General features: G+C 56.2%; 194 protein-coding genes, 2 tRNA genes, 1 other RNA gene and 1 pseudogene (1 of these 198 cut by a window edge). 132 read left to right on the plus strand and 66 right to left on the minus strand.

Translation table 11 applies throughout. From position 1 onward, the window contains the following. Positions 1-110: 110 nt before the first annotated feature. The 12 genes from ACHUE7_RS05895 to ACHUE7_RS05950 all read left to right on the plus strand — a co-directional run bounded on the left by ACHUE7_RS05895 (position 111) and on the right by ACHUE7_RS05950 (position 14,223). Complete coding sequence (locus ACHUE7_RS05895; protein WP_394169167.1) at positions 111-449, plus strand: MarR family EPS-associated transcriptional regulator; 339 nt, start codon at positions 111-113, stop codon at positions 447-449. A gap of 58 nt (positions 450-507) precedes the next feature. Continuing rightward, complete coding sequence (locus ACHUE7_RS05900; RefSeq protein ID WP_394169168.1) at positions 508-1,767, plus strand: oligosaccharide flippase family protein; 1,260 nt, start codon at positions 508-510, stop codon at positions 1,765-1,767. Then, complete coding sequence (locus tag ACHUE7_RS05905; RefSeq protein ID WP_394169169.1) at positions 1,760-3,259, plus strand: asparagine synthetase B family protein; 1,500 nt, start codon at positions 1,760-1,762, stop codon at positions 3,257-3,259. The genes ACHUE7_RS05900 and ACHUE7_RS05905 overlap by 8 nt, the downstream gene beginning before the upstream one ends. Positions 3,260-3,601: 342 nt before the next feature. Continuing rightward, on the plus strand, positions 3,602-4,657 hold the full coding sequence (locus tag ACHUE7_RS05910) for a glycosyltransferase family 4 protein (protein ID WP_394169170.1): 1,056 nt from the start codon (positions 3,602-3,604) through the stop codon (positions 4,655-4,657). A 35-nt stretch (positions 4,658-4,692) separates the two neighbouring features. Beyond that, positions 4,693-5,955 (plus strand): O-antigen ligase family protein, encoded by a 1,263-nt coding sequence (locus tag ACHUE7_RS05915; RefSeq protein WP_394169880.1) that lies wholly within the window; start codon positions 4,693-4,695, stop codon positions 5,953-5,955. Beyond that, on the plus strand, positions 5,915-6,685 hold the full coding sequence (locus ACHUE7_RS05920) for a glycosyltransferase (RefSeq protein WP_394169171.1): 771 nt from the start codon (positions 5,915-5,917) through the stop codon (positions 6,683-6,685). Before ACHUE7_RS05915 ends, ACHUE7_RS05920 begins: the two co-directional genes overlap by 41 nt. 138 nt (positions 6,686-6,823) lie before the next feature. Further along, entirely contained in the window at positions 6,824-8,083 is a 1,260-nt protein-coding gene (locus ACHUE7_RS05925; RefSeq protein WP_394169172.1) for a glycosyltransferase family 4 protein, read from the plus strand. A gap of 37 nt (positions 8,084-8,120) precedes the next feature. Further along, on the plus strand, positions 8,121-8,717 hold the full coding sequence (locus tag ACHUE7_RS05930; protein WP_394169173.1) for a sugar transferase: 597 nt from the start codon (positions 8,121-8,123) through the stop codon (positions 8,715-8,717). After that, positions 8,714-9,355: an acetyltransferase gene (locus ACHUE7_RS05935; RefSeq protein WP_394169174.1), complete on the plus strand. Its 642-nt coding sequence runs from the start codon at positions 8,714-8,716 to the stop codon at positions 9,353-9,355. The genes ACHUE7_RS05930 and ACHUE7_RS05935 overlap by 4 nt, the downstream gene beginning before the upstream one ends. 75 nt (positions 9,356-9,430) lie before the next feature. After that, entirely contained in the window at positions 9,431-10,606 is a 1,176-nt protein-coding gene (locus tag ACHUE7_RS05940) for a DegT/DnrJ/EryC1/StrS family aminotransferase (RefSeq protein WP_394169175.1), read from the plus strand. 128 nt (positions 10,607-10,734) lie between these two features. After that, on the plus strand, positions 10,735-12,621 hold the full coding sequence (locus ACHUE7_RS05945; RefSeq protein ID WP_394169176.1) for a polysaccharide biosynthesis protein: 1,887 nt from the start codon (positions 10,735-10,737) through the stop codon (positions 12,619-12,621). A 198-nt stretch (positions 12,622-12,819) separates the two neighbouring features. Further along, complete coding sequence (locus ACHUE7_RS05950) at positions 12,820-14,223, plus strand: O-antigen ligase family protein (protein WP_394169177.1); 1,404 nt, start codon at positions 12,820-12,822, stop codon at positions 14,221-14,223. A 73-nt stretch (positions 14,224-14,296) separates the two neighbouring features. Here the strand turns inward: ACHUE7_RS05950 and ACHUE7_RS05955 are convergent, their stop codons facing one another. Further along, complete coding sequence (locus ACHUE7_RS05955) at positions 14,297-14,716, minus strand: FAD synthase family protein (protein WP_394169178.1); 420 nt, start codon at positions 14,714-14,716, stop codon at positions 14,297-14,299. Between the two features lie 268 nt (positions 14,717-14,984). On the opposite strand from ACHUE7_RS05955, the gene ACHUE7_RS05960 reads away from it, so the two are divergent. Then, positions 14,985-15,575, plus strand: coding sequence for a LicD family protein (locus ACHUE7_RS05960; protein WP_394169179.1), 591 nt, complete (start codon positions 14,985-14,987; stop codon positions 15,573-15,575). A 195-nt stretch (positions 15,576-15,770) separates the two neighbouring features. Here the strand turns inward: ACHUE7_RS05960 and ACHUE7_RS05965 are convergent, their stop codons facing one another. The 3 genes from ACHUE7_RS05965 to ACHUE7_RS05975 all read right to left on the minus strand — a co-directional run bounded on the left by ACHUE7_RS05965 (position 15,771) and on the right by ACHUE7_RS05975 (position 20,088). Further along, positions 15,771-16,793 (minus strand): CDP-glycerol glycerophosphotransferase family protein, encoded by a 1,023-nt coding sequence (locus ACHUE7_RS05965; protein ID WP_394169180.1) that lies wholly within the window; start codon positions 16,791-16,793, stop codon positions 15,771-15,773. A 200-nt stretch (positions 16,794-16,993) separates the two neighbouring features. Then, the gene (locus tag ACHUE7_RS05970) at positions 16,994-17,812 is read right to left on the minus strand and encodes a hypothetical protein (RefSeq protein WP_394169181.1); all 819 of its coding nucleotides are present in this window, start codon (positions 17,810-17,812) and stop codon (positions 16,994-16,996) included. Then, on the minus strand, positions 17,809-20,088 hold the full coding sequence (locus ACHUE7_RS05975) for a lipopolysaccharide kinase InaA family protein (RefSeq protein ID WP_394169182.1): 2,280 nt from the start codon (positions 20,086-20,088) through the stop codon (positions 17,809-17,811). Before ACHUE7_RS05975 ends, ACHUE7_RS05970 begins: the two co-directional genes overlap by 4 nt. A 143-nt stretch (positions 20,089-20,231) precedes the next feature. Between ACHUE7_RS05975 and ACHUE7_RS05980 the strand changes: the two genes are divergently transcribed. Genes ACHUE7_RS05980 through ACHUE7_RS06000 form a run of 5 tightly spaced genes read left to right on the plus strand, consistent with a single transcriptional unit; the run spans position 20,232 to position 25,091 of the window. Next, a complete protein-coding gene (locus ACHUE7_RS05980; protein ID WP_394169183.1) occupies positions 20,232-20,942 on the plus strand; it encodes a fused DSP-PTPase phosphatase/NAD kinase-like protein in 711 nt (236 codons plus the stop codon). Continuing rightward, positions 20,935-21,948: a Stealth CR1 domain-containing protein gene (locus tag ACHUE7_RS05985; protein ID WP_394169184.1), complete on the plus strand. Its 1,014-nt coding sequence runs from the start codon at positions 20,935-20,937 to the stop codon at positions 21,946-21,948. Before ACHUE7_RS05980 ends, ACHUE7_RS05985 begins: the two co-directional genes overlap by 8 nt. Beyond that, entirely contained in the window at positions 21,945-22,598 is a 654-nt protein-coding gene (locus ACHUE7_RS05990; RefSeq protein ID WP_394169185.1) for a YrbL family protein, read from the plus strand. Before ACHUE7_RS05985 ends, ACHUE7_RS05990 begins: the two co-directional genes overlap by 4 nt. Beyond that, on the plus strand, positions 22,591-23,298 hold the full coding sequence (locus ACHUE7_RS05995; protein WP_394169186.1) for a fused DSP-PTPase phosphatase/NAD kinase-like protein: 708 nt from the start codon (positions 22,591-22,593) through the stop codon (positions 23,296-23,298). Before ACHUE7_RS05990 ends, ACHUE7_RS05995 begins: the two co-directional genes overlap by 8 nt. Positions 23,299-23,324: 26 nt before the next feature. Next, positions 23,325-25,091, plus strand: coding sequence for an ABC transporter ATP-binding protein (locus ACHUE7_RS06000; RefSeq protein ID WP_394169187.1), 1,767 nt, complete (start codon positions 23,325-23,327; stop codon positions 25,089-25,091). Between the two features lie 160 nt (positions 25,092-25,251). Here the strand turns inward: ACHUE7_RS06000 and lptG are convergent, their stop codons facing one another. From lptG to ACHUE7_RS06015, 3 genes are all read right to left on the minus strand, one after another. Continuing rightward, positions 25,252-26,319, minus strand: a complete 1,068-nt coding sequence (gene lptG / locus ACHUE7_RS06005) for an LPS export ABC transporter permease LptG (protein ID WP_394169188.1) — start codon at positions 26,317-26,319, stop codon at positions 25,252-25,254. Further along, positions 26,319-27,365: an LPS export ABC transporter permease LptF gene (lptF, locus tag ACHUE7_RS06010; RefSeq protein WP_394169189.1), complete on the minus strand. Its 1,047-nt coding sequence runs from the start codon at positions 27,363-27,365 to the stop codon at positions 26,319-26,321. Before lptF ends, lptG begins: the two co-directional genes overlap by 1 nt. Before the next feature lie 80 nt (positions 27,366-27,445). Then, on the minus strand, positions 27,446-28,594 hold the full coding sequence (locus tag ACHUE7_RS06015; protein ID WP_394169190.1) for a Wzz/FepE/Etk N-terminal domain-containing protein: 1,149 nt from the start codon (positions 28,592-28,594) through the stop codon (positions 27,446-27,448). Between the two features lie 271 nt (positions 28,595-28,865). Between ACHUE7_RS06015 and ACHUE7_RS06020 the strand changes: the two genes are divergently transcribed. The 3 genes from ACHUE7_RS06020 to ACHUE7_RS06030 all read left to right on the plus strand — a co-directional run bounded on the left by ACHUE7_RS06020 (position 28,866) and on the right by ACHUE7_RS06030 (position 32,113). After that, a complete protein-coding gene (locus tag ACHUE7_RS06020; RefSeq protein WP_394169191.1) occupies positions 28,866-30,233 on the plus strand; it encodes a phosphohexomutase domain-containing protein in 1,368 nt (455 codons plus the stop codon). A 99-nt stretch (positions 30,234-30,332) separates the two neighbouring features. Beyond that, positions 30,333-31,346: a UDP-glucose 4-epimerase GalE gene (gene galE, locus ACHUE7_RS06025; RefSeq protein WP_394169192.1), complete on the plus strand. Its 1,014-nt coding sequence runs from the start codon at positions 30,333-30,335 to the stop codon at positions 31,344-31,346. After that, on the plus strand, positions 31,346-32,113 hold the full coding sequence (locus ACHUE7_RS06030) for a methyltransferase domain-containing protein (protein WP_394169193.1): 768 nt from the start codon (positions 31,346-31,348) through the stop codon (positions 32,111-32,113). Before galE ends, ACHUE7_RS06030 begins: the two co-directional genes overlap by 1 nt. A 70-nt stretch (positions 32,114-32,183) precedes the next feature. Here the strand turns inward: ACHUE7_RS06030 and queE are convergent, their stop codons facing one another. The 12 genes from queE to ACHUE7_RS06090 all read right to left on the minus strand — a co-directional run bounded on the left by queE (position 32,184) and on the right by ACHUE7_RS06090 (position 45,074). Next, positions 32,184-32,855, minus strand: coding sequence for a 7-carboxy-7-deazaguanine synthase (gene queE, locus ACHUE7_RS06035; protein ID WP_394169194.1), 672 nt, complete (start codon positions 32,853-32,855; stop codon positions 32,184-32,186). Between the two features lie 64 nt (positions 32,856-32,919). Continuing rightward, on the minus strand, positions 32,920-35,394 hold the full coding sequence (locus tag ACHUE7_RS06040; protein WP_394169195.1) for a putative bifunctional diguanylate cyclase/phosphodiesterase: 2,475 nt from the start codon (positions 35,392-35,394) through the stop codon (positions 32,920-32,922). 59 nt (positions 35,395-35,453) lie between these two features. Next, complete coding sequence (locus ACHUE7_RS06045) at positions 35,454-35,801, minus strand: hypothetical protein (RefSeq protein ID WP_394169196.1); 348 nt, start codon at positions 35,799-35,801, stop codon at positions 35,454-35,456. Then, on the minus strand, positions 35,798-36,544 hold the full coding sequence (locus ACHUE7_RS06050) for a hypothetical protein (RefSeq protein ID WP_394169197.1): 747 nt from the start codon (positions 36,542-36,544) through the stop codon (positions 35,798-35,800). Before ACHUE7_RS06050 ends, ACHUE7_RS06045 begins: the two co-directional genes overlap by 4 nt. Beyond that, positions 36,541-37,059, minus strand: a complete 519-nt coding sequence (locus ACHUE7_RS06055; protein ID WP_394169198.1) for a DUF2878 domain-containing protein — start codon at positions 37,057-37,059, stop codon at positions 36,541-36,543. Before ACHUE7_RS06055 ends, ACHUE7_RS06050 begins: the two co-directional genes overlap by 4 nt. Next, a complete protein-coding gene (locus tag ACHUE7_RS06060; RefSeq protein WP_394169199.1) occupies positions 37,056-38,306 on the minus strand; it encodes a class I SAM-dependent methyltransferase in 1,251 nt (416 codons plus the stop codon). Before ACHUE7_RS06060 ends, ACHUE7_RS06055 begins: the two co-directional genes overlap by 4 nt. After that, the gene (locus ACHUE7_RS06065) at positions 38,303-39,124 is read right to left on the minus strand and encodes a DUF1365 domain-containing protein (protein WP_394169200.1); all 822 of its coding nucleotides are present in this window, start codon (positions 39,122-39,124) and stop codon (positions 38,303-38,305) included. Before ACHUE7_RS06065 ends, ACHUE7_RS06060 begins: the two co-directional genes overlap by 4 nt. Continuing rightward, entirely contained in the window at positions 39,115-40,380 is a 1,266-nt protein-coding gene (locus ACHUE7_RS06070) for an NAD(P)/FAD-dependent oxidoreductase (RefSeq protein ID WP_394169201.1), read from the minus strand. The genes ACHUE7_RS06065 and ACHUE7_RS06070 overlap by 10 nt, the downstream gene beginning before the upstream one ends. A gap of 45 nt (positions 40,381-40,425) precedes the next feature. After that, entirely contained in the window at positions 40,426-40,842 is a 417-nt protein-coding gene (locus ACHUE7_RS06075) for a nuclear transport factor 2 family protein (protein ID WP_394169202.1), read from the minus strand. A gap of 78 nt (positions 40,843-40,920) precedes the next feature. Then, positions 40,921-42,303, minus strand: a complete 1,383-nt coding sequence (locus tag ACHUE7_RS06080; RefSeq protein ID WP_394169203.1) for a cryptochrome/photolyase family protein — start codon at positions 42,301-42,303, stop codon at positions 40,921-40,923. An 88-nt stretch (positions 42,304-42,391) separates the two neighbouring features. After that, complete coding sequence (locus ACHUE7_RS06085) at positions 42,392-43,342, minus strand: YbgA family protein (protein WP_394169204.1); 951 nt, start codon at positions 43,340-43,342, stop codon at positions 42,392-42,394. 100 nt (positions 43,343-43,442) lie between these two features. Continuing rightward, positions 43,443-45,074, minus strand: coding sequence for a methyl-accepting chemotaxis protein (locus ACHUE7_RS06090; RefSeq protein ID WP_394169205.1), 1,632 nt, complete (start codon positions 45,072-45,074; stop codon positions 43,443-43,445). Between the two features lie 207 nt (positions 45,075-45,281). Between ACHUE7_RS06090 and ffs the strand changes: the two genes are divergently transcribed. The 13 genes from ffs to ACHUE7_RS06155 all read left to right on the plus strand — a co-directional run bounded on the left by ffs (position 45,282) and on the right by ACHUE7_RS06155 (position 61,230). After that, positions 45,282-45,378, plus strand: an RNA gene (ffs, locus tag ACHUE7_RS06095) — signal recognition particle sRNA small type. Between the two features lie 182 nt (positions 45,379-45,560). Continuing rightward, complete coding sequence (gene dnaX, locus ACHUE7_RS06100) at positions 45,561-47,771, plus strand: DNA polymerase III subunit gamma/tau (protein ID WP_394169206.1); 2,211 nt, start codon at positions 45,561-45,563, stop codon at positions 47,769-47,771. A gap of 95 nt (positions 47,772-47,866) precedes the next feature. Next, positions 47,867-48,193: a YbaB/EbfC family nucleoid-associated protein gene (locus ACHUE7_RS06105; RefSeq protein WP_127555531.1), complete on the plus strand. Its 327-nt coding sequence runs from the start codon at positions 47,867-47,869 to the stop codon at positions 48,191-48,193. A gap of 15 nt (positions 48,194-48,208) precedes the next feature. Continuing rightward, the gene (gene recR / locus ACHUE7_RS06110; protein ID WP_394169207.1) at positions 48,209-48,820 is read left to right on the plus strand and encodes a recombination mediator RecR; all 612 of its coding nucleotides are present in this window, start codon (positions 48,209-48,211) and stop codon (positions 48,818-48,820) included. Then, positions 48,813-49,952, plus strand: coding sequence for a ribonuclease D (gene rnd, locus ACHUE7_RS06115; RefSeq protein WP_394169208.1), 1,140 nt, complete (start codon positions 48,813-48,815; stop codon positions 49,950-49,952). Before recR ends, rnd begins: the two co-directional genes overlap by 8 nt. After that, on the plus strand, positions 49,936-50,244 hold the full coding sequence (locus ACHUE7_RS06120) for a YcgL domain-containing protein (RefSeq protein WP_246026211.1): 309 nt from the start codon (positions 49,936-49,938) through the stop codon (positions 50,242-50,244). The genes rnd and ACHUE7_RS06120 overlap by 17 nt, the downstream gene beginning before the upstream one ends. Then, positions 50,244-50,684: a YcgN family cysteine cluster protein gene (locus ACHUE7_RS06125; RefSeq protein ID WP_394169209.1), complete on the plus strand. Its 441-nt coding sequence runs from the start codon at positions 50,244-50,246 to the stop codon at positions 50,682-50,684. The genes ACHUE7_RS06120 and ACHUE7_RS06125 overlap by 1 nt, the downstream gene beginning before the upstream one ends. A 35-nt stretch (positions 50,685-50,719) precedes the next feature. After that, on the plus strand, positions 50,720-51,088 hold the full coding sequence (locus tag ACHUE7_RS06130; protein ID WP_394169210.1) for a hypothetical protein: 369 nt from the start codon (positions 50,720-50,722) through the stop codon (positions 51,086-51,088). Positions 51,089-51,250: 162 nt separating this feature from the next. After that, positions 51,251-51,916: a YEATS-associated helix-containing protein gene (locus tag ACHUE7_RS06135; protein ID WP_394169211.1), complete on the plus strand. Its 666-nt coding sequence runs from the start codon at positions 51,251-51,253 to the stop codon at positions 51,914-51,916. Positions 51,917-52,038: 122 nt separating this feature from the next. After that, on the plus strand, positions 52,039-54,318 hold the full coding sequence (locus tag ACHUE7_RS06140; protein WP_394169212.1) for a VWA domain-containing protein: 2,280 nt from the start codon (positions 52,039-52,041) through the stop codon (positions 54,316-54,318). Between the two features lie 238 nt (positions 54,319-54,556). Beyond that, positions 54,557-56,218, plus strand: a complete 1,662-nt coding sequence (locus ACHUE7_RS06145; RefSeq protein WP_394169213.1) for an AMP-binding protein — start codon at positions 54,557-54,559, stop codon at positions 56,216-56,218. Between the two features lie 129 nt (positions 56,219-56,347). After that, positions 56,348-60,274, plus strand: a complete 3,927-nt coding sequence (gene hrpA / locus ACHUE7_RS06150; RefSeq protein ID WP_394169214.1) for an ATP-dependent RNA helicase HrpA — start codon at positions 56,348-56,350, stop codon at positions 60,272-60,274. Continuing rightward, complete coding sequence (locus ACHUE7_RS06155) at positions 60,271-61,230, plus strand: alpha/beta fold hydrolase (protein WP_394169215.1); 960 nt, start codon at positions 60,271-60,273, stop codon at positions 61,228-61,230. The genes hrpA and ACHUE7_RS06155 overlap by 4 nt, the downstream gene beginning before the upstream one ends. On the opposite strand, the gene ACHUE7_RS06160 is transcribed toward ACHUE7_RS06155, so the two are convergent. Continuing rightward, positions 61,227-61,571, minus strand: a complete 345-nt coding sequence (locus ACHUE7_RS06160) for an EscU/YscU/HrcU family type III secretion system export apparatus switch protein (RefSeq protein ID WP_394169216.1) — start codon at positions 61,569-61,571, stop codon at positions 61,227-61,229. The two genes, ACHUE7_RS06155 and ACHUE7_RS06160, sit on opposite strands and share 4 nt — an antisense overlap. Beyond that, positions 61,568-63,493 (minus strand): hypothetical protein, encoded by a 1,926-nt coding sequence (locus ACHUE7_RS06165; protein WP_394169217.1) that lies wholly within the window; start codon positions 63,491-63,493, stop codon positions 61,568-61,570. Before ACHUE7_RS06165 ends, ACHUE7_RS06160 begins: the two co-directional genes overlap by 4 nt. A gap of 382 nt (positions 63,494-63,875) precedes the next feature. On the opposite strand from ACHUE7_RS06165, the gene ccmA reads away from it, so the two are divergent. The 15 genes from ccmA (at position 63,876) to ACHUE7_RS06240 (ending at position 79,124) form a co-directional block, all read left to right on the plus strand. Further along, a complete protein-coding gene (gene ccmA, locus ACHUE7_RS06170; protein WP_394169218.1) occupies positions 63,876-64,511 on the plus strand; it encodes a cytochrome c biogenesis heme-transporting ATPase CcmA in 636 nt (211 codons plus the stop codon). Further along, positions 64,508-65,185, plus strand: coding sequence for a heme exporter protein CcmB (gene ccmB / locus ACHUE7_RS06175; RefSeq protein WP_394169219.1), 678 nt, complete (start codon positions 64,508-64,510; stop codon positions 65,183-65,185). The genes ccmA and ccmB overlap by 4 nt, the downstream gene beginning before the upstream one ends. Positions 65,186-65,293: 108 nt before the next feature. Further along, on the plus strand, positions 65,294-65,995 hold the full coding sequence (locus ACHUE7_RS06180; protein ID WP_394169220.1) for a heme ABC transporter permease: 702 nt from the start codon (positions 65,294-65,296) through the stop codon (positions 65,993-65,995). Continuing rightward, the gene (gene ccmD / locus ACHUE7_RS06185; RefSeq protein ID WP_394169221.1) at positions 65,995-66,171 is read left to right on the plus strand and encodes a heme exporter protein CcmD; all 177 of its coding nucleotides are present in this window, start codon (positions 65,995-65,997) and stop codon (positions 66,169-66,171) included. The genes ACHUE7_RS06180 and ccmD overlap by 1 nt, the downstream gene beginning before the upstream one ends. Continuing rightward, positions 66,168-66,659 carry a cytochrome c maturation protein CcmE gene (gene ccmE / locus ACHUE7_RS06190; RefSeq protein WP_348475091.1) on the plus strand — a complete coding sequence of 164 codons (492 nt, stop codon included), beginning with the start codon at positions 66,168-66,170 and terminating at the stop codon, positions 66,657-66,659. The genes ccmD and ccmE overlap by 4 nt, the downstream gene beginning before the upstream one ends. 8 nt (positions 66,660-66,667) lie before the next feature. Continuing rightward, a complete protein-coding gene (locus ACHUE7_RS06195; RefSeq protein ID WP_394169222.1) occupies positions 66,668-68,620 on the plus strand; it encodes a heme lyase CcmF/NrfE family subunit in 1,953 nt (650 codons plus the stop codon). After that, positions 68,617-69,150: a DsbE family thiol:disulfide interchange protein gene (locus ACHUE7_RS06200; RefSeq protein ID WP_394169223.1), complete on the plus strand. Its 534-nt coding sequence runs from the start codon at positions 68,617-68,619 to the stop codon at positions 69,148-69,150. The genes ACHUE7_RS06195 and ACHUE7_RS06200 overlap by 4 nt, the downstream gene beginning before the upstream one ends. Next, positions 69,137-69,598 carry a cytochrome c-type biogenesis protein gene (locus ACHUE7_RS06205; RefSeq protein ID WP_394169224.1) on the plus strand — a complete coding sequence of 154 codons (462 nt, stop codon included), beginning with the start codon at positions 69,137-69,139 and terminating at the stop codon, positions 69,596-69,598. Before ACHUE7_RS06200 ends, ACHUE7_RS06205 begins: the two co-directional genes overlap by 14 nt. Before the next feature lie 5 nt (positions 69,599-69,603). Next, positions 69,604-70,818: a c-type cytochrome biogenesis protein CcmI gene (ccmI, locus tag ACHUE7_RS06210; protein ID WP_394169225.1), complete on the plus strand. Its 1,215-nt coding sequence runs from the start codon at positions 69,604-69,606 to the stop codon at positions 70,816-70,818. A 197-nt stretch (positions 70,819-71,015) separates the two neighbouring features. Continuing rightward, positions 71,016-74,519 carry a chromosome segregation protein SMC gene (gene smc, locus ACHUE7_RS06215; RefSeq protein WP_394169226.1) on the plus strand — a complete coding sequence of 1,168 codons (3,504 nt, stop codon included), beginning with the start codon at positions 71,016-71,018 and terminating at the stop codon, positions 74,517-74,519. A gap of 13 nt (positions 74,520-74,532) precedes the next feature. Next, positions 74,533-75,717, plus strand: a complete 1,185-nt coding sequence (gene zipA / locus ACHUE7_RS06220; protein WP_394169227.1) for a cell division protein ZipA — start codon at positions 74,533-74,535, stop codon at positions 75,715-75,717. A gap of 13 nt (positions 75,718-75,730) precedes the next feature. Continuing rightward, a complete protein-coding gene (gene ligA / locus ACHUE7_RS06225) occupies positions 75,731-77,770 on the plus strand; it encodes an NAD-dependent DNA ligase LigA (RefSeq protein WP_394169228.1) in 2,040 nt (679 codons plus the stop codon). Between the two features lie 51 nt (positions 77,771-77,821). Further along, entirely contained in the window at positions 77,822-78,259 is a 438-nt protein-coding gene (locus tag ACHUE7_RS06230; protein WP_127555507.1) for a hypothetical protein, read from the plus strand. Beyond that, complete coding sequence (locus ACHUE7_RS06235; RefSeq protein WP_394169229.1) at positions 78,256-78,552, plus strand: YheU family protein; 297 nt, start codon at positions 78,256-78,258, stop codon at positions 78,550-78,552. The genes ACHUE7_RS06230 and ACHUE7_RS06235 overlap by 4 nt, the downstream gene beginning before the upstream one ends. Positions 78,553-78,644: 92 nt before the next feature. Then, positions 78,645-79,124, plus strand: a complete 480-nt coding sequence (locus ACHUE7_RS06240; RefSeq protein WP_394169230.1) for a DUF2489 domain-containing protein — start codon at positions 78,645-78,647, stop codon at positions 79,122-79,124. Between the two features lie 173 nt (positions 79,125-79,297). Here ACHUE7_RS06240 and ACHUE7_RS06245 read toward each other — a convergent pair whose 3' ends face one another. Beyond that, on the minus strand, positions 79,298-79,774 hold the full coding sequence (locus ACHUE7_RS06245) for a hypothetical protein (protein ID WP_394169231.1): 477 nt from the start codon (positions 79,772-79,774) through the stop codon (positions 79,298-79,300). 405 nt (positions 79,775-80,179) lie between these two features. Beyond that, positions 80,180-81,067 (minus strand): recombination-associated protein RdgC, encoded by an 888-nt coding sequence (locus tag ACHUE7_RS06250; RefSeq protein ID WP_394169232.1) that lies wholly within the window; start codon positions 81,065-81,067, stop codon positions 80,180-80,182. A gap of 137 nt (positions 81,068-81,204) precedes the next feature. Between ACHUE7_RS06250 and rrtA the strand changes: the two genes are divergently transcribed. Then, positions 81,205-81,813, plus strand: a complete 609-nt coding sequence (rrtA, locus tag ACHUE7_RS06255; RefSeq protein ID WP_394169233.1) for a rhombosortase — start codon at positions 81,205-81,207, stop codon at positions 81,811-81,813. Here rrtA and ACHUE7_RS06260 read toward each other — a convergent pair. After that, positions 81,775-82,656 carry a LysR family transcriptional regulator gene (locus ACHUE7_RS06260; protein ID WP_394169234.1) on the minus strand — a complete coding sequence of 294 codons (882 nt, stop codon included), beginning with the start codon at positions 82,654-82,656 and terminating at the stop codon, positions 81,775-81,777. The two genes, rrtA and ACHUE7_RS06260, sit on opposite strands and share 39 nt — an antisense overlap. A gap of 374 nt (positions 82,657-83,030) precedes the next feature. On the opposite strand from ACHUE7_RS06260, the gene leuC reads away from it, so the two are divergent. From leuC to ACHUE7_RS06355, 19 genes are all read left to right on the plus strand, one after another. After that, the gene (gene leuC, locus ACHUE7_RS06265) at positions 83,031-84,464 is read left to right on the plus strand and encodes a 3-isopropylmalate dehydratase large subunit (RefSeq protein WP_394169235.1); all 1,434 of its coding nucleotides are present in this window, start codon (positions 83,031-83,033) and stop codon (positions 84,462-84,464) included. Next, positions 84,461-85,108: a 3-isopropylmalate dehydratase small subunit gene (gene leuD / locus ACHUE7_RS06270; protein WP_394169236.1), complete on the plus strand. Its 648-nt coding sequence runs from the start codon at positions 84,461-84,463 to the stop codon at positions 85,106-85,108. Before leuC ends, leuD begins: the two co-directional genes overlap by 4 nt. Positions 85,109-85,117: 9 nt before the next feature. Continuing rightward, positions 85,118-86,209, plus strand: coding sequence for a 3-isopropylmalate dehydrogenase (gene leuB, locus ACHUE7_RS06275; RefSeq protein WP_394169237.1), 1,092 nt, complete (start codon positions 85,118-85,120; stop codon positions 86,207-86,209). Between the two features lie 128 nt (positions 86,210-86,337). Beyond that, positions 86,338-87,450, plus strand: a complete 1,113-nt coding sequence (gene asd / locus ACHUE7_RS06280) for an aspartate-semialdehyde dehydrogenase (protein ID WP_394169238.1) — start codon at positions 86,338-86,340, stop codon at positions 87,448-87,450. A gap of 370 nt (positions 87,451-87,820) precedes the next feature. Then, on the plus strand, positions 87,821-90,583 hold the full coding sequence (locus tag ACHUE7_RS06285; protein ID WP_394169239.1) for a FimV/HubP family polar landmark protein: 2,763 nt from the start codon (positions 87,821-87,823) through the stop codon (positions 90,581-90,583). A gap of 81 nt (positions 90,584-90,664) precedes the next feature. Beyond that, positions 90,665-91,510: a tRNA pseudouridine(38-40) synthase TruA gene (gene truA / locus ACHUE7_RS06290; RefSeq protein WP_394169240.1), complete on the plus strand. Its 846-nt coding sequence runs from the start codon at positions 90,665-90,667 to the stop codon at positions 91,508-91,510. A gap of 99 nt (positions 91,511-91,609) precedes the next feature. Then, entirely contained in the window at positions 91,610-92,275 is a 666-nt protein-coding gene (locus ACHUE7_RS06295) for a phosphoribosylanthranilate isomerase (RefSeq protein ID WP_394169241.1), read from the plus strand. Between the two features lie 5 nt (positions 92,276-92,280). Beyond that, the gene (gene trpB / locus ACHUE7_RS06300; protein WP_394169242.1) at positions 92,281-93,495 is read left to right on the plus strand and encodes a tryptophan synthase subunit beta; all 1,215 of its coding nucleotides are present in this window, start codon (positions 92,281-92,283) and stop codon (positions 93,493-93,495) included. A 59-nt stretch (positions 93,496-93,554) separates the two neighbouring features. Beyond that, positions 93,555-94,364, plus strand: a complete 810-nt coding sequence (gene trpA / locus ACHUE7_RS06305) for a tryptophan synthase subunit alpha (RefSeq protein ID WP_348475125.1) — start codon at positions 93,555-93,557, stop codon at positions 94,362-94,364. A 33-nt stretch (positions 94,365-94,397) separates the two neighbouring features. Beyond that, a complete protein-coding gene (gene accD, locus ACHUE7_RS06310) occupies positions 94,398-95,261 on the plus strand; it encodes an acetyl-CoA carboxylase, carboxyltransferase subunit beta (protein WP_213677811.1) in 864 nt (287 codons plus the stop codon). Further along, positions 95,245-96,495 (plus strand): bifunctional tetrahydrofolate synthase/dihydrofolate synthase, encoded by a 1,251-nt coding sequence (folC, locus tag ACHUE7_RS06315; RefSeq protein ID WP_394169243.1) that lies wholly within the window; start codon positions 95,245-95,247, stop codon positions 96,493-96,495. The genes accD and folC overlap by 17 nt, the downstream gene beginning before the upstream one ends. 49 nt (positions 96,496-96,544) lie before the next feature. Continuing rightward, entirely contained in the window at positions 96,545-97,120 is a 576-nt protein-coding gene (locus ACHUE7_RS06320) for an SPOR domain-containing protein (protein ID WP_394169244.1), read from the plus strand. Positions 97,121-97,198: 78 nt separating this feature from the next. Further along, complete coding sequence (locus ACHUE7_RS06325) at positions 97,199-97,690, plus strand: CvpA family protein (protein WP_127555488.1); 492 nt, start codon at positions 97,199-97,201, stop codon at positions 97,688-97,690. Between the two features lie 3 nt (positions 97,691-97,693). After that, complete coding sequence (purF, locus tag ACHUE7_RS06330) at positions 97,694-99,214, plus strand: amidophosphoribosyltransferase (protein WP_394169245.1); 1,521 nt, start codon at positions 97,694-97,696, stop codon at positions 99,212-99,214. 86 nt (positions 99,215-99,300) lie between these two features. Continuing rightward, positions 99,301-100,500, plus strand: a complete 1,200-nt coding sequence (locus tag ACHUE7_RS06335; RefSeq protein WP_394169246.1) for an O-succinylhomoserine sulfhydrylase — start codon at positions 99,301-99,303, stop codon at positions 100,498-100,500. 245 nt (positions 100,501-100,745) lie between these two features. Further along, on the plus strand, positions 100,746-101,669 hold the full coding sequence (locus ACHUE7_RS06340; RefSeq protein WP_127555485.1) for an AAA family ATPase: 924 nt from the start codon (positions 100,746-100,748) through the stop codon (positions 101,667-101,669). 12 nt (positions 101,670-101,681) lie between these two features. Further along, positions 101,682-102,641, plus strand: a complete 960-nt coding sequence (locus ACHUE7_RS06345) for a DUF58 domain-containing protein (RefSeq protein ID WP_394169247.1) — start codon at positions 101,682-101,684, stop codon at positions 102,639-102,641. Beyond that, positions 102,638-104,620, plus strand: a complete 1,983-nt coding sequence (locus ACHUE7_RS06350; RefSeq protein WP_394169248.1) for a transglutaminase TgpA family protein — start codon at positions 102,638-102,640, stop codon at positions 104,618-104,620. The genes ACHUE7_RS06345 and ACHUE7_RS06350 overlap by 4 nt, the downstream gene beginning before the upstream one ends. A gap of 88 nt (positions 104,621-104,708) precedes the next feature. Continuing rightward, positions 104,709-106,310, plus strand: a complete 1,602-nt coding sequence (locus ACHUE7_RS06355; protein ID WP_394169249.1) for a GGDEF domain-containing response regulator — start codon at positions 104,709-104,711, stop codon at positions 106,308-106,310. A 30-nt stretch (positions 106,311-106,340) separates the two neighbouring features. Here ACHUE7_RS06355 and ACHUE7_RS06360 read toward each other — a convergent pair whose 3' ends face one another. Continuing rightward, on the minus strand, positions 106,341-107,264 hold the full coding sequence (locus ACHUE7_RS06360) for a DegV family protein (protein WP_394169250.1): 924 nt from the start codon (positions 107,262-107,264) through the stop codon (positions 106,341-106,343). A gap of 552 nt (positions 107,265-107,816) precedes the next feature. Between ACHUE7_RS06360 and ACHUE7_RS06365 the strand changes: the two genes are divergently transcribed. Next, positions 107,817-109,277, plus strand: a complete 1,461-nt coding sequence (locus ACHUE7_RS06365) for a glyceraldehyde-3-phosphate dehydrogenase (RefSeq protein WP_394169251.1) — start codon at positions 107,817-107,819, stop codon at positions 109,275-109,277. A 114-nt stretch (positions 109,278-109,391) separates the two neighbouring features. Here the strand turns inward: ACHUE7_RS06365 and ACHUE7_RS06370 are convergent, their stop codons facing one another. After that, entirely contained in the window at positions 109,392-112,076 is a 2,685-nt protein-coding gene (locus ACHUE7_RS06370; RefSeq protein ID WP_394169252.1) for a DUF2339 domain-containing protein, read from the minus strand. Positions 112,077-112,240: 164 nt separating this feature from the next. Between ACHUE7_RS06370 and gltX the strand changes: the two genes are divergently transcribed. Together gltX and ACHUE7_RS06380 are read left to right on the plus strand one after the other, a co-directional pair. Then, positions 112,241-113,722: a glutamate--tRNA ligase gene (gene gltX / locus ACHUE7_RS06375; RefSeq protein ID WP_394169881.1), complete on the plus strand. Its 1,482-nt coding sequence runs from the start codon at positions 112,241-112,243 to the stop codon at positions 113,720-113,722. Positions 113,723-113,849: 127 nt separating this feature from the next. Further along, a tRNA-Ala gene (locus ACHUE7_RS06380) sits at positions 113,850-113,925 on the plus strand. Between the two features lie 244 nt (positions 113,926-114,169). Here the strand turns inward: ACHUE7_RS06380 and ACHUE7_RS06385 are convergent. After that, entirely contained in the window at positions 114,170-115,975 is a 1,806-nt protein-coding gene (locus tag ACHUE7_RS06385; RefSeq protein ID WP_394169253.1) for a glycerophosphodiester phosphodiesterase family protein, read from the minus strand. 154 nt (positions 115,976-116,129) lie between these two features. Between ACHUE7_RS06385 and ACHUE7_RS06390 the strand changes: the two genes are divergently transcribed. The 10 genes from ACHUE7_RS06390 to ACHUE7_RS06435 all read left to right on the plus strand — a co-directional run bounded on the left by ACHUE7_RS06390 (position 116,130) and on the right by ACHUE7_RS06435 (position 129,926). Further along, positions 116,130-116,951 carry a hypothetical protein gene (locus ACHUE7_RS06390; protein ID WP_394169254.1) on the plus strand — a complete coding sequence of 274 codons (822 nt, stop codon included), beginning with the start codon at positions 116,130-116,132 and terminating at the stop codon, positions 116,949-116,951. 207 nt (positions 116,952-117,158) lie between these two features. Next, on the plus strand, positions 117,159-119,060 hold the full coding sequence (locus ACHUE7_RS06395; RefSeq protein ID WP_394169255.1) for a patatin-like phospholipase family protein: 1,902 nt from the start codon (positions 117,159-117,161) through the stop codon (positions 119,058-119,060). A gap of 268 nt (positions 119,061-119,328) precedes the next feature. Next, entirely contained in the window at positions 119,329-120,441 is a 1,113-nt protein-coding gene (locus ACHUE7_RS06400; RefSeq protein WP_394169256.1) for an extracellular solute-binding protein, read from the plus strand. 129 nt (positions 120,442-120,570) lie between these two features. Further along, positions 120,571-121,671, plus strand: coding sequence for an ABC transporter ATP-binding protein (locus ACHUE7_RS06405; RefSeq protein WP_394169257.1), 1,101 nt, complete (start codon positions 120,571-120,573; stop codon positions 121,669-121,671). After that, positions 121,664-122,551: an ABC transporter permease gene (locus tag ACHUE7_RS06410; protein ID WP_181952700.1), complete on the plus strand. Its 888-nt coding sequence runs from the start codon at positions 121,664-121,666 to the stop codon at positions 122,549-122,551. The genes ACHUE7_RS06405 and ACHUE7_RS06410 overlap by 8 nt, the downstream gene beginning before the upstream one ends. Beyond that, entirely contained in the window at positions 122,548-123,354 is an 807-nt protein-coding gene (locus ACHUE7_RS06415) for an ABC transporter permease (RefSeq protein WP_348475151.1), read from the plus strand. The genes ACHUE7_RS06410 and ACHUE7_RS06415 overlap by 4 nt, the downstream gene beginning before the upstream one ends. Positions 123,355-123,609: 255 nt before the next feature. Beyond that, complete coding sequence (locus ACHUE7_RS06420; protein ID WP_348475153.1) at positions 123,610-124,836, plus strand: ATP-grasp domain-containing protein; 1,227 nt, start codon at positions 123,610-123,612, stop codon at positions 124,834-124,836. 159 nt (positions 124,837-124,995) lie between these two features. Further along, entirely contained in the window at positions 124,996-126,978 is a 1,983-nt protein-coding gene (locus ACHUE7_RS06425; RefSeq protein ID WP_394169882.1) for a hypothetical protein, read from the plus strand. Between the two features lie 363 nt (positions 126,979-127,341). Further along, positions 127,342-128,484: a trans-sulfuration enzyme family protein gene (locus tag ACHUE7_RS06430; RefSeq protein WP_394169258.1), complete on the plus strand. Its 1,143-nt coding sequence runs from the start codon at positions 127,342-127,344 to the stop codon at positions 128,482-128,484. A 233-nt stretch (positions 128,485-128,717) separates the two neighbouring features. Further along, entirely contained in the window at positions 128,718-129,926 is a 1,209-nt protein-coding gene (locus tag ACHUE7_RS06435; protein ID WP_394169259.1) for an EAL and HDOD domain-containing protein, read from the plus strand. Here ACHUE7_RS06435 and ACHUE7_RS06440 read toward each other — a convergent pair. Together ACHUE7_RS06440 and metH are read right to left on the minus strand one after the other, a co-directional pair. Continuing rightward, positions 129,923-131,245 (minus strand): YihY/virulence factor BrkB family protein, encoded by a 1,323-nt coding sequence (locus tag ACHUE7_RS06440; RefSeq protein ID WP_394169260.1) that lies wholly within the window; start codon positions 131,243-131,245, stop codon positions 129,923-129,925. The two genes, ACHUE7_RS06435 and ACHUE7_RS06440, sit on opposite strands and share 4 nt — an antisense overlap. Positions 131,246-131,316: 71 nt before the next feature. Beyond that, positions 131,317-135,052 (minus strand): annotated as a pseudogene (metH, locus tag ACHUE7_RS06445) (methionine synthase). 421 nt (positions 135,053-135,473) lie between these two features. On the opposite strand from metH, the gene nfuA reads away from it, so the two are divergent. Then, positions 135,474-136,064: a Fe-S biogenesis protein NfuA gene (gene nfuA / locus ACHUE7_RS06450; protein WP_394169261.1), complete on the plus strand. Its 591-nt coding sequence runs from the start codon at positions 135,474-135,476 to the stop codon at positions 136,062-136,064. A 55-nt stretch (positions 136,065-136,119) separates the two neighbouring features. Here the strand turns inward: nfuA and ACHUE7_RS06455 are convergent, their stop codons facing one another. From ACHUE7_RS06455 to ACHUE7_RS06465, 3 genes are read right to left on the minus strand one after another with little or no spacing between them, the layout of a single operon-like run. Next, complete coding sequence (locus ACHUE7_RS06455; RefSeq protein WP_394169262.1) at positions 136,120-136,713, minus strand: DNA-J related domain-containing protein; 594 nt, start codon at positions 136,711-136,713, stop codon at positions 136,120-136,122. Then, on the minus strand, positions 136,706-137,593 hold the full coding sequence (locus ACHUE7_RS06460) for a D-hexose-6-phosphate mutarotase (RefSeq protein ID WP_394169263.1): 888 nt from the start codon (positions 137,591-137,593) through the stop codon (positions 136,706-136,708). The genes ACHUE7_RS06455 and ACHUE7_RS06460 overlap by 8 nt, the downstream gene beginning before the upstream one ends. Continuing rightward, on the minus strand, positions 137,590-138,471 hold the full coding sequence (locus tag ACHUE7_RS06465) for a DUF1853 family protein (RefSeq protein WP_394169264.1): 882 nt from the start codon (positions 138,469-138,471) through the stop codon (positions 137,590-137,592). The genes ACHUE7_RS06460 and ACHUE7_RS06465 overlap by 4 nt, the downstream gene beginning before the upstream one ends. A gap of 54 nt (positions 138,472-138,525) precedes the next feature. Between ACHUE7_RS06465 and ACHUE7_RS06470 the strand changes: the two genes are divergently transcribed. From ACHUE7_RS06470 to ACHUE7_RS06490, 5 genes are all read left to right on the plus strand, one after another. Next, entirely contained in the window at positions 138,526-139,425 is a 900-nt protein-coding gene (locus ACHUE7_RS06470) for an NAD(+) kinase (protein ID WP_394169265.1), read from the plus strand. A gap of 77 nt (positions 139,426-139,502) precedes the next feature. After that, entirely contained in the window at positions 139,503-139,781 is a 279-nt protein-coding gene (locus ACHUE7_RS06475) for a YeaC family protein (RefSeq protein WP_394169266.1), read from the plus strand. Beyond that, entirely contained in the window at positions 139,778-140,638 is an 861-nt protein-coding gene (locus ACHUE7_RS06480) for a DUF2797 domain-containing protein (RefSeq protein WP_394169267.1), read from the plus strand. The genes ACHUE7_RS06475 and ACHUE7_RS06480 overlap by 4 nt, the downstream gene beginning before the upstream one ends. Positions 140,639-140,743: 105 nt before the next feature. Continuing rightward, entirely contained in the window at positions 140,744-143,377 is a 2,634-nt protein-coding gene (pepN, locus tag ACHUE7_RS06485) for an aminopeptidase N (protein ID WP_394169268.1), read from the plus strand. 101 nt (positions 143,378-143,478) lie between these two features. Further along, a tRNA-Ala gene (locus ACHUE7_RS06490) sits at positions 143,479-143,554 on the plus strand. A 45-nt stretch (positions 143,555-143,599) separates the two neighbouring features. On the opposite strand, the gene ACHUE7_RS06495 is transcribed toward ACHUE7_RS06490, so the two are convergent. Then, positions 143,600-144,595, minus strand: a complete 996-nt coding sequence (locus ACHUE7_RS06495) for an OmpA/MotB family protein (RefSeq protein ID WP_394169269.1) — start codon at positions 144,593-144,595, stop codon at positions 143,600-143,602. Positions 144,596-144,862: 267 nt separating this feature from the next. On the opposite strand from ACHUE7_RS06495, the gene ACHUE7_RS06500 reads away from it, so the two are divergent. Then, positions 144,863-146,539 carry an AMP-binding protein gene (locus ACHUE7_RS06500; protein WP_394169270.1) on the plus strand — a complete coding sequence of 559 codons (1,677 nt, stop codon included), beginning with the start codon at positions 144,863-144,865 and terminating at the stop codon, positions 146,537-146,539. A gap of 264 nt (positions 146,540-146,803) precedes the next feature. Then, positions 146,804-147,085 (plus strand): hypothetical protein, encoded by a 282-nt coding sequence (locus ACHUE7_RS06505; RefSeq protein ID WP_213677846.1) that lies wholly within the window; start codon positions 146,804-146,806, stop codon positions 147,083-147,085. Positions 147,086-147,087: 2 nt separating this feature from the next. Here the strand turns inward: ACHUE7_RS06505 and ACHUE7_RS06510 are convergent, their stop codons facing one another. The 3 genes from ACHUE7_RS06510 to ACHUE7_RS06520 are packed head-to-tail and all read right to left on the minus strand — an operon-like array spanning position 147,088 to position 148,740. Next, positions 147,088-147,825, minus strand: a complete 738-nt coding sequence (locus ACHUE7_RS06510; RefSeq protein ID WP_394169883.1) for a heparan-alpha-glucosaminide N-acetyltransferase — start codon at positions 147,823-147,825, stop codon at positions 147,088-147,090. 2 nt (positions 147,826-147,827) lie between these two features. Beyond that, positions 147,828-148,394, minus strand: coding sequence for a hypothetical protein (locus ACHUE7_RS06515; protein ID WP_394169271.1), 567 nt, complete (start codon positions 148,392-148,394; stop codon positions 147,828-147,830). Between the two features lie 4 nt (positions 148,395-148,398). Beyond that, positions 148,399-148,740: a hypothetical protein gene (locus ACHUE7_RS06520; protein ID WP_394169272.1), complete on the minus strand. Its 342-nt coding sequence runs from the start codon at positions 148,738-148,740 to the stop codon at positions 148,399-148,401. An 82-nt stretch (positions 148,741-148,822) separates the two neighbouring features. On the opposite strand from ACHUE7_RS06520, the gene ACHUE7_RS06525 reads away from it, so the two are divergent. Beyond that, a complete protein-coding gene (locus ACHUE7_RS06525) occupies positions 148,823-149,860 on the plus strand; it encodes an NADP(H)-dependent aldo-keto reductase (protein ID WP_394169273.1) in 1,038 nt (345 codons plus the stop codon). A gap of 68 nt (positions 149,861-149,928) precedes the next feature. On the opposite strand, the gene ACHUE7_RS06530 is transcribed toward ACHUE7_RS06525, so the two are convergent. Then, positions 149,929-150,201, minus strand: a complete 273-nt coding sequence (locus tag ACHUE7_RS06530; protein WP_213677851.1) for a PilZ domain-containing protein — start codon at positions 150,199-150,201, stop codon at positions 149,929-149,931. Beyond that, entirely contained in the window at positions 150,198-150,971 is a 774-nt protein-coding gene (locus ACHUE7_RS06535; protein WP_394169274.1) for an MBL fold metallo-hydrolase, read from the minus strand. The genes ACHUE7_RS06530 and ACHUE7_RS06535 overlap by 4 nt, the downstream gene beginning before the upstream one ends. A 170-nt stretch (positions 150,972-151,141) precedes the next feature. On the opposite strand from ACHUE7_RS06535, the gene yaaA reads away from it, so the two are divergent. After that, entirely contained in the window at positions 151,142-151,936 is a 795-nt protein-coding gene (gene yaaA / locus ACHUE7_RS06540) for a peroxide stress protein YaaA (RefSeq protein ID WP_394169275.1), read from the plus strand. Between the two features lie 45 nt (positions 151,937-151,981). Next, on the plus strand, positions 151,982-152,566 hold the full coding sequence (locus ACHUE7_RS06545; protein ID WP_348475188.1) for a YajG family lipoprotein: 585 nt from the start codon (positions 151,982-151,984) through the stop codon (positions 152,564-152,566). Positions 152,567-152,612: 46 nt separating this feature from the next. Here ACHUE7_RS06545 and ACHUE7_RS06550 read toward each other — a convergent pair whose 3' ends face one another. Further along, a complete protein-coding gene (locus ACHUE7_RS06550) occupies positions 152,613-153,521 on the minus strand; it encodes a LysR family transcriptional regulator (RefSeq protein WP_127555448.1) in 909 nt (302 codons plus the stop codon). Positions 153,522-153,798: 277 nt separating this feature from the next. Here ACHUE7_RS06550 and ACHUE7_RS06555 point away from each other — a divergent pair, with 277 nt between their 5' ends. The 6 genes from ACHUE7_RS06555 (at position 153,799) to ACHUE7_RS06580 (ending at position 158,745) form a co-directional block, all read left to right on the plus strand. Further along, positions 153,799-154,887: a DUF5610 domain-containing protein gene (locus ACHUE7_RS06555; protein WP_394169276.1), complete on the plus strand. Its 1,089-nt coding sequence runs from the start codon at positions 153,799-153,801 to the stop codon at positions 154,885-154,887. A gap of 122 nt (positions 154,888-155,009) precedes the next feature. Continuing rightward, complete coding sequence (locus tag ACHUE7_RS06560; protein ID WP_394169277.1) at positions 155,010-155,273, plus strand: glutaredoxin family protein; 264 nt, start codon at positions 155,010-155,012, stop codon at positions 155,271-155,273. 142 nt (positions 155,274-155,415) lie between these two features. Then, positions 155,416-156,120: a hypothetical protein gene (locus ACHUE7_RS06565; RefSeq protein ID WP_394169278.1), complete on the plus strand. Its 705-nt coding sequence runs from the start codon at positions 155,416-155,418 to the stop codon at positions 156,118-156,120. Then, on the plus strand, positions 156,089-156,703 hold the full coding sequence (locus ACHUE7_RS06570) for a DUF6436 domain-containing protein (protein ID WP_394169279.1): 615 nt from the start codon (positions 156,089-156,091) through the stop codon (positions 156,701-156,703). Before ACHUE7_RS06565 ends, ACHUE7_RS06570 begins: the two co-directional genes overlap by 32 nt. A gap of 249 nt (positions 156,704-156,952) precedes the next feature. Further along, positions 156,953-157,885, plus strand: a complete 933-nt coding sequence (locus ACHUE7_RS06575) for a chemotaxis protein (protein ID WP_348475194.1) — start codon at positions 156,953-156,955, stop codon at positions 157,883-157,885. 47 nt (positions 157,886-157,932) lie between these two features. Continuing rightward, complete coding sequence (locus tag ACHUE7_RS06580; RefSeq protein ID WP_394169280.1) at positions 157,933-158,745, plus strand: MOSC domain-containing protein; 813 nt, start codon at positions 157,933-157,935, stop codon at positions 158,743-158,745. Here the strand turns inward: ACHUE7_RS06580 and ACHUE7_RS06585 are convergent. From ACHUE7_RS06585 to ACHUE7_RS06595, 3 genes are all read right to left on the minus strand, one after another. Next, entirely contained in the window at positions 158,742-160,661 is a 1,920-nt protein-coding gene (locus ACHUE7_RS06585) for a transglycosylase SLT domain-containing protein (protein ID WP_394169281.1), read from the minus strand. The two genes, ACHUE7_RS06580 and ACHUE7_RS06585, sit on opposite strands and share 4 nt — an antisense overlap. Positions 160,662-160,831: 170 nt before the next feature. After that, a complete protein-coding gene (locus ACHUE7_RS06590; protein WP_394169282.1) occupies positions 160,832-164,020 on the minus strand; it encodes an efflux RND transporter permease subunit in 3,189 nt (1,062 codons plus the stop codon). A 12-nt stretch (positions 164,021-164,032) separates the two neighbouring features. Next, positions 164,033-165,127 (minus strand): efflux RND transporter periplasmic adaptor subunit, encoded by a 1,095-nt coding sequence (locus ACHUE7_RS06595; protein WP_394169283.1) that lies wholly within the window; start codon positions 165,125-165,127, stop codon positions 164,033-164,035. A gap of 124 nt (positions 165,128-165,251) precedes the next feature. Between ACHUE7_RS06595 and ACHUE7_RS06600 the strand changes: the two genes are divergently transcribed. The 5 genes from ACHUE7_RS06600 to fadA all read left to right on the plus strand — a co-directional run bounded on the left by ACHUE7_RS06600 (position 165,252) and on the right by fadA (position 171,983). Beyond that, positions 165,252-167,153, plus strand: coding sequence for an ATP-binding cassette domain-containing protein (locus ACHUE7_RS06600; protein ID WP_394169284.1), 1,902 nt, complete (start codon positions 165,252-165,254; stop codon positions 167,151-167,153). A 75-nt stretch (positions 167,154-167,228) separates the two neighbouring features. Then, positions 167,229-167,939: a DUF6901 family protein gene (locus tag ACHUE7_RS06605; protein WP_394169285.1), complete on the plus strand. Its 711-nt coding sequence runs from the start codon at positions 167,229-167,231 to the stop codon at positions 167,937-167,939. Positions 167,940-167,945: 6 nt separating this feature from the next. Next, on the plus strand, positions 167,946-168,443 hold the full coding sequence (locus ACHUE7_RS06610; RefSeq protein ID WP_394169286.1) for a hypothetical protein: 498 nt from the start codon (positions 167,946-167,948) through the stop codon (positions 168,441-168,443). A 201-nt stretch (positions 168,444-168,644) separates the two neighbouring features. After that, complete coding sequence (fadB, locus tag ACHUE7_RS06615; protein WP_394169287.1) at positions 168,645-170,789, plus strand: fatty acid oxidation complex subunit alpha FadB; 2,145 nt, start codon at positions 168,645-168,647, stop codon at positions 170,787-170,789. Positions 170,790-170,807: 18 nt separating this feature from the next. Then, positions 170,808-171,983, plus strand: coding sequence for an acetyl-CoA C-acyltransferase FadA (fadA, locus tag ACHUE7_RS06620; protein ID WP_127555435.1), 1,176 nt, complete (start codon positions 170,808-170,810; stop codon positions 171,981-171,983). 116 nt (positions 171,984-172,099) lie between these two features. Here the strand turns inward: fadA and ACHUE7_RS06625 are convergent, their stop codons facing one another. Continuing rightward, entirely contained in the window at positions 172,100-172,768 is a 669-nt protein-coding gene (locus ACHUE7_RS06625; RefSeq protein ID WP_394169288.1) for a COG3904 family protein, read from the minus strand. A gap of 419 nt (positions 172,769-173,187) precedes the next feature. Between ACHUE7_RS06625 and ACHUE7_RS06630 the strand changes: the two genes are divergently transcribed. Beyond that, a complete protein-coding gene (locus ACHUE7_RS06630; protein ID WP_348475209.1) occupies positions 173,188-173,463 on the plus strand; it encodes a DUF1653 domain-containing protein in 276 nt (91 codons plus the stop codon). Here ACHUE7_RS06630 and ACHUE7_RS06635 read toward each other — a convergent pair. Then, positions 173,394-174,128: a hypothetical protein gene (locus tag ACHUE7_RS06635; RefSeq protein WP_394169289.1), complete on the minus strand. Its 735-nt coding sequence runs from the start codon at positions 174,126-174,128 to the stop codon at positions 173,394-173,396. The two genes, ACHUE7_RS06630 and ACHUE7_RS06635, sit on opposite strands and share 70 nt — an antisense overlap. 268 nt (positions 174,129-174,396) lie before the next feature. Between ACHUE7_RS06635 and topA the strand changes: the two genes are divergently transcribed. Further along, on the plus strand, positions 174,397-177,045 hold the full coding sequence (topA, locus tag ACHUE7_RS06640; RefSeq protein ID WP_394169290.1) for a type I DNA topoisomerase: 2,649 nt from the start codon (positions 174,397-174,399) through the stop codon (positions 177,043-177,045). Between the two features lie 76 nt (positions 177,046-177,121). Here topA and gltA read toward each other — a convergent pair whose 3' ends face one another. Further along, positions 177,122-178,399, minus strand: coding sequence for a citrate synthase (gltA, locus tag ACHUE7_RS06645; protein ID WP_394169291.1), 1,278 nt, complete (start codon positions 178,397-178,399; stop codon positions 177,122-177,124). A 454-nt stretch (positions 178,400-178,853) separates the two neighbouring features. On the opposite strand from gltA, the gene sdhC reads away from it, so the two are divergent. The 10 genes from sdhC (at position 178,854) to ACHUE7_RS06695 (ending at position 191,006) form a co-directional block, all read left to right on the plus strand. Beyond that, positions 178,854-179,228, plus strand: coding sequence for a succinate dehydrogenase, cytochrome b556 subunit (gene sdhC, locus ACHUE7_RS06650; protein ID WP_348475214.1), 375 nt, complete (start codon positions 178,854-178,856; stop codon positions 179,226-179,228). A 5-nt stretch (positions 179,229-179,233) separates the two neighbouring features. After that, positions 179,234-179,569, plus strand: a complete 336-nt coding sequence (gene sdhD, locus ACHUE7_RS06655) for a succinate dehydrogenase, hydrophobic membrane anchor protein (RefSeq protein WP_342662965.1) — start codon at positions 179,234-179,236, stop codon at positions 179,567-179,569. Positions 179,570-179,572: 3 nt separating this feature from the next. Continuing rightward, entirely contained in the window at positions 179,573-181,345 is a 1,773-nt protein-coding gene (sdhA, locus tag ACHUE7_RS06660; RefSeq protein ID WP_394169292.1) for a succinate dehydrogenase flavoprotein subunit, read from the plus strand. Positions 181,346-181,354: 9 nt separating this feature from the next. Then, positions 181,355-182,062: a succinate dehydrogenase iron-sulfur subunit gene (locus tag ACHUE7_RS06665; protein ID WP_127555427.1), complete on the plus strand. Its 708-nt coding sequence runs from the start codon at positions 181,355-181,357 to the stop codon at positions 182,060-182,062. A gap of 208 nt (positions 182,063-182,270) precedes the next feature. Beyond that, positions 182,271-185,114 (plus strand): 2-oxoglutarate dehydrogenase E1 component, encoded by a 2,844-nt coding sequence (locus tag ACHUE7_RS06670; RefSeq protein ID WP_394169293.1) that lies wholly within the window; start codon positions 182,271-182,273, stop codon positions 185,112-185,114. A gap of 30 nt (positions 185,115-185,144) precedes the next feature. Next, entirely contained in the window at positions 185,145-186,419 is a 1,275-nt protein-coding gene (gene odhB, locus ACHUE7_RS06675) for a 2-oxoglutarate dehydrogenase complex dihydrolipoyllysine-residue succinyltransferase (RefSeq protein ID WP_394169294.1), read from the plus strand. Positions 186,420-186,522: 103 nt separating this feature from the next. After that, positions 186,523-187,962 (plus strand): dihydrolipoyl dehydrogenase, encoded by a 1,440-nt coding sequence (lpdA, locus tag ACHUE7_RS06680; RefSeq protein WP_394169295.1) that lies wholly within the window; start codon positions 186,523-186,525, stop codon positions 187,960-187,962. A 124-nt stretch (positions 187,963-188,086) separates the two neighbouring features. Continuing rightward, entirely contained in the window at positions 188,087-189,256 is a 1,170-nt protein-coding gene (gene sucC, locus ACHUE7_RS06685) for an ADP-forming succinate--CoA ligase subunit beta (protein WP_127555423.1), read from the plus strand. Continuing rightward, positions 189,253-190,125 carry a succinate--CoA ligase subunit alpha gene (gene sucD, locus ACHUE7_RS06690; protein ID WP_127555422.1) on the plus strand — a complete coding sequence of 291 codons (873 nt, stop codon included), beginning with the start codon at positions 189,253-189,255 and terminating at the stop codon, positions 190,123-190,125. The genes sucC and sucD overlap by 4 nt, the downstream gene beginning before the upstream one ends. Positions 190,126-190,274: 149 nt before the next feature. Next, positions 190,275-191,006, plus strand: a complete 732-nt coding sequence (locus ACHUE7_RS06695) for a DUF599 domain-containing protein (protein ID WP_394169296.1) — start codon at positions 190,275-190,277, stop codon at positions 191,004-191,006. 46 nt (positions 191,007-191,052) lie between these two features. On the opposite strand, the gene ACHUE7_RS06700 is transcribed toward ACHUE7_RS06695, so the two are convergent. Next, positions 191,053-192,402 carry an MFS transporter gene (locus ACHUE7_RS06700; protein WP_394169297.1) on the minus strand — a complete coding sequence of 450 codons (1,350 nt, stop codon included), beginning with the start codon at positions 192,400-192,402 and terminating at the stop codon, positions 191,053-191,055. A gap of 221 nt (positions 192,403-192,623) precedes the next feature. Between ACHUE7_RS06700 and htpG the strand changes: the two genes are divergently transcribed. From htpG to ACHUE7_RS06720, 4 genes are all read left to right on the plus strand, one after another. Then, positions 192,624-194,534: a molecular chaperone HtpG gene (gene htpG, locus ACHUE7_RS06705; RefSeq protein WP_394169298.1), complete on the plus strand. Its 1,911-nt coding sequence runs from the start codon at positions 192,624-192,626 to the stop codon at positions 194,532-194,534. 146 nt (positions 194,535-194,680) lie between these two features. Next, positions 194,681-195,241: a YfaZ family outer membrane protein gene (locus ACHUE7_RS06710; protein ID WP_394169299.1), complete on the plus strand. Its 561-nt coding sequence runs from the start codon at positions 194,681-194,683 to the stop codon at positions 195,239-195,241. A 3-nt stretch (positions 195,242-195,244) separates the two neighbouring features. Continuing rightward, entirely contained in the window at positions 195,245-195,724 is a 480-nt protein-coding gene (locus tag ACHUE7_RS06715; protein WP_394169300.1) for a DUF6586 family protein, read from the plus strand. 75 nt (positions 195,725-195,799) lie between these two features. After that, complete coding sequence (locus ACHUE7_RS06720) at positions 195,800-196,033, plus strand: hypothetical protein (RefSeq protein ID WP_394169301.1); 234 nt, start codon at positions 195,800-195,802, stop codon at positions 196,031-196,033. A 114-nt stretch (positions 196,034-196,147) separates the two neighbouring features. On the opposite strand, the gene ACHUE7_RS06725 is transcribed toward ACHUE7_RS06720, so the two are convergent. The 6 genes from ACHUE7_RS06725 to ACHUE7_RS06750 form a co-directional block, all read right to left on the minus strand. Then, positions 196,148-196,783, minus strand: coding sequence for a lytic transglycosylase domain-containing protein (locus ACHUE7_RS06725; RefSeq protein ID WP_394169302.1), 636 nt, complete (start codon positions 196,781-196,783; stop codon positions 196,148-196,150). Between the two features lie 17 nt (positions 196,784-196,800). Continuing rightward, the gene (locus ACHUE7_RS06730; RefSeq protein WP_394169303.1) at positions 196,801-197,925 is read right to left on the minus strand and encodes a JmjC domain-containing protein; all 1,125 of its coding nucleotides are present in this window, start codon (positions 197,923-197,925) and stop codon (positions 196,801-196,803) included. A gap of 120 nt (positions 197,926-198,045) precedes the next feature. Then, a complete protein-coding gene (gene purB / locus ACHUE7_RS06735) occupies positions 198,046-199,422 on the minus strand; it encodes an adenylosuccinate lyase (protein ID WP_394169304.1) in 1,377 nt (458 codons plus the stop codon). 346 nt (positions 199,423-199,768) lie between these two features. After that, positions 199,769-200,392 carry a high frequency lysogenization protein HflD gene (gene hflD / locus ACHUE7_RS06740; protein ID WP_394169305.1) on the minus strand — a complete coding sequence of 208 codons (624 nt, stop codon included), beginning with the start codon at positions 200,390-200,392 and terminating at the stop codon, positions 199,769-199,771. 102 nt (positions 200,393-200,494) lie between these two features. Beyond that, entirely contained in the window at positions 200,495-201,586 is a 1,092-nt protein-coding gene (gene mnmA / locus ACHUE7_RS06745) for a tRNA 2-thiouridine(34) synthase MnmA (protein WP_394169306.1), read from the minus strand. A 4-nt stretch (positions 201,587-201,590) separates the two neighbouring features. Beyond that, entirely contained in the window at positions 201,591-202,061 is a 471-nt protein-coding gene (locus ACHUE7_RS06750) for an NUDIX hydrolase (RefSeq protein ID WP_348475238.1), read from the minus strand. A 229-nt stretch (positions 202,062-202,290) separates the two neighbouring features. Between ACHUE7_RS06750 and fabV the strand changes: the two genes are divergently transcribed. After that, a complete protein-coding gene (gene fabV / locus ACHUE7_RS06755; RefSeq protein ID WP_394169307.1) occupies positions 202,291-203,472 on the plus strand; it encodes an enoyl-ACP reductase FabV in 1,182 nt (393 codons plus the stop codon). Here fabV and ACHUE7_RS06760 read toward each other — a convergent pair. Then, entirely contained in the window at positions 203,366-204,160 is a 795-nt protein-coding gene (locus tag ACHUE7_RS06760; RefSeq protein ID WP_394169884.1) for a pseudouridine synthase, read from the minus strand. The genes fabV and ACHUE7_RS06760 overlap by 107 nt on opposite strands. Positions 204,161-204,255: 95 nt before the next feature. Between ACHUE7_RS06760 and icd the strand changes: the two genes are divergently transcribed. After that, complete coding sequence (icd, locus tag ACHUE7_RS06765) at positions 204,256-205,515, plus strand: NADP-dependent isocitrate dehydrogenase (RefSeq protein WP_394169308.1); 1,260 nt, start codon at positions 204,256-204,258, stop codon at positions 205,513-205,515. Between the two features lie 118 nt (positions 205,516-205,633). Here icd and ACHUE7_RS06770 read toward each other — a convergent pair whose 3' ends face one another. Further along, the gene (locus ACHUE7_RS06770; protein ID WP_213677891.1) at positions 205,634-205,930 is read right to left on the minus strand and encodes a cold shock domain-containing protein; all 297 of its coding nucleotides are present in this window, start codon (positions 205,928-205,930) and stop codon (positions 205,634-205,636) included. Between the two features lie 753 nt (positions 205,931-206,683). Here ACHUE7_RS06770 and clpS point away from each other — a divergent pair. Beyond that, positions 206,684-207,046 carry an ATP-dependent Clp protease adapter ClpS gene (clpS, locus tag ACHUE7_RS06775; protein WP_394169885.1) on the plus strand — a complete coding sequence of 121 codons (363 nt, stop codon included), beginning with the start codon at positions 206,684-206,686 and terminating at the stop codon, positions 207,044-207,046. 21 nt (positions 207,047-207,067) lie between these two features. Continuing rightward, positions 207,068-209,338, plus strand: coding sequence for an ATP-dependent Clp protease ATP-binding subunit ClpA (gene clpA / locus ACHUE7_RS06780; protein WP_348475246.1), 2,271 nt, complete (start codon positions 207,068-207,070; stop codon positions 209,336-209,338). A 159-nt stretch (positions 209,339-209,497) separates the two neighbouring features. Here the strand turns inward: clpA and infA are convergent, their stop codons facing one another. From infA to aat, 3 genes are all read right to left on the minus strand, one after another. Continuing rightward, on the minus strand, positions 209,498-209,716 hold the full coding sequence (infA, locus tag ACHUE7_RS06785; protein WP_008043370.1) for a translation initiation factor IF-1: 219 nt from the start codon (positions 209,714-209,716) through the stop codon (positions 209,498-209,500). Between the two features lie 179 nt (positions 209,717-209,895). Next, positions 209,896-210,648 (minus strand): arginyltransferase, encoded by a 753-nt coding sequence (locus tag ACHUE7_RS06790; protein WP_394169309.1) that lies wholly within the window; start codon positions 210,646-210,648, stop codon positions 209,896-209,898. Continuing rightward, positions 210,638-211,414 (minus strand): leucyl/phenylalanyl-tRNA--protein transferase, encoded by a 777-nt coding sequence (gene aat, locus ACHUE7_RS06795; RefSeq protein ID WP_394169310.1) that lies wholly within the window; start codon positions 211,412-211,414, stop codon positions 210,638-210,640. Before aat ends, ACHUE7_RS06790 begins: the two co-directional genes overlap by 11 nt. 229 nt (positions 211,415-211,643) lie before the next feature. Here aat and ACHUE7_RS06800 point away from each other — a divergent pair, with 229 nt between their 5' ends. From ACHUE7_RS06800 to cysG, 6 genes are all read left to right on the plus strand, one after another. Next, a complete protein-coding gene (locus ACHUE7_RS06800) occupies positions 211,644-213,986 on the plus strand; it encodes a DNA translocase FtsK (protein ID WP_394169311.1) in 2,343 nt (780 codons plus the stop codon). Positions 213,987-214,037: 51 nt separating this feature from the next. Continuing rightward, complete coding sequence (gene lolA / locus ACHUE7_RS06805; RefSeq protein ID WP_394169312.1) at positions 214,038-214,676, plus strand: outer membrane lipoprotein periplasmic chaperone LolA; 639 nt, start codon at positions 214,038-214,040, stop codon at positions 214,674-214,676. A gap of 5 nt (positions 214,677-214,681) precedes the next feature. Next, a complete protein-coding gene (locus tag ACHUE7_RS06810; RefSeq protein ID WP_394169313.1) occupies positions 214,682-215,995 on the plus strand; it encodes a replication-associated recombination protein A in 1,314 nt (437 codons plus the stop codon). Positions 215,996-216,031: 36 nt separating this feature from the next. Then, positions 216,032-216,424 carry a fluoride efflux transporter CrcB gene (gene crcB, locus ACHUE7_RS06815; protein ID WP_394169314.1) on the plus strand — a complete coding sequence of 131 codons (393 nt, stop codon included), beginning with the start codon at positions 216,032-216,034 and terminating at the stop codon, positions 216,422-216,424. A gap of 85 nt (positions 216,425-216,509) precedes the next feature. Continuing rightward, complete coding sequence (serS, locus tag ACHUE7_RS06820) at positions 216,510-217,799, plus strand: serine--tRNA ligase (protein WP_394169315.1); 1,290 nt, start codon at positions 216,510-216,512, stop codon at positions 217,797-217,799. 352 nt (positions 217,800-218,151) lie between these two features. Further along, on the plus strand, positions 218,152-219,543 hold the full coding sequence (gene cysG / locus ACHUE7_RS06825) for a siroheme synthase CysG (RefSeq protein ID WP_394169316.1): 1,392 nt from the start codon (positions 218,152-218,154) through the stop codon (positions 219,541-219,543). An 83-nt stretch (positions 219,544-219,626) separates the two neighbouring features. Here the strand turns inward: cysG and ACHUE7_RS06830 are convergent, their stop codons facing one another. From ACHUE7_RS06830 to ACHUE7_RS06860, 7 genes are all read right to left on the minus strand, one after another. Beyond that, positions 219,627-219,842: a hypothetical protein gene (locus ACHUE7_RS06830; protein WP_127555396.1), complete on the minus strand. Its 216-nt coding sequence runs from the start codon at positions 219,840-219,842 to the stop codon at positions 219,627-219,629. Between the two features lie 165 nt (positions 219,843-220,007). Continuing rightward, positions 220,008-220,988 carry a glycosyl transferase family protein gene (locus ACHUE7_RS06835; protein ID WP_394169317.1) on the minus strand — a complete coding sequence of 327 codons (981 nt, stop codon included), beginning with the start codon at positions 220,986-220,988 and terminating at the stop codon, positions 220,008-220,010. A gap of 28 nt (positions 220,989-221,016) precedes the next feature. Then, positions 221,017-221,349, minus strand: a complete 333-nt coding sequence (locus tag ACHUE7_RS06840) for a TusE/DsrC/DsvC family sulfur relay protein (protein ID WP_394169318.1) — start codon at positions 221,347-221,349, stop codon at positions 221,017-221,019. 50 nt (positions 221,350-221,399) lie between these two features. Next, entirely contained in the window at positions 221,400-221,663 is a 264-nt protein-coding gene (locus ACHUE7_RS06845) for a hypothetical protein (RefSeq protein ID WP_394169319.1), read from the minus strand. Continuing rightward, on the minus strand, positions 221,663-222,052 hold the full coding sequence (locus ACHUE7_RS06850; RefSeq protein WP_394169320.1) for a DsrE family protein: 390 nt from the start codon (positions 222,050-222,052) through the stop codon (positions 221,663-221,665). The genes ACHUE7_RS06845 and ACHUE7_RS06850 overlap by 1 nt, the downstream gene beginning before the upstream one ends. Then, entirely contained in the window at positions 222,049-222,438 is a 390-nt protein-coding gene (gene tusD, locus ACHUE7_RS06855; protein ID WP_394169321.1) for a sulfurtransferase complex subunit TusD, read from the minus strand. The genes ACHUE7_RS06850 and tusD overlap by 4 nt, the downstream gene beginning before the upstream one ends. Before the next feature lie 68 nt (positions 222,439-222,506). Then, positions 222,507-223,175 (minus strand): Bax inhibitor-1/YccA family protein, encoded by a 669-nt coding sequence (locus ACHUE7_RS06860; RefSeq protein ID WP_394169322.1) that lies wholly within the window; start codon positions 223,173-223,175, stop codon positions 222,507-222,509. A gap of 355 nt (positions 223,176-223,530) precedes the next feature. Here ACHUE7_RS06860 and ACHUE7_RS06865 point away from each other — a divergent pair, with 355 nt between their 5' ends. Beyond that, positions 223,531-224,160, plus strand: coding sequence for a TetR/AcrR family transcriptional regulator (locus ACHUE7_RS06865; RefSeq protein WP_394169323.1), 630 nt, complete (start codon positions 223,531-223,533; stop codon positions 224,158-224,160). Here the strand turns inward: ACHUE7_RS06865 and ACHUE7_RS06870 are convergent. After that, entirely contained in the window at positions 224,157-224,948 is a 792-nt protein-coding gene (locus tag ACHUE7_RS06870) for an enoyl-CoA hydratase-related protein (RefSeq protein WP_394169324.1), read from the minus strand. The two genes, ACHUE7_RS06865 and ACHUE7_RS06870, sit on opposite strands and share 4 nt — an antisense overlap. A gap of 119 nt (positions 224,949-225,067) precedes the next feature. Then, positions 225,068-227,728: a helicase-related protein gene (locus tag ACHUE7_RS06875; protein WP_394169325.1), complete on the minus strand. Its 2,661-nt coding sequence runs from the start codon at positions 227,726-227,728 to the stop codon at positions 225,068-225,070. Between the two features lie 243 nt (positions 227,729-227,971). Here ACHUE7_RS06875 and ACHUE7_RS06880 point away from each other — a divergent pair, with 243 nt between their 5' ends. Beyond that, on the plus strand, positions 227,972-230,686 hold the 5' portion of the coding sequence (locus ACHUE7_RS06880; protein WP_394169326.1) for an insulinase family protein. 201 nt of this gene lie beyond the right edge of the window; 2,715 of the gene's 2,916 nt are visible here — the first part of the coding sequence; it begins with the start codon at positions 227,972-227,974; the stop codon falls past the right edge of the window.

A 230,686-nucleotide genomic window follows, 5' to 3' on the forward strand; every position in this document is an offset into this window, starting at 1 on the left:
ACAGCTCACAGCTCACAGCTCACAGCTCACAGCTCACAGCTCACAGCTCACAGCTCACAGCTCACAGCTCACAGCTCGCCAACGTCTCTTAACGTCCAGCGTGTCAAACAATGCTTTCTGATGAATTAAGATACCAGTTGCTCCGAACCCTCGAACGCAACCCTGAAATGACCCAACGCCAAATTGCCAAGGAACTCGACTTGAGCTTGGGGAAAGTGAATTATTGTATCAAAGCACTCTTAGAAAAAGGTTTAGTTATTGTCAAAAAGATGGAGTCAAAAAGTGAAAGTAAACCATATAGCTATAAGCTAACATCTAAAGGAGTTGAAGAAAAATCATCAACTACAGTTACACTATTGCAAAGTAAAGAGCGTGAAAAAGAGAAGTTACTAAGATATATTGAAGAATTAAAGACAGAATTGGGAAATGGCTTTAGTAAGGAGTTGTGAGAAATCACTATAGAGGATTTTAAAGAGTCACTATTGAAATGAAAGAGAGTATCTTAGATTGTTGGTAAAAGTTAAGTCGCTTTTTAAAAACAAAAACAGTCGAAATGTGATCGAGAGTTTTTTTTCACTTATAGTTTTACGTGGATTCCAATTTATAGTTCCTATCATTACATTTCCATATTTAGTTAGAATTATTGGAATAGAAAAGTATGGGCTAGTCAATTTTGCTCTGTCATTCGGGTTGTATTTTAGTGCAATAATTCAATACGGTTTTAGTATTACGGCTACTAGGGAAATCGCTCGCAATAGAAATGATAAGCTTCTAGTTACGCAAATATACTCTCAAACACTAACTGCGTCACTTGTTTTGGCTTTGCTTAGTTCAGTGATATTTATAGCCCTTGTGTTAATGATTGATAGATTTTATGAATATGCTCTGTTATATTTTTTTACGCTAGGGTTTGTGATCTTTCAAAATATATTTCCAGTATGGTTCTTTCAGGGAATGGAAAAAATGAGATATATAACCTTGTTGAGTTTGGGGACAAGTATTCTCTATTTAATAACATTGCTGCTGTTTATAAGACAAGAAAGTGACTATATATATGTGCCCCTGTTACAGTTAATATCATCATTTATTACTTTTGTTTTTGCAGTGACACTGATTAAAGTGAGGTTCAATATAGGTTTTTGCTTGCCAAATTTCCAAAGTGTACAGCGTATTCTTGTTGATGGCCGAGATGTATTCATTAGTCAGTTAGCTCCAAATTTGTATAATAACTCAACAACATTTTTGCTCGGTATATATGCAGGTAATACTGCTGTAGGATTATATTCTGCTGCAAATAAGCTAGTGAATGCGGTGGTATCAATTGGGTATATAGTATCTAATGCGTTTTTACCATATCTTTCAAGGAGCTTGGCAAATCATTTAATATTTCAAAAAATAATTTTAGTCCTCGGTTTCGTGTTGTTCATTCTAGTCGCCGTGTTCTCTGATTTCATCACATTGACTCTATTTGGGCCTGAATATCCAGAAATAGCTACTTATATACGTTGGCTGTCAATAAGTGTATTTTTTGTCTTTTGCGGGTTATGTTTTGGTAACAATTTTCTAATGATTGCTAATCATGAAAAGACCGCAATGAGAATATCTCTTTATATCTCGCTCATCTTTTTTGTCTTAGCCAATCTAATTATCCCCGTTATTGGCATATGGGGGGCTATATTTACAGTGTTAGGCGCAAGGTTGATGATTGCATTGTTGTATTATTTGTTTTACTTAAAAGTCCACGTCGAAGTGTTAAATAATGATTGAAATATATAGGTTGAATCAGCCAAGTATACTAATTAAAGCTGATATTGCAGGCGAGTTTCCAATATATCTGTATGTTCCAAATAGTATGGATGAGGTGCTTTATTCAAAGTCAATTAATGAGCTGCTGAATCATGAAAAAGTATCTAAGCCGCTAGAGATAACTAATAAAGGTATTTCATTCCTTCTTCAAAGTGGAGTTATCCCACCACCCAACACGATTTATAAAAGTGTTTATGTACTAGGAATGAATGATGAAGTTGAACTGTCTACCAGAAATGGAATTGTTAATTTAGAGTTCAAGAGTTCATTTCCTTTCAGCTCTTCAAACGTCAATTATGAAGACAAAAAACCCGACGAAAATAGATTGCTAGAGTTGGTTTCAAATGCGGCTATGGCTAGAATAGATAGCAAAAAACCTACATATCTATTCCATAGCGCAGGTAAAGATAGCAATACCATAGCACTGGCGATAGCTGAGGCAGGTTTACAGAGCAGAATAACACTAGTAAGCCACAAGTCAAAAGGACTAGCAGATGAAAGCGAGATAAGTAAACAGATCGCTAAAAAGCTAGGATTTAAGCACAAAGTATTAAACGAAGTTGATAATCTTAGGCCTGTTCATAGATCTGCGATTAAAGATTTTTTTAAGAACTCTCCATTCCCAAGTACAGATAGTGTGACCCTGGCATACCCGCTTTATCTGCAACAACTTCCTACGTTGGCTGGAGCTAATGTAATAGATGGTGGTGGAAACGATAGTTATATGATGACACCTCCAACTAAAAGGGAGCGGAGAAATGTATTTATAACTGATCATATACTTCATTCGAATTGTTTAAGGAGAAGCATTAAGTCAGAAAGTCTGTTATTTCCACTAACTAAAACCAGGTGTGAATGGTTCGGAACTAGTGGGTTTAGTTACTCAGATTCCAAAAAAATAATGAGGGAATCAATAGATGTTAATCCCTACTGGGTAGGAGTTAGTAGTCAGAGAAAAGACTTGAATTTAATTGATCTCAAGACAAGTATATTAACTCAAATAGTTGCATCCGAGGTGCATATAAGAAAAGTAAGAAATTTTGCAGACAGTGTATCATCAAATCTTATATTGCCCTTCGCCAATGAGAAAGTTGCTATGTATGTATCAAGCATATCAAATAGATATCTATTTGATGTTGGTAGCAATAAGAATAAGCTTGTACTAAGGAAGATTCTTAAAGACAGAATTGACCTAGATTCTGATATCATTGGCAAAATGGGATATGAGTATGATACTAAGTCACTACTATTAGCGAATTGGGACTCTGTTGTTAGTGAGATCGAAAGATGTAAAACTTGGAACCAAGTGGAAATTTTCACTGTCGTTATAAGGTTAAAAAAAGTTATGCATAAGAATCACAAGTATTCCAGGTTGGCTGGCCAATTACTGTATAGATTGTACATTATTTCAATATGGTTAAATGAAAATAAGTATATTAAAATGTCTAGTTAAGTTGTGTTAACTTTATTTAGCCATTTAGCCATTTAGCCATTTAGCCATTTAGCTCAATATCGCATTTAATGACGTAAGGTTAAGGATTGTTTTAAACTACTTCATATTTTTTTAATGCAAGTTTTCCCTTGGTAGTTAATTACGACTGAATTTTTAACGTTCACTAGTACAGTAAAGTCTTTTAAGATAAATTGACAGTACTTGACTAAAATAGAAAATCAAAGTCATTATTCGTGGCTAATTTTTGGGCTAAGTTTACCAGCTAATATTCTTGAAAAAAATGACCTTATTTAGATATGCTCACTATTTAAATGATGTAATATATTGCGTAGGAGGGGAAGTTTGATAGCGTACTTCGTATACAATTTGAATAGATACAGCGGGGCTGCGCGACAGGCACTTCTTTTAGCGAAAAATGTTGGGTTGCCAATAGTGATTTTCAACCATGAAAGAGTTGGTTTGTCAGTAGAAAAAATCAGTAACCTTGTAGAGATAGTAAATTTACCTAAAAGCAGGGTGTTGAGTTTATTTGTTATTTTATATTTTATTGCAAGGAAAAAAGTTAAAATTCTTCATTTGCATGGTTTTTTTGAGCATGGAATTTTTATTGGTACCGTTTTACGAAAGAAGATCATTTTAAAGACAACGTTGTTAGATTCTGATGACTTCGATAGCCTTTTGAACAAAAGGAAATGCAAGCGTTTAATTCTCTTTTTGTTGAGCAAAGTGGACGTGAATGTTTGTCAGACCAATCCTATCGCAGAAATAAACTCAAAGCATATCGATGTAAAGAAAATTGAGGTTATTCCTAATGCGGTGCGTTTGCCTGAAAGAGCTTCCTTGCAAAAAGAAAATTCATTTTGCTTTGTTGGCTTAGTGTGCGACAGAAAACAAACATATGAGAGTATTGTTTACTATCTAAATAATTATTCAAAGCTTCCAAATTCAATCCTTTATATTATTGGGCCCACTAGTGGACTTAAAGAGTCTCAAAGTCAATATTATGAGAAATGTCGTAGCTTGGTAATAGATTGTCGCGCAGAAGAAAAAGTTATTTTTACAGGTAATGTTGACGAGCAAGATGTTGTATCTTATTTGTCTAAGTCTAAAGCGCTACTATTTTTTTCAAAATATGAAGGTATGCCTAATGTTGTGTTAGAAGCAATGGCTAACAACTGTGCTCCAGTAACTACAGGGGTGGGAGGGGTAATGCAAAATATTTTAGAAGAAAATGAGTATGATCAACTTACGTTGAGTTCTTTAAGTGCCTCAGTTTCAATAAGTGATATAGATGATATTATTGCGAGTAAAGCTCTATACTTTCAAGCAAAAAAACAATTTTCTCTAGAAATAATATCTAATAGATATTATGAGCTCTATAAGGGGTTGCTACCTTGACTTTGAGGATGCTGATTAGGTGGCACCTAAACTTGATGCTTTTTATTTTTCCTGCATGGGGGGTTATTTCTACTCAGTTAGCATATTTATTTGGTAATAAAAATGTAATTTCCGGTAGTCGATATTTATTAATTCTATCTTTATTGATGCTGCTCTTAGTGAAAGTGGCATTGTCATTGAACAAGGTTATTTTAAACTACGGTTTAGTTTTGTTGTTTTTCTACCTAACATATGTGCTAATGCACGTTCTAGGTGATACTGAAATTATTCTGATAATCGAGGGATTTCGTCATGAGTTACTTTTCGTAATCATATCGTTTCTATTGCTTTTAATAGTTAGTGGTAACCCATACGATTTTTCAATATTGCCCTATACTAACACTGTTATGGTGTCAGTGTTTGTTAATGGATCTATCGCGGTATTATTCGCTATTTGGCAGTATGTTGATGTGTCTATTCTCGAGTTACTCTATGGCATGCCACTTGAAGATATAGGAAATATATCACTGGCTATTGGGTATAGGTTAACTTCCATATTTGCTAATCCAATCAATTTTGGTGCTTATATGTGCATGTTGTTCTTGGTGGCAAGTTATTTCTATAATAAAAGTGCACTAAATGTATTGCTATACATGTTTGTAGTACTAGTGGCATTGATCATGGTTGTAGGCTCTTTAAGTCGTTTAAGTTTAATTGCATTTGTTGTGATCTTTATTCTTACTTATGCTTTAAGGGCTAGCTATATTACTATGCTTTTTGGTTTTATTTCAATTGCAATTTTATCTGTGTTGGTCCTAGAGTTCGTAGACATTGAATTGATTGTAACGCGCTTTGGAAATATTTTTGAAGCAAGAACTTATCTTGAAAATGCCCGCGTTGTAAATTGGATTACAGCTTTCTCAAGTTTAAGTTTTTTACAATATTTTTGGGGTAGGGGGATTGGTGCATCTTCGCCAGACTCTTCAATTTACCAGTCGACTTCTGCAATGCCAATCGAAAACGGTTTTTTAACAATTGCTTATCAATATGGCGTGGTAGGACTTTTGTTGTTCCTAATTGTACTTTTCAGGTTCTTTATCGTGGGGCTGACTTTTAAAAAATATGAAAGGGCTCTCTACGTATTCATAATATCTTTTGTCTGCTTCTATATAATTATGTCGATGGGGAATGACTTCATTAGGAACTCTCCATTTAGTCTGTATTTTTGGTTTTATTATGTTTATTTTGAACTTTTTCTGATAAAGAGTAGAAAAGATTATGTTAACAATTGCAATTTCCACAATCGACAGGCGGTATGAGGATATACGTCTTCCTTCTTATCATGAAGATATTAGTTATATTGTGGTCCACCAATTCTCAGGTGGAACATATTCGAATCCATTTGTCGAAGATCGTGAAGATGTAACTTACATTCCAACGTCAGCTAGGGGCTTATCACTTAGCAGGAATATATCAATTCAAAATTGTAACACTCCTTATTTATACGTGATGGACGACGATGTAGTTTTTGATGTTGATAAGATGCTACATATTATAGAATTAATGAAACTAGAAAATGTTCAAATTGCAACATGCAGGCATATTCGTGAAAGTGGTCTATTCCCTAAGAAATATAAGAGCTCACCATATGATCATAATTTTTTGACGGCCGCGAAAGTTTCTTCTATTGATATTTGTATTAGCCATAATGATATAAAAAAGCAAGATATTAAATTCGATGAGAGATTCGGGTTGGGAGCTGAATATCCGTCAGGAGAGGAGTATATATTCTTAACTGATTGCATGAAGCATGGTTTAAAAGTAAGATACTTTCCACTGACTGTTGGAACTCATCCTGAAGAAACCTCGGGCTTAGATTTTTATTCTAGCTCAAAAAAAATCATAGCCAAGAGAGAGATGTTTAAACGTATTTTTGGTTGGGTTGCTCCTCTATATATTTTTGCATTTTGGGCAAAGAAAATTATCTTTGTGCGTAGGATGGGGTATGGCTATATGTTTACTAAGACTTTGTTGTTTGGAATAGAATAGTTTAGGTTGTTTTTACCATAAGAAAAATTCTGTTCGATTTCAAGCGTGTTGAACCCTTCGAGTTATGGGTGTTATTAAGCAAAGAATGACTTCAGCACAGTTTATAAGAAATTTAAATCTCTTAGGTACTTGAAGTTAATGAAAATAATATACTTACATCAATATTTTAATACTCCAGATATGGCCGGCGGTACAAGATCCTATGAAATGGCTCGTAGGATGGTAAGTGCAGGCCATGAAGTTCATATGGTTACAAGTTATCGAGAAAAAGATGCAAAGTTTTCCAGTTGGTTTAAAACTAATGAGGCAGGAGTGCATGTTCATTGGTATCCTGTACCATACTCTAACAATTTAAGTTACAAGCAAAGGATAAGGGCGTTTTTCGCATTTGCATTCGCTGCAAAAGTGAAAGCACAGGAGTTGGAAGGAGACGTCATCTTTGCTACGAGCACACCCTTGACAATAGCCCTTCCCGCAGTACTTTCAGCAAGGAAGAAAAAAATTCCAATGGTTTTTGAGGTTAGGGATCTTTGGCCTGAGATGCCTATTGCTGTTGGCGCTCTTAAAAATCCATTAATTCGTTTTGCTGCGCATAGGCTAGAGCATTGGGCTTATCACAATGCTGATGCTGTGGTTGCTTTATCACCAGGAATGAAAGAAGGAGTCATTCGCACTGATTATCCAGCAAAGAAGGTAGCTGTTATACCTAATAGCAGTGACAATGCAGAGTTTAAACACGACCCAGTTGCAGCTTCACAATTTCGTGAAAAACGGGTGTGGCTGGGAGAAAAGCCTCTTTTAGTGTATACCGGTACTTTCGGAGCAATAAACGGTGTTGGTTACATGGTTAGTTTGGCCAGCGAGCTTAAGGCTATTAACTCTGATATCCGAATTTTACTTGTTGGAGATGGTGTGGAGCGTACAAAAGTCATATCAGATGCGGAAAAAGCTGGCGTGTTAGGTTTTAATTTGTTTGTAGAAAGCCAGCTCCCTAAGCGGGATATTCCTGCATTGTTAAGTGCAGCGAACATGGCATCAGCTTTGTTTGTAGACTTACCCGAGATGAGATCAAATTCAGCCAATAAATTTTTTGATGCATTAGCATCAGGTACGCCAGTTATGCTTAATTATGGGGGGTGGATGCATGACCTTGTCAAATCAAAAAATTGTGGGTTGGCTGTGTGGCAAAAGCCAGTTTCGGAGGTCGCGATTGAGCTGAATAGTAGGCTGAATGATAATGGATGGTTAGATAATGCTGGTGCTTCTGCTAGACAATTGGCTGAAGAGTGCTTTGCTAGAGACGATTTGGCAGCACAACTAATTGCTGTTCTACACGCTGCAGTTAAGGGATTTCCAGAGAAAGCAGAAACAATAGCCCCCGGAAACTATTATTATTAATGTTTATTGTTAGTTCTCAAGGTCTCAGCTGATTGATATGTTAAAGCGATTATTCGATTTTCTAATTGCAAGTATTGGGTTGGTATTTCTATCTCCGATAATTCTATTTTTGTCATGGCAGGTAAAGCGAAAACTTGGTTCTCCAGTTTTCTTTCGCCAGACTCGTCCCGGTATGGATGGTAAGCCTTTCCAAATGTTCAAGTTCCGTACTATGCTTGATGGGTATGACTCGAAAGGTAATCCTTTGCCAGACTCTGATCGGATGACGCCTTTTGGACAGTTCCTCCGCTCCAGTAGTCTGGATGAATTACCCGAGCTCTGGAATGTACTCAAGGGCGAAATGAGCTTAGTTGGTCCTCGGCCTTTGTTAATGGAGTATCTTCCACTTTATTCTGCTGAGCAGTTTCGTCGTCATGATGTTCGGCCAGGAATAACTGGATGGGCGCAAGTGAATGGTCGAAATGCAATCTCGTGGGAAGATAAGTTTAAGCTAGACGCATGGTATGTGGAAAATCGTTCGTTTTGGTTGGATCTAAAAATTCTTTGTTTAACAGTGAAAAAAGTATTGATTCGGGACGGTATTAGTGGCGATGGCGAGGTAACAATGTCCAAATTTACTGGTAACAAAGATTGAAACAACTGGCCATTCTTGGGGCAAGTGGGCACGGTAGGGTGATTGCAGATGCAGCAGAGCTATCTGGGTGGCAGAAACCTATTTTTTTTGATGATGCTTGGCCCAGTGTTGAAGTTAATGGGCCATGGTCTATAGAGGGCGATACTAAAGTCTTGATTGAGAGGCTTTCAGTGTTTGACGCTGTGGCGGTTGCTATTGGGAATAACCGTATTCGAGCGCTAAAGCTAGCAAAGCTGTCGGAGGCAGGGGGAAATATCGTTACTATTGTCCATCCATCAGCAGTAGTTAGTAGGTATGCTTCAATTGAAGTAGGTAGTGTTATCTTAGCCAATGCCGTGGTTAACGCCTCTGCTAAATTGGGATCTGGAGTAATTGTTAACACTGGTGCTGTTATTGAACATGACTGTGTTGTGGGGGATTATGCACATATCAGTCCTAATGCTATGTTAGCGGGCGGTGTTAGAGTGGGAGAATTAGCTTGGATCGGTGCTAGCGCTGCTGTTCGGCAATTGATTGAAGTTGGTGAGGGGGCTATTGTTGGCATGGGTTCTGTAGTAACCAGGGATGTTCCAACTGGTGTTACAGTGGCAGGAGTACCAGCAAAGACTGTTTCAGCAAAGGCTGTTAAAGTTCTTTAGTCTCCTGGCCAATATATAGGTGATTAATGACTCCCTATCATTTAAATATCTTTAATATACAAGTACAGAGTGATTATGCTTAACGGACCTTTTTCTAGTTGGCCTTCTTTTTCCGAAGAAGAAGCCAATGCAGCACGAGATGTACTTCTTTCAAATAAGGTGAATTACTGGACGGGCCAGGAGTGTCGCGAGTTCGAGCATGAATTTGCTGATTTTTCTGGCTCTAAATACGCTATTGCCTTAGCCAATGGTACAGTGGCTCTAGACCTTGCCCTTAAAATTATTGGTATTAAACCAGGGGATGAGGTAGTTGTCACTCCTCGTACGTTTTTAGCATCAGTTTCAAGTATTGTTACCGCAGGTGGAGTTCCTGTGTTTGCGGATATTGACCCAGATTCACAAAACATTACACCTGAGACAGTCAGACGAGTAGTCTCGCCCCGGACTAAAGCCGTCATTTGTGTTCATTTGGCTGGCTGGCCTTGTGAAATGGACGGTTTTGTTGCGCTGGCTGATGAGTACAACTTTTTTTTGATAGAGGATTGCGCCCAAGCACATGGTGCTAAGTACAAAGGTCGCTCAGTCGGCTCTATAGGTCATATAGGTTGCTGGTCATTTTGCCAAGATAAAATCATGACCACTGGCGGTGAGGGGGGTATGGTAACCACTAATGACAGGACTTTGTGGAATTCTATGTGGTCCTATAAAGATCATGGTAAGAGCTGGGAAGCTGTTTATGAGAGAAAGCATCCGCCTGGCTTTAGGTGGGTGCATGAGTCTTTCGGCACTAACTGGCGGATGATAGAAATGCAAGGTGCTATTGGTCGAATCCAATTACAAAGAATGAAGGATTGGTCTGAAAAGCGCTTGAATAATGCTAAAACAATATGGGATGTTTGTAGGCAATTTCCCATTTTTCGTGTGCCAGAAGTTCCTCAATTCATTCAACATGCTGCTTACAAGTGTTATGTCTTTGTAGACTCTGGTGAACTCAAGCATGGCTGGGATCGTGATCGCATTATGAGTGAGATAAATGGCCGGGGAGTACCTTGTTTCTCAGGTTCATGTTCTGAGGTCTACTTGGAAAAGGCTTTTGATAACACGGGATTCAAGCCAAAAGAACGGTTGTCAGTCGCTAGAGAGTTGGGTGATACAAGCCTTATGTTTCTAGTGCACCCAACACTGACACAACAAGAAATTGAACTAACCTGTCAGGTGATCTCTAATGTCGCCTCAGAGTGCGCAATATAGGTAAGTCATCACGGTACTTGGTTAAATCAATTAATTGTGTAAATAGTAGGGATTATAAGGCGCGCTGAATGAGAAGAAAGCTACAAAGGCGAATGGTAAGTTTACGCCGCTCACACAAGAAATGGATCATGGTCGCTGCGGATGTAGTGATGATCCCATTTGCTCTCTGGGCTGCATGGGCGCTTCGCCTTGGTCAGTGGTGGCCGCAATTTTACATCGATCGGTTTTGGTGGTTGTTTCCACTCATTATTCCAATTGGTATCTTCGTGTTCGCGCGACTTGGACTTTACCGTGCCATTGTCCGCTTTATGGGTGGGCAGGCTTTTTTAGCCATTGTTAAAGGCTCGGTTCTTCTGGCACTTATTTTGTGGTCAGTAGCTTTTGTTGCCCGCTTTACCGGCTTTCCCCGGTCTATTCCTATTATCTTTGGCCTTGTGTTGTTCACCTTGGTCGGCGGTAGCCGAATTCTGGTACGGTCTTTTTACCAGTGGCTTTCGCGGCATTATACAAATAAAGAACCCGTGGCTATATTTGGCGCGGGCAGTGCTGGTGCCCAATTGGCATCCGCTTTACAAAAAGGGAGGGAGTTTATTCCCGTCGCTTTTTTGGATAGTAACCCTGCGTTGTGGAAGCACACAGTGCAAGGCATGGTTGTCTATAACCCGAACGAGCTAGAAACTCTAATCAGTCAGTTTGGAGTCAAGCGTGTGCTGTTGGCGGTACCCAACGCCACTAAAAAACAGCGTAAGGCCATATTGGACCAGTTAGAACCCTATTCCGTGCATGTGCAAACAACCCCATCTATGCCGGATATAGTGTCCGGTAAAGCCAGTGTAGACCAGTTACAAGAAGTTGAACCCGAGGATCTACTGGGGCGGGATCCGGTGCCTGCCAATGTCGCCTTATTCAATGCCTGCATCCATGAAAAAGTGGTGTTGGTAACCGGTGCTGGAGGGTCTATTGGGTCAGAGTTGTGCCGGCAGGTCGTAAAAGCTGGTCCCACAACTCTGGTGTTGTTTGAACAAAGTGAGTTTGGCTTATATCAAATCGAACATGAACTGAAGCGTAATGAGCATGTCCTTTTCCATGGTGTTCAGTTGGTCCCCTTGTTGGGTTCGGTCTGCAATGCCCATCGTATTAAGGAGGTGTTTGAACGTTATAAGGTAAACACTGTCTACCATGCGGCGGCCTATAAACACGTGCCACTTGTCGAGCACAATGTGTTTGAAGGCATTCGCAATAATGTTATGGGTACTAAAGTAGTGGCCGAGGCCGCCAAACGGGCTGGTGCGGGGCACTTTGTACTGGTGTCTACCGATAAAGCGGTTCGGCCAACGAATGTGATGGGGGCTACCAAGCGCCTGGCAGAACTTGTAGTGCAAAACCTGGCAGTTGAGTCAGATACTGTATTTTCGATGGTTCGGTTTGGCAATGTACTTGGGTCTTCCGGATCGGTTGTGCCGTTGTTTAGGGAGCAAATACTCCGAGGAGGCCCGGTTACGGTTACCCACCCGGATATTACCCGCTTCTTTATGACTATTCCCGAAGCCGCCTCCCTGGTGGTGCAAGCCGGTGCCATGGGGCAGGGTGGGGATGTGTTCGTGTTGGATATGGGCAAGCCCGTTAAAATTGTCGACCTGGCCCGCAGGATGATCGAGCTCAGTGGGTACGATGTTAAATCGGAAGAGCACCCGGAAGGGGACATCGAAATCGAATTCTCTGGCCTGCGCCCCGGTGAAAAGCTGTATGAAGAACTGCTCATCGGTGAAGCCGTTTCGGGTACTGATCACCCGAAAATCATGCGTGCCAATGAAGAATTGTTGCCAGAAGCAACTCTCAATGCCTATCTGGAGTCTTTATTTGCGGCTGAGCAAGGCCAAGATGCATTGGTGGCCAGGGGCATTCTTGAAAAAGCCGTGGCGGGTTTTAAGCCCAGTTCTCCGATGGTGGATTTATTGAGTGGGGTGGCAGAAAAGGCGCCTGGGCCTGGTGTCGAGAAACAACCTTTCCATTAGTGGCTGTTGTACGACACTGGCAACAATTCTTTAACAATGTAGTGCCACTCTTAGCTGTATGGGAGCTTGGTTGCCACTCATCACCATATTAGTATCACCGCTGTTCTATCGTTACATTGGGCCGGGTTTCTGGAGAACCTCGGCTTGTGGTCATTTTTTGGGGCTTGTTGCTCTGTTTGGTACTTTAGGAGTTCATGTTTGTATAAGTACCCCGTTAAGTCCGATTGGTTAACCAGCCTGTGGGAGCCTGTATCTTTTGTAAAGCTGCCGGTTTTTTTGTATCTGGCGATGGTGTTGTTAATTTTTATCACCTCGTTTTTTGAGCTGCTGTATCACAGTGAAATACAAACACTAGCCGGTGTTATGTATATTACCGGGCTGGCTATTTTTCTCTCTTGTAAAACACCGCTTCGTCGGTCGTTTATTGCGTGGGTGCTTTTGGCATCGGTATTGGTGCCGCTGGTTACTTGGGTGCTTATGAAACTTGAGCACCCAGAAATGGCCCGCAGTGCCCCGAATCTAGATGATTTGATCACAAAGTTCCTGTTTATTATCCCTGCATTTATGCTGGCAGGTAGCCAAAAGAATCTGTTTTGGGTGTGGGGTGTTGCGTCGGTTTCTGCCTTAATCATGCCCTGGGTAGCTGGGGATGGATGGCAGGAATTCGTTGGTGCGTGGGCCGGCCGTAGGGCTACCTATGGGGATAGCCCCATTGCCATCGGCATTGTTTACGGAACGTTGTTAATTGCTGTGTTTGCATTTGGCAAGAGAGTGGTATTCAAACCTGCATTTTCATACGTACGGGCTTGTTTGTGGTTCTGTTTGTTAGGTTATATTGGGTTTTTAACCTTTACCACTCAAACCCGGGCAGTTTATTTGGGTATTGCTGTTGTTATGGCTTTAGCGGTTGTTAGTTTGGCCATATTCTATGGTTTATCTGGTACGAAGCGATTACCTAAAAAGAGAGTGATTTTATCACTGTTGGTCGTATTTGCGGTGGGGCTGGTGGCTTTGTTCAATTCCGCCACCTTTGATCGAACCGTGGCTAAAACCCAAAACGAAATACAAAAAATCATGCCTGCATTACAAGGTGATGTGGAAAATATTCCACGCAGCAGTGCGGGCTTGCGGCTAATATTCTGGGTAGATGCCGCGCAGTGGACGCTAGATCGCCCTCTCTTTGGCTGGGGGTATCGCGCCGGGCGAATGATGCATGATGAAGCCCAGAATTATTTTAACGCTCCCAGCGGTCGCAGGTTGTTTCGAACCATTCACAATACATATTTGGAGCTGACCATTTCTTACGGTCTAGCCGGGTTGGCGTTGTTCACAGCCTTTTTCGTCTGGTTTTTCAAGCGAATGCACTTAGCTTGGAAAGATGGCGTGTTGCCGCTGGATATTTATGTGTTCACTGTTTTCGCGCTAATTTTCTATGCTGTTTGTGGTGTCTTTTACTCTTCGTTGTTTATTGGAACCCCCATTTTTCTGTTCAATATGGTGTTGCTGGGGGCGGCTACCTTTATATTTAAGCATATTGTGGAAGGTGAAGGTGCTGCAGCTCCTAAAGTAGAAGCTGAAGCGGGGAGCAAGGAAGGAAGCTGAAGCGGAAAGCTGGTTTGGCGGCTTACTTACTTGGGTGAAGGTTTGCGAAACACCGCCATTTAAGCGGTGTTTGTCAGTCAATTCGGCTTTGGATCATCTGAATAATGTCGGTGGTTGAAACGTCTTTGGTGCGCGGGAAATAGATAACCTCGCACTGGTCTTTGAAGTGGTCGAATTTGCCCGCCCAGTCGTCGCCCATTACCAGAATGTCGGCTTTGTAGCGGCTGAGGTATTCGCCTTTCAGCTCCAGGGATTCTTCAATGAACACCTCGTCTACACAGTGCAGGCTGTTCAGAATGTGAACCCGGTGCTCTTGCCGGTAAACCGGGTAACGGCCTTTTTTATTAAAGTTCAGCGCATCGGATGAAACCCCAACCGTCAGGTGGTTACCCAGCTCTTTGGCGCGCTCCAGAATATTTACGTGGCCGATGTGGAATACATCGAAGGTACCAAAGGTGATGACGCGTTTGTTGGGCTTCTCAGTCGGGTTCATAGCGGCTCGTTGTAATGGGTCGTTTACTATTTCAGCAGGTGCAGCTCATTAGGTCTCGTTCACCAGGTCTCGGCCAGTGTTAGGCCTTGCTGGTTGTGGGGCTGAACACTAACCGGGTTCCAGCTGGTGCGCAACCTGACCGGGGTAGTCTACAAGCAGACTGTTGCAAAAGCATGTAAGAAGTATGACGAATGCCACTTGCATGGTGGCTGGGCAGGGGTGTGACGGGTTATTATGGGGTTACTCAGTTTTGCCCGATAGGAACCCAATGCGTTTGTTTAAGCCCTCGTCCAGTGGTTCGGTTCAGCGCCGCCAATTGTTAGATACCATCGATGTGTTGGATAGTCATGGCATCGCCTACCATCTGGAGGGGGGCACGCTGCTGGGCATCGTCCGGGATGGGGACCTTCTTCCCTGGGATAAAGACACCGATCTTTCCATTATGAGTGCCGATGTACCCAGGCTTCAGCCAGCGCTGGAAGCCTTGAAAGCGCTTGGGTGGCGGCTTTCTGAACGGTCGTTTAGCCAGAATGAGGCGTTTGCCAAAAAGCAGGATGTTCGGCTGGTAAAGGTAAAAGACCGCTTTCTGAAGGTGCTGGCAGGCCCGAATACGCTGGATCTGTTCGTGAAATACATTCATGAAGGCCATGCCTACTGGATAGCCGCCAGCAACGTCATGCGCGTTTCCGCACACCACTATGAAGGCTTTGAAACCGTGCCCTGGGAAGGGCGGCAAGTGAAGGTACCGGTCGATTACGAAGGGTATCTGGAAGCCAAATTTGGTAATTGGAAGGTGCCGCAGAAGGAGTGGCACTGCGATATGGAAAACACCGTTGTCCGCCCCAGGGCGGGGGACTGACGCGACACAATAGGTGACGCAGGACAATAACTGACGCAAGACACTAAAAGACGTAGGACATTAAAAGACGTAGGACATTAAAAGACGTAACACACTAAAGGACGTGAAATACGGAGGGACGTAAGCTTGGGTTAGAACGGTGTTTGGCGTCCCTTCATGTGTCGCGTCGTTCCATGTTTTGCGTCCCTTCATGTCCTACGTCCCTTCATATTTCCTCATCTTCTTCGCCACTTTGCGCTTTCTCAGCCAGTTGAAGGGCAGCTTTTTCAGCCCTTTGTGGCCTTCTTTCAGATGGTTATCAATGGCATCCAATACCCGGTCGGATGATTTCCCGTCCTGGTAGGGGTGCATCTGGTCGGCGTAGGCTTTGCCGGCGTCTTTTCGTTCCGAGTAGTGTTCTGTGCAAGTGTGTATGGCGTTAGCCAGCTCGCCGGGTTCAGTGATGTTCAGCACATAGGGTCCGGGGTGCAGGGTGTTCAGGGTGATCACCGGTTTGCCGATGCACAGGCTTTCGGCCACGACTGATGAGGTATCGGAAAGCACAATGTCGGCCTGTTGCAGGGCGGGCAGCAGGTCGGTGTTCTCTACCACTCTGAAATGGTCGTTCTGGGCGGCTTTGTAGGTAGTTACCTGTTCTTCGGCCATCATCGGGTGGAATTTCACGGTTATGTCGGCGTTGCCGGCTTTTGTTAGCTCTCTAAGCGGCTCCAGCAATGCGTAGGTAGAGGTGAGCGATGGGCTGAAAGTGGGCGCATAGAGCACTCTGGGCGGCGCTGTGATGGCCGTGCGCGTATCTACCGCGGCGGCGTAGGGGTCCATTTTTGGCCAGCCGGTTTCCACACTTCTAAAATACCCATACTTTGGCTCGGCGGCTTTGAAACGGCTGGTGGTTAGCGGGCCGTGGGTGCAATACAGGTCGAAAAAGCCGCGAATGTTGAAATGGCCTTTTTTGTCGATACCAAAACCGTGGAACACCTGAATTTTGTGGCCGGGCCAGAAGTAGGGCACCCAGTTGCCGGGGCAGATCACGGCATCGGGGTTGTAGTCGTTCACGGCGGCGGTATCTGGCAGGCGGTGTTCTTCGGGTGTCAGGTAAGATGCAGGCAGGTCGTATAAAAACCAGCGTACTTCAATGCCACGGGCTTTCGCAGCGGCTTCCAGCGGCCTCAGAATGGGGAAGGAATAAGGCTGTTCAACGAAGAATAGAAGCTTTTGCATGGTAACCCGGGCGTGTTGGCTGGCTGGGGATTATAACGGGGGTTTGGGGGTGGGTGCGAGGGTCGGTGCGGGAAGGATGAGTAGCCGGCGACAATTATATGTAACCGCTGCGCCGCCCCCTCTCTCTAGCTCTCTCCCCCGGGGGTGGAGAGAGGATGGTAGTGTGCAGCGCCGTGTGTTGGACTGGTGTAGAGGGCTGGTTAAATCTCTAGCTTGAAATGCTCCGACAGCGCCTGCCATTGCTGGCGGTTGGTGTCTTGCCCTACGTTGGCTTTGCGCAGTGCCACTTTCTGGGAAAACGGGATTTTCTGGGGTTTCAGTGGTTGGCTGGCGCGGCGTACGGTAGTGCCCTGGTGGGCGCTGATTGCTTTGAACCAGAGATCGTCGGCTTTGGGGGCCAATTGTTTGAACAGCGCTTCGTCGGTTGCGGCTTGCGGCAGCGCGCCGGGCGGGTAGAGCACGCCGCCGAAGCCGAGTAGCAAGGTATCCGGATGATGTTCGCCGGGTTTCTCGTAACGCCATTGTTTGTAAGGCAGTAAAGTGCCTTCGTCGTTACGGCGAATGCGTCGGCAGGCGTGGCTGATAATGTCGGCTGGGTGGGTCTGGTGGTCCTGGTATAGCCGGGCGAGGGTAGTTGGGTGGTACATCATGTCGTCGTCGCCGGTGAACAGCTGGCGGTCTGGAAAGTCGGCCAGGGCGTGTACCAGCTTGGTGTGCGGGCCAACGTCTTTTCGAAAGCGGATTTCAAACGGGGCTTGTTGGGTTAGCCGGGTTAGCTTGGCCGGTATTTTCCCTTGTAGCCGTTCGTCTAGCCACAGAATTACCCGTTCAGGGGCTTCTTCTTGCAGCAACATGCTGTTGATCGCAACGTGAACGAAGCTGAGGCGGGGTTCAATGGTGGTTAGGTTGGCAATCACCGGCAAGCGTTTTTTGACCAGCCGTGGTGTGGCCTTTTCTACGTTGCACAGTCGCAACGTGAGCATGCGCCAGAAGGCCGAGAGGTGTTTGCGCGGTTTCATTCGGTTCGGTCCTTGTGCGGGTGCTGTTTATGCAGGCTTTCTTTATGCAAACCCTTTTTATGCCAACTCTTTTTATGCAGATAAAGGGGGTTGCCGTCTATTGTCAGGGTGTCTCCCGGCTGTTCAGGCTTTGGCTGGCCGCTCAGGTCGGTGGCCCGAATTATGTCATCGCTTAGGGTGATCTGACCCTGAGTTAGAGAGTACACCAGGCTGAATTGCTCGAAGTGCCACCAGATAACGCCGTCTTTTTCTTCCCGGACCTGAAAGGTCTCATTTACCATCATGCGGTGAAAGTGCACCAGGGCTGGCCAGCCGGGGCGCTCGCGCCAGCCGTTTAAGGTGTCTATCAAGCCGAAACCCGGGTGTGCCAACCGCCACCACCAAATGCGCTCTGTGGTGCCAGAGCACAGGGCGATGAGGGCGTAGCGCACCATGTAGGCGGCGCTGTCGGCTTCGCTCACATGCAAGGCGCTTTCGCGCTTTCCTTTGGGCTGGTAGGCACCAGCCAGGGGGGAGTATTCGCCCGTGCCCTGAAGCGGCCAGTTCACTTCGGTGATGTAGAAGCCCTGTTTTTGGTAGTGGCCAGCCATGGCTTTGGCGAGCAGGCATTTCTCGAGTGTGGAAAAGCCATTTTGCTCGTTTTCTGGGGCGCCGCGTCGGTCTACGTACAAGTGGTTGGAAAGCGCATCTACCGAAGTGCCGGCGGCTTCCAGCAGGGGCGGGTAGTACTGGAATTCAAAGTCATTCACGGCCGGGCCCAGAAAAACCAGGTTCGGGTAACAGGCTTTCAGTTCGGCGGTGCCTTGCCACAGGCGGTTCATCTCTTCCAGGTTCCAGAAACCCCATTTCACCCGGTTGACGGCGTGGCCGATTTCCACGCAATGAATATAAGGGTGCACCAGGGACAGCGCGTCGGCCATGAAGGCTTGCCAGCGCTCCGGTTGCAGCACCGCCTCGCGGGATTGAACCAGCCCGATGGAGACTTCGTGGCCGGCTTCGTGCAGGCGGCGTATCGTTTCGCTGGCCTGGGTGAGCCAGGGGCTGGCGCCTGGCTTGAGGTCGTCGCGCTGTGGTTGGCTTAAGTGGTAGTACAGCCGCACGAAGACTGGCAAGCCTGGCGTTTGTGCCAGTAGTTCCAGCTGGCGTTCGACGTGTTCGTCTATCTCCACGCACACGCCCAGCCGCTGGTTCATAGCCACCGGGGTTTGATAGGCCGTTTTGCGCAGCGCCTGATAGCGGCGGTAAACCGGCCAGGCGGCCTTCAGAACGCTGGTTGCCATAGGCCACAGGTCGGCCTTGCTGCGTTCGCGCTTGCGGTCTTTCACCTGCAGCATCACCGAGGGCTGGCCGGATTTTGCATCCCACAGCCAACTGTTGCGCGGTGAGGGCTGGCCGGTGGAGACCGCCAGGCGTTGCTCCTGCGGGGCGGTTTTTAGCCAGCGCTTTAGGGTGCGCACCGGGTGGCGCCATTTACGGCTGCGTTGATGCAGTAGAAAACGGTTGTGGTAACGGTTTGCCCAGCGCTGGAATTCGGCCGGTATACCGTTATCTTCAAAATACAGATGGAAGAAGATGTGCCGGAAGTGAGACGGGATCTTCATGCGTTCCATATCCCGGGCGCGCTGGCGCAGCGTTGGGTTCGGGGTCAGTTTGCCCCGGTTCAGGTCAATAAAGGCCGGGTTTGCCCAGTCGGCCGGGCCTTTACGCTGCATCAGAATGTTCTGCGGCCCCAGGTCACCGTGCAAAAAACCGCTGTCGTGCATGGTGCGAATGGCATTGGCCGTGAAGCGCAGCAGGGAGATGAAGTCTTCCGCGTAGGGGCGTTCGCGCAGCAGGTAGGTCATTTCCGAGTACAGGTCGGTCGAATGGGCGATGTAGCGGGTGATCAGGTAGCTCTCAACCAGTCGGTTGCCTTCCCAGCGTTCCATATAGCCTATGGGTTCAGCCACGTCTGCCCCCCGGGCATACAGGTGGGCGCTGTAGGCATGGGCACGTTGTGCTTTGCTGCCAGTGCGCCGGTAAATGATGGAACGCAGGGCATCGGGCTGTTTGAAGGCTTTAATGCAGACGGAAACGGCTGAATCCAGCGGGTCGTCGAGTCGGTATACGCGGTTGCGCTGGCGGTAGAGCAGGTCGGAATCGTTGCTTTGCAGTTCGGTTTGCAGCCCGGCCAGCCAGTGGGTGCCGGTTTCGGTCGCGTAGCGTTCCAGTATCTCGCCTTCAAAGCCAGGCAGGGGCAGGTTGGTCAAAGGCGTGTAACGTGGGGGGTGCGTCATGCGTTCTCGGGCCACAAAGCGGGTCAAAAGCGGCCGCGTAGCATAACCGAGAAGCCCGGTTCAGGCAAAAATCAAAGGTGGGAATGGCAGGCGGGTTTGAGTACCATACGCCCGTTTGAATTTAACCGGATACCCACCCTGTAATGCCCGTTCAGAAAACAGGTAAACCCTCACTGATATCGCGCTGGCGCGGGCTATGGCCGGGTCGGATGCATCGGCCTTCAGCGCGCCTGGCTGCCTGGTTTGATCTGTGGGTTTTAGACCTTGGCTTGCTGCGTGCGCCGGTGAACCGGCCGGTTGAAATTGCCCCAGGGGTTTGGCGCTCTAACCAGCCAACCCCACTGCGGTTAAAGTCACTCGCCCGCCGTGGCTTCAAAACGGTGCTTAACCTGCGCGGCGAAGGCCGCAGTGGCGCCTTTCATCTGGAGCAGTACACGGCCGGGCAAATCGGTCTTAACCTGGTCAGTCTCAAACTCAGTTCAAGGCGCCCGCCCACGGTTGAACAAGTCGAACAATTGCAGGCGCTGTTTAACGAGGCGCCCAAGCCGCTGTTGTTGCATTGCAAGTCGGGCGCAGACCGTGCGGGGCTGGTTTCGGCCTTGTATCTGATACACACCGGTGTTCCCGCGGCGCAGGCAAAGAAGCAGCTGTCTCTGCGCTTCCTGCATATTAAAAGCGCCGCCACGGGGATGATGGACCGGTTTGTGGAGACCTTTGAGCAAGCCGAAAAAGACCACAACGCCGACTTTACCACCTGGCTTCATCACGAGTACGACCGCACCGCGATGATCCATGCCTTCAACAGCGATCGGAAAAGCAACTGGCTGGTCGATAAGGTGCTTCGTCGTGAATGATTCGGCCCGGGAGCCGATCGATGCGCTCGTCACCTGGGTAAACGGGGAAGACCCGGCCCACCGCGCGAAACTCAATGCCTATCTGGAATCGATTGGGCATCGGCCCAAAATCGCCAGTGCCAACCGGTACCGGGAAACCGGTGAGTTTGCGTATTGCATTGCCTCTTTGCTGAAGTATGCCCCCTGGCTGAGGCGGATACATATTCTTGCCGATGCCCAGGCACCAGATTTTATGCCCCTGCTGGAACAGTCGGGCTGGGCCGATAAAGTCGTGGTGGTAGACCATACTCAGCTGTTCAAAGGGTATGAGCATGCGTTACCTACCTTTAATAACCGCTCCATTATGTCGATGCACTGGAATGTGCCCGGCCTGGCGGAGCGGTATGTGTATTTAAACGACGACTTCATGCTGGTGAGGCCAGTGAAACCGGATTGTTTTTTTCAGGATGGCAAAGCCGTTCTCAGCGGGCAGTGGATGCCGCAACGCCCTGGTGTGGTTTTGCGCGGGCTGACGGGTCTGGCTTCCAACAAGCCGGATAAAAGGCCCGGTAACCACCTGGCGCAAGCTTATGCAGCGCGGTTGGCAGGCTTTCGGTTTCGGTATTTCAAAACACCGCACAAGCCACACCCTTTGCTCAAGTCGGTTATGGCTGATTATATGGCGAAGCACCCGCAGCAACTGGCGCACAATATAAAGTTTCCGCTGCGGGATGAATCGCAGTTTTTAGCGGATGCACTGGTTAACCATCTGGCGCTCAAGCAAGGCCTGGCTAGGGTGAACAATCGTTTTAAAACGCTGCGCTTTAAACCCGGTGATTACCAACAGCCCCGGTTGTCGACGTTGTTGTCGAACATCGAGTCGAATCCGTCCATTCTGTATGCCTGTTTTCAAAGCCTCGAAACCATGGATGACACCTTGCGGACAGACTTTTTTAATTGGCTGGATCAGCGAATGGGTAATCCCGACGCTATTTTCCGAACTGGCCCGGCTGGAGTATCTGCATGAAGCTAGGCCCCATTGCATTGGCCGGGCGTGAGCCATTGCTAAACAGCAAAACCCGCTGGGTGTATGAACATCCGGATTCGCCAGGCCTGCTCATTAAGGTTCACATGCGCCGGTTTGGGGCCACACCACCAACCGGCCTGAAGGGCTGGTTCGAGCGCCGAAAAGATCATTTTCTGTACAGCACGGGCATTCTGCGCGAGCTGAAGCAATTTGTAGAATCCCGCTATCAGGGGCCAAACGGGCCTTGTTACCCGGAGATTCAGCCGTATATAGAGCCGGTGTTGGGCGTGGTTGATACCGATATCGGCCTCGGCCTGCTGGTTTCGGCAGCGCGGGATGCCGACGGCAACCTGGCGCCCTCGGTGTTGCGGCTGCGCCGGCAAGGTGCCATGACGCCCGAGCGACACACCCGGTTAGACCGGTTGCTGCAAGCCTTGCTCGATACCCGCCTGATGATTGGTGACTTGAACCAGGAGAACATCGTGCTGAAAAACGCCGGCGAGCCCGATGAGCGCTTCGTATTGATCGACGGGCTCGGCGAGCGCACCTGGATTCCCACCCAAAGCCTTATCAGTTGGGTAAACCGGCGTCGCAAACGCGCCTTTGTGGAGAAAATGCGCCAGCGTTTGCAGGGCGACCGGAATGGCTGAATCAAGCATACAAAACCGGCTGAAACAGTGGCGGCGTTACTGGGAAGCACATTTTGATCGGCCGCTGGTGCGGCTGGCGGCCTGGTTGGATGCTATGGTGATCGACCACGGTCTGTTGCGGCCGCTCTGGAACCGGCCCGAGCCATTTACGGCCGATGCCTGGCGCGGTAACCAGCCCACTGCCGGGCAGGTGCACCGGTTGGCACAGCGGGGTATTCGTACCATTGTCAGTTTGCGTGGGTTGGGGAACATTGGCGCGTCGCTGTTTGAAATTGAAGCGGCTGAAAAAGCGGGTGTAACGCTTATTTCTTTTCGCATGTCATCGCGGGGCGCCCCGCGCCCAGCACGTGTGAACGAACTGATAGAGCTGATGCAAGGCATCGAAAAGCCGGTTTTGTTTCACTGTAAATCGGGCGCGGACCGCTCCGGTTTTGCCGCCGGGGTTTACCTGCTGGTGACCGGGCAGGGCACGGTTGAAGACGCCAAAGCCCAGCTATCCTGGCGCTATTTACATTTTAAAGGCGCAAAAACCGGCCTGTTGTATGAGTTCTTCTGCGACTATGAGCGCTATTGTGCGCAGACCCCCATGGCTTTTCAGCAGTGGGTTAACGAGGTGTACGACCCGGTGCAACTGGAACGGCATTTCAAGCCAACGGGCTTCACCAGTTGGCTGGTCGATAAGGTGCTAAGACGTGAATGACGGTGTGAGTAACAAGGTGCTTCGGCGTGAATGAATTTGATTTGGAAAAACACCAGGATACGCCCCGCCTGGAATTGGTAAAACGCTTGTGGCGCACCTATTTGCGCAGCCACACCGGCGTTTTGCTGGTCGCCGCCGTGCTGGTGGTGATAGAAGGCAGTGCACTGGGTTTGCTCAGCTATCTGGTGCAGCCGATGTTCGACCAGGTGTTCGTGCAGGGCAATGCCGACCAGGTGGTGTGGATCGCCCTGGCGATTTTTATTGTGTTCACCGCAAGGGCACTCGGTGGTTTTGGCCAGCGCGTTATCACGGTGACGGTTGGCCTGCGCGTAGTGACCGGCATGCAAAAAGACATGCTCAGCCATCTGGTTCGGCTCGACTCCGGTTTTTTTGGCACCCACTCACCCGGTGCGCTGATTGAGCGGGTTCGGGGCGATACCCAGGCGCTGAAAAGCTTTGCCAGCACAGCGCTGATTAACCTCGGGCGGGATTCCATTTCGCTGATTGCGCTGTTAACCGTAGCCATGTTGGTCGACTGGCGCTGGACGCTGTTTGCGCTCTTTGGTTTGCCGCTGCTGTCGTTTCCCATTGCCTTGCTGCGCCGGTTGATTCTAAAAACCACGCGCAGCTCGCGGGAAGTGTCGTCGTTGTTGTCGATGCGCTTGGATGAAATTTTTCACGGCATAAATGCGATTAAACAGAATAACCTGGAAGCCCATGAAGACGGCCGGTTCAAGAAAGAGACCGAGCGGTTTTTCAAGTTTCAGCGCCGCTCTGAAATCGGCAAGGCCGCCATGCCGGCGATGATCGACCTGGTGGCGGGTTTTGGGTTTGTGGCGGTGGTTATTTATGGCGGGCACCAGATTATTGAAGGTGAAAAAACCATTGGCCAGTTCATGAGTTTTTTCACCGCCATGGCACTGATTTTTGACCCGTTGCGCCGGCTCAGCAACATCAGCGGTGCCTTTCAGGCGGCCAGTGCCAGCCTTGAACGTATTTTCAGCGTGCTCGATCTGAAACCCAACATCGTCACACCACCAAACCCGGTGCCGGTGCCCGCGAATGTGGGCGAGCTGGACATCGTGATGGACCACCTGAACTTTGGCTATGCCGATAAATCGGTGCTGCACGACCTGAGTTTAATCGCCCCGGCCGGGAAAATGACGGCCCTGGTGGGCGCCTCGGGCGCGGGTAAAACGACTCTGTTTAACTTGTTAACCCGGCTGGTGGACCCGCAATCGGGCACCATTCGGCTGGGCGATGTGCCAATTAACCAGTTGGATCTGATTGAACTGCGGCAGTTGTTTGCGGTGGTCAGTCAGGATTCAGCCTTGTTTGATGAAAGTATCAAGCAGAACATTCTGCTGGGTAAGTTGGATGCCGATATGGACAGCGTCGACAAGGCCGCCAGAGAGGCGTTGGTGGATGAATACACCCGTCAGTTGGAAGCGGGGCTGGATACGCTGGCCGGCCCGCGCGGTACGAACCTTTCAGGCGGTCAGCGCCAGCGCGTGGCCATTGCCCGGGCGTTACTGCGCGATGCGCCCATTCTGCTGCTCGACGAAGCCACTTCGGCGCTCGATACCCGCACTGAAAAACTCATACAGGAAACCCTGGAAGACCTCGCCAAGCGCAAAACCACCCTGGTGATTGCGCATCGGTTAAGCACCGTGATGAATGCCGATTTGATTCATGTGCTGGAAGAAGGGCGGGTGATTGAGAGTGGTACCCACGATGAGTTGCTGGCCAAACGCGGGGCTTACTTTAATTTGCATTCTACGTTTGAGGCTTGAAAAAACGGAGGACATTAATAGACGCAAAACACTGAAAGACGCGGAACATTGAAAGACGTAGGACACTAAATGACGTCAGTTCATGTTCTGCGTCTTCTACTGTATTACGTCATTTATTGTGTTGCGTCAGTTATTGTTTTACGTCTTTTATTGTTCAGCGTCACAACCTTGCTTTAACCAACCACACCGTCACGCCCAAAAACAATAACGAAGGCGCCAGTGCAGCCAGCACTGGGGTTAACCCCATTACCATCAATAAGCTGCCCGTGGTATCGGTCACCAGTTGCACCGCAATCGCCAGTGCCACGCCCTTGAACGCAGCATCGCCCAGCGTTTTCTGCCGAAAACTCCCAAACGAAAACACCAGCGCCAGAAACAGCATGGCAATGTATTGCACCGGGAACCAGAGCCGGCTCCAGAATGTGAGCTCAAGGCGGGGGTCGGGCAAGGCTTGTTCGAGTGAAAAGCGCACCTGAACCCACAGCTGCTGCAGGGTCAGTTCGCGCTCGCGCTGGCTCAGAATGCTGAGCAAGTCGGCATTGAAGTTAGCTGGTCGCCAGTTCAGCGTCTCGAAGTTACTGTGCTGCACCGAGTCGTCCAGGAAGGTTACCTGTTTCACGTTGTTCAGCTGCCACCCCTGGTCGATGGGGCTGGCGGTGGGGGCGAAGGTGACCATGGCCAGGTTATTGCGGTCGTCCATTTCGAAAATGGTAAGACCGGTGATGTCGCGGTCGGGCGAGACCAGATCAACGTTGATGACCCACTGATTATCGCGGTACCACTGGCCACTCAGGGTTGGCAGGCTGCGGTCGAGTTTCATGGCCCGGGTAACTTCCGCTTGCAGGCGCAATTGCGGCGCAGCCCATTCGCCAATGAAGTAAACGATGGGTAACAGCATGAGCCCGGGCAGAATCAGCCGCACTACCAGGCCATAGGCACTGCGCGAGGCCAGTTGAATCACCACCAGTTCGCTGTTTTTGGCCATGCCGGCTACCGAGAGCAGGGTGCCGAGCAACACCATCGGGCCAATAAACTGGTAGACCTCGAGCGGCAGGCTGTAGAGCCGGTACAGGAAGGCATCGAAGGGGGTGTAGGTCTCGCTGCCGCGCCGGCTGATTTCATCGGCCACACCCATCACCAGCAAGAGCCCGCCGATGGCGAGTACCACAATGGTGATAAACACGGCGGTGCGCTTCAGGATGTAGCGGTTGAGTATCGATAAGCCCATCAGCCAGGCCTCCGTATCACCACAAGCCCGAGCGCTGCCAGCACAATCAGCAACCACCAGGGGCTGGCGATGAGCGGAAGCTGGCCTTTTTCGACAGCAGTTTGCACGGTATCGAGTGAGAAGGTGAATAGGATGTATAAAATGATGCCAAGCGCGATAGCCCCCACCTTGGCTTTGCGGGGTTTTACCCGGGTGAGGCTCACGGCCCATACGGCCAGTACCAGAATCATGCCGGCGGTGAGGGTGCGTTCTATCACTTCACTGCGGTTGGTCTGGCTGCCGGTCTGCCAAAGTACGTCGGAGCCTATGGCTTCGCGCGGGCTGCTGCGCGAGCCGGATTCATCGGTTGGGATGTAAAGCGCATAGCTCTGGTAATTGATGCGTTCGGTCTCGTCCGGGTCGAGGCTAAACACGATTTGTCGGCCGGAAAACAGGGTTAAATACTGGCGCTGGTCTTCAAGCTGAATGCGCGCCGAGGGCGCGGTGTTAACGGAGATGCGGTCGCCATCAACCTGGGCCACAAAGAGGTTGAGCAGGGATTCCTGCGCCGGGTTGGAAGACCGGGCATACAAGGTGGCATCGCGCTGGTTCAGTGAGAAAAACTCACCGGGGGAAACGATGTCGGTTAACGGGCGGTTCTGTTGGCTGAACAGGTAGTCGGAAAGGCCCCGTTCGGCCATGGGCGTAATAAGGTGCGTAAAGGCCAGCATGATCACCATAGCCGGCAGGGCGGTGTAGGCCAGTACTTTAGTCAGTATGCCGGTATCGGAGACGCCGATGGCATGCAACACGGTGCGCTCGGAGTCTTCGCTTAGCCGGTTCAGGGTGGTCAGAGCGGCAAGAAAATACGCCGCTGGCAACAGTTCGGGCAACAGAATGGGCAGTTGAAAGCCGATGATGGCGACAATGGCCCAATCGGAATATTGGCCGGATACAACGCGGCCGAGCGTTTCACTCATTTCCCCGGCGATGAGCAACGCCATCAGAATGGCGGTGATCAGCGCGAAGGGCTTGATGATTTCTCGGCAGATGTACCAGGTGAACAATGTTGAATCCGAATGTGACGAGCTGGCCCGCAGTATAGCGGGTTAGGGGGCGTCACCCAATAAGCGACGCAACCCCGTTTTTAAACTTCTTTTCTGGAACGAATCGCCATGCGGATCAGCGCGATGAACAGCGCAGCAAAGCCGGCCAGTACCGTGGCGGCAATGGCGATCAGCGGCCGGTTCGGTTTTTCGGCATTGCTGGGGATGCGCGCGGCGGCGTCTTCATCGAGCAGGGTTACGTCGCTGAGGGCAAACGTCTGGTTGCTCAGGGCCCGAATCTCGCCCTGCAACTGGCTGGGTGTGGTGGTAATGACCATCTGGTTGCCGTTCAAATCGAACACGGTTTCCTCTACGCCTTCGAGGAACAATTCGGCCGCGCCATCGGCCGAGAGGCTCTCTAGCTGAGCGGTCAGAAAACGGCTGCCGTTGAGGAAGAGTTCATCGTTGGCCAACTGGTTGATCATCTGCACCTGGCCGTCGCCCAGTACCAGGGCTTCCCAGCTGGTGGGTTCTTCCAGACCCAGGGAGTTGGCAATGCTCAGCGCTTGTTGCACGCGCCGGCGTTCGCGCGCCAGGCTGGCCTCCGCCCCGGCCAGTAGCTGGTCGTATTGGGATTGGGCGCTTTCAATGCGAATCGCCTTGGTGGCGTTAATGTTGCTGATGGCTTCGCGCAGTGTGCGTTCTTCGGCCAGTACCAGCAGCTCATCAATAAAGGCCTTGGCCCGGCGTGGCTCACTGCTCAGCAAATTGACAGACAGGCTGTTCAGCGGGGTTTTTTCGTCGGCTCCCAGTTGGTAAAACTCGTAGCGTACCGGGCCGACGGAGAGGGCATCGGCAACGTTCTGAATCTGGGAAAACGCTTCTTCGTCTGAAAGAGAATCGAGATCCTGGTCGCCGCCCAGGTCCGCTTGGCTATAAGCCTGCTCTATAAGGCTGAGTGAGCGTATGTTGAGCAGAAAGCGTTCAGACAGCTCATCGAGCGTGAGTGGGGCTATTTGTTGCGCCAGCAGAGGTTGCACGGCCCCGCGAGAGGGTTGGTTAATAATGGCTTCAACCCGATACTGCTTGGGCAGTAATAGCGCAACGGCAACGCCAATGACCGCGCCGAGTACTGTGATGCCGACAATCAGTGGCCATTGGGCAATGAGCCCGCGCAGCAATTCACCCAGGTCGATGGTGTCGTCTTCGATGTAGCGCGGCGCCGTGTGGTGCGGGTCTGATGAACTCATGTATTCCCTCTGTACTGCGTGGTAATGACGACTGGCCATATAGATGGTTGACCGCCGTTCTAGCTGTTGGCTGGCATCAGACGACGGGCGCGGTATTGCCACACAAATGCCTAACCGGCGCAGTATACGGGACGCCAGAGACGGAGCCAAGCAGGCGGGGCGAGGCTGCTGCCGGGGGCAGCCCGGCGCTGGCAAAAACCGATTTTAAAAAAGACTGCAAGGAGGGCCTTTTGCAACCTATAATCGGGGCACATCTAAAACGGAGCACCTCATGACTGAACTGACCTGTTTTGGCGCTTATGACATCCGCGGTGAGCTGGGTGTTGAGCTGAATACGGACATTGCCTACAGGATTGGACGGGCTTTTGCAGCCTACCTGAAACCCAAGATCGTGGTCGTCGGGGGCGATGTTCGCCAGACGTCTCCGGAGCTAAAGCAAGCCTTTGCCGACGGCGTGCTGGATTTCGGGGCCGATGTGATCGACATCGGGCTGTGCGGCACCGAAGAGGTGTATTTCGCCACCAAACACCTTAAGGCCGAGGGCGGGTGCATGGTGACGGCCAGTCACAACCCCATCAATTACAACGGCATGAAGATGGTGCGCGAGGAATCCAAACCGATTTCCAGAGACACCGGCCTCGACGACATTCGCAAAATGGCCGAAACCGGTGAATATGGCGATAAAGCCGCCAAACGCGGCACGTTCACCGAATATGACAACAGCCAGGCCTATACCGAGCATCTGATCGGTTACCTGGATCTCACCGACCTGCGCCCGACCAAACTGGTCACCAATGCAGGTAACGGCGCCGCAGGCCCCTCGCTCGACCGCCTGGAAGCCGCCCTGAAAGCCAGTGGCGCGCCGATTGAACTGATTAAGATCAACAACGAACCCGATGGTACCTTCCCGAACGGCATTCCCAACCCCCTGTTGCACGAACAGCAGCCAGTAACCAGCAAGGCGGTTAAAGAACACGGGGCCGACATGGGCATCGCCTGGGATGGCGATTTCGACCGCTGTTTCCTGTGGGATAACGAAGGCCAGTTCATTGAAGGCTATTACATTGTGGGTTTGCTGGCCGAGGCCTTTCTGGTCAAACAGCCGGGCTCCAAGGTGGTGTATGACCCGCGGCTGACGTGGAACACCGTCGAAATCGTCGAAGCCAACGGTGGCGAGGCCATCATGTGCAAATCGGGCCATGCCTTCATTAAAGAGAAGATGCGCAAGGAAGATGCCGTCTACGGCGGCGAGATGAGCGCCCACCACTACTTCCGCGACTTCGCCTATGCCGACTCGGGCATGATTCCCTGGTTGCTGGTGGTCGATTTGCTGAGCAAGAAGAAGACCTCGCTGAAAGCGCTGGTCAGCGAGCGGATGGCTAAGTTCCCGTCACCGGGCGAGATCAACAGTAAAGTCGCCGATGCCGACGAAACCATGACCCGGGTCTACGATGCCTATAAGGCCGACGCCATTGAAGAAGACCGCATCGATGGCCTGTCGTTGGAGTTCACCGATTGGCGCTTCAACCTGCGCAAATCGAATACTGAACCGGTGATTCGCCTGAACGTCGAAACCCGGGGCGACAAAGCCTTAATGGAAGAGAAGACTCAGGAGCTGCTGGCGCTGATTCGCCAGTAGGGCACCCGCCCGGAGAACGAGGGCACCTTGTCTGAAAACGTTTTCAGTGGTAGGTTTTCCGGGATTGCTTCTTCTTAAAACCACGCAATGGAGTTTGCTATGACTGTTTTGGTGACCGGCGGTGCCGGGTACATTGGCAGCCACACCTGCATAGAGCTGATAAAAGCCGGGCACACCGTGCTGGTGCTCGATAACCTGGTGAACAGCTCGCCCGAATCGCTGCGCCGGGTCGAGGCCATCGTGCAGCAACCGGTCGATTTCGTAGAAGGCGACATTCGCGATACTGCCTTGCTCGACCGGGTGTTCAGCGAACACGATATCGACGCTGTGGTGCATTTTGCCGGCCTGAAAGCCGTGGGCGAAAGCACTGAGAAACCACTCGACTACTACGACAACAACGTTTACGGCACGCTGTGTCTGTTGCAGGTGATGAAACGCCACGGCTGCAAGAACCTGGTGTTCAGTTCATCGGCCACGGTGTACGGCGACCCGCATACGGTGCCGATTCAGGAGCACTTTCCGCTCAGCGCGACCAACCCCTATGGCCGCTCCAAGCTGATGATCGAAGACATTTTGCGTGACCTGCATGCCTCCGACCCGGAATGGCAGGTGGCCCTGTTGCGCTATTTCAACCCGGTTGGGGCCCACGAAAGCGGCACCATCGGCGAAGACCCGAACGGCATTCCCAATAACCTGATGCCCTTTATTACCCAGGTGGCCATTGGCAAGCGCGAGGCGTTGTCCGTCTTCGGAAGCGATTACAACACGCCCGACGGCACCGGTGTGCGCGACTACATTCATGTGGTGGACCTGGCTAAAGGCCACGTTAAAGCCATCGAGAAGCTGAACAGTAAGCCCGGTTGTGTGGCTTACAATCTGGGCACCGGGGTGGGTTACAGCGTGCTCGATATGGTGAAAGCCCTGGAAAAAGCCTCTGGCTGCAAGGTGCCCTACAAGCTGGTCGATCGCCGCCCCGGCGACATTGCCTGCTGCTACGCCGACCCGGCCCATGCCGAACAGGAACTGGGCTGGCGTGCCGAGCGGGGCCTGGAAGACATGATGGCCGACTCCTGGCGCTGGCAAAGCCAGAACCCGGAGGGTTACCAGCGGTAGTGAAGGACTACGTCAATTTCGACCCGCTGGCGGAGCGGTTTTCAAAAAACATCTATGGCAGCCTGAAAGGCCGCATTCGCCAGACACTGCTGGAAACGTTGTATCCGAAGTACGTCCCCGAGTTACTGAAACCGGGCCTGAGCGTGCTTGATGCCGGCGGTGGCCTTGGGCAGATGACGCTGTGGCTGTTGGGCATGGGGCACCGGGTCGAGTATTTCGACGTGTCGGGAGATCTGGTGGCTCAGGTGCAACAAGACGCTGCCGAATGGATTGCCAGCGGCCAGTGTCAGGCAGGCCAGGCCTCGGTATTTGATTTCGAAACCGGCCCGAACCGGGATCTGGTGATCGTGCACGCTGTGCTCGAATGGCTGGAACAACCACAGGCCGCACTGGACAGAGCCATGCGCTGGGTAGCGCCGGGCGGCGTGATTGGTGTGATGGTCTACAACCGCCACATGCTCGAGCTGCGCAACCTGATGCGCGGCACCCTCGATAAAGTCAAAACCGGTCAGCTGCAAGGCCTGGCCGGCGGACTGACCCCAATAACCCCCCTAAGCCCGGAACCCGTGCGCCAGCAACTGGTGGACAGCGGCTTTGACATTCTCACCCAGGCGGGCATTCGTACCTTTACCGATTTAACCGAACCAACGGTGCTGAGCTGGTACACCGATGAAGACATCATCGAGATGGAGCAGCGCCTCTGCGAGCAAGCGCCCTATCGGGATTTGGGGCGGTATGTATTGTTGCTGGCGAGAAAGCCAAAGTAAGCCGAGTTTTATGTTTCGCAACAGACCCTGAATGGCCTCCTACGGGTGTTACGGTTGTTTTGATTGGGCGTCAAGCGATGTTAACCACTTTGTGCGACTGCAGCGTCAGCCGCCACTCGGGGTGGGCCCGGCAATAGGCGATGGCGGCCTGGGTGCTGGTTTCCCGGGCGGGGTGCAGTGTTTCGATGTCGAAGGGGTTAAGCGGGCTCAGGTAACGAACCCCGGCTTCGATGTGCGCAAACCGTTCTGGCGGTGCTTCCGGCTGCGGGTAAACCAGCTTCAGTTCATTGCACCGTTCTATGATTACGTCACTGCGCCCTTTGGGGCTGATGCATACCCAATCGAGATTGGCCGGCAGTGGGCGGGTGCCGTTCGATTCCACGGCGCACTCGAAGCCGCGCTGGTGCAGGGCGTCGATCAGCGCTTCAGTCAGTTGCAGGGCGGGTTCGCCGCCGGTGAATACCACGTAGGGTTTTGCCCGCTGGTCTGTTGCGGGCGTGGTGGTTGGCCAGAGCGCGGCTATGGCGTCAGCCAGGTCGGTTTCGGTGGCGAATTTGCCACCGCCTTCGCCATCGGTGCCAATGAAGTCGGTATCGCAGAAGGTGCAGATGCTGGTGGCGCGGTCTGATTCGCGGCCACTCCAGAGGTTGCAGCCGGTAAAGCGACAGAATACCGAGGCGCGGCCGGTATGGGCGCCTTCGCCCTGCAGGGTGTAGAACATTTCTTTAACGGAGTAGGTCACGGGGTTTTGAATCTCGACAATCGGGTGAAAAAGCGGCCTGTTCACTGGCCGCGCTATCGGCAAGTTAAGGCGTGGCTGCGGCAGCCTGGGTGTTGTTGTCTTGCAGCATGCGCATGAAATCGTCGGTGTTCAGCGGGGCGGAGAACAAATAGCCCTGGTAGCGAAGACACCCGATCGACTCCAGAAACGCCAGTTGCTCCTCGGTTTCTACGCCTTCGGCGATGGTTTTGAGGTTCAGGTGCTGAGCCATGGCCAGAATGGTTTCGACAATGGCGGCGTCGTTGCTGTCGGTGGTGAGGTCTCGCACGAACGACTGGTCGACTTTAAGCACGTCGAGCGGCAGGCGCTTCAGGTAGCTCAGGCTCGAATAGCCGGTGCCGAAATCGTCGATTGAAAACGAGACGCCGTACTGGCGAATTTCGTTCATCCGCACGATGGTTTCTTCCACTTCGTTGATCACCATGCCTTCGGTGATTTCCAGGTCGATGCAGCGGGCCGGTATGTCGTATTGCTTAATGGCCTGTTTTACCTGCGTAAAAAACTCCGGCTGGGAAAACTGTTGTGGGCTGACGTTGATGCCGAGCACCTGGTTTTCGTGCCAGAGGCCGGCGTCCATCCAGCGGCGCACCGTGGCGCAGGCTTCATCGAGCGCCCATTCGCCGACCTTGACGATCAGCCCCATGTTTTCCAGCACCGGAATGAACTCAACCGGAGACACGGTACCCCGGGTCGGGTGCTGCCAGCGCATCAGGGCTTCGGCGCCGAGGATGCTGTTGTCGCGCACATCGACCTGGGGCTGGAAGGTCAGGTAAAACTCGCGGCGTTCTACCGCCAGACGCAGGTCTTTTTCCATGCTCAACCGGAAGGCGGTGGCTTCGGCCATGGCCTGTTCGAACTGGATGGCGTTGTCTTTGCCGTGAGCCTTGGCCTGGTACATGGCGGTGTCGGCATTGCGCAGCAGGTCTGAGGCGCTGGTGGAGCCCTCCGGATAGAGCGCGATGCCCAGGCTGGCAGTAACAGTCAGTTGCTGTCCGCCAATGAAAAACGGCTCGGCCAGGGCTTTGCGCAGCCGTTCGGCGCGCTGGTAGGCCAGAATGCTGACTTCGCTTTTATCATTCCCGAGATCAGCCATGCAGATAACGAATTCGTCGCCGCCGAGGCGCGAGACGGTGTCTTCGTTGCGCACCGCATCCATTAACCGGGAGGCGGCTTCACGCAGCAGCGAATCGCCCGCACTGTGGCCCATGGAATCGTTGATGTTCTTGAAGTTATCGAGGTCGATGAACACCAGGGCGCCGAACTGGCCGGAACGCTCGGCTCGGCGCAGCGACTGGCCAAGACGGTCGAGAAACAGGTGCCGGTTGGGTAAATCGGTCAGCGGGTCGTGATAGGCCATGTGCTGCATGCGCGACTGGTTGCGCTTGCGTTCGGTAATGTCGACACCGACCGAGAGAATGGCGGGCTCACCGCGAAATTCGATGGGCAGAATGCGCAGTTCCAGGGCAGTCAGGGTGCCGTTGCTGTTGACCCAATCGAGTTCGGGAATGAACAGGCTATTCTGATCGGTCATCACCTGTTCGTCGGCTTCTACAATCAATTGCCGGGACTTTTCATCGTATTCACCGAGAATTTGGCTGTGGTGCTGTCCGGTCAGTTCATCGACCGTGGTTTGAAAGGCGCGGGCAAAGGCTTCGTTCACCAGCGCCAGTTCACCCTGGCGGTTTTTTACGTAGATGAGGTGGGGCAGGTTGTCGATAAGCCGGCGCATGTTGGCGTAAGACTCTTCGACTTCGTGCTTGGCCAGCGTTTTGTCGGTGATCAGCCGTTCCGCGTTGCTCAGGTAGTGGTTGATGTGGGCGGTCAGTTGGCCAAGTTCGTCGCGCTCGTGGCCACTGGGCGGGTTTAGCCGCTGCCCATTGGGGTTTTCGGCATCGATGCTGTCGAGTGAACTGGACATCATGTTGATCGGCTTGGTGACCAGCCGGTAGAAGACGATGAGGAACAGCAGAATCAGGATGAAGTTTTTAACCACCCCGAGCAGAAAGGTCGAAATCGCCCTGTCGGCGAAGCTCTGGTAGGCCAGCACGGTGTCGATCTCCATGCGCAGCAGGCCATAGACATCGCTGCCCAGAGCATTGGTTTCCAGTCGGGTTTCCAGGGTTTGCACGGGCCGGGTAATGAAACGTTCGTACCAGTGCTGCTGGCGCTGGTCATGCTCGGCAGAGCGTTCGGCCAGAGGCGAGCCGAGTTCGTCGATAATAGCGACATAGGTGACAAAGTCGTACACGAACATGCCATTGGCCACTTCGCTGGCCAGGTTGTAGTCGAGCGTGTGCACGGCGCGTGAGGCGGCAAAGCGAGAGGCGTCCATCACCCGTTCAATGGAGGCGTCGAGTGAGTTTCGTTCCACCCGAAAGTCGTTATAGACCTGATAACCGGAGCTGACCAGACTGACGAGCAGGGCCAAAATAACGCCACTGCGGGAGAGCCGAAACGACAGGCGATGTAAAAATCTTGGTTTGAAAACCTGTGAAGACATCCGCTGCACGCCACCATAGGGCCGGGAAAAGGGCCGCAAACATACTGAATGCTTACAGGTTAGTCAAAATCCCGCTTTGCCGCCATGCGTTTTAGGTGTTGCCAGCGTGATACACACCAGATAGCCAAAACCGGGTTGCCCAGAGTCGGCAGAGTGATCAGCAACAGCAGGCGAACCCAGGGGTTGGGTTCGAACAGCCAGGCCAGCGCCAGGGCAATGAAAAAGCCGCTGTACAGGTCTAGCAGTGAAATTTGCCCCCACACCTGGCTGGTCAGCCACTGGCCCTGCTCCGAGAACAGGGGCCAGGGGTTGTAGATCAGCATCCAGGCTATGAGGGTCAGCGAGAGACCGGTACCCAGAATCAGAAACACCAGTGCCAGCCGGTTGGTTATCGGGTTTGGTTTCATGGCTGATCATTCCCCGCATAGTCGTATTCGATGTTGGCACTGTAGTTGCCACCACCGGGTTTGGGCAGGTTGGTGAGGCCGGCGTAGCGCAGCAGGCGCCGGGTGTCGATGTCGTACGTCAGTTCAATGTCGCTGATCACCAGGCTGAGCAGGCGGTTGCGAACATTGAGTTCGAGCATCAACTGACCATCGGCTTGCTCGATGGGACGCAGGCGCAAGCCCAGCCACCGGGTTCGGGTGGGTGCCAGAAACTGGAATTCGACACTGTCGCCGTCGAGTAAGGTGTCGAAATGGTCGAGAATGAAGTAGTGGAAGCCGCCATCAATGACGTAGCCGTCTGCATCGGACCAGTCGAGAAAACCGGACTCGACCGACTCGATTGATACCCCATCGGTGTTGGGTTCAACGGTTTCGGTTCGTTGCGGGTCGACGACCGTTAACCGGTAGGCGGGGCGGGAGGGTTGCCAGTAGGTCATGTCTTTTTGGGCAAGTTCATCCCCTTCTGGCGTCTTGTAGAAGACGGTTTCCCGCTGAGGCACACCGTCGACCTGCTCCAGCCGGTGCTCTTCGGTATACAGCAGGTCGCCGCTGTCCAGATCGTAGGCGTTGCCCGTGAATTCGATCGTCTCGGAGGTTTCAGCCACACTGGTCAGTGCCAGTCCGGCGAGGAGCAAGCCGAGGAACAGGGGTTTGGTGGCCCTGGCCCGGTGGGTTGTGGGTGCACAACTAAAAAGGAGGGTCATGTCGTCTCTATTTGAGTCGGATGTGTGTGGTTTGGGCGATCAAGCCACCAGTAGAACAGGGGTAACCAGAACCCCCAGGCCAGTGGCACGGCAATCAGCGCCCAGGGTTCCATGGTGGCGGCACCGAACTGGGTGCCGGCAACGTAACTGCCCCCGCCGCCAACCACGCCAAGTACGACCTGTAAGCCAAGACGGCCCTTCAGCCAGGCCAGCGAATGGTTCAGCGTCAGCGGAAACATCAGCCAGAGCCCGACCAGCCAGAGCGGTACCGGTTGTCCGGCACCCAGAAACTGAACGGCTGGGGTCAAATGCCAGATAAAATCCACCAGTAAACCCAGGATCATGATGGGGATCACAGCCTGCCATTCGCGCCGGCTGCCAAACAGGGCGGCGTGCATGGCCACAAAGCCCAGCGCCCATAAAATCGCCCAGGCCGACTGGGTGAGCACCAGCAGAAACCAGCCAATCTGGAATCCAGCGTAGTTGAGAACTGCTTTGCCTGCGTTCAGTTTCATTGGGCCGGGTCTATCCAGGTCTGGCGGTTTTTGTCTTTGGCGAACATCACCTGGTGAGTGCCGATGGCGCGTTCGGTAAAACCGCCTTCGCAGTAGGCAAAATAGTAGCGCCACAGGCGGTAGAACGTATCGTCGTAGCCGAGCGCCAGAATCTGGTCGCGGGCGGCGACAAAGCGGTGGTGCCAGTCTTTTAGGGTGCGGGCGTAATGATCGGTCATGTCTTCCAGGTGCACCATTTGCAGATCGGTGTGGCGCTTCATGTTGTCCATCAGAATCGACAGCGACGGCAGGTGGCCGCCGGGAAAGATGTATTTGCGAATGAAGTCGACCGAGGAGCGGTACTCCTGATAACGCTGGTCGGGCATGGTAATGCACTGGATCAATGCAGCGCCGTCATCGGTGAGGCGTTCTGACAGCACCCTGAAATAGCTCGGCAGGTAATCGTGACCGACCGCCTCGATCATCTCGATCGACACCAGCTTGTTGTATTGGCCAGTGAGGTCGCGGTAGTCCTGTTTGAGTAGGGTGATTTTATCGGCCAGGCCCAGCTCGTCGATGCGCTTGCGGGTGTAGTCGTGCTGCTCATCGGAAATGGTGGTGGTGGTCACCTTACAGCCATAGTGCTGCGCGGCGTGAATCGCCATGCCGCCCCAGCCGGTGCCGATTTCGAGCAGATGATCGCCCGGCTTCAGGTCCAGCTTCTGGCAGACCCGGTCGAGCCGGTGGCGCTGAGCTTCTTCGAGCGTGGCATCGGTGCTTGGATAAATAGCGCTGGAGTACATCATGCTGTCGTCAAGAAAGGCTTCGAACAGCTCGTTGCCCAGGTCATAGTGGGCGCGGATGTTTTTGCGTGAGCCGGATTTGTCGTTGCGGTTAAGCCAGTGCGCCAGGCGCAGAACCGGTTTGGTGACCAGCCCCAGTGTTTTGTTCAGTTTTGAGGTGGTGTCGAGGTTCACCGCAAACACCCGCACGACGGTGGCCAGGTCTGATGTATCCCAAAAGCCGGCGACGTAGCATTCAGCCGCAGCGAGCGCGCCCCCGGTGAGCATTTCCCGGTAGGTGCGGGTGTTGTGGATGTGGACGCTGGCGTGGGGGCCGTCCTGGTCCGGGTTGCCGAATACATAGGTGCCAGACTCATCGTGCAGTGTCAGTGACCCGGTGTGGAAGCGGTTCAGGGCTTTGAAAAGCAGGCGCTGAGCCAGCGGACCCTGGGTCCCGTCAAAACGCGTCGGAGTGGCCGTTGTCATGCCGTTGTTTCCTTTTTCTCTTTGTTCGGGTGTGGGATGAAGGGAACCTTCTTCAGCCACAGTTTGAAGGCTTGCCAGTGGATGCCCATTACCACCTTTACGGTCATCGCCGGAAAACGGATGAGGGCGCGGCGCATGGCGCGGGCGCTGATCGGCGCGGCTTCCATAACCAGGGTGGCATCGAACACCTTGTGCTGCTCACGGTGGTTTTCCAGATGAATGCGCAGCGTCGGTTGCGGCAGTCCGAACACCCAGCGGTAATCCATGTCCATCGGCAAAAAGGGCGAGACATGAAACGCCTTGCTCAGCCGGTATTCGCGATAGTGCCGGTGAACCCGATGCGGTTCATAATGGGGGTTGGTGGGTGTTGGGCTGGTGTTGGATGTTTCGGCCAGCAGCACGTAGGCGTGGCGCTCTTTCCAGGGCGTGTTGGTGACTTCGGGCATCACGGCCAGCAAGTTGTCGTTGTGGTCGAACACGTAGTAGACCGACACCGGATTGAACACGTAGCCGAGGTAGCGCACATGGGTCAACACCCGCACCGAGGCAATGTGCCGGGGTTCCAGTTCGCTGTGCATGCAGACCTTGTTGATGACGGCCTGTTTCAGGTCGGGCGTGTTCGGGTCGAAGTAATCGGCCCGGCGAAAACTGGCCCAGTTGAAACGCTCGATCGACCAGAACCGCGAGCTGCCGAACACCTCGTCGATTTCATCGAGATCGAGATAAAGCATGAACAGCGGGTAGGTGAAGCGGTGCTCTGCCGGGCTGTAACGGCGGTGACGCACCCAGCCCTCGTAGAGGCAACTGTTCAGTGCCATGGCTCAACTCCAAAACTGGATACGACGCGCAAGGCACTGTTAACACCGTCTTCGTGAAAACCATTGAACCAGTAGGCCCCGCAAAAATGGGTGTGGTTCTGATTACCAATCTGATCGTATCGGTTCTGGGCGTCAATACCGGCTTTGGTAAAGACCGGATGGGCGTAGTTGAAGCGGTCGATGATTTTCGCCGGGTCGATGTCTCCTGTGCGGTTCAGCGTTACGCAAAAGGTGACCGGCGCGTCGTTGAAATTCTGCAGAATGTTCATGTTGTAGGTCAGTCCGACTGCATCGGCCGGGTTGCGCGGAATGTGGTAGTTCCAGGCGGCCCAGGCTTTTCTGTGTTTGGGCAGGAGGGTCTCGTCGGTGTGCAGTACCACTTCGTTGTTGCTGTAGGGCAGGGCGCCGAGAATGTCGCGTTCGTCGTCGGTCGGTTCGGCTAGCATGCCCAGAGCCTGGTCGCTGTGGCAGGCAAAGACAACCTGGTCGTAACGCTCGGTTTGGCCGTCGCCAAAGGCGAGCGTTACGCCGTCGGCATCGCGCTCGACCCGGGTGACGCCCCGGTTCAGGTGAATGCGGTCTTTGAACGGTTCGGTCAACGGGGCAACATAGGCACGCGACCCGCCACTGATGACATACCACTGCGGCCGGTTTTTAACCGACAGCAAACCATGGTTCTTGAAAAACCGAACGAAAAACAGTGCCGGGAAGGCTTCCATTTCGGTTTCGCCGGAAGACCAGATGGCCGCACCCATGGGCACGATGTACTTGCGGATAAAGGTTTTGCCGAAGCCTTTTTGCTGAAAGTACTCACCCAGCGTCAGATCGGGCGTCAGTTTGCCGGCGTCGAGGTCTTCGAGGCTTTCTTTGTTGAACCGCAGAATGTCGCGAATCATGCCCAGAAAACGGGGGTTCAGCAGGTTCTTGCGCTGCGCAAACAGAGTATTGAGGTTGTGGCCGTTGTACTCGAGGCCAGAAGCGTCGTCGCGCACGCTGAAACTCATTTCGGTCGGTTCACGGTTCACGGCCAGAGGCGCCATCAGTTTATTAAAATTGTGGTACACCCAATCGTTATAGACGATAAACCCGGTGTTCACACCCCAGGTGCGACCGTCGATGGTCACATCCCGGGTGTTGGTGTGGCCGCCAATGTAATCATTCTGCTCGAACACCTGAATATCATGATGCGGGTGCAACAGCCGGGCGGTGGTCAGCCCCGCGATGCCGGTTCCAATGATGGCAATGCGTTGTTTCATTGAGTGTCCTGTCGGTTTTATCGGTGTTGTGTTGTTCAATTCAAATCAGTTCAGTCGGCCTTTTAACCAGCCCAGCAGTGAACCCAGAGCGGGTACGTGATCGAAAATCATCTGGTTGCTGTCGAAATAATCCTGATGGCGGGTGATCTTTTCAGCGAAGGTCAGATAGGTGACACCGGGTATCAAAATGGGCGCGCCACCTTTGAGCTTTGGGTGACGGAAGGTCATTTCCCAGCGCAGCATGGCTTCGTTGTTCTGTTCCCATTGGGTGAGGTAGCGGAACGAAATTTCATCCACATTTTTGTACATGCCTTCGAAATAACGCTGCAGGTTTCCGAGGCCTTCAATTCTGTGCAGCGGGTCTGTAAACACGATGTCGCGGTCATAGATGTCGCCCAGCAGGCCGTCTTTCACCGTATCCCGGTTTAGCCGGTTATACACATCCTGCATTTGTTCAAGCATAGGAATCTCCTGAAGAGATAGGTTTGAGCTGAGAGCTACGAGCTGCGAGCTTTTAGCTAACAGCTCATAGCTCGCAGCTCACAGCTTCTTAAAAACTTCCAACGTCTCTGCGCGGGCTCGTTTGTAGTCGATCAGCGGCCGTGCATAACCCAGGTGTCTGGCGAGTTGCTGCGTTGGTTCGTGTATGGCTTCGGCCGGCACGCTGGCCAGCTCCGGTACCCAGCGGCGAATGTATTCGCCGGTGGGGTCAAAGCGTTGCGACTGGGTATGAGGGTTAAAAATGCGAAAGTAGGGTGCCGCATCGACGCCGGTTGAGGCACACCATTGCCAGCCGCCGTTGTTGCTGGCGAAATCGATATCGAGCAATTGCTGTGCAAACCAGCGTTCGCCCTGGCGCCAGTCAATTTTCAACAGTTTGACCAGATACATGGCGACGATCATCCGCACCCGGTTGTGCATCCAGCCGGTCTGGGCGAGCTGTCGCATGCCGGCATCGACGATGGGTACGCCAGTCTGCCCCTGTTGCCAGTGATGCAGGGCGGTCTCATCCTGCAGCCAGGGAAAGGCATCCCAGCGCGGGTAAAAGGGTTCGTGCCGGGCAATGTCGGGCCGCCAGTAGAGCAGGTAGTGATAGAACTCACGCCAGATCAGTTCAGACAGCCAGGTTTGCACGCCGGCACTGTCGAATTTGGGGTGCGAAAAAGCGCTGTGCATGCACTGGCGCAGGCTGATGGCTCCGCTGGCCAGAGCAGCCGATAGGCGCGACGTGCCTTCGGTGGCGGGCAGATCGCGCTGATCTTTGTAGCGGGGCATGGCGTCAGCGAACTGGCCGAGGTGCTCATGGGCGTCGTGCTCGTTCAGCGGCAGTTCGGCGGTGCCAGCCCAGGCCACTTCGGGGATGTCGGGGCGTTCGCTCAGCGCCGGTGCCCTGGCCGATGGCACCGGTAACGGCGCGGCCAGTGGCGTTTCGGCATGCTGACTCAGCCACCGTTTCTTGAACGGGGTGAACACCCGGTACATCTCTCCCTGGCCGGTTAGCAGGGTGGCCGGGTCGAAACCGACCCGGTCTTCCCCAACCCATGTGGCGATGTTGGCTAACCGGGCTTGCTCGATTGCATATTGGTCGCGCTGTACTTCATCCCAGCCGAATTCGCGGTGAAAGGCGAGTTGGCGAACACTGTGCTGGCGGGCAAAGTCGATCAGCTGATCGACTCCGGAGAGCCAGGTGTCGGCCTGCAGGATGGTCAGTGGAATGCCGAGTTGGGCCAGATCCCGGGCGACAGTGACCAGGGCAGAGCGAATGCTGTATTGGCGGGCCAGGCCGTAGTCGTGCTGCTGCCATTGCTTCGGGGTCCACATAAAAATGGCTTGGACGTCAGCACCGGGCGCCTGGCAAGCCTCGGTCAGGGCGCTGTGGTCACTGACGCGTAAATCGTTTCGGAACCAGACGAGTTGGGTCATTAAAAACTCTAGACAGAAGTTAGACGTACCATAGATACGCCTAATGATTGTGATTGGTTCAAATTATTTATTGGGCGGGTGAGTCAGACTAGATCGGGTTTCTCAGCCCCAGCTCTTCCGGGTAGGGGTTCAGAAACGTCTGATTCATCAGATAGGGAAACTGGTCGCCGTGCAGAAAGGTGTAATGCTTGAGCAGAGAGACCGGGACGATGAAGGGGACTTCGTTGGCTTTGTACTGGTCGATCGAGTGAATCAGCGAGGTTTTTTCCTTTTCGGACAGCTGGTTTTTGAAATAGCCCATTACATGTTGCAACACGTTGACCCGGTGGCCCCGCTTGGGAATGTTCGAGAGGGCTGACATCAGTTCTACCAGGTATTCCTGGCCAAAGGCTTCCCGGTCTTCGATGTCTTTTAAGTTGGAAAGCTTCTGCCCCAGGCGTTTGTAGGTGGGGTAGTCGTGCATCATCAACAGGTATTTCTGCCGGGCGTGAAAGTCGATCAGCCCTTTGGCGGTGCGCCAGGGTTGCCCGGTGCGCCACTCGTGGTAAACGTAAACGCGCTGCACGAAGTTTTCCACCAGGTTCGGGTCACTCAGACGGCCGCTTTCTTCAAAAGGCAAGGCCGGGGCGTGGCGTTGCAGCACCTCGGTGTACAAACCGGCGGCGATTTTCTCGGGAATCATGTTCTTGTTATACAGCTTTACCCGTTCCATGCCACAACTGGGCGAGCCTTGCATGACGACGTAGCCGTCGAGTGCATCGAGCTCGGGGACGATGGTTTCGGCGTAGTGCTGTAACTTCTCGGTGTAGTCGTCAGTCAGGTTGTCTGAATCGACGGCCCGGGTGCCCTGGTCGGTGCTGATCAGCCGGATTGGGTTGCGCGGTATGCCCATACCGATGGCGACTTCCGGGCAGTAGGGCACGAAATCGGCGTACTGCCCAAAGGTTTGTGTCAGCCAGCGGTGGTGTTTGTGCCCGCCGTTGAAGCGGACTTCATCGCCCAGCAGGCAACTGCTGACGCCCAGTTTGAGTTTTGTCATTGCGTTAAATGTTCCTGTCGCCCGGTTTTGGGTGGCCGTTTCCTGAGGTGCGTAATCGGTTGGTATCGTCGGGCGATACGCACCTCAAGTCCAGCCTGGATCACTGTGCGCCGGCGCGCAGGCTTTGCAGTTGCTGTTGAAAGTCGCTGGCCAGGGTCGACAGAGTATCGCTGAGCGTTGTGGCTTGCTGGCTTTCGCTGGCGGTTTCTTCCGACAGGTTGCGGATCTGAATGATCAGTTCAGCCAGCGAGCCAGCGACGCTGGTCTGCTCTTCGGCGGCGGTGGCGATTTGCTGGTTTTTGTCGTTGATGGTGTGAATCGCCGCGAGAATCTCCGTCAATTGTTGCTCGGCTTGGGTAATGTGTTCACCGGTGGAGCGGGTTTGCACCAGGCCGGTTTCCATCGCCTGGTTGCTGTTGCGTGCACCGGTTTGAATGGTCTCGACAATGGCGCGGATTTCGACGGTCGATTGCTGGGTTTTTTGCGCCAGTTGCCGCACTTCATCGGCAACCACGGCAAAGCCGCGGCCCTGGTCCCCGGCCCGGGCCGCTTCGATGGCGGCGTTCAGCGCCAATAAGTTGGTCTGTTCGGCAATGCCCTGAATCACACTCAACACCGACCCGACGTTTTCAGACTCCTGCGCCAGGCTGTTGATCAAGCTGGCGGTGGTCTCGTTGTCGCTGGCCAGCTTGGCCATGGTGCTCTGGGCGGTATGCATGGCCTGGCTGCCCTGTTCGGCCAGTTGGCCGGTATGACGGGTTGAATCGGCGGTATCGGCCGCATTGGCGGCGACTTCCCGTGACGCGGCTTCCATTTGTTCAATGGCGGTGGCGACTTGCTGGCTGAGATCGTGCTGTTGGGCGGTGGCCGAGGTGATGGACCCGGACATAACGTCGAGCCGGTTGGTGGCATCGCGCAGGGCGTTACTGTTTTTCTCCAGATCGGTCACCATGCCTTGCAGGAATTGGCGCAGGTAATCGAGTGTTTGACCCAGATGGCCGAGCTCGTCTTTGCGTTTCATTGCGATCGGCTGATCATAGCGCCCGTTGCGGATGTGGTTAACGCCGTCGGTCAGGCCGTGTATGGGCTTGATGATGGCACTGCGAACAAACAGGAAGATCGCCGCCAGAATGACCAGGCTAAGCACCATGGCAACGGCAACCGCCAATCGAACGGTCTGGCTGGCGCTGGCCTGGGCTTCGGCATTGGCAGTGATGGCCAGGCGAGATAATTCGTTGCCCAATTCAGACATCGCGGCCGAGGGGGCACGGTCTATGCCAGAGACAGCTGTGTCGCCTGCGGTGTGATCGAAACCACTGTTAATAAAGGCTTGCCGGCCTTCGGCGTAAGCCGTGGTCATGGTTTGGTGGTCTTCAAGAAACTGGGTGGCAATGGTCTGCAGCTCGGGGTAAGCCCCCAGGTCGTTCGCCAGGTTCGTGACCATGGTGTTGACCCTATCTGATTGTTCATTGAAGGCCGTCCAGTAGCGGTCCATGCGGTCCGGGTCCTGGCCGCGCAACAGAATGTTCTTCCATTCCTGCACCTGGGTCTTGAATTCAAGATGAGCGGTGTCGGCCCGTTTCTCCAGTTGTTTGACCCCCTCAGCAACGCCCACCAGGCGGTTGACTGACTGATTCATCGAGAATATACCGACAAAGGCGACGATGGCCATGGCCAGTATGCTGAGCATGATGCTCATTAACAGACGAAACTGGATAGTACCTGTTTTCACGGTGCAACCTCTGTGTAGTGACCGTTCTAACAACGGGGTATTGTTGATAAACCAGCCCATCTGAAACCAGGCTGGCACTGCTTATACGGGGGTTATCGACCCATTCGATCAAAGCTGTAGCTACAGTAAGCGTAGTTCGATTTAACCCATGCCCTTGAGTTTTTTTAAATCATAGGCATAATGCCGCGCTCTGCGTTAGGGTGGCTCTGCCGGTCCCCCCGCAACGAACGGTCGTAAACCCCGCCAGGCCCGGAAGGGAGCAACGGTAGCGACTTTCTCGTGTGCCGGGGTGTGGCTGGTGGAGCCGCCACCCATCTTTGTACTATCTTGCTGTTTTTAGTGATGACCCGTACCACCCGGTTTCATTGGGTTGCCCGGTCATGCTCAACGACTAACCTCTTGTTTTATAGACGCTTTTTTTATTCTGGCAGCCTTCCTTGTTCCAAGTTAGGATACGGTTTCGTTTCTCCGGTTTCATGAGCCTTCATGTCTTATCAGGTATTGGCCCGTAAATGGCGACCCGCCACCTTTGAACAAATGGTGGGGCAGGCCCACGTCTTGAAAGCGCTGGTCAACTCGCTCGATCAACAGCGATTGCACCATGCCTATTTGTTCACCGGCACGCGCGGGGTGGGCAAGACCACCATCGCCCGCCTGCTGGCGAAGAGTCTGAACTGTGAAGTGGGCGTCAGCTCCAAACCCTGTGGCAAGTGCTCGGCCTGTACCGAAATTGCCGAAGGCCGCTTTGTCGACCTGATAGAAGTGGATGCCGCCTCGCGCACCCGCGTTGAAGACACCCGCGAACTGCTCGAAAACGTTCAATACGCGCCGACGCGGGGCCGTTATAAGGTCTACCTGATCGACGAAGTGCACATGCTCTCGGTCAGCAGCTTTAATGCCTTGCTGAAAACGCTGGAAGAGCCACCGCCGCACGTCAAGTTCCTGCTGGCCACCACCGACCCGCAAAAATTACCGGTGACGGTGTTATCGCGGTGCTTGCAGTTCAACCTGAAGAACATGACCCGCGAGAGCATCGTCAGCTACCTGAACTCCATTTTGGGGCAAGAGCAGGTGCCGTTCGATGAACCCGCCCTCTGGCTGCTGGCCGAAGCGGCCAACGGCAGTATGCGCGATGCACTGAGCCTGACAGACCAGGCCATTGCCTATGGCGAGGGTGAACTGAACGAGACCGACGTGGCCACCATGCTGGGTACGGTCGACCTGAAGCGGGTGTTACACCTGGTAAAAGGGCTGATCGAGAAAGATGCCGACAGCCTGATGCAGCAGGTTGCCGGCATCGCCGAACACGCGCCGGATTACCGCACCCTGTTGAACGAACTGTTGTCGACCTTGCATCGGGTAGCCATTGCCCAGGCTGCCCCGGCGGCGCTCGATAACAGTAAGGGCGACCGTGACGCCATTGCGGCGCTGGCCTCGCAGGCGCAGGCGGAAGACATACATCTGTTTTATCAGATCGGCACCCTGGCCGCTAAAGACCTGGCGCTGGCCCCCAGCGAGCGGGCCGGGTTCGAAATGGCGCTGTTGCGCATGCTGGCCTTCAGCCCAAGCCCTGCGCGCAATGTGAATGATTTGCCCGCGCTGGAAAGCCGTGTCAGTGCTGAGGGCCTGGGTGATGCTTCCCCAAAGCCACAACCCGCTCCGCAGACACCTGAGGAGCCGGCTGCCGTTGCAGCACCGGAGCCAGTTGCTAAATCGGGCACTACTGCCACAGAATTACCCGACACCGGCGCTGCAGTAGCCGATGAACCGCCCAGTTCGCAAGGTCCAATAACGGCAGAAACGGTAAAACCGGAAGCAGAAGCCGCAGAGCCGGTAACAGAACCCGTGGCTTCCGTGGTCGAAGCAGAGCCCGAAGAACCCGCAAGCCCGGCTCAGGCGGCGGCCAATGAAGCGCCACCCGAGCCCGCCAGCCAGGAAGAAGACCGGGCACCCTGGGAAGGTGACGATGACGAAACCGACTGGGCGCCTGCACCCCGGCCCGTTGCCGATTTACTGGCCGATCAGCCAGCCGCCAGACCCCAGGCCCCGATTGATGCCCCAGAACCCGTCGCTGAAGCAGAAAACGCGGCGCCCGCCCGGCCGTCGCCGCTCGATGCGCTGGCTCACGCCGAGGTGATGGACCCGGAACCGTCGCCAGCCAGCGAACCCGAAGCAGCTCCGACGCCCAAAGCGGCTGAGCCAGTGCAAAGCCAGGTGCCGGTCAACCATGACCCGAATCAGTTGATTCACCCGGAAACCAACCCGGCGCGTTGGCCGGATACCGACCTCGAAGCCGACCCGGTGTTCTGGTGGCAGGTGACCTTGCACAAGCTGGGTCTGTCGGGCATGACCAAAACGCTCTTTGCCCATTCCACCTGGGCCGGTTACGACAACGGCCGTTTACAGCTGATTATCTCCGACAACTATCGAAAACTGATGAATGAGACCCATATAGAACGACTCATGGCCGTGCTGGGCGACTTTCTGCCGGGCGTGACCGGGCTCGATTATCAGTTTGGCGTGGCCGAGAAAACGCCCCAGGCCTGGTTCGACCGCTTGCATCATGCGGCCTATGAAATGGCGGTGACAGCCTTGCACGACGACCCGTTCGTGCAGTCGCTGGTGTCGCGTTACGACGGCGACTTGCAGACTGATACGGTAAAGCCAGCGTATAGCCCGTTGCCGTCGGTATCCTGAAACACCGGCGAGTCAGTGAGACCGAAAACAGAATACACGATCAGTAACAAGCCAGTTGCAATGGTCGGCAACACCGATAACAGGAGCCTTGAGCGATGATGAAAGGTGGTATGGGAAACCTGATGAAACAGGCCCAGAAGATGCAGGAAGACATGAAGCGCATGCAGGAAGAAGTGGCACGCGCTGAAGTGACGGGTGAATCGGGCGCTGGCCTGGTTAAAGTCACCATGAACGGCCGGCACGATGTAAAACAGGTATCGCTGGACGAATCCGTGATGCAGGAAGACAAAGAGCTGCTTGAAGACTTGCTGGCCGCTGCCGTAAACGATGCCGTGCGTAAGGTGGAAGCCCTGAGCCAGGAAAAAATGTCGTCGGCCACGGCCGGTATGCAGTTGCCCCCCGGCTTTAAAATGCCGTTCTGACGAACGAGGTCTGGCATGGCGTACAGCCCGCTTACAGAGCAATTGATGGAAGCCTTGCAGGTCTTGCCCGGTGTGGGTTCGCGCTCGGCCGAGCGCATGACGCTGCACCTGCTGGAGCGTGACCGCGAGGGCGGTCAGATGCTGTCGCAGGCACTGCAGCGCGCGCTCGATGGCGTGATGCACTGTGCCCGGTGCCGGGTGCTGACCGAGCAGGCCGTCTGTGAGCTGTGCCAGAATGACGACCGTGACCATAGCCGCCTGTGTGTGGTGGAAACCCCACAGGACCGCGAAGCCATCGAGGTGTCCGGCGGCTATTTGGGTGACTACTTTGTATTGCAGGGGCACCTGTCGCCCATCGATGGTATCGGCCCGGATGAATTGGGCGTGCCCCTGCTGCTCGAGCGGGTCAAAAGCGGCGTCATTGAAGAAGTGATACTGGCGACCAATGCCTCTATGGAGGGGGAAGCCACCGCGCATTACCTGACTGAACAGCTGCAACCGTTAAAGGTCGTAGTCTCCCGGATTGCCCGGGGCATCCCGGTCGGGTCGGAATTTGGCCGCATCGATAGCCACAGCCTGTCGCAGGCTCTGCAAGATCGCAAACCACTGGGTTTTGAACATGATTGAACACTACCACTGGGTGGGTGATAACGACGCGCTGCGCCTCGCCTGTCAGCGCTGGAAAGCCGCTCCGGTACTGGCAATGGATACCGAGTTTGTCCGCACCGAAACCTTTTTTGCCAAACTGGGTCTGATTCAGGTCGGGCTGGAAGGCGAGGTCTGGCTGATCGACCCGTTGGCGATCAGCGATTGGCAGGCGTTCGCGGCCGTGCTGGAAGACCCGGCCATTATCAAGGTGTTTCATTCGCTGTCGGAAGACGCTGAAGTACTGTTTAATGGCACCGGTGCCCAGGTCGCGCCGGTGTTTGACACCCAGATTGCCGCGGCCCTGTTGGGCAACGATCTGCAAATGGGCTTTGCCCGGGCCGTTGAAGCTGAGCTTGGCGAAAGCCTGCCCAAAGACGCGACCCGCTCCAACTGGCTGTTACGCCCGCTGGCTGAAGAGCAATGCCAGTATGCCGCCGCCGATGTGTTCTGGCTGGAACAGCTCTATGAGCGATTCGCTCCCCGGCTGCAGGAAATGAACCGCTTTGACTGGGTGCTGGAAGACAGCCAGCGAGCGGCACTCGACAGCTTTCCGCCTAGCCCTGAACAGTATTACCTGAAATTGCGCGGTGCCTGGAAGCTCAAGGGAACCCGCTTGTACTGCCTGCAACAGCTGTCACAATGGCGCGAGCAACAGGCTCGGGAGCAGGATGTGAACCGCTCGCGCATTCTATCGGACGCTGAAATCATCCAGATCGCCCAGGCCATGCCGACCCAGCGCAGCGTCGTGGCTGGCCTGAAGGGCCTGCACCCGCGCAAGGTTCGCCTTTATGCCGATGCAGTAGTCGATATTGTGCGCCGCTGCAACGAAGCCAGCCGGGAGTTCTGGCCCGAGCGACTGGCCGGGCCGTTACCAGCTGACCAGGCTGCCCTGTACAAATCGGTCAAAGACCTGATCGCTGATCTGGCCCGGGAATCTGCGGTACCGGCCGAAGTGCTGGCCCGGCGCAAGCCGCTGGAACAACTTGTCAGAAGTGGCTGTTACACCGGCGACTACGAGTGGCCGGAGATGATGACCGGCTGGCGCAAGCCGTTACTGGTCGATCCGCTGACCCGCCTGCTGGAGGAACATCATCGTGAAGCCAACGACTGACCGGGTGCTGGCCAGTATTTACCGCTCTTCGGCGCGTCAGGATATGTACCTCTATGTATCCCGTCACGAAGGGCTGGCCCGGGTACCGGAGCCACTGCGCGAGCGCTTTGGCACCCCCATCCCGGTGATGGATTTGTTGCTGACACCGGCCCGCACTCTGGCCCGGGTGGAGGTCGATAAAGTCATGGCGAAGATCGTCGAGCAGGGCTATTACCTGCAAATGCCACCGCCGCGGGAAGAGGGCATGCTCGACCTGTACCGTGAACCCACGACCCCGGTGCACCCTCGCTGATGGCTGCTCAACCCTTCTGGAAACGCAAGACGCTGGCGCAGATGACGACCGACGAGTGGGAGTCACTCTGCGATGGCTGTGCCAAGTGCTGCCTGCAAAAGCTCGAAGACGAAGACAGCGGGGAGGTATTCTATACCCGCGTGGTATGCCAGTATCTGTCCGACAGTTGCCGGTGCACGGTCTATCAGGAACGGCAACAGAAAGTACCCAACTGCGTCTGGCTGAAACCGGAAGACGTCGATCAGTTTTTCTGGCTGCCCAGCACCTGCGCCTACCGGCTGGTAGCCGAAGGCGAAGACTTACCGGAGTGGCACCCGCTGCGCGCGCACGACAGCCAGCGCATTCATGCAGTTGACGCCTCGGTGCTGCACCTTGACCCGGTACGGGACAATGAAGTGCCGGAAGAAGACTGGGAAGACTACATCATCGATAACGTCTAACTCATTACAGCGATTTTTTGGAATTCAAATAACTCATGATTTATCAAGACATCTACTGGACGGCTGCCGTTGCCTACGGCCTGGGTGTGATTGGCTTCTGGCTGGTCGTGTGGCGGATTGGCCGGCTTCTGCCGTGGCGCCCGTTGCGCTGGTGGATCACCTGGATCTACCTCTGTGTTGTCCTCACCCCCTGGCAGGGCACCGAACCGGAGCCCTATTACGCGCCCGCGATTATCGTCGCGGCGTTTGATTTCATGGATGTGGGCCTGAACGCCAGCCTGGCGATTCTGATGCCCATGCTGCAGGCCATGGTGGTCGGTACGCTGGTGATCGTGATTCTGGGCATCGTATTGCGACTGCGCAGCATGAAACAAGCCGATGAGGCCCCCCCGGAAGCCGGTTAAAGTGTAAAAACACCGTCAGGTCTGTTATATCTACACGCCGTTTGAATGCCTTCCAGATCAGGCGGCAGGCATTGACAGATTCATGATACCGCTGCCCGTGCCGATAGCGCGGGGCAGGGGAGTCCCCATAATAAATACCCGCAGTGGTGGTAAGGAGTAGGCATGGCCCTTCATATTTTCGTTCTGATCGCCGTAATGCTGATGTCCGGCGTTTTTGGTGGCCTGGTCAACTATTACATGTTGTCCCAATACGATCCGGATACCACCAGCCTGCCGCGCAGCCTGGTGGTCGGCATCGGGGCGGCCTTTCTGGTGCCGGTGGTACTGGCGCTGGTTAACAGCGACCTGATCGCCCAGAGCCAGGAAGATTCGAGCCGTTTTCTGATTTTCACCGGCTTCTGTCTGATAGCGGCCATTGCCAGTCGCTTTGTGGTGACCAGTGTATCCGACAAGATTCTGGCCGAAGCCAGAACCGCCCGGCAGCAGGCCGACCGCGTGATGCATGAGCTTTACCTGGTTCAGGCAGAAATCAAGCCATTAATCGAAGCCGAAACCGAAGATGACCAGCCAGTACCGGCCGAAGCGCTGACGCCCGATGAAGAACTGGACGTCACTACGGCGCAAGTGCTGAAAACCCTGGGTAACGGCCGCTACATTTTTCGCTCTTTGCAGGGCCTGTGCGACGAAACCGATGCCACCGAAGCGACCATGGTCAAAACCCTCGATATTATGGTTGCCCGCAATCTGTCCGGTCGCATCATGGGCAAGCACGGCATTCGCTGGCACATCACCGAAGCGGGCCGCCGCATGCTGGCCAGAATGGGGTGACGGCCTGCCAATGGCCCGTTGATTGCACTGCAGCTGTAATACAACGATCGTCGGCGACTGACCGGTAAAGAACGGCAACAAGTCGCCGATGTTATAGCCATGGGAATCTTTGGATGACAGCTATGCTGGGACAGTCAGGTTGGCCACGCCCTATTCGTATGCGGGTGTTTGGTGTGCTTTTGGGGTTAGTACTGGTCTCGCTTGTGCCTGCACAGGCAGAAACCCCGCCTCAACCGACCGCCAGCGACGTGCGTATTCTGATCGATATTTCCGGCAGTATGCGCGACACCGACCCCCAGAATCGCCGGACACCGGCGATTAACCTGCTGATCGACGCCATTCCCAATGAAGCGACGGCCGGGATCTGGAGTTTCGGGCGCTACGTTAACCTGCTGGTACCTCACGACCCGGTGACGAATGACTGGCGCGCCAGTGCCCGTGCCCGGGTGGCCGATTTGCGCGCTATTGCCCAGCGTACCAACCTCGGCGCCGCCCTCGACGATGCCGCCTACGACTTTGGCTTCTCGACCTACAGCCCGCCGACCGACGTTATTCTGATCACTGACGGCCAGGTTGATATCGCCCCCAATACCGATGTGAACCGGGTCGAACGCGACCGGATTCTCGACACCGTCATTCCCCGTTTTGCTGCTGCCGGTGCCCGCATTCATACCCTGGCACTGGGTGGTGCTGCCGATGCGGGCTTATTGGAACAAATGGCGAGTCAGACCGGCGGTGTGTTTGCCGAAGTTCGGCAGCCGGCAGAGATGCAGTCGTTCATCGTGCGGGTATTGAACTCGGTTCGCCCGGGTAATGAACTGCCTTTCGATGGTCGCAGGTTTACCGTCGATGACCAGGTCACCGAACTGACTGCGATGGTGATGCATGATGCAGGCGAGGTCGAGTTGCGCCAGCCTGACGGCACTCTGAATTCGGTCGCCTCACCCGGATCACAGCGTTGGCAGGCCGGGCAGGGCTATACCCTGATCAGTATCGATAACCCCGAAGCCGGGCGCTGGGAAGTGCTGGGCGATATTAACGATGACAGCCGCATTCAGGTGGTCTCCGACGTTAATCTGTACTGGACTCAGCCAACCGGTTCGGTGGTGCTGCAAGACCAGCCACTGATTCTGGAACTGGGCGTTGCTGATGCCTCGGGTGACGTGGTGCCCGACGCGCTGATTAACGTTATGACCCCTGCGTTACGCATAAATGGCCGTCAGGTCGATGGCCTGCGCTGGGATGGCCGGCAGCTTCGGGCCCAGATTCCCAATACCTACGGTGATGCAGACATCGAACTGGAAGTGACGCTCGATGGCGGCACTTTTCAGCGCCAGATCCGTAAAACCGTGGTGAACCGGCCAGCCTTGCTGTCAGAGTTGCTGGTGACGGATCAGGGCATTCAATGGCGCCTGTACCCGGCCGACCGCGGTCTGGTGTTTGAGCAGGTCGATTTGCAGGCGATGATTGAAGGCCCGGTGAGTCGCGAGCAAGGCTTTCAAACCCACGCCAGTGGTTACTTTTATGTCAATTTGTCAGCCGACCTGCCTGATGGCAATTACCGGCTGAGCCTGGCGGGCGACGCCGACGTCAACGCCCGGCGAGTCTCCCAATTCGGCGTTGCGCCGATAGAGCTCACATTGCCACTGCCCGCGGATTGGCCCCGCATACTGAACCCCGAGGCGCTTCCCGCTGAGCCGGTAACGATGACCGGGCCCGAAACCGAAGCGGCTTTCATTAAAGAGCCGATGCCCGAGTTCGAAGAATTGAGTGTGCAGACACCGGTTGCGGCTGACAACGCCCAAACCGACCCGATAGCAGAGACCCAGGAACCGGCAGAACCCTTCCCCTGGCTACGCTATCTGTTGCTCAGCCTGCCGGGGCTGCTGATACTGGGGGCCTTCTTTCTGGTTTACCGTCGGCTCGACCAGCGCAGCAAGGGGGAAGCAGAAGACTTGCTGGCTGAAGACCGGGGCATGGCTGATGTTGCCATGGGTGATCTGGAGGGTCTGGAAATGACCGCTGATCTCGATGATGCCAGTATGGATCAGGGTATCGACCAGGCCCGAGACAGCCAGGCCAGCGATCAGGATGCGCCCGTTGTCGACGATGTGTTCGATGCCGATGAGGCTGAGCCCTCACCGCCGGAACGCACCGAAGCCCCGCGCGTCAGTATGGAAGACAGCCTCGATACCCGGGCGCTGGATGAAGATGTCTGGGGTGAGCTGGACAGCGAGCCCGACCCGCTCGATGACCTGGATGCCGGTGAAGACGATGATCTGTTCGACATCAGCAATCTGGAAGATGGCCTGTCCGATCTCGAGAACCTGAACCTCGACGAGGACGATCCGTTCAAGGACGACCCCTTCGACGACGCCGAAGACGATCCCGCTAAACGCTGACTGGCGAGAACTCCAACATTTGAACATCGGTTTAGGCTGTTTACTCACAGATAGCCTGTTTACTGTGCGCTCTATTCATTAAAGAGTTGAATTCTGCTCGGTAAAAAAGAGACAATCGGGTCAGCAAATAAAACAAACGTTTGAATGAAGCCAGTGTCAGCCAGGGTAGTTTAAGGCAAGCGGGCATGCAGTCAGGCGGAATACGCATTGATCGACAATAAGAACGAGAGGAGTGTCCATGAGCGACGTTTACACCCATACGCAATACCCGGGCGGTATGAAAGCCACGGTCGACCCGGAAGCCTTCGACACAGTGCTCGATCTGTTCGACCAGAAAACCAAGGAATTCGCCGACAAGCCGGCCTACAGCTGCATGGGCCAGACGCTGACCTACGCCGACATCGATCGTCTGTCGGGCAACTTTGCCGCCTATCTACAGAACGAGACCGATCTGCAACCCGGCGACCGAATTGCGGTGCAGTTGCCCAACATTCTGCAGTACCCAATTGCGGTCTTTGGCGCACTGCGGGCGGGGTTGATCGTGGTTAACACCAACCCGCTGTACACCGACCGGGAACTGGAACACCAGATGAACGACTCGGGTGCCAAGGCGCTGGTGGTCTACGCCGGCATGGCTGCCCAGGCTATTCGGGTTCAGCCAAAAACCCCTGTACAGCGCATCATCGTCACCGAAATTGCCGACTTGCATCCGGGCCTGAAGCGGGTACTGGTCAACACCGTGGTGAAGAAGGTCAAGAAAATGGTGCCGGCCTACGACACCAGCAAGGTAGGCAGCTTCCGCGATGCCCTGAAAAAAGGCAGCACCAAAACCTACAAGCGCGCCGCCAGCGGTCACGATGACACCATTATTTTGCAGTACACCGGGGGCACCACCGGTGTGGCCAAGGGCGCGATGCTGACCAACCGTAACCTGATCGCCAACATGCTGCAGTGTTACGAGTTCTTCAAACTGACGCTTAAAGACGGCCAGGAAACCTTTGTAGCGCCGTTGCCGCTGTACCACATCTACGCCTTTACCGTGAACTGCATGACCATCATGCTGACGGGTAACCACAACGTCCTGATTCCGAACCCGCGCGACATTCCCGGTTTCGTCAAAGAGCTGGGCAAGCACCGGTTCACCGGGTTTGCCGGTCTCAATACGTTATTCGTTGCGTTAATGAATAACGAAGACTTCAAGAAAGTTGACTTCAGCGCCCTGAAACTGACCATCTCCGGTGGCATGGCACTGACGCATGCGGCCGCTGAGCGCTGGGAGGAAGTCACCGGCTGCCCGATCTCGGAAGGTTACGGCATGACTGAGTCGTCTCCGGTGATTTCGTTCAACCCGGCCGGTCATCAGCAACTGGGCACCATTGGTATTCCGGCGCCGAATACCGAAGTCCGCATCGCCGACGACGACGGCAAGCTGCTCGGCTTCGATGAACCGGGTGAACTGCAGGTGCGCGGACCTCAGGTTATGAAGGGCTACTGGAACCGCCCGGATGACACCGCCAAAACCGTCGATGAAGACGGCTTCCTGAAAACCGGTGATATTGCCGTGTTGCAACAAGACGGTTACCTGAAAATTGTTGATCGCAAGAAGGACATGATCGTCGTCTCCGGCTTTAACGTTTACCCGAACGAGATCGAAGACGTGCTGACGCGCCACCCGAAAGTGGTGGAATGCGCCGCCGTTGGTGTTCCTAGCGAGAAAACGGGCGAGGCGGTGAAAGTCTTTGTGGTGACCAACGGACCGGTTGAGGAAAAAGAACTTTCCGACTTCTGCCGTGAAAGCCTGACGGGCTACAAGGTACCCAAACAGTTTGTCTTCCGGGATGAACTGCCGAAGACGAACGTGGGCAAGGTGCTGCGCCGCGAGTTGCGCGACACCGAATAACAGCGCCGTTGTATGAGACGCAAGACGGGGATGCCTGGCTTGCGTCTTTTCTGTTTCTGCTCTCTGGCTGTTTTACGTTCCTTATCCAGATGCCTATAATGCCGTCCCTTTTGGCAGACAGGTCCATGCATGCCGTCCAGTGCAGTATCAACCACGGAAATGACGCCCGATCTGGTTCAGCAGAACCTGTCGCAGTGCCTTGTTCGTGACCGGCATTATCTGACACAGCGCTGCAAGACCTGGCGTCAGCAACTTAACAAAGGGGAGGCATCGCCTTCCCTGGTGGCGGCCATTGAAAAAGCCTTCGTTCGTTCACGAGAAGGGTTTGTGGCGCGCGATCAGCGGGTTCCCGAAATACGCCTGAACGAAACACTGCCGGTTTCCGAGCGAGCCGAGGACATTCTTGCGGCGATCAGCAACCATCAGGTGGTGGTCATCGCCGGTGAAACCGGCTCGGGCAAAACGACGCAGATACCGAAGTTGTGCTTGCGGGCCGGGCTGGGCCGCTCAGGGATGATTGGTCACACCCAGCCACGCCGGCTGGCAGCTCGCTCGGTTGCCGATCGTTTGTCGGAAGAATTGAATGTTGAGCTCGGGCATCAGGTGGGTTACCAGGTTCGATTCACCGACCAGTCCAACGACGACACCCTGATCAAGCTGATGACCGACGGCATACTGTTGAACGAGATTCAGCAAGACCCGTTCCTCAACAAATACGACACCCTGATCATCGACGAAGCCCACGAGCGCAGTCTGAACATCGACTTTCTGCTGGGCTATCTGAAGCAGTTGCTGCCACGCCGGCCGGATCTGAAACTCATCATCACCTCGGCGACCATAGACGTTGAGCGTTTCTCAGAGCATTTCAGCCAGGCCCCGGTGATTGAAGTGGCTGGGCGCAGCTACCCGGTGGAGCATCTCTACCGGCCAATGAGCCCGGATGAAGACGATTACGCCTCTGACCTGCCCAGTGCCGTGCTCAATGCCGTTGAAGAAATCGAGCAGCTTGAACGGGCCGGTAAAACCGCAAACAGCGGTGGTGATGTGCTGGTATTTTTGCCCGGCGAACGGGAAATTCGCGAGACGTTCAATACCCTGAAGCGGGCCCAGCTGCGTCATACCGAGTTGTTGCCGCTTTATGCGCGGTTAAGTGCCAGCGAGCAACAGCGCATTTTTGCCAGCCACAGTGGCCGGCGCATCGTGCTCTCGACCAACGTTGCTGAAACCTCGCTGACGGTGCCGGGCATTCACTACGTGATCGACAGTGGGCTGGTGCGCATCAGCCGCTACAGTTACCGGTCCAAAATTCAGCGCTTGCCGATCGAGCCGATTTCCCAGGCGTCGGCCAATCAGCGGGCAGGGCGGTGCGGTCGTATTGCGCCGGGTCTGTGCATCCGCCTCTACGATGAAGAAGAGTTCCAGCAACGACCGGCCTTTACCGACCCGGAAATCCTGCGCACCAACCTGGCCTCGGTGATTCTTCAAATGCTGCATATGCGGCTGGGCAAGGTGGAAGACTTTCCGTTTCTGGAACCACCCGATAGCCGGATGATTCGGGATGGCTATACCCTGCTGACCGAACTGGCCGCCGTGACCGACAAGGGACATTTGACACCGCTGGGCAAAGAGCTGGCGCGACTGCCGGTAGACCCACGCCTTGGGCGCATGGTGATTGAGGCCAACCGGCAGAAATCGCTGAGAGAGGTGCTGGTGATCGCGGCTGCGCTGTCGATTCCCGACCCGCGCGAGCGCCCTCAGGAAAAACAGCAGGCTGCGGCCGAAAAACACGCTCAGGATAAAGACAAGGATTCCGACTTTCTGGCCTTCTGGAACCTCTGGCAACGCTACGAGGAAGAGCGCCAGACGCTCAGTCAGGGTCAGTTGCGCAAGTTCTGCAAAACCCAGTTTCTGAATTATCTGCGCATGCGCGAATGGCGTGATATTCACCGCCAGTTGCACTTGCTCGCCAAGTCACTTGGCTTTCGACTGAACGAGCAGGCGGCCAGTTATGAGCAGGTGCACAAGGCACTGGCATCCGGCCTGTTGTCGCAGATTGCGACCTACAAGGAAGACAAGCTCTACACCGCCGCACGGGGCCGCCAGTGCCGGATTCATCCGTCATCGGCGTTGTCACGCAAAGGCCCTAAATGGCTGGTAGCGGCGGAATTGGTGGAGACCACCCAGGTCTTTGCGCGCACCGTAGCGCGCATTGAGCCGGCCTGGCTGGAGCCGCTGGCGATGCATCTGGTGAAACGCAATTACACCGACCCGCACTGGGAGAAGAAGCGCGGCCAGGTCGTGGCCAAAGAAACGCTGATGCTCTATGGCCTGCCCATCGTGGCGCAGCGGCCAGTGCATTTCGGGGCGATTGACCCGGCACAGGCGCGGGAGATCTTCATCCGTTCTGCGCTGGTGGAAGGCGAATTTCAAACCAAAGCGCCTTTTTTTCAGCGCAACCGGGCCATGCTGGCCGAGGTGACCGGCCTGGAAGACAAGGCCCGCCGCCGCGATATTCTGGTCGATGATGACCAGTTGGTGGCGTTTTACGACCAGCGCATCCCGCACGACATCGTCAACGCCGCCGGCTTTCATGCCTGGCTCAAAAAACAGCCCCAGGATGCGCTGGACCTGACGCCGGAAGCGCTGATGCAGCATTCGGCCGATCAGGTCACCGAGCAGCAATACCCCGATTTCATCACCGTCGGTCGCATGAAACTGCCGCTGAAATATCAGTTTGAACCGGGCACCGACGCCGATGGCGTCACCATGACCGTGCCCGCTGGTGCACTTGCGCAATTGCCCTCCGGTCGGCTGGAGTGGCTGGTGCCAGGCATGCTTCGCGACAAGATCATCGCACTGATCAAGGCGCTGCCGAAATCCTACCGGCGCAACTTTGTGCCGGTGCCGGATTTTGCCGATGCGTTGATGAGCAGCCTGGCCGCCGATGACACCCCGCTGACCAAAGCCATCGGGGAACGCCTGTTCCGGATGACCGGCATTCGCGTACCGCAGGATGAGTGGCAACCCGACAAACTTGAAGCCCACCACCGGTTCCGGTTCGAGGTGGTTGACGATGCCGGTAAGGTCATCGCGTCCGGTCGTGACCTCGATGCGCTGAAATCACCCGCCAATGCCCAGGCGGCAAAAGATCGGGCAACCGCTGGCAAGAGCCGTGAGCAGGAAGCGGGGCCCGCCCATTATACCGACTGGTCGTTTGCTGATCTGCCCGAGGTGGAGCACCGCATTCAGGCCGGTATTCATATAGACGTCTTCCCGGCGCTGGCTGACAAGGTGAATGCCGTCGCGATTGAGTCCTTCACCCAGCAACCCTGGGCGGAACAGCAGCACCGCCAGGGGTTACTGCGTCTGGCCTGGTTTCAGCTGGAGCAGCCGCTGGGGTATCTGGCCAAACGGCTGCCTGCCTTCAAGGAAAGCGCCTTGCTGTTCGCACCCTACGGCAAAGCCGACCCATTACGACAGGATATGCTGTGGGCAACCCTGGCGCGCACGCTGGACCGGGGCGGCAAGTTGCCGCGCACCCGGTCGGCATTTGCCGCTTGGGTCGAGGCCGGTCGGGGCGAACTGGTTGAGCAGGGTGAACAGCTGGCCCGTCAGGTGCACGATGTGCTGCACCGCCACCATCAGGTTCGTAAACAATTGAAAGGGCGCGTGACCTTTGCCACAGCCTTCCTATACGCTGATGTGGCTGCGCAGCTCGATCAACTGGTGTACCCGGGGTTTGTCAGCGCCACCCCGGCCGAGTGGTTTACCGAAATGCCCCGGTATCTGGAAGGCGCCGACCGGCGCCTGAATCGGGCCGGGGGTATTCCCGCGCGGGAGCAGTTCTGGGTGGATGAACTGGCCGGTTTCTGGCAGCGTTACCAGAGCAAGCAGCGCACCCTGGCCGAACAGCAAATGGTCAGCCAGGCATTGACCGAGTTTCGCTGGCTGCTGGAGGAATATCGGGTCTCTCTGTTTGCGCAAACACTGGGGACCCGGATGCCGGTCTCGGCCAAGCGACTGGAAAAACAATGGCAACAGGTACTCGCTGAATGAAGCATGGCATCAAGGAATATCGGCTCAAGGTGCCGACCTGGCAGGGCGGCCAGCTGTTCGTGCGTCAGTTTTTACCGGAAGCTCCCCAGGCCCTGGTGGTGCTGTTGCATGGTCTGGGTAATAAAGGCGACGTCTTTTGCCATCAGGGTCACGGGCTGGCGCAGTTTCTGGCCGATATGGGCTTTCATTGCCTGGTGCCCGACCTGATCGGGCACGGCCAAAGCTGGCCTAACCTGAGCCGACGGCTCGATCACGACGCCAATCTGATCATTCGCGAAGACCTGCCCCGGCTGATGGCTGAAGCCCGTCGGCAGGCCGATGGATTACCGATTTTCCTGGTTGGCCAGGGCTTTGGCGGCGTGTTGCTGGCGTCTTCGTATGCGCGTGAGCCGGGTGTTCGCCCGGGCGTTCTGGGCATGATTCACCTGGGCACCCGGCGCAATGCCACGCTGGGCGGGGTGCATCATTCAACCCTGTCCCGCCTGACGACGGATGCGTTGTTACCCGCGTTGGGCACACTCAAAGGCGCGGTCCCCATGCGGTGGCTTGGGAAGGGCCCCGAACCCGAATATCTGACGCTCTATCGGGATTACCTGCGCTGGTCCAACGGCCCCTGGGTCGCACACGACGATACCGGTTTTGACTATGCGGCCGCCGCTCAGCACCTCGATTGGCCGCCCAGCCTGTACCTGGCCCGACGCAACGGTGGCTACACCGACCACGTCGCCGATGTCCGTGAATTCATGCGCGAGCTGGGCACCCACAATGGCCGACTCTGGGTGCTGGGCAAGCGCGATGGCAATTTGCGCAACTACAGCGCCCAATCCATGCTGATCCACGACGATGCCTGGGTAGACCACTTTCCGGTTCTGCTTGACTGGATCAACGAGCGTCTGCGCCAACTCCCCAAGGGCGTCCGCGTCCGCCATCTGGTGTCGGTGGATAGCTCTAGCTAGTCGCCAGCGTCGGACCCCGAGTAAGCTTCCCGAACTTTTTGATAGGCCGAGCGAGTGGCGGTGGGCGAGAACCCTTCCGGCACTTTATCGCGCAGAAAAAATGAAAACGCGAGGATGCCGGCGACCCATTCGTACAGCGCAGGCTGGATGTCCTGGCCGGTGTTGAGGCGGGTCAGAATATTGACCAGGTCTTCATCCTGATAGATGGGTACATCGTGCTCTTTGGCCAGGGCGACAATGGCGTCGGCCATCTCGTCGGTGCCGAGGGCGCTGACAATGGGGGTTTTCTGGCCCTTGTATTCGAGAGCGGCGGCCTTGTTGCCAGTCGTTTCTTCGGTCATGTGCGGATGTCCACCAGGGGTTTGAATTGGTCGGGTTCCGGCGTGGTCTTTTTAGGCGGCATGCCATGCCGGGTGTGCAAGTCGCGCTCACCGAGGCCCTGAGTCCACTGTTCGAGGGTGTCCAGATTGTTATTAATGATGCTCAGTGTGCTCTGATCCTGCGACCAGAAGATGACATCGGTATGGTCGGGCGTCCAGTGCAGGTCGGCGCACAGAGGCGCCAGCGGCGAGAGCTCAAAAAACAGGCGGAAGCGAAAAGGGCGCTTGCCGGGTGAGTCGGATTCTGCCTCTTCAGCCTCGGGTTTCTCCTGCCACCATTCCATGTTCAGCCAATGGTTCGGCCCCAGCCAAAGCATCGGAATACTCAGTTGTTGCACCGGCGGTGCCTCGGGGTTGGCCAAGGCGCCGAGTGCTTGTTGGATAGCGTTGTTCTGCGTTTTGCCCTGCAGGCTTTCCAGCAGTGTTCTTAGCTGTAACAGCGGTTGCAGGTCGTCCTGCTTAATGGCTGAGCCAGCGCTTTGATTCTGCACAGAGACACCCGGCGCATATCCGGTCGGTGGCGCATTCAACAGACGCTGAGCCTGCTGGGCCAGGGCTTGTTGCAAACTGGCCGGGTGCTGCTGAATGCGACTGTCGAGCACGGCCAGCCACTGAGACAACCGAATCTCTATGGGCACTGCCTGTGCAGGGTCGCGCGCTCCCTGAGTGGATGCTCCGGGAGGCGGCGCCAGGGTGCTGAACCGGGTGGGCGCCAGCAAAGGATCCGATGACATGGCCGTTGGGTTTGGGTTAGGCGACAGGTTGCCCGGCTGACCTGGGGGTGCGTTAAGGGTAAGGGGCGGACTGGCACCACCCGTCGAAGTGGCCGTTGGTTGAGCGGCTGCCGCTGGAGAACCGGTCGGCAGAGTGACCGGTGTCGATTGCGCTGCGGCCGACGTGTGTGGATTCACGACCACCGCGAGGCGCAACAGTGTGGGCGCTGCCTGGTTTCCATCGGCAATCGTGCGTTGAGGCGTAGGCGACAGACTCAGAGTCGGGAGGTTTGACTGGGCTCTGTCTGTGGCGATTGTGATTACCATTGCCGTACCCGAGGGCAGCGCCGGTGCACCGGGTGTCAGCGGTATCAGCATAACCGGCGCCCCGGTGCCGGGTGAAGTAGGTGCCAAATTGGGCGAATTTCCAAGCAACGGCGTACTGGCCGATTGCACAGAAGCAATGGCATTCAACAAAGGCGCCAGGGGTGTCGTGCTTAAGGTGTTGATCGCAGTGCTGACCAGTTGAGTGGATGGCGCGCCTGGGGTAGCAATGGCTGGCTGTGCCGGTGAGGGTATCAGCGGGGTCGCCGGCAAACTGGCAACCGGCGGACGCAACTGTGCCAGCGGGCTGAACACTTGCATCCACTGGGCCACGGTGCGAGCCGAAAGAGCGGGCTTCTGACTCAGCCATTGTACCAGCGACTGCAACTCGGGGGCGTCACCGGCCAGTGTTTGCAAGGCCGGGAAGGCGGGCGGAGCCGGCATTTGAGTGGTGTGCGCCCGCGGCAACGAATGCGCCTGCCAAAACTGCAGCGAGGCCTGCATCATGCGGTTGAGCTGAGCTGTATCGACCTGGGGCAACACCCGCAACTGGTTCTCCGGCGTTGCTTCAACCATCAACACCGTACCCGGCGGAAAGGCACGCTCACTCTGTACCCGAACCCACTGCTGATTCAGCGAAAGCACCAGGTCATACAAGGGCTTGTCCCGACTGCCCATGACCGTTTGTTCCACCACAACGGCGAGCGCGGGCAGGGAAGGCCGAAGCGCGTCGAGGCTATCGGCGCGCACGCGAACCACAGGCTCACTGCCACGATCAAGCGTTCGCGGTGTCAGGGTACTGTCTGTAGGACGCTTGATCGCGTCGGTCCGATCTATGCCAGCCATGTACAGGTCCGTACGTGCAGAGAATTCCCACCATACCCCGGTCGATGGGAAATACCAGTAAGGTGCCTGGCGAGTTTTTGAGCACTAAAGGCATACAGCTTAGCTGGGCTTCCTCAAAGTTAACCGAGCCGGAGAGCAGTGGCGGTTACCGGGTGTACCTATCCGGGGAAGTCTGCAGCATGGATGCTGCAGTCTAGGCCCCATGGACGGGTTCACGCCGACCCCGGATAGGTACACCCGGTGGCCGACACTCAATTCAACTATTGAAGTTAACGGCCCAGCGGCCAGAGACTGTAGCTTTGAACCAGCCTGCCTGGGCCAGACTTTCGTATTCCAGCCTCTGAGTGGGTATAATCCCGCGACCTTTTTTCAGAGACAGACCATGGCCCGAGTGTTGTCCGCAGTGGGACTGGATTGCGAGCGTGATGACCGGCATCTTTTCAGGGATTTGTCGTTTGATGTAGCAAGCGGTGAGATCCTGCATCTGACGGGCCCGAACGGGTCCGGCAAGACGACCCTGTTGCGTCGACTGGTGGGCATAAGTTCCGTGGTTCACGGGGACGTTACCTGGTTTCCGGATTCTCCTGAACGCACCGTCGAACCCTGTGAAAAGATTTGGTATATCGCCCATAGGCCAGCAGTGACGTTGTTACAATCGCCGCTCGAAAATATGGCTTATGCGCTGGCATTGCACGGGATTCAGGTGCCAGAGTCAGTGGTTTGGGACGCATTGGAAACCGTCGGCTTGCGTGGCTTTGAAGACGTGCCCAGTCATCAATTGTCGGCCGGCCAGCAGCGTCGAGTCGCGCTGGCCAGGCTTTATTTGCCACTGGAACCAGACAGAGTGCGTGCCTGGGTGTTGGACGAACCACTCACCGCCCTGGACATCGAGGCCGTTGATCGCCTTAAAGCCCGAATTATCGACTATGCCCGGGCCGGTGGCAGCGTGATTATGACCAGCCACCACGGGCTGGATAGCGAAACAGTGCGAACACTGGAACTGGGGGCCGCGTTATGACGTTCATGCCCCTGCTGAAATCCGTGTTCCGGCGGGAAATGCAGCTTGCGTATCGGCGTCGTTCAGACCTCGCCAATCCTCTCCTGTTTTTCCTGATCGTCGTGGTGTTGTTCCCGCTGGGCGTAACACCCGACATGACCAAGCTGGCGGATATGGCGCCGGGCGTGCTCTGGGTGGGTGCTCTGCTGGCGAATTTGCTGTCACTCGATCTGCTGTTTCGCAGTGACTACGAAGACGGCTCGCTGGAACAGATGCTGCTGGCCTCATTGCCACCGACCTCGCTGGTGCTCTGTAAAGTCTGGGTGCACTGGCTGGTGACCGGGTTGCCGCTGACGATAATGGCACCGCTGTTATCGATCATGCTGGGCCTGCCTGGCAGTGCCTTGCCGCTGCTGATGCTGACGCTGGCACTGGGCACCCTGAGCCTGAGTCTGATTGGCAGTATAGGCGCCGCTCTGACCGTGGGCTTGCAGAAGGGCGGGTTGTTATTGACCCTGCTCATTATGCCCTTGTTTGTACCGGTTATTATCTTCGGAACCGGTGCCGTGCAGGCGCAGGTGGCCGGAATACCCTGGCAGGCGCACCTGGCCATGCTGGCGGCGATGACCACCGGGTCGCTGGCATTGTCGCCACTGTTGACCGTTGCCGCCCTCCGCATTGCGGTGGGCGATTGAATTCGAACAGGCTGCCCGGCAGGACCGGGTGGTGGGAGTACCTCTAGCATGTGGCAAGCCTTTGTCCGGTGGTTTCACAAATGGTCATCGCCGAAATGGTTTTACACCATGAGCCAGCCCTGGAGCTTTTGGCTCGGTTGGGCAGCGACGCTGATCATCGCCTCAGCGCTGGTTTGGGGGTTGATGTTCGCGCCCGTTGAACGGTTGCAGGGCAACAGCTACCGCATCATCTTTATTCATGTTCCCTCGGCGTTTTTGTCACAAGCCATTTACGCCGCCATCGCTGTGCTGGGCCTGGTTGGCCTGGTCTGGAAAATGAAACTGGCGTTTTTTGTCGCCAAACAGTGCATACCTGTTGGCGCCAGCATGGCATTTCTGGCGCTGGTGACCGGCGCTATCTGGGGCAAACCCACCTGGGGTACCTGGTGGGAATGGGATGCCCGGCTGACTTCCATGCTGGTTCTTCTGCTGCTCTATTTTGGGTTGTGGGCCCTGCACAATGCCATGGAACGCCCAGAAAGCGGCGACCGGGCGGCTGCCATTCTGGCCCTGGTGGGGGTTGTGAATTTACCAATCATCAAATTTTCAGTTGAATGGTGGAACACCCTGCATCAGCCAGCCACCCTGAAATTTACCGAAGCGCCGCCCATGCACCCGAGCATGCTGATCCCGTTTTTAATGGCCATTATCGGGTTTTATCTGGCCAGCATGGCCTGGGTGCTGATGCGTACCCGGCTCGAGATTCTGCAGCGCGAGCGCAAATCGCGCTGGGTTGAAGACGAGCTGAACCGTTTTGCAGAGGGGCAGTAATGGGCGCTTTTGACTCTTTTTCGGCCTTTCTGGCCATGGGTGACCATGGAGCCTATGTCTGGTCTGCCTATGCGGTCGGTGCCGCGGTTATTGCCTTTAACGTTATTGCGCCGCGTGTGCACCGCCAACGACTGATTTCTGATCACAAACGCCGGGTGCGGCGGGAGCAACGATGAATCCAAAACGTAAACAACGACTGATGCTGATTTTACTGGGGACTGGCGGTGTCGCAGTTACTGTATTGCTGGTGTTGTTTGCTCTGGGGCAAAACATGAACTTCTTCTATTCACCGTCGGACATCGCCCGGGGTGAAGCGCCACTGGATCGTCAGATTCGCGCGGGTGGGATGGTGCGTGAAGGGTCCGTCAGGCGCGAGGGCGAGACGCTTAAAGTGCAGTTTGTGGTCACCGATTTTGCCGCCGACGTTACCGTTGAGTACGACGGCATTCTGCCGGATCTGTTCCGCGAGGGTGATGGCGTAGTCGCCATTGGTCAGTTGAACAGCGATGGCATTGTCGTGGCCAGTGAAGTGCTGGCCAAACACGATGAAACCTACATGCCGGTAGAAATTACCGATGCACTGGAACGGGCCGAACAGGCGTCCAATGCAACTGGCAGCAATGCCGAAGGCAACAGCACCCCCACCAGCAGCTACGGTTACTGAGGAGTTTTATGTTACCGGAATTTGGACAGTTTGCCCTGATCCTAGCGTTTCTGATGGCCATCGGTCTGGCCACTATGCCGCTGTATGGTGTGATCGCCGGTCATCCGGGTTTTCAGCGCACCGCGCCCGCCTGGACCTGGGGGCTCTTCGTGTTTCTGTGTATAGGGTTTGGTCTGCTGGTGGCCAGCTTTGTTAACGACGATTTCTCCGTACGCATCGTTACGGAAAACTCCAACACCCGACTGCCCTGGTTTTACAAGATATCGGCAACCTGGGGCAACCACGAAGGCTCCATGCTGTTGTGGATTCTCATGCTGGCTGGCTGGGCCGTCGCGGTCAGTCTGTTTGCCCGCAGTTTGTCGCTGGAGCTGAAAAGCGCTGTGCTGGGCGTCATGGGTATTATTGCCGTCGCCTTTCTGCTGTTTTTACTGGAAACCTCCAACCCCTTCGATCGCCTGCTGCCAATCCCCCCGGGCGACGGTGCCGATCTGAACCCCTTGTTGCAGGATATCGGGCTGATTTTGCACCCGCCGACACTCTACATGGGCTATGTGGGTTTCTCGGTGGCCTTCGCCTTCGCCATTGCCGCTCTGATTACCGGTCGGTTTGATGCCAGCTGGGTGCGCTGGTCGCGCCCCTGGACCAATGTGGCCTGGGCCTTTTTGACGATAGGTATTGCACTCGGCAGCTGGTGGGCCTATTACGAACTGGGCTGGGGCGGCTGGTGGTTCTGGGACCCGGTGGAAAACGCGTCGTTCATGCCCTGGCTGGTCGGCACAGCGCTGATTCACTCCCAGGCGGTGACGGAAAAGCGCAACCTGTTTAAATCCTGGACGCTGCTGTTGGCGATCATGGCGTTCTCGTTCAGCCTGCTCGGTACCTTTCTGGTGCGCAGTGGCGTGCTGACCAGTGTGCATTCGTTCGCCACTGACCCTGAGCGCGGTGTCTTTATTCTGGCGATCCTGCTGGTGACCGTTGGCGGTTCTCTGCTGCTTTATGCTTTACGCGCCTCGCAAATACGCGTGGCCGGGGAATACCAGTTGTTGTCGCGGGAAACCTTCTTGCAATTCAACAACATCATTCTGGTGGTCATCACCTTCATGGTACTGCTGGGGACCCTGTTCCCGCTGGTATTCGATGCGCTCAACCTGCGCAAGATTTCGGTTGGGGCTCCCTATTTCAACGCCATGTTCAATTTCTTTATGGTGTTTCTGCTCTCGCTGGTCGCCGTAGGGCAACTGCTGCGCTGGAAGCGACACCCCGCAGACAACCTGACCACCTTGCTGAAAGTCGGCATTCCGGTTGCTATTGTGGCGGGCCTGGTATTGCCGTTGCTGATTTCAGGCCGCTTTCACTGGCAGGTCTGGCTCGGTTTGGCTCTGGCATTCTGGTTGTTGGCCGGTCTGGTGCGTTTGCTGCTCGATCGCACGCGCAATGCCAGTAATCCCTGGCGAGCACTGGCGCGCGCCGGCGGCGGCTTCTGGGGTATGTGGCTGGCGCACCTTGGGCTGGTGTTTTCGGTCATTGGCGTGGTGCTGGTCTCCAATTATGAGGTGACCCGCGATTATCGTATGGGGCCTGATGATCGGGTCACCATGGGTAACTATGAGTTCCAGTTTGAGGGAACCCGGGCGGTTGGTGCATCGAATTTCCGAGGTGATGAAGGCATTCTGAATGTCTTCCGCAATGATCGGCAGGTGGCAACTCTGACCCCAGAGAAGCGGTTTTATACGGTACAGTCCAGCACCATGACGGAAGCGGGTATAGATGCCGGTCTGTTCCGGGATCTGTATGCTTCACTGGCCGAGCCATTGGACGACAGCCGTCAGGTCTGGTCGTTACGGTTGCAGGTGAAACCCTTTGTCCGCTGGATCTGGCTTGGGGCCATTTTCATGGCGCTCGGTGGTGTGGTTGCGGTACTTGACCGGCGTTACCGCAGAAAATCGGGGGTAACGTTATGAGCAAACGACTGGTTTTTTTTATGCCGTTGGTGGCCATTGCCGCCATGATGGCGCTGTTTGCCTTTGCCCTATTGAGCGGGGTTAACCCTCAGGAGATGGATTCAGCGCTGGAAGGGCGGGAAATGCCTGCCTTTCGGCTGACCGATGTGAACGACAGCCAGCGAACCCTGACCGAAGAGAGCCTTGATGGCGAGCCTTACCTGATGAATTTCTGGGCAACCTGGTGCCCTTCGTGCAAGTTTGAACACCCCTACCTGAACAGCCTGGCCAGCGAAGGGGTGCGCATCATTGGTGTCAATTACAAGGATGACCGGGAACTGGCGGTTACCTGGCTGCGCGATTACGCCAACCCCTATGACATAGACGTGTTCGACCCCAATGGCGACCTGGGCTTTGAGCTGGGTGTCACTGGCGCACCGGAAACCTTCTTTGTGGATTCTTCCGGCATTATTCGCCACCGCTTTCAGGGGCCAATTGATTCGGCCCTATGGGATAACAAGTTAAAGGCTGTTTACGATGCGATGGAGTAACCGACTGATCGCGGCAGCTTTGCTGCTGATTTCGCTGTTTGCCGTGGCCGAGCAGGAAACCCTGATTTTCGACAACGACTCCTTGCGTGAGCGATATCTCGAACTCACTCAGCAACTGCGGTGTCCCAAATGTGAAAACCAGAACATCGCCGGTTCCAACTCCTCCATTGCGGAAGACATGCGAAACAAGACCTACGAGCTGCTGCACCTGGGCTACAGCGACGATCAGGTGGTCAATTACATGATCGACCGTTACACCGAATTCGTGATTTACCAGCCCCGTCTTAACTGGGGCACGGTCTGGCTCTGGCTGGGTCCGGTGCTGGCCCTGGTGCTGGGCGCTCTTATGGTGACCTGGCTGGCACGGCGCTCGGGAACCGAGCCGCCCGATGAACTCAGTGACGATGACCGATCGCGTCTACAGACCCTGCTGGATAAGGATTCTTAACCCCTATGGCCATACTAGTATTTGGCGCACTTCTGCTGGTAGCACTGCTGATTGTAGCGACGCTGGCGCGGCGGCGCGGCAATGCCACCGAGCAGGATTCGGTGGCCGAGTCTATCCGCATTCACAAGGACCGGTTGCAGGCCCTTGACGAGGAACATCAGCGCGGTGAGCTGGAAGACACTGACTATCAGCAGTTCAAGGCAGAGACCGAACGGGCCTTGCTGGAGGATACCCGCAAAGCCAGCGATACCGACCCCGGCCGCGCAGTGCCTCTGGTTGTGGTGGTTGGCGTTGGTGTTGTCATAGCGGCCTCTGCCTGGTGGCTCTATGGTGTGTGGGGCGCAGCAGATGCGGTAGAGGTTCGCCAGAATTTCATCGACCTGGCGACAGCCCCGAACCCGACAGAAGCCCAGCTCAAGGAAACACTGGACGGCTATGAAGCCTTGCTGCAAGAGCATCCGGACGACATGGAAGGCTGGTTTCGTCTGGCCAACATGCAAATGGAGCTGGGGCAGTTCAGCCGGGCGCAGCCTACTCTGGATCGGGTGTTGACGCTGTTGCGTGAAGGCCCCCGCAATGCCGAAGACGAGTCGATGATTCTGGCCTACCTCGGCCAGACGCTCTGGGCTCAGGAGCAAGTCGAACCGGCACTGGAACGGTTTCAGGAAGCGCTCGAATACAACGCTCAAAATACACTGGCGCTGGGCTTTGCCGGGCGGCTTACGTTTGAGCTGGCGTCTTACCGGTCGTCCATTGATTACTGGACCCGACTGAAACGCCTGGCAGGCGAAGAAGCAGACACCCAATTGATCGATGAATTCATCAGCCGGTCCGAAGCAGCCCTGGCTGAGCAGGGAATCGACTATGAAGCCGATGTCGGCCCCAGCATCGACGTAAGCCTGGCACTGCCAACGGCCTGGGAAGGGTTGCCGGAGACGGCCGTACTGTTTGTGTATGCACGACCGGTTGATGCGCGCATGCCCCTGGCCGTGAGACGAGTGCCGGTTTCCGCTCGCCAGATGAGAGTTGTACTGACCGACGCTGACGCCATGGGCGGAATGGGCGGTCTCAGTGGGCAGGGTGAGGTGGTTATTACCGCCCGTGTGTCCTTTGAGGGGGTAGCGGAGCCGGCACCAGGCGACTGGGTGGCCGAGGACGTGACACTGGACCTCAGCGAACAGAACAGCTTCCAGGTTGACCTGGAGGTACGCCAACCCTGATGACGGGTCTGTCGTCAGGATGCAGGTTGACCGGAGTCACATTTTTGCGGGAAATCTAAGTCCTTGATCTGGCACTAAAAATCGACGCCGGGAGACGGTTTCAACCGGCCGCGATTGACGCTAGAATCAAACGCATTGATTCGATCGTGGGGCCTGGCATGATGCCGGGCCCGCCAGCCCTGGACTGACATCGCCCTATGCGATTGAAAAGTATTAAAATGGCCGGGTTCAAATCCTTTGTCGACCCGACCACCATCCCGTTCCCGACCAATCTGTCGGCCATTGTTGGCCCGAACGGCTGTGGTAAATCCAACACCATTGATGCGGTACGCTGGGTGATGGGGGAGTCGTCCGCCAAGCACCTGCGTGGCGAGTCGATGACCGATGTTATCTTCAACGGCAGTAACGCCCGTAAGCCGGTCGGCCAGTGTTCGGTCGAACTGGTGTTTGATAATTCCGACCACTCCCTGAAAGGCGAGTACGCCGCCTTCAACGAAATTGCGATTCGCCGCCGGGTCACCCGGGATGGCCAGTCCACCTATTTTCTCAACGGCACCAAATGCCGCCGCAAAGACGTTACCGATCTGTTCCTGGGTACCGGCCTGGGCGCGCGCAGCTATGCGATTATCGAGCAGGGCATGATTTCCCGGCTGATCGAAGCCAAACCAGAAGACCTGCGCAACACCATTGAAGAAGCGGCTGGCATTTCCCGTTACAAGGAACGCCGCCGCGAAACCGAAAACCGGATGCGCCGCACCCGGGAAAACCTCGAGCGCCTGACTGACATCCGTGAAGAGTTGGAGCGCCAGCTGCAGCATCTGCATCGCCAGGCGCAGTCCGCCGAGAAATACAAGGAATTCAAGCAGGAAGAACGCACCACCCGGGCGCAACTGGCCGCCTTGCGCTGGCAGGGGCTCGACCGCGAAGTGGCCGAGCAGGATATGCGCATTGCCGAGTTCGAAACTCGCTACGAAAGCTTCGTGACCGAGCAACGCCGCATCGATGCCGACATTGAAGCCTTACGCGAAGCGCACCACACCGCCACCGAAGCGTTCAACGACGTCCAGGCGCAGTACTACCAACTCGGCAATGAAATCGCGCGCTTTGAGCAGACCATGCAGCATCGTCAGGAGCAGAGCCACCAGCTGGTTCAGGATATTCAGGACGCCGAGCGCACACTGCAGGAAGCCACCCAGGCCAGCCAGTCCGACAGCGACCGGGTGGAAGAGGCCCGTGAAACACTGGAAATGCTGGCCCCCGAGCTGGAGGCTGCCGAAGAACAGGTGATGCTGGCCGCCGATGAACTGGCCGATCTGGAACAGCGCCAGCAGGACTGGCAAAGCCGCTGGGACCAGTTCAACCAGAATGCCCAGGGCCCGAAACGTCAGGCCGAGGTCGCTCAGTCGCGCATTCAGCACCTGGAGCGAGTGATCGAGCAGTTGCACCGCCGACAGGAAACCCTCTACCGCGAGCGGGATCAACTGGCGGCTGATCCGGACGCCGAGAACCTCGAAGCCCTGATCGACCAGACCGATGAACTGGAGATGCGAGCCGAGCAATTCCAGACGCGTATGGACGAGCTGGCCGATCAGCAACAGCGCAGCCGCGAGCAGGCCGAAGCCAAGCGGCGCGAACACGACAGCGTGCGCCAGCAATTGCAGCAGAAGCAGGGCCGTCAGGCGACCTTGCAGGCACTGATTAAGGCCGCCATGGGCGATGAAGCCCAGGGTGTGCGCGATTGGCTGGCGAGTCATCAGTTGCGCGAAGCGCGGCGTTTGGCGCAGGAATTGAGCGTCGAGCCCGGCTGGGAAGCGGCGGTCGAGGCTGTATTGGGCGATCGGTTGCAGGCCATCGCCATCGATTCACTCGATGCGGTGAGCGGCGCTATCAGCCGCTTTCAGGACGGTACTCTGACACTGCTGTCGACCGAGCGCGCCTGTGACGTCGGCGACGCCAGTCAGTCATTGCTGCGCAAGGTGCAGTGTGATCGTGATCTTTCGCCCTGGCTCGCCTCGGTTTACACCGCCACCAGCCTCGACGAGGCACTGGCGCGCAGAGACAACCTGGCCCCACACGAAAGCCTGATTACCCCGGATGGCGTCTGGATCAGCCATAACTGGCTGCGTATCCAGCGCGGGGAGGGCGGCTCCGACGGTCTGCTTAGCCAGCAGCAGGAACTGGAAACCCTGGTCGATGAACTCGACGAACTCGAGGCGGTGGAGGAAGACCTCGAGGTCAGCCTGAATATGGCGCTGATGCAGCAAAAGGCCATTGAGGAAGAACGGGAGCAAGTGCAGCGCGACAACCAGCAGTTGTCGCGTCAGTTAGCCGAAGCCAAATCGGAACTCAGTGGCCGCCGGGTACAGGCCGAGCAGATGCGCGAGCGCCGCGCCCGCCTAAACGAAGACATTCAGGAAGTCGAAACGCAAATGGCCGCCGAGCGCGAAACTCTGGCCATGGACCGCGAAGAACTGCAGCAGTCACTCGATTCAATGGAAGAAGATGTCGATGAACGCGAAGCCCTGATGGCCGAGCGCGAAGAGCACCGCATTACCCTCGACGAAAAACGCGATGCCGTTCGCCAGGCCCGCGATGCCCAGCATCAGCTGCAATTGAAGCAGCAGACACTGCAAACTGAAGTGAATTCGCTGAATGGTGCCCTGGAGCGCGCTGCACAGCAAAAAGAACGCGCAAAGGAGCGCCTGGAGCGTCTGAAATCCCAGATGGACGACCGCCAGGACCCATTGGACGACTTGCGCGAGACGCTCGAAATCAAACTCGAAGCGCGACTGGAACTGGAAGAATCGCTGCAGGAAAAGCGCACCGCCATGGAAAGCTCAGATGCCGAAATGCGCTCACTGGAGCAGCAGCGTGTGGTGGCTGACCAGCAAGCAATGTCGGTGCGCACCGAGCTTGAACAACACAAAATGGCAGCCCAGACCCAGATTACCCGGCGTGCGACGCTGGCCGAACAATTGGCCGAGCAGCAGTTTGACCTGGATACCGTCATCGCCAACCTGCCCGAGAACGCCAACGAGACAGAGTGGGAAGAGGGGCTTGAGCGGCTGGCGGCGAAAATTCAGCGGCTGGGGCCGATCAACCTGGCGGCCATTGAAGAGTACCAGACGCAAAGTGAGCGTAAACGTTACCTCGATGAGCAGGATCAGGACTTGCAGCGAGCGCTGGAGACACTGGAGAATGCCATTCGTAAGATCGATCGTGAAACCCGCACCCGCTTCAAGGAAACCTTCGATCGGGTGAACCAGGGGTTGCAGGAGCTGTTTCCCAAGGTCTTCGGTGGTGGCCATGCGTATCTGGAACTGACCGGGGATGACTTGCTCGACACCGGGGTGGCCATCATGGCCCGGCCGCCGGGCAAGCGAAACAGCACCATTCATTTGTTGTCCGGGGGTGAAAAGGCACTGACGGCCATTGCCCTGGTGTTCAGTATTTTCCGGCTGAATCCGGCGCCGTTCTGTATGCTGGATGAAGTGGACGCGCCGTTGGATGATGCCAACGTCGGACGCTATGCAAAATTGGTGGAGGCTATGGCCGAACACGTACAGTTTATCTACATCACCCACAATAAGATTGCGATGGAAATGGCGCACCAGTTGATGGGTGTGACCATGAATGAGCCGGGCGTCTCACGCCTGGTGTCTGTGAATGTTGAGGAGGCTGCCGAACTGGCAGCCATGTAACGGGGACCAGCGAATGGAATTGCGTGACGTACTGATCATACTGGGCATCGTGCTGATTGCCGTGATCGTCTGGGACGGGGTGCGCCGCATGAAGCTGCGTAAGCCCAAGCCCCGCCGCTCGGTAACCGATCTGGGGCCCGACCCGGAAGAAGAAAAGAAAAAAGCGGAACTGGCGCGCGAGCTGCCAAACGGTGGCGCACGGGTGCGCGACATGACCGAAGAAGAGCGTGAAGTCATTTCCTCCAGGCTCAATTTACGCGAGCGGGTACCCATGTTGATGGATTCGGTAGATGCCGAGCCGGAGACCGACCGCGAAACACCAGCGCTCACCGATGGCCGGGTAGAGCAACAGGCCCTCGACTTCGACCGGGAGCCCGATCCGCAAGAATCAGTGGTTGACCCAAAAAAAGCAGCGGCGTCAGCGCCACACGGCTCAGATTCGCAACCGTCGATTTCCGCAAAAGACAACGACTCAGAGCACTGGGATTCCGACTGGCATTTCAGCGCTGTGGATGAAGATGCGCAGGTAGACGCTGCAACAGAGACGGACACTGACGAGGTGGCACCATCCAATGAGCCCGATGTCGTCGACTCGCCCACCTACGAAGCTGATGACCCGATGGCTGATTACGAGGCTGACGAGCTTGAAGCCCCCGAAACCCATCTGTCTCATTCAGAACCGGAGCCAGAGCCAGAGCCGGAAATAACCACCGACTCGCGAGCGGCAGCCAAGCCGCAGCCGGATCCCGAATACAAGGAAGACACACGCCCGGTCGAGGAACTGGTGATCATGCATGTGATGGCCCGCGACAAGGGCGAGATAGCGGGCGGTGACTTGCTGGAGCTTCTGCTGCGAGCTGGCTTGCGTTTCGGCCCGCTGGATATCTTCCACTACCGCAACCCCCAGGGCCAGATGGAATTCAGCCTGGCCAACTGCGTGCAACCGGGTACGCTGAATCCGGATGCGATGGACCAGATGACGACGCCCGGCGTGACCATTTTCATGCAGTTGCCGTTGCGTGCTGACATGATGACGTCTTTCGATCACATGTACGAAATGGCGGTGTATCTGAGCAAAAACCTGGATGCGGACCTGCTCGATGAAGAGCACAGCACCGTAACCCCGCAACGGGTCGAACATTACCGCGAGCGGCTGCGCAACTTTGCCCGCTCGCAACTGATTCAGGTCCACGAATGATCAGAACAACGGCATGACCGAACCGAACACGACCCATCACAGCCGCACCGAACTGGACCAGTTGGTAGAGCGCATTCGTCAGCTTGATTACGAGTACTACGTGCTGAACGAGTCCAGCGTGCCGGATGCTGAATACGACCGGCTAATGCAGGCACTGATTGCCCTTGAGCACGAGCACCCAGACTGGGTGCGGGACGATTCCCCGACCCAGCGTGTTGGTGGTCAGCCCCAGGCAGGCTTTACCCAGGTACAGCACGAAGTGCCGATGTTGTCGCTCGACAATGCGTTCAGTGACGACGACATGGCAGCGTTCTACAAACGGTTGCAAGACCGGATGAACACCACAGATCCGCTGGAACTGGCCTGTGAACCCAAGCTCGACGGCATCGCCGTCAGCCTGTTGTATGAAAACGGCCGTCTGGTGCGTGGCGCCACTCGCGGCGACGGTACCACCGGCGAAGACATCACCGCCAACGTCCGCACCATTCGCAGCATTCCTTTGACTCTGCGCGGCGATGACTGGCCAGCTGTGCTGGAAGTGCGCGGCGAAATCTACCTTCCGCGCGATGGCTTTGAGCGCATGAACGCTCAGGCACTGGCGCAGGGCGAGAAGGTATTCGTCAACCCGCGCAATGCCGCATCCGGCAGCTTGCGTCAGCTCGACCCTCAGCTCACCGCCAAACGGCCTCTTGAAATGTGCTGCTACTCGGTCGGCCGCATCGACGGCGGGCAGTTGCCCGTCACTCACTTCGATACGTTGAATGCGCTGGCTGACTGGGGGTTGAAGATCAATCCGGAAAGCCGGGTAGTGACCGGTCTTGAGGAAATGCAGGCTTACTACCAGCAATTGCTCGGCCGCCGTGACCTGTTGCCTTACGAAATTGACGGCATCGTCTACAAGGTCAACAGCTTTCAGTTGCAGCAGCGCCTCGGCTTTGTATCACGAGCGCCACGTTGGGCCATTGCCCGCAAGTTCCCCGCTCAGGAAGAGCTGACCCGCTTGCTGGATGTGGAGTTTCAGGTCGGCCGCACCGGCGCGCTGACCCCGGTTGCCCGGCTGGAGCCGGTGTTTGTCGGTGGTGTGACGGTCAGCAACGCCACGCTGCACAACATGGATGAAGTCGAGCGCATCGGTGTTCACATTGGCGATACCGTCATCGTGCGTCGCGCCGGTGATGTGATTCCACAGGTAGTGCGGGTTGTGGAAGATCAGCGCCCGGCGGATGCCCGGCCAGTTACTTTGCCAGAGGCCTGCCCGGTGTGTGGCTCGGCCGTAGAACGGGTAGACGGTGAAGCGGTGTCCCGCTGCACCGGCGGCATTCACTGCGATGCGCAGCGCCGCGAAGCGCTCAAGCATTTTGTGTCGCGTCGGGCACTCGATATTGAAGGCCTGGGCGAGAAGCTCATCGACGCCTTGCTGGAAAAAGGGCTGCTGCATACCCCGGGTGATATCTTTGAGCTGACCGCCGATCAGCTGGTCGAACTCGATCGCATGGGCGAAAAATCTGCCAGTAATGTGATCGCGGCGATTGAGTCTGCCAAACAAACCACCTTGCCGCGGTTTCTATATGCGCTGGGCATCCGGGAAGTTGGGGTGACCACGGCAGCCAACCTGGCTCAGCATTTTGGGGGTCTCGAGAAGCTCTGGACTGCCACGGAAGAGGCGTTGCTTGAAGTCGATGATGTCGGTCCCAAAGTCGCCGCCCATGTGCGCCATTTCTTTGAAGAGCCCAACAACCGGCTGGAAATCGAGCGACTGGTCAGCCTGGGTATAACCTGGCCCGATCCGGCGCCTGCATCCGGCTCTATGCCGCTGACGGGGCAGACCTGGGTCGTCACCGGCAAACTCGAGTCCCTGAGTCGCGATGAAGCCAAAGACTATTTGCAGCGTCTGGGCGCCAAGGTAGCCGGCAGTGTGTCGGCAAAAACCACCCAACTGGTCGCTGGACCAGGGGCGGGCAGCAAACTGAAAAAAGCCACCGACCTGGATGTGCCGGTGATGGACGAAACGCAATTTTTAGAGGTTTTAAGGGAGCACCAGTTATGGCAATAACGGCCGGCGTAACCGCCGATGCAAACCGATTGCCGCGGGAGGGTTGCTGAGATGGATCAGGAAACCCTGGTGTACGGCGTCATTCGCGATGTTCCTTCAAACGATACGCGCTTCCTGCTGAACAGTCGGCTGGTTAATTGCGACGCCATTCTCAGCCTGACTGATCTGGACAGCTTTCCCTACCTGACCACCAGCATGTTCTCGATACCTACCGAAGAACTGGAGCAGGGAACCTACCAGACTCAGGTCATCCACTTTGCGGCTTCCTATCAGGCGGTGGAATACCACTGGGAAGCCTGGATCGCCAAATTCGAACAGCTGTTGAAGAAAATGTTCTGGGTCTCGGCCACGGTACACCTTGAAACCGAGCTGTCTGGCAACCATACCTTTCAGTGGGACAGCCCCGGTGCCTACCATGCCCCGAGTGATGATCTGTCCGTACACTGCGAATGGGAGCATGAAGTGTCGTTTGGACGAGCTCGCCCGTGATCATACCCGCTGAAGAGCTGGCGCCCGAAACGCTGGATGGCATTGTCCGAGAGTGGCTGATGCGCCAGGGCGAAGACTGGGGTCTGGTCGAGGGGGGTCTCGATGACGCCATTCCGCTGGCCCGGGCTCGTGTGCTGAAAGGTGATCTGGTGATTCTGTGGAGCGAGACCGAAGAGACGCTGAACATCCTGCCTCGCGATGAAGTGCGCCGCAGCGATCAGAAAGAAGCCTGGGAGGACCAGACTGGCAGCGGTACTCACGAGCATGACAGGGATCAATCGGGCGATGCCTGACACAATTTCTAGCTGACCTGCAACCGCCTATCCGCCGTATCAACACCAAGCCCTTCATTCATCACCACCCAATTGAATCAGAGGTCGTTCCGATGAATTCCTGGATACTCTACAGCCTGGCGTTAGCCGCTATCGTTATCATCGCCGTACTGGCCGTCATTGCCTGGCGTTTGCAGCGTCAGGTTCGCCAGCAAGAGCAAGTGCGCGAGCAAGCGCAGGCTGCTTACGATCAGAAGACCGAAGCGCGCCGGGCGTTTGTGTTGCAAAGCCTGGAAATCATTTCGACCAATGTGCTCGAAGAAGACCTGAACCTGACCGAGGCGACCATTCGCTGCAAGATTCTGCTCGACTCACTGGAGCTGCCGGAAGCAGAGCGTCAGTCGTATCAGGTACTCGATCAGGTATTCGACCAGGTGCAGGGGTTCGATACCCACCAGGCCCGCAAAGACCTGACGCCGGCAGAGCGCCACCGCCAGGATCAGCAACGCGAAAAGATAGAATCGGAATTTGAAGCCGCACTGAAAGACTGCTTCACCCGCCTACAACAAATCAACCGGGCGACGGTTCAATAGCGTTGCCAATCGTCCGCAACGCGCAGCAGGGATGCTCTTGCGGGGGCGCTGTAAATACTTCCATGTAAGCTTAACTTCGGCGATCCTGCCTCAGATACTCCCGCAAGAGCATCCCTGCAGCCCGCCGCTATCTCTTAGCCTATTTATCCTACCGATTGGCAGACATTGTCAGGTCATTCACCAGCCCTGGGCACTCTCAAACGATAACTGAGTACAGCTCTTTCACCAGCAGGCAAGCTGTAGATCAGCCACTGGATATAGCCAATCTCATTGGCGGGCATCTCGACACCGGCCGGGAAGAACGTATTGCCATTACGTGACAGACGAAACTCGCCGTCGCGACCGTCCAGCTTTAACGAGCCTTCAATTAACTGAGCACCCCCGGTTGGTACGGTATTCACCAGCAACAAATCCGTGAGTGTCTGATTGCCAATATTAACCGCCTCGACTTCCAGCTCCAGCAGATCGCCGGGGCGGGCTTCGGTGATTTCAGCGCGATTAAAATTGGTGTCACCTTCTGCTTTGGTTAAGCGGTAGAAGGTTTCCTTTACCTCGATCTGGCTTTCTGCGAGGGCGCCGACACTGATCAGGCACAACAGGGATACCAGCCAGAGGCGAGCGTGTTTAGTCCATTCGAGCGTCCACTTCATGAGTCCCTCCCGAGAATCTGCACGGTCAATATAAAAACATAGTATCCATATATGACCGACTTTACACCGGTTGCACTCAGCTTAACGAGCTCTGGTGTCATGAGTTGGACATTCGCCATCAATCAACCACCTAATACTCAAGGACCATCGGGTGCGCCTACTGGAGGCCGTTAGACAACAGGGACTAAAACGCCAGGAGCGTTTTAGCACGAGCGCAGTGAGCCCGAAGGGTGAACCCCATGGATGGGGTTCATATCTTGTCTCCGAGCCCCCATGGAAGGGTTTACGGCGTGCCTCCAGTAGGCGTGCGCGATGGTCAAACTGGCTACCAATTAAAGGTTGGCAATATACCAAGTTACCCTGCGAATTTCTGACTCATGGCGCCAGAGCGAACCACTAGACGAATCAGATACCGGTGTCACGCCATTGCGGGGCCAGTTTGACCAGCCAGTCGGTCAGGGCGTCGGACATCAGCAGCGCATCGGTGCGGGGGTCATCGGAGTCGGCGCTTTGCTCGATCAGGGTGTCGGTGAACTTCAGGCGCTTCAGCGTGAAGGTGTCGTCGATGACGGCCTGGCAGTTATCGTTCAGGACGATGCCCATCTGGCGGATACGCATGCCACTGTCGAGGGAGTGGGCGATTTCCGGGGCTTCCAGATCGAGGTTGCGGTAACGTGCCTTGATGGTTGGGTCGTCGGCCATGACCAGTTCCAGGTCTTCCAGCAGTTCGGTGCCTTCCGGCCGGCGTTCGGGCTGCTGGAACCACTCAGTCAGAATGGCGCTACCCGCGACGGATTTGCCAACGGGAATGACCGGCAGCGAGCCAATGCTTTCGCGCAGGTGAGCGGTGAAGTCATCGGCATTTTTTTCGCTGGCTGCGTTGATCACCAGCCACTGGTGCTTCAGGTCGATCCAGGCGCTGGTGCGGCGGGTTTTGTGAAAGGCCCGGGGTAGCAGCTCGGCACGCAGTTGCTCTTTGAGAGCCTCTTTTTCCTTGCGGCCCGGGCGGCGGCCTTCGGCTTCCTCGACGGCGTCTACTTTTTCCGCCAGCTGTTCGTTTAATACACTGGCCGGAAGAATTTTTTCCTGAACCTGAGCGGTGATGAACAGGCGATCGCCGACTTTCTCGCACAGCATCTGGCTGTCCTTGAACGGGGCGACCCAGCCAAAGGCACTTTCCTGAAGGGCCGTCAGGCCAGTGAAGGGCGTTTGAGCCAGTTTTTCGTTGAGCTGGTCTTCAGAACCAGACCAGGCGTCGGTGAAACGATACACACGTGCGTTTTTAAACCACATTAAACCAGCTTCCCATCGGCAGTCGAAATCGAAAGGGGGGCAGTGTACTGGGTTCGCCCGGCCAGCAAAACCACTTTGCCGCATCCTGCCCAGGGTTTACCCTGAGGCTGTGATGAAGCACTAAACAGGAATCTCGAATGACCGTCATACCCGGGCGCGGCTGGCCGCGGTCAGTCTCACTGTCGATCAGAATACTGCTGTCGATCTCCGGTCTGTGTCTGCTGGGTTCTCTGGCCGGCGTGTCCGACTGGCTGGAGTATCATCGCTTTGCCGTTGCTAGCGGAGACCTGTGGCGTCCGCTGACGGCCTGGGTGGCTCAGCTTAACCCCGCCCACTGGCTGGTGAACCAGGGCGGGCTGGTGTTGTTGGCGCTGTTGCTGCCGGGCCAGTGGCAGCGCCAGGATACGTTGGCCTTTGTATGGATCTGGCTGCTGTGCAGTCTCTGGCTGGCATTCGGGCCCTATACCCAATACGCCGGGCTCTCCGGCCTGCTGTATGGCTGGCTGATCTGGGGGCTATGGCGCAGCCCGCACTACAGCGGGCTGATTCGTTTGGTTGTAGCCCTGGTTCTGGTGACTAAAGTCGTCGCTGAAAACCTGTCGGGGCCTTATGCAGGCGGGCCCAGCGGGGTTTCGGTTTTCATTCGCGGTGACATCGCCGTGCAATCGCACCTGGCGGGGCTGGTTGCCGGCTTGGTCGCTGTACTCTTAGCCTGGGGCCGGAGTGTTACGCGCAATCGCCATTAGTGCTTCGGCCCCGCGGCTCAGCGTTCGCCCCTGATGCCAGATCACCCCCAGGTGGCGGGTAAGCTGTAACTGCTCCACTGGCAATACTCTTACGCTGTCATCGATCAAGCGCGGTGGCAGCAAGCTCCAGCCCAGGCCGCTGGCGACCAGAGCGCGAATGGTTTCCAGATAGTTTACCGCCAGGGTGCGCGACAGCGGCAGATGGTGCCGCTGAAATGTCTGTTCGATCAGCCGGTAGGTGGTGGTCTGGGCATCCGGCAAAATGGCCCTGAAATGCACCAGTTCATTCAGGCGTATCTTGCCCTTGCGCTGGGTCAGAGGGTGATCGGGGCTGACCACAAACTCGAGTTTATCCGTCCACAGGGTTTCCTTGCGCAACTCACGCGGCAGGGTGGTGGGTAACGTAATAAAGGCCAGTTCCAGGTCGCGCCGGGCAATGGCCTGCAGTGTCTGTTCAGATTCCAGAAACTGCACATCCAGATGGGCATCCGGGAACTGATCGGTCAGTGACCGCAACAGGGGCCCCAGGTAGTGCAAGCCAATATGGTGACTGCTGGCAATGCTCAGTTGCCCAACCTGATCGCTGCCAGCCTGGCTAACGGCGAGGCGTGCATCCCGAATATCTTCCAGAATGCGACTCGCCCGGTCGACAAGCAGACGCCCGCTTTCCGTCAGATAAACATCCCGGCCTATCCGGTCGAACAGTTGCACCCCGAGCGATTGCTCAAGATTCGCCACCCGCTTGGAAATGGCCGGCTGAGTCAGAAACAAGCGTTCGGCGGCCCGGCTGAACGAGCCGGTCTCGGCCACGGCCAGAAAGGCTTCCAGGCTGGTGTGATCCATATGTATTCCAAATGGTTATGGAAAATATAAAAATAATAAATTTGTATTATTCATCAGTCTACATAGACTGTGCAGCACAGACAAATACCGTGACAAAAACCAAGAACCACCAGGCGTTGAGGCCTTTGGTTACACAAGTTTCGGGGTTAAGTTCAGCTCACTGGCATTGGTCCGCACCGGATACCGGGTATGCCTCTGTGGGGTCGGCGTAAATCCGTCAATGGCGGTCCGACGTCTCGGGCCTAGGCCGCAGCATCCCTGCTGCGGACTACCCCACAGAGACACACCCGGTACCCGGTGCTAGTCTTCTGAGCGAATTCCGAAACCAGAGTAAACAGAGGCGTCAAAGGTGGTTTTCCGCAGGAGGGGACGGCATGGCCGGCAAGACCTTGTACGACAAATTATGGGATGCCCATAAAGTATCCGAGCGCGAAGATGGTACCGCGCTGATTTACATCGACCGTCATTTGCTGCATGAAGTGACTTCGCCCCAGGCGTTTGAAGGCTTGCGGCTGGCCGGTCGCAAGCCCTGGCGGCTGGATACCAACCTGGCGACGCCGGACCATAACGTGTCAACCGATCTGGCGGAACGCCAGGCCGGGGTGGCGGGCATTCGTGATGAAATCTCGCGCATCCAGGTGACCACGCTTGATGACAACTGCACGGCCTTTGGCGTTCGCGAGTTCAGCATGAACGACATTAATCAGGGCATTGTGCATGTGGTTGGGCCGGAGCAGGGCGCGACCTTGCCGGGTATGACCATTGTTTGTGGTGATTCGCATACCTCGACGCATGGGGCCATGGGCTCGCTGGCGTTTGGCATTGGCACCTCTGAAGTGGAGCATGTGCTGGCAACCCAGTGCCTGATTCAGCGCAAGATGAAGAACATGCGCATTCGGGTTGACGGTGACCTGGCTCCTGGCATTACCGCCAAAGACGTTGTGTTGTACATCATCGGCCAGATTGGCACCGCTGGCGGTACCGGTTATGCCATCGAGTTTGCCGGGTCTGCGTTGCAGTCTCTTTCAATGGAAGGTCGGATGACGGTCTGCAACATGGCGATTGAGGCCGGTGCCCGTGCTGGCATGGTAGCGGTAGATGAGACCACCATCGAGTATTTCAAAGGCCGCCCCTTCGCGCCCAAGGGCGAGATGTGGGATCGTGCTGCCGACTACTGGCGCACCCTGGTCAGCGATGAGGATGCGACTTTTGACAAAGAAGTCGTGTTGCAGGCGGCCGATATCGAGCCTCAGGTCTCCTGGGGCACCTCGCCGGAAATGGTGGCGGGTGTGAGCGGCAAGGTACCGAACCCCAACAGTGTGAGTGATGAAGACAGCCGCAAAGGGGTTGTGCGTGCTCTGGAATACATGGGGCTACAGGCCGACCAGCCGATCGAATCAATCCGGCTAGACCGGGTGTTCATTGGCTCCTGCACCAATTCACGCATCGAAGATTTACGGGCCGCCGCCGCCGTGGTGAAAGGCCACAGTGTCGCCAGCAGTGTTAAGCAGGCGATGGTCGTACCCGGTTCCGGCCTGGTCAAACAGCAGGCTGAAGCGGAGGGGCTGGATGCCATTTTCAAGGCGGCTGGTTTTCAGTGGCGTGAGCCCGGTTGTTCGATGTGCCTGGCAATGAACGCCGACAAGCTGGGGCAGGGCGAGCATTGCGCCTCGACGTCGAACCGCAACTTTGAAGGCCGTCAGGGCTTTGGTGGTCGTACCCATCTGGTCAGCCCGGCCATGGCCGCTGCCGCTGCCATTAAAGGGCATTTTGTTGATATCCGCACCTGGCAGGAGGGCGCCGCATGAAACCATTTACGACTGTAGCGGGCCTGGTAGCGCCCATGGATCGCAGCAATGTCGATACCGACATGATCATTCCCAAGCAGTTTTTGAAGTCGATCAAGCGCAGCGGCTTTGGCCCCAACCTGTTCGATGAAGTGCGCTATCTGGACGAAGGTCAGCCGGGCATGGACAACAGCAAGCGCCCGCTGAACCCCGATTTTGAACTGAACAAGCCGCGCTATGCCGGTGCGCAGGTTTTGCTGGCCCGCAAGAACTTTGGCTGTGGGTCAAGTCGCGAGCATGCTCCCTGGGCGCTTGAGGATTATGGTTTTCGGGCGATCATTGCGCCGAGTTTTGCCGATATCTTCTACAACAACTGCTTCAAGAACGGTCTGCTGCCCATCGTGCTTGCCGATGACATCGTCGATCGGTTGTTTGACGCGGTCGCCAGTACAGAAGGCTACGAGCTGACCATCGACCTTGAAAACCAGCAGGTGGTTACGCCGGAAGGCGATGCCTTTGAATTTGACGTGAACGCGTTTCGCAAGCACTGCCTGATCAACGGCCTCGATGACATCGGCCTGACGCTGCAGGATGCCGACGCCATACGAGCCTATGAAACCCGCCGCGAGCAGGAAACCCCCTGGGTATTCGGACACATTCGTTAAGGAAACGACATGACAGCTAACAACCACGCTTCCATTCTTATTTTGCCCGGCGACGGCATCGGGCCTGAAATTGTTACCCAGGCCGAACGGGTTCTGAACGCCGTGGCCGAGCGGGAAGGGCTAACGTTAACACTCGATCACGCCCTGGTCGGTGGCGCTGCCATTGAGGCAACGGGAGGGCCGTTGCCTGAAGACACCCTGGCCAAGGCCCGGGCGGCCGATGCCATCTTACTGGGCGCTGTGGGCGGCCCGCAATGGGATGGTCTCGATATGGCTGTCCGCCCCGAGAAAGGGTTGCTGGGGCTGCGCTCCGAGCTGGCACTGTTTGGTAACCTGCGTCCGGCGATTCTGTATCCGCAACTGGCCAGCGCCAGCTCGCTCAAGCCCGAGATCGTCTCCGGGCTCGATATTCTGATCGTGCGCGAATTGACCGGTGGCATCTATTTCGGGCAGCCACGTGGCGAGTTTGTTAATGATCGTGGCGAGCGTGAAGGCTTCAACACCTATCGCTACAACGAGACTGAAATCCGCCGCATCGGTCGGGTTGCCTTTGAAGCGGCCCGAAAGCGTGGCAAGCGACTTTGCTCGGTTGATAAAGCCAATGTCCTTGAAGTTACGGTATTGTGGCGCAATATCATGAAGGAACTGTCAGCCGAATACCCGGATGTAGAGTTGTCGCATATGTACGTCGACAACGCCGCCATGCAGCTGGTAAGGGCGCCGAAGCAGTTTGATGTGATGGTGACCGGCAACATGTTTGGCGATATTTTGTCTGATTGTGCTGCTATGCTGACCGGTTCCATTGGCATGCTGCCGTCGGCATCTCTCGACGCAGACGGCAAGGGCATGTACGAGCCGATTCACGGCAGCGCGCCGGATATCGCCGGCAAGGGCATCGCCAATCCGCTGGCAACCATACTGTCGGTGGCGATGATGCTGCGTTACTCGCTCGGCCAGGCTGCTGCCGCCGATGCGATTGAGCAGGCGGTGAGTGATGTGCTCGACCAGGGCCTGCGCACAGCGGATATTGCGGCTGCCGGTGAAGCGGCGGTCTCGACAGACGCCATGGGCGATGCCGTTGTCGCGGCACTGACAAAGTAGCCGTCGCCCGATTCGGATGACCAATGGCCCGGATGAGCCGGGTCTCGCTGATGCTGCCGACAGGCGGCCAGCGCAAATACAGGTGACGCCGTTGCCGTGAGCGGGGCGTGAACACTGAGAGGAATAGAATGAAAGTCGGTTTTGTAGGTTGGCGTGGCATGGTGGGCTCGGTCCTGATGCAACGCATGCGCGAAGAAAACGATTTTGCAGGCATAGAGCCGGTATTTTTTACCACCAGCCAGGCCGGTCAGGCAGCGCCAGACGTTGGCCAGGGCCCGGCCGTGCTGGAAAAAGCGACGGATATTGATGCACTGGCGGCCTGTGATGTCATCATCACCTGCCAGGGGGGTGATTACACCTCGGAAGTCTATGAACCGTTGCGCAAGACAGGCTGGCAGGGCTATTGGCTGGACGCCGCCTCAACGCTGCGCATGGCTGATGAATCGGTCATCGTGCTCGACCCGGTTAACCGGGATGTGATCGACCGTGCCGTTGATGCCGGTACCAAAACCTTTGTCGGCGGTAACTGCACGGTTAGTCTTATGCTGATGGGACTGGGCGGCCTGTTCCGAGAAAACCTGATCGAATGGGTGTCACCCATGACCTATCAGGCAGCCTCTGGATCCGGCGCTCAGCACATGCGCGAACTTCTGCAACAGATGGGTTCGGTGCACAAGGTTTCAGAGCAGTTCCTGGCTGATCCGGCTTCGGCGATTCTGGAGTTGGACAAAACTGTTTCGGAATTCATTCGCAGCGCCGATTACCCGTGCGATCACTTTGGCGTGCCCCTGGCTGGCAGTCTGATTCCCTGGATCGACTCGGCATTGCCGTCTGGTCAGAGCAAGGAAGAGTGGAAAGCCCAGGTGGAAGCCAACAAGATTCTTGGCCGCAGCGATTCGCCAATCCCGATCGATGGACTCTGTGTGCGGGTGGGTGCCATGCGCTCACACAGCCAGGCGATGACGATCAAGCTGCGCAAAGACGTACCACTGAACGAGGTTGAGTCGATTCTGGCCGGTGCCAACGACTGGGTCAAGGTGATCCCGAACGAACGCGAAGCGACCATGCAGGAACTGACCCCGGCCAAAGTCACCGGAACCATGTCAGTGCCGGTAGGGCGCCTTCGCAAACTGGCCATGGGCGATGATTATCTGGGTGCCTTTACCGTGGGTGACCAGCTGTTGTGGGGGGCTGCAGAGCCGATTCGCCGCATGCTGGCGATTTTGAACCACAAAATCTAGGCGCTGAACGGATGAGCGCGGCGAGCGGGGCAAAAGAAGCAGCTCGCCGTGTTTTTCTTTTAATTTCAATTGCTTATTTATGACAAAGCGACGTGCTAGCGTCGCTTTTTTGCGTTTGGTGGCTAAAAAAGTGTGACCAAAGCGATAACAAAAAACCCCTTGTGTTGCGAAAAATCCTTTTATCAATAATACTTAGCGTAAGTTTTGAAAGTCCTTTCTAGTTTTCAAAGCCGTTAATTTGGGTGTGCAATAAAAATTGAGAACCAGTTCTCGAATTAAGGCGCCCTGACCATACAATAGCGAACTCCTTTTCAATATATTGGTGCCAGATGTGGTATTGATATCAGGGTTGAGGGAAGGGAAAAGGACGATGTTCAAAAAACAAGCGCTTGTATTTGCTATTTCTGCGCTGGCGTTTACAAATGTAGCGCATGCGCTTGGATTGGGTGATATTGAGCTCAATTCGAACTTGAATGAACCGCTCGATGCGGACATAGAACTCACGCAATTGCGTGGCCTGACTGCGGGTGAAATCATCCCGACCCTGGCCAGCAACGATGCCTTCGTGCGCGCTGGCATCGAGCGCAGTTTCTTCCTGTCCAACATTCAGTTTTCCCTCGAGGAGAACGAGGCGGGTGATCTGATCATCGCGCTGGAGACCCGTCAGCCAGTCCGCGAGCCCTTTCTTAACTTTCTAGTTGAAGTGAACTGGCCCGGTGGCCGGTTGCTGAAAGAGTACACCCTGTTGCTCGACCCTCCGGTATTCGATACTGGTGTGGTTGGCGAGTCACTGGTGATCGATCCGGCTGCCCGTCAGGAAACTGCCCCAAGTCGTGAAATCAGCACCACCACAACGGTCTCTCAGAGCAGCCAGGAAACTTCACCGGTGCCGGTTCAGACCGAGCCGCGTGTAGACAACCTGGCTGGTGATGAATACCGCGTACAACGCAACGACACTCTGTGGGAAATTGCCATGCGGGTGCCGGGACGCGACGGTTACAACATGCAGCAGGTCATGCTGGCCTTGCAGGATGTTAACCCCGATGCCTTCCTGAACGACAACATCAACCGCCTGAAGGCCGGCAGCGTTCTAACGTTCCCGACGGCCGAGCAAATGGGCAGTCGCAGCGTTCAGGAAGCTATCCGGGAAGTTGAAAGCCAGAATCAGGGCCGGGCGGCTTCATCCAGGCCTACCACTGCCTCACCGGAAACAACTGAAGTTCAGCTGTCTGCGACAGAATCGACCAGTTCTGCGTTGCCTGAACAGGACGGTGAACGCGACCCGGACGGTTACCTTGAAGTGTCGGCCGATGGCGAAGCAGGCACGAGCGCCGGTGGCGAATCGGTCGATCAGGGTGAACTTGAGCGGCTCGAGAATGAATTGGCCATTGCCGGTGAATTGAACGACCAGTTTGAGCGTGAGCGCAGTGAACTGCAGAGCCGGGTTTCCGAGCTCGAAGAGCAGCTCGCTATCATGGAGCGGATGATCAATCTGCAAAGTGGTGATGCAGCGGCTTTCCAGGCAGAGCTTGCAGAGCAGGCAGATGAAGCGGCCGCGAACGAACAGGACGAGTCGGCAATGCCACCCGCGTCGGGGAGTGCAACAACCGACGGCCCGGATGACAGCACGGCAGCGCCCGTTGATCAGGAAGACGCTACTGAGCCCGCTCAAACTGAAGCAGAAGCGCAAGCTGTAGCAGAACCCGAGCCTCAGCCAGAACCTGCACCGCAACCTGTTGTTCCACCCGCTCCCGAGCCCGGTGTAATGGGGTTTCTCCAGCCGGCGATTAACTGGGTAACCTCAAGCGTTGCCAATATGGTAGCGGCTGCGGCGGGCCTGATGGTTATTCTGCTGTTGCCCTTCTATCTGCGCAGCCGCCGTAACAAGAACGAAGAAGAAAACCTGGTCGACCTCGACGATGCCGACACGGCCGATGTTGACCCGGGTTTCGACGAAAACTTCGACGACGACATGATCGACAGTTTCGATGCCGAAGACGATTTCGAAGATCTCGGCACCGATGACAGTGACGCCACCAGCGATGCGGTCATGGAAGCTGAAATGTACATGGCCTATCAGAAATACGATCAGGCTGAAGAGAAGCTGAAGTCGGCCTTTGCCGAGCAACCGAACCGATCTGATATTGGCCTGAAGCTGCTTGAGGTTTATGCAGAAACCGGAAACAGTTCGGCGTTTTCCGAACTGGAGAGCAAGCTGAACCTGTCGGCAGAGCAAAAAGCCCAGGCGGATGAGTTTCGTAACCGCATGCCGCTTTTGGGTTCTAGCGAGTCGATGGGCTCAGAGTTGGACGATGACGATCTGGATTTTGGTAACTTCAGTGCAGACAGTGAAGACCTGACTTCCCTGGACGGCCCGGAAGACAAGCCCGGTTCCAACGACATTGATTACTCGACCAGTATTGATGACCGCGCGTCATCGGGCCAGTCGTCCGATTCGAGTCTGACACTCGATTCCCCGGGCAGCGAAGCCAGCACTGATCTGGATTTCAGCCTCGATCTCGATGATCTTGAGTTGCCGGAAAGCGACGACGATGAAGGCCTGGATTTCGACTTGCAAGAGTTGGGTCTGGACGACGAAGAGCCTGCAGCAGAGCAACCAAAACCGGCGTCTTCCGAGCTGGATTTTGATTTCGACGAGTCTGACGATGGTGAGCTGTCTTCTGATCTGGATTTCAGTCTGGATGAAACGTCGCTCGACCCGGAACCGGAATTGCCGAAGCTGGACAGTGAAGACGACCTTGATTTCGATACTGAGCTTGCTTCGCTTGACGGCGCCGATGATTCACTCGAATCGGCTGAGCCAGACGAGCTGCCCACTGACGACAGCCTGAGCCTGGATAGCGATGAGGCCGACGATCTGTCCGTAGATCTGGCGGAAGATTCCGATCCGTTGCAGGATCTTGCAGACGCTTTGCCGGGTGAATCCGAGCTCGATGACGACGAGTTCGATTTCCTGTCAGGCAACGACGAAGCCAGTACCAAGCTTGATCTGGCCCGGGCTTATATTGAGATGGACGACAAGGATGGCGCACGTGACATCCTGGAAGAAGTCGCTCATGAAGGCACCGACGACCAAAAACGCATGGCCAAGGAATTGATGGATCAGCTCTGATCCTCAGCCTGGTCGGGTCTTTCAAACCGACCCGAATGCTGTAAACTGCGCCGCTCCCTGAGCGGCGTTTTTTTTGGACTCATGACAGAAGCATTTCCCTTTTTAAAATCCGGGCACCGTTATCGCGTAGCCATGTGCGTGGAGTACCGGGGCACTGAATATTACGGCTGGCAGATCCAGAAGACTGGAGTGCGAACCGTTCAGGCTGAACTCACCAAGGCCATTTCCAAAGTGGCCAATGAGCCGGTTGATCTTATTGTCGCCGGTCGAACCGATGCCGGTGTTCATGCCAGCAATCAGATTCTGCATTTCGATACGGCCAGCTACCGCAAAGCCTATGGCTGGACGTCGGGCGTCAATACTGAACTGCCCAACGACATCAGTGTGCAGTGGACTCAGGCCGTGGATATCGATTTTCACGCTCGCTTCTCGGCACGCGAACGCGCTTATCGTTACATTGTCTATAACGCCCCCATGCCCAGCGGTATTCTGCGAGATGGCATGACCTGGGAACGCCGCGAACTGAGCCTCGAGCGCATGCAGGCTGCGGCCAATCTGTTGCTGGGCGAGCATGACTTTTCCTCCTTTCGCGCGGCCAATTGCCAGGCGCACTCACCCGTAAAAGACGTTCGCGAACTCAGGCTGGTGCGCCAGGGTCGGCTGATCGTGTTGCAGGCGCGCGCTAACGGTTTCTTGTACCACATGGTGCGCAATATCATGGGCGTGCTGATGGCCATTGGTCGTGGCGACAGACCGGTCGAATGGGCCCTCGAGGTGCTGGAAGGCCGCGACCGGAACCGGGGAGGCATTACCGCACCAGCGGCCGGCTTGTATTTTGTACGGGCCCGCTACGAGCGCGGCGATTTGCCCGAGCGCGAAGCCGGGCCTGCCATTCTGGATGGGTTTGCCGGCCTGACAGAGGTTTAATCCCGAAAGGCTCATAATACCGCCACTCTTTGTCACCAAGGGCATTGGGACTGGCCCCCGGCTTTGGTAGACTGGTACTGATACTTTCAGGAACGGACCATGAGCCCGGAAAACACGCCTCACGCAGGGTTGCACCCGCGGACCCGAATCAAATATTGCGGCATGACGCGCCAGAGCGATGTTGAGTTTGCCGATCGGCTGGGCGTCGATGCCATCGGGCTGGTGTTTTATCCACCGAGCCCCCGAGCCGTTACGCCCGGGCAAGCAGCGCCCCTGGCCAAAGCGGCTGGTGTTTTTTGCAGCAGGGTAGGGCTCTTTGTTAACCCCACCGAAGCGGAAGTTCGGGAAATCCTGAGCCTGGTGTCGCTCGATGTACTGCAATTTCACGGTGAGGAATCCCCGGGTTTCTGTGCCAGCTTCGATCGCCCCTGGATCAAGGCGCTGCGCGTTCGGGATTCCGAAACGCTCGCGCAGGCATTGGACCAATACCAGGACGCAGATGGCTGGATTCTGGATGCCTACAAAGCCGGTGTTCCGGGTGGAACCGGTGAAACCTTTCAATGGACACTCATCCCTGAACGATGGCGACGCCGTATAGTCTTGGCCGGGGGGCTCACGCCGGCCAATGTGAATGAGGCGGTCTGTGCGATCAGACCGCAGGGCGTAGACGTCAGTGGCGGAATCGAGGCCGGAAAAGGCCTGAAATCGCCCGACAAGATGACTGAATTTATGCGCCAGGTAACCCTGGCCGATGCAGGAAGATAATACCGATGACAACGATTACCGAAGACTACCACGCTCATCCGGACGCGACCGGGCACTTTGGCCCGTATGGCGGGCGTTTTGCTTCAGAAACCTTAATGGACGCGCTCGATGAGCTGTCGGCCATGTACACCAAGCTGAAAGACGACCCCGACTTTCGTCAGCAGTTCGATAAAGACCTGGCTCAATACGTGGGCCGTCCGTCACCCCTGTATCTGGCAGAGCGTCTGACCAAAAACTGGGGCGGCGCCGACATCTACCTGAAACGTGAAGATCTGAACCACACTGGCGCGCATAAGATCAACAACACCATTGGCCAGGCGCTGCTGGCAAAATACAGTGGCAAGCCCCGGGTGATTGCTGAAACCGGGGCCGGTCAGCATGGTGTTGCAACCGCCACCGTAGCCGCCCGGCTGGGGCTTAAATGCGTGGTGTACATGGGGGCCGAAGACGTAGAGCGCCAGAAGCTGAACGTGTACCGCATGCGCTTACTGGGTGCCGAAGTGGTGTCGGTAACCTCAGGGTCACGCACCCTGAAAGATGCGATGAACGAAGCCATGCGTGACTGGGTGACCAATGTTGATGACACCTATTACATCATTGGCACGGTCGCTGGCCCGCACCCCTATCCGACACTGGTACGTGATTTCAATTCCATTATTGGTCGTGAAGCGCGCCGGCAGATACTGGAGCAAACCGGTGAGCTGCCAGATGCACTGGTTGCCTGTGTCGGCGGCGGGTCGAATGCCATTGGTCTGTTCTGGGAGTTCCTGAACGACGAAGGCGTTGAAATCTACGGTGTGGAAGCCGGCGGGCACGGGCTCGACGGTGATGATCACGCAGCTCCGCTGAGCAAGGGGCGCCCGGGCGTCTTGCATGGCAACCGCACCTACATCATGGCCAACGACGATGGCCAGATCAGCGCGACCCATTCCGTATCGGCGGGCCTCGACTACCCCGGTGTTGGGCCCGAGCATGCCTGGTTGAAAGATTCGAACCGGGCAAAATACGTGGCCATTACCGACGATGAAGCGCTGGAAGCCTTTCGTGAGCTGACCCGGACCGAAGGCATTATGCCTGCGCTCGAAAGTGCTCACGCGGTTGCCTATGCCAAGAAACTGGCCAAGCAACTGGGGAAGGGCAAGCGTATCATCGTGAATCTGTCTGGCCGGGGTGACAAAGATGTTCACACCGTGGCGGCACTGGATGGTTTGTCAATTTAAGGATCGGTGAGGGGCCCTGACAGCAGGGCCCGCTTCCGTTATCCCACCAAGGATTTGTTATGAGTCGTATTGCTGCTACCTTTGAGCGCCTGAAATCAGAGGGTCGCAAGGCCCTGATTCCCTTTGTAACCGCCGGTGACCCGCGCCCGGATGTCACGCTGCCGCTGATGCATGCACTGGTGGAGCAGGGGGCCAATATCATTGAACTGGGTATGCCGTTCTCCGACCCCATGGCCGATGGCCCGGCGATTCAGCGCGCCAATGAACGGGCTCTGGCCAATGGCATGTCGCTGCGCAAAACCCTCGACATTGTCGCTGAATTTCGCAAAACCAATCAGGACACGCCCGTGGTATTGATGGGCTACCTGAACCCGGTTGAGTGGATGGGCTACGAGACCTTTGTAAACGCCGCGCACAAGGCTGGTGTTGATGGTTTGTTGATGGTTGATATGCCACCGGAAGAGGGTGGTGGTATCGTAGACTATGCGCAGGCCGTTGGTCTGGATCTGATCTACCTGGTTACGCCCACGACAACCAACGAGCGTTTCGAGATTATTTGCAAACGCAGTACTGGCTGGATCTACTATGTTTCACTGAAAGGCATTACCGGGGCCAACACCCTGAACGTCGATGACGTGGCAGAGCGTATGCGCTGGATTGAGCAACACACGGACATACCGGTGTGTGTTGGCTTTGGCATTCGGGACGGTGAAACGGCAGCCAGGGTGGCCAGCGTTTGCAGCGGCGTCATTGTTGGTTCGGTGCTGGTGAATGCGATTGAGAAGCTGGAATCTGAATCAGCCATTGAAATTTCGTCACAAGTGTCTAAGTTGTTGGGTGATATGCGCACCGCCATGGATCGCGCATAATGCTTAATTCGAACATCGAATGATGAGGAAGCGATGAGTAGCTGGCTGGACAAAATTGTACCGTCACTGATTCGGTCGGGCGCGAGTCAACGCTCCAGCGTACCGGAAGGTCTCTGGAAGAAATGCCCCAAATGCAGCGCCGTACTGTACCGTCCGGAGCTGGAGCGCAATCAGGACGTCTGTCCCAAGTGTGAACATCACATGCGCATCGGCGCCCGGCGCCGCATTGACCTGTTTCTCGATGAAGAAGGCCGTGAAGAGTTCGCGACGGATGTGATGCCACGTGACCGGCTCAAGTTCCGTGACGGCAAACGCTACAAAGACCGGCTGACGGCTGCGCAAAAGGCCACGGGTGAAAACGACGCCATGGTTACCGTTAAAGGGACTCTGGAAGGTTTACCGGTAGTGGTGGCTGCCTTTGACTTTAACTTCATGGGTGGCTCTATGGGGGCTGTTGTCGGCGAAAAGTTTGCCCAGGCAGCGACGGTTGCACTCGAAGAGCGTCGCCCACTGATCTGTTTTGCCACCTCGGGCGGGGCGCGCATGCAGGAAGCCCTGTTTTCGCTGATGCAAATGGCCAAAACCAGTGCCGCTATCGAAAAGCTGCGTGAAGCCGGTGTGCCGTACATCTCTGTCATGCTTGATCCCTGTTTTGGTGGTGTGTCTGCGTCGCTGGCCTTGCTGGGCGATGTCAATGTCGCTGAACCGAACGCTCTGATCGGTTTTGCCGGACCCCGCGTTATTGAGCAAACCGTGCGTGAACAATTGCCGGAAGGCTTTCAGCGCAGTGAGTTTCTGCTGGAAAAAGGCGCCATCGATATGATTCTGCATCGCCACGAACAGCGCGATCGACTGGCTGGCCTGCTGAAGAAACTCACCCATGCGTCCGCAGCCTGACGCAACACTCGACGACTGGCTGAGCTACCTCGAACACCTGCACAGCCAGGCCATCGACATGGGACTCGACCGCCTCCGGGCGGTCGCGTCACGTCTGGACCTGCCCCTGGCGTCAGCCGGGCGCACGCGGCCATTCGTGTTCACCGTAGCCGGTACCAATGGCAAGGGGTCTACCTGTGACGCCCTGCTCCAGATGAGTCTACTCGCCGGTTGCCGGGTTGGGCTCTACACCTCGCCGCATCTGCACCGTTTCAACGAGCGCGTGCAAATCGATGCAACCCCGGTAACCGATTCGTGCCTGATAGCGGCTTTCGAGCAGGTTGAACTGGCCCGGGGCGACGTCACACTGACCTATTTCGAATTCACCACTCTCGCAGCCTTTGTGGTATTTCAGGCTGCCGATCTGGATGTTTGGGTGCTGGAAGTGGGGCTGGGTGGGCGATTGGACGCGGTAAACCTGGTGGATCCGAATGTCGCCATCGTTACCACGGTTGACCTGGACCACGCGGCCTTTCTGGGCACCGATCGCAATCAGATCGGCATCGAGAAAGCCGGAATCTTCCGCCCTGGTGTCGATGCCGTTCTGGGCAGTGATGACTTGCCGCCAACCGTGGTGGCTTGTGCCGAGGCACTGATGGCCCCCGTCTCATCGCTGGGCCAAACCCACGGTTTCGACGACGCAGAGCTTTGGTGGACCGATGCCGATGGCAAGCACGGTTTGAAAGCGACGCGGCTGACGACCACAGTACCACCGGACAATTTGGTGACAGCGCGCCGGGCCTTTGCGCATTCGCCATTCAGGCTGAGTGATGACCAGACGCTGGCAGCGTTTAATGCTGTGGTCCCGGCCGGGCGCATGCAGAGAATCCACAGGAACGGATGTGACTGGGTACTGGACGTTGGTCACAATCCCCATGCGGCGCGTTACCTGGCACGACGGCTGGGCGATCGTCGCTGGCATGTGCTGCTGGGCATGCTGGCCGACAAGGACGTCGAGGCGGTGACCCGGGCGCTGGCACCGCTGGCGGCCAGCTGGTCGCTGATGACGCTGTCGGTGCCGCGCGGGCTAACCGCCGCAGAACTGAACGCCAGGGCGACAGTCAGCCCGGCCCGGTGCTATGATTCCGTTGCCGCAGCGGTGGCGGCTGCGCCGGAAGATGCACAGGGGTTACCGATACTGGTGTGCGGCTCCTTTTTTACCGTCGCCGATGCCTTGAGTCTTTTGTCGCAATAACCGGGGGTAGGCGGCGTCTGGTTCATTGCAGTGTCTATTGGAGCAAGGTTTGGACGTTCGAATTCAACAGCGCCTGGTCGGGGCGCTGGTCATACTGGCACTGGTGTTTCTGATTGCTCCGGTCGTACTCGACGGAGATGGCCGCATCCCGGAAAAAATCACACAGATTCCCCCCAAGCCCAAGCGGCCGGATGTCTCTCATATCCGGGTGGCGGAACCGGCAGCCGATGTTTTGCCGGCACTGCCGGACCCGCCACAGGCCCGGACGGAGCAGAATGACGCCAGCCCGGAACAGGCCGATACCAGCCCGTCGCCTGCCGAGACGGCACCGGTCGACCCTGAGCCGACGGCTGCGACCGCCGAGTCTCCGCAGACCCCAAGCGGGCGCGCCTGGAGCGTCCAGGTGGCCAGCTTTCGTGACAGTGCCAAAGCCGCTGAATTAAGAGACCAGTTACGTGAGGAGGATTACGACACCTATGTCAATGAAGTGTTGTTGTCCGACGGCTCGGTCTTTACCCAGGTACTGGTTGGGCCCGACGGCGATCTGGAGCGAGTGCGACAAATGCAGCAAACCATTCTGGAGCAGACCGGCCTGCAGGGGCTGGTGGTACGCTTTCAGCCATGACGGTCAGGTCGTGCGCCGGCGCGGTTCACAATCGAAGCGGGTCTGTTAGAATGCCCGCGATTTCGAAATAGGATCACTATGACAGCCATCGACTGGACCATTCTGGTCATTCTTATCGTTTCGTCCCTGATCAGCCTGAAGCGCGGCTTTACCAGGGAAGCGTTGTCGCTGGCAACCTGGATAGTGGCGCTGGTAATTGCGCGCCTGTTCAGTGACAAGTTAGCGGTCGTTCTGGCCGGGCTGATTCAATCTGACGCCTGGCGCTATACGGCTGCATTCGCCATCCTCTTTGTTGCCACCCTGGTCGTTGGCGCCCTGATCAACCATTTGCTCGGCGAATTCGTTCGCATGACTGGCCTGACCGGTACCGACCGGGTGCTGGGCATGGTGTTTGGCCTGTTGCGCGGGCTGGTTGTCGTGGTTGCCTTACTGGCTCTGGGCCGGTTGTTTGCACTCGATCAATTCTGGCAGAACTCACTGCTGGTACCTTTCTTTGAACCGGTGATCAGTTGGACCGGTGAATACATCAACAAAGCATCCAATGCCATTCTGTCGGTCGGAGGTGAGTAAGCCATGTGCGGTATAGTGGGCATCGTTAGTGATTCTGCCGTTAATCAACAGCTGTACGATGCCTTAACGGTATTGCAGCACCGGGGGCAGGATGCCGCAGGTATCGTAACCGAAGACGCGGGGCGGTTTTACCTGCGCAAGAGTAATGGCCTGGTGCGCGATGTGTTTCGCACCAACCACATGCAACGTTTGACGGGTAACATAGGCATTGGCCATGTTCGCTACCCGACAGCCGGGTCGTCCAGCACGGCGGAAAGTCAGCCGTTTTACGTCAATTCACCCTACGGCATTGTGCTGGCTCACAATGGTAATCTGACCAATTCGAGTGAGCTGAACAAGGCGCTGTACCAGTCTGACCTGCGCCATGTGAACACCACTTCAGACTCCGAAGTATTGCTCAACGTGTTTGCGCACGAGCTGCAACTTCAGGGCAAGCTGCAACCGGGCGCCGATGATATCTTTGCGGCGGTAGCGGCGGTACATCGCCGTTGCCGGGGTGGCTATGCGGCCATCGCCATGATTTCGGGGTACGGCATGGTTGCTTTTCGCGACCCCTTTGGCATTCGACCGCTGGTGATCGGGGAGCGTACCAGCGACAATGGTCATATCGAGTATATGATCGCCTCCGAAAGCGTCGCCCTCGATGTGCTCGGTTATAAACTGATGCGGGATGTTCACCCGGGTGAAGCGGTTTATATTGACCCCCAGGGGCAGTTGCACACGCGCCAGTGCGCCGATCATCCGCAATTATCGCCGTGCATGTTTGAGTTTGTGTATTTTGCCCGGCCAGACTCCATCATCGACGGTATTTCTGTCTACAAAGCTCGGTTGCGCATGGGCGACGCCCTGGCCGACAAGATCACCCGAGACTGGCCGGACCACGATATTGACGTGGTTATTCCCATTCCCGATACCAGTCGCACCAGTGCGCTGCAACTGGCCAATCGGCTTGGTGTGCACTACCGGGAAGGTTTCATGAAGAACCGCTACATTGGCCGAACCTTCATCATGCCCGGCCAGAAGCAGCGCCAGAAATCGGTTCGCCAAAAACTCAATGCCATTGGTCTTGAGTTTCAGGGCAAGAACGTCTTGCTGGTCGACGACTCCATCGTGCGCGGGACCACCTGCAACGAAATCATCGAGATGGCCCGCGATGCCGGCGCCAAAAAGGTGTACTTCGCCTCGGCCGCGCCAGAAGTACGCTACCCCAATGTCTATGGGATCGACATGCCTGCCGCTCATGAGCTGATTGCTCACGGTCGCGACAACGAAGAGATTCGCCAGATGATCGGTGCCGACAAACTGATCTATCAGGAGCTTGAAGATTTGCGCCAGGCCGTGCAATCTCACAAGGCCGATGTGCGTGCCTTCGATTGCTCGGTATTCGACGGTCAATACGTGACCGGTGACATCGACGGCGATTATCTGGCGGCTTTGGAGGCCCTGCGCAATGATGCCTCACAGGGAGAGCGGCGCAGTACCGATGATGAAACGCCCATGGTTGATCTGCATAACGACAACTGATCAGTCGATTAGCCGTCGCTTCTGGCAGGGAGGCGCCGGCTGTTCAGCCCAACGAAGCCCAATCGTCTAGATTACCAGGAACCGAGATGAACAAATCGCGTGAAGATGCTGTCAACCAGGCCCGGCCCGCGACGCAAGCGGTGCGAGGCGGCTACCGGCATACCGCTGAGATGGAGCACTCCGAAGCGTTGTTCATGACATCGTCCTATGTATTCGACAGCGCCGCCGACGCTGCCGCTACTTTTTCGGGTGATCAGGAAGGTAATGTCTACTCGCGCTATACCAATCCGACGGTTCAGGCGTTCGAAGCGCGACTTGCCTTGCTGGAAGGCGGTGAAGCCTGCGCCGCCACCAGTTCGGGCATGGCGGCAATCTTCAGCGTATGCATGGCCTTTCTGAAAAGCGGGGATCACCTGGTCTCGTCGCGCAGCATTTTTGGCTCTACCAACGTGGTGTTCAACCGTTATCTGGAGCGTTTTGGCGTGACCACCACTTATGTGGACCCCAAGGACGTCAGCGCCTGGCAGGCCGCGATACAGCCTAATACCCGGCTGATGTTTCTGGAAACGCCATCGAACCCTTTGTCTGAAGTGACCGATCTGGAAGCGGTGTCGGAGATTGCCCGTGAAGCCAATGCGTTGCTGGTGGTAGACAATTGTTTCTGCACGCCGGCCTTACAGCGACCCCTGGAGCAGGGCGCCGACATCGTCATTCACTCGGCGACCAAGTTTATTGATGGCCAGGGTCGCGCACTGGGTGGAGCCGTGGTTGGCCGTGAAGAGCAGATCAACGAGATTGTCGGGTTTCTGCGCAGTGCGGGCCCGAGCATGAGCCCGTTCAATGCCTGGATCTTCCTGAAAGGTCTGGAAACACTCAATTTGCGTATGAAACAGCATTGCACCAATGCCCAGGCTCTGGCGGAATGGCTGGAACAACAGCCGGTAGTGACCAAAGTACATTACCTCGGGTTGCCATCGCATCCGCAGCACGACCTGGCCAAGCGTCAGCAATCCGGGTTTGGCGGCGTGCTCAGTTTTGTGGTTAAAGGCGGGCAGGAAGCGGCCTGGTCGGTTATTGACGCAACGCGCATTCTGTCGATCACCGCTAACCTGGGCGATACCAAAACCACCATCACTCACCCCTACACCACAACGCATGGCCGGGTGGATGAAGCGACCAAAGAATCGGCCGGAATTGTGCCCGGCCTGATTCGCATCGCAGTTGGGCTGGAAGACGTGGAAGACATGAAAGACGATCTGGCTCGCGGCCTCAATGCGTTGAGCTGATGGCTGGCCCAGATGGCTATGACAAAGTAATAATTTGAATCAAGTTTTGGAGTTCGCTGAGTAAGAAGTGGCGGGTACCTGGGGTGGCCCTGTGGGGAAGTCCGCAGCAGGGATGCTGCGGTCTAGGCTCCATGGATGGATCTACGCCGACCCCACAGGGGCATCCCAGGTATCCGACGCGGGCTCATGCCGCTTAGCTACCCCGAACTCCAAAACTTGACCACCGAGTATAAGGAACGCGCTGCATGACCGATATCGCCACGGTAACCCAACAATTGCTGGCACAGGCTGGCAAGGTTGTGTCCGGCAAGGACGAGGTTGTGCGGCTGGCCTGGGTGGCGATTCTGAGCGATGGCCATGTGTTGCTCGAAGACCTGCCTGGCGTTGGCAAGACGTCGCTGGCGCAGACGCTGGGTCGCCTGTTGTCGCTGGATTATCAGCGGGTTCAGTTTACCTCGGATCTGCTACCTGCCGATGTGATCGGCGCCCAGGTATACCGGCGGGACCAAGAGGCCTTTCAGTTTCATCCGGGTCCGGTCTTTACCCAGTTGCTGCTGGCTGACGAGCTGAACCGGGCGACGCCCAAGGCGCAAAGTGCCTTGCTCGAAGCGATGGAAGAGGGTCAGGTCAGTTCGGACGGAGTGACCCATGCCTTGCCGGTGCCTTTCCATGTCATCGCTACCCAGAATCCGCAAAGTCAGGCCGGAACCTATCCCTTGCCGGAGTCTCAACTCGACCGGTTTTTCATGCGGCTGAGCCTGGGGTACCCTGACCTGGAGTCGGAAAAAGGCCTGCTCAGTGGAACCCGGGGCCGTTCGTTGCTGGCCGAACTCAAACCGGTGCTGACGGCTGATCAGTTACAAGCACTTAAAGCTGAGGTTGAAACGGTCAAGGTATCGGATGCCGTATTGAGCTATGTGATGCGGCTGGTGCACAGCTCGCGCGAGTCTGGCCTGTGCCGTCTGGGTTTGTCGCCGCGCGGGGCGTTGGCGCTGATGACGGCTGCGCGCGCGATGGCACTGGTGGAAGGGCGTCGCTATGTGATGCCGGATGATGTGCAACGCGTCTTTCCTGCCGTGGCCGGTCACCGGATACAAGGACAGCGTGAACACGATACTGCCGTACTGGTGCAGCAACTGCTGGACGAAGTGGATGTCATTGCAGCCTGAGGCGATGCTCTGATGCGCTGGCCAGCTCCCTTGCAGAGTCGTCTGGATGCCTGGGTGAGCCGTCGGCTGCCACCCGGCCGACAGGTGACTTTGAACCAGTCCCGAATTTTTATTGTGCCCACGCGCCAGGGCCTGCTGATGCTGGGATTAGCCTTAATAGTGCTGTTGCTGGCCATCAATTTCGAAAGTTCACTGAATTACGCGCTCGGGTTCTGGCTTGTGGCCATGCTTTGGGCCGCGGTGCATCTGACTTACCGGAACCTCTCCGGGCTGGTCGTGCAGGCCGAAACGGCGGGCCTGGTAGAGGCTGGTGAGAATGTGAGCTACTCCCTGATGTTATCGTCACCCCGGACACGTTATCGCGGCCCGCTGGAATTTCGCCATGAAGACTGGGGGCAGGTTGGCGCGGAAATGGACGGTCGGGATACGCAGGTCACCTTGAGCCGACCTACCTCACAGCGCGGGCGGCAGCCATTGCCCCGGTTTCGGCTGGAGAGTCGCTACCCCTTTGGTCTGGTCGTCGCCTGGTCTCATATCAAGATGGACCTCGATGCCTGGGCGTACCCCGAACCGGTCGAACAGCCCCTGCAGCCCGTCGGCACCGAGCCGGAAGGTGATGTCAGTAACGACCATTTCGTGCAGACCGGAACCGAAGATTTTCATTCGTTGCGCGAATATCAGGCTGGTGATTCCGTGCACCGGATGCACTGGCCGTCCTTTTCGCGGGATGAACTGGTGGTCAAGCATTTTGTAGACTACCAGGCCGCAGACCAGTGGCTTGACTGGCATGCGTTGCCGGGCCTGGCGGTTGAACTGCGACTGTCGGCGCTGGCCTGGCATATGCTCCGCTGTCAGCAGCAGGACCGGCCCTTCGGGTTGCGCTTGCCCGGTCTTGAGATTGAGCCGGACAAAGGCCAGCGGCACCTGGAGCGCTGTCGCCGCGCCCTGGCTGAATTTGGGGAGCTCAGATGACCCAGTACGTGCCCATCATGCATCGGGTCATGCCGCTACCGGTATTGTGGGTGTTGTTGCTGGTGCAGGGCGTGATGGTGGTGCCGTTTCTGTTCTACCTGCCGCTCTGGTTGGGTGTGGTGTTTGTGCTGGTGCTGGTATGGCGTTGGCGAGTGACCCATGGCGACATGCGCAAGGCGCCACGCAGCCTGATTATTCTGGCCATTCTGGTCGGTATTGGAGGTCTGTTGCTCAGTGGGCTAAGAGCCTACAACCTGGACAGTGCCGTGGCGCTTTGTGTGCTCGGGTACCTGCTCAAATCATTGGAAGTCATGCGCCGCCGCGACGGCATCTTTCAGGCCTATCTCGGGTATTTTCTGACCGGGATTTTTCTGTTGTATAACTACACGCCGGTCGGGGCGCTGGTCGCCATTGTGATGGTATTGGCCAATACGCTCGCCCTGCACGCAGTAACAGCCGATCAGACGTTTCGCTGGAAGCGCGGTACCAAACTGAGCCTGGCACTTATGGTTGCTGCGGTGCCGATCATGGTTGCGGGGTTCCTCTTTTTTCCAAGATTGCCGCCGTTGTGGTCCATTCCCAATGATGAGCGGGGCGCTCAGACGGGCATGTCAGACGAAGTAGACCCGGGCAGTGTTGCCTCCCTGGCCCAGAGTACCGAACCGGCGTTTCGAGTTCAGTTCGAGGGTGACCCGCCACCGCGCCAGCAATGGTATTGGCGGGGAACGACCCTGGGTGACTTCGATGGTCGTGTCTGGCGTGCCCGGTTTCGTGATCGAAATCGCTTTCAGTGGCCGCGAGGTCAGTTACCCTTGGCGCAGCCCGGGGCAGAACAGTTTGACTATTCCGTGGTACTGGAGGCAACCCAGCAACACTGGTTGTATTTTCTCGACTGGCCAACGCAGGTCCGCGGACAGGACGCTTACGTGTTACCCGATGGCCGCGCTGCCCGGCGCAACAGCCTAAGCCAGACTTACCGCTACGAGGCGCAGTCTGCCGCGGCCGTTAGCTGGCCGAATGAAACGGCTTTGCAGTGGTATCAGCGTTTGCCGGAGCAGGGTAACGAGGCGTTGCGGCAATGGGGGATCGAGCTGCGCCAGACGGCAGGGTCCGATGCGGCCTATATCGATGCGATCTTGAACCACCTTCGCACTGAACCGTTTCGATATACCCTGCAGCCCCCGCTGTATCCGTCGGCCGACAGCCTGAGTGATTTCTGGTTCGACGGTCGGCTGGGTTTCTGTTCGCACTATGCCAGTGCCGTCGCTTATCTGGCGCGGGTGGCTGGCATACCGTCACGACTGGTGGGCGGGTATCTGGGCGGAACCTACAACCAGAGCGGTGACTTTATTCAGGTTCGACAAATGGAAGCTCATGCCTGGGTGGAACTCTGGCTGAATGGCCAGTGGCAACGGGTAGACCCGACCGCAGCAGTAGCACCCGGGCGTATAGGCCTGAACCTCGATGACTGGCTCAGTGAAGACAATCCGTCCGACCTGCCGTTTGGGGCTCGATTTGGGCGAAATTTGGGGCCATTTAATGACCTGCGATTCTGGTGGGATTCCGTCCAGTATCAATGGCAGGTCTCGATTCTGAATTATCAGCAGAGTAATGCCCTTGGCTTGCTTGAAGCCCGCTTCGGGCGCATTAACCCCTGGCACGCGGCGGCGGCCATGGCGGTCTTTTTAGGGGTTCTGGGGCTGTTGATGGCCTGGTTTACCGGGCTGCTGCAGTTACCCCGGCGTCAGTCGGAACCCTGGGCCAGTTTGCGCCGCGTTGAACGCCAGTACGGCGACCGCCACGTGGGCGAGACCGTCAGCGATTTCATGGCTCGACTGGCTTATGAACATCCGGGTCAGCGTGAAGCGCTGGCACGATTGGCACAACTGATAGATACTTTGGCCTATGATCCTCAGGCAATGCTCGATGCGCCACGGCGCCGGGACCTCAAACAGCGAGTTGAGGCCTGCCTGAAGTAATTAGGGCCTTCCACGGGCCTGGGTCTGAACGGATTCCAGGTGGATGTTTGCGTCACACCCGTATCGATTTCACAACGTTGAATCCTAAATGGCCGATAAAAAAGCAGAAAAACTCGCTGAAATTAAACGCCACTTCGGGCGCCGGGTCATGGACCAGGCCCGGCTGGTTATTCAAACCTGGCAATCGCTGGACGATGTGCTGTGGAACCCCGACTGGCATCAGGAATTTGTGCAGCATTGCACCAAACTGAATACGCTGGCCTCGCGCTATGAGCTTGACGGTCTGGAGCAAACGGCTGCGCAACTGATTGCCAGCCTGGCCGATACCCAGCCCAACAAACCCCCTAACAGTGAACGGTTGCAGGCCCTGAGCGACCATGTTCATTTACTCATTGAGCACAGCGCCCGTCGCAGTGACAGCGACGACGGTCGTCAGTCGCTAGGCGGTCGCAAACCGGTCTATGTGTGTTTTGCGGACCATACACTGTCACTGGCGTTGTGTGAGCAACTGCAGTTTTTCGGCATCCCGGCCCAGGCCATCGATGACGACGACGCCCTCGATCACTCGATGCACCATCGACTGCCCGCTGCTCTGATCGTGGGGACCGAATTTGCCGGCGATGGCATTCAGGCCGCACGGGCTGCACAGAACATGTTGAGTACGCCCATTCCAGTCTTCTTTCAGTCGGCCAGCGAACCGGACATCACCATGCGACTGGAAGCGACCCGAGCTAACGCCGTCTATTTTCAGGAAGGTACGCTCGACATCGGTTTGCTGGTTCAGGGGCTCAGCAAGGTCTACAACTTTCGCGCCGAGCGCCCCTACCGGGTGCTGGTGGTGGATGACTCCCGCTCACAGAGCCTCTACACCGAACGTACACTGAACCAGGCTGGCATGATTACCCGGGCGGTGAATGACCCGATGACGGTTCTGGAAGCGTTGCAGGAGTTCAAACCCGATGCGGTACTGATGGACATGTACATGCCGGGCTGTACCGGCATTGAGGTGGCTCGCATCATTCGCCAGCAACAGGTCTACAACACGCTGCCAATTCTGTATCTGTCGGCCGAGCAGGATGTCGGCAAGCAAATGGATGCGATGGACCAGGGGGGGGATGATTTTCTGACCAAGCCGGTGGCCAGCGATGTGCTGATCGCCACGGTAAGGCACCGCTGCATTCGCCATCGCAGCCTGAAAGACCAGATGATACGCGATAGCCTGACCGGCTTGCTGGATCACAACACCATTCTTGATGCGCTCAAACAGGGCATCGCTGAAACGCAGCAGAAACAGCAACCTTTGTGTTTTGCGATGATCGATATCGATCACTTCAAGGCCGTCAACGACAATTACGGACACCCGGTGGGTGACCGGATTATCCGGTCACTGGCCCTGTATTTGCGCCAGCGATTCCGGGCAACCGACAGCGTCGGGCGATACGGCGGAGAGGAGTTTGCCCTGGTATTGCCGAATACGCCTCTGGACGATGCAGAACGGTTGCTCAATGAGGTCTGTGCCGGCTTTGCCCGCATTGACCACGAAGCCGGCGGCACGCCACTGAAAACGACCTTCAGTGGTGGGGTTGCGGCCTATCAGGAAGGAATGGATGCGTCTGAACTGAGTCAGGCGGCCGACCAGGCTCTGTACCAGGCCAAACACGACGGACGAAACCGGGTTCGCCGCGCCTGACCAGACCCTCGCAGGAGGGAAAGATGGAGTTCAATGCCAGCTGTAATGCTCGCAGGCAAAGGCAACCGATAGGGTACGTGGCCCCAGGTTGACTCCGCCAGACAGGGACATGGGCGTTACGATAACGTGGTTTTTGTGCTCTTTCGCGACGGCCTGCAGGCGTTGGAACTCGGGCAGGGCGGTGATGTCGTCGAGGTGCCCGGCATAGCTGACGCAGACAAACGGCGACAGCAAACCGTGCTGAATTTTCTCGGTCGTGTGTTCGAGCAGGGTTTTGATCGCCAGGTCATGACCGCGAATTTTTTTGATTGGGAAGGTCTTGTCGTCCAGCGCCAGCACAATGGGGGCGATGTTGAGCGTGCGGCCCACTATGGCCCCCAGCCAGGAAATGCTGTTGTCGCCTTTGCGACGGGCCCGTTCCCGCAGGTAAAACACATCGGCCGGCACCTGGTAGGCATGTACCCGGGAGCTGAGCCGGTCGACCTTGCGCCGCAACGCTGTGCCATTCACGCCCTTGCGCAACAGGGCGACCGTATGCGCCGCCAGCACACCCTGGCCGGCAAACACCGTGCGGCTGTCCTGTACGCGAATGGAAACCGATTTCTGATTCCTGGCCGCGGTCTTCTGAGCCCGGTTGGCGGCTTCGGTCGCGTGTTCGAATGTCGGGCTCCGGGTGCGGCTGACGGTCTGAATCAGAATTTCCTGGTGCCCCTGTTTAATGGCTTTTTCAACCAGGTTCTGGATGGTTTGGGCTGACGTGGGTGCTGTGTCGCTCTCATGGCCTTTATCTAGTACACCGCTCTCATACAACGCAATGGTTTTCTCGGTATTGCGGTAGTCGGGCATTGAATGGCCATCGTACAGAATGGTCGCCGGCAGCACTTTAATGTCGTATTTGTTGAGGAACGACTGAGGCAAATCGCAGGCGGAATCGACAAAGAGGGTGGTGCTCATTAAAAAATTATCTCCGTATACATACTGACATTTCCTACACGCACTATAGTGGCATTGTCACGCTGATACAAAGCCGGCACACCGTCCTAAACGATTAAGCGATAGCAGGCCGGTCGTTGCTCAAAAAAATAAGGCGTTTTCTGGAAATAATTATCCCTGTCCGTTGGTACTAAAATTCCGTAACTCTCTTTCAAACGATCCTTGCGAAGAATTGCCTGCATGCTCATGGCCGGATGGCGGTGGTGGGGTGGTTGCTGGCGCTTAGACCTTTCTTGCGCCGTTGTACCAGCCAATCAGATGGTTGGTTGTTCGCTTTTGACTCAGATTCAAGGTCACTTTGTGGTAATAAACTTTCAAAGCAGCCAGGTGATCGCAACGGGCTCACTATATTGACAATATGTTTCTGACAAACATGCTCGAAACAGTGAAGGCCCTTCTCTAGAATCCTCTTCAACCCGGATTATATCGGGATTACAAACTACCGACTATTCGAGTCAACCCTGGAAGGTTGTCCGGACTCAACGACCCAATCACCTGGAAAGAGGACTGAGTGTGAATCAAGCTGCCATAGATCAGACCCTGCTGCGCTGGCAGGAAAAGGAAGCCTTGGCCGAAGCCATGATCCCGATCATCGGGCGTCTGTATCGCAAGAACAATGTGATTACGTCTATTTATGGCCGTCAGATTATCAATCAGTCCGTGATACAACTGCTGAAAAGCCACCGTTTTGTGCGTCAGGTGGAAGGCCACGAATTATCGGTCAACGAAACACTGGGCGTGCTGGAAATCATTGACGAAATGAACCTGGCGCCGGCGCACATCGACATTGGCAAGCTTGCACTCAAGCACAAGTCTCAGGCTATGGGCACACCGCTGCGTCATTTTCTGGAAGACGAGCTGGCCGACCTGAAAAACGGGTACGATGCCAACGCGCGCTACCAGACACCGGCCAAGGATGTTGTGCTCTACGGCTTTGGCCGGATCGGCCGCCTGCTGGCCCGTATTCTGATCGAAAAGGCCGGGGGTTCACCGCTGCGACTGAGAGCTATTGTGGTTCGCCCGGGCGGCACCGATGATGATCTGGTCAAGCGTGCCAGCTTGTTGCGTCGCGATTCTGTTCACGGCAGTTTTGAAGGTACCATCACGGTCGATGCCGAACATAATTCGCTGGTGGTTAACGGCACCGCCATTCAGATCATCTACGCCAAAACACCGGCCGACGTTGATTACACCCAATATGGCATTCGCGATGCGATCGTCGTCGACAATACCGGTATGTGGCGTGACCGCGATGGCCTGGGCCAGCACCTGAACTGCCCGGGTGCGAGTCGGGTGTTGCTGACTGCGCCGGGCAAGGGCGATATCAAGAACATCGTTCATGGCATCAATGACGCCTCGCTGACCGAGGCCGATACCATTGTATCGGCTGCCTCCTGCACGACCAACGCCATTACGCCCGTGCTAAAAGCGCTGAACGATGAATTCGGTATAGAAAACGGCCATGTTGAAACGGTTCACAGCTACACCAACGACCAGAACCTGATCGACAACTTTCACAAGGGAGAGCGCCGAGGCCGCAGTGCGGCACTGAACATGGTACTGACCGAAACCGGTGCCGCCAAAGCCGTTGCCAAGGCTCTGCCAGTACTCGAAGGCAAGCTGACCGGCAATGCGATTCGGGTGCCGACTCCAAACGTGTCGATGGCCATTCTGAATTTGAACCTGGAGCGGGAAACCACGCGCGACGACCTGAACGATTACCTGCGTCACGTAGCCCTGTATTCCGATTTGAACAAGCAGATCGATTACACCAACTCACCCGAAGCGGTGTCTTCGGATTTTGTCGGTAATCGCAAAACCGGCATCGTCGACAGTGGTGCCACCATTGTGACCGGCAAGCGTGCGGTGGTGTATGTCTGGTACGACAACGAAGCGGGCTACAGCGCTCAGGTTGTGCGCACCATTCATGACATGGCCGGCATTCACTATCAGATTTATCCGAAAACGGTTTAGCAAACTGCCGGAGCCTGGAAGGCTCCGCTGGTGGTCTGAATCCGGTCGACTGCCCCGACCGGGCATGAACCCTGCCTCTGGCAGGGTTTTTTTATGGTGTTGGTCGGGTACCGGTTATGCCTGATCCGGTGTGTTCTCGACATCAACTCGGGCTTTAGGGGGCAGGGGTGACACATATCCGACCACCAGCAGCAACAGCCCGACGACAATAAAGGCAATGATGCCTTCCAGTGTATTGGCATCGCCCATATCGACCACAAATAGCTTGACTACCACAATACCCAGCAAGGCGGCCGCGACCATCCAGACTGGTCGCCAGCCCCGTCGCGTCGCCAGCACCATGACTGCCAGGCCAGATAACGTCCAGAACACCGAAACCGCCGCTTGCGCCAGGCTGGAGGCCAGAATGGCGTCCATGTCCCAGGCCAGCCCGGTCCAGTGGTGTAGAGTTCGGATCAACACGGCGTTTAGCCAGAGGAAGAGCAGGGCGGACAGTCCTGCCAAGCCCTGGTGCAGCGTTAGCGTCCGGTTGGTGCCGGCGCACAGCGCTTTCCAGCCCGCATAGCCGGTAACCAGAACCAGGAGCTGGGTCAGATCCAGCGGATTCAGCAGCGGCACATAGGGCAGGGCGCCAAAAGAGCCATTGCTGGTCGTGCTGATGAAGGCCGTCCAGTTCACCAGAAACAGCAAGAGCGGAGTACCCACCCAATCGGCATAGGTTGTCTGGTGTGCTGTCACTGGCCAGAAACGGGCGCGTAACACCAGCCAATAGAAGGGCACCACAATCAAGACCTGTGCAACGATCGGCCAGTCCGACTCGGGGCCGGTGATATGCGCCACCCACCAGACCAGCTCAACTCCGAGCAGCAACACCAGCAGCAACGCACCTGTCGAATGCAGGCCTGTCAGCAGCCGGGGCCAGGCTGGCTCGCGGCGGTCCCGTAGCCACAGCAACCCATAGAAGGCGCTGAACAACAGCAGCCAGCCGATGGCGCCATACTCCGCCATTGGATGATTCAGGATATAGAGCGCAGGCGCAGCGGCCAGTGCCATTGCCATGAGCAGGCCGACCGGGGTGAAGCGCAACGCGGACCAGTCGAGCTTCCATTCCAGCCAGCCGAGTACGGCGGCTGAGAGTGCCAGGAAACTGAGCACCATTGCCCACTGAGCGTCGGGATCGACAAAATAGAGAATCTCTACCAGGCCGTTCCCAAACCACCAGAGCAATCCCCAGACCAGTAACGGTACCGTTAGAAACGGCGTTGGCAACGGCAGTGCCAGTTTGTTTGACCGGAGCAACAGGCAACTGCTGAACAGGCCAGCGACGGCGACAAACAGCCCGCCAATAAAGACGGCATTGAGCACCATCCAGTCGGAATGCCGGTCTAATGCCTCGGGGAAAAATAGCGCACCTGCCCCGAGTTGAAGGGCGATGGCAAACAACGCGCCCAGCGTACGGTTCTGGCGCAGACTGATCCAGAGCATTGCAGCGCCTTCAAGCGCCCAGGCCGTCGCCACCCATTCACCATCCAACGCGAAGGGGATGGACAGAGAGGCGAACACCAGCGCCAGCGCCAGGTAGGCTTCGCTCAGTAACCGATAGGCGGCTCCCCCGAAACGGCGGCACGCCACCGTAAGCGTCGCATAAAAAACACCCAGCAACAGCGCTGAAATGGCCAGACCATACTCAAAGGTGTGGACCAGCCCTGCTTGCAAAGCGAACCCGACGACGGGCACACCAAATACCAGAGTCCCGTCGACATAGCCCTTAAGCCTGGGCGGCTGGCGGCTGGCAAACAGCAGCGCAATCAGTACATAGAACAGGAAAAAGAGGATCAGAAACGCCTGGGCACCGGGCAACAGGTCGATGCTGTAGCGCAGCGTCCCCCACAGGGTGCCAATGACAAAGGTGAACAGAAAGCCGACCAGGTTAAGTACGCGCCACGCTTTGAACCAGGCCATGCCCAGAATGCCAGCGTTCAGTACTGCGTAGTAACTGAACAGGGCAATGTGGCTGCCTTCTCCGGTTGAAGCCAGTACCGGTGCGAGAAAGCCACCGGTGACCGCCATGATGGCCAGGGCAGGGGCGTTTTGCAGCACCGCCAGCGCAGCGGACACCACAACCATAACCAGCAAGAGGGCAAAACCGACACTGGCCGGCACCAGTTGGAACAGGCGCAAGGCCGTGAAGGCGGTAATGTAGAGAATGCCGACGCCACCGCCCTGAAGGACCAGCGCATAGACGCCCCGGGAGCGGCGCAGCCACCAGCCGAGCCCCAGCAACACCAGCCCGAGCGCGGCCACAAAGAACACTTTGAGCTCTACCGGCAGAACGCCCTGAGCGTTGGCATAACGCAACAGAAAGGCGACGCCAAAGAACAGTACGATGACGCCCACCCGCACAATCAGATTGCCTTCCGTGAAATAGCGCTTCACCCGATCAAAGGCCTTGTCCAGAAAGGAGGGCGCACGCGGACTTGGCTGAGGAGCACTGTGCTGCCAGGGGTTTTTCGCAACATCGGGCTCATACTGTGTGGCCGATGGCTCCGGCGATGCCGGGCGAGATTCGCTTGCAGAAACGGCAGACGCCGCAACCGGGGCTTGCCAGTCACTGTCTGCCACCGTCGGCGGAGGTTCCGGTGTTTGTGACCCTGCCTGCTCGTCAGCTGCTGGCGCTATTGCTTCGACAGACGGCCCGGCCTCGAGCCGTTGTTCCAGTGCCCTGACGGTCTTTTCCAACCGGCGAATCCGAACCAGCAGGTATACCAGCCCAGCGATCATTAACACCCATAAAACCATAACCGACGTTTCCCTTTGGATCGGTGCAAAGCCGCATCCTATAACATTGGGGTGACCCAGCGGAAGGCGGCACAGCGCCAAGGCTCATCGAGGCCCTTGGTTACCGCAGACCGGAACCGGTATACTGCCGCCTTTTCTCACGGCATATAAGAGACACCATGGCTATGACTAAGATTCGCACCCGTATCGCTCCGTCGCCCACCGGCGACCCGCACGTTGGTACCGCCTACATTGCGCTGTTCAATCGTGCCTTCGCCAAGAGCCAGGGCGGTGAATTCATTCTACGCATCGAAGACACCGACCAGGTGCGTTCAACGCCAGAGTCCGAAGCCGCGATTCTCAATTCACTGAACTGGCTCGGTCTGAGCTGGGATGAGGGCCCCGACTGCGGCGGCCCACACGGCCCCTACCGGCAAAGTGATCGCAAGGCGATCTATCAGGACCACGCTCAGACACTGCTCGACGAGGGCCATGCGTTTCACTGTTTCTGTACCGCTGAACGCCTGGATGAGATGCGCAAGCAACAGCAGGAAACGGGCCAGTCCGGCTACGATGGTCACTGCCTGGCGCTCAGCGCAGACGAGGTTAAATCGCGGCTGGACGCCGGTGACGCTTCAGTTGTGCGGATGAAAATTCCCGAAACCGGGCACTGTGAAGTGGCCGATTTGCTGCGCGACCCGATCGAGATCGAATGGTCGCAAATCGACATGCAGGTGTTGCTGAAATCGGATGGCATGCCCACCTATCACCTGGCCTGCGTGGTCGATGATCATTTGATGGAAATTAGCCACGTGCTGCGCGGCGAGGAGTGGATCTCCTCAACCCCGAAACAGATTCTGCTGTATCAGTACTTCGGCTGGGAACCCCCGGTGTTCTGCCATTTGCCGCTGTTGCGCAATGCCGACAAGTCCAAACTGAGCAAGCGCAAGAACCCGACGTCGATCGATTATTACCACAGTCTGGGCATCTTGCCGGAAGCGCTGATCAACTTTCTCGGCATGATGGGCTGGACCATGCCCAATGGCGAAGAAAAGTTCACGCTCGATGACATGATCGCCAACTTCGACGTAAAACGTATTTCACTCGGCGGCCCGGTATTCGACCCGGAAAAACTCGACTGGCTGAATGGCCGTTACCTGCGTGAAGACCTGACGCCAGAGCAACTGCTGCAGCGCCTGCTCGACTGGAAATTCAATGCAGACTACGTCAACCGCTTCATGCCGCTGGTGCAGCAACGCATCGAACGGCTGAGTGATGTCGCGCCATTGGCCCAGTTCTTCTTCCAGGGTATGCCGACGCTCACGCCGGCCAGTTTCGAATCGGTAAAGCTGGATGAAGACACCCTGAAAAAAACCCTGCAGTTGATTCTGTGGAAGCTGGAGGCCGAACGTCACTGGGGCAAAGACAACATCATGGCCGATGTTAAAGCCGTGTCCGACCACTTGGAGCTGAAAATGCGCGATGTGATGGCGCCGCTGTTTATCGCCATTACCGGTTCCGCCGCTTCTGTTTCAGTATTGGACGCCATGAACATTCTCGGCCCGGACATGACCCGGGGCCGCCTGCGCCACGCCATTGAGATTCTGGGTGGTCTCGGCAAGAAAAAGCTCAAGAGCCTGGAGAAAGAACTGGCCGCCATCAGCTGACCCCATAATTCGGGTGCAAGTTGTTGAATTAAAAGCAAAAACAGCTTGACACCCGAGGGGCAGCTTTCTATTATTGCGCCCACTTCGAGGTGAGTGTTCGACACCGCTTTGAAGTCACCGAAACATCGGGGCTATAGCTCAGCTGGGAGAGCGCCTGCATGGCATGCAGGAGGTCTGCGGTTCGATCCCGCATAGCTCCACCATATTCTTTAAAAAAACCGGTCCCTGTGACCGGTTTTTTTATGGTCGCTAATCTTTCTATGTGGCTGTGGAGACGGCGGTGGACCGGGTAGGCCTCTGTCGGGGTCGGCGTGAATCCGTCACTGGCGGTCCGACGTCTCGGGCCTAGGCCGCAGCATCCCTGCTGCGGACTTCCCCGCCAGAGGCCTACCCGGCCCACCACCTTAATCTGTATCAATTCAGAAAATCACCCACAGCCAGCAAAGCTCACCACATCCAATTCCGCAACCTAAGCAACAATCGTTCAGGCTCTGAAAGCTCAGCTCGTTCGGCGAGCAGTGACGCGAGCAACTCGGGTCGGTCGGTGATGATGTTGTCGACGCCCTGGTCAATCATTCGCGACAGGGCGCGGCGGTCATTGACGGTCCAGACATGAACTTCCTGATTCTGCTGGCGAATCGCGCTGATGCGAGCCGGGCTGATCAGTGCATCCCGCAGGGAGAGCACATCGAAGGGTTGGCCTTCAATGGCGCCGATAACCGAATGAACCAGCAGGCTGGTGCGCAGACGGGGTTCCAGCTGTTGCACCTCGCGCAGAACCGGCGGTTCCAGGGCTGCAACCAGGGTGTGTTCGAGCATGTTTTCTTCACGCAGAACCTCTACCACCCGGGGGACCAGACCCGGGCTTTGCGGGCTGCTTTTTACTTCCAGGTACAGGTGTGCTTGGCCGCGCATGAGCGCTATGGCTTCGGCCAGGGTTGGGATGCGGGCGTTGTCCGGCTTGGCTGTTGGGGTTCGGTCGGTATCCAGAGCCTGTACTTCGGCGAGGGTCAAATCCCAGACATCCCGCGGATCGCCAGCGACTCTGAGCAGGTCTTTATCGTGCAGCAGTACCAGTTGGCCATCGGCTGTCTGGCGAACATCGAGTTCGATGTAGTCGGCGCCGTCCTCTATCGCATACTGAATGGCCGCCAGCGAATTGTCGGGCGCTTTCAGTGAACTGCCCCGGTGTGCGGTTATGGCAATGCTTTCCGGTGTGTTCCAGCTGTTGAACACATAGCCGACCTGAACCAGCGCCAGAATGACCACGAACAGTTCTATCCCCCAGGCAAACGCGCCCACCTGGCGGGGCTCCGGGTCTGGAGGCAGGCCGATGTGACGGCCCTGTCCACGCTGATAAAGCTTCAGAATGACCAGGCTGTTAAGGCTGACACCGATAAAACCGGCCGCGACTGCGAGCACGGCGTAAATCAGAATCAGCACGACCATCACCGGGATCAGCAGGCTGTAAAATTCCGGCAGAATGGCCAGCAGAGCCTTGGCCAGACCCTCGAACACCAAAGCCAGAACCAGGGGCAAGAGCGCGATACCGCCACCAGCGGTCAGCAGCAGTGCAGCGATATTCAGTCTTGCGCCCTTACTGAGCAGCGCACTGCGTTTTAACGCCTGGCGGGGTGGCAATTCTTCGAGCAACAGAATCGGCAGCGCCAGTACCCAGCGCAAGTAAAGGCTGCCATTGACCACAGCGATAATGGCGAGCATGGCGCCCATGATCGCCAGAAAACCCCAGTAGGCGGGTGGTTGCTCGGTAATGACGTAGTAAAGATCGTAGCCAGTGAGCAGGGTGTTGAACGATACAATGATGATCAGCAGGAACGGCGCGGCAACCAGCAATTGCACGAACACCTGAATACCCGCCAGGCGCAATAACCTGGGTAGCCGGTGTGCGACACGCCACAGGGCGCTGGCCGAGGTATGAAAGCGGTTGTCGCGGCCATGCGAAACCACCAGCATCATACCGGCGTGTTGCAGGAACACCGCCACAATGGCGAGCGTTCCCGACACCAGAATCCACAGTAGACCGGCCGGTGAGATCAGGAACCGGGCCAGATCAACGTTGCTGATCAGCGATGCATCGGCGAGATTGACCAGCACCGACAGCAGCCAACCCGAAACCGGAGAGAGCAAGCTGAACGCCAGTATGGTGAAATAAAGGTGGAACGCGAGCAGAGGTCGCCGGTGATAGCGCAGGCTGGCCAGGGCGTGTCGAAACAGATGTCGGTTGGTAACCATAGCCTCCGGGACACTGTACAGTTGATGTCGGCCGTTGATTCAAACAATTAGCGGGGTTATGCCTCGATTATAACTGAATGACCCCAAAACGTCTGCGCCGGAGCAGGGGAGTGGTATTCTCGGGGCTGTCATTTACAACCAGCGGAGTTACTCATTGACGAACGTGGGCCCCTTCACTATTCGGGTATTTGGGGTATTTATTGCCCTGGTTACTCTGGCATTGCCCGCGGTTTGGGCCGACCGTTTTGGTCTGTCACTGACGCCAGCGCAGCTGGATTGGGTCGGTGCGCGCATTTACCAGAACGAATGCGCCAGCCGCCCTGAATGTCTGGTGCACTGGAATGAAGGCGAAGCCTTCCCTTCGCTGGGTATAGGTCACTTTATCTGGTACCCCGGCGGCGTTGACGGACCTTTTGTGGAGAGCTTTCCCGGGCTGGTCCGTTTTGCCCGGCAGGCCGGTGCTGCTGTACCAGACTGGCTCGCTGAGTTATCGCCGATGGACGCCCCCTGGTCCGACAGATCAGGCTTTCTAGCGGCGCAATCAGAGCCCCGGATGGCATCGTTGCGCCAGTGGCTGGCCGATACCCGGGGTCTGCAGGTGGCCTATATTCTGGACCGGGCTCAAGCGTCACTGGCACAGGTTGTGGCGGCAGCACCGGCCAGTCAACAAGCCACTCTGTCCCGACGCCTGGAGGCACTGGTTGCCACGGCAGGGGGCAGTTATGCGCTGATTGACTACGTCAATTTCAAAGGCGAAGGTCTGGCGCCCGGTGAAGCCTACCAGGGCCAGGGTTGGGGCTTGTTGCAGGTGTTGCAGCAGATGGCGCACTACGAAGCGCTGCCTGCGCTTGATGCCTTTCGCCTGTCGGCGGCAGACGTTCTGACCCGTCGCGCTGAAAACGCCGAACGCGATATTGAGCGTGAACGCTGGCTGCCCGGCTGGCTGAACCGTCTGGAAACCTACCAGGAACCCTAATTTCCATACCCGAAGGCGAGGCTCAGTGACTGATTTTATGCCATCGCCACGACCATACATGACGTTTCCAGATTGCCTTCTATACTACACTGCGAATCAGGCCTCCAGTGCGACTGGAGCCCTGTGCTGTTCAGGGATTCGAGCAGATCGATCGCGCAGTACGATTCCCGCAAGTCCGGGTTCAATCGCATAACACAGGAGGTGGCGGTGACGGCACAATTCAGAAATCTGGTATTTGAAGGCGGCGGTGTCAAGGGCATTGCTTACGTTGGGGCCATGCAGGTGCTAGCCCGACGCGGCTATCTGGACCACATCACCCGGGTGGGGGGCACCAGCGCGGGTGCGATCAATGCCCTGATGTTTGCGCTGGGTTACGACATCCAGACTCAGCGTTCGATCATCCAGTCGGCCGACTTCAACGACTTCATGGATAATTCCTTTCTGTTCATTCGCGATATGAAACGCCTCTGGTCGGAGTTCGGCTGGAATCGGGGCGATTTTTTTGCCGAATGGGTGGGTGGCTACATCAAGCAACAACTGGGTAATGCCCGGGCCACCTTTGCCGATCTGGCCGCAGCCGGGCAGCCCGATCTGTATGTCGTTGGCACCAATCTGTCGACCGGTTATGCCGAAGTGTTTTCCCGCGAGCGCCATGCGCGCATGACCCTGGTCGATGCGGTGCGCATCAGCATGTCCATTCCGCTGTTCTACCGGGCCGTGCGTCACGGACCGCGTGATGATGTGTATGTCGATGGTGGCGTTCAGCTCAATTACCCGGTCAAACTCTTTGACCGGGAACGCTATATTGATATGGACGCCGAACCGGAAGCAGCGAGCCGGCCAGAGTATTACGAACGCGAGAACGATCGGTTTCTGCTGGAGCGGCCCGGACGCAGTCCCTACGTTTACAACCGCCAAACACTGGGCCTGCGCCTGGAAACCCGGGAAGACATCGGGATTTTTCGTTACGACGAACCACCCCGCAGTGAGCCGGTTAAGGATTTCGGTGGCTACGCCAAAAGCCTGGTTCGGTCGTTACTGAGAGTTCAGGAAAACCAGCATCTGCATGGCGATGACTGGAAACGAACGCTGTACATCGACACTCTGGATGTGGAAACCACCGATTTTAATTTGTCCGACTCAAAAAAGCAGGCGCTGATCGAGCAGGGCATTCAGGGCGCAGAAACCTTTCTTGGCTGGTTTGAAGACCCGGAAAGCGTGCCACCAAACCGCCTGCCTGACGCCCGGGTTCCGCGTGTGCTGTTGCAGCGGGGGGCAACCGGTGAGGCCGTCGTGGCATTGCAGTCACTGATGAATCGGGCCGGGACCATGCTGATACCCGATGGTGACTTTGGGCCGGGTACCGAACGGGCCGTTACGCATTGCCAGGCCTGGGCCGGGCAGCCTCAGTCGGGCGTGGTGGATGACGCCTTATGGACCTGGCTGGAGGCACTGCCAGAGCCGTTCCCTCCCTTGCCAACGGAGGGCGTTGCCTTTATCGCGCGGGAAGAGACCGGCGGTCTGGCTTTTTATCAGGATCATACCCGCTGGCCGCATTACCCGGGTGAAGCCAGCGGCATCACCATTGGTCTTGGTTATGACCTGCGCATGAACACCCTGGCTGATTTCAAACGCGACTGGGCGTCGGTGCTGCCGCCGTCTGTGTTCAAGGTGCTGGCTCTGGATATCGGTAAGGCCGGCACTAAAAAGCGTGCCAAAGCGTTGAGAGAAGTGGGTATCGACATCCCGTTCAACCTGGCCTGGCAGGTGTTTACTGCCACAACGCTGCCGCGCTATTACGACCTGACGCAGAGTATTTACCCGTCACTCGACCAACTGCCCCCGTTGTGTCGCGCGGTGCTGGTCAGCCTGGTGTTCAACCGGGGGGCGTCGTTGCGCGGCGAAACCCGGCGTGAAATGAAGGCTATTCAGGCCTTGCTGGACCAGGCGGACAAAGCCTTGCCCGACCAGCAACGCTGGCAGGCAATACTGGTTGGCGTTGAGGATGAAATCGTGGCCATGAAACGGCTCTGGAGCTCTGGTTCCGGTCTGGTCAAACGACGTCAGGCGGAAGCCAATTTATGGCGTCGGGGGCTAGAGACCCGTTGAAATTGCATTGTGGTGTAATGAATCGCTTTTGGTTTGAATTCATTAATAAGGGCCTGAGCGGGCGTGGCAGGTGGGTTGGATCATCAATAGCGGGAGGAAAAACCAAAAAAATGACATAAAAACATCACATTCTTGTCATATTTATATTAGATTCTATATTGAACGCTTGTTCAACAAAGCGCGTTCAGTCGATTGTGCGCTATTCACAGACCGGGGCTGACCGGATCGTGCGAAAAGAATTTTCAGGAAAGACAACTGGAGTGGGACCATGACCTTTACAAGACGGAAGTTTATAAAAACATCCATGGCTGCTGGCGCAGTTGCCGCCAGTCCCTTCTACATCAACCGGGCACTGGCCGAGAGCCAGGAGCTGCGGATCTACGCCTGGGCCGGCTACATAACCGACGAAATGCTGAACGATTTTCGGGAAAAGACCGGCATCAATGCAACCTTTACCCCCTATGGCACCAATGACGAGTTGATGAACAGCCTGCGCGCCACCGACGGCTCCGGCTTCGACATCATCATGCCGACGGTTGACCGCGTGCCGGGTTATGTCGATTTTGAACTGGTGCAGGCACTGGATACCAGCCGCATCAACTGGGATGGTGCTCTGGAAAGCGCCATCGAAGGGTCTGAAGTGGGCGGGGTTGTTGACGGCAAGCGCTATTTTGCACCCTCCGACTGGGGCACCGAGGCGATTGCCTACCACACGGACTATTCCAGCATAGACCGCAGCAACCTGAGCTATGGCGATCTGTGGAACCCCGATCACGGCACCGGTGTGACCGTGCGCGGCCACTCGGCGCTGATCGGCATTGGCCTGTGGCTTGAACAGCAGGGTCGCCTGCCGTTTCCCTTGCTCGACATGTTCCAGACAGAAGCCGCAGCACGCGCCAACTTTGATGAAATTCTCAAGGTCGCCGTTGAGCACAAGGGCATGATTGCTCAGTTCTGGAATACCGAAAACGAAGCCCAGGGCGCGTTCCGCACCAATGGGGCCGTAGCCGGTCAGACCTGGGACAGCACCGCCTTCAATCTGATTCAGGAAGGTCTGCCAATTGCCTACGCAGCGCCCAAAGAAGGGGCTCTGGCTTGGATGGAAGGTTTCGTGATTCCCAAGAATGCCCAGAACGTCGATGCGGTGTACGAGTTCATTAACTGGTATTACACGCCAGAGGCGGGAGCCATGTTTGTGAAGGCCACGGGCTACAACTCGACCTCACGCGGTGCCGAAGCCCTGTTGCCACAGGCGACCAAAGACTTCTTCACCAACTCCTACACCGAGCAGGATCTGGCGAACCTCTGGTGGTGGCCCATCCAGGAGCCCTGGTATGTGTCGATCCGCAACGAGTACCAGGACCGGTACCTGTCAGCCTGATCAGACCGGACATAACCGCTGCAACAGCGGATTCCAGACAGCCCCGCCCCGTGCGGGGCTTTGGTCGTTCCGGGATGGAAGGCCTGAATAATGTAGGTATCAGGGACGCTTAGACAGGAAGTAACTGCTATGGACAGTCGAGTCCATCTTGACAACATCTCCATGAAATTCGGCGACTTCACAGCCGTACATCCCCTGGATCTGGACATACAGTCCGGTGAGTTTTTCAGTTTTCTGGGCCCCTCTGGCTGCGGCAAGACCACCTTGTTGAACATTGTCAGTGGTTTTTTGGAGCCCACGACCGGGTCGGTCAATATTGGCAATGAGCCCATGGCTGCGGTGCCCGCCAACAAGCGGCCCACCTCGATGATATTTCAGAATCTGGCGCTGTTCCCGCTGATGAGTGTGGCGGAAAACATCGAATTTGGCCTTGAGGTTCGAGGCGTCAGCAAAGCCGAACGGCGCAAGGTATCCGACCGGTTGCTCGAACTGGTGGATCTGCCGGGCAGCGGCCAGTACCGGATCGATGATCTGTCCGGCGGTCAGAAACAACGGGTGGCCATTGCCCGGGCACTGGCGGTGGAACCGAAAGTGTTGCTGCTGGATGAACCTTTGTCGGCGCTCGATTTAAAGCTGCGCCAGCACATGCGCACCGAGTTGAAAGAAATTCAGCGACGCACCGAAATCACCTTCATCTACATCACCCACGATCAGGGCGAAGCGCTGACCATGTCGGATCGGGTTGCGGTGATGTCGGCGGGGCGCCTGCAACAGGTTGACTCCCCGATTGAGCTCTACCGCAAGCCCAAAACCGCCTTTGTGGCCGAGTTCGTTGGCGAAAACAACCGGTTGCCGGGCAAGGTCATCTCCATCGATGGTGAGCAGGTGGTGGTCGATTGCGGCGCAGCCGGCCAGTTCAGGGGCCAAATGGGTACCCGGCTTGAGCCGGGTCAACCCTGCGGCCTGTACGTACGCCCGGAAAGCCTGCAAGCGGCCACCGAGCAGGATGTTAACCGCCTCGATGTCAGTGTCGAAACCGTCAACTTTGAAGGCGCCCACCTGACGCTTGAGACGCGCCACGCCCAGTTGCCCGCTCAGATTCATGTGCAGGCCGATCAGCGCGCCTATGGTGGTCAGGTAGATCAGGGGTCGACACTGTCCCTTGGCTTTCAGGTCGCTGAAACCGTGGTATTGCCGGAAGACAGACCCCTGGAGACGGCTGATGATTAAGCAACTGACCGCCCGATTTGGCAGGCCGATGACGCTGGTGGTCTTGCTGTTGCTGTGGTTCTGGCTGATTGTGCTGGTGTTGTTGCCACAGCTGATCATGATCGACTATTCGTTCAAGCCCAACCTGATTCCGAGCCAGCTTGGGGGGCCGGAAGACGTCTACACCCTGGGTAACTACCAAACGCTGATTGGTAATGACATTCACCGAACCATCTTTTTCAAGACCATCTGGTCGAGCATTCTGGTGACGGTGCTGACCCTGCTGGTTTCCTATCCGGTGGCGTATTTTCTGGCGCAGCTGGCAACCGCCAAACAGGTGATGCTGATTGCGCTGCTGCTGGTCATTCCCTACTGGATCAACGAAATTCTGCGGACCTTTTCCTGGTACCTGATTTTGTCGTTCCAGGGCCCGCTGAATGCCCTGTTACTGGGGCTGGGGTTGATCGACCGGCCGGTTCGCTTTCTCACCGGCGATGGCGGCGTGCTAATAGGCATGGTGTACGCCTATATTCTGTTTATGGTGTTTCCGCTGTATAACGCCATTGAGAGCCTCGATAACAACCAGGTGCGGGCCGCCCGGAACCTGGGGGCAGGGTTGCTTCGTATCCACTGGCGCATCGTGATTCCGCACGCCAAACCCGGTATCGCCACCGGCTGCATCATGGTGTTTATGCTGGCTGCAGGTAGTTACGCGGTGCCGGCACTGCTGGGTTCTCCGGGCAGCCGCTGGTTTACCCAGATCATCTACAACTGGTTCTTTGAAGGTGGCGACTGGAACATGGGGGCGGCCTATGCCTTTGTGTTGCTGATTCTGTGTATCGGGTTCATTGCCGCGGTAATGAAGGTGTTCCGCATCGGACTGGGGGATATTGGCAAATGACCTCGCAACGACTCATGTACTGGAGCATTCGCTTTTACCTGGTGGTGTTCTTTATCTATCTGTTCACGCCTCTGGTGATCATGTCGATCGCCACCTTCAACGACAGCCGTTTTCCTACGATCTGGCCCTGGCGGGAAACCACCTGGCGCTGGTTTGGTGAACTGGCCAACGATACTGCCATGTGGGAAGCCCTGCTCAACAGCTTTATTGTGGGCCTGGGCGTGCTGGCGCTGGCGGTGCCAATCGGGGTGTCAGCCGGGTTGTTTTTGTCGACCTATGAAGGCAAAGGCAAGAACTTCTATTACAGCCTGATGCTGTCTCCGCTACTGACACCGGGTGTAATCATTGGCATTTCCACGCTGATCTTCTGGCGTAACCTGGGGGTGAGTGGCGGTATAGGGCTGACGGTGATCGCGCAAACCACCTTTATTGCTGCCTACGTGATGCTGATGGTGCTAGCACGGCTACAACGGTTTGACCGAACGCTGGAACGAGCGGCCTACAGCCTGGGGGCCACGCATTCCCAGGTTGTTCGCCGGGTGTTGTTGCCGTATCTCAAGCCCGCCATTATGACGGCGGCTGTGATTGCTTTTCTGCAATCGTTCGAAAACTACAACACCACGCTCTTTGTGCGGGGTTTCGATACGACGCTCACCGTCTATATCGCGACCAAAGTGCGCACGGGTCTGACACCGGCAGTAAACGCACTGGGCCTGATCATGATTCTGGTGACCGTGGTTCTGGCGGTGGCCTATGAAGTGCTGCGGCGCCGTGAACAGAGCCGAAAAGACGCGGCTGTCTGAGCGTATTTTTGACCGTTTAACGCGGTGATCCTGCCGGAACTGGGCAGAAATCACCGCGTTTAGCCCCTCTTTTTTACCCCGATATAAAAAAATTCCAATGTGTCTTGATGCCCGTGATAGCGGTCTCTGCGGCTTATCGTAACGTTGATTGTACCCGCGGCTCGGTGTACCAGAGCGGCTCACTGGCGTATGGTGGGTCGCACCAGATCTCGCTAAAGAGGTTGGATCCATCTATCAATCAAAGAGGCATCTCTTATGAAGAAAGATCCAAACAAGGGTTATATAGCATTGCTGGGCTGGAGCCTGAATGCCATTGAGGCTGCAGAGAAATTCGACCGACGTTACGTCGTGGTCGCGCCCGACTGGGCCGAAGAATACTGTCTTGAACACAAGATCCCCTATGTCCCCTGGAATTTCGAACGGTTGAACGACCGGTCTATGGAAATTGCACAGACGCTGAAAGACATGGGCGTGGATGTGTCGATTCCCCTGTTCGAGGAAACCGTTGAATGGGCTGGTGCCATCAACTCGGTATTGCTGGATAACCCACGTTTGCTGGGCCAGGCCATGCTGATGCGTGACAAGTCGCTGATGAAGCGGCGTGCCCAGCTGGGTGGCATACGGGTGGGTATTTTTGAAGAAGCCCATGACCGGGACGACATCATTCGCTTTTTAAAACGGGTCAACCAGACCCTGCTGAAACTCGATGGCGACCCGAACGATCCGATTCACGTCAAGGCGTTCGATAAAGCCGGATGCCTTGGCCACCGGGTGATTCGCACCCCGGATGAAGTCGACAGCATTCCCGATGAGGAGTTTCCTTCTTTGATGGAGTCGCATCTGGATGGCTGGGAATTCGCGGTTGAAGCCTGGATTCACAACGGCAAGATCCGATTCCTGAATATTTCCGAGTACGTCAAGCTTGGTTATTCGGTCTACGTGCCGGCCTCCCCGGAACTGGAAGTCTACCGCGAGAAGATCACGGCTCAGATCGAACTGCTGATCAAGACGTTCGACATCGAGTTCGGGCTGATTCACCCCGAGTACTTTGTGACCAGCGATGGCACCATGTACTTTGGCGAAGTGGCTTACCGGCCGCCGGGCTTTAAGGTATTTGAACTGCTGGAGCGGGTTTACGAGGGCTTCAATGCCTATCAGGCGACCATGCTGGTATTCGACCCGAAATCGACTGACGAGGAGGTGGAAGCCTACTTCCCGGAGGCGGTTACCGATGCAAAGGCCCATGCCGGTTGCTTTGGTGTGTACCCGCGTCGCCGTGTTGTCAGCCGCCTGGAAATTCCGGAAGAGACGGAAGACCATCCGTATTTCGAGTCCCACGAGCTGACCACGCCTCAGGAAGAGATTGTGACCAAACGCACCGCCTTTGGTACCCACTGGGGTCTGCTGTTCTTTGTGGGTAAGGATGCCAAGGAGATGCATCGCTTGCTGGAACGTCAGCAAGAACTTGATTTCTATATCTAGTCTGACATTCAGACCATGGCCAGCCAGTTGAGAATTGCTGGCCATGTTGTGACAGTCGCTCCACAGGAGAGACAGGGTGAGTTTTAATGGAGAACGACCGTGAGTCCGGATAATACAACGCCCACTGAAGGCTCCAGACTGGACGGTCTGCTGGCACAAATGGATGACGCGGCCGTCTTACTGGCGCAAGCTCCGACCTTTTCGAAGCCCGCCAAAATTGGCCGGGTATTCGATACGGCCCGGCGAATCATGCTGCAGGAAGGTGGCTGTGCTGCCCTGGAAACACGCATTAAAGCGCTGGAAGACGCGGGTGTGTTCTGGGGCTCCGACTGGGCCAACCCGAGCGTTTTGATACCGACGTTGTCGCGATATTCCCTGCAAAGTCCTGTGGCTGAATCGGTCGTGATTGAGGCGCTCAGCGAACTGCGATTCCTGGCGGTTGCCCAGGGTATATATGCACATGAAGAGCTGTCGTCCGAGCAGGCCAGTCATTTCCTGAGCCAGGTGCTGGCTGCGAATCTGTCCCTGCTGTTCACGCCGCCGAGCGAGGCGGAACGGGAGACCCAGGGGCGGCTCGCGCAGTTGCCGCGAAACCTGCTGAAACACCTGGCAGAACGCATTGGTTATGAGCAGATTATCGATCAGCTGATCGACGAAATCTGGCGCATTCTGAATCAGCGGCCTATCCAGGTTGATTCGATCAAACAGATGATTACACAGATCGCCATTTGCCAGGCCAATCCGGAGATTGATCTGGGCACCAGCGGACAGGGCGCTGACCGGCTGGTCAGCAGCCTGTATGGGCCGACTCAGGCGTGCCGGGATGACCCGGGTGTGGAAGCCTATCAGCACAGCCTCAATGCCATGGATTCCAGCGCTTTGCTCAAAGAGGCCACTGGCTTTGCCCGGGCCATGCACGATACGGGTCTCGTCTCGCCCTACCATGCCACGCTGTTACGGCATTTGCTGGAGTCCGATGATCATCTGTTGCCGGAAGCGCTCGGGTTGTCGACGACCGGTCGTGATTGTTTGTTGTGCTACCGCGAGCTTGTCTATGCCCTGATCCGCGAGGCGGTGCATCCGCAAACGGCACAGGCCATTTACGGGCTGGCGCTGACGCTGGAGCGGGGCATTCTCTATCACCCATCGGTCGCGCCGGCGATGTGGCGTCAGTTGGCGCTGATTCTGTCGGAGTGGTCGCGAACCCGGCTGTCGATAGCCTTTGGCGATGCGATTGAACCCCGCTCACGGCTGCTGGAAGGTGTGCTGTGCATGCTGGGTCAGCCGCTCGGTGTAGGGCAGGGCAATAACCCGACCTGTCAGTCGGCCCGGGCTTTATCGATGTGGGCTTACAACGACCCGGACTATCTGTTGCAAATGGTGGCCTGGGCCGCGCGGGATGACGAGATCATCATGCATTTTGAAGGTCAGCCCATTTCGTCCTGCGAGAGCGAGTCGGGCGTTGCCAGCAGTTTGCCGATCGATCTCGACGCCGTATCCCTGTTGGTGGTGCCTCATCTCGACCGCATTTATGCCGAGATGGGCCGTCGTTGTATTGGCCGTGAAGGCGATCCGCATCGCTGGGTGAATCCGGAGTTTCATGGTTGGTGGTCCGGTCGCGGCTTCAACATTAATGTCGATGTGGCCACCGGTGCGCTGGTGGACCTGGAAGATTTTCTGCGTCATTTTTACGCCTCCTACCATCCCTATTACAACGGCAATCAACCGCTGATCCACCCGCAACCGGCTGGCATTGCCGTGACCGACAGTGCGGCGCGTTTTATTGGCTGGCACGCCATAACCATACTACGGGTGGCGATGGACCCGGAGCAGGTTATGCGGGTGTACTTCTATAACCCCAACAACGACAGCGGCCAGAACTGGGGCGATGGGGTAGAAGTCAGTACCGCTGGCAAGGGTGAGCGCTATGGTGAGGCGTCTTTGCCATTCGCCCAGTTTGCCTCAAGGCTATACATCTTCCATTTCGACCCGCTGGAGCGGGGCGAGCTGGCGCTGATCACCCGGGACGAACTGGACGAAGTGGTGGGCTATATCCACCGAAGCTGGGGCATCGGGCGTGTGCCTGCCGGAGAGTTGCAGGCTGACTCGGGGCATGGCCAATCAACAGACTCCGAACCTTGAGGTAATACCTCAAGGTTCGGAGGTTAAATATTATATACCGCCTAGAGCCCGCGACGGATGGCAGGTCTGCTCTTGCGGGGTCGCCGTGAATACCTTCATGTAGGCTTAACTTCGGGATATGAACCCCATCCATGGGGTTCACCCTGCGGGCTCGCTGCGCTCATGCTAAAACGCTCCCGGCGTTTTAGTCCCTGCCTCAGATACCCCCGCAAGAGCAGACCTGCCACCCATCGCTAAGCTATTGCAAAGTTAAAATCTTACTCAAATAAACTCTGTGAGTTGGTCGCTATCAATGCCGCTACGGTCGTGTAATCGGTAGTGCTACACTGTCGCGCATCTTTTCGATGAGTTGAGACCGACTTAATGCCATACCCTTATCAAACGGAAACGCTGGTGGCTCAGGCCATGGGCGATATCGACGCCACCACCGGTGCACTGATTCCTGCCATCCATAACAGCACCACCTATCAACGTGATACCGACAACGGTTACAGCCGGGGGCGCATTTATTCGCGTGCCGATAACCCCGGTTACGACCCGGTTGAACGGGTTCTGACCGAGCTGGAACAGGGTGCCGATGCGCTGGTGTTTGCGTCAGGCATGGCCGCCTCGGTAGCGGTGTTCCAGGCGTTGCAACCGGGTGCTCATGTCATTGCGCCGGTGGTGATGTACTGGTCGTTGCGCAACTGGCTGAAGCAGTTTTCGCAGCAATGGCAGATTGACGTCAGTTTCGTTGATACCAGTGATACCGCAGCGGTAGCCGCCGCGCTCCAGCCTGGCAAGACCGGGCTGATCTGGCTGGAAACGCCGGGTAATCCGCTCTGGACGGTGGCGGATATTCAAGCCATTTGTGGCCTGGCGCATGACGCGGGCGCACGGGTGGTGGTGGATTCAACTGTGGCGACACCCATCCATACCCAGCCGCTTTTGCTGGGGGCAGATCTTGTTATGCATTCAGCCACCAAGTATCTGAACGGCCATTCGGATGTGATTGCCGGTGCGCTGGTGACAGCCCGCGACGATGAGTTCTGGCAGCGTCTGATCAAACAGCGCTCCCAGGGTGGTGCGGTGCTGGGGCCTTTTGAAGCAGCGCTGTTGTTGCGCGGAATGCGCACCCTGGCAATACGGGTGCGCGAGTGCTCGGCCAATGCGCAGCGGCTGGCAGAGCATCTGAATGCACACCCGGCGGTTGAGGAAGTGCTGTACCCAGGCTTGCCGGGCTTCGCCGGGCATGAGATTGCCCGTCAGCAAATGCGCAACGGTTTTGGCGGGATGCTGTCGGTTCGAATCAGGGGCGGTGCAGCGGCAGCCATCCAGGTGGCGGCCACACTGAAGGTTTGGAAGCGTGCCACGTCATTGGGAGGTGTGGAAAGCCTGGTCGAACATCGCGCCAGTATAGAAGGTGAAGGGACCCCAGTACCGGATGACCTGTTGCGTCTTTCGGTGGGCATTGAGGCGGTGTCCGATCTGATGGCTGATTTCGATCAGGCACTGGGCCAGTTGTAACTCATGTCTCGGAGTTTGCATAACAAGAGCGTTGGGTGACGGATCAGTTGGACTGCCATGGACAGGTTTACGCCGACCCCACGGGGGATCTCCGGCACCCGATGCGGACCAAAGCTGCTCAGTCTTCACTGACTCCGATGAATCTCCGAGACACAATAGCCACTTGGCAAGACTGGCCGCAGAGGCTACTGTAGGCGCTTATCAGGCAAGATAAGCCAGCAGGAAGGGCCTCCATGGCGCAGTTTTTCATTGCTCGACAGCCTATATACGATCGCGCGCTCAAGGTGATTGGCTACGAATTGCTGTATCGCGACAGCGATGTCAATGAAGCCCAGTTCGACGATCCCGATCGCGCCTCCAGCGACGCCATTCTTAACTCCTTTATTCACATCGGCATCGATACTCTGACCGGCAGCAGCCTGGTGTTCATCAATCTACCCAAAGCCTTTATCACAGACGGTGCGCTGACCCCGATGTTTCGGGAGCAGTGCGTACTGGAAGTGCTGGAAGATATCCGTGCCACGCCGGAGGTCATGTCTGGCCTGGAGCGGTTATCGAAGCAGGGGTTCAAGCTGGCATTGGATGACTTTGAGTTGACTGACGAGACCCGGCCTATGTTGTGCTGGGCGCACTACGTCAAGGTCGATGTGCTGGGTCGGGGACGCGATGAACTGACGGCGTTGATGGCACAGTTGCGGCGTTACCCGGTGCAGGTGATCGCAGAGAAGGTTGAAACTCAAGCCATGAAGCAATTGTGTGAGGAGCTTGGTTTCGACTGTTATCAGGGGTATTTCTTTTGCCGGCCGCAGGTAGTGATGCGCAAGGGCGTAGCTGCGAACAAGGCGGTGGTTTTCGATTTGCTCAACAAGTTACAGCAGCCCGATGTCGGCCTGGATGAACTTGAAGCCTTGCTCGCGCACGATATTTCCCTCAGCTACAAGTTGCTGCGCTACATCAACAGCGCGGCGTTTTCACTGCGTCGTGAGGTCGATTCGATCAAGGATGCCATCGTGCTGCTGGGCATCGATAACGTGAAACATTGGGTATCGCTGATACTGATGACGCGGATGGACGACAGCAAGCCGCGCGAACTGATCACCACGGCACTGGTGCGAGCTCGCCTGTGCGAACGGGTTGCAGACCTCTGGCACCCGGAAGTACGCCATCAAATGTTCATTGTCGGGTTGTTCTCGGTGTTGGATGCTCTTATGGATCAACCCATGGTCGAGTTGCTCGATACCATCATTCTCAGTATGCCGGTCAAGCTGGCTCTGCTGGAGTACGAAGGCGTTGCCGGTGACGTGTTGCGGCGGGTGCTGGCCTATGAGCAAATGGACTTTGACTCTCTGGAGCAAACGCCACTGACGCCAGCACAATGGGCGACGGCCTATCTGGAAGCGGTCCGGTGGGCCGATGAAAGCATGGTCACCATTGCGCCCTAGTCACTTTCCGTGTCTTCACTCCGGCGCACCCAGTCTTCGAGTGTTTGATCCTTAAACGCCGTGATCATCGCTTGCTTGATGGTGTCTTGCATCGCCGAGGTGTAAGGGGGTGTTGATACTCTGGAGTCGGGCGCACGGATGGTGTGCAGCAGGTCAGCCAACCCAATCTGGTCCAGCGGCCGGGCCGGGGTTAACAGGTGGTCTTCGCTGCGGACGATCAGTTGTGCCTCGAGCAGCTTGTCCATCAGGCGGTCGACGACCGCCGCATCCACGTTCATTTCGCTGCTTAATGAAACGGCCTTGACGCCCGGTTCGTTCCTGTCAAAGCAGCGCGCAATCCGATACATCAGGGTCAGGCCCACGGCTTCATCGGTTTCTGCGCTGGGCAGAACGGTCTGACGCTGACGGATAAAGCGAAAATTCTGGCTGTAATAAGCCACCGTTGCACCGGTCAGTAACACCAGCCAGGACAGATAGATCCAGACCAGCAGCAGAATACCGACCGCGAACCCCGAATAAATGGCTGTGTACTGGGTGGAGCTGGTGACAAAAAGCGTGAACAGATAACCCAGGCTTTGCCACAGAAAACCCGCTACAGCACCGCCGATAAACGCATGCCGAAACTTAACCTGGGTGTTGGGGATGAAGAAGTACAGAAAGGTAAACAGCGTAATGATGACCACGTAGGGTGCCAGCCGGGAAAGCAGGCTGAATACCCACCCCAGCGGAGCGATTTCCAGCATGGACGCAACGGTATCGGAACTGACCAGGGCGGCGGTGGCACCGAGCGTCGAAAAAGCCAGTAAAGGCCCGATCAGAATGACACTCAAGTAGTTGCTGAAACGTTGAGCCAGCGGCCGAATCTGGCTGACTCGCCAGACCTGGTTAAAAGCCCGCTCCACTTTTTGAACCAGAGAAATGACGGTATACACCAGAATGCCAAGACCGACGGCGCCAAGCACCCCGACACGGATATTGTCGACAAAGTCGAGAACATTACTGGTGATTTCTTCGCTGCGCTCGCCCAGTGGCGCCAGGAGCAGGCTTTGCAGCAGTGGTTCGAGCTGGTTGTGAACGCCAAAGCCTTTCAGCACCGAAAAACTGAGCGCCAGGAAGGGAACGATGGACAGCAGCGTGGTGTACACCAGGCTCATGGCGTGCAGATTGGTATTGCCCCGCGTCAGATCCTTGATGACGGCAAAGCCAATTCTGGCTATCCGAATACCGAGCCGACCCGGTCCCGGCAGCTTGGACAGATTGGGGTGCCACAACCAGTCCTGTGCCTGGGAAATCCAGTTTTTAGGGGTGGAGTCAGTCACGTGTCCCTTTCCTCAGAGTGCTTGCGTTGAGTATCACAGGAAACCAGCGTAACTGACAACCGCGCCTCCGGTCAGAGTTCGTCGTATCCCAGGGTGGGTCGCAGCCAGCGCTCTGCGGTCGTCAGATCCCAGCCTTTGCGCTCAGCATAGTCGTCAACCTGGTCGCGGTCGATCTTGCCCAAGCCAAAGTAGCGACTCTCCGGGTGCGCAAAATACCAGCCGCTTACAGCGGAAGCCGGCCACATGGCGAAGCTGTCGGTCAGCGAGCAACCGGTCGCCTGTTCGGCATCGAGCAGCTGGAACAGAGTGGCTTTTTCACTGTGTTCCGGGCAGGCCGGGTAGCCGGGTGCCGGGCGAATGCCCTGATACTTCTCGGCGATGATGGCCTCGTTGTCCAGCTGTTCATCGCCCACATAGCCCCAGAGCTCCTTGCGCACCTTCTCGTGCAATACCTCGGCAAAGGCTTCGGCAAAGCGGTCGGCCAGCGCCTTGATCATGATGGCGTTGTAGTCATCGTGCTCGGCTTCATAGGCTTTGGCACGTTCGTCGGCGCCGTGGCAGGTGACGACAAAGGCGCCCATGTAATCGTGAACGCCACTGTCCTTTGGTGCCACAAAGTCGGCCAGTGACCGGAAGGCGCGGCCGTCCGGGCGCTCGGCTTGCTGACGCAGGTGGTTCAGGGTTACCAGTGGGGCATCGCGCTCTTCATTGGCGTAAATTTCTGTTTGGTCTCCCGCTATGCCGGCGGCCGGGTAAAGCCCGACCACGCCGTTGCACTGCAGCCAGCCTTCGTCGACGATTCGGTCGAGCATGGCCGTGGCATCTTTAAACAGCTTGCTGGCTTCTACCCCCACGACCTTATCGGTCAGAATTTTTGGGTATTTGCCGTGCAATTCCCAGGTTTTGAAAAAGGGTGTCCAGTCGAACCGTTCTTTGATCTCTGCCAGGGGGTAATCGGTAAAGGTACGGTTGCCAATGAACGATGGTGTTGTTGGCTGGTAATCCGACCAGTTGGGCTGGTAGGCATTGGCCCGCGCAAACGAGAGGCTGGCAAATTCTTTCTGGCCGCGTTTGCGGGCATTGCCTTCGCGCAACTGCTGGTAGGCATCGCGCAGTTCACTGACGTAGGCCGCTTTGTTCGACGACAACAACTGACTCACGACGGGAACGGACTTGGACGCATCCAGAACGTGCACCACCGGGGCTGAATACTGTGGTTCGACTTTCACCGCAGTGTGTATTTTCGACGTCGTTGCGCCGCCGATCAGCAAGGGCTTGGTCATGCCGCGCTGTTCCATCATTTGTGCGACGGTCACCATTTCGTCCAGCGAGGGTGTGATCAGCCCGGAAAGTCCAATGACGTCAGCGTTGTGTTTTTCGGCCGCATCGAGGATGTCTTCCGCTGGTACCATAACGCCAAGGTCAATCACTTCGTAGTTGTTGCACGACAACACCACACCAACGATGTTCTTGCCAATGTCATGCACGTCGCCTTTAACCGTGGCCATGATGATTACGCCGTTATTTTCGGCTTCGCGGCCCGAGAGCCGCTTTTCTTCTTCAATATAGGGCAGCAAGTAGGCCACGGCTTTTTTCATTACCCGGGCGCTTTTGACCACCTGTGGCAAAAACATTTTGCCGGCCCCGAACAGGTCGCCCACCACGTTCATGCCCACCATTAAGGGGCCTTCGATCACCTCGATGGGTTTGTCGGCTTCCTGGCGCGCTTCTTCGGCATCGGCTTCAATGAATTCGGTGATGCCTTTGACCAGGGCGTGAGTGATGCGATCTTGCAGGTCGCCTTCGCGCCATTTCAGCTTGTCGCTTTCTTTGGCATCGGCAGTTTGGCCTTTAACGCTTTCGGCGAAATCGACCAGGCGTTCGGCGGCATCGTCGCGGCGGTTCAGTACGACGTCTTCAACGCGTTCGAGCAGGTCTTTGGGGATATCGTCGTAAATGGTCAGCATGCCGGCGTTGACAATACCCATGTCCATGCCGTGTTTGATGGCGTGGTACAGGAACACCGAGTGCATGGCTTCACGCACGGTATTGTTGCCGCGGAAGGAGAACGACATGTTCGAGACACCGCCGGAAATCTTGGCGCCAGGCAGGTTGTCTTTGATCCAGGCGGTGGCTTTGAAAAAATCGACACAGTAGTTGTCGTGTTCGGGAATGCCGGTTGCCACTGGAAAAATATTCGGGTCGAAGACGATGTCCTGCGGGTTGAACCTGACCACGTCGACCAGGACATCGTAAGACCGTTTGCAGATGTCGATTCGACGCTGGTAAGTATCGGCCTGGCCTTTTTCATCGAACGCCATGACGACCACGGCCGCACCGTAGAGTTTGATGCGGCGTGCCTGTTGAATGAAGACGTCTTCGCCTTCCTTCAACGAAATGGAATTGACGATCGCCTTGCCCTGAACGCATTTCAGACCCGCTTCGATGATGCTCCATTTTGAGGAGTCGATCATGAATGGCACCCGGGCGACATCCGGCTCGGCTGCCAGCAGGTTGAGGTAGCGAACCATGGCCGCTTCGCCATCGAGCATGGCGTCGTCCATGTTGATGTCGATGATCTGGGCGCCGTCGTCGACCTGGGTGCGGGCGATGTCGACGGCCTCCTCGTAGTGTTCTTCCTGAATCAGGCGTGCGAACTTGGCTGAACCGGCGACGTTGGAGCGCTCGCCCACGTTGACGAAGCCGGTGGTTTCATTGACGACCAGTGGCTCCAGGCCACTGAGAACCATGTCGGGCAGGGCACGTTGCTTAGGCTTCATCGGCAACCTCCGCGGCCAGATCGCGCAGCGGGCGCGGTGAGTATTCATCGGCCAGCTTTCTCAACTGGGCAATGTGTTGCGGTGTGGTGCCGCAGCAGCCACCGATAATATTGACGTGGCCTTCGCTCAGAAAGGGACGTACCTGTTCCGCCATCTGCTCGGCGGACTGATCGTATTCGCCAAACTCGTTGGGCAGGCCCGCATTGGGGTGGGCTGAAATCAGACAGGTGGCGTGTTTGTCGAGTGCTTTGATGTGCGGCAGCATGTCTTTGGCGCCCAGAGCGCAATTCAAACCGATGCTGAATAATTCACCGTGTTCCAGCGATACCCAGAAGGCCTCAGGCGTCTGGCCCGACAAAGTACGGCCACTGGCATCGGTAATGGTGCCGGAGACCATCAGCGGAATGTCCAGACCACGTTCCTGTTTCAGCTCAAGCACGGCGAAGACAGCAGCTTTGGCGTTGAGGGTATCGAATACCGTTTCGACCATGATCAGATCGACACCGCCGTCGATCAGCGCAATGGACGCTTCCTTGTAGGCCTGAACCAGATCGTCGAAAGAGACCAGACGCTTGCCCGGGTCGTTGACGTCGGGCGACATCGAAGCAGTCCGGTTGGTGGGCCCCAGGCAACCGATGACGTAGCGTTTCTGTTCCGGTGTCTTCTTTGACCACTTGTCGGCGCTGCGCCGCGCACACTGGGCCGCAGCGTAGTTGATGTCGTATACCGCGTGTTCGAGGTGATAGTCGGCCTGGGCAACGGTGGTGGCGCTGAACGCATTGGTGCAGGCGAAGTCAGCACCGATCTCGAAGAAGGAGTCGTGAATTTCCTCGATGATGTCGGGGCGAGTCAGCGACAATAGGTCGTTGTTGCCTTTGAGCGGGCTCGGGTGGTCTTCGAAGTGCCCTTTACGGAAGTCGGCTTCCTCGAGTGGGTACCCCTGGATGGAGGTGCCCATGGCACCGTCCAGTACCATGATGCGGTCTTGGAGCGTACGGCGGAGTTCGTCCGCGACTGAGCGAGTCATTGTCTCTTCCAGTTCAGTTGGCTGTGACAGAAGGCGTGGATGGGTTGTTTGCTCCGTGAATAGTGACAGACCGTCACGGAGGGTCCACCCCTGCCTTAAAGAAGGTGGCCTATGAAACACCAAACAGGGTGTTTTTTCAATCTATATCAAAAAGTATTGATATAGTAGTTATACCGTTATCTAGCGTAACCTCACAGATTTTGGTGCGCTTGGTATCTGATTCCAGGCCACCACGGGGTCCTATGGTCAGTGTGATAGGCCTTTCTGCTCTAAGTTCAATGGTTCGCCTTGAATTCACCGATAGCAGGCCACATCTGTATAACCAAGTAAAACACTCAGGTATTCAGTTGGCGGACAAAGTTCGATAGAATACCGCCCATTCAACATTCCCGATTAATCGTCCAACTACGGAGTCTGTGGCATGGATATTCAGATGAACATTACCGATTCCGCGCAGAATTATCTGGCGGGTCTGCTGGCCAAGCAAAGCACGGACGGTGTCTCCGTTCGTATGTTTGTGACCCAGCCTGGCACCAAATTCGCTGAAACCTGCCTGGCTTACTGCCGTCCAGGCGAAGAGAAAGAAAACGACGAAGTCATCGAGCTGACACAGTTCCGGGTCTATCTGGAAAAGAACAGCCTGCCGTACCTCGATGAAGCCGTTGTCGATTACGCCGAAGACAAGATGGGCGGTCAGCTGACCATCAAGGCGCCCAATGCCAAAATGCCCAAGGTGAATGCCGACAGCCCGCTGCAGGATCAGGTTAATTACATCTTGTTTACCGAGATAAACCCGGGCCTGGCGTCACACGGGGGCGAGGTCAGCCTTGAAGAACTGACGCCCGAAGACGTTGCGGTGCTGAAGTTCGGCGGTGGCTGCCAGGGGTGCTCAGCGGTCGACATTACGTTGAAAAATGGCGTTGAAGCCACCTTGCTCGAAAAAGTACCGGGCTTGAAGGGCATTCGGGATGTCACCGACCATACCGTGACCGAAAACGCCTACTATCAGTAAGGTGTACCGGTAGTAAGATCGATTGGCTCCCGGGTGACGTTGCTGCCAGGCAGGGTCACTTGCGGTATTTTTGCTGATCTTTCAGGGTGTCGTAGGCCTGTTGAATCCGCCCGAATTCAACAGCGTCACCGCCCTTGTCCGGATGATGAGCGTTGGCCAGTTGCCGGTAACGGGTCTTTACGTCAGAAAAGCTGGCGGAAGGGCCCAGGCCCAGGGTGGCAAGCGCATCGGGCGCTTGCTCTTCACCCAGTAAACGGCGCCAAAACCCCTGCAACAACCGCTCTACACTGAACCCGTCTTCTTTTGTCAAATTGCTGAAATCCAGATAATAAGCCGCCAGCGACGGATTCGGGCTGACGGCCTTACCCTCGCTGCCGGTTGCCGCTAGCCACTGAATTCGCAGTGGGCTGATCGACAGCCGCCGGGACTTCTGGTGGTTGTCCTGCTGCAAGCGGTACAGCAGGTGCATCAGCACAAAATGGTGCTGAAACAGCAGTAGCGGGTCACCCAGATTGGGCTTGGGAAAGAGCGCCGGGTAGTGCCGGTCCAGAGCCTGTATCAGTTCGTACTCCGACAATCCGGCGGGTGCTTCTGTCAGCAGCGTGTCCACAGCCTGCATCAGGCCGGGTGGCAGGTTGACATCACGCATCGGTCGTCGTCAGCCCAAGTTTGGTTGTTAGCGGATGTTGCTCGCCAGGCAGCAGCTGCCTGCTGTCATCGGCGGCGTTGGCCGCTTCCAGGCACAGCATGGACCGGTAATCGTCGTCATTGAAGTTCGACAGGGTTCGGCTCTTGGCGATCCAGGGGTTCCAGACCACCAGCGACCGGCTGCCTTCGCGCCTGATGAAACGGCGCACCTTGCCCGGTTCGTCCAGCATGACGGGTTGCCCTTCATCCAATACAATTCGGTCAATTTCCTGATCCACTGCAAACGGCTCCGGCCACGGCTGGCGTGTTCCGGTCAGTTTGTCGAGATAGGGGTAGCCGGTCAAACCCGTCAGGCGAACGTTGTCAGGCGATGTAATCGGCAGGTAGCTGTGCAAAGCCTGGCTGAGCGTGAACGGGCTGTCGCCGAGGTTGGTGGTAATCAGCCTGAGGGTCAGTGAGGCAGCGACCGTAACCACCAATTCAACCCGGGCCCGGTGGGCAAAACCAGAGTCTGTCCCGCCGGTTTCGAGCCAGAGGCGCAGTTGGCTGCTCTTGGCGTCATCGCGCACAACCTCCCAGTTCCATAGCTCTGTCCTGACCAGTCCGTGAGACGGATAGGGTGCGCCGTCCGGGTGGGGGCCAAACCAGGGCCAGCAGACGGGAATTCCGCCGCGTATGGCCTGGCCGGGCTGGTAAGTTTCGGCGTCAGACACCCATAACAGGTCATCCTGACCGTGCGGCCGAAACGACGTCATGTGGGCGCCTTGGAGGTAGAGCGTGGCGACTGCGCATTCATTGACCACGCACAGGCGTTGTAGCCCGCCGGGTGTGGTTTCTAGCGTGATTCGATGGCTTGCTGTTTGGGTTTCAGGCTGGTTCACAACGGCGTTCCTGTAGGACTGCTGGCGGATGCAAAGCGCCGCAGCATACTGGCGCGGGCCTGTTCTGGCCAGTCATCGGGTACGATGAACCAGTGCCCTTCATGAGACTCGTTGGGCAGTCGGCCCAGCCACTGCGCCGGTGCCGGGTGTTTGCGAGCCTCCTCTGGCCCCGGGTGCTGAGATAGCCACTGGCTCTTGTTGATCCAGCGACCGCCCAAGCCCTGTTGCCGGGCCTGGGTTTCCGTCAGCCAGGGGCGGATCAGTGCATTCGGGGCGATCAGCGGCCAGGGCGACGCGTTGTTTCTGTCGTCGAAAGGGACAAAACCACGACCCGTTACCCAGCCCTGGGAATGATCGGGCGCTGGCAAGTGCCCGGGCCAGGCACCTTCCCGGGCTGCGCGCTCCGGTAAGGTCAACTGGTGCGACAGCAGTCGCTGCGATTTTACGGTCATGAAGTCTTTAAAACCGGATCCGATCCAGCGGCATTCGGGGGCGATACCTGCACCGGCGGGAATCAGCAGGTAAAACTTGAGAGCCAGCTCCAGGTGCAGAATTTGCCCCTGGCGGCGGTCTTCCAGCAACAGGTCGAGTTCGCCGAGGGTTCGTGTGGCGCCGCGTATGATGCAATTGCTCGCCAGAATCCGGTAGTCCGCCGAGACGCTGAACAGAGCCTGTACCAGGGCCTCGAAATAATGGCCCAGCTTACCGTGCCGGGCTTGTTCGAGTGCGTCGCCACGGCTGGCAATGATCGGGTCAATCAGGTCGGTTGAGAAGGCATCGCCAGGGTGCCAGTTCAGTTCGGGCGCAGGCAGCAGGGCAGGGGCCTGCAGGATCCACTTCAAATCCTGTCGCAATTGCGTGCTGACGGCTTCGTCCATGCGCTTCCCTTCTGGTATGCTTCGGAACCCTGGACGATAACCGAAGCGACCTGAATGACCAAACCCGAACACACCCAATCCTTCGAACGGATTGGCATTGTCGGCCGACTCGACAGCGACAGCGTGGTTGACTCTGTCCGCCGGCTGACACACTTGCTGAGCGAGTTGAACCGGGCCTGTCGCATCGACTTGCCGCTGGCAGAGGCCATACCGGGGCTGAATTGTGAAGCCCTCGACCGACCGGGCCTGGGGCAGTGGGCCGATCTGATTATTGTGGTCGGCGGCGATGGCACTCTGCTTGGTGCCGCTCGTGACCTCGCAGAATTCAATGTGCCTTTGCTGGGCATCAACCGAGGTCGTCTGGGTTTTCTGACCGACATTATGCCGGTGGAGATGGAGCAGAAGGTGCGGGATGTGTTTTCCGGCCGCTACGTCATTGAAAACCGCTTTTTGCTGCAGGCGAGCATTTTCCAGAACGGCAAGGTACTGGAAACGGGCCGGGCGCTGAATGACGTGGTGCTGCACTCCGGTCAGAGCATCCGCATGATCGAATTCGAGCTCTACATCAACGGCCAGTTTGTCTACAGCCAGCGGTCCGATGGCCTGATCGTTTCGACCCCCACCGGCTCTACCGCCTATGCGCTCTCGGCGGGCGGACCTTTGGTGCACCCGAGCCTCGATACCATGATTCTGGTGCCCATGTTTCCGCATAGCCTGAATAACCGGCCCCTGGTGGTCGGTGCCGACGCCAATCTGAGCATTCAACTGGGCGAAGACCACGGGTTCGAACCGCAAATCAGTTTCGATGCCCAGCACCACATCGCCATCGCGCCGGGCGATGAGCTGCGCATCAGCCGGTTCCCGCAGGCGTTGCGACTGTTGCACCCGGAAGATCACAACTATTATGAGATATGCCGCACCAAACTGGGCTGGGGCAACCGTCTCGAAGACTAACCGTTATGAATGCCGCCCTTGTGTCTGGCCGCTTTGACCGCACATGAGGACACAGCAGGGTGGAAGAGGGTGAACCTATGAATTTTGATGCCGTCGCCGGGAGTTTGTCTCCCGAAGTGTACAGCCGGCTGAAAGAAGCCGTTGAACTTGGCAAATGGCCCAATGGCGTGGCGCTGACCAAAGAGCAAAAGGCCCTTTGCCTCGAGGCCTGTCTGAAATATGAAATCAGTAACGGCGTGCCTGAACAGGCTCGCACTGGCTACATTGATCGGCCCGAGTCGGTTAAGCGCAAGGCGGAAAAGCTGAATGATATCCAGGTGATCAACTTGCCCGGCGCCGGAGATACCTTGCAATGAATCTCGACCTGTTTAGCGAGTCCAGTGAAAACGCGACTGAGCTCGGTCGCGGCGGGCTGGAAAAAATGCTCAGCGATGCCACCTCGCCAGTGCATTACCGGCTGCGGCTCGGTGACCACGAGATCGACATGAATGCGCGGATCGGCTCGCCCATCCGGCTAGAGTATTTGGGTGAAATTCGCTGCGTTTATTGCGACAAGGTGACCAATAAAAGCTTCGGCCAGGGTTATTGCTACGAACATTTCACGACGCTGGCGCAATGCGACAGCTGCATGATGAGCCCGGAAAAATGCCACTTCGATCAGGGCACCTGCCGCGAACCGGAATGGGCAGAAGTGACCTGCATGCAATCGCATTACGTCTACCTGGCCAACGCCAGCGGCATCAAGGTGGGCATTACCCGCGGCGGCCAGGTGCCGACGCGCTGGGTCGACCAGGGTGCGACCCAGGCGATGATCATTGCCCGGGTCTCCTCGCGCAAACTGGCCGGCTTATTGGAGGTGGTCTTCAAGCAGCATGTCGCCGATAAAACCAACTGGCGCACCATGTTGAAAGGCACCTCCGAGCCGCTGGATTTGCCCGCACTGCGTGACCAGTTGGTGGCCGAGTGTCGCCCGGAACTGGATGCTCTGATCGCAGACTATGGATTACAAGCCATTCAGTTGATCAACCACGCCGATGTGCGGTCGCTGGATTATCCGGTAGAGCAGTATCCCGAAAAAGTCAGCAGCCTGACGCTCGACAAACAGCCGGTTGTCGAAGGTACTTTGCTCGGCATTAAAGGCCAGTACTGGATTCTTGATACTGGCGTCATCAATATTCGTCGCCACACCGGCTACCAGGTGGTGTTGCGTTAACGACTGGCTGTCGGGCTTTAACCAGAGCCTGTTATCTGGCCATTGCATCGGCTGTTACACACGGCCTTTCCGACCTGACCCTACAAGGGCAAGAGTGAGACACTGATGAGAACACAGGATCCGAAAACCATTTACCTCAGTGAGTACCAGCAACCGGCTTTCTGGGTAGAACACGTTAATCTGACCGTGAGCCTCTTTGATGGCTACACCGAAGTCTCGTCAGAGCTGACCCTGAAAAAGAACCCCGAGGTCGCCAGTCGCGAACTGGTACTAAACGGCATTGATCAGGACATTCAGTCTCTGCAGCTGGATGATAAGCAACTGAGCAGTGCCGACTATCACTATGCGGATGGCGTACTCACTCTGAATTGCGATTCAGAACAGCTCATTTTTCGTGCCGTAACTCGCATAGATCCGCAGAACAATACCTCGCTTGAAGGTCTGTACCAGTCTGGCTCAATGTACTGCACTCAATGCGAGGCGGAAGGCTTTCGCAAGATTACCTTTTACCCCGATCGCCCTGATGTGATGGCGACCTTTACCACCCGCATCGAAGCCGACGCCGGCCAGTTTCCGGTGCTGTTGTCGAACGGGAATCCGGTAGACAGCGGTGCTCTGGAAGGCGGACGACACTATGCCGTCTGGGAAGACCCCTTTCCGAAACCGAGTTATCTTTTTGCGCTGGTCGCTGGCGACCTGAGCAGCAAGGATGACCGGTTCACCACGCGCAGCGGTCGTGACGTCACGCTGAGAATTTTTGTTGAACCGCAGAATGCACACAAGGTTGACTTTGCGCTGGACTCCCTGAAAAAAGCCATGCAATGGGACGAAGAAGTCTATGGACGAGAATACGATCTGGATCTGTTCATGATCGTCGCCTCCGACTTCTTCAACATGGGCGCCATGGAAAACAAAGGCCTGAATATTTTCAACAGTGCTGCTGTACTCGCCTCGCCTGATACCTCGAATGATCAGCGCTTTGAACGTATCGAAGGCATTGTCGCGCACGAGTATTTCCACAACTGGAGTGGCAACCGCGTAACCTGCCGCGACTGGTTTCAGTTGTCGCTGAAAGAAGGGTTTACCGTTTTTCGCGATACCGAGTTCAGCTCCGACATACACGACCGTGCGGTGAAGCGAATAGAAACCGTCGCCGGTCTGCGGGCTGTTCAGTTCCCAGAAGACAACGGCCCGATGGCGCACCCGGTTCGGCCCGATTCGTACATTGAAATCAATAATTTCTACACCGCCACCGTGTATGAAAAGGGCGCCGAAGTTGTGCGCATGATTCACACCCTGGTCGGACCGGATGATTTTCGACGCGGTTCGGATCTGTACTTTGAACGCTTTGACGGCCAGGCAGTAACCACCGACGATTTCGTGGCCTGCATGGAACAGGTGTCTGGTCTGGATCTGACCCAGTTCAAGCGCTGGTACACCCAGGCGGGTACACCCCGGTTGTCGGTGACCGACGACTACGATGCAGACAGCCAAACCTACCGGCTTTCTTTTCACCAGTCGTGCCCGGCAACACCAGGGCAGACCGATAAACTCCCCTTTGTGATTCCGGTCAAGCTGGGTCTGTTGGGTGCCGATGGCAACGACTTGCCAATACACACCAGCGCCAACTACAACGCCGGCACCGAGGTGCTGACCCTCACCGATGAAATAACCGAGGTCGTCTTTACCGGCGTATCGGAACGGCCCGTCCCCAGTTTGCTGAGGGACTTTTCGGCCCCCGTGAAGTGGTCGTTTGGTTACAGTGACGAGCAACTCGCGTTCCTGGCCGCCAACGATGCCAACGGGTTCAACCGATGGGACGCTTTGCAGCAACTGTATAGTCGCGCCATTCTGAGCATGGCGGAGGATCACCGTGCCGGTCGCTCTCTGACACCGCCTTCGGTGTTGGTGGAGACCGTGGCCAATGTAGCGGGCGACGCCTCCCTGTCCCACGCCATTCGCGCCAGCATGCTGACCTTGCCCGGCTATGCCATCCTCAAAGACGCCGTCGACGTCGTCTACATTGACGATCTGATCGCCGCGCGCAAGCACCTGGTCAAGACACTCGCCACCCGCTACCGGGACATCTGGCGGTCTCTGACCGAGAAGCTAAGCAGCGATGCACCCTATGAATTCAATGCCGAAGAATCCGGTCGTCGTCAGTTGCAGGGCCTGAGCCTCTGGTACTGGTTAAAGGCCGGCGACCAGGCTGCGTTCGATTTCGCCGCAGAACTGTACGCCAGTGCCACGAACCAGACCGATCGCAGCAACGCCCTGCGAGCGGTGCTGGCGGGTGATGCCGAAGCCTTGCAACAATCGCTGCTGAGCGATTTTTACGAGCGCTGGCAGTCGGATACCCAGATGGTTGAGCAATGGCTGACCATGCAAGCGGGAACGCCGGGCATGACGGTCCCGGGCATTGAAACGCTGATGCAACACCCAGCGTTTGACATCAAAAACCCGAACAAGGTGCGCAGCGTCATTGTCGGCTTTGCGATGAACACCGAGTCGTTTCACGATGCCAGGGGAGAGGGGTATGCCTTGCTCGCGAAGGTGGTTCAGCAGTTGAACGCCCTGAACCCGCAGCTGGCTGCCAGGCTGGTAACGCTGCTGTCGGACTGGAAGCGCTACGATGCAGACCGTGGCAAGATGATGGCGTCAGCACTGGAGACCATTCTGGCCACCGATTCACTGTCATCCAACGTCTTTGAAATGGCACAGCGGGCTCTGAAAGACTAAACGGGGCGCATAACTGCTTGAAATACAACACAAAGTATTGACAGCGGGTTCGGTGCCAGTAGAATACGCAGCGGTGTCAGACGGGAGTCCGGCACCGATTTGGGGCTATAGCTCAGCTGGGAGAGCGCCTGCATGGCATGCAGGAGGTCTGCGGTTCGATCCCGCATAGCTCCACCAAATTTAAAAACCGGCCCCTGTGGCCGGTTTTTTTATGGGCGCTGATTACTGTGGTGGTAGCGGCTCCAGAATAATTTCAATACGCCGATTCTGCTGTCGACTGGCGTCATCTGTCTCTTCTACCTTTGGCTGAGTGTCAGCAACACCGGTTGCACTTAGCCGTTGCGGATCAATGCCCAATTCTGTAAGGCGGCGCACGGCGGCGCTGGCTCGGGCTGAGCTCAACTCCCAGTTGGTTGGGTAGAGGTTTTTCATTGAGACCACGGGCAAGCTGTCGCTGTGACCGACGACTCTGATGTTGTATTGCTCAAAACTTTCTATGGCTTCAGCGACGTCTTCGAGTACGGCAACGGACTGGTTGTTTAACTGAGCAGAACCGGAATCAAACAGGATGGCTTCCGGCAACTGGATCACGGTCGAGCCATCGTCCCGTTGCTCGATCGATTGGGTGCGGTTATCGCTCAGCGCCGCCAGTTGTTGCTCAAGTGCGTCGATGGCCTGCTGTTCGCGCTGCAAACGGCTTTCGAGGTCTTCTACTTCTTCTTTCCGACCGGTCAGGGCGGTATTGGTCGCCTGCAATTGCTGTTGGTAGCGTTCGTTGAGACGAATTTGCTGCTCCAGCTGCTCGGTCAATTCACGATTTTCCTGAGCCCGGGCATCGGCTTCCGATTCCAGTCTCGACAGTTCCTGTTGGCGACTGGATGCCGCCTCCAGCCGTTGCTGGGATTGTTGCTGCGTGGCAACCAGGCTGGTGTATTCCTCGGTCACCTCGTTTAGCCGGGCTTGTAGCTCCGTCACTATGTCCGACAGGTCTGTCTGCTGGCTCGTGAACTGACCCAGGCGTTGTTCGAGCTGGCGGTTGGTTTCGGACAGAGTTTGCAGACGAGTGCGGGCAGCGAGGAGATCTTCCGATTGATCGCTGACCTGTTGTTCCAGTGTTTGGGTCGAACGGGTTAGTTGCTGGTTGTCCCACAGCACGTAAGCCGTAAACAGCGCGAGCAGCAGGGCGGCAGTCAATGCCCAGAGGGTCGATCTTGGCATGGCATTTTCCTATGTCAGTGATGTGTCAAGCATGACCCAAAACCCGGGCGGGTGTCGACACTCTTTCGTCACCAATCCCTCATAGGGCATCGCCGTGGTTGCCTTATAGTTGAAGAACGGTCAGGTAGTCAGCCATGAAGTGCAATATACGTGCGTTTGCACAAACACTGGTGAATACTGCTAAGGTTATTTTCAGTGTTCCAGCCCCGCCGGGATGACAGCCGAACGCTGGTATCGACACCTACAAATAAAAACAATGGAAACGTCATGAACAATACAAAACAAGAACGCCATTATCAGACACCCTTGCAGGAACTGGCGCGCCATGTGCGAGAGCGGGGCGATGAAGCCTATTTGCACCAGCCTGTTAACCGACAATTAACCGTGTGGACCTGGCAGCAGGTTGATGAGGATGCTCGCAAAATTGCTCAGGGCCTGAAATCCCTGGGGTTAAACCCGGGCGACCGTGTTGCCATTTTTGCCAAAAACAGTGCTGAATGGTTTATCGCCGACTGGGCCATCATGATGGCCGGCATGGTCAGTGTGCCTATTTATGCGACAGCGGGTGAATCGACGCTGCAATACATACTCGATCACAGCGAAGCGAAAGCAATCTTCGTTGGCAAGCTGGACGACAAAACCGCGGGGTCTCAGGTATTTGATGGCTCGATTCCCCGAATCGGGTTTCCCTACGATACGGTCGAGCACGATATCCGCTGGCAGGACTGGATCAGCCAGCAAACGCCATTGGCCGAGGTAGCCGAGGCAGGTCTGGACGACATTATGTCCATTGTTTACACCTCGGGAAGTACCGGTAACCCGAAAGGTGTGGTCCTGAAGTTTGGTCAGTACGCGGCCGCCGCGACGGCCAATCGAAGCGTGATCAATTTGCGACCAGACGACCGCACGGTATCATATTTGCCACTGGCTCATATCACCGAGCGTACTGTGATACAGGGCACTTCTCTCTATGCCGGTGGCCCGGTCTATTTTGTTGAATCGCTCGATACCTTTGTCGAGGATTTGAAAGTGGCACAGCCGACCGCCTTTTTGTCGGTACCGCGGCTTTGGGTGCGCTTTCAGGCTGGGGTGCATGAGAAGATGCCGGAACAAAAGCTCCAGAAGCTATTACGTATTCCGCTGCTTGGTAAATTGGTTGCGAAGAAAATTCGCCAGGGGTTGGGCTTGAATTCGGTGCGTATTTTTGGATCGGGTTCGGCGCCCATCTCGCCCAGTACCTTGCACTGGTACTACCGATTGGGCATTCCCATCTGTGAAGCCTGGGGCATGACGGAAACGGCTGGCTTGTCGACCACCAATATGCCGTTTCGCGAAGACAGGCTGGGCACCATTGGGGTGCCCATCGATTGCCTCGACATTCGCCTGAGTGAGGAGGGCGAGATGCAGGTGCGTGGCGACACCGTCTTCGAAACCTACTACAAAAACCCGGAAGCGACGGCCGATTCATTTGAAGATGGCTGGTTTAAAACCGGTGACAAGGCCACTAAAAACCCGGATGGGTCCTACACCATCGTCGGGCGGTTGAAAGAAGAATTCAAAACCGCCAAGGGCAAGTACGTTGCACCCGTTCCCATTGAAAGTCAGCTGGCGGGCAACCCCGACATCGAACAGGTCTGTCTGATGGGCAGTGGGCGAACGCAACCGGTGGCCGTGGTGGTAATGGCCGAGCATTTGCGCAAGTCTGACCGGGAACCTCTGAGGGCTTCGCTACAGCATACGCTGTCGGCCGTTAATGCCGGTCTGGAATCACACCAGCGCTTAGATGGTATTCTGGTGGCGGATGATCTGTGGAGCATAGAAAACGGTCTGCTAACACCTACATTGAAATTAAAGCGAGCCGACCTTGAGCGTCAGTATCAGGATCGTCTGGCTAATGTGTCGGCCGGTAAAGTGTTCTGGGAAGATGAAACCGTGACCAGTTAGTACGACGTTTTACCGAGTTTTTAGCGAACACCGTTATCAGTAAGCCCGATCCTCGATTGGGCTTTTTTGTGTGCACTGAAAGCTTGGGGTGTAAAAGCGCCAAGTTGAGGCCTTCGGGCAAAACGTGCATCAATGTGGGGCTTTATTGGACGGCTAAATACCCGGGCAGGGTGCGTTCTGGGCAGGCAAGCTTATTGCATAGTCGGTATTGGCAATTGCTTTATTGTCGGCCTTGCGGAATCAATTTCAGCACAGGAGTCGAGTATGTCAGAACAACAACACTGGTTGATCAAACCCGAAAATTACCGGGCGCTGCAGAATATTCGCAAACGCATTCGCGCCATTTACGGTGACGACATTCGCATTACGTCGACACAGGATCTGGCTATTCTGACCCGCTATCGGAACGATAAGGATGCAAAACTGAATGCATTATTGTCGGAGTTTGAGGCGCGTGCGCCGTTCGAACTGACTGACTGGGAAAAACCAGCAGTGCATGCAGCCGGGCAGTCACAACGGGTGTATCGCGGGCAGATCGTGGCGTAAGCCTAGCCAGTGAATTGGTAAATCAGCCAGGCTAGGCCATAGAGAGGAATCTGGTGAACCATATAGAAACCGAGGCTGTGTCGGCTGAGCCAGATAAAAGGGCCGCTGGTCGGCAGCAACGGCAGTTGCCTAATGCCAAATAAACGCTGATGACCGAGGTAAATGCCAATATAAACCATGCCCAGCCAGGGAATCAGCCGCGTAAGATCCATGGTTCTATCCGGCAGATTCAACGGGTCTTGCAATGCCTGATACAAGGGCGCCAGATTGAACCAGTCAGTCAGGTTGAACAGGGCGATGATGGTGATACCCGCTAACAGGGCGAGACGGGGGGTATAAAGCAATGGCAGCGCCAGTAAGCTGGCGATCGCAATAAAGTGAAGCACGCCAAACCAGATCCAGTTGCCTGGGTATAAAAAGAAGGTAGCGACACTGAACGTTAATGCCCCGGCCAGTATTTTGGCTTCCCGCACCCAGAAGGCCCGCCAGCGAATGCCATGGGCGTTCGCCAATACCAGGCTGGCCCCTACACTCAAAAAGAACAGGGTAACAATAATGCTGCGAAAGCTAGCCCAGAAGGGGGCTTTTGCATCGAAACTCAGGTAGCCAAAAACACTCAGATCGTAGCCAAAATGAAACACGGCCATTAACACAAGTGCCAGGGCACGCATCTGGTCAATGCTGATCAGCCTACGATCTTGAGAGTGCGCCCAGGGGGGCTGGCCTGTTCCGGACGCCATGGTCAAAATGGGCTGGTCCCCGAGTCAGACAGGTCTACACCATTGACCGGGAGGTAGATGATCTGATGGTGGGGGCGGCTTCCATTCCAGGCGAGTTGCTGGGTAATCAACGTCTGGTCTGTGCGCCACTGGGTTTTCAGAATGACGGCATCCCGTTCCAGGGCATCGGACCAGTTATCTGGCGGGTTATTGGACGATCCTGCCGGCTGGATAACCTGTTGATGTGCCGGTTCGCCGTACTGCTGGGTGATTAGGGCCCGAACGCTCTCAAATTGCTCCAGCCAGACGTTGGTTGGGCTACCCGGGGCGACGTTGAATATAAAGCGACCGGTTTCCAGCCGGCCGTCTTCAAACTGATAGACCAGGCGTGTTCGGTTGATGCCCGGTAAACTGGCCTCGTAAATGAGGTAATCGCGTTCGCTCAGCGGGGTTAGGTTAGGGCGCTGTTCCAGGTCGCGAACCGCCATGGCGCTTTGCCCCCAGTTGGCGACGCCGAAATCTTCAGCGCCGGCCAGCGGGGTGACGATCAGCAAGCTGAGGGCCAGCCATACCTTACTGAGCGGTCGCATGGCGTTAGCTCCGCTCAAAACGTTCGAGCAACTCGTCGCCACTCAATTCGTCGAAATCAGCTGTATCCGGGTCATCTAACGGTTCTGGCTCGGAAAATGGAGCGGATTTCGGGTCACCCGTACTCGCGACGCTTGGCTTGACGGGGGGCTGACCCGCGCTGGTGTCTTTACCTCTGTTTTCTTCCAGAAACTTCGCATAGGCCGACTTACTGCGGTTCTTGTGCTTGGACAGACGGTTTTTACTGGGGATCTTGCCTTTGTCGCCTTTGCTGATAAAGGTTTTCTTGGACCCGGTTTTAATGCCGAGCCGGTCTTTCAGCGAACGACTCTTTTTTCTGCGTGACATGCTTTTCCCATCGAATTGGGTTGAATGTGTCCCTATTATAGACGCTTACTGGCGAATCTAAATGCACAGAATAGGGTAATTCATGGAATACAGAGAATTAGGCCGCTCCGGCATCAAGGTGTCCAGCATTGCACTGGGCACGATGACCTGGGGGCAGCAGAATACCGAAGCTGAAGCACACGAGCAGATGGATTACGCGCTGGAGCGTGACATCAATTTCTTTGACGCTGCTGAAATGTATCCGGTACCTCCCAAGGCTGAGACCTATGGCCGAACCGAAGAATACATTGGTACCTGGTTCAAGCAACGAGGCCAGCGTGACCGGGTTGTGCTCGCCACCAAGGCCATCTCACGGGGAGATTTCGACTATATTCGCGGCGGTCCGACCTTGTCGCGGGAACACATCAAACAAGCCTGTGAGGCCAGCCTGCGCCGCCTGCAGACTGATTACATCGACCTGTATCAACTACACTGGCCCGATCGCAGCACCAACTTCTTTGGCAAGCTTGGGTTTCAGGGGCTGAATGCGAACGAGGCGGCCGTGAGTATCGAAGAAAGCCTGTCTGCCCTGAACGAACTGGTGCAGGAAGGCAAGGTACGGCGCATTGGTGTTTCCAATGAAACGCCCTGGGGTGTGGCCGAGTATTTGCGCTTAACCGAGCGGGGTGGTCTGCCGCGTATCGACAGCATTCAGAACCCCTATAATCTGCTCAACCGCAGTTTTGAAGTGGGCCTGGCTGAATTCGCCTGTCGCGAGCAGGTCGGTTTGCTGGCCTATTCGCCGCTGGCTTTTGGCATGCTGGCGGGCAAGTATCTGGATGGCCAGCGCCCTGAAGGCGCCCGCCTGACTTTGTTTGAGCGTTTTCAGCGCTATAACAATGCCCAGGGCTTTGCAGCAACAGCCGACTACGTACAGGTTGCGCGTGACCACGGCCTCGACCCGGCGCAGATGGCGCTGGCCTACGTGACCAGCCGTCAGTTTGTGACCAGTAATATCATCGGTGCGACCAGCATGGCGCAGCTAAAGAGCAACATCGACAGTGAAAGTCTGGTGTTGTCGGACCAGGTGCTGGCAGATATTGAAGCTGTGCATCAGCGTCAGCCTAACCCCTGCCCCTGATCTGACCCTTTCCCGGTGGCGCGATAGCCCGTCACCGGGCTCTGTGTCTGTTTTTTAGGGCTGGTGCGTCAGTCGCTGATGATTTTCAGCCCGATACCCGAAGGGGCGTGCCGAACAACACGCATCATCACGACAGGTGCGGGCATGGGCAGACCCTGAACCTGGCTTCGTACCTGGGTCCCCAGGTTGAAGTGCTGCTTCTGGGCCGGAGTCAGCTCTACAAAGGTGCCGCCGTCCGAGATGTTCCAGGTCTTTGCTTCGGTGCGATAACCGTCGCGCGTCACCAGTTCGATGGTGACCTCCAGCCGTGTTCGCGGGTGTCCCCGCTGATCCCGACTCACCACTGATCCCTTAGCTGACGCAGCGCGGTAAAACGGTCTTGCCTGGTGTCAGTGCGAAACCCCCGATCATTGAGCACCTGCGCCAGGGTGTCGTCGTCGAGCCGGAAAAACAGATTAATGTCGGCTTCATCGGCCAGGGTCGTCGTCAGTCGGGTATCCGGTGTTTGCTGGTCGCTGCTGGCTTTCATGGCTTCGGCGGGTGGATGGCCGGGCAGGATGCTGAGTGTAAAGGCCAGGTTGGTTGGCAGGTAGTCGTGCCCGGGGTAGATGCGCGTTTCCGGGTGGGCCCGCTGGCGAATTTGTTGAATGCTGTGAAACAGGGTGTCGGTATCGCCGGAACGAGTGTTGCCAACACCGGCATTGAACAGGGTGTCGCCACAGATCAGAGCGGGTTCAGGCTCTGTCAGATAAAACACCCCATGCCCGGGTGTGTGACCAGGGGAGGCCCAGAAATGCGCGGTGGACTGGCCCAGGGTTAATTCGTCGCCGTCTGCCAGCCACTGATCGGCCTGAAAACGACCCTGGCAGGAAGCCGGAGCCCGAACCCGGGCGCCGGTCTTGGCCTTCAACTCGTCCAGATGCCGGATATGATCGCCGTGTTCATGGGTGATCCAGATATCAGTGATGCGCAACCCCTGATCTTCTGCCAGCGTGAGCAAGTGGTCGGCATCGTAGGGATCTACAGCCGCTGTGGCCTGGCTGTGCTCGCACACCACCAGATGATTGTAGTTCTGCAAAGAGTTTGGAACGAAGGTTCGAATGACTCTCATGATATACTCACTGGCATTATTTCTATTAACCCTATGCAAAAATCCCGTTTGAAACAATGATGCTGTCATGGAATGCTCGGCAGGATACGCCAGACCCATGCCAGCCGGTAGGGCCGCTACCAGCAGGGCAGGCCACTGCTCAACCATCTTACCAGGAGGAACCGTTCCAGATGCCAGCCGTGATGTCGGTTATTTCACCCGCCAAAAAACTGGATTTCGAAACAGCAGCCCCCGTCGACACCCTAACCGAAGGGCGGTTTAATCAGGAGGCCGCTGAGCTGGTCGATCTCTTGCGAACCTGCACCGTCGGTGACTTGCAGGGCCTGATGTCACTGAGTGAATCACTGGCCAGTCTGAATGTGGATCGGTTCAGTCGTTGGCAGTTGCCTATGGATCCCGCCCAGAGTAAACCGGCGCTTTTTGCGTTTATCGGGGATGTCTACCAGGGTCTGGAGGCTGCAACACTGACAGCGACACAGATTGACCGGGCACAAGAGCAGGTGCGCATCCTGTCGGGTTTGTATGGTGTATTGCGACCGCTGGACCGTATTCTGCCCTATCGGCTGGAAATGGGTACCCGGTTGTCCAACCCACGTGGACATTCCCTCTACGACTGGTGGGGCGATACCCTGACCGATGCGCTGGCGGAGGATGTGCGTAAAGCCGGTGCCAAAACACTGGTCAACCTGGCATCAAACGAATACTTTAAAGCGGTAAGGCCGAAACGGTTGCCGGTTCCGGTAGTGACACCGGAATTTCGGGATCTGAAGAACGGGCAGTACAAAATCATCTCGTTCTATGCCAAGAAAGCGCGAGGCCTGATGGTCCGGTACATGCTGGACCATAACGTCGATTCGGTTGAAGACCTTAAGGCGTTTGACTGGGCGGGTTATCGTTTTGATGCTGAACGGTCCACGGCCAGTCGCTGGCAATTCTTGCGCGACGAGGTACCGGGTGTAAGCTGACCCGGGCTTTGATACTCAATTCACTACAGAATTCAGGAGTGTGTCATGTTGACGGCTATTCGCGGTTTATGGGTAGGCGGTGCAGCCTTGTTACTGGCTGGTTGTGCCCAGTTTTCACCCCAGCAAATTCAGTTTCAACCCTCGTTAGAGGCAGGCAGTCTGCCATCCGGTAACGGAGCGTCAGTCTATGTGTTCGCAGAAGACAGCCGTTCCAGCAATCAGATCGGGGTGCGCGGCGGTGCCTATACAGACAGCAGCGTGATTTCCGCACGGGGCGATCTGCGGGCTGACCTGCAGCAACTGTCCGAACAGGTCATGGAGCGGGCAGGCTACCAGCTCGTTGAAATGAATGCGGATGTGGAGCTGACCTTTGCCCTTGAAGAGCTGTCCTATCGGGTAACCAGCATCGACGCAGCCCGCAAGGAGGCTACCGGTGCAGCGCGCTTTTCGGTACAGGCGGTCGCTGACGGGGCTGTTTATTCCAACAGCTTTCGGGCTCAGCGCATGATAGAAACCTTGCGGTACCCCAGCGAGGAAGAGAATGCCGAGTTAATGAACTACGTCTTCGACGCCGCACTTGAACGGATGTATTCAGACCCGGGTCTTGAGTCTTTTCTTAACCAGCAATAAATAGGTTGTCGCAATTCAGGCCGCCTGGGGCGGCCTGAACGAGAGATCAACCGGTTTTGTCGAGATCGTGCTCTTCAAAGTAGGCTGCCATAAAATCAACAAAGGCGCGGCTTTTCGCTGAAAGGTAGCGGTTCTCTGGATACACCACATGAATGGTGCGGCTGGGGAAAATGATCTCCGGAAGCAGATGCACCATTTTCCCGCTCGCCAGTTCGTCACGCACCATGTAATAGGGCAGGGCTGTGATGCCCATGTCGTTCATGGTCGCCTCGCATAACGTATCCAGATCGTTCACCGTAAAACGCCGGTCCTTGTTCTGCAGGCCGGCTTCTTTCAGAAACCGTTTGATCCAGCGCGGTTCGGCAAAGTCGATGCCCGAGACCATCAGAATATGGTGTTCGTAGAGGTCACCAAGCTTCTTCGGGTGACCGTGTTCATCGAGGTATTTGCGGGTTCCGGTGAGGATGACTTTCTGCTTGGCCACGGGCCGTGCGACCAGACGGCTGTCTTGCAGTGAGCCCAGGTGAATGGCCAGGTCGATGCCCTCGCGAACCAGATCGAGCCCCTTGTCTGCCAGAATCAGATCAAAATTCACATTGGGATATTGTTCCAGAAACTTGGAGAAGATCTTCATCAGCATCGACCGGCCAAAGGTCGGTGTGGCCGTGATCCGCAGGGTGCCGCGGGGGGAGGTCTCCAGGTCTTTAACCATATGCTCGGCTTCCTCGAGGTCTTCGAGAATGCGGCTGCAGCGATTAAAGAAAAGCTGACCAGCCTCAGTAGGGCTGACCGAGCGTGTGGTCCGGTTGAGTAAGCGTACGCCGAGTTTGTCTTCCAGCAAGCTGATCTGCTTGCTCACCGCCGAGGGTGTCAGGCCCAGTTGATGGGCGGCATTGGTGAAGTTGTTGGCTTTCACGACGGTGGTAAAAATGATCAGTGAGTCGAGTCGCGCCATGGTATTACCCTGCTTAGTTTCATGAAACGGTGTCAAAACGCCTTATTAGCGAGCTGAAGCTGATAATAATCGCACTCTATCAATAATCCAACTGTATTGATGATTAAATTTTGATAATCGTTTGGCATTTTTTCGACCGCGTTTACACGGGCTTGCAAATCGTTACCCAAGGATTCAATTAACTGGCTCAAGTGATTAAAGATCAACGTATTCAGGCCGCTAACGCCTTTGAGTCGTCGTATACATTCACCGCGTTACCGAAATGCAGGGGAACACTATGAACAGTGCCATTGGTCAATGGAGTCCGCTACCGCAATCACTGCCGACCCAGAACCGGCCATCACAGGAGGGTAATCCGTCTGCCCGCGCTGGCATTGACGGCCCTGGACGAGGTGTTGGCCAGGGGCTGGCGACAGCACCGGGCCAGAATCGCGGTGTTGAACGTGCGGACCAGGCAGCTCCGGCGCCGGGCAAGGCATTCGATGTCGATGGACTGGTCAAAAACCTGTGGAGCTTTATGCAAGGGCGACTGGCCCAGGCTGAAGCCTCGGGTGCCTCTGAGGCTGAGATGGAAAAAATGTGGCAGGCGGCTGAAAAGGGCCTGAAACAGGGGTTTGGTGAAGCACGTGACGCGCTCCAGGCCATGAACAAGATGAACGATGGACTGGATGCCAAAATCGACAGTGCCTACCAGGGGCTGACCGATATTCTTGAATCCCGGGATCTGTCGGCGAAGGCTCAGGTTACCGAGACGCCAGACAATGAAGCGGTTGCCACCGAAAACCGACGCATCAGCGTGTACCAGTATCAGGAACAATCGTTCTCACTCAACCTGAAGACCCTTGAAGGCGACTCGATACGTATCCAGGTTCGCAACACCGAAGAGGCCGGGGCAGACTTTCGGCGCAATCAGAGTGGTGAATCGCTGAGCTGGGGGCGTACCAACAGCAATGACTTTCAGCTGATGATTGAAGGCGACCTGAATGAAACCGAGCGAGCCGATCTGAACGCCTTGCTGGCCGACGTCAACGAACTGGCTAACGAGTTTTACGACGGTGACATGGCGCTGGCCTGGGAGCAGGCGCAAGCGCTGAGCATTGACGGAACCAGCCTGGCTTCGATGGACCTGCGCATGCGGGAAGTGGAAGCTAAAGGCGTAGCAGCCTATCAGTCGGCCAGTTCAGAAACCCAGTTGCCGCGCGGTTTGGAGTCGTTGCGCGATTACGCCCGTGACATGCTGGCGGCCCAGCAAGAGTGGCTAGACCGTTTTAACAGCCGGGATGCCCTGCCCGAAACGATGAAAAACCACCCGCTGAACGATGGGCGCCTTGAAGCCTTCACCCGTTCGCTACTCGGCGGTGAGTGAGCTGGCCCGGTGATTCCCGGTTTATAGATCATCGTGATCAGTTCACAAAATTCGGTCGCGCTTGCTGGTATTGACTGTCAGCGGTTCTACAATATGGGTTCATTCAATAATTGGAGCCAGGTGTGTTGAACCTGACGTTGTATACGACCGATGGCTGTCACCTTTGTGATTACGCCGAGACCGTTCTGCAGGAGGTGTTGCAGTCGGAACCGGAACTGCGTTGGTCGAACGTGGATATTGCCAGTCAGGATGAACTGATCGAGCGATATGGCATTCGGATTCCGGTGATCAGACTCGAAGGAGCTGATTACGATCTAGGCTGGCCATTTTCCGCTGACGATGTCATCCACTATCTGGCTCAATTCAAAACTCAGATCAGTCCCTAGAACCGTGGGCCCAAATCGGCTCAGACTGACGGATGAGACCGTCAGATATCGTGTTTATGTTCAGGATGGGCCAAGACGCGCGAGGTGTCGGGCGTTATACTGGTCACTTCAGTGTTTGTTTTATTTCCCGATGGAGTTGTAGATGGTCGTTAGAACCTGCTCGCTGGTGGCCGTCGCTGCCACTGTATTGGCTGGGTGTGCCAGCCTGCCCACCCCCCGCAGTGAAGCCATTCACTATGCCCTGACCACAGATGCCAGCCTGCGCGAGCTGGCCAGTCAGTGCCAGTCGCTCAGCCCTCAACTCGAATCCAAGGCAACCCAGACGCAACGCGACTGGTGGCGTCGCAACGGTGCTGCCGTCAGTGCGGCCGATTATGGCTTGTTGCAATTGAACTGGGATCAGCAAACGGCCCCAATTGAAGATCAGCGGGCTTACCTGTCGATGCAGGTCATTGAGATGGTGCAGTCAGACGCCAGCGAGCAGGTAACCGATTGGCTGGACGACCGGCCCGAGCGCAACTGCGAGCGCGAATTGACAGCTTTTCAGGACGGTGAGCGGGACCTGAGCCGCAACTCCGATCATTTCGAAACACTGGTGACCTTACAGAACGACGAAAAACAGCAAATGGCTGATGTGGATCAAGCAAGGGTGATCAATGCCCGCTATCGCCGCTTTGGCCGGTCTCTGTTTGTGGTCGAGCAAAAACTTCAGGCGCAGGGGTGCAACCAGCCTCAGGTTTCCATTCTGCGCAATGAGTGGCCGCTGGAAGTTTACGATGCCGTGTGCAGCGACAGCAGTTATGTGCTGATGCAATGTGAGTGGGGTCGTTGCGATACGCTTCGATAAATCGCTAATGGCCTATGATGGTGTTCGCTCGCAGCGCACAAGGCCGTGGCGAGCAATACTCGGGGTAGCGGTCGGTGCGCTGCTTCTTGCCGCTTTAACGCTTGGGTTTCGGGCGCACTATCTTGGCTGGTTTGGTGAGTCGGTTACCGATGTCGCAGCCTGGGGTGCCGACTGGCAGGCCTGGCTCGATGAGCAGCCACTGGAACACCCGGCCCTGGTGCATCTGATGCCCAAAGGGTGTCTGTGCCGATTTTTCACCGGCCAGCATGCGGCTGACCTGAGTAACCGCGCCGGTGAGCTGGGCTATCACCGCTATCAGGCCGGTGATGCGTTCTTGGGTGCTGACCTGGCTGACCTCTTGTCTCCCGCTTATTTTCCCGATTCCCCCGGCCCCATGCTGGCCCTGACCGGTGCCGATGGTCAGATCCGTTATCTTGGTCCTTACAGCGATGGCTTGCGGTGCACTGCCGCCAACAGCCTGGTGGATGACTGGTTACCGCTGTCTCGTGCGGGCCGGGTCTTGCAGGTAGATGCCAGCAGTTGCCGGTGTGACGGCTTTGCTCCCGTTGTGGCTGGTGGTTAATCATCGTGTTTTAGCTCCAGCTCTACTAAACTGAGCCGATACATCACACAGCTTGTTGAAAAAGGCATCCTGCCTTTTTCAGAACACAGGAAGCGAAAATTGCGATTTCCGCTTCTCTGCCAAAATCAATGACATAAACAGTCATCGATTTTGCCGGAACAAACGTGTTCCGCTAGCAGGCAGCCGAAATTCTACGAATTTCAACAGCCTGCTAATTATTAATCGCAGTCAATAAGCCGGGAGAGTCAGATGGCGGGTGTACTCAGCAGTGTCGATAGTCGCACCAACCTGGTTGGGCAAAACCGTCTTGAAATTCTGATGTTTCGCCTGAACGGGCAGCAGACCTACGCGATCAACGTGTTCAAGGTTCAGGAAGTGATGGCGTTGCCCAAAGTAACCCGCATGCCACAGCGTCATCGGGCCGTCATCGGCGTAGTTTACCTGCGCGGCCGCGCCATTCCGGTTATGGACCTCAGTCTTGCAATTGGTATGCGGGCTACCCCGGAAACCGAAGACTCGACCATCATTGTCACCGAATACAACAGCACGGTTCAGGCGTTTCTGGTCGGTCAGATTGATCGTATCGTCAACCTGAACTGGGAAGAAATTCTCCCGCCGCCTTCCGGGGCCGGTCGTCATCACTATTTAACCGCCATTACCCATCACGAAGGCCGCATTGTTGAAATCATCGATGTCGAGAAGGTGCTGGCTGAAATTGCACCGATGGATGCCCGCCTGCCCGATGAAATCATGCAGGGCGACTTTGTCGCCAAAGCGCAGGGTCGTGAAATTGTTATGGTCGATGATTCCCACACAGCGCTGACGCAGGCATCGTCAACCTTTGAATCATTGGGTTTGATCGTGCACCGGGCGATGGATGGTGTTGAGGGGTTGGCCCTGTTGCGCCGGCTGGCGGATGAATCCGATACGCCTTTGGAAAAGCGGCTGCTGATGCTGGTAACCGATGCCGAGATGCCACGCATGGACGGCTATCGGATGACCACGGAAATTCGCAGCGACCCGAAGCTGAAAAATCTTTATATCGCGCTGCACACCTCTCTGAGTGGTCAGTTCAATAAGGCCATGGTTGAAAAAGTCGGCTGTGACGCCTTTTTGTCGAAGTTTCACCCGGAACAACTGGCCAACCTGGTGAAGGAACGCATCGAAGCACTGGAAGACTGAGGCCGTCTCTGCTCCAATAGCCGATTTACTGTCGGGGAGCAAGGTGCATGTCTTATCAGGTGTCAGTCAGGGAGCTTTGGGTTTATCCGGTCAAGTCATTGGCCGGCCTTCAGGTAGATTCTCTCAGTTTTGATAACAACGGCCCGGTGGGGGATCGCCGCTGGATGCTGGTCGATGAGCGTGGCCGCTTTGTTACCCAGCGCAGTCAGATGATGATGGCGTTGTATCGCCTGGCTCAGGTTGATGGCCGCATTCAGATTACCTCACCCAAAGGTCACACCCTCCTGTTGCCTGTCCCTCAATCGTCGCAGACTTATCCGGAAATCACGGTCACCGTCTGGAAGGATGAACTGACCGGCTATGAAGTAGACACCACAGCCTCTGAATGGTTTTCTGAACAGCTGGATATGCCCGTGCGACTGGTTTGGCTGGGCGACGCCAGTGAGCGTCGGGTTCCCGATGCACAGGCCAGTGATGACGAGCGCGTGGGCTTTGCCGATGGGTATCCGTTGCTGGTGTGCAATCAGGCCAGTCTAGACGAGCTGGTTAACACCACGGGCATGAGTCTCGAACAGCGCCGTTTCAGACCCAATGTGGTGGTTGACGGCCTGCCGGCGGGTGAGGAGCTTGCTCTTGGCGAGTGGCACCTTGGCGAGGGCACGCTTGCCCTGCTGAAGGTGTGTGAACGCTGCAACATTCCATCGATAAATCCGAAAACCGGAACCTTTGAGAAAGCGACAGCGTCATTGCTGAAGTCAGCCTGTCGCTTCGATGGCCGTACCGTCTTTGGCGTTAACGCGGTAAGCCGCGGCGTGACAAAACTGCGTACCGGGGATAGCGGAGATTGGGTGTCGAATTAATCGTCGAGATCCGCGACCTGTTCCGGTTGTAGCCATTGCGCCAGTGTCCAGTCGATCTGGTCCCGGTTGGCATAGATCTGGGCGTAGGTCAGAACCGATTTGACGTAGCCACGGGTTTCGTCGAAGGGGATCGATTCGATCCAGACGCTCAGATCACTGGGGTAGCGCTCCTTCCATCGGTCTACCCGGGATGGCCCTGCGTTATAGGCAGCCGTTGCGTAGACGGGGTTGTCGTAGCGGGCCATCATGCGGGCCAGGTAGCGGGTGCCAAGATCCAGATTGATCAACGGTTCCGTGATGTCAGAGTCGGCGGTCAGCCCCAGGCCATCGGTATCCGATAAATGCTGGGCGGTGTAGGGCATCAGTTGCATTAACCCCATAGCGCCTGCCGACGACACCGCCCGGGTCATATAGCCACTCTCCTGACGAATGACCCCGTAAATCCAATAGGGCGGCACCTGATGCTGTTCCGAGACCTGCGTGACCAGGTCGTTCCAGGGGGTTGGGTAGCGCAGATCCAGCTCGTCAAAGCGGCCGCTCCAGCCGACTGTTTGCGATGCCTTGTGATACCACTGCCATTCGGCCGCGAGGTGGGCAGCTGCAAACTGTTGCTCAGCCGACAGAGGTCTTACGTCCAGGTTCCATTCAATTTGCGCGCGTTCGAGATCACCCACCATGAACAACAGGCGAGCGCGCTGTAATGCTGCACGCTGGGACAACGCCCGTTCAATATCATCAAGCCGCAGGCTGTTTGCCGGATTCAGGGCGGCTGGACGGCCCAGGTGACTGGCCGCCAGAAAACCATAGTAGGATCGTTGTTGCGACACGGCTTCCAAGCGAGTTCGGGCGGCCGCCTTTTCGTCGTTGTGATACAGCGCTTCAGCGGACCAGTATTGCCACTGGTCGCGGTATTTGAGGGAGTCGGGCAATGCTTCGTACAGGTCGAGCACCCCTGGCCAGTCGTTTCTGACCAGTGCCAGTTGCAACCGCCAGTGTTGCACCTCGTTGGACTGGCGCTCCGGGTCGGCAATGGCCAGCCAATAATCTGCCTGGGGCAATGCCAGCTTCGCCATGGCAATGCCCAGATGTTCGGACACTTCCCGCACCTGTGCCTGGGTGAAAGACGGGGTGCTGCGAATCAGGGCGACCCAGAGGTTCGACGTGTTCTCGGGCTTCAGATAGGCCATACGGTCTACTGCAGCCAGTGCCAGCTCACGATGCCAGGCTTTGTCCGGGTGGTAGAACTGGGAGGCAATGCTTGTCGGGTCGTTGTAGACCTCGACCAGCCAGTCACCGCGCGTTTGCCAGTCAGGCTCGGTATAACGGGTATTCAGGTAGTGGATCAGGCTGCCGCTGCGCGCAGAAAACGCCAGTAACTGGCGCTGCCAGACCAGGTCGTTGAACTCGTCGAGCTCGGTCAGGCGGTCCAGGTAGGGGCTGCAGGCATCGGCCAGGCCGCGGCCAACGAGCCAGGTTGATTTGATTTCCTCAATCGGGATGGTTTCCCCCAGCGCTTCCCGTGCGCGTAATGGCTGGCAATCGGCTCCTGCGCTGCCACTGGCGGCCAGATAATTCAGGTAAGGGGACCAGGCTTCGCGCCGAGCCAGTTCATTCGACCAGGCGCTGCGGGTTGTCCAGGCGGCTGGCTGATGCTCAGGCTTTGCCAGAAAGGCCTGAAACCAGGCCGCATCGGTACGCTCAAGGTTGTGCTCTACCCAGTGAGTGGCCAGGTGAGGGTAGAGGGGATGATCTTCGCGGTCTTGCAATTGCTCGAAGGTGAAAGCGTTGTTCTCGATCTGATTCAGCCAGGTAGTGTAGTCACGGGCCAAGTCAGCAAGGTCGGTTTCGGCGTGGGCATGAGACCCGTGCGCCAGACTGAATCCGATAATCAGTATGCAATAAAACCCGTTTCGCATGCGATGAATCGCCTTTAAAGAGGATGAGCCGGGAGGGCCTGAACGCATTGACACCTTGCTTCTAAAGGCTAAACAAACGCCCGGGTAACGCAAGGCGTAGAGTGTAAAGGAGGGTAAGAACGCTGAATAAAAAAACCCCGGCCAGTGCCGGGGTTGGGTGCCTTGTTGGATCAGGCGTCGGATTCGCGCACTTTGGCTTTTCGCCGGGAGAATGGCGACAGCCGGCCCAGAACCTGTCTCAAGGTACCACCGAAGCCTCGCGCCTGTTCAATCAGTATTAGCATGGCGGGCGTGAAAATCAGCGTCAGGATGGTCGCAAAGATCAGCCCGCCGGCAATGGTGGTCGACAATTGAGTCCACCATTGTGACGACGGCGCACCAACCGACCATTGGCGATCGAACAGGTCGATGGTTAGCTGGTACACCATCGGCAGCAGACCCAAAATAGTGGTGATGGTGGTCAGCAACACCGGGCGTAAACGCTGGGCGCAGGTAGTCAGCGCTGCATCGATGGGCGGTACACCCTGAGAGCGGATCAGATTGTAGGTATCAATCAGAACAATGTTGTTGTTCACGACAATCCCCGCCAGGGCGATGATACCAACCCCGCTCATCACCACACCAAAGCTTGAGCCGGTGATGATGATCCCGACCATCACACCTACGGTCGACAGCAGAATGGCAGTCAGAATCAACGCCGTTTGCATGAAGCTGTTGAACTGCGTTACCAGGATGATGATCATAATGAAGATGGCGACACCAAAGGCATTGCCCAGGAACGTCATGGTTTCAGCCTGTTCCTGCTGGTCACCAACAAAGCGGTAAGATACCACCGAAGGCAACTCGCCCGATGCGTAGGCTGCTTCTAATTGCTCCTCAATGGCAGCGATCGCCAGATCGACCCGCTCACCGGGGTTAACGTTGGCTTCAACATTCAGGGTCAGCTTGCCATCGGTACGGAAGATGTCGCCCTGCTTGTTCTGGGCCGAGCGCTCAATGAAGTTGCTGATGGGAACTTGCTCGCCCCGTGATGTGACGGTTAACCGGTCGATCTGATCCAGTTCGCGACCGTCGAAGGGGTAGCGAATGCGAATGTCGACTTCGTCATCGGCATCACTGGGACGGTAGCTGCCCACGTTCAGACCGTTGGTGATCATCTGAATCGAGGAGCCTACCGTGCCAAGGTCAACACCGAAACGGCTGGCCTGTTCTCGGTCAACTTCAACCAGCCATTCAAGACCAGGGAGCGGTCGGTTGTCGCTGACGTCCTGTATCCGGTCGTTCTGGCGTATCTGACTGACCACCTGATCGACCGTAGCGTACAGCGCTTCCAGATTGTCTGAAAAGAACTGCAGTTGAATGTCGATACCGGTAGTCGGCCCCATTTGGGCCTGCTGGGTTTCAACCACGATGCCGGGAATGTCGGAAGCGGCTTCCATGGCCTGGTTCATGACCGTCTCGGAGCCCGGGCGCAGAGTCCAGTCGACGAACTCCAGCATCAGCACGCCAATGGCGTCTTCCGGGTAATCGCGCAGCGGCAGGGCGGTCACCTTGGACGTCACCGTCTTGATCGCATCCTGCTCAACCAGTCTTTCCTCTACCTGGCGAACCAGGGCATTGCGTTCCTGCAGCGACAGGTTGCCACGGGCCCGCACAACCAGGCTGCCGAAATCGGAATCGACCTCGGGGAAGAATTCGACATTGGTGGAGCGCGCCGAGAACAGCGTCACGATGACAGCGATAATAAATCCAATGAGTAACAGGGCCAGCCAGGGGCGAACCAGCAAGGGTTTCAGGAAACGAATATAGACGCCGAGACCACCGCGAATGTCGTCCAGTTTGCCATGGTCAATGGCGTCCATGGCCAGGCGCTTGCTTTCAGAGACCCGGGCCGGCTTGCCAAAGAGGGTGCCAAACGCAGGCACCGCGATCAGCGCCATGACCAGCGATGCGGTCAGGGTGATCAGTACTGTTTTGGGCAAATAACCCATGAATTCACCGGCAATGCCAGGCCAGAACAGCAGCGGCATGAAAACGGCCAGCGTTGTGGCGGTAGAGGCCGTGATAGGCCAGGCCATGCGGGTGGCGGCTTCGCGGTAGGCACTGCGGCGGTGGGCGCCCTCAGCCATGCGGCGGTCCGCGTATTCGGTCACGACAATAGCGCCATCAACCAGCATGCCCACACTGAGAATGAGGGCGAACAACACAACGATATTCAGCGTGATGCCGAGCATGTTCAGCACCAGAATGGCCGCCAGAAAGCTGGACGGAATGGCCAGGCCAACCAGAATTGCGCTGCGGACACCCAGCGCCCAGACGATCACAACAAATACCAGCAGGGTGGCCAGCAGAACCGAATTGAACAGGTCATCCAGTTGCTGGATGATCATTACCGACTGATCCTGGGTGTAGTTGACCTGAATGCCTTCGGGCCAGTTGGGTCGCACTTCGTCGATGACGGATTTGACCTGGTCGATGGTTTCAATGATGTTCTCGCCGGCTCGCTTGGTCACTTCCAGTGTTACGGCAGGCTGGCCGTTGACCCGGGAGATGTTATCGGCGTCTTTGTAGGTACGCTGTCCCACTGCAATGTCGCGGAAACGCACCACGGTGTCACCGTCTACCTTGACCGGTAAATTGAGGATGTCGTCTTCCGTTTCGATCAGCCCCGGCACCTTGACCGAAAACCGACCAGCACCGGTATCGAGGTTGCCGGCAGCAATCAGCTGGTTGTTGCGGCTGACCAGTTGCGCCAGTTCACCGTGGGAAATGTTGTAGCTGGCCATCAGGGCTGGATCAATGATGATTTCAGCGACTTCCTCGCGCTTGCCGCTGATGGGTGATTCAAGCACACCCCGAACCGCTTCGATCCGGTCCTTCAGGTCTTCTGCCACGGTAAAGAGGATGCGCTCATCGACATCACCCGACAGCGACACGTTGATCACCGGGAACAGCGACAGGTTGATCTCTTGCACTGAAGGCTCATCGGCTTCGCCGGGCAAGTTGTTCTTGGCCTTGTCGACGCGGTCGCGCACGTCGGTCAGCGCCTCGTCGATGTCGACGCCTATGTCGAATTCAAGGGTCAGGGTGGCTCGGCCTTCGCTGGCGGTGCTCACCAGTTCTTTCATGCCTTCCAGTCCCTGAAGTTCCTGTTCAAGCGGGCGCACCAGCAGGCGGTCGGCGTCTTCCGGTGAAATACCTTCCAGGCCAGTGCCCACATACACATAGGGAATGGTGACGTCGGGCTGGGCCTCTTTCGGAATGGTTTGCAACGCAACCAGCCCGGCGATAAAGATCAGGGCAAAGAACAGCAGAACGGTCCGAACCCGGTTCAGCGCTGCGTGGATGATGCTGAGCATGGTGTTCTCCTGTTACAGGCCCGCAGCCAGATTGTCTTCCTGCTCGACCATGATCGGGTCGACTTCTTCGCCGGTATTGACAAAGCCCTGGCCAACCACGATTAACCGGGCCTGGTCCGGAATGCCGGATACCCAGACACCGCCGGTATCGGAGCGAATGATGGTCAGCTCACTGAATTGCACGGTGTCGTCTTCGGCCAGGGTTTTCACGCCCAGTTTGCCGGCTTCATTTATGTTGAGCAGGGCCGGGCTGATGTAGTGAGCCGGCACCTGGTCAAGCTGAACGATGGCAGTTGCGGTGGCGCCTGCCACTTGCTTGGGGCTGTCTTCAACCACAATTTCGACTTCAAACGTACGGGTTGCCGGATTGGCAACGGCACCGATGTAATCAATGGTTCCGTTCATGGTCTCGCCGGTCAGCAAGCTCACGCTGGCCTGCTGGCCAATGCGCAACGGGCCAACATCGGCTTCGGGTACATTGCCGATGACTTTCAGTTCCGAGAAATCATAGAGTTCAGCGATGGCATCGCCCGGGCGAACATAGGTGCCAATCTCGATCGCGCTGCTGTCCATCACGCCGGCAAAGGGTGCCCGGATTGAGGTATTGGCCAGTGAGCGTTCCAGAGAGTCGAGTTCGGCCCGCGCCTGCTCATACTGGGTCAGGGCGGCAGCGGCCTGGGCCCGGTTTTGCAGCCCCTCATTGCGCAGACGCTGGGCGCCTTCGTACTCAAGGCGGGTTTGCTCCTGATAGGCTCGTGCCTGACGCAACCGGGCTTCAAGATCCTGAGGGTCGAGCCGGGCGATGACTTCATTCGCCGCTACCCGGTCACCTTTGGATTTAAGCACTTCAACAACACGACCTGTCGCTTCGCTGGTGACCGACACGGTTCTGGCCGGTTGTGTTACGCCATTGAGCTCCAGAGTGCGGCGTACCGACGATTCGTTCAGCACCGTTGCCTGTACTTTGGGCACCAGGCTGCGCTCTGCCGGTGTTTCTTCTGGTGTTTCGGCCGCTACCTCGTCACTGTTGCCGGTATAAAGCCAAGCCCCCGCGCCAATCACCATCAGAACTGCGATAATAGGGCCGGTTGGAATATGTTTTGCCACGAATGTATACCTCTGGGAAAATCTCGCCCACCATAGAAGAGTGTCTAACGCCCTGACAGTGCCAAAAGTAAGTCGGCAGCGTCCGGGCGCTACTCTACGTCCCTACTGTTAATAAGGATCATGAATGAGTCTGGTTGTGTTTGACCGCGTCACCTTTGCCTTGGGCGCTGCGCCGTTGCTTGATGAGGCCTCGCTTATTATAGAACCGGGTGAGCGTCTTTGTCTGGTAGGCAAAAACGGTGCTGGTAAATCGACGCTGTTGAGTTTGCTGAACGGGCAGCGCACCCCCGACGACGGCCAGATTCGGGTTCGCCAGGGTGTCACCCTCGCGCAATTGCAACAAGACCTGCCCGAAGGGGATGACCGGCTGGTCAGTGAAGTGGTGCTTGAAGGCCTGGGTGAGCTGGGGCGTGCACTTGCGGCTTACGATCATGAAAGTCTGCAGCCCGACCCGAATCTGTCGCGCCTTGAGTCGTTGCAACACACGATCGAACTCGGTGATGGCTGGCAAATACACGCGACCTTGGCCGCCGTGCTGACCCGGTTGAAACTGGATGGCGACGTTGCCTTTAAAACACTCTCCGGCGGCTGGCGTCGTCGGGTGCTGCTGGCCCGGGCGCTGATCAGCCGGCCTGATATTCTGATTCTCGACGAACCGACCAACCACCTCGATATCGCCATGGTGGAATGGCTTGAAGGTTTTCTGCTCGATTATCCGGGCGCCATTGTCTTCGTGTCGCACGATCGGCGTTTCATCGATCGGGTGGCCACCCGCATTGTCGAGTTGGACCGGGGACACCTGAATACCTTTCCGGCACCTTACGATGCCTATCTGGAAGCCAAGGATGCCCGTTTGGCCGAAGAGGAGATTCATCGTCGCCATATGGACAAAAAGCTGGCGGATGAAGAAGTGTGGATCCGCCAGGGCATCAAGGCGCGGCGTACCCGTAACGAAGGTCGGGTTAGGGCTTTACAGGCGTTGCGCAAGGAAGTCAGCCAGCGGCGTGGCCAGACCGGCCAGAGCGACTTTGAAATCGAAGCGGCCGATCGCAGTGGCAAACAGGTTGTCGTACTTGAGCATGTCACTTTTGGCTACGGCGATAACTTGCTGATCGACAAGTTTACGGGCCTGATCAATCGCGGGGACCGCATTGCCTTGCTGGGCCCGAACGGGATCGGCAAAAGCACCCTGATTCAACTGATGCTGCAACAGATCAAGCCGACTCAGGGCGTGGTAGAGCAGGGTACCAAGTTGGAAGTGGCCTATTTCGATCAGGCACGGGCACGGATGGACCCGGAGAAAACGGTGATGGACGCCGTTGCAGAGGGTCGTGAATTTCTGGAGCTGGGTGGACGCCGGCGTCATGTGATCAGCTACCTGGAAGACTTTCTGTTCGCTCCGGAACGGGCCCGCATGAAGGTGAAGCAATTGTCGGGCGGGGAAACCAACCGTCTGTTGCTGGCGCGGTTGTTCAGTCAGCCAGCCAACTTTCTGGTGCTCGATGAACCGACCAACGATCTGGATATAGAAACGCTGGAAATGCTGGTTGACCGGCTCAGTGAATTTGATGGGACCTTGTTGCTGGTCAGTCACGACCGGTATTTCATCGATCAGCTGGCGACCCGAACCTGGGCGTTTGAAGGCAATGGTGCCCTGCGTCAATACGCTGGGGGTTATGAAGACTGGAAGATGCAGGGCGGCCAATGGCCGGATACCAGCCAGCAGACACCAAAGGCCGCGCCCGGGCAAAAGGAGAAAGAACCGGCCGCTACACCAGCCAAACCGGCGTCGAAGCCTGCGAAAAAACTTTCATTCAAGGATCAGCGGGAGTTTGATCAGTTACCGGCCGATATTGAAGCGCTGGAACAGGAGATTGCCCGGCTGGAGCATGAGCTCAACCAACCCGGGTTTTATGAGCAGCCTTCTGACAAAACCCAGCCGGTATTGCAGGCATTAACCAGGGCTCAGCAGTCTCTGGAAGCACGATTCGAACGCTGGGCTGAACTGGAAGAAAAACAGGGTTAAAAACAGGCATGGCCGGCAGGGCAGCTGCCGGTCTGCGCACCTTATTTGCATCGTGATGGAAACAGGACGCCGTCAATGAGTATTCGATACGAGTTTAATTTCCCGGAAGACGGGACCCAGCTGGTCGTCGAGACACAGGCATCGCGGGACAGGGAACCCGACCCCGGCGTCCGCAACAATGCCGCCTGGACCCGGCTGGACTATTGTCAGTGTTCAAACTGTCCGTTGTCCAAGAAGGACGTTGAGTATTGTCCGGCGGCAGTTGATATGCAGCCCATTGTAGAAGACTTTCGCAGTTTGCCCGGGTTCAAGAAAGCGGACATTGTGGTGACTACTCAGGAGCGGCAGTATCGAAAAAGCACCGGGCTGGAAGAGGGGTTGCGGTCTCTGATGGGCCTGGTGATGGCCAATAGCCAGTGCCCGATTCTGAAAAACCTGAAACCCATGGCCTTTACCCATTTGCCCTTTGCCACACAGGAGGAGTTCATCTTCCGTGCCGTGGGGACCTACCTGCTGCGGCAGTACTACAAGAGCCACGATGGGCAGGAAGGCGACTGGGATCTTGAGGGCCTTGTCTCGCTGAACCGGGAGCTGCAGATGGTGAATCAGGCGTTGTGGCAGAGAGTTCACACAGCGTGTGAGGGCGATTCGAACCTGAAAGCCCTACTCAGCTTTTTTACGCTATCCTCCAGCGTGTCCTATTCACTGGAGAGTCAGTTGCTCAAGTTGCGACCGGCGTTTATGGCAGACACGGGCAGTCTGCAACCATTTGAACAGAAGGAATAAGTCGGCATGTTTGCCAACCTAGCAATTATTGGCGCTATCCTGATATTGGCCGGTGCCTTTATGTGGCTGAAGCCGTCGCCCAGGGATCGTCACCTCAATACGCTGCGCACCGCGGCACTGTCGGCCGGGTTCAAACTCGACAGCATCCGCATTCCGGATACCAGCATTGAAGGACGACTGGCTGAAAAGTCGTCGTTAATCACCCTTTACCGCTTGTTGCACCGATTCGAGAAAGGCAAGGCACCGCGCTTTACCGTGCAACGCACCACCGGCGTTTCCAGTGCCTTTTTGCCCGATGGCTGGAAATGGGCCGATGAGCATCGCCCCAGTGAAGCCGTTACACAGGATTTACACGAGGTTCTGGTCGGTCTGCCCGACCAGTATCTGGTGCTGGATGCTCAGCCGGACGGCGTGGGGCTGGTCTGGGATGAGCGAGGCAATGCCTCGGCATTACCCGCGATTCGGGAAACGCTGGAGCGCCTGATCGCGCAACTCTCTGCCTGAGCGCAATAATCTTCCTTTCTGTCCGGGTCGCCGGCGTTGCCGGTTGACATCCTGTCGCCAGTGTCTATCGTATGAGCCATAATCAAACAGTCGTTTGAAACTTGTGTTTGATTCAGGCAATCAGACCCGGTATTCAAACAGGGTAGACCGCGATACGGGTGGGTGTTTGGCCCTATTCGAGACAATAAACGGAGAGCTTCCATGATTTATCAGGGTAAAGGCATAACCGTCGAGGCATTGCAGAACGGCGCCGCCGAACTCATCTTCGATTTGCAGGGCGAGTCGGTCAACAAGTTCGACCAGGCAACGCTGAGAGAGCTGGCAGAGGCAACCAAAGCCATTGCCGCCAGCGATGCCAAAGGGGTGTTGGTCAGCAGTGCAAAAGACAGCTTTATCGTCGGTGCGGACATTACTGAATTTCTGGAGTGGTTCGATAAAGACGAAGAAGGCATCATCAGCGACATTCTGGCTGCCAACGACATTTTCAGCGCCTTTGAAGACCTGGCGATGCCCACCGTTGTGGCCATCAACGGTATGGCGCTGGGCGGTGGTTTTGAAATGTGTCTGGCGGCCGACTACCGGGTTATGTCGACCAAGGCGAAAGTGGGCCTTCCCGAAGTCAAACTCGGTATCTACCCGGGCTTTGGCGGCACAGTGCGGTTGTCGCGCGTCATTGGCGCCGATAACGCCATCGAGTGGATCGCCTCTGGCAGTGAAAAACGTCCCGATGCCGCCTTGTCGGATGGCGCTGTGGATGTCGTCAGCGAGCCTGAAGCCCTGCACGATACGGCCCTGGCACTGCTCGAACGGCTGATGTCCGGTGAGGTGGATTACCAGAATCGCCGTCAGGCCAAACAAGGCAAGCTGCAACTGAACAACATCGAAAGCATGATGGTGTTTGAAACCGCCAAGGGCTTTATTGCCGGCAAGGCCGGTCGTCATTATCCGGCGCCGGTTGAAGCGGTAAAAACCATTCAGAAGCACGCCAATTTTGACCGCGACAAGGCCATCGCCATTGAAGCGAAAGGCTTTGCCAAAATGGCCAAAACACCGGTCGCCAAGAATCTGATTGGTTTGTTTCTGAACGATCAGAAGATCAAGAAGATCGCCAAAGATCACATCAAACAGTCGAAAGACGTCAGCAAGGCGGGCGTGCTGGGCGCGGGCATTATGGGCGGTGGTATCGCCTATCAGAGTGCCAGTAAAGGCACCCCGATTATGATGAAAGACATCGCCGAGTCGGGTTTGCAACTGGGCCTCGATGAAGCCGCCAAACTGCTCACCAAGCAGGTCGAGCGCAAGAAGCTGGACGTGCGTGGCATGGCAGACACCCTGAACCGCATTCGTCCAACCTTGTCGTACGGTGATTTTGGCGATGTTGACGTCGTTGTCGAAGCGGTAGTCGAGAACGTCAAGGTGAAGAAAGCCGTTCTTGCCGAAGCCGAAGGCCAATTGCGCGACGACGCCATTCTGGCTTCGAACACCTCGACCATCTCCATTACTGAGCTGGCCACGGCACTTAAAAAACCGGAGCAGTTCTGTGGCATGCACTTCTTTAATCCGGTGCATCGTATGCCACTGGTTGAAGTGATTCGCGGTGAAAAGACCAGCGATGAAACCATTGCAACCGTTGTCGCTTATGCACAGAAGATGGGTAAGACGCCTATTGTTGTTAACGACTGCCCGGGCTTTCTGGTAAACCGCATTCTGTTCCCGTACTTCGGTGGCTTTGCCATGATGCTGCGCGACGGCGCCAACTTTGAAAACGTCGACAAAGTCATGGAAAAATTTGGCTGGCCGATGGGCCCGGCGTATCTGATGGACGTGGTCGGTATCGACACCGGCGTTCATGCCCAGGCCGTTATGGCCGATGGGTTCCCCGAGCGCATGAAGCAGGATTTCAAATCGGCGATGGATGTTATGTACGCCGAAGAGCGCTTTGGTCAGAAGAACGGCGTTGGTTTCTACCGTTATGAGACCGATAAGAAAGGCAAGCCGAAGAAAGTATCCGACGAAAAAGCACACGAACTGGTCGCCAGTGTGCGCACGTCCGAAAGCGAACTTTCAGAAGATGACATCATTAACCGCCTGATGATTCCGATGTGCCTGGAAACGGTGCGTTGCCTGGAAGATGGCATCGTCAATACCGCTGCCGAAGCCGACATGGGTCTGGTATATGGCATCGGTTTCCCGCCGTTCCGCGGTGGAGCCTTGCAGTACATCGATGACATCGGCGTCGCAGCCTTTGTTGAGCTATGTGATCGCTATAAGGATCTGGGCAAGCTCTACGAGCCAACCGACAAACTGCGCGATATGGCTAAAAACGGCCAGACCTTTTACGGTTAAGACGGGAGAACAGCAACCATGACTATTCGAGACAATGACGCAGTAATCGTCGACTTTGCACGCACCCCTATGGGTCGTAGCAAGGGTGGCAGCCACCGTTTTACCCGTGCTGAAAACCTGAGCGCCGATCTGGTAAACGGCTTGCTGGCTCGCAATGAAGCCCTGAACCCGGCCGATATTGACGACATCATCTGGGGATGCGTAAACCAGACTAAAGAGCAGGGCTGGAACGTCGCCCGCATGATGCAATTGCTGACGGATATTCCACACACGGTACCGGCGCAAACCGTCAGTCGTTTGTGCGGTTCATCGATGTCGGCGCTGCACATCGCAACGGCGAACATTCAGTCGGACAACGGTGACATTTATGTCATCGGGGGTGTTGAGCACATGGGGCACGTCGACATGATGCACGGTGTCGACCCGAACCCCATGCTGTCGCAAAAGGCCGCAAAAGCTTCAGGCATGATGGGCCTGACAGCCGAGCTGTTGTCCAAGATGCATGGCATCGGTCGTGAACAGCAAGATCAGTTTGGTCTGCGTTCGCACGTAAAAGCCCATGAAGCCACTCAGGCCGGCAACTTCGACAATGAGATCATTGCCCGTACCGCGCACGATGCCAACGGCAACCCCTACCTGATGAAGCACGACGAAACCATTCGCCCCGAGACGACGCTGGAAGGACTGGCGTCGTTGCGCCCGGCCTTTGATCCGAAAGCAGGTACCGTAACTGCCGGTACCTCAAGCCAGATCACCGACGGTGCATCGGCTATGGTGGTCATGTCATACCGCAAAGCCAAGGCGTTGGGTCTGAAGCCTCGCGCTGTGGTGCGTGGCATGAGTCTGGCGGGCGTTGATCCGTCGATCATGGGGTATGGCCCGGTGCCGGCGACCAAGAAGGTGCTCAAGAAACTGGGCATGACCATTGAGGATATCGACTACGTCGAGCTCAACGAAGCCTTTGCCGCACAGGCGTTGCCAGTATTGAAAGACTTGAAATTACTGGAGAAAATGGACGACAAGGTTAACCTGCACGGCGGCGCCATCGCCCTGGGTCACCCTTTCGGCTGCTCCGGCGCACGCATTACCGGCACGCTGTTGAACGTTATGGAACAGAACGATGGTCAGTTTGGTCTGTCGACCATGTGCATCGGTCTGGGGCAGGGCATCAGTACCGTTATTGAACGTGTTTGATCCCAATGCCGCCTGATTCAGGCTGGTTAACACACGTTTGAACAAGAAAATCGCTGGTTAGAAAGCCGGCCTGGAAGTCACCGGGCCGGCTTTTTTATGGCTGAAAGCTATTCAGATCAGTAGCCTGGCTCGTCGCCGGGTACACCCAGCACATCGACAACACCGGACCTGACCAGTTCACCGGCGGACGGATACCACATTTGCTGGTGCGGCGTTGCCATGATCTGGGCTAAGAAGGCTTCATCCACGTTCGCCCGGCGAAACAGGTTTAAGTCTCTTTGCTGCTCTTCTTCCGGGTCCTGCTTCATCAGAAACTCCATTACCGGAGATTTTTGAGCATACCGATGGAAGCCAAGGCGAGCATCCGGTTCAAGATAGCGTGTTTGGCCGGCGATAAAGACCAGGGTGCAGGCAGAGGCGCAATCGCCGTAGGCAGAGGTGGTCAGGCCGAATTCATTGACCAGCCGGACCAGCCCACGAGCCTCTGCGACCAGACCACCGCGACTTTGCAAGCGCAAATGCACGACCGTGTCTTCCTGTTCAAGCAAGGTGCTGAGTGCTTGAGTGACGCCAAAATCAATGTAACCTTCCAGCCTGATGTGGTCTTTTTGGTTCGACAGCTTCAAATCAAAGCTGGGCAGCACATCGTCATTCGGCGCATTGCCTCTGAGCACATTAGCGGCGACGGCGAACAACAAGGCAAAACACGCCAGACCCACCAGGGCAGTAACAGTGGGGATTACCAGCCAGTGAAGCCGATTGTCTTGCCAGGGTCTGTTAGTCATGAGACTCCGCAGAGGTGATGGGAATGGGGTAAACCGGTCGATCTGCTCTGGCCGGTCTGAATTCACAGTATGTGACTTCGCAGTGGCAGGTGGCGGCTAGTGGTCCATGCGGAAAGTTCGGTCACTGTTCACTTTGCCAGCAAGCCCGGAGCTTTGATGTCAAACCTTGAAATAGCGGTGCTATTCCGGCGGTTCATACAGTAAAGTTCTGGGCCTCGCCCTGAACTTGATGGCGTCGTTCCTGAGTAACAGAACGTCACGCATGGACCACTGGCGAAAATCCGGGCCTGGCTTGGAAACTGTGCCAGGGTGCATTGCACTGGAAATATAGAAAGGAAGTGGCCGATTCGCAAGGCAGGACGGTTTGCGTGCGAGGTCTGGTTGCTTGATTTGCCTAACCCTTCTCACAGGAGCGCCTCATGAAACCCCTAACCGCAGGCATTTACCGGCACTACAAGGGAAACCGCTACCGCGTTATTGGCGTAAGCCGGCACAGCGAAACCAATGAGCAGCTGGTGGTATACCAGTGCCTGTATGGAGACTACAGCCTCTGGGTGCGGCCGCTGGCCATGTTTACCGAGTTGGTACGGATTGACGGCGAAGACATACCCCGTTTTGAGCGGGTTCAGTCTCTGGACGAAGCTGACTGGCTGTCACTGGCGGCTGAAGTGTCCTCGCCCATTGTTGAATCGTAGAGTCCGGAAATTAACTGGGAGATTTTCTTAATTTGCTGCGGTTTGTCGTTTAAGTGAATGTCACTGTGGATCAGCAGGTCTTTCGCATGTTTGTAGAACGACGAGGCCGCTGAAAGGTCGTGCTGGTCACGGGCTTCAAGGCCCTGGCGTTTGTAGGCTTCCACCTCAAGCATCAGGCTGTTGCGGGTGAGGCGGGCAAGGTGTTCATGGCTTTCGACCTCGGAGATAAGTCCCCGCGCATTGAGGGTTCTAACCCACTTCATGGCCCGGCCGAAGTGTCGTTTCATCAGATTGATTTGCCGGTCACTGGACGGAATTTCTGGCTGGTGGGCCTTCTCGCCCAGACTACTGATGTCGTCAGCCAGCGATTGGTAATAGGCCACATCCCGCTGGGAGTCCTGATTGGTGGGGTCGATGGCCAGCAGGCTTTCGGCTTCTTCCGCCAGGTTTTGCTGGATAAGGTGCAGCAGGTCGGGGTCACGGTCGTAGACCATCAGGGTGGAGAACAATTCCTCATACTGCGTTTGCTGGGATCGAAGCTGGCGAAGGCGGGCTTTAACCGCCTGAGCTTCCTGTTCTTTCAGCGTTGCAACCCGGCTCATGTAAAGGCCGCCGATGATCAGTCCAACCATCGAAATCATGAATAAAATGGCAAATAACGACACTCTGGTAGGCTCCTGAATGGGGTTCCGTGATCGAACAACCACGGGTAACTAGGCTATCCAGCCTGTACGCTTTGCCCGGGTTCGTGCATAGTACGGCGCTGAATGGTCGCCGGGGTTTGCACTGCAAACCCTGCACGTACCGGTTCCTCGCTGCGCAGCGGCGACTTGACCTTAAGGGGTCAAACAGTTTATACGTCTGCGCCGCTTGCGTTCCCCGGGGTTCGTAAGCTAAGTATATAAAAGGAAGCAACAGGCGGAATTATAGCGCATGGGTAAATCTCTGGTCATTGTCGAATCACCCGCAAAAGCCAAAACGATCAACAAATATCTGGGAAATGACTTCATCGTCAAGTCCTCGGTAGGTCACATCCGTGATCTGCCCACCAGTGGCCAGGCCAAACCGGTGGACGCCAAGGCGCGTGCGCGCCAGGCAGCTGAAACACGCAAATTATCGCCCGAGAAGAAAGCGATCCATAAAAAGCAAAAGGCCAAGGAGCAATTGATCGCCCGTATGGGCATCGACCCCGATAACGGCTGGACAGCCCAGTATCAGGTGCTGCCTGGCAAAGAGAAAGTGGTCGACGAATTGCGTCGCCTGGCCAAGACAGCCGATACCGTCTACCTCGCGACGGATTTGGACCGCGAGGGGGAGGCGATCGCCTGGCATTTGCAGGAAAGCATCGGTCTCGCCCCTGAAAAGTACCGTCGGGTGGTGTTTAACGAAATCACCAAGAAAGCCATCAACGAGGCCTTCGACCGCCCGGGTGAGCTCGACCTTAACCGGGTCAATGCACAGCAGGCACGTCGATTCCTCGACCGGGTCGTGGGCTTTATGGTGTCTCCTCTGCTGTGGGCCAAGGTAGCCAGGGGTCTGAGTGCGGGCCGGGTACAGTCGGTAGCGGTGCGGCTGATTGTCGAGCGCGAGCGCGAGATTCGAGCGTTCAACCCGGAAGAGTTCTGGGACTTGCACGTACAGACGCGCGCCAAGAACGACGCTGAAGTCCGTTTTGAAGTTGCCCGTTATCTCGGCGACAAGTACCGGCCGGTCAACAAAAGCCAGAGCGATGAGCATGTTGAGCGACTGCGCGATGCGGCATTGCGCATCACCGACCGTGAAGACAAGCCGACTTCATCCAAGGCGGCGCCCCCATTTATTACCTCGACCCTGCAACAGGCGGCCAGCACGCGCCTCGGCTACACCGTCAAGAAAACCATGACCATGGCCCAGAGGCTCTATGAGGCCGGTCACATCACTTACATGCGTACTGACTCGACCAACCTGAGCCAGGAAGCCGTTGCCTCGGCGCGTGATTACATCGCCGACCAGTACGGCAAACAGTATCTGCCCGAGAAACCGGTCACCTATGGCAGCCGGGAAGGGGCCCAGGAGGCGCACGAAGCGATTCGGCCGTCCTATGTGGCCCGCAAGAGCGCCGATCTCTCCGACATGGAGCGCGACGCTCAGCGGCTCTATGAATTGATCTGGCAGCGTTTCGTGGCCTGTCAGATGGTACCGGCCAAGTACAAGAGCACGGTGCTGACGGTCGCTACCGGCGATTATGAGCTCAAGGCAAAGGGCCGGGTGCTGGTATTCGACGGCTACACCCGGGTCATGACTCAGGTCACCAAGGGCGATGACGCCATCGAACTGCCAGATCTGAAAGTGAGTGACGAGCTGGCGCTGGTGGCTTTGGAGCCACGCCAGCACTTCACCAAGCCGCCAGCACGCTTTACGGAAGCCTCGCTGGTCAAAGAGCTGGAAAAACAGGGTATTGGCCGGCCATCGACCTATGCCTCCATTATTTCGACGATTCAGGATCGCGGCTACGTACGGCTGGTCAGTCGCCGCTTTTTCGCTGAAAAAATTGGCGATATTGTGACCGACCGGCTGACCGAATCGTTCAAGGATCTGATGCAGTATCAGTTCACCGCGCGTCTGGAAGAGTATCTGGATGACATTGCTACCGGTGAGCGCACCTGGAAGCAGGTGCTCGACAGCTTCTACGACGACTTTACCCGCCAGTTGGACCAGGCGGAATCCGACGAAGACGGCATGCGCTCCAACGAGCCGACACCAACTGACATCGAGTGCCCGAAGTGCGGGCGCCCGATGATGATTCGTACCGGCACCACCGGCGTGTTTCTCGGCTGCTCCGGCTACAGTCTGCCACCCAAGGAGCGTTGCAAGGGCACCCTGAACCTGATTCCCGGCGAGGAAGTGCTCGACCTGGAAGACGACGATGAGGCAGAAGCCCAGGCGTTGCGCCACAAAGAGCGCTGCGACAAATGCGGCACGGCGATGGACAGCTACCTGATCGATGAAGGCCGGAAACTGCATATCTGCGGCAACAACCCGGATTGTACCGGCTTCAAGGTCGAGAAAGGCCAGTACAAGATCAAAGGCTACGATGGCCCGACGCTCGAGTGCGACAAATGCGGTTCTGAAATGCAGCTCAAGAGCGGCCGTTTCGGCAAATACTTCGGTTGCACCAATGACGAGTGCAAGAATACCCGCAAGCTGCTGCGCAACGGGGAAGCGGCACCACCGAAGATGGATCCGATTCCGATGCCGGAGCTGAAGTGCCTGAAGGTGGAAGACACATACGTGTTGCGTGATGGCGCTGCCGGTTTGTTTCTGGCGGCCAGTCAGTTCCCGAAAAACCGGGAAACCAGGCCGCCACTGGTGAAGGAACTGGTAGCCCACGCCGATGAGTTGCCGGAAAAGTACCTGTACCTGACCAAGGCACCCAAGAAAGACGACGAAGGTCGGCCCACGGTCATTCGTTTCAGTCGCAAGACGAAAGAGCAATATGTAATGACTGAAAATGAGGATGGCAAGGCGTCTGGCTGGAAGGCGTATTATCAGGGTAAGCGTTGGGTGGTTGAAGAGAAAGCTGGTAAAGCGGCCAAGGCCTGAGTAACTGACACCCTTGAACCAAAAGAAAACCGGCAGTTGCCGGTTTTTTTATCGCTGCGTTCCAGTGAAGGAACGCTCAGCTTTTGGGAAAGTCCCGCTGGGTGTGGCCCTTGTAGAGCTGACGGGGCCGTCCAATGCGGTAGCTGCCACTGATCATCTCTTTCCAGTGGGCAATCCAGCCCGGCGTGCGGCCAACTGCGAACAAAACCGTGAACATGTCGTTCGGGATGCCGAGCGCCTTAAAGATGATGCCTGAATAGAAATCGACGTTGGGGTAGAGCTTCTTCTCGACGAAGTAGGGGTCTTCCAGCGCAATTTTTTCCAGACGCATGGCGATTTTCAGCAACGGATCGTTGTTGATGCCCAACTCGCCCAGCACTTCATCGCACGTGGCTTTCATCACCTTGGCGCGGGGGTCGTAGTTCTTGTAGACCCGATGGCCAAAGCCCATCAGACGGAACGGATCGTCCTTGTCTTTGGCGCGCTTGATGTACTCTTCGATGTTGGCTTCATCACCAATCTCTTCGAGCATGTTCAGCACCGCCTCGTTGGCGCCGCCGTGTGCCGGGCCCCAGAGCGCTGCTATGCCGGCCGCAATGCAGGCGAACGGGTTGGCACCGGATGAGCCGGCCAGCCGCACCGTTGACGTTGAGGCGTTTTGCTCGTGATCGGCATGGAGAGTGAAAATCTTGTCCATGGCCCGCGCCAGGACGGGGTTCACGGTATATTCCTCGGCCGGTGTGCTGAACATCATGTGCAGAAAGTTGCCCCCATAGGACAGATCGTTCCGCGGGTACATGAATGGCTGACCCATGGAGTACTTGTAAGTCATGGCCGCCAGCGTCGGCATTTTGGAGATCAGACGGTGCGCAGCGACTTCACGATGGTGATCGTTACTGATGTCGAGCGAATCGTGATAGAAGGCCGACAGGGCGCCAACCACGCCAACCATGATCGCCATGGGGTGGGAGTCACGGCGGAACCCCTGGAAGAACACATGCATCTGCTCGTGCACCATGGTGTGGTGCATGATGATGTTCTTGAACTCGCCTTTCTGGGTGTTATCCGGCAGTTCTCCGTACAGCAACAGGTAGCAGACATCCAGATAGTCGGCATTCTCGGCCAACTGATCGATCGGGTAGCCCCGGTGCAGTAAGACACCTTTATCACCATCAATATAGGTGATTTCAGATTCGCAGGACGCGGTTGAGACAAAGCCCGGATCATAAGTGAACAGGCCGTGAGCGGTCAGTGACCGCACGTCTACAACATCCTGACCCAGAGTGCCGGAGTAAATCGGCAATTCAATCGGGTCGCGTCCTTCGATGACCAACTTGGCTGTCTTGTCAGTCATGAGGCCTCCTCTTCAAAGCAGTGTTGGGCGCCAGAGTATCGGCGCAGGATGGGGTGAACTCGTGTTGGGCCTGTAGGGCAGGCCCCGTGCGGCGTGCATTGCCAGCAAATTAAGTGCCCTCAAGGCAACGCCGGATGATACAGTTGTGACTCAGAGTTTAAAATCGGGGCCAACTATAGAGCCTTGGTCGGGATTGTCAATTTGACTTCAGTCTTACGGCTTGAACGCAAAAAACGATGTCTCCCCCTAAAGTCGAAGTGGAAACCTTTTGTCAATCGATACAATAGCGACCGCTAATGAATCCCGGATCAGGCGGGCTGATCACGGGAGTGTTCATTTGTAATTGTGTTCGACGGTCTCTATAATTCCGCCGCATTTCGGGGTTGGGCTTAATTGTCCAACAACTCCAAACACCCCGGTTCAGGGGTCCGCACCATAAGAAGAGTGTACTGCCGTGAAAGATCACCGACCGAAAAACCTCGATCTGGCGACGATCCAAATGCCGATCACCGCCATAGCGTCGATTCTGCACCGAATCACCGGCGTCATGCTGTTTGTCGCCGTGGGCTTTCTAGTCTGGGCTTTAAGTCTGAGCCTCGAGTCCCGTCAGGGGTTTGACCAGACCGTTGCCGTCATGACCCACCCCCTCGCCAAGCTGATTACCTGGGGCATTTTGTCTCTGGTCATCTACCACCTCTTTGCCGGCATCAAGCACCTGATCATGGACGCCGGTTTCGCTGAAACGAAGGAAGGGGGGCCGCTGGCGGCTAAAATTACCCTGGTCCTGACTGTCGTTGTGATCGTGTTGATGGGGATATGGGTATGGTAAAAAGTGTGACGAATCTAACCCGCAGTGGCCTTTCTGACTGGCTGGTGCAACGTGTCTCAGCGGTTCTGCTGGCACTCTATACACTCTTCATTCTCGGCGTCTTCTTCGCCAACCCGGACCTGGGTTATGACGAATGGGAACATCTCTTCTCCCTGTTCTGGGTCAAACTGTTCACTCTGGCCACTTTGCTGGCCCTGGTCGGCCATATCTGGATCGGCATGTGGACCGTCGCGACCGATTACCTGAAAAACACCTGGGTTCGCTTCTTCTTTTTATGTGTGATCGCTGTAACCGCTTTTGTTTACCTGGTTACCGGTGTTACCGCTGTATGGGGTGTATAAAGCATGGCTAACATCAAGACAATGACATATGACGCCATCGTGGTTGGTGGCGGTGGTTCGGGCCTGCGGGCAGCGTTGCAGCTGGCCGAATCCGGTTTGAACACGGCGGTAATTTCTAAAGTTTTCCCAACCCGTTCTCACACGGTATCGGCCCAGGGTGGCATTACCTGCGCTATCGCCAGTGCCGATCCGGATGATGACTGGCGCTGGCATATGTATGACACCGTCAAAGGTTCCGATTACATCGGCGACCAGGACGCGATTGAATACATGTGTTCAGTGGGCCCCCAGGCTGTGTTCGAGCTCGATCATATGGGGCTGCCGTTCTCACGCTTTGAAAATGGCCGTATTTACCAGCGCCCCTTTGGTGGGCAGTCCAAGAACTTTGGCGAAGGTGGCCAGGCGTCCCGTACCTGTGCTGCGGCTGACCGTACCGGTCATGCGCTGTTGCACACGCTTTACCAGGGTAACCTGAAAGCCGGCACCAGCTTTTTGAACGAATGGTATGCCGTCGACCTGGTCACCAACGACAGCAACGCCGTTGTCGGTGTAGTGGCGATTGATATCGAAACGGGTGAAACCGTGCATATTCAGTCCAAGGCCACGGTTCTGGCGACCGGTGGTGCAGGGCGCATCTATGCCTCCACCACCAACGCACTGATCAATACCGGCGACGGCATTGGCATGGCATTGCGCGCGGGCTTCCCGGTGCAGGACATGGAAATGTGGCAGTTCCACCCAACCGGTATTTACGGCGCCGGTACTCTGGTAACCGAAGGGTGCCGGGGTGAGGGTGGCTACCTGATCAACAAAGACGGCGAGCGGTTTATGGAACGCTATGCGCCGAACGCCAAAGACCTGGCCGGTCGTGACGTTGTTGCGCGGTCAATGATTCTGGAATTGCTGGAAGGACGCGGGGGCGGCCCGGAAGGGGATCACGTCTTCCTGAAGCTCGACCACCTGGGCGAAGAGCTGCTCCAAAGCCGCCTGCCTGGCATCGTCGAGCTGTCCAAAACCTTTGCTCACGTTGACCCGGCCAAGGAACCCATCCCAGTGGTTCCAACCTGCCACTATATGATGGGCGGTATTCCGACCAACATCGGCGGCCAGGCTCTGACCGTGGATGCCGATGGCAAAGACCACGTCATCGACGGACTCTACGCCTGTGGCGAAGCCGCTTGTGTATCGGTTCACGGGGCCAACCGTCTGGGCGGCAACTCGCTGCTGGATCTGGTGGTCTTCGGTCGTTCTGCGGGTATGCAGATCGAGAAAACCCTGCGTGAAGGCTTTGAAACCAGTGCTGCCACTCAGGCGGATATCGAGCGTGCCATGGCGCGACTGGATGCACTGGAGAATGGCAAGGGCACCGAAAAAGTGGCGGACGTCAAAAAAGACCTGCAGAACTGCATGCAGCTGCACTTCGGCGTGTTCCGCGAAGGTAAGAGCATGGGCGAAGGCCTGGCCAAGCTGGCCGAGATTCGCGAGCGCGTGGCCAACATTGGCCTAGACGACAAGAGCCGTGCTTTCAACACCGCACGCATAGAAGCACTCGAGCTGGCTAACCTGCTGGAAGTCGCCGAGGCAACTGCGGTGTCGGCCGAACAGCGGACTGAGAGCCGCGGTGCCCATGCCCGCGAAGATTATCAGGAGCGCGACGACGAAAACTGGCTGTGCCATTCCATCTTCAAGCCAGGCGAGAAAGTGATCAGCAAGCGGGCGGTGAACTTCACACCGAAAACCGTTGATACCTTCCAGCCCAAAATCCGGACTTACTAGGAGCGTTGTATGAAAGTCAGCCTGTATCGCTACAATCCGGAAACCGACAAGAAGCCCTACATGCAGGATTACGACATTAATGTCCCTGCAGACAAGGATCTGATGGTTCTCGATGTTCTGAATCTGGTTAAAGAACAGGACCCTTCTGTATCTTATCGTCGCTCCTGCCGTGAAGGTGTCTGCGGCTCAGACGGTTTGAACATCAATGGCAAGAATGGCCTGGGCTGCATTACGCCCCTGTCCGAAGTGAAGGGCGGTCGCGACAAACTGGTCGTGCGCCCGTTGCCGGGTCTGCCGGTCATTCGTGACCTGGTGGTCGACATGAGTGTTTTCTACAAGCAGTACGAGAAAATCAAGCCTTTCCTGATCAACGATCAGCCGGCGCCCGCCATTGAGCGGTTGCAAAGCCCGGAAGACCGGGAAAAGCTCGACGGCCTCTACGAGTGCATTCTGTGCGCCTGCTGTTCAACCTCTTGTCCGTCGTTCTGGTGGAACCCGGACAAATTTGTCGGCCCGGCGGGTTTGCTGCAAGCCTACCGCTTTCTGGCAGACAGCCGCGACACCGCTACCGCGGATCGTCTGGCGGAACTGGACGATCCGTTCAGTGTCTTCCGTTGCCGTGGTATCATGAATTGTGTCAGTGTGTGCCCCAAAGGGTTGAACCCAACGCGTGCGATCGGTCATATCCGGTCTATGCTGTTGGCCAACGCGACCTGATCACTGTTTATAGGCGATTACGTTAAGTGATGGCTAAGTAGCAGCCGCTTCACTCTGCGGTTGAACCCCGGTATCGACAGATACCGGGGCGTTTTGCGATCAGCTGGTTGTTTTTCGGGTCGGCCGGGCGCATTTGAGTGATGAAAATTGAGCCGATGTCTTCTGGCATCATTATTCTCCGCGGTATTGAACAAACAGGGTTCAAGCAATGCAAAACGGCACCATGGAGGAACTTTGGTCTACATCCCATCTATCGGGCGGTAACCAAGCCTACCTTGATGAAATGTTCGAAGCCTATCTGGCTGACCCCAATTCCGTCACCGAGCAATGGCGCGCGGTGTTCGACAAACTCCCCAACATTAACGATAAAGTCACGACCGACACGCCTCATGCGCCGGTTCGCGATCATTTCCTGCTTCTCGGCAAATCCCGCAACGTCGCGGCTAGTACACTCGCTCCCAGCATCGTCACTGAGCACGAGCGCAAGCAGGTGCAGGTGCATCAGCTTGCAACGGCCTATCGGTTCCGTGGACATCAGAAAGCCAAGCTTGATCCGCTCGGCATTGCCATTCGCGGCGACGTTCCGGACCTGGAATTGCAATATCACGGGCTTTCTGCGGCCGATGAAGACACGATTTTTCAGTGTGGCAACCTCTATATTGGCAAGTCAGAGGCACCGCTGAAAGACATCGTCAATGCGTTGGAACAGACCTACTGCTCATCCATTGGCACCGAATTCACCCATATTGTCGACACCGCAGAGCGTCGCTGGATAGAACAGCGCATCGAGTCGGTTCGCTCCAAGCCGGATTACTCGCCGCAAGCGCGCAAGCACATTCTTGAGCGGCTGACGGCCTCGGAAGGGCTGGAAAAATTCCTCGGCTCCAAGTACCCCGGTACCAAGCGGTTCGGGCTTGAAGGCGGCGAAACACTGGTCCCGCTGATGGATGAACTGATTCAGCGCAGCGGCAGCTACGGTGCCAAGGAAATTGTGATCGGCATGGCCCACCGCGGCCGTTTGAACATGCTGGTCAATATTCTGGGCAAGAACCCGTCTGAACTGTTCCAGGAATTTGAAGGCAAATCGTTCCTCGATCAGGGGTCCGGTGATGTTAAGTACCACCAGGGCTTTTCGTCGAACGTGATGACCGAGGGTGGGGAAGTGCATCTGGCACTGGCCTTTAACCCGTCTCACCTGGAGATTGTGTCTCCGGTGGTAGAAGGCTCGGTTCGTGCCCGTCAGGATCGCCGCAAGGACAACACCAGAGATCAGGTGGTGCCGGTCAATATTCACGGTGACGCCGCCTTTGCTGGCCAGGGTGTGGTGATGGAAACCTTCCAGATGTCCCAGACCCGGGCGTTCAATACCGGTGGGACCGTTCATATCATCATCAACAACCAGGTCGGGTTCACCACGTCGAAGCGCGAGGATGCGCGTTCGACCGAGTACTGCACCGACATCGCCAAGATGGTTCAGGCGCCGATCCTGCACGTCAACGGCGATGACCCAGAAGCGGTGGTGTTTGCGACCCAGGTGGCCGTCGATTACCGTCAGCAGTTCAAGAAAGACGTCGTGATCGACCTGGTCTGTTACCGTCGCCGCGGCCACAACGAGGCCGACGAGCCGGCGATGACCCAGCCGATGATGTACCAGGCAATTCGCAGCCGCAAAACGTCGCTGGCGCTGTACATCGAATCCCTGATCGAACAGGAAGTCATTACCGAAGCAGACGCCAAGGCAATGGCCGATGAATACCGGGATCTGCTCGACAACGGCGAGCACGTGGTCAAGTCACTGGTCAAAGAGCCGAACAAGACGCTGTTTGTCGACTGGTCACCCTACCTGAACCAGCCGGTAGTCGATGATTACGACTCCAGCTACCCGTTGAAAGACCTGCAGGATCTGGCTAACCAGATGAACACCCTGCCAGAAGGCTTTCCGCTGCAGCGTCAGGTCAACAAGATCCTGGAAGACCGGGCCAAGATGGCCAAGGGTGCCTTGCCCATTAACTGGGGCATGGCTGAAATGCTCGCCTACGCGACTCTGATAAAGGACGGCCATCCGGTACGGATGACCGGGCAGGATTCCGGCCGCGGTACATTCGTTCACCGCCATGCGGTCTTGCACAACCAGAAAGACGGCAGTACCTACACGCCGTTGGCCCACTTGTCGGATGATCAGCCAAGCTTTGAAGTGTTCGATTCGTTTCTGTCTGAAGAAGCGGTGGTGGCCTTCGAATACGGGTATTCAACCACAACGCCCAACTCCCTGGTGATCTGGGAAGCCCAGTTTGGTGACTTCGCCAATGGTGCCCAGGTGGTGATTGACCAGTTCATTACCTCCGGTGAACACAAATGGGGGCGTCTCTGTGGTCTGGTGATGCTGTTGCCACATGGCTATGAAGGGCAGGGGCCCGAGCATTCATCCGCTCGCCTCGAGCGCTTCCTGCAAATGTGCGCCGAGCAGAACATTCAGGTATGCATGCCGACCACACCGGCTCAGGTATTCCACATGCTGCGTCGTCAGGCAAGACGGAACCTGCGCAAGCCGCTGGTGGTAATGTCGCCGAAGAGCCTGTTGCGTCACAAAGACGCCGTGTCCAGCCTGGAAGAGCTGGCCAATGGCAGCTTCCAGACGGTACTGCCAGAAGCCGACAGCAGCATTGATCCGAAGAAAGTGACCCGGGTCGTGCTGTGCTCCGGCAAAGTCTACTACGACCTGACCGAGAAGCGCGCCAAGGAATCAGCCGACCACGTTGCCATTATCCGGATCGAGCAGTTGTACCCCTTCCCGGAAGACCGGTTGTACGAAATCCTGCTGGCCTACCCCAAGCTCAAAGAGGTGATCTGGAGTCAGGAGGAACCCATGAACCAGGGCGCCTGGTATTCCAGCCAGCACCACATGCGCAAGGCGTTGCACCGGGTCAACCCGAAACTGTATCTGAGCTATGCCGGACGTGAAGCTTCGGCGTCACCGGCAGCCGGTTATATGGCATTGCACCTTGAACAGCTTGAAAAATTCCTTAATGAAGCAATTTTGCTTGATCAATGATCGACGGCTAACCGACTAAGGACCCACTACATGGCTACAGAAATTAAAGCTCCCCAGTTTCCAGAGTCCGTCGCTGACGGCACCGTTGCTACCTGGCACAAACAGCCGGGTGAGGCTGTTTCGCGTGATGAGCTGATCGTCGACATTGAGACTGACAAAGTCGTACTGGAAGTTGTTGCACCGGCTGACGGCGCGATTAAGGAAATCACCAAAAACGAAGGCGACACCGTTGAAAGCCAGGAAGTGATTGGCTATTTCGAAGCGGGCGCTGGCGGCGGTGATGCCGACTCGAAAGAAAAAGACACCGCCAAGAAAGATGACTCGAAAAAAGAAGAGGCGTCGTCGTCTTCAAGCGCCGGACAGGGCGATGCGGACGCGGCCATGAGCCCGGCCGCACGCCGTTTGGCCGACGATCATAATCTCAGTGCCCAGGACATCACCGGCACGGGCAAAGGTGGACGCATCACCAAAGAAGATGTGGTTAATGCCGTTGAAAGCAACGCCAAGTCGAGCCCGGCTGAAGCACCATCGAACAGCATGCCTGGCATGATGCCGCAAAGTCAGAGCACGTCCTCTGCGGGTGTTGCAACTCAGCCGGGCGAGCGTTCTGAAAAGCGTGTTCCGATGACCCGGTTGCGCAAGCGGGTGGCTGAGCGGTTGCTGGAAGCGAAAAACAGCACCGCCATGCTGACGACGTTCAACGAAGTCAACATGAAGCCCATCATGGATCTGCGCGCCAAGTACAAAGAAGAGTTCCAGAACGCCCACAATGGTACGCGTCTTGGTTTCATGTCCTTCTTCGTTAAGGCGGCAACCGAAGCACTGCGTCGCTTCCCGGACGTCAATGCCTCTATCGATGGCGACGACATTGTGTATCACGGCTACTACGATATCGGTGTGGCCGTCTCCAGTGACCGTGGTCTGGTTGTACCGGTTTTGCGCGACACCGAGCAGATGAGTCTGGCGACCATCGAGAGCACCATTCGCGATTTTGGTTCGCGTGCACAGTCTGGCAAGCTCGGCCTGGAAGACATGCAGGGTGGTACCTTTACCATTACCAACGGGGGTGTTTTTGGTTCCCTGTTGTCGACGCCAATTCTGAATCCGCCACAAACGGCCATTTTGGGTATGCACAAGATTCAGGAACGTCCTATGGCGGTGAATGGTGAAGTGAAGGTTCTGCCGATGATGTACCTGGCGTTGTCCTATGACCACCGACTGATCGATGGCAAAGAAGCGGTACAGTATCTGGTTGCCATTAAAGACATGCTGGAAGATCCGGCGCGTATTCTGCTCGAGCTGTAATGCCAGCCTTCGGTCAACGAACAGGCGCGTAAAGGAACAGGATTCGAAAGGGCAGCAGTGATGCTGCTGCCATCGCTAACAGTTAATAGAAGGGTCAGAGAATATGGCACAACAATTTGATGTAGTGGTTATCGGTTCAGGACCGGGCGGATATGTCGCGGCCATCAAGGCTGCGCAACTGGGTCTGAAAACAGCCATCGTCGAAAAGTGGCTGACCAAAGATGAAAAACCGTCTTACGGTGGCACCTGCCTGAACGTCGGTTGCATTCCGTCGAAGGCCTTGCTCGAATCGTCTGAGAAGTTTCACGAAGCGCAGCACGATTTTGAACTTCATGGTATTGGCCTGAAAGACCTCAAGGTCGACGTCAAGGCCATGGTCAAGCGCAAGGAAGACATCGTTGGCAAACTGACCGGCGGTGTTGCTGGCTTGTTAAAAGGCAACGGCGTTACTGCCTTCGAAGGCAAGGGGATGCTCAAGGCCAACAAGGTTGTGGAAGTGACCTTGCATGATGGAAAAACAGAAACGCTGGAAGGCAAGAACGTCATTCTTGCGACGGGCTCCATCCCGATCGAGATTCCACCAACGCCAACCAACGGCGAGACCATTGTCGATTCTGAAGGTGCTCTGGAGTTTTCGTCAGTGCCTAAGCGCTTGGGTGTTATTGGCGCCGGTGTTATTGGCCTGGAGCTGGGCTCGGTCTGGAAACGCCTGGGCTCCGAGGTGGTTGTTCTGGAAGCCATGGATACCTTCCTGCCGGCTGCCGATCAGGCCATTGCCAAAGACGCCTTCAAGTTTTTCACCAAGAAAGCCGGCCTTGATGTTCGCCTTGGCGCGCGCGTTACCGGTTCTGAGGTGAAGAAGAACAAGGTTGAAGTAACCTTTGAAGACAGCGAAGGCGAGAAAAAAGAAACCTTCGACAAACTGATCGTTGCGGTAGGCCGTCGGCCTTACACCGAAGGCTGCCTCGACAAGGGCTGTGGCGTTTCTCTCGACGAGCGTGGTTTTGTTCAGGTTGATGACCAGTGCCGTTCCACCGTACCGGGTGTTTACGCCATCGGCGACGTGGTTCGCGGCCCGATGCTGGCTCACAAAGGCTCGGAAGAGGGCATCATGGTGGCAGAAATCATCGCCGGCCATAACGCCCAGATGAACTACGACACCATTCCGAATGTCATCTATACCCACCCTGAAATTGCCTGGGTCGGCAAGACCGAAGAGCAACTGAAATCAGATGGCGCCGACTATAAAGTGGGTTCTTTCTCCATGGCGGCCATTGGTCGTGCCATGGCGCAAAATGCCACCGACGGCCAGGTCAAGATCATCGCCGATGCAAAGACCGACCGTATTCTGGGCATGCATATTTTCGCGTCGGGCGCGTCAGAAATGATCGCTCAGGGCGTGATTGCGATGGAGTTTGCCTCCAGCGCTGAAGACTTGCAGCTGACCTGCTTCGCTCACCCGACTAACTCGGAAGCGGTGCACGAAGCAGCATTGGCTGTAGATAATATGGCAATTCACAAGGTCAATCGCAAAAAGCGTTGATTATAGAAAGTTACCGGGAGATTGCTCCCGGTTTCTTTATTCGCTAATCAGAGTGCCTTGCGGGTGAAACCCACTAGAACAAAAAATTCTCCCAAACACTCGAGTTCACAGAACGGAAAGAACGATGAACCTACACGAGTATCAATCGAAGCAGCTGTTCAAAGAGTACGGTCTGCCTGTATCCGATGGCTATGCCTGTGATACGCCTGATGAAGCGGTTGCTGCCGCCAAGAAAATCGGGGGTAACATGTGGGTGGTCAAGGCTCAGGTACACGCGGGTGGCCGGGGCAAGGCTGGCGGCGTAAAGCTGGTCAAAACCGATGACGAGATTCGCGCATTCGCTGAAAAGTGGCTGGGTCAGAATCTGGTTACCTTCCAGACCGATGAAAAAGGCCAGCCAGTCAGCAAGATTCTGGTTGAAACCTGCACCGACATCGCCAACGAACTGTACCTCAGTGCCGTTGTCGACCGTGGTAGCCGTCGCGTTGTTTTCATGGCATCGACCGAAGGTGGCATGGACATCGAAACGGTCGCCGAAGAAACGCCCGAGAAAATATTGCGCGTTGTTGTCGATCCTCTGGTCGGCGCTCAGCCTTTCCAGGCGCGTGACGTGGCATTCCAGCTCGGCCTGAAGGGCGAGCAGGTCAAGCAGTTCACCAAAATCTTCCTGGGCTTGGCGAAGCTGTTCGTCGATAAAGACCTGGCGCTGATCGAAGTAAACCCGCTGGTCATCACCGACGAAGGCAACTTGCACTGCCTCGATGCCAAAATCGGTGTCGACAGCAACGCCCTGTTCCGTCAGAAGCAAATCTCCGACATGCGCGACCCTTCACAGGAAGACGAGCGCGAAGCGCAAGCCTCTGCCTGGGAACTGAACTACGTTGCCCTGGACGGCAATATTGGTTGCATGGTCAACGGTGCTGGCCTGGCAATGGGCACCATGGACATCGTGAAATTGCACGGTGGCCAGCCTGCCAACTTCCTCGACGTAGGCGGCGGCGCGACCAAAGAGCGCGTGGCTGAAGCGTTCAAGATCATCCTGTCCGATACCTCGGTCAAGGCGGTTCTGGTCAACATCTTCGGCGGCATTGTGCGTTGCGATATGATTGCTGAAGGCATCATCGGCGCGGTTGAAGAAGTCGGCGTGAAAGTACCGGTTGTTGTTCGTCTTGAAGGCAACAACGCTGAACTGGGCACACAGAAACTGGCCGAAAGTGGCCTGAACATCATAGCGGCCACTTCGCTGACTGACGCTGCCGAGAAAGTGGTACAAGCAGCCGGAGGTGCAGCATGAGCGTATTGATCGATAAGAACACCAAGGTAATCTGCCAGGGCTTTACCGGTTCACAGGGCACCTTCCACAGTGAACAGGCGATTGAGTACGGCACGCAAATGGTCGGCGGTGTATCGCCGGGCAAAGGCGGCACCACGCACCTGGGCCTGCCTGTTTTCAACACCGCTCGTGAAGCGGTAGAAGCAACAGGCGCCACTGCCTCTGTGATCTACGTACCCGCACCGTTTTGCCTCGACGCCATCATCGAAGCGGCCGACAGCGGTGTTGAGCTGGTGGTGTGCATTACCGAAGGCATTCCGACGCTGGACATGCTGGTTGCCAAAGAGTACGTCGACCGCAAAGGTGTGCGTATGATTGGCCCGAACTGCCCGGGCGTGATCACTCCGGGAGAATGCAAAATAGGCATCATGCCTGGCCACATTCACAAGCCAGGTAAAGTGGGCATCGTATCGCGTTCCGGTACCCTGACCTATGAAGCCGTTAAGCAGACCACAGACCATGGTTTTGGCCAGTCTACCTGTGTGGGCATCGGTGGCGACCCGATTCCGGGTTCAAACTTCATCGACATTCTGGAAATGTTCGAGAAAGACCCGGCAACTGAAGCCATCGTAATGATTGGTGAAATTGGTGGTACGGCTGAAGAAGAAGCCGCCGCTTACATCAAAGCCAATGTTTCCAAGCCGGTTGTCTCCTACATTGCCGGTGTGACTGCCCCTGCGGGCAAGCGCATGGGCCATGCGGGTGCCATCATTGCCGGTGGCAAGGGCACGGCTGACGAGAAGTTTGCTGCCCTGGAAGACGCCGGTGTGAAAACCGTTCGCTCTCTGGCACAGATCGGTGACGCTTTGAAAGAAGTCACCGGCTGGTAAGCCTGACGATCGCACTCTGATGCGACGTTCTGATAAAGGCAGCTGAGGCTGCCTTTTTTATTGGGTGAGAATAAGTCGGCAGTCAGGCCGGGGCTGTTAGGCTAGACTTTGTAGACACACAGGACACGACATTTAAGGATAGGCAGGACATGTTACATCTCTTTGATTGGCTGGCGTTGCTGGTGTTTTTCACCAGTTGGGTGGTCTATACCCGCTATGCATCCCGCGAGGCAAAACGCAGACACAGTTTATCGTCGATCATGCATCATTTTCGGGTGGACTGGATGCATCGGCTGTTACGCCGTGAGAACCGGGTGGCTGATATGTCTGCAGTGGGTAATCTGGAGCGCAACTCTGCGTTCTTTGCCTCCAGTTGCCTGTTTGTAGTGGCAGGTCTGATTACCGTGCTGGCCGCTTCGGAGCAGGTAGTTAGGCTGCTGAACGACATTTCCTTTGTACAGCCCGGAACCAAGGCGCTGTGGGAAGCCAAGGTGGGCGTGCTGGTGGCGATCTACGTATACGCCTTTCTCAGCTTTACCTGGAGTATGCGGCAATTTGGTTTTCTGTCGGTGATGATTGGGTCGGCACCGACCCCGAGCGAGAGCATCGCTGATTCCGTCAAGAAAGACTTTTCCGTTCACACCGCCAAGGTAATGGATCTGGCGGGCAAGCAGTTCAATCTGGGTTTGCGGGCGGTTTATTTCAGCCTGGCCGTCGTCGGGTGGTTCCTGGGGCCACTTTGGTTCGTGGTGCTGACCAGTGTGATCATCGGTGTCTTGTATCGGCGGGAATTTCGCAGTACAACGCTTAAGGAGCTGGTAAGGGCCCGTGGTCTGGACCCAAAGCAAGACATAGGCCTGGGCAGGAATGTGGAGGAATGACCGCGCTGGCTGGCCCTCGTTTAACGAGAGCCAGCCCCAATCGGCCTTATACGCCGGGTACCGAGCCGGCAGGCATTGAGCGTTGATCCTGTATCGCCTGACGCAGGGGGATGCGCAGCAGCAGGATGCCTCCGGCTATGAAATAGAGCATGATCACTAACAGAGCCTGGTGCCGGCCAACGGCGTCGGAAATAGGGCCGAAGGTCATGCCGATAATGATGGCAAAACGCCCGAAAGTGCCCCACAAACCGAACAGTAAGGCAGAGTCTTTCGGGTTTGCCAGTAAGCCAACCACGGCCCGGCTGGCGCTCTGTGTAGCCCCCATGGCACTGCCCGCCACAAAGGCGACCACCACAAACAAGGTAGAGACCGTCATCCCGGTCAGTGCGACAAGCGCATCCAGATAATAGATGCCCAGTAGGCCCATTAGCCACCATCCCAGGGTTAACAACAGGGTGTTCTTGGAGCCAAGTGTGTCTTCAATAAAGCCGAACCCGATGGCGCCAATCATAGAGGCGATCTGCAGCGTAGCGCCGATGATCAGTAACTGGGTGCCGCGAATGCCTATTTCTTCCTGAGCGTAGATTCCGAAGAATTTAACCACAACCGATACCCCGGCCATGTACACCATAAACGCGATGAAAAAGCGAAACAGGACCGGGTAGTCGGCAATAATGCTGCGCATTGCGAGTAACCTTGCTCCCGCGGCTTTCAGCAGCACCGAAACGCGGGCGTGCTCGAACTCGGGCATGGGCTCGGCCCGTTCCTTGACGAACAGGAATGTGGGAAGGGCGCCTAGCCCGTAGAAAAGCGCAACGACGACCATGGCCAACTGGTTCTGGTCGATATAAAGCGAGAGATTTGAGCTGGCGCTTTCGGTAACCACTACGATGATGATCAGCAGGCTCAACAACCCTCCAATATAACCGATACCCCAGCCTATGCCGGAGATCCGCCCCATGTTGTCCTTGGTTGCCAGTTCGGTCAGAAAACTGGCAATGAAGGTCTCTGACAGCATCCAGGCGGTGTTGCTGCAAATAAGAAACGCCATGCCGAGCCAGACTGACCCGGGCTCCACGAAATACAAACCGCCGGTCGCCAGTACCGACACCCAGGTGCACCAGGCCAGGTAACGCTTCTTGCGGCCGCTGTAGTCGCAAATAACGCCCACCAGAGGTGCCAGAATGATAGCCAGACCAGTCGAAATGGCCACGCTGGCTGCCCAGAATGTGTTCTTCAAATGGTCGAGTTCGGGCGGAACAATGTAGGAGATAAAAAAAGCACTGTAGATAAAGCTGACTACGACTGTGGTGTAGCTGCTGTTGGCGAAGTCATACATGGCCCAGCCAAAGATCTCGCGCTTGCGAACCGGAGCGTGGGGAGTGGGTGTCGACATCCTGGAGGTGCTTCCTTGTGATTGGGCAGGCGGTTGTCACAGGTTCGATGGGTGTAATCTGGAACGCCAGCGAACCTGCCGGTTTCAGGGTCAAGTGTGCACCAGTGCTGGCGGTGAGGAAAGTCCGGGGTGGTAAATGATAGGGGCAGCGCTTGAAATGCATCACAAGGCCCATAGATAGAGGGAACCATTGTCTAAGTCTTTGATTTGAGGTGAATTCCATGTCTGAAACCCAACAAGAAACGCTCAGTTTTCAGACAGAAGTCAAGCAACTTCTGCATTTGATGATCCACTCCCTGTACTCCAACAAGGAGATATTCCTGCGCGAGCTGATCTCCAATGCATCCGATGCCTGCGACAAGTTGCGCTTCCAGGCGTTGAAGGATGATGCTCTGCTTGCTGAAGACAGTGACCTGACTATTCGGGTCGAGTACGACAAAGAAGCCGGCACGGTTACGCTGACCGACAACGGCATTGGCATGACCCGTGACGATGTCATCGCCAATCTGGGGACCATCGCCAAATCCGGCACGGCTGACTTTCTGAAGAATCTGACCGGTGACGAGCGTAAGGACAGTCAGTTGATCGGGCAGTTTGGGGTAGGGTTCTACTCGTCTTTCATCGTTGCCAGTGCTGTTGATGTCTATACCCGTCGTGCCGGCACTCCGGCCGATGCCGGTATCCACTGGCGCAGTGAAGGCGAGGGTGAGTTCAGCCTGGCCGACGTAACATTGCCGCAACGGGGCACCCGCATTGTGTTGCACCTCAAACCGGAAGAAACCGAGTTTGCTGATGGCTGGCGTCTGCGCAACCTGATCCGCAAATACTCGGATCACATCGCGATCCCGGTGCAGATGCTGAAAGAAAACTATGAATCGGAAGACGACGAAAACGCGGAAGAGAAAACGATCGAATGGGAAACAGTAAACAGTGCCAAGGCGCTGTGGACCCGGCCGCGCAGTGAGATCTCCGACGATGAATACAAGGAGCTCTACCGCCACATTTCGCACGATTTTGGCGACCCGTTAAGCTGGAGCCATAATAAGGTTGAGGGCAAGCTGGACTATACCAGCCTGCTGTATATTCCGAAAAAAGCCCCCTATGACATCTGGAATCGCGAGCGAATTCGCGGACTCAAGCTGTATGTGCAGCGCGTTTTCATTATGGATGACGTCGAGCAGTTTCTGCCGATGTATCTGCGCTTTGCCAAAGGGATTGTCGACTCCAACGATCTGCCGCTGAACGTCAGCCGTGAAATTTTGCAGAGCGATGACGCCATCGACAGCATGCGCTCGGCGCTGACCAAGCGGGTTCTGGACATGCTGGCTAAACTGGCCAAGAAAGACCCCGAAGGCTATCAGACTTTCTGGGACGAATTTGGCCAGGTATTAAAGGAAGGGCCGGCGGAAGACGCCGCCAACAACGACAAGATTGCCAAGTTGTTGCGCTTTGCCACGACCCATACCGGCGAAGCCGCCCAGACTCAATCGCTGGACGACTATGTCAGCCGGATGCAGGAAGGGCAGGATAAAATCTATTACGTGGCCGCCGACAGTCACCAGACCGCCTGGAACAGTCCGCACCTGGAAGTGTTCCGCAAGAAAGGCATCGAAGTGCTGCTGATGAGCGACCGGATCGACGAGTGGCTGATGGGTTACCTGCGTGAATTCGATGGCAAGTCGCTGGTCGATGTTGCGCGCGGTGGTCTTGATCTGAGCGGTGTCGAAACCGAAGAAGAAAAAGAAGCCCAGCAAAAAGCCAACGACGACCACAAACCGCTGCTTGAGCGTCTGAAAACATTGCTCGCCGACGATGTGGAAGAGGTTCGCATGACGCACCGGTTGGTTGAATCACCAGCTTGTATCGTGGTGGGCGATAACGACATGGGTGCCCAGATGCGCCGTATCATGGAAGCCGCCGGTCAGGCCGTGCCAGAAACCAAACCGATTTTCGAGCTGAATCCGGAACATCCGCTGGTTCAGCGGCTTGAACAGGAAGCCAGCGAAGACCGCTTTGCCGATCTGGCCAACATTCTGCTTGAGCAGGCACGATTGGCCGAAGGCTCACACCCCAAGGATGCTGCCGGGTTTGTAGGCCGATTGAACAAGCTGCTGCTGGATCTTTCCCGATAGGCGATGCGCCTTGTCCCCAAAGGCCGGCTAAGGATTCAATTTATGAGTCCAAAACCCGCAACGGGCCACAGTGTGGCCCGTTGCTTGGTGTCGGCACCGGTAGAATTCAGTACAATGCCGGTTAATTTCAATTCTGGAGTAACGAAATGACCTTCAAGAACTGGCTCGCAGTCTGTGCCGTACTGATGCCATTGGCCGCCCAGGCGGGTGGTTCGCTGGACATCGCTTTGTCCAATACCTCGGTCAGGCTGGAACATGAGGCAGTCCGGGTAGGCTCTGGTGCACACATCACCACCGGCCTTGCCTACAGCGAAGACAATCAGGCTTATGCATTCAGTGCCGGTTTTAATGCGGTCGATGCCACCATGGCGAATCGTGAACTCATTGGCGGCATCGGCTTTAAAGGCTTTCTGTTCGATGCCGGTGAACCGGGCTTTGCTCTGGGTGTCGGTGGCTTTTTGCGCTGGCAACCCGATTTTATGAATGGCCTGGGCACCGAAGCACAGCTGTATTACGCACCCGACATTCTCAGTTTTGGTGATGTGGTTGCCTTCCAGGAGGTCATCGCGCGGGTTACCTACAAAGTGCTGCCTCAGGCGCGCGTCTTTGTCGGCTGGCATGACATCGCCGGTTACTATTACGACACAACTGGCGGCCCAAGCCGAATAGACAACACTTTCAACCTCGGTTTCAGGATGAACTACTGAGCCATGAACCGTCGCGGTCTGACCAATGCCTTGCTTTACCAGGCGAGGCTCATGCTGACACTGGCGGAGCAGGAGGCGGTGCCTGCGCAACGTCAGGCCTGCGCCTCTTCATTTGAAGTGCTGGCTCACCGAGCATGGCTCGCGGCTCAGTGTGAAGCGGCTGAGTCTTATGGCGTGTCACTGGCGCCGGAGACACCCCTGAGTGAACTGTTGGACGCCTGGCGTGAAAGACGCCCTGATGCCTGGGAACTCAACGCAGTGCAAGCAGGCTTGGGGCAGTCCGGTCACTGGATGCAACAACTGCATCGCTATCTGACCCATTGGTCGACGGGTGTGATACCGGAAGGCGTCAAAAAAGCCGACCCAAACCGCATTGCGCTGGTCTCTGACGATAACCAAGAACCTACAAATCATTACCGCAGAATTCTGAATGAGCTGCAACAATGGGTCGATGATGTGAGAGCTCAAGGCGACCACAGTTAACGAACCGGTTTGGCTGACCCCCCGAGCCGTAGCGGCCGAAGTCGGGTTCTGCCTAAAGTTGAAACTAAGGGCCATATGTACTGGGAAATTATCGAGCTGGCTAACGGCGAAGTGGCATTGCGCCGGGCCGATTCCAATGACGATCCGTTGCTGGTCATCCGCTTTTCGGATGAAGCCAAGGAGCGCCTGAAAGAGCAGCGCCTGGATGTTGCCCGCGCTATGATTTCAGCCGGCGTGCAGGTGGCAACAGAAATTGAATCCGGCGAAGAAACCGAAGAAATGGACGACGACGAGATGATCGTCCACTAACCATACCCGCACAGCGCGGTAATGGCCGGCCGTTTCCGTCACCGCTGGTGTGCTACATCCTCCTGTTACACCCTTATGTAATGCCCTCCGAGGTTCCTTTCTCACGCTCCCCCGCTACTGATATTCTCGGTACCAGCGCCTGACCGCGGCTACGTACTGTTCAGTTTCAGGGTAGGGGGGAATGCCCTGGTAGCGGGCCACGGCGGTTTCCCCGGCATTGTAGGCCGCCAGTGCCAGATCAAGATCGCGATAGCGTTGCATCAGATACTTGAGGTGGGCGGCACCGGCGTGAATGTTCTCTCTCGGGTCGGTGATGTTGCGCACCCGATACTGGGCTGCTGTTGCCGGCATCAACTGCATCAGGCCCATGGCACCTTTGTGCGACCGCGCATTGACCTGAAAATTGGATTCCTGCCGGATAACCGCACGAATGAGATTCGCATCCAGCTGGTACTGACTGGCGGCCGTGCTGATGTGTTGTTCGATCTCGGCCCGGCCCTGAAGTCCATCCGGGTCTCTGAGCCGCTGACCGGCATGGCGCGCATTCAAACCACTGTGTTCCAGAACGTAACCGGGTAAGGATACTGGCCGGTTGGTTACTACGCGTTCGCCGGAAGGCGTCAGGTAGATGTACAGATCGGCTGCGGCGGCAGGTAACGTTGTCAGCCAACAGATAATCAGCTTCAGGAGCCAGCCGTTTGGCGAGACAGTAGGGCGCACGATTAGTGCGTTCAATCTGGTTTGACGCAAGGGTTACTGCTCCCGCGTTATTCGTCGTCGAAATAGAAGGCGTCGTGGCCGACCAGTGATGTCAATATAGACAACCGAGCCGCATTGTCCTGGCTGCCAAGATCCGATGCGTTGATGCGTTTTTGCTCGCACAGCCAGCGTAAGCCATCGGCGGGCAGGTCGGTTTCTATGGCTTCGCCATCCACAAAGAGCATTCCGGGTTGATAGGCGAGTCTGACCGAGGCATTGCGGATCAGTGGTTGCCGTTGTAACTGGCGGGCGATATCGGCCTTGCTCAGTGAGGGCTCTTCAAGCGGGGCGTCACCGTATTTGGGCTGGGTCATGTAGCTGCCAAACCACCGCGCCATGGCATCACGGTCTTGTACCAGGCTTTGCAGCATGGTCTGAATGCGGTCTATATCGGCGGTGGTAATGCGGTGGCTGTCGTCGCGGGCGTCCAGATCTGCGTCCTGGTAGCGGTCAAAATCTGAACTGGTATTGGCAAGGAACTGGGCAAAATCTACCAGCGTTTCAGCCTGGCTGGGTGCGCGAAAGCCAATGGAGTAGGTGATGCAGTCTTTGCTCAGGGCTTCTCCCCAGTGTGCGATTCCCGGTGGCACGTAGAGCATATCGCCCGGTTTCAGAACCCAGCGCTCCTGTTCGTCAAAGTGGGCGAGTATGCTCAAATCGGTATCGTCACGGCGATCATCGGCTTCGTCACAGGATTGGCCGATGCGCCATTCCCGCTCTCCTTCAACTTGAATTAAAAACACATCGTAGTGATCAAAATGCGGCCCGACACCGCCGCCGGGGACGGCATAGGAGATCATGATGTCATCCATACGCCATGCGGGTATGAAACTGAAGGCATCAAACAGCGCCGCTATTTCGGGCACCCAGTGATCGACGGCCTGAACCAGCAGCGTCCAGTCTTTTTCCGGCAGTTGGGCGAAATCATCTTCGAAGAAGGGGCCGTGGCGCAATGTCCAGTCGTTGGCTGTTACCAGGCGTGATTCCACGTCTGGTTCGGTAGCCAGACCAGCCAGCTCATCGCCACTGATGCCGGGCAGGCCATCGGGGAAGGCCTGGCGTATCAGGTAGGGAGTCTTTTGCCAGTACTGGCTCAGAAATTCCTGGCCACTGAGGCCGCCGAGCATATCCATGAGAGTCACCTGAGTCGGAGTAGTATGGAGCAGCAACTGCACAGTCAGTTTTGCAGCAAACCAGCGATAGTACAAGGCGGGTGAGTCGGGCAGATTGTCGCCTGCCCGACCGGTGGGGCATCAGATTGAGTCGATGCTTTTGGCCTGCTCGGCAGCGTTGCCCAGATATGTGGCCGGGGTCAGCGCCAGCAAGGCTTCTTTGGCGCTTTCAGGCAGGTCGAGGTGGTTCACGAAATCTTGCATCATGGGCTCGGTAATGGCTTTGCCGCGGGTAAAGGCTTTCAGCTTTTCATAGGGCTCTTCAATGCCGTAGCGACGCATAACCGTCTGAATAGCCTCAGCCATGACTTCCCAGGCCTGGTTGAGATCCTGGTTCAGTCGATCCGGGTTGGCTTCCAGTTTGCTGATGCCTTTTTGAGTGGCCTGGTAGGCGATAAGGCTGTGCGCCAGGCCGACACCCATTGAGCGCAGTACGGTAGAGTCGGTCAGGTCTCGCTGCCAGCGGGAAATCGGCAATTTGGCCGCCAGGTGCGCCAGAATCGCATTGGCCAGGCCCAGGTTGCCCTCGGAGTTCTCGAAATCGATCGGGTTGACCTTGTGCGGCATGGTCGAACTACCGACTTCACCGGCAATGGTGCGCTGCTTGAAATACCCCAGCGAAATATAACCCCAGATGTCCCGGTCGAAATCAATGAGGATGGTGTTATAGCGGGCGATGGCATCAAAGAGTTCCGCCATGTAATCGTGCGGTTCGATCTGGGTGGTAAAGGGGTTGAGTGTCAGGCCCAGTGACTGGATAAAAGCGTCGGCGTTAGCGGCCCAGTCGATGTCCGGGTAGGCCGACAGGTGGGCATTGTAATTGCCAACGGCGCCATTGATTTTCCCCAGGTACTCCACTGACTCGACCTGGCGGATCTGACGACCCAGGCGGTAGGCAACGTTCGCCATTTCCTTGCCCAGGGTGGTGGGTGAGGCAGTCTGGCCATGTGTGCGGCTGAGCATGGGCTGGTCGGCGTGGTTTTTTGCCAGGGCAGCTATGTCGTCACGAATCGTGCGCATCTGCGGCAGCAGTACGTCGACAATGCCGGTTTTCAGCATCAGTGCATGTGACAGGTTATTGATGTCTTCCGAGGTGCAGGCAAAGTGAACAAATTCAGTCACCTGGCTGAGTTCGTCCAGCTCACTTAACCGGGTTTTCAGGAAATACTCGATCGCTTTGACATCGTGGTTGGTGGTGCGCTCAATGGCTTTGATGGCTTCGGCATCGGCCAGTGAGAACTGATCTACGATGGCATCAAGAAAGGCACTGGCCTCGATTGAAAAAGGCGCCAGCTCGGCAATGTCAGCGTGACTGGCCAGTTGCTGCAGCCAGCGCACCTCGACCGTGACCCGGGCTTTGATCAGGCCATATTCGCTGAAAACAGACCGAAACGCTTCGGTTTTGGAGCCATATCGGCCATCAATAGGGGAGATCGCGGTGAGCGCGTTTAATTCCATGGTGCCAGGTTCCCGTCGGTGCATGCGTGAAGGCGGGCGATTATACCGGTCAGCCGCCAGACAGGCCAATGCTTCGGGCACTAATGCTCGGGTCGTTTACGTCGCCCCGAGTCCGCGGCAGGTGGCAGAGCTGTTACTGCAGGGGCGCCGTGAATACCTCCAAGGCTTAACTTCGGGATATGAATCCCCTCCATGGGATTCACCCTTCGGGCTCGCTGCGCTCTTGCTAAAACGCTCCCGGCGTTTTAGTCCATGCCTCAGATACCCCCGCATTAGCAGCTCTGACAGCCGTCGCTCATTTATTGCAAACGCCTCAGTCTTTGCTTAACCGTGTCGAAAACAAAGCCTAGACTCTTGCAAGCAACTGCTCAGCGGTATCATGCAGTTTTGAGCGTTTTACCACGATATGCCAGCGTCGGCCGCCCAGTTGATGCCACAGGTGGGCACTGCGTATGCCGAACAGAAGAGCCGTGCGAACCTGTTCGGCGATGTTCGGGTTCTGCAGGTAAGACGGGTTGCCCATAACCCGGATGCGAAAATCCAGTTTGCTGACGCTCTGCTGATAGCTGTTGGCGACGGCGGCAATGACCGATTCATGCAGCGCATCATCGAAATAGGCGCACTGATCAACCGCCCGCGTCAGGTGCTGGCTGAGCGCCTCCATCAAGTCATCCCGTGCCGTGAGCTTTCTCTGGGCATGCAAAATGCCCATGGCATAGCGCAGTACATCCGGTGACATACCCTTGCCACGCTTCGCCAACACTTCCTTAAGCCCCTCAAGCCCGGTTTTCACGCCTATAATGCCGCCATAGACCTCTTCAACCGAGCTCGGATTCAGGTTAAGCACGGTGCGAATACTCTGCTCAAGTCGAGGGCGTTCCAGGCTGCCCTGGCGTGCCAGCTGCTCGACCATCAGAGCGGACTGGAATACGCCAGCCAGTGCCAGAACCTGATTGCTAAACTGATTCATTAACTTCCTTAATGCTTTTCATATCAAAGGGTTAGGTAGCATTGTTAATGTTGAATATGTCTCATTGGGCGATACCTAATCCCGGGGTTCAGCCGTGGTAATTCACCAGGTGCGTTCGATAACACCACCACCGAGGCAGACTTCGCCATCGTAGAAAACGGCGGATTGTCCGGGTGTAATGGCCCGTTGAGGTTGTTCAAACTCAACCCGGTAACCGTTGTCGGTTGCGGTAATCTGACAGGCCTGGTCGGGCTGCCGGTAACGGTGCTTGCACATCAGTCTGGCTGGCAGTGCAGGGGCTTCACCGGCCACCCAATAGACCGAAGACAGGGCCAGTTCCTGAGTGTAGAGCGCTGGGTTGTCCGTTCCCTGCACCACGGTCAATACGTTCCGTTCCAGGTCTTTGGCTGCGACAAACCAGGGGGCTTCGGGGTGGTTGCGGGTACCGCCGATGCCCAGCCCCTGGCGCTGGCCGATGGTGTAGTACATCAGCCCCTGGTGTTCTCCGATCACCTCGCCGCTGTCAGTTTCTATCGTTCCCGGGCGAGCGGGCAGGTATTGCTTCAGAAAGTCACTGAAGCGGCGCTCGCCAATAAAACAAATGCCGGTGCTGTCTTTCTTGCGGGCGGTCGCCAGCTGGTACTTTTCGGCAATACGGCGTACTTCCGGTTTTTCCAGCTCACCGACCGGAAACAGGGTTTTCGCAAATTCTTCGTGGCCGACAGCATGCAGGAAATAGGACTGGTCTTTATTGGTATCCAGGCCGCGCAGCAGTTGGGTGCCCTGGTCTGTGGTTCGGGTTCGGGTGTAGTGCCCAGTGGCGATTTTGTCGGCTCCGAGCGTCAGGGCGTAGTCCAGAAAAGCTTTGAACTTGATCTCCCGGTTGCACAGGATATCCGGGTTGGGGGTTCTTCCAGCCTGGTATTCTTCCAGAAAATGTTCAAACACGTGATCCCAATACTCGGCCGCAAAATTAGCCTTGTGCAGGTGAATGCCCAGCCGGTCGCTGACGGCCTGGGCATCGGCAAGGTCTTCCTTGGCGGTGCAGTATTCAGTGCCGTCGTCTTCATCCCAGTTTTTCATGAACAGGCCTTCGACCTGGTAACCGGCCTCCAGCAGCAATGCCGCCGTTACAGAAGAGTCGACACCGCCGGACATACCGACGATGACTTTGGTTGAGGCAGCTGAGGTCATGGGGTTAAAGGCTCCCGGGGGCAATCATGGGGTGAATGAGTGATAGAGGATACCGCTGTCCGGCCTGATAATCGGCCAGTGCCTGGCTGACCAGCGCGCTGCGCAGCGGGTAGTGACCGGCAAGCAGCTGTTCAACAGACAGCCAGTCTACGGCCAGAATATCGGTGTCGCGCGGGCTGTTTTCAACCCATTCGGGCTGATCGGCTGTGAAGCAAACGCGCAAATAATGAATGCCGGTGGTGGGGTGCACGGATTGGTAGATGCCAACCAGTCCGGTCAGACGCACCTGGTACTGGGTCTCTTCCAGCGTTTCCCGGCGCGCGGCATCCAGAAGAGACTCTCCCGGTTCGACATGACCGGCAGGCTGGTTCCATCCGTTTATACCGTTATCATTTTCATTAACCATCAATATGCGCTGGTTTTCTTCTACAATAACGGCTGTTGTGAGATGGGGCATTTCAGGTGCAGCAGCCATGTTGTCTCCTGTAGCGGCAGGGTAAATGAAGCCGTTCGTCTGCGCCGCGGTGTTGCAACGAACAGGAACAGGGTACGCTTTAGTATCTGGACACTGTTCGTATCCGTCACAAGTCTTTTGCATTCAAACCAGAGCGTTGGCAGCCTACTGGACGTAAAATGAATCATAACAAGAGCGTTACACTGACGTCTGCTGCGCTCATACGCGAACCGAGATTAAGGAACCCGGCATGATCATCAAACCCAAGGTACGTGGTTTTATTTGCACCACCGCACACCCAACGGGCTGTGCCCTGCACGTTCAGGAGCAGATCGACTATGTAAAAGCCCATCCGCCCGCAGCTGAAGGCCCCAAAAACGTGTTGGTGATTGGCTCTTCAACGGGCTATGGCCTGGCGTCGCGCATTGTCTCTGGCTTTGGCTTCAAGGCCAATACTCTGGGGGTCATGTTCGAAAAAGAACCGACAGAGCGTCGCACTGCCTCGGCGGGTTGGTACAACACCCGAGCCTACGAGAAAGCTGCAACCGAGGCTGGATTGTACGCTAAAACCTTTAATGCCGATGCGTTCAGTCACGAATGCAAGGCGGAAGTGATCGAAGAGATCAAGGCGTCTATGGGCAAGGTGGACCTGGTGGTCTACAGCCTGGCCTCTCCGCGTCGCAAAGACCCCGATACCGGCGACGTCTATATGTCGACCTTGAAGCCAATCGGCGGGGCGGTGACCCGCAAGAGTTTGAATACCGATACCCGGGAAGTGTCCGAGGTCACTCTGGAGCCGGCGAATGACGATGAAATCGCCAATACCATCAAGGTAATGGGCGGGCAGGACTGGGAATTGTGGCTAAAGGCACTGGCTGACGCCGATGTATTGGCCGAGGGTGCCAAGACAACAGCCTACACCTACATCGGCCGCGAGCTCACGTTCCCTATTTATGGCGAAGCCACCATTGGCCGCGCCAAGGAAGACCTTGATCGCGCAGCGGCGGCCATTGACCAGTCACTGAAATCCAGCCTGGGTGGCAGTGCGTGTGTCTCGGTACTGAAAGCACTGGTTACTCAGTCGAGTTCTGCCATCCCGGTCATGCCGTTGTACATCTCTTTGCTGTATCGGGTGATGAAAGAGCAGGGCACGCACGAAGGTTGCATTGAGCAGATCAACACACTGCTGACGGGCGAGCTTTACTCGGGGAAAGATGAGCTCACGCTGGATGAACATGGCCGGGTACGTGTGGACCTGAAAGAACTGACCGACGAAGTGCAGAGTCGGGTTGAGACATTGTGGCACCAGGTGACAACGGAAAACCTTACCGAGTTGTCCGACTTCGAGGGCTACCAGAAGGAGTTTTTCCGCCTGTTCGGCTTCGGTTACGACCAGGTGGATTATGACCAGGACGTTGACCCGGTCGTTTAACCCCCTGAGGTCCTATAGATGAGGCGCCTGTTGGGCGCCTTTTTTTAGACTTGACGTTTATACCGTTATCTAAAATGCGGTCTATCGCGATTTCCCGAAACTCCCCGCTTGCCAGATCATCGAGCGCATAATGACCGATTTTCCAGCGAATCAGCCTTAGCGTCGGGTAGCCGATATGAGCGGTCATCCGCCGTACCTGACGGTTTCGTCCCTCTGTGATGACCAGTTGTAACCACTGGGTCGGGATATCTTTGCGCTCTCTGATGGGAGGGTGTCTTGGCCACAACGCTTCAGGCTCATCGATGAGTGTGACCTGTGCGGGTTGTGTCATGCCGTCTTTCAGTTTTACGCCCTGGCGCAACGGTGCGAGATCAGCTTCTGAGGGTATGCCTTCCACCTGAACCAGGTAGGTTTTTTCAACCTTGTTGGCCGGGTGAGCCAACTGATGTATCACGGCACCATCATCACTGAGCAACAGCAAGCCTTCGGAATCGAAATCCAGGCGACCAGCAGCGTACACCCCGGGAATCGGGATGAAATCGGCCAGGGTGCTGCGGGGGAGTCCGGAGCGTTCGTCGGTAAACTGACACAGCACCTGAAAGGGTTTGTTAAACATGATTAAGGAGGTCATTGCGAGTGTTCTGGGCCTTTTAGAGGTGTTATCCGTGCAACCCGGCGTGCAACGCATGGTACCAAAGTCACATCCGTTGGTGCTGTAAGTAGACAAACGATTCCGTTATACTCCGCCGCCGTTGAAACCATAATACACAGATGGAGTGAACCATGGGATATCAGAAAATTGAAGTGCCTGCCGGCGAGAAAATCACGGTCGACACCAAAGGTACCCTGACTGTACCCAACAACCCTATTATCCCGTTCATCGAAGGCGATGGCATCGGCGTAGACGTAACACCGCCGATGATGGCGGTGATCGATGCTGCGGTCGCCAAGGCCTATGGCAGCGAGCGCAAAATCAGCTGGATGGAAGTTTACGCGGGTGAAAAAGCCACCACCATCTACGATGCAGATACCTGGCTGCCTACTGAAACACTGGATGCCTTTCGTGAGTTCAAAGTGGGTATCAAAGGCCCGCTGACCACGCCCGTAGGCGGCGGTATTCGCTCACTGAACGTTGCCATCCGTCAGGAACTCGATTTGTTTGTTTGCCAGCGTCCGGTGCAGTGGTTTACCGGTGTACCTAGTCCGGTAAAAGCCCCTGGCGACGTCGACATGGTGATCTTCCGTGAAAACTCCGAAGACATCTATGCCGGTGTTGAATGGAAAGCAGGCAGCCCTGAAGCTGAGAAAGTCATCAAGTTCCTGCGCGAAGAAATGGGCGTCACCAAAATTCGCTTCCCTGAAATGTGCGGTATTGGTGTTAAGCCAGTGTCGGAAGAGGGCACCAAGCGACTGGTGCGTCAGGCACTGCAGTACACCGTTGATAACGACCGTGACAGCCTGACTCTGGTTCACAAAGGCAACATCATGAAGTTCACCGAAGGTGCCTTCAAAGACTGGGGTTACGAGCTGGCCAAGGAAGAATTTGGTGCAGAGTTGCTCGACGGCGGCCCCTGGATGCAGTTCAAGAACCCCAAAACAGGCAAGAACATCGTGGTAAAAGATGTTATCGCCGATGCCATGTTGCAACAGATCCTGTTGCGTCCGGCCGACTATGACGTGATTGCCACACTGAACCTGAATGGTGACTACCTGTCTGATGCCCTGGCGGCGGAAGTAGGCGGCATCGGTATTGCGCCGGGCGCCAACCTGTCTGACGACGTGGCCGTGTTTGAAGCCACCCACGGTACAGCACCGAAGTATGCCGGCCAGGACAAGGTTAACCCGGGTTCACTGATTTTGTCTGGCGAAATGATGCTGCGTCACATGGGCTGGATCGAAGCGGCTGATCTCGTACTGAAAGGCATGGCCGATGCCATTGCTTCCAAACGCGTAACTTACGATTTCGAGCGTCTGATGGACGGTGCGACCCTGGTGAAGGCCTCCGAGTTCGGGCAGGAAATCATCAAGCAGATGGATAACTGAGCGTAGTACGCCGGTGAGGGGTCTTTAGCTAGACCCGGCACATCCAAAAAAGCCTGGCAATAGCCAGGCTTTTTTTATCCTTCAACGGAAGTCGGCTTTCTGTGCCAGCCGGTTCGGTTTAGTCAGGGTAATCGCTGGTTGCGCGCTCCTTGGCAGGCTGGGCTGTTTCAGTAGACTGGGCAGGGGAGGCGGCTGTTTGCGCACCAGGCTCAGGTAATGCACGAATGTTAACAGCATGAATGCCGCGATCGGCCTTGACGGTGTCAAATTCCACCGGTTGTCCGGCCTTGAGTGTCTTGTAGCCTTCCATCTGAATGGAGGAGAAATGGGCAAACAGGTCTTCTTCATGTTCGTCACAAACGACGAATCCGAAACCTTTTGCGTTGTTGAACCACTTTACTTTCCCTACGGGCATAACGGACTCCTTACGACCACGTTAAATTACAACTTGAAATCGACCAGGCCCACTTGCTTGACCGGGTCAACCCCTGTTCACAATGACACCTAGGTAGAGATGGACAGCCACTCATTGGCAGGGTGTTGTTCAGTCTCCGGCCAGCCTCTTCCCTGAGTCTCGTGAGAGACTTGTTGGTTTGAACCGTTCCACCCAGCGAGTTGCATTTCGAGGTAACGATATGCAATGCTCTGTAAGGTTCACACCCAACCCGTCCACAGCCAGACGTTACACGCCCTGCAGGGGAAATACCGACGACTCGTTGGCATACCCAAAGGTTATTCACTAACCTTACCTGCGTGCTGTGAGCGGTTGTATTCAACAGCCACGATACATCGACTACTAGGACTACTAGGCCTCATTGACCACCGAGTCGAGCTGTACAGTATTCATACAGATCTAACGGTTAGGCTATGGTTGGTTGTTGAACCTTTGAAGTCAAGCACCAACTCGCTGAGTTATGAAGCAGCGCACGTTGTGTTCACCTGATGTTACTGAAAATACGCCCGGTTCAGCACGGCTACGGTAACTTTAACACTGTTCGATTGCTTGAGCCCGACGCTGTGACGCGCATAATTGGGTTTACAGGAAAACATCCTGTCGTTGAGTCATTGGAAAACCACCGGGTCAGCCCCACCGTATAATCTGAATGAGTTTGAACATCGACCTATGACCATTACTACTACTGGAAAACCAGATCTGTACGACGCCGGAATGAAGGGTATTCACGCTGGCACCCCACGGCTGGGGCCCGACGAGCCCGAGCAGGGAGACGACTATGGCGTCGCCACCCGGACTCAGGATCCGGAGCTTAAGCAACCCCCTCTTTACCGGGTGATTTTGTTGAACGACGACTACACCCCAATGGAGTTTGTGGTACACATACTCGAGAACTTTTTTTACATGTCCCGGGAAAAGGCGACACAAGTCATGTTAGCGGTGCACACTCAAGGCAAAGGTGTGTGCGGCGTCTATACTAGAGATATCGCGGAAACCAAGGCAGCCATGGTGAACCAGTATTCCAGGGACAATGAACATCCCCTGGTGTGTGAGGTAGAAAAGGCAGATGACCAGTGATCAGCAAGAGGGTTATATACCATGCTAAGTAAAGATCTCGAATTGACGCTGAATAATGCGTTCAAAGATGCGCGGGGCAAGCGGCATGAGTTCATGACCGTGGAGCACCTGTTGCTGGCGTTGCTGGACAATCATGCTGCAGCCGAGGTGCTGACGGCCTGTGCTGCCGACATTCCGCAACTGCGTCGCGACCTGACGGAATTCATTGATTCCACAACTCCCCTGATTCCGATTGACGATGAAGACCGTGAAACCCAGCCAACCCTGGGGTTCCAGCGGGTCTTGCAGCGTGCTGTCTTCCACGTTCAGTCCTCCGGCAAGAAAGAGGTAACTGGCGCTAATGTGCTGGTCGCCATTTTCTCCGAGCAGGAAAGCCAGGCGGTGTTCTTCCTCAAACAGCAAAGCATCTCTCGCATCGATGTGGTCAATTTTATTGCCCATGGCATCTCCAAGGTGCAAAGCGAGAATGCCCAGCCGAATGAAGATTTTAACGCCGATCAACAAGAAGAGGGCGGTGGCGATGGTGTTCAGGGCAGTGCTCTGGAAAGTTTTGCCTCAAACCTGAACGAATTGGCCCGTAAGGGTCAGATCGATCCGCTGGTAGGGCGCGAGCACGAAGTTGAGCGCGTCATTCAGATCCTGTCGCGCCGGCGTAAGAATAATCCGCTGCTGGTCGGGGAAACCGGGGTGGGTAAAACCGCCATTGCCGAGGGCCTGGCCAAACGCATTATTGACAACGATGTGCCTGAAATCATGGAAGGAGCCCAGGTCTTTTCCCTGGATCTGGGTGCCTTGCTTGCCGGTACCAAGTATCGGGGTGATTTCGAAAAACGCTTGAAAACGCTATTGGCCGAGTTGAAGAAGAAGGAAAAGTCGATTCTGTTTATCGATGAAATCCACACCATCATCGGTGCCGGGGCGGCATCTGGCGGCGTTATGGATGCTTCCAATCTGCTCAAGCCGATGCTCAGTTCCGGTGAACTCCGATGCATGGGCTCGACGACATTCCAGGAATTTCGTGGCATTTTCGAGAAAGACAGCGCGCTGACCCGTCGTTTTCAGAAAATTGATGTCAATGAGCCCTCGGTCGATGAAACCTATCGCATCCTGAAGGGGCTGAAGTCGCGTTTTGAGGAGCATCACCACCTCAAGTACACCGATAAATCCCTGAAGGCGGCCGCAGAACTGTCGGCCCGGTACATCACCGACCGCCACCTGCCGGATAAAGCCATTGATGTCATCGATGAAGCGGGTGCGGCTCAACGTCTGTTGCCAGCCAGCAAACGCAAGAAGTCGATTAACGTCAGTGATGTTGAGAAAGTCATTGCCTCCATTGCCCGCATTCCGGAGAAAAGTGTCAGCCGTAACGACAAGGAAGTACTGGAGCATCTGGAGCGTAACCTGAAGATGACCGTCTTCGGGCAGGAGCAGGCCATTGAGCAACTGGCCTCGTCGATCAAGCTGGCCCGTGCCGGTCTGAAATCGGTCGACAAGCCCATCGGGTCCTTCCTGTTTGCTGGCCCGACCGGGGTGGGTAAAACAGAGGTTTCGAAGCAGCTGGCCGATTCTCTGGGTATTGAGCTGTTGCGGTTTGATATGTCGGAGTACATGGAGCGCCACACCGCTTCGCGTCTGATCGGGGCTCCTCCGGGCTACGTCGGATTCGATCAGGGTGGTTTGCTGACCGATGGGGTATCCAAGCATCCGCATTGTGTGCTGCTGCTCGATGAAATTGAAAAAGCACACCCGGATGTCTTCAACCTGCTGCTGCAGGTCATGGACCACGGTACGTTGACCGACAACAACGGGCGCAAGGCAGATTTCCGTAATGTCATTCTGATCATGACCAGCAACGCCGGTGCGCAGGAAATTAACCGCCGGTCTATGGGCTTCCTGGAGCAGGACAACAGCACGGACGGGATGGAAATGATCCGCAAGCAGTTCACGCCGGAGTTCCGCAACCGTCTGGATGCCATCGTTCAGTTCAAGGCACTGCCGATTGCCGTGGTTACCAGCATTGTCGACAAGTTCCTGACCGAGCTACAGGCGCAGCTGGATGACAAGCGCGTCATGATGGAGGTAGACGATGAGGTTCGCGCCTGGCTCGCCGAGAAAGGATACGACGAACACATGGGCGCCCGGCCAATGAGCCGCCTGATTCAGGAGAAGGTGAAGCGCCCCTTGGCCGATATGATTCTCTTCGGCCCGCTGTCTCGTGGCGGTACCGTCTATGTGCACATCCGTAACGATGAGCTGACGCTGGAAGTCGAGGAAGAAGCAGAGACGGTCTGACGTGTAAGAACGTTAGGATTATTAAAAAGGCACCTCCGGGTGCCTTTTTTTGTTTGTCTGAGTCGTGTGCAGAGCGCACAGACAAAAAAACACCCGGAGGGTGTTCTTTTACAATGGGTCTGGCGGTTGTTTCAGGTCGCGTGACCCAGGCTACGTGCGTTAGCGGGCGCGATAAACGATACGACCTTTGGTCAGGTCGTAAGGTGTCAGTTCGACCTTAACCTTGTCGCCCGTCAGGATGCGAATGTAGTTTTTACGCATTTTCCCTGAAATATGGGCAGTAATGACATGGCCATTTTCGAGTTTGACCCGGAACATGGTGTTGGGAAGGGTATCGAGAATCTCGCCTTCCATTTCAATAACGTCTTCTTTTGCCATATATGCTTGTACACACCTTTGATTAAGACCGCTGAGGCTGACTACTGGGTGTCAACCTCATGTAAGTATGGGAACCGGCGGGCATTCTGCCTGAATTTCCGGCATTTATCAAAAAACTGGGCAAATTCAGGTATTTGGCTGGAAAATCGGTACCTAAAGAGGCAGGGTAGTGCTCTCACTTACTCAATCCCTACGGCGTCGATCAAGTGATCATCGAGGAGCCGCCAGTGCCGGTTGATCAGCACTTCTAGCGGCCGGTAATCGGCCTTGTAGGTCATTTGCGCAGACCCCGGCACCCAGTAGCCCAGATACAGGAACGGCAGGTTCAGGGTTTCACACAGCTGTATCTGAGTCAGGATGCTGAACACCCCCAGCCCGCGCTGGCTTTGAACGGGGTCAAAAAAGGTGTAAGTGGCTGACAATCCGGTTTCCATACGGTCGGTAAAGGCAACCGCCACGACCTGATCGTTCTGCCTGAATTCAAGTATGAACGCAAGATCTGGCCGACTGACCAGAAATTCACGATAGCTGTCTTCCGAGGGTGGGTACATGTCGCCCTGGTAATGCCGGTGACTGATGTAAGCCTCATACAGCCGATAATGCTCGGAATTGTACTCACAGGGCAGGCGGCGCACGCTGAGGTCCTGGTTTTTAGCCAGAATGCGCCGGAAACGACGCTTCCAGTGAAACTGAGCGACGCGCACCCGAGATGGCATACAGGCCCCGCAGGCTTCGCAATCCGGCCGGTACAGATGGTGACCGCTGCGCCGGAAACCCAGGTGCATCATCTGTTCATAGAGAGGCAGGGAGAAGTGCAGATCCGGATCGAGAAACAGGGTCCGTGCCTGCTGTCCGTCCAGATAGCTGCAATTGTGCTCACCGGTTCGGTACAGCTTGATGGTGTCTTCCTGTTGCTCGGACTCAGGTTTCATCGGCAACATCCCGGACAGAAGAAATGAGTGGTGCAGCCGGACTGCCCTGGCTGATGCGACTTGAGATAGCCTGGTTCAGGGCTACCGCATCGGGAAGCGACACTGCGCGACGTTGTCGGGGCAATTGTTGCTCGAACCATGGTCGTTCAACCTCCCGGGCACCGAGACTGGCCAGGTGATCATTATAGACCTGGCAATCGATTAGGCGCAGCGATTGCAGCAGCGCGGCTTCCTGCAGCGCCAGCAAAGCCAGTTTAGAGCCGTTGGTGCGCCGCGAGAACATGCTTTCGCCGAAAAAAATGCCATCGATGCCGATGCCGTACAGGCCACCTATTAGATCGTCATCCCGCCATACCTCGATGGAATGAGCCCAGCCCAACTGATGCAGTTCTGTATAGGCGTCGCGCATCGGCGCGGTAATCCAGGTGCCGGGTTGACGGGCCCTCGGGGCCTGACAAGCCTCTATAACCCGGCTAAAGGCCGTGTTGACGGTGATCGTCGGTGGTGCCTGGCGGTAGGCTTTGCGAAGGCTGCGAGACAGGTGCATCTCGCCCGGTAACAGCACCATGCGCGGCTCGGGAGACCACCACAGAATGGGCTCTCCGTCGCTGTACCAGGGGAATATGCCTCGCTCGTAAGCGGTCAGCAGCCACTCCGGTGTCAGCGCGCCGCCCGCCGCCAGCAAGCCCGGCGGATTGGCCAGAGCCTCGGTAGTCGGTGGAAAGCAGGCGTTCTGTTCAGCCTCCAGCCAGCTTAGTTGTGGCATAAAAATGCTCGGTGTATCAATAAGTTGGGCTTCATACTGTGGTATCTTAGTGCTCTTTGACGTGGACTGCCACGCCCGGACGGATCAGCGTATCCTCGGGCTGAGTTAAACGGCCGTCGGGTGCTTTCTGTGCCCGGTGTGCTTCAGCTAGAATGCGAGCCTGCAACGATATGCAGGGCAGGGACCTTACAGCCAAACATGACCGACACACTAGACAGGTAACTTCGATTTGACGCAAAAGAACGCTTCGGCACGCAAGGAACTCTCACGAGCGCGTGACGACCACAGAGTTCTGGATGTAAAACAGCGCTTGCTGCACGAGGGCAGTTTACTGCTGTCTCTGGCGGTGGGCGTCTATCTGCTGATTGCTCTGGCCTCTCACCATCCGTCCGACCCGGGCTGGGCCTATTCCGGTGCGGGCGAGGGCGTCCGCAACATGGCGGGCACGGCTGGGGCCTACCTGTCGTCATTGCTGTTCAGCCTGGTCGGTGGTCTGGCCTATGGCTTGCCGGCCATTTTCCTGTTTAGAGCCTGGGCAACGTTTCGCGATCGCAAGGCCGGGCTGCACTGGAACCCGCTGTTGATCGCCATCCGCACACTGGGCTGGGCGCTCTTTGTCTGTGTCAGCAGTGCCCTGGCAACGGTGCATATTGCCAGCAATCAAACTGCAAGCGCCGGCGGCTGGCTGGGCATTGAGCTTTCAGAGTGGATATTCCCGATTTTGGGCATGACCGGTACGACCCTCTTGCTGGTCGTTCTGTGGTTCATCTCGCTGACGCTGGCCATGAATGTCTCCTGGTTGCGGTTGATGGAGCGCATAGGCCGATTGCTGTTTTCAGGCGTCACTGCGTTGCGTGACAGCCTGCAGTCGCGCCGCCGCCGTAAGGCGGAAAAAGCCCAGGTCAGGCAGGTGGTTGAAACCCGTAAGGCCAATCTCGACATTCAGATCGAGAAACAGTCGAAGCGCAAGCCGCCTCAGATCAAGCCGTTGCAGCCCAAAGTCACTGAGCCCAGTGAACGCATGCAGAAAGAAAAGCAGCAACCGCTGTTTACCGGGGGCGACTCAAATACCCCGCTGCCGGCTCTGAGCCTGCTGACTTCTGGCGAGCACGACACCAATAATGGCTACAGCCAGGAAGCGCTGGAAGCCATGTCACGCATGCTGGAAATCAAACTCAAAGACTTCAATGTCGATGCCGAGGTGACCGAGGTAGCCCCCGGTCCGGTGATTACCCGGTTTGAGATTCAACCAGCCGCCGGCATCAAGGTATCGAAAATATCAAACCTGGCAAAAGACCTGGCGCGGTCGATGGCGCTGGTCAGTGTTCGGGTGGTAGAGATCATTCCCGGCAAAACGACTGTGGGTATCGAGATCCCCAATGAAAAACGCGACATTGTGCGGCTGAGCGATGTTTTGCAGTCCAGCGCCTACGACAAAGCCAAATCAGCGCTGACGCTGGCCCTGGGCCATGACATCGGCGGTGCCCCGGTTGTAGCCGATCTGGGCAAAATGCCGCATTTGCTGGTCGCCGGTACCACCGGGTCCGGTAAGTCGGTCGGCGTGAACTCCATGCTGTGCAGCCTGCTGTTCAAGGCAACACCGGAGGAGGTCAGGTTAATTCTGGTCGACCCCAAGATGCTGGAATTGTCGGTTTATGAGGGCATTCCCCATTTGCTCACGCCGGTGATCACCGATATGAAAGACGCGGCCAATGGCCTGCGCTGGTGTGTTGCCGAGATGGAACGTCGCTACAAACTGATGTCGAAGGTTGGGGTGCGCAACATCGCCGGGTTCAACAAGAAGGTTGAAGATGCCCGGCGCGACGGTGAACCATTGCTCGACCCGCTCTATGAGCCCTTTGACACGCTTGATCCGCACGCACCAACACCGGAACTGGAAACTCTGCCGTTTATTGTCGTGGTGGTCGATGAATTCGCCGACATGATGATGATTGTCGGTAAGAAGGTGGAAGAACTGATCGCCCGGCTGGCGCAAAAAGCCAGGGCGGCGGGTATTCACCTGATTCTCGCCACCCAGCGGCCCTCGGTGGACGTGATTACCGGTCTGATCAAGGCCAACATTCCCACCCGCATAGCGTTTCAGGTGTCTTCCAAGATCGATTCCCGGACCATTCTGGACCAGGGCGGCGCCGAGCAGCTGCTGGGCCACGGCGATATGTTGTATCTGCCGCCGGGCACCGGTTTACCGGTTCGGGTGCACGGTGCCTTTGTCGACGACGATGAAGTTCACCGCGTGGTGGCCGAGTGGAAGAAGCGCGGTCAGCCCGACTACATCGAGGAAATTCTCTCCGGCGGCGAAGCTGATCTGCCGGGAGTTCCCTCACTGGACGATGGCGAGGACAACCCCGAAAGCGACCCGCTGTTTGATGAGGCAGTGGCCTTTGTAACCCAAAGCCGCAAAGCCTCGATTTCTTCAGTACAGCGTAAATTACGCATTGGCTACAACCGGGCCGCTCGTCTGGTTGATACGATGGAGGCCGCCGGGATTGTCAGCTCGGCCGGCCACAATGGCAGCCGGGAAGTGCTGGCACCACCCCCGCCAGCGGGGTAACTGGTTGATATTAACCGCCTGTTCATAGCTAGTGGCTCAGGAGAGCGATTCATGTTGACATTTTTTGCCCGGTCCGGCGTTGCGGTGCTGCTCAGTTGGGCAGCCATTACGCCCCAGGTTCACGCCGATGACGCCGCCCGACAGCGTCTGATCGATCTGCTGCAGTCGACGGAAACCCTGCAGGCAGAGTTTCGTCAGGAGACTTATGCCGATGGTGAGCTGCGCGGCGACCAGGCTCGGGGTATTATGAAGATTGCGCGCCCGCTCAAGTTTGTCTGGGAGGTATCTGCGCCCTACGAGCAATCCGTCATTTCCGATGGTGAGACACTCTGGGTTCATGACCCGGACCTGCTGCAGGCGACCTACCAGCCTGTTACCAATCAATTGCAGGAATCGCCGGCGATGATCCTCAGTCAGCCCGAATCCACGCTGAGAACCTCCTACGATGTCACAGAGGCGGCGAACGAGAGCCTGACGGCCTATCGCCTTTACCCTCTGGATGAAGACGCTGTCTTCGAGGACATGACGCTGCTGTTTGAAAACGGCCGCATCAGCGAACTTCGGCTCAGTGACAACCTGGGGCAGGACACCCGTATCACCTTCAGCAACGTTGAAACCAACCTGACGCTGGATGCCGCGGACTTTGAGTTTACCCCGCCTGAGGGCACCGACGTCTTCGAACAGATGTAACCCTCATGGCCGACCTGTTCAGCGCAACCGAGTCCAACCCCTTCGCACCTCTGGCGGAGCGGATGCGACCCAAAACCCTGGCTGGCTACATCGGCCAGTCGCATATTCTGGGACAGGGGCAACCCCTGCTCAGGGCCATTGAGCAGGATCAACTGCATTCGATGATTTTCTGGGGCCCGCCCGGCGTTGGAAAAACCACCCTGGCGCGGTTGCTGGCGCATTCAACGTCGTCGCGGTTCGAGGCGCTGTCGGCGGTTCAGTCTGGCGTTAAGGACATCAAAGCTGCTGCTGAACGGGCTCTGCAAGCCAAGGCCGAAGGGCGGCGTACCTTGCTGTTCGTCGATGAGGTGCATCGCTTCAACAAAGCCCAGCAGGATGCCTTTCTGCCTTACGTTGAAGACGGCACCTTCATTTTTGTGGGGGCAACCACCGAAAACCCCAGCTTTGAACTCAATGCCGCACTGCTGTCTCGCGCCCGGGTCTATCCGCTCAAGCCTGTCTCGCTGGACGACATGGCCGCCTTGCTTGACCAGGCCCGGGGGCAAGACAGCGCGGTCGCAAAGCTGGCAATTGATGGCGACGTTCAGCAGCGGCTGTTTGCCCTTGCCGATGGTGATGCCCGCCGTTTCTACAATTTGCTTGAGTTATCGGCGGATCTCTACGCCGATGAACCAGACGGTTTGACTCTAGAGCGTTTGTCGCAGTTAACCCAGGGCCAGACTCGCCGGTTCGACAAGGGCGGCGATGCGTTTTACGACCAGATCTCGGCCATGCACAAGAGTGTTCGCGGCTCTTCGCCGGATGGTGCGCTGTACTGGCTGTGCCGCATGCTCGACGGCGGCTGTGATCCGCTTTATATCGCGCGCCGACTGGTACGTATGGCCAGTGAAGACATCGGCAATGCCGACCCGCGCGCCCTGTCCCTGGCTATGGATGCCTGGCAGGTTCAGGAACGCCTGGGCAGCCCGGAGGGGGAGTTGAGTCTGGCTCAGGCCGTGGTCTATCTGGCGTGTGCACCCAAAAGCAACGCCGTCTACAAGGCGTTTAACGAGGTGATGGCCCGGGTTCAGTCCGATCAGAGCCATGAAGTACCGGTGCATTTGCGCAACGCGCCCACAGCGCTGATGAAAGAGCTGGGCTACGGCCACGACTACCGCTACGCCCACGATGAACCCCATGCCTACGCCGCCGGCGAGCACTATCTGCCCGAAGCGCTGGTTGATCAGCGCTTTTATCAACCAGTGGATCGCGGGCTGGAGAAGAAAATTGCCGAGAAACTGGCCTTTTTGCGTGATCTGGATGAACAGCATCGGCAATAATGCGGGTACCGTGAGATCAGCAGGGAGTGTGAATGCATGTCGATACCCTTAAGCCACTGGTTGGCCATCGCTCTGGGCGGCAGTCTGGGCGCCATGGGCAGATTCTGGGTGGTTACCTTCTTTAACCGTCTACACGGTAGCCATTTCCCGCTAGGTACCTTCACCGTTAATGCGGTTGGCAGCTTTGTGATGGGGCTGGTCTTTGTGGTGCTGATGCTGCGCTTCACCGGAACCGATACACTCTGGCACCGGTTGCTGCTGGTCGGCATTCTCGGGGCCTTTACCACCTTTTCCAGTTTTGCTCTTGAGAATCTGGTGTTGCTGCAACAGCAGCAGTACTGGATGGCACTCGGTTATACCTTCGCCAGTATCCTAACCTGCCTGGCCGCCGCAGCGCTGGGCTTTGGGGTGGGTAAGCTGGTATTCTAGGCGCCCGCCGAACGGGAATCAGAACATGCGTATCCCAATGGCGATCTACTAACTCCCAATCGACTCTAACAGGACAGAAACGCCCATGCTGGACATAAAACGGCTGAGACAGGACATCACCACGCTTGCTGATCAACTTCGGGTGAAACACTACGAACTCGATGTGTCGGCTTTCGAGTCCCTGGAGTCGAGCCGCAAGTCCGTTCAGGTCGAGACCGAGCAGCTGCAGGCGGAGCGCAAGAAGGCGTCAAAGCAGATCGGGCAGCTGGTCGGGCAGGGCATGTCGGTCGACGAGGCCAAGGCTCAGGTACAGAAGACACTGGATACCATTGCCGAGCAACTGGGTGCTAAAGAGGCAGATCTGAAGCAGATTCAGGCACAACTGGACGACCTGCTACTGGGCATGCCCAATGTGCCGGATGCTGCCGTGCCCGAGGGGAAGAGCGAAGACGACAATGAAGAAGTGTCGCGCTGGGGCACGCCGCCTGAATTCGATTTTGAGGTAAAAGACCACGTCGACCTTGGCGCCGTCTCAGGTGGTCTGGATTTCGAGCGCGCGGCCAAGCTGACCGGCAGCCGTTTTTCGGTGATGAGCGGCGGCATTGCACGGCTGCACCGGGCTCTGGCTCAGTTCATGCTCGACACCCACGTTCAGGAGCACGGCTATCTGGAAACTCAGGTGCCCTTCATTGTGAACCAGGAGTCTTTGCTGGGAACCGGCCAATTGCCGAAGTTCGAAGAAGATCTCTTTAAGTTGAATACCGATCATGCCAGCAATTATTATCTTATTCCGACCTCGGAAGTGCCGCTGACCAATCTGGTGCGCGATGAGATCCTCAGCGAAGCTGAACTGCCGCTCAAATTTGCGTCTCACACTTCCTGCTTTCGCTCAGAGGCAGGCAGCTACGGGCGAGACATCCGTGGCATGATTCGTCAGCATCAGTTCGAGAAAGTCGAGCTGGTACACATCGTGCGCCCTGAAGAATCGATGGACGCCCTGGAAACGCTCGTAGGCCATGCAGAGAGCATTCTGCAGCGTCTGGAGTTGCCTTACCGGAAAGTTCTACTGTGCGGTGGTGACCTGGGCTTCGGCGCCGCCAAAACCTACGATCTGGAAGTCTGGCTGCCCGCCCAGCAGGCCTATCGGGAAATCTCCTCATGCTCGAACATGACTGATTTCCAGGCCCGCCGCATGCAGGCCCGCTACCGCAACCCGGAAACTAACAAAACCGAGCTGGTACACACCCTCAACGGTTCGGGCCTGGCAGTCGGCCGGACTCTGGTCGCGGTATTGGAGAACTACCAGACGGCAGAAGGGCGTATTCGGGTGCCAGAGGCTCTGAAACCCTATATGGCTGGGCTTGAGTTAATCTGATTAGATGGTTCTGTGGCACCCTGGCGTTGAGGTTGCTCTCGGCTCGGTGGCTGAATAATCGTGCCAGCCACCGGGTAGACCCATCTGGGGTCGGGCGGAGTGCCGCCCACTTAACCCGTCCATGGGGCCTAGACCGCAGCATCCCTGCTGCGGACTCCCCCAGATGGGTCTACCCGGTGGCCAGCACTTGGTTTTGTACCTCGTTTTACTTAAATCGAACAATATCCGGGTTTTTCTCGGTACTAATTGACTGACCCAACGGCGGGTCTAACACCGGCATCAAAAAGCCAGTGCCCGCCGTGTCGGGCCCGGTGAAAGCTATGAGTGTCGGGTTCTTATTCTAGGAGTGGTCATGCAATATTTTCCGTTGTTCCATAAGTTATCCGATAAGACCATTCTGGTGGTTGGCGGTGGGGATATTGCGGCGCGCAAGATTCACCTGCTACAGCGATCCGGGTGTCGAATTCAGGTGGTGGCTCCTTCAATTCTCCCGGTAATTGCCAACAACCCAAATTGCCACTGCGAATGGCGGGTTTTTGACCCGGCAGACATCGATGGTAAGGCGCTGGTCGTCAGTGCCACGGATATCGAGTCAGTGAACCAGCGTGTCTCTGCGGAGTCGCGCGCGCGCGGTGTGCTGGTCAACGTGGTCGATTCCCCTGAGCTGTGCGATGTCATTTTCCCTTCTCTGGTCGATCGCGACCCGCTGATCATTGCCATTACTTCCAGTGGCCAGGCACCGGTGTTGGCACGCTCGGTGCGGGCGAAACTGGAGAGTACGATTCCAGCAAGTTATGGCCACCTGGCACAATTGGCATCTCGCTTTCGCAATGCCGTTAAGAAACGCTTTACCAGCCTCGATGACCGGCGTTACTTCTGGGAGAAGGTGCTGGGTGGCACGGTGGCCGAGCATGTTTATGCCGGTCGGATGGAGCAGGCTGAGCATCAGCTAAAGGCGATGATTGATGCCCCTGGTGATGAGCAGCATGGCGAAGTCTACCTGGTTGGGGCCGGGCCTGGTGATCCGGACCTGCTGACCTTCAAGGCGCTGCGGCTGATGCAGCAGGCCGATGTGGTGCTCTATGACCGACTGGTCTCGGACGCCATTATGGACCTCGTGCGACGGGATGCAGAACGACTTTATGTGGGCAAGCAGCGGTCCGAGCATGCGGTACCGCAACAGGATATCAATCAGCGTTTGGTGGATCTTGCCCGTGAGGGCAAGAAAGTTCTGCGACTGAAAGGCGGTGACCCCTTTATCTTTGGCCGGGGTGGTGAAGAGATCGACTTGCTGGCCGAGCATGGAATTCCGTTTCAGGTGGTTCCGGGTATTACCGCGGCTTCAGGCTGCTCAACCTATACTGGCATTCCGTTGACTCACCGAGACTATGCCCAGTCGGTGCGTTTTGTCACCGGACACTTAAAGGATGGCAGTCTGAATTTGCCCTGGAGTGAGCTGGCAAGCCCCCAACAGACCGTGGTGTTTTACATGGGGTTGATGGGGCTGGAGAAGATCTGCAACAAGCTGATTCAGCACGGTCGCTCGGCTGACACTCCGATCGCGCTGGTACAGAAGGGCACGACGCCGGAACAGCGGCTCTGGGTCGGTACCCTGGCCACTTTGCCGGATCTGGTGCGTGAAGACCCGCCTCAGGCGCCTACGCTGATCATTGTGGGCGAGGTGGTGTCGTTGCACGAGCGTCTGAATTGGGTGGGCTCTACGGTGACCGTCAATCAGGCATGATGGCTGATCGGTCATGCCCGCCAGTTTGACTGGCAGGCATCGTGGTCGCCACAGCTGATTTCAGGGTTCTGGAGCCGATCTGATCAGTGCGACAGGAAGACTGCAGCAGAGACCGAAGCGATGCCGCTGATCAGCGGGGCCAGGCCGTAGCCGGCAGACGATACCGGTAGCAAACCCAGAATGGCCGCGCCCAGTACGGCAATGGCAGCCGACACCAGTGTAATGCCTATGAAGAAGACGGCACCCATCAGTACTTTCAGTTGTTGGGCGTTTAAATGCAGGGGTAGGGGTTCGGTCATAACTACAGCCTCCGAGCGTCGCTTTGAATCACAGTCTTGGGTACTGCGCTCACTTTTGGTGCGATATCGGCGGTTTTTTAAGGTAATAACCCCCGATACAGGGGTTATCTCAAGATACGTGCCACTTTTATCACTCTGCTAACAGGCTTAAGGCGACTTTGATGGTTAGAGAGTGACCGACCGTTGCTGCCAGAGTCTTTCCGCTTTCTCGCGGGCCTCCCGGAGTGAGACTTCATCAGCAACCATCAGTACCAGGGCCATGGTGTCCTGAATGGCGGCCAGGCTGTAATCCGACTCAGCCTCGCCCGCCCAGGTTGACTGCAACAGCGCCATTGAGGGCTCGTCCGGGCGCACCGCCCGTTTTGGCAGTCGCCTGGGTACCTCTATTTGCTTCGGATGCTGCGGGCAATGAACCAGCACGGTTGTATCCGAATCCGGTCTGACTTCAAATTCGCCACAGTCACCTTTGAGAACAACGTTATGGGAATCACCCAGTAAGCCTGCGGTGTCGTGGTGCAGGGCTTTATAGCTGGGGTGAAACATGCCTTGCACCGTAACCCGTGCGCCGGTCGGGTTCATGTTGCGAACCAGGGTATTGACCGGTGAGCGTAACCCCAGTTCCCGTTTCATATCGATGATGTGCGACAGAGTAGGGGCAAAGCTGACCAGCGGACAGTAGACCATAGCGTGGTCCCGGCTCAGTCTGGCCGCTTCCTGCCACGAGGCTGCAACGGGAATGCCCAGCGCGTCGCACACCTGGCGGGCATACTGGCGCCCGGCCGTATGTTCACCACCGCCGTGCATGAAAACCGTATAGCCGCCCTGCGCCAGCGCTTTGGCCGCTAACACATACCAGGAAGGTTGGCGGCGTTTTCCAGCGTAGGCTGGCCAGTCGATCCGCATGGGTTGGCCGGCCCATTGCTCGAGTTCATCGCGTACCGCCTGAGCCATGCCGGCCAGCTCTTCCGACGTTTCTTCCTTAACGCGCATCAGCATCAACAGGGCACCCAACTGCGCCTGGGTTTCACGCTGATGCCAGATCTCCTGCATGGCAAAGTGGGCTTCTTCACGGCTCAGCGATCGGCTGCCGTTCTTACCCCGGCCCAGGGCCCGGATCAGGTCGGCAAACTTCAGGGTATCTGTCATGGTTTATCCAGCGGTGGCAATAAATGGATTACAGGCAGTTTTTGGGCTTGGGCAGGCCGGCTAGCAGAGCCAGCATACGGGCCGGGCTTTCGCCAAAACGCTGCATCAGGAAAATGCTGTTGCCCACCTCGGCCCCGAACCGGGCTTTCAGATGCTTCACCAGAGGGCGCATGGCGGGCGACAAGTCGTATTCAAAGTAGAATTCACGCAGTGATTCAACAATGGCCATATCCTGGTCGGTCAGCGAGAGCCCTTGCTGACTGGCGATATCGAGGCACCAGTCTCGCGTCCAGTGCGTTGCATTGAGCAGAAAGCCAAGATGGTCGGTCTCTAAGCTGGCCGTCAGTGTTCGTTCATTCATCTCGTTTACTCAGGTTTTCTGTGGTGTTGAGCGGGCTTCACGGGCTGGCTTTACCAGGTCAGTTGTGGCTGATGTTCAGCGATCAGATCGGCCCATTCCTGATCGCTTATGACCGCCCAGTCCGGGTGGCGCTGGCCGCCCAACGCATCGGCATCGGCCTGGCGGATACAGCCCCGGGCAGGCGTCGGGTTGGGCTGCCACATCAGCGGGCGGGCATCTTCGCGCACCACAATGACATCTCCGGCTTGCAGCCAGAGATCAAAGAGTTCCCGTTGTGCCTCGCCAGGCACGGCAGTGATTGTCAGCAGGGCCATCAGAACACCTCCACATAGCGCGCATGGCGGAGCCAGTAAGCCAGTTGATCCAGCGAGCAAGCCTGAATGTCATCCCGGTGAATTTCCTGACCCAGAACGCGGTGTTGATGAGCGGCGCAGTAAAACAGGGCTTCACTGCCGTATAGGGGCAGTGCACTCAGTTGTTTGTTGAGGTTCTTGCTGTCAACGGGTGCCTGGTTGTCGGCCAGCCAACCCAGGCCCTGATCAAAGAATACCACCGCATGGTCGCGGTCGAAGAGCGCCAGGCTCATGACCGCTTCCAGTACTTCCTCACTCTGCCGGCCCTGGTACGGCGGACGGGTGATTAGCACCAGAGTGTCAAAATGATCTGAGCCTGGCTCAGTTGTTGAATTCGCGGTCATGTTCATCGAAAACTCACTACCTTGTCGGCTTCACCATAGCCCAGTGCCCACTGGCCCAAACCGACCAACTGAAAGGGCTCTGTGACGGTCGAGACAGGGCTTTGATAGCGTTGTGCTTCAGTGTCATTCAGTAACCCCCGGTTGGCCGAGGCCGCAATACACAGCAATAACTCGCAACCGGATTCGGCGGCGAAGTCGAGCCAGGCTTGTCTCAGGTCGATTTCATCGGAGGCTGGAGACTGAGTAATCAGACCGACATAGACGGCATCCATAAAGAAGAACACACGCTCAATCCGGTCACCCCGGGCGAAGCTAGCCCGGGCGTAGGCGAGGGCGTCCCGGTGACTCACATGGTGCCAGGGTGCTTGGTAAAGGTTCAGTTGAATGTTCATGGGCGCATCATATCACACACAAAAAAGGCCGCTTTAAGCGGCCTTTGTCTCCAATCGGTTCAACCCGGTCAGTCGTCGGACAGAGCACCGACCAGCACCAACAGGTGAACAAAGAGGTTGTAGATATCGAGATACAGCGACACCGTCGCGCGAACGTAGTTAGTTTCACCACCATTCACAATGCGGCTTGTGTCGAAAAGGATCAGCAGTGACATCAACAACACCACACCAGCGGAAATAGCCAGGCTTAAGACCGGGATCGACAGAAACAGGTTGGCCAGAATCGCGACCAGCACGACAATCATGCCAACCATGACGAAACCGCCCAGGAAGCTGAAGTCTTTTTTCGTGGTTACGGCATAAGCCGACAAACCAAAAGTGACCAGTGCCGTACCACCCAGCGCTTGCGCGACGATGGAAGGGCCATTGGCCAACGCCAGGTAAGCGGTCAGCATGGGCCCCAGACTGGCACCCATCAGGCCTGCGAAGGCGAAGGTCCAGACAATGCCCATGCTTGAGTTGTACGCGCGTGGCAGTACAAACCAGACGATGCCGATAGCGGCAAGCATCATGATCAGTGCACCACCCTGAGGCATTCCGACAGCCATGGCGATCATTGCCGTAACGGCACTGAACACCAGTGTCATCGACAACAGCAGATAGGTATTTCGTAGTACTTTATTGGTCGCCAGCGCCGATTCCGAACGCGACGTGACGGTACCTTGATAGTCAGCCATGGGCAAACCTCCATAATGTGAACCCGAATCAATAGTATAGGCCGGTTGCCGTTTTTCAAGCGATATCGCTCGCCAGCACACCAGCTATACCTGCCGTTGACAGTACAGGATAAGCCCCGGAGTGTCAGCTTCGATCGGTGTTTTTACACCCCGGTCGCTACGTTAACTGCAGGGTAGGATGCGTTCCTGTCCGACCGGGTGAAAAAGGCCTGCAAACTGGCCATAAGTCATGTATATTCTCGTTTTAAACGGTCGTTTTAAACAATCGCACGAAACCATAGGCGTCGACCGTAAACGAGTAACCAGTGACTGGGGTTGTAGTCAGCCTCGCCTTTGCCATATCCGAGACCGAACCATGAGCCAAGCCGATACCGTCACCCGCATTCTGGATTCAGCCGAAGAGCTTTTCGCTGAGAAAGGGTTTGCCGAAACCTCCTTAAGGATGATCACAACCCGGGCCAAGGTTAACCTGGCCGCGGTGAACTACCATTTCGGCTCGAAGAAAGACCTGATTCAGGCTGTTTTTGCGCGCTTTCTGAGCCCCTTTTGCAGCAAACTGGATAAAGAGCTGACCGTCATGGCGGCAGCGGTCCAGGAACCCAGTCTCCACGATGTTCTGGATGTGCTCGCCCGAACCATGCTGACCGGTGTTCACTCCACCGTTGGCACCCGTAAGCTGTCGGTCTTCATGCGCCTGCTCGGCTTGGCCTATACACAGGCCCAGGGACATCTGCGTCGTTTTCTGAAAGAGAATTACCATCAGACTTACAGCCGCTTCATTCTGTATCTGCGCGCGGCCCACCCGGAGCTCTCGCCCCGCGAAATATTCTGGAGAATTCATTTCGCCATCGGCGCCTGCGTGTTCACCATGTCGAGCATTGAGGTGTTACGAGACATGTCGATGGCCGACACCGGCGAAGACTCAGGCGTCGAGGATGTGATGAATCAGTTGATTCCGTTTTTGGCGGCTGCGTTAGAGCGCTAGTCTTTTTCTGGACTAATGGTAGTAGCGCGACCATTCGCTCGCCGCTTGCGAAGCGTTTCCGACTGGGTCAGTCGGACGTCCGTTGAGCATTCGATCATGGTTTCCAGCAGGGCTTCGTCGTAGGGCTCATTGGCCACCAGGTTGAAGGTTGCCTTGGTGACTTGAAGGGAGTTCTGGCTGCGAGACAGAATGCCACGCGCCAGCACGGTGGCGATCGCTTCCAGTTCATCGCCGGGTACCAGCCGATGCACCAGCCCCAGGCGGGTTGCGGTGTAAGCATCCATGATTTCCCCGGTCAGTGAGTAATATTTGGCGGCGCGCTCGCCCAGAGCCTTGGTCAGATAGGGGCTGCTGAGCGCAGGCACCTGGCCAAACAGCGACTCGGTAATACAGAACGAGGTTTTTTCACTGGCCAGCACCATATCGCAACAACTGGCAATGCCGACCGCCACCGCATTCACATCGCCACGCACGGTCAACAGAACAGGCGCCGGGAACTGGTACAGGGTTTCCAGCAGACGCGACATCTGTTCGGCGTCCTGTTGGTGCTCGGCGCGGCCGACGCCTTCACGGCGTTTCAACCATTGCCTATCTGGCCCGCTGCAAAAATGCGCTCCCTTGCCACTGAGCCAAATCAGCTTCAGTGATGCATCGTCGGCCAGATCATCCAGCGCCGTGACCAGAGTGCAAATCATTTCATCGTCGTAGGCATTGCCCGTCTCGGGCTTGTTAAGAATCACCCGGGCAAGCCCATCTTCCAGACGCTCGATCAGTACGGTTTCCTTCATGGCTTTTGTTGTTCTTTTTTAGCGAAGGGTCATTTCACACTAAACCAGAAAGCCAAAGGCCGCCACTCGTTGACGGCCTTTGCTTCTGTATGTTTTGTGTATAGAGCGGGGGCGCCGGGTCAGACGGTACCCGGCGGGGCGCAAAGAATCATCCGCACACCGACTGGCTGCAACTCGACATCATCCCAGGCCTGGCGCTGCATTTCGGCCTGCATTTCGGCTTTCACCACATCCTGTTCGTTCACCAGCGGGTTTACGCTGGCCAGGTAACGCGTGCGTTCGATCTTGGCGTCACTGGCAGCCTCGTGTTCGCGGCGGGCATCCGCTACCGCAACATCGAATTGTGCCTTGGCGTGGCCCAGACCAACGTCGTAAATGGGTGGAATACGCTCTTTGGCCGATTGAATCAGCTTGCGCACCATTTTTACCGGCAACGTCTTGATCTGAGGGGCGAGCGACGCTTCCGTCAGCGCTGAAGACAGATCGGCGGTACCGCCTTCCAGGGTGAGGGTGCGCAGCAGGTTGTGATTCAGGTACGGTTTGAGCGCATGGGCAAGCCGCGGCGGAATGGCAATTTGCCACTGAACTTCCAGCAACACCTGGCCGGCCGGTACCTGTTTGGTTTCAAGCAGGGCAACACTGGCCTGACCGAGCTGGGTGCCGGACAGAATATCCATAAACCCCACGATCAGCGGGTGTTCCCAGGAGACAAAGAGCACATCTTCACGCACCAGAGCCCGTTGCCGGTCAAAGGTAATGACAGCACCGCCTTCCGGAATGCCGGGAATAACCGGAATCATCATGTTGTCTGACGGTATCAGCTCGAAAATGCCGTCATCCAGCGTCTCAAAATGCAGGTTGAGCAGGTTGGCAGCCATTTCCACGACGTTTTCCGCCGTGTTCTGTTCCAGTTCGGCGACCTGAATGGCGAGTTCGTCTGCTTCGGGTTGCCGGCAGGAATTCAGCTCCAGCATGACGTCGCGGCCGGATTCAAGCTCCCGGTTCAGTTCATCCAGCGATTGCCGGACTTCCGTCGTCAGGGCACTGTCATCCGGATTGGCGAACCAGGTGTCAGCAAAGCGCTCGTGGATGGCACCGGCGGCCGGCTGCAGCGTTTCGATACAGCCAAGCACGTCGTGATACCAGCGCAGGCGCACGGCATCGGGGCCGTCAGGCAAAAAGGGCAGGTGGATGTGAATCGTCTGGTCTTGCCCGATGCGGTCCAGCCGGCCGATGCGCTGTTCGAGTACGTCCGGGTGGTGAGGCAGGTCCCACAGCACCAGGTGATGACTGAACTGAAAATTACGGCCCTCACCGCCAATTTCTGAACACACCAGAACTTGGGCACCGTCTTCGTCTTTGGCGAAGTGGGCGGCGGCACGGTCACGTTCGATCAGGTTCAGCCCTTCATGAAAGGCGGTTGATTCCAGGCCGTGGTCATGCCAGAGATGGTGCGACAGTTCCTGGGCAACCTCTGCGGTCTGGGTTATCAGCAATACTTTCTCGGTCCGGTTGGCTTTCAGCCAGTCAACCAGCCACTGCTGACGCTGAGCTTCAGATTCTGCCGGATGGGTATGCACCTCACGCGGGAAAAAGCCTGAGACACCCCGCCGGGTGTTGCGGTAAACCACGCGGCCCGGTCCATGACGGTCCAGTACATCGGCTAGGGCGCGTCGGCTGTCGTTATGCCACTCAATACCCAGTGAAGCCAGTCGGTCGAGCAGGGCGTCGTCGATGTCGTCGTTGTACAGAGCAGTTGCAACCGAAGACAGTTCAATAAAGTGGGACTCATCGGCCTGGTAATCTTCAAAACGGGTAAAGCGGGAGGCATCAAGCAATTGCAGCCGCTGAAAATGCGCTTCCTGGCCCAATTGCTCTGGCGTGGCCGTCAATAACAGCAAATGGGGAGTTTTTCGGGCGAGCGCCACCCAGCTTTCGGTGTCATCCAGGACTTCAGCGTCATCGAGCGACAGATGATGCGCCTCGTCAACCACCAAGACATCCCATTCCTGGGCAGTAATCCAGGGCATTTCTTCGATGTCGTTCAATAACCGGTGCGGGATCAGGTGCACCTGACCCATGCCAAAATCGTGGTCTTCCGACTGATAGAACTCACAGTGCAGGGAGAAACGGCGAACCAGCTCAACCAGCCACTGTGCCTGAAGAGCATCGGGCACGGCAATCAGTACCCGACTGGCCCGGCCTTGCTGCAACAGGCGGTTGATGATCAACCCGGCTTCTATGGTTTTTCCCAGCCCCACTTCATCGGACAACAGGGCACGAACCCGGGTGCGTTCAGTCGCCTGTTTTGCCACATACAGCTGATGCGGTAGTAAAGCAGAACGAGTCCCGAGCAGGCCATTCAAGTGGGCCGACCAGATGGCCTGATGCCCGGCATTCAGGGCTGCGCGAAAATTAAACCAGTTGGGGTGGTCAGTCTGGCCGGTCATCAGCCGGGTCAGCGGGCTGTTTCTATCCAGGGTATCGGCCAGTTCGGTTTCCGGTACCATCTCGCCATCGAGCGTTTCATACACATGGAGCCCGTTGAGATCGTGCACCGCCTTAACTTCCGCCTTGCGCTGATCGCGGCGCTGGAATTCCTCGCCGCGCTCGAAGCGGATGCGGGTCAGGGGAGGCTGGCGCAGCGCATAGCAGCGCTCATCGTCGACAGCAGGGAAATAGAGAGTGACAGTGCGCGCATCGGTACCTTGCACCATTCCGAGCCCAAGCTCGGGCTCACCATCAGCCAGCCAGCGCTGGCCCTGTATAAAGTCTGACATGGCGTCCTCGTATCCCCAAAAGGGCCGCTATTCTACGGAATCTGTCGAGTCATGAAAGAGATAACCGCGAATTGGCGTGATTCGATGACTTTCAGTCTAGTAAAACAACGTCTGTTTGTCGGATTCACCAGAGCGATAGCCTGGTTCGATGGTCATAAGAGTGCAAAATCATGCATTTGGGGCTTGCCAGTTGGCCCCATTGCCCCATTATTAGGGGTACATTAATCAAGGTATTTTCGCTGTATGACTCTTAATGCGCACACCGCTTTCGACGCCATCGAATCCCGCACCATCGACTCACTGAATGTGACACTGGAACATTACCGGCATCGCAACACCGGAGCCGATCACTTTCACATCAGTTCCGATAACCCCGAGAATGTCTTTATGGTGGCGTTGCGCACCATGCCCAAGGATTCCTCAGGTGTAGCGCACATTCTTGAGCACACGGCGTTGTGTGGCAGCGAGCAGTTCCCGGTGCGTGACCCGTTTTTCATGATGACACGACGATCGCTGAATACCTTTATGAACGCCATGACCAGTAGCGACTGGACGGCTTATCCGTTTGCCAGTGAGAACGATCAGGATTATGAAAACCTGCTCAGCGTCTATCTGGACGCGGTGTTTTTCTCCAACCTCAACGAACTCGACTTTCTGCAGGAAGGGCACCGTTTGGAGTTCACCGAGCCCGACAACCCGGCTTCACCGCTGACGTTTAAGGGAGTGGTGTTCAATGAAATGAAGGGCGCCATGAGTTCGCCGGTCAGTCAGTTGTATCAGGCGGCCAAACACTACCTGTTTCCCAACAATACCTATCACTTCAACAGTGGCGGCGACCCGGAGGCGATTCCGGATCTGACCTATGAAGATCTGAAGGCTTTCTATAAAACGCATTACCACCCCAGCAACGCGACCTTTTTTACCTTTGGTAACCGCCCGGCTGTGGACGTACAAAAGCGGGTTCACGAACAGGCGTTGCACCGCTTTGAAGCGCTCGACCATAAACTGTCGGTGCCCTTGGAGCGGCGCTATAATTCGGTTTTGCGGGTTGAGAATGCCTATGCTGCCGAACCCGGTGATCTTAGCGGTAAAACACACCATGTTATGGGTTGGTTACTGGGCGAATCGACTGATTTGCTTGGGCAGCTGGAAGCCCACCTGTTGAGCGATGTGTTGCTCGATAACAGCTCTTCACCGTTGCGCAAGGCACTCGAACAGACCGACATCGGCAGCAACCCGTCGCCGATGTGCGGCCTAGAAGACTCGAACCGGGAAATGATGTTTCTCTGTGGTCTGGAAGGCAGTGAGCCTGAGAAAGCCGCCGATTTTGAGCGTCTGGTCATCGAAACGCTTGAGCAAGTAGAACAAACCGGTGTCCCCTATGAAGACGTGGAAGCCATGCTGCATCAGCTGGAATTGTCGCAGCGCGAAATCACCGGTGACAGCGCGCCCTATGGTCTGCAACTGATCTTCTCGGTCATTGGGGCGGCCACCCATGGCGGTTCGGTGATGGAGTCACTCGACATTGACCCGACTCTGGCCATTCTGCGCGAGCGCAGCCAGGACCCGGCTTATATTCCAGGCCTGATTCGCAAGCTGTTGCTCGATAACGTACATCGGGTTCGTCTGACTCTGCGGCCCGATGCGGAACTTCACCAGCGTCAGCTCGATAACGAAGCGGCCCGCCTGGCCCGCATTCAGGCGAGTCTGACCGATGAAGAAAAACAGCGACTGGTCGAGCAGGCCAGCAAGTTGAAGACCCGGCAGGAACAGGAAGACGATGTCGGCCTGTTGCCCAAGGTAACGCTGGCCGACGTTAAGCCCGATGTAAAACGCATCGCCCCGGCTGCCAGCGACGACATTACTCGTTATACCGCCGGCACCAATGGCATTGCCTATGAACAATGGTTTGTACCGCTGCCAACCTTAACTGCCGACGAACTGGCACTGCTACCGGTCTATACCGCCTTGCTCACCGAGATTGGTGCCGGCGATAAGGACTACCTGGCTATGCAGCAATGGCAGGCCGCCCGCACTGGCAGTGTCAGTTTCTACAGCCAATTCCGTAACCCGCTGGAAAGCGCCAATGAAGTCGCCGGCTATGTGGTGCTTTCAGGGCGGGCCCTGGTTCGCCATGTCGATGAGCTGACCCAGATACTGACTCAGCACTGGTCGGCGCCGCGTTTCGATGAAAGCGCTCGTGTCTTTGATTTGCTCAAACAACTGAGTGCGCGGCGTCAGCAAAGCGTGACCGGTCAGGGCCATGTGCTGGCCATGCAGACCAGCAGCGCCTTCCATACCCGTGCCAGTGCACTGACCTACGATATGGGCGGCTTGCCCGCCATTCGTCGGGTGAAGGGCTGGGTCGATGCCTTTTCTGATGACCAGACAGCGCTGAACGAGTGGCTGGCCGGCATTAGCAACCTGCATCAGAAGATTCAGCAACAGCGTTCTCATGCGGTGTTGATCGCCGAACCCGGCGAACTGGACTCGCTTACCGGAGTGCTGAGAGAGCAGGGGTTGCAAAACCGGGAATCTAACCTTGAGCCAACCACCCAGACAGCCGACTGGCTGATGCCCAAACAGAACACCGCCTGGAGCGTTAACACTCAGGTGAATTTCTGCTCAGCGGCCTATAGAACCGTGATGCCGGGTCATGAAGATTCAGCACCCTTGACGGTTCTTGGTGGCGTACTGCGCGATAACTTCCTGCACCGGACAATCCGTGAGCAGGGCGGAGCCTACGGTGGTGGGGCGTCGCACGACAGCAACACCGGCACCTTCCGCTTTTACTCCTACCGCGACCCGCGCATTGAAGGCACGCTGGACGATTTCCGCGCCAGTCTCGACTGGGTAACCGGGCAGGGCGTTAACCAGGAGCAGGTCGAATCCTCGATTCTGGGTGTCATCAGCTCAATGGATAAGCCCGGTTCACCGGCCGGTGAAGCCAAGCAAGCC

The organism is Saccharospirillum alexandrii (assembly GCF_043641555.1).
In the GTDB taxonomy this organism is placed as follows: Bacteria; Pseudomonadota; Gammaproteobacteria; order Pseudomonadales; family Natronospirillaceae; genus Saccharospirillum; species Saccharospirillum alexandrii_A.

What these genes read in the sequence shown, in the direction of transcription:
- ACHUE7_RS06475 (WP_394169266.1), top strand. Translation starts at nt 139,503, where the DNA reads ATGAATTTTGATGCCGTCGCCGGGAGTTTGTCTCCCGAAGTGTACAGC.
- ACHUE7_RS05995 (WP_394169186.1), top strand. Translation starts at nt 22,591, where the DNA reads ATGGCTGAATCAAGCATACAAAACCGGCTGAAACAGTGGCGGCGTTAC.
- ACHUE7_RS05915 (WP_394169880.1), top strand. Translation starts at nt 4,693, where the DNA reads ATGCTTTTTATTTTTCCTGCATGGGGGGTTATTTCTACTCAGTTAGCA.
- ACHUE7_RS06020 (WP_394169191.1), top strand. Translation starts at nt 28,866, where the DNA reads ATGACTGAACTGACCTGTTTTGGCGCTTATGACATCCGCGGTGAGCTG.
- ACHUE7_RS06285 (WP_394169239.1), top strand. Translation starts at nt 87,821, where the DNA reads ATGTTCAAAAAACAAGCGCTTGTATTTGCTATTTCTGCGCTGGCGTTT.
- lolA (WP_394169312.1), top strand. Translation starts at nt 214,038, where the DNA reads ATGTTGACATTTTTTGCCCGGTCCGGCGTTGCGGTGCTGCTCAGTTGG.
- ACHUE7_RS06260 (WP_394169234.1), bottom strand. Translation starts at nt 82,656, where the DNA reads ATGGATCACACCAGCCTGGAAGCCTTTCTGGCCGTGGCCGAGACCGGC.
- icd (WP_394169308.1), top strand. Translation starts at nt 204,256, where the DNA reads ATGGGATATCAGAAAATTGAAGTGCCTGCCGGCGAGAAAATCACGGTC.
- crcB (WP_394169314.1), top strand. Translation starts at nt 216,032, where the DNA reads ATGTCGATACCCTTAAGCCACTGGTTGGCCATCGCTCTGGGCGGCAGT.
- ACHUE7_RS06355 (WP_394169249.1), top strand. Translation starts at nt 104,709, where the DNA reads ATGGCCGATAAAAAAGCAGAAAAACTCGCTGAAATTAAACGCCACTTC.
- rnd (WP_394169208.1), top strand. Translation starts at nt 48,813, where the DNA reads ATGATTGAACACTACCACTGGGTGGGTGATAACGACGCGCTGCGCCTC.
- ACHUE7_RS05905 (WP_394169169.1), top strand. Translation starts at nt 1,760, where the DNA reads ATGATTGAAATATATAGGTTGAATCAGCCAAGTATACTAATTAAAGCT.
- ACHUE7_RS06400 (WP_394169256.1), top strand. Translation starts at nt 119,329, where the DNA reads ATGACCTTTACAAGACGGAAGTTTATAAAAACATCCATGGCTGCTGGC.
- infA (WP_008043370.1), bottom strand. Translation starts at nt 209,716, where the DNA reads ATGGCAAAAGAAGACGTTATTGAAATGGAAGGCGAGATTCTCGATACC.
- ccmB (WP_394169219.1), top strand. Translation starts at nt 64,508, where the DNA reads ATGACGTTCATGCCCCTGCTGAAATCCGTGTTCCGGCGGGAAATGCAG.
- serS (WP_394169315.1), top strand. Translation starts at nt 216,510, where the DNA reads ATGCTGGACATAAAACGGCTGAGACAGGACATCACCACGCTTGCTGAT.
- ACHUE7_RS05975 (WP_394169182.1), bottom strand. Translation starts at nt 20,088, where the DNA reads ATGACGCACCCCCCACGTTACACGCCTTTGACCAACCTGCCCCTGCCT.
- ACHUE7_RS05980 (WP_394169183.1), top strand. Translation starts at nt 20,232, where the DNA reads ATGCCCGTTCAGAAAACAGGTAAACCCTCACTGATATCGCGCTGGCGC.
- ACHUE7_RS06125 (WP_394169209.1), top strand. Translation starts at nt 50,244, where the DNA reads ATGGCTGCTCAACCCTTCTGGAAACGCAAGACGCTGGCGCAGATGACG.
- leuC (WP_394169235.1), top strand. Translation starts at nt 83,031, where the DNA reads ATGGCCGGCAAGACCTTGTACGACAAATTATGGGATGCCCATAAAGTA.
- trpA (WP_348475125.1), top strand. Translation starts at nt 93,555, where the DNA reads ATGAGTCGTATTGCTGCTACCTTTGAGCGCCTGAAATCAGAGGGTCGC.
- ACHUE7_RS06520 (WP_394169272.1), bottom strand. Translation starts at nt 148,740, where the DNA reads ATGTCACGCAGAAAAAAGAGTCGTTCGCTGAAAGACCGGCTCGGCATT.
- ACHUE7_RS06340 (WP_127555485.1), top strand. Translation starts at nt 100,746, where the DNA reads ATGACCGATATCGCCACGGTAACCCAACAATTGCTGGCACAGGCTGGC.
- ACHUE7_RS06710 (WP_394169299.1), top strand. Translation starts at nt 194,681, where the DNA reads ATGACCTTCAAGAACTGGCTCGCAGTCTGTGCCGTACTGATGCCATTG.
- ACHUE7_RS06555 (WP_394169276.1), top strand. Translation starts at nt 153,799, where the DNA reads ATGAACAGTGCCATTGGTCAATGGAGTCCGCTACCGCAATCACTGCCG.
- ACHUE7_RS06850 (WP_394169320.1), bottom strand. Translation starts at nt 222,052, where the DNA reads ATGAACATGACCGCGAATTCAACAACTGAGCCAGGCTCAGATCATTTT.
- ACHUE7_RS06830 (WP_127555396.1), bottom strand. Translation starts at nt 219,842, where the DNA reads ATGACCGAACCCCTACCCCTGCATTTAAACGCCCAACAACTGAAAGTA.
- ACHUE7_RS06665 (WP_127555427.1), top strand. Translation starts at nt 181,355, where the DNA reads ATGAAAGTCAGCCTGTATCGCTACAATCCGGAAACCGACAAGAAGCCC.
- ACHUE7_RS06545 (WP_348475188.1), top strand. Translation starts at nt 151,982, where the DNA reads ATGTTGACGGCTATTCGCGGTTTATGGGTAGGCGGTGCAGCCTTGTTA.
- ACHUE7_RS06750 (WP_348475238.1), bottom strand. Translation starts at nt 202,061, where the DNA reads ATGGCTGCTGCACCTGAAATGCCCCATCTCACAACAGCCGTTATTGTA.
- ACHUE7_RS06730 (WP_394169303.1), bottom strand. Translation starts at nt 197,925, where the DNA reads ATGGATATGCTCGGCGGCCTCAGTGGCCAGGAATTTCTGAGCCAGTAC.
- leuD (WP_394169236.1), top strand. Translation starts at nt 84,461, where the DNA reads ATGAAACCATTTACGACTGTAGCGGGCCTGGTAGCGCCCATGGATCGC.
- ccmA (WP_394169218.1), top strand. Translation starts at nt 63,876, where the DNA reads ATGGCCCGAGTGTTGTCCGCAGTGGGACTGGATTGCGAGCGTGATGAC.
- clpS (WP_394169885.1), top strand. Translation starts at nt 206,684, where the DNA reads ATGAAGGGTATTCACGCTGGCACCCCACGGCTGGGGCCCGACGAGCCC.
- ACHUE7_RS05945 (WP_394169176.1), top strand. Translation starts at nt 10,735, where the DNA reads ATGGTCGCTGCGGATGTAGTGATGATCCCATTTGCTCTCTGGGCTGCA.
- ACHUE7_RS06245 (WP_394169231.1), bottom strand. Translation starts at nt 79,774, where the DNA reads ATGAAGTGGACGCTCGAATGGACTAAACACGCTCGCCTCTGGCTGGTA.
- ccmD (WP_394169221.1), top strand. Translation starts at nt 65,995, where the DNA reads ATGGGCGCTTTTGACTCTTTTTCGGCCTTTCTGGCCATGGGTGACCAT.
- ACHUE7_RS06865 (WP_394169323.1), top strand. Translation starts at nt 223,531, where the DNA reads ATGAGCCAAGCCGATACCGTCACCCGCATTCTGGATTCAGCCGAAGAG.
- ACHUE7_RS05930 (WP_394169173.1), top strand. Translation starts at nt 8,121, where the DNA reads ATGTTAAAGCGATTATTCGATTTTCTAATTGCAAGTATTGGGTTGGTA.
- dnaX (WP_394169206.1), top strand. Translation starts at nt 45,561, where the DNA reads ATGTCTTATCAGGTATTGGCCCGTAAATGGCGACCCGCCACCTTTGAA.
- ACHUE7_RS05895 (WP_394169167.1), top strand. Translation starts at nt 111, where the DNA reads ATGCTTTCTGATGAATTAAGATACCAGTTGCTCCGAACCCTCGAACGC.
- ACHUE7_RS06070 (WP_394169201.1), bottom strand. Translation starts at nt 40,380, where the DNA reads ATGAAACAACGCATTGCCATCATTGGAACCGGCATCGCGGGGCTGACC.
- cysG (WP_394169316.1), top strand. Translation starts at nt 218,152, where the DNA reads ATGCAATATTTTCCGTTGTTCCATAAGTTATCCGATAAGACCATTCTG.
- ACHUE7_RS06455 (WP_394169262.1), bottom strand. Translation starts at nt 136,713, where the DNA reads ATGCGTGATGTCAACCTGCCACCCGGCCTGATGCAGGCTGTGGACACG.
- ACHUE7_RS06435 (WP_394169259.1), top strand. Translation starts at nt 128,718, where the DNA reads ATGGCGCAGTTTTTCATTGCTCGACAGCCTATATACGATCGCGCGCTC.
- ACHUE7_RS06760 (WP_394169884.1), bottom strand. Translation starts at nt 204,160, where the DNA reads ATGCGTTGCACGCCGGGTTGCACGGATAACACCTCTAAAAGGCCCAGA.
- sucC (WP_127555423.1), top strand. Translation starts at nt 188,087, where the DNA reads ATGAACCTACACGAGTATCAATCGAAGCAGCTGTTCAAAGAGTACGGT.
- ACHUE7_RS06370 (WP_394169252.1), bottom strand. Translation starts at nt 112,076, where the DNA reads ATGGTTTTATGGGTGTTAATGATCGCTGGGCTGGTATACCTGCTGGTT.
- ACHUE7_RS06410 (WP_181952700.1), top strand. Translation starts at nt 121,664, where the DNA reads ATGATTAAGCAACTGACCGCCCGATTTGGCAGGCCGATGACGCTGGTG.
- sucD (WP_127555422.1), top strand. Translation starts at nt 189,253, where the DNA reads ATGAGCGTATTGATCGATAAGAACACCAAGGTAATCTGCCAGGGCTTT.
- ACHUE7_RS06500 (WP_394169270.1), top strand. Translation starts at nt 144,863, where the DNA reads ATGAACAATACAAAACAAGAACGCCATTATCAGACACCCTTGCAGGAA.
- ACHUE7_RS05920 (WP_394169171.1), top strand. Translation starts at nt 5,915, where the DNA reads ATGTTAACAATTGCAATTTCCACAATCGACAGGCGGTATGAGGATATA.
- aat (WP_394169310.1), bottom strand. Translation starts at nt 211,414, where the DNA reads ATGCCACAACTAAGCTGGCTGGAGGCTGAACAGAACGCCTGCTTTCCA.
- ccmE (WP_348475091.1), top strand. Translation starts at nt 66,168, where the DNA reads ATGAATCCAAAACGTAAACAACGACTGATGCTGATTTTACTGGGGACT.
- topA (WP_394169290.1), top strand. Translation starts at nt 174,397, where the DNA reads ATGGGTAAATCTCTGGTCATTGTCGAATCACCCGCAAAAGCCAAAACG.
- asd (WP_394169238.1), top strand. Translation starts at nt 86,338, where the DNA reads ATGAAAGTCGGTTTTGTAGGTTGGCGTGGCATGGTGGGCTCGGTCCTG.
- ACHUE7_RS06180 (WP_394169220.1), top strand. Translation starts at nt 65,294, where the DNA reads ATGAGCCAGCCCTGGAGCTTTTGGCTCGGTTGGGCAGCGACGCTGATC.
- ACHUE7_RS06470 (WP_394169265.1), top strand. Translation starts at nt 138,526, where the DNA reads ATGACCAAACCCGAACACACCCAATCCTTCGAACGGATTGGCATTGTC.
- ACHUE7_RS06060 (WP_394169199.1), bottom strand. Translation starts at nt 38,306, where the DNA reads ATGACAACGGCCACTCCGACGCGTTTTGACGGGACCCAGGGTCCGCTG.
- ACHUE7_RS05970 (WP_394169181.1), bottom strand. Translation starts at nt 17,812, where the DNA reads ATGAAACCGCGCAAACACCTCTCGGCCTTCTGGCGCATGCTCACGTTG.
- ACHUE7_RS06790 (WP_394169309.1), bottom strand. Translation starts at nt 210,648, where the DNA reads ATGAAACCTGAGTCCGAGCAACAGGAAGACACCATCAAGCTGTACCGA.
- ACHUE7_RS06360 (WP_394169250.1), bottom strand. Translation starts at nt 107,264, where the DNA reads ATGAGCACCACCCTCTTTGTCGATTCCGCCTGCGATTTGCCTCAGTCG.
- smc (WP_394169226.1), top strand. Translation starts at nt 71,016, where the DNA reads ATGCGATTGAAAAGTATTAAAATGGCCGGGTTCAAATCCTTTGTCGAC.
- ACHUE7_RS06325 (WP_127555488.1), top strand. Translation starts at nt 97,199, where the DNA reads ATGACAGCCATCGACTGGACCATTCTGGTCATTCTTATCGTTTCGTCC.
- zipA (WP_394169227.1), top strand. Translation starts at nt 74,533, where the DNA reads ATGGAATTGCGTGACGTACTGATCATACTGGGCATCGTGCTGATTGCC.
- ACHUE7_RS06720 (WP_394169301.1), top strand. Translation starts at nt 195,800, where the DNA reads ATGTACTGGGAAATTATCGAGCTGGCTAACGGCGAAGTGGCATTGCGC.
- ACHUE7_RS06430 (WP_394169258.1), top strand. Translation starts at nt 127,342, where the DNA reads ATGCCATACCCTTATCAAACGGAAACGCTGGTGGCTCAGGCCATGGGC.
- fadA (WP_127555435.1), top strand. Translation starts at nt 170,808, where the DNA reads ATGACTATTCGAGACAATGACGCAGTAATCGTCGACTTTGCACGCACC.
- tusD (WP_394169321.1), bottom strand. Translation starts at nt 222,438, where the DNA reads ATGAACATTCAACTGAACCTTTACCAAGCACCCTGGCACCATGTGAGT.
- ACHUE7_RS06465 (WP_394169264.1), bottom strand. Translation starts at nt 138,471, where the DNA reads ATGGACGAAGCCGTCAGCACGCAATTGCGACAGGATTTGAAGTGGATC.
- lptG (WP_394169188.1), bottom strand. Translation starts at nt 26,319, where the DNA reads ATGGGCTTATCGATACTCAACCGCTACATCCTGAAGCGCACCGCCGTG.
- fabV (WP_394169307.1), top strand. Translation starts at nt 202,291, where the DNA reads ATGATCATCAAACCCAAGGTACGTGGTTTTATTTGCACCACCGCACAC.
- nfuA (WP_394169261.1), top strand. Translation starts at nt 135,474, where the DNA reads ATGGATATTCAGATGAACATTACCGATTCCGCGCAGAATTATCTGGCG.
- purF (WP_394169245.1), top strand. Translation starts at nt 97,694, where the DNA reads ATGTGCGGTATAGTGGGCATCGTTAGTGATTCTGCCGTTAATCAACAG.
- hflD (WP_394169305.1), bottom strand. Translation starts at nt 200,392, where the DNA reads ATGAATCAGTTTAGCAATCAGGTTCTGGCACTGGCTGGCGTATTCCAG.
- ACHUE7_RS06495 (WP_394169269.1), bottom strand. Translation starts at nt 144,595, where the DNA reads ATGCCAAGATCGACCCTCTGGGCATTGACTGCCGCCCTGCTGCTCGCG.
- ACHUE7_RS06240 (WP_394169230.1), top strand. Translation starts at nt 78,645, where the DNA reads ATGAATTCCTGGATACTCTACAGCCTGGCGTTAGCCGCTATCGTTATC.
- ACHUE7_RS06610 (WP_394169286.1), top strand. Translation starts at nt 167,946, where the DNA reads ATGTTTGCCAACCTAGCAATTATTGGCGCTATCCTGATATTGGCCGGT.
- ACHUE7_RS06510 (WP_394169883.1), bottom strand. Translation starts at nt 147,825, where the DNA reads ATGGCGTCCGGAACAGGCCAGCCCCCCTGGGCGCACTCTCAAGATCGT.
- ACHUE7_RS06480 (WP_394169267.1), top strand. Translation starts at nt 139,778, where the DNA reads ATGAATCTCGACCTGTTTAGCGAGTCCAGTGAAAACGCGACTGAGCTC.
- ACHUE7_RS06625 (WP_394169288.1), bottom strand. Translation starts at nt 172,768, where the DNA reads ATGACTAACAGACCCTGGCAAGACAATCGGCTTCACTGGCTGGTAATC.
- ACHUE7_RS06840 (WP_394169318.1), bottom strand. Translation starts at nt 221,349, where the DNA reads ATGAATGAACGAACACTGACGGCCAGCTTAGAGACCGACCATCTTGGC.
- ACHUE7_RS06295 (WP_394169241.1), top strand. Translation starts at nt 91,610, where the DNA reads ATGAGCCCGGAAAACACGCCTCACGCAGGGTTGCACCCGCGGACCCGA.
- trpB (WP_394169242.1), top strand. Translation starts at nt 92,281, where the DNA reads ATGACAACGATTACCGAAGACTACCACGCTCATCCGGACGCGACCGGG.
- ACHUE7_RS06130 (WP_394169210.1), top strand. Translation starts at nt 50,720, where the DNA reads ATGATTTATCAAGACATCTACTGGACGGCTGCCGTTGCCTACGGCCTG.
- ACHUE7_RS06205 (WP_394169224.1), top strand. Translation starts at nt 69,137, where the DNA reads ATGCGATGGAGTAACCGACTGATCGCGGCAGCTTTGCTGCTGATTTCG.
- ACHUE7_RS06875 (WP_394169325.1), bottom strand. Translation starts at nt 227,728, where the DNA reads ATGTCAGACTTTATACAGGGCCAGCGCTGGCTGGCTGATGGTGAGCCC.
- ACHUE7_RS05990 (WP_394169185.1), top strand. Translation starts at nt 21,945, where the DNA reads ATGAAGCTAGGCCCCATTGCATTGGCCGGGCGTGAGCCATTGCTAAAC.
- ACHUE7_RS06105 (WP_127555531.1), top strand. Translation starts at nt 47,867, where the DNA reads ATGATGAAAGGTGGTATGGGAAACCTGATGAAACAGGCCCAGAAGATG.
- ACHUE7_RS06630 (WP_348475209.1), top strand. Translation starts at nt 173,188, where the DNA reads ATGAAACCCCTAACCGCAGGCATTTACCGGCACTACAAGGGAAACCGC.
- truA (WP_394169240.1), top strand. Translation starts at nt 90,665, where the DNA reads ATGACAGAAGCATTTCCCTTTTTAAAATCCGGGCACCGTTATCGCGTA.
- fadB (WP_394169287.1), top strand. Translation starts at nt 168,645, where the DNA reads ATGATTTATCAGGGTAAAGGCATAACCGTCGAGGCATTGCAGAACGGC.
- ACHUE7_RS06195 (WP_394169222.1), top strand. Translation starts at nt 66,668, where the DNA reads ATGTTACCGGAATTTGGACAGTTTGCCCTGATCCTAGCGTTTCTGATG.
- mnmA (WP_394169306.1), bottom strand. Translation starts at nt 201,586, where the DNA reads ATGACCTCAGCTGCCTCAACCAAAGTCATCGTCGGTATGTCCGGCGGT.
- ACHUE7_RS06425 (WP_394169882.1), top strand. Translation starts at nt 124,996, where the DNA reads ATGGATGACGCGGCCGTCTTACTGGCGCAAGCTCCGACCTTTTCGAAG.
- ACHUE7_RS06590 (WP_394169282.1), bottom strand. Translation starts at nt 164,020, where the DNA reads ATGCTCAGCATCATCCACGCAGCGCTGAACCGGGTTCGGACCGTTCTG.
- ACHUE7_RS06870 (WP_394169324.1), bottom strand. Translation starts at nt 224,948, where the DNA reads ATGAAGGAAACCGTACTGATCGAGCGTCTGGAAGATGGGCTTGCCCGG.
- ACHUE7_RS06835 (WP_394169317.1), bottom strand. Translation starts at nt 220,988, where the DNA reads ATGACAGATACCCTGAAGTTTGCCGACCTGATCCGGGCCCTGGGCCGG.
- ACHUE7_RS06580 (WP_394169280.1), top strand. Translation starts at nt 157,933, where the DNA reads ATGTCTTATCAGGTGTCAGTCAGGGAGCTTTGGGTTTATCCGGTCAAG.
- ACHUE7_RS06695 (WP_394169296.1), top strand. Translation starts at nt 190,275, where the DNA reads ATGTTACATCTCTTTGATTGGCTGGCGTTGCTGGTGTTTTTCACCAGT.
- ccmI (WP_394169225.1), top strand. Translation starts at nt 69,604, where the DNA reads ATGGCCATACTAGTATTTGGCGCACTTCTGCTGGTAGCACTGCTGATT.
- ACHUE7_RS06600 (WP_394169284.1), top strand. Translation starts at nt 165,252, where the DNA reads ATGAGTCTGGTTGTGTTTGACCGCGTCACCTTTGCCTTGGGCGCTGCG.
- ACHUE7_RS06670 (WP_394169293.1), top strand. Translation starts at nt 182,271, where the DNA reads ATGCAAAACGGCACCATGGAGGAACTTTGGTCTACATCCCATCTATCG.
- ACHUE7_RS06845 (WP_394169319.1), bottom strand. Translation starts at nt 221,663, where the DNA reads ATGGCCCTGCTGACAATCACTGCCGTGCCTGGCGAGGCACAACGGGAA.
- ACHUE7_RS06605 (WP_394169285.1), top strand. Translation starts at nt 167,229, where the DNA reads ATGAGTATTCGATACGAGTTTAATTTCCCGGAAGACGGGACCCAGCTG.
- ACHUE7_RS05965 (WP_394169180.1), bottom strand. Translation starts at nt 16,793, where the DNA reads ATGCAAAAGCTTCTATTCTTCGTTGAACAGCCTTATTCCTTCCCCATT.
- ACHUE7_RS06145 (WP_394169213.1), top strand. Translation starts at nt 54,557, where the DNA reads ATGAGCGACGTTTACACCCATACGCAATACCCGGGCGGTATGAAAGCC.
- ACHUE7_RS06015 (WP_394169190.1), bottom strand. Translation starts at nt 28,594, where the DNA reads ATGAGTTCATCAGACCCGCACCACACGGCGCCGCGCTACATCGAAGAC.
- ACHUE7_RS06140 (WP_394169212.1), top strand. Translation starts at nt 52,039, where the DNA reads ATGCTGGGACAGTCAGGTTGGCCACGCCCTATTCGTATGCGGGTGTTT.
- pepN (WP_394169268.1), top strand. Translation starts at nt 140,744, where the DNA reads ATGAGAACACAGGATCCGAAAACCATTTACCTCAGTGAGTACCAGCAA.
- ACHUE7_RS06335 (WP_394169246.1), top strand. Translation starts at nt 99,301, where the DNA reads ATGAACAAATCGCGTGAAGATGCTGTCAACCAGGCCCGGCCCGCGACG.
- ACHUE7_RS06040 (WP_394169195.1), bottom strand. Translation starts at nt 35,394, where the DNA reads ATGTCTTCACAGGTTTTCAAACCAAGATTTTTACATCGCCTGTCGTTT.
- ACHUE7_RS06135 (WP_394169211.1), top strand. Translation starts at nt 51,251, where the DNA reads ATGGCCCTTCATATTTTCGTTCTGATCGCCGTAATGCTGATGTCCGGC.
- hrpA (WP_394169214.1), top strand. Translation starts at nt 56,348, where the DNA reads ATGCCGTCCAGTGCAGTATCAACCACGGAAATGACGCCCGATCTGGTT.
- recR (WP_394169207.1), top strand. Translation starts at nt 48,209, where the DNA reads ATGGCGTACAGCCCGCTTACAGAGCAATTGATGGAAGCCTTGCAGGTC.
- ACHUE7_RS06770 (WP_213677891.1), bottom strand. Translation starts at nt 205,930, where the DNA reads ATGCCCGTAGGGAAAGTAAAGTGGTTCAACAACGCAAAAGGTTTCGGA.
- odhB (WP_394169294.1), top strand. Translation starts at nt 185,145, where the DNA reads ATGGCTACAGAAATTAAAGCTCCCCAGTTTCCAGAGTCCGTCGCTGAC.
- ACHUE7_RS06085 (WP_394169204.1), bottom strand. Translation starts at nt 43,342, where the DNA reads ATGACAAAACTCAAACTGGGCGTCAGCAGTTGCCTGCTGGGCGATGAA.
- ACHUE7_RS06165 (WP_394169217.1), bottom strand. Translation starts at nt 63,493, where the DNA reads ATGGCTGGCATAGATCGGACCGACGCGATCAAGCGTCCTACAGACAGT.
- ACHUE7_RS05955 (WP_394169178.1), bottom strand. Translation starts at nt 14,716, where the DNA reads ATGAACCCGACTGAGAAGCCCAACAAACGCGTCATCACCTTTGGTACC.
- ACHUE7_RS06200 (WP_394169223.1), top strand. Translation starts at nt 68,617, where the DNA reads ATGAGCAAACGACTGGTTTTTTTTATGCCGTTGGTGGCCATTGCCGCC.
- leuB (WP_394169237.1), top strand. Translation starts at nt 85,118, where the DNA reads ATGACAGCTAACAACCACGCTTCCATTCTTATTTTGCCCGGCGACGGC.
- ACHUE7_RS06700 (WP_394169297.1), bottom strand. Translation starts at nt 192,402, where the DNA reads ATGTCGACACCCACTCCCCACGCTCCGGTTCGCAAGCGCGAGATCTTT.
- folC (WP_394169243.1), top strand. Translation starts at nt 95,245, where the DNA reads ATGCGTCCGCAGCCTGACGCAACACTCGACGACTGGCTGAGCTACCTC.
- ACHUE7_RS06515 (WP_394169271.1), bottom strand. Translation starts at nt 148,394, where the DNA reads ATGCGACCGCTCAGTAAGGTATGGCTGGCCCTCAGCTTGCTGATCGTC.
- rrtA (WP_394169233.1), top strand. Translation starts at nt 81,205, where the DNA reads ATGACCGTCATACCCGGGCGCGGCTGGCCGCGGTCAGTCTCACTGTCG.
- ACHUE7_RS06055 (WP_394169198.1), bottom strand. Translation starts at nt 37,059, where the DNA reads ATGAAACTGAACGCAGGCAAAGCAGTTCTCAACTACGCTGGATTCCAG.
- yaaA (WP_394169275.1), top strand. Translation starts at nt 151,142, where the DNA reads ATGCCAGCCGTGATGTCGGTTATTTCACCCGCCAAAAAACTGGATTTC.
- sdhA (WP_394169292.1), top strand. Translation starts at nt 179,573, where the DNA reads ATGGCTAACATCAAGACAATGACATATGACGCCATCGTGGTTGGTGGC.
- ACHUE7_RS06160 (WP_394169216.1), bottom strand. Translation starts at nt 61,571, where the DNA reads ATGACCGAAGAAACGACTGGCAACAAGGCCGCCGCTCTCGAATACAAG.
- gltA (WP_394169291.1), bottom strand. Translation starts at nt 178,399, where the DNA reads ATGACTGACAAGACAGCCAAGTTGGTCATCGAAGGACGCGACCCGATT.
- ligA (WP_394169228.1), top strand. Translation starts at nt 75,731, where the DNA reads ATGACCGAACCGAACACGACCCATCACAGCCGCACCGAACTGGACCAG.
- clpA (WP_348475246.1), top strand. Translation starts at nt 207,068, where the DNA reads ATGCTAAGTAAAGATCTCGAATTGACGCTGAATAATGCGTTCAAAGAT.
- ACHUE7_RS05925 (WP_394169172.1), top strand. Translation starts at nt 6,824, where the DNA reads ATGAAAATAATATACTTACATCAATATTTTAATACTCCAGATATGGCC.
- ACHUE7_RS06050 (WP_394169197.1), bottom strand. Translation starts at nt 36,544, where the DNA reads ATGACCCTCCTTTTTAGTTGTGCACCCACAACCCACCGGGCCAGGGCC.
- lpdA (WP_394169295.1), top strand. Translation starts at nt 186,523, where the DNA reads ATGGCACAACAATTTGATGTAGTGGTTATCGGTTCAGGACCGGGCGGA.
- ACHUE7_RS06230 (WP_127555507.1), top strand. Translation starts at nt 77,822, where the DNA reads ATGGATCAGGAAACCCTGGTGTACGGCGTCATTCGCGATGTTCCTTCA.
- purB (WP_394169304.1), bottom strand. Translation starts at nt 199,422, where the DNA reads ATGGAATTAAACGCGCTCACCGCGATCTCCCCTATTGATGGCCGATAT.
- ACHUE7_RS06080 (WP_394169203.1), bottom strand. Translation starts at nt 42,303, where the DNA reads ATGACCCAACTCGTCTGGTTCCGAAACGATTTACGCGTCAGTGACCAC.
- ACHUE7_RS06565 (WP_394169278.1), top strand. Translation starts at nt 155,416, where the DNA reads ATGGTCGTTAGAACCTGCTCGCTGGTGGCCGTCGCTGCCACTGTATTG.
- ACHUE7_RS06385 (WP_394169253.1), bottom strand. Translation starts at nt 115,975, where the DNA reads ATGGTTACCAACCGACATCTGTTTCGACACGCCCTGGCCAGCCTGCGC.
- ACHUE7_RS06415 (WP_348475151.1), top strand. Translation starts at nt 122,548, where the DNA reads ATGACCTCGCAACGACTCATGTACTGGAGCATTCGCTTTTACCTGGTG.
- ACHUE7_RS06075 (WP_394169202.1), bottom strand. Translation starts at nt 40,842, where the DNA reads ATGCTTGAACAAATGCAGGATGTGTATAACCGGCTAAACCGGGATACG.
- ACHUE7_RS05940 (WP_394169175.1), top strand. Translation starts at nt 9,431, where the DNA reads ATGCTTAACGGACCTTTTTCTAGTTGGCCTTCTTTTTCCGAAGAAGAA.
- ACHUE7_RS06420 (WP_348475153.1), top strand. Translation starts at nt 123,610, where the DNA reads ATGAAGAAAGATCCAAACAAGGGTTATATAGCATTGCTGGGCTGGAGC.
- ACHUE7_RS06810 (WP_394169313.1), top strand. Translation starts at nt 214,682, where the DNA reads ATGGCCGACCTGTTCAGCGCAACCGAGTCCAACCCCTTCGCACCTCTG.
- ACHUE7_RS06065 (WP_394169200.1), bottom strand. Translation starts at nt 39,124, where the DNA reads ATGGCACTGAACAGTTGCCTCTACGAGGGCTGGGTGCGTCACCGCCGT.
- ACHUE7_RS06045 (WP_394169196.1), bottom strand. Translation starts at nt 35,801, where the DNA reads ATGAAACCAAACCCGATAACCAACCGGCTGGCACTGGTGTTTCTGATT.
- ACHUE7_RS06535 (WP_394169274.1), bottom strand. Translation starts at nt 150,971, where the DNA reads ATGAGAGTCATTCGAACCTTCGTTCCAAACTCTTTGCAGAACTACAAT.
- ACHUE7_RS06860 (WP_394169322.1), bottom strand. Translation starts at nt 223,175, where the DNA reads ATGGCTGACTATCAAGGTACCGTCACGTCGCGTTCGGAATCGGCGCTG.
- ACHUE7_RS05960 (WP_394169179.1), top strand. Translation starts at nt 14,985, where the DNA reads ATGCGTTTGTTTAAGCCCTCGTCCAGTGGTTCGGTTCAGCGCCGCCAA.
- ACHUE7_RS06155 (WP_394169215.1), top strand. Translation starts at nt 60,271, where the DNA reads ATGAAGCATGGCATCAAGGAATATCGGCTCAAGGTGCCGACCTGGCAG.
- gltX (WP_394169881.1), top strand. Translation starts at nt 112,241, where the DNA reads ATGACTAAGATTCGCACCCGTATCGCTCCGTCGCCCACCGGCGACCCG.
- ACHUE7_RS06350 (WP_394169248.1), top strand. Translation starts at nt 102,638, where the DNA reads ATGACCCAGTACGTGCCCATCATGCATCGGGTCATGCCGCTACCGGTA.
- ACHUE7_RS06715 (WP_394169300.1), top strand. Translation starts at nt 195,245, where the DNA reads ATGAACCGTCGCGGTCTGACCAATGCCTTGCTTTACCAGGCGAGGCTC.
- ACHUE7_RS06345 (WP_394169247.1), top strand. Translation starts at nt 101,682, where the DNA reads ATGCGCTGGCCAGCTCCCTTGCAGAGTCGTCTGGATGCCTGGGTGAGC.
- accD (WP_213677811.1), top strand. Translation starts at nt 94,398, where the DNA reads ATGAGTAGCTGGCTGGACAAAATTGTACCGTCACTGATTCGGTCGGGC.
- ACHUE7_RS06550 (WP_127555448.1), bottom strand. Translation starts at nt 153,521, where the DNA reads ATGGCGCGACTCGACTCACTGATCATTTTTACCACCGTCGTGAAAGCC.
- htpG (WP_394169298.1), top strand. Translation starts at nt 192,624, where the DNA reads ATGTCTGAAACCCAACAAGAAACGCTCAGTTTTCAGACAGAAGTCAAG.
- ACHUE7_RS06575 (WP_348475194.1), top strand. Translation starts at nt 156,953, where the DNA reads ATGGCGGGTGTACTCAGCAGTGTCGATAGTCGCACCAACCTGGTTGGG.
- galE (WP_394169192.1), top strand. Translation starts at nt 30,333, where the DNA reads ATGACTGTTTTGGTGACCGGCGGTGCCGGGTACATTGGCAGCCACACC.
- ACHUE7_RS06250 (WP_394169232.1), bottom strand. Translation starts at nt 81,067, where the DNA reads ATGTGGTTTAAAAACGCACGTGTGTATCGTTTCACCGACGCCTGGTCT.
- ACHUE7_RS06585 (WP_394169281.1), bottom strand. Translation starts at nt 160,661, where the DNA reads ATGCGAAACGGGTTTTATTGCATACTGATTATCGGATTCAGTCTGGCG.
- ACHUE7_RS06525 (WP_394169273.1), top strand. Translation starts at nt 148,823, where the DNA reads ATGGAATACAGAGAATTAGGCCGCTCCGGCATCAAGGTGTCCAGCATT.
- ACHUE7_RS06405 (WP_394169257.1), top strand. Translation starts at nt 120,571, where the DNA reads ATGGACAGTCGAGTCCATCTTGACAACATCTCCATGAAATTCGGCGAC.
- ACHUE7_RS06505 (WP_213677846.1), top strand. Translation starts at nt 146,804, where the DNA reads ATGTCAGAACAACAACACTGGTTGATCAAACCCGAAAATTACCGGGCG.